Genomic DNA, 230,686 nt, shown 5'->3' with positions numbered 1-230,686 from the left:
GTGATCGAGGAGACCACCGGCGACCTGCTCTGGAGCGCCGACGGGACCGTGCTTTATTACATTCGCCGCGATGCCGAGCACCGGCCGTCGAAGGTGTTCCGCCACGTCCTGGGCACCGATCCGGCCGCCGACACCCTCATCTATGACGAGCCGGACAAGGGCTTCTTCGTCTCGCTCGGCGAAACCCAGTCCCACCGCTACGGCCTCATCGCCTGCGGCGACCACGACACCTCGGAGGTCCACCTGCTGGACCTTGCCGAGCCGGCTCCCCTGCCCCGCTGCATCGCCCCGCGCGAGGCCGGCGTGCGCTACGAGGTGGAGCACCACCCAAGCCTCGCCGGCACCGACAGCCTGATCCTCCTCACCAACGCGGACGGGGCGGAGGATTTCAAGATCGTCACGGCCCCCACCGCCACACCGGACCGCGCCCACTGGCGCGATCTCGTGCCCCACCGCGCCGGGCGGATGATCCTGAGCCACACCGTCTTCGCCGGCCACATGGCCCGGCTGGAGCGGGAGGCGGGGCTGCCGCGCATCATCATTCGCGACCTCGTTTCCGGGGACGAGCACGCCATTGCCTTCGACGAAGAGGCCTATGCGCTGGGGCTTCACCCCGGCTTCGGCTTCGACACCAGCGCGGTGCGCTTCACCTACGCCTCCATGACCACCCCGTCCGAGGTGTGGGACTATGACATGGCGAGCCGCCGCCGGGAGATGCTGAAGCGCCAGGAAGTCCCCTCCGGCCATGATCCGGCGGACTATGTGACCCGGCGCCTCTATGCCTCCGCACCGGACGGGGAAAGCGTCCCGGTCTCCCTGCTCTACCGCAAGGGAACTCCGCTGGACGGTTCCGCCCCGCTCCTGCTCTATGGCTATGGCGCCTACGGCATCACCATTCCGGCGGGCTTCTCCACCAGCCGCCTGTCGCTGGTGGATCGCGGCTTCATCTATGCCATCGCCCATGTGCGCGGCGGCACGGACAAGGGCTGGCGCTGGTACGCCGACGGCAAGCTTTCGGGGAAGACCAACACCTTCACCGACTTCATCGCCTGCGCCGAGCATCTGGTGGCCGAGGGCTTCACCAGGCCCGACCGCATCGTCGCCCAGGGCGGGTCGGCGGGGGGCATGCTGATGGGGGCGGTGGCCAACCTGCGGCCGGACCTGTTCGCCGGCATCGTGGCCGAGGTCCCGTTCGTGGACGTGCTCACCACCATGCTGGACGACACCCTGCCACTGACCCCGCCCGAATGGCCCGAATGGGGCAATCCCATCACCGACGAGGCGGCGTTCCGGCGCATCCTGGCCTATTCGCCCGTGGATAACGTGCGGCCCCAGGCCTATCCCTCCATCTTCGCCCTCGCCGGGCTGACCGATCCCCGCGTCACCTATTGGGAGCCGGCGAAATGGGTCGCGCGGCTGCGGGCGGCGGACACCGGCGGGCGGCCCATCCTGCTGCGCACCAACATGGATGCGGGGCATGGCGGCGCCGCGGGGCGATTCGACAAGCTGGACGAGGTTGCGCTCGTCTATCTGTTCGCCTTGAAGACGGTGGGCCACGCAACCTGAGGATGCCGGGGCATGGTGCCGGCCCGGATTGCACGACGATCCGGGCGGTAAACCGGCCTCTTTCCTTGATGTTGGCGGCGACTTCGGCGTTCTGGCCGGGGACTGAAGATCGCTCCGGACGACGGAAGCCTGCCCCGGCGGCATTTGCGCCGGGCGCAGCTTCCGGTTATCCAGAGCGCGCTCGATTGGGGGAATGCGAGAGAGGGGCGGCTCCGCGCATTGAGGCACGCTTTGATGGGCCGTCTGGATCGTTACATTTTCTCGACCGCCGCGGTGGCGTTCCTGGGCGTCGTGGTGGTGCTCGCCGGCATGATCTGGGCGACGCAGGCCCTGCGCCAGCTCGACCTCGTCACCAGCCAGGGCCAGACCATCATTGCGTTCGTCGCCATCACCAGCCTCACCATGCCCACGCTGGTGCTGGTGATCGCCCCGGCGGCTTTGTTCATCGCCACCGCCTACACCCTGCTCAAGCTCAACGGCGACAGCGAGATCGTGGTGATGGCCTCCGCCGGCATGGGCCCATGGCGGCTGCTGCGGCCGCTCATCGTCCTTGCCTTGCTCGTCTCGGCCTTCTGCGCGCTGCTCGCCATCAAGGTGGTGCCGGCCAGCCTTGCCACCTTCCGCGAGCAGGTCACCAAGGTGCGCGCGGACGTGGTGTCCTTCGTCGCCCAGCCGGGACGGTTCGTGAACCTGTCGCAGGGCCTCGTCTTCCATGTGCGCGAGCGCGCGCCCAACGGAGTGATGCGCGGCATCTTCATCAACGACGCGCGCGATGACGGTGTCTCCACCTACCTCGCCGACCGCGGCCAGATCATCGAGAGCGACGCCGGTATCTTCCTGGTACTGGAAAGCGGCTCCATCCAGCGCCGCGGCGGCGCGGCCAAGGATGCCGAGAAGGACGCGAACCAAGGGAGCGAGGCGAACAAGGACACCAGCAAGGACAAGGGCAAGTCGTCCAATTCCTCGGTGGTGGAATTCCAGCGCTACGCCTTCGACCTGTCGTCCCTCGCGCCCAATTCCCAGGGCCAGGACGTGAAGCCCATGGAGCGGCCCCTGTCCTATGTGCTGAACCCGCCGCAGGACGACCTCTACCTGCGCTTCTTCCCCGGCCGCTACCGGGAGGAGCTGCACAAGCGCCTGTCCGCCGGGCTCTATCCCATGGCCTTCTTCGCCATTGCCGCCGCCGCGCTGGCCAGTCCCCGCACCACCCGCCAGAGCCAGGTCGCGGCGCTCGGCGCCATCATCCCGGCCATGGGCCTGGTGCAGATCGGCAATTTCGCCATCGCCGGCCAGTTGAAGACCCAGGCCTGGGCGGTGCCGCTCATCTATCTTCTGCCCATCGTCACCGTGGCCCTCTGCGCCATGGTGGTCCAGGGCTGGATCCGCCTCTCCCCGCCGGCGGCTCTGGTCGCCCTGGCGGATTGGCTGAAGCAGCGCTTCACGCGGCGCGCGGCGGCCTGAGCCCCATGATCGGACGCATTCTCGGCTTCTATTTCGCGCGGCGGTTCGCGAGCGCGGTGGTGCTCATCTTCCTGTCCTGCGTCACGCTCATCGTGCTCGTGGACTTCCTGGAGATGGCGCGCCGTACCGCCGACCGCGAGCAGGTGACGGTGGGCCTGCTCGCCCTCGTCACCCTCTACCGCGCCCCCTCCTTCACCGAGCAGCTCATGCCGTTCGCGGTGCTGTTCGGCGCCATCTCCACCTTCGTCCTGCTGTCGCGGCGGCTGGAGCTGGTGGTGGCGCGGGCGGTGGGGCTCTCGGTCTGGCAGTTCATCACGCCGCCGGTGCTGGTGGCGTTCCTCATCGGGATCTTCTCCACCACCGTGTTCAACCCCGTCTCCGCCGACTTCAAGGAGCGCGCGAACCAGATCGAGGGCGAGATCTTCGGCTCCTCCTCGTCGGGCCTCCTGCCCCAGGGCAAGAAGGAGTTCTGGGTGCGCCAGCAGAGCGTGGACGGCCAGTCCATCATCCAGGCCCAGGCCACCCGCCAGGGCGGGCGGGCGCTGTCCGGCGTGGTGGTGTTCGAGTTCGACAAGGCCGACCGTCTCGTGGAGCGTGTGGAAGCCCGATCTGCAACCTTGGGAGATGGTGCATGGATTCTTACCGACGCCAAGGTGCTGGTTCCGGGCCTCGATCACCAGCGCTATGATACCTACGTCATCGCCACGAATCTCGACCCCAAGCAGATCCAGGAGTCGCTGATCGCCCCGGAAACCGTGTCGTTTTGGCAACTTCCCGCGGCCATCCGCAGTGCAGAACAATCCGGCTTCGGCGCCGAAAGATACCGCCTTCAGCTCCAGAGTCTTCTGGCGCGGCCGTTTCTCCTGGTGGCAATGGTACTCATTGCCGCGGTGGTGGGGCTGCGGGTGTTCCGCTTCGGCGGGGTGGGACAGACGATTCTCGGTGGCGTGCTGGCGGGCTTTCTGCTTTATGTGGGGACCAAGCTCGCTGAGGATCTCGGCGAGGCGGGTTTCGTTCATCCCGTTGCTGCAGCATGGTTTCCTGCGGTGACCGGGATTCTTCTGGGGGTCCTCATTCTGTTGCATCGGGAGGACGGATGACGGTCGGGCTTCCCCCCGCCGTAGGCAGCATCACCGGGGACCGGCGCCGCACTTCGCGCCGGACGGGGATGCTTGCGTCCGCGGCGAGCCTCTTCCTGATGGCAGCGAGCCTCCTCGCCACCGCTCCCGCGGTTGCGCAGACGCAGAGCGGCCAGCAGCCCAACATCACCTCCAGCGCGCTCGGCTCGGGCTTTTCCGGCACGCGCAAGCTCGACCCGAACCAGAAGATGCTGGTGACGGCCGACCAGCTCGAATACGACTACCAGAAGGAAACGGTCTCCGCCGTCGGCACGGTCCAGATCTATTATGACGGCTCGACCCTGGAGGCGAACCGGGTGGTGCTCGACCGCAAGGCGAACACCCTGTTCGCCCAGGGCAACGTCCGGCTGAAGGACAAGGACGGCAAGATCGTCACCGCCGACAACCTGGAGCTGACGCAGGACTTCAAGCAGGGCTTCATCGATTCCCTGCGCCTCGACACCCCGGACAAGACCCACTTCGCCGCCACCCGCGCCGACCGCACGGACGGCAACGTGACCGTGTTCCAGAACGGCGTCTACACCGCCTGCGAACCGTGCAAGGACGACCCGAGCAAGCCTCCGCTGTGGCAGATCAAGGCCAAGAAGATCGTCCACAACGAAGACGAGAAGATGATCTACTACCAGGATGCCTGGGTAGAGTTCTTCGGGTTTCCGGTTGCTTATTTCCCGTACCTGTCGTCGCCCGACCCCACGGTGAAGCGCAAGACCGGCTTCCTCATTCCGGAATTCTTCTCGTCGAGCCAGATCGGCTATGGCGTCGGCACGCCGTTCTTCTGGAACATCGCGCCCGACCGCGACCTGACCCTGACGCCCGCCTTCACCACCAAGCAGGGCGTGCTGATGCAGGGCGAGTGGCGCCAGCGCCTGATGAACGGCGCCTACACCATCCGCGCCGCGGGCATCCTGCAGCAGGACAAGGACGCCTTCACCACCACCTCCAACGGGGTGACCGAATATCTGCCGGGCTATCGCGACAACCGCGGCGCCATCCAGAGCACGGGCGCGTTCGCGCTGAACAAGTTCTGGACCTTCGGCTGGGATGGCACGCTGGTCTCCGACCGCACCTTCCTGCAGGACTACAACCTGATCAGCGACGGGGTCACCACCAAGACCTCCACCGTCTACCTCACCGGCCAGGGCGACCGCTCCTTCTTCGACGTGCGCGGGCTTTATTTCCTCGGCCTGTCGGTGACCGACAACCAGGACATCCAGCCCATCGTCGGCACGCTCAATTACAACAAGGTGTTCGATAAGCCCCTGTGGGGCGGTGAATCCGGCATCAAGGTCAACCTCACCAGCCTGACCCGCCAGGAGGCCGACTTTATCGGCACCTCGGCGCTCACCTCCAACATCGGCGCCGTGGGTATCCCCACCGGCTCCTGCGCGCTCATGAACCCCAATCCGGAGCAGTGCCTGCTGCGCGGCGCGCCGGGCGACTACACGCGCCTGTCGGCGGAGCTGTACTGGAAGAAGGCCATCACCGATCCGATGGGCCAGATCTGGACGCCGTTCGTGACCGCGCGGGTGGACGTCGCCTCCGTGGACACCGGCTACCTGCCCTACAGCTACATGTATGGCGCCACCCTGCCGGGCCAGAACCCGCTCCAGTCCGGCGCCGACGACCTGATCCGCGGCATGCCGGCGGTGGGCCTCGACTATAAGTATCCCTTCATCTCCGCCGAGAGCTGGGGCACCCAGACCATCGAGCCGCGGGCCCAGGTCATCATTCGGCCCAACGAGACCGACATCGGCAAGTTCCCGAACGAGGATGCCCAGAGCCTGGTGTTCGACGACACCAACCTGTTCGAGGTGAACAAATATTCGGGCTACGACCGGGTCGAGGGCGGCAGCCGCCTCAATCTCGGCGTGACCTACACCGCCGCCATCAACGGCGCCGGCCTTGTCACCGCCATGGTCGGCCAGTCCTACAACCTGTTCGGCCGGAACTCGTTCGCCTATGGCGACATGGCCAATACCGGCCTTGAGTCGGGCCTCGAGACCACGGCGTCAGACTACATCGCCAAGTTCGGCTACTCGCCCACCAAGTATCTCGAATTCGTGACCCGCTTCCGGTTCGACAACGACAACCTCTCCATGCAGCGCTTCGAGCTGCAGGGGCGGGCGGAGCTGGACCGGTTCAACGTGGCCGTCACCTACGGCCGCTACGAGGCCCAGCCGCTGCTGGGCTATTACGACAAGCGCGAGGGCATCTACACCAACGCCTCGTACAAGCTGAACGACAATTGGGCCATCCGTGGCGCGGTGCGCTACGATTTCGCCGCCGGCGAGTTCGACTACACGCTGGTGGGCCTGAGCTATATCGACGATTGCTTCACCCTCGCCCTCAACTACGTCACCGACTACACCCTGAACGGCCCCAACGCGGCGCCGGTGAACAAGGTGATGTTCCGCATCGGGCTGAGAACGCTTGGCGAGGGCGGGTTCTCCACCTCGTTCGGCTCCAGCAGCGAAACCAACCAGTGAGGCGGCGCGCCGGCTGAGCCGGCCGCAGCCTGGGCTGTGGTCCGCCAGTCGGGCCGCAATGCCGCCACAGGAAGGGGACACAAGTCGCCGTCTGACCTTCGGACAGGACCATGCTGCTTCGTCATTTTTTCCTCACAGCCCTTGCGCTGGCCTTCCTCGCCCTCGGCACCGGCGCGCCCGCACAGGCCCAGCAGATCATCGTGATGGTGAACGGGGATCCCATCACCACGTTTGACGTGTCGCAGCGCCAGCTGATGCACCAGATGATCGAGCGCAAGAGCGTGACAGCGCAGCAGGCCCTCGAAGACCTCATCGACGAGCGCATCAAGATCCAGCAAGCCATCCGCCTCAAGATGGAGGTGGAGCAGAAGGACGTGGATCGCCTGTACGCGTCCGTGGCCGAGCGGTCCGGCCGCACCGCCGAGCAGCTCAGCGAAGGCTTCAAGCAGCAGGGCCTCAACGATCGCACCTTCAAGCAGAAGCTGTTCGCCGATTATGTCTGGGGCCAATATGTGCGCGCCCGCTCGGGCACGGTGAACGTGCGCGACGCGGACGTGGTCGCCGCCCTGCAGAAGCGCGGCGAGACCCAGATGATCGCCACCGAATACACGCTCATGCCCATCGTCTTCGTGGTGCCGCGCACCGCCGCCAACTACGGCGCGCGTCTCGCCGAGGCCAATGCCCTGCGCGGCCGCTTCACCGACTGCGATGCAGGTGCGGAAACGGTGAAGTCGTTGAAGGAGGTGGTGGTGCGCCCCAAGGTGACGCGCCTGTCCTCCGAGATGCCGCCCCAGCTCCGTCAGATCCTCGACAAGACCGAGATCGGCCGTCTCACCCCACCGGAAGTGGCCCAGTCGGGGGTCGAGACCTTTGCCGTCTGCGGCAAGCGCGAAGTGCGCGGCGAGAGCTCGCAGAAGAAGGAAATCAAGGACGAGCTGTCCAACGCCCAGTTCACCGCCGAATCCAAGAAGTTCATGGCGGAGCTGAGGAAGCAGTCGCTGATCGAGTACCGCCGCCGCTGAAGCGCTTACGGGTTGCAATCCCGGGCCTTCGATCCGACCTTGATAGCCATTGGGGCGGCTCCGGCGAGCCGGCCCTTCCGCCGTTCAACGCGTTTTCATGACGCAAAACCGGTTTCAACTTTTGCGGAAAACGCTGTGATGGTCGCGCCCGCCCCCCTCGTCCTTTCCCTCGGCGATCCCGCCGGCATCGGCCCCGACATCACGCTCAAGGCCTGGGCGCAGCGCCGGGACCTGGGCCTGCCCGCCTTCCTCGTCGCTGGCGATTCCGGAGCGCTGAAAGCCCGCGCACACCAACTCGGCCTTACCGTGCCGCTGGCCGAGACCGGTCCGGAAGACGCCGCCGGCCGCTTCGCCGAGGCGCTGCCGGTGATGCCCGCAGGTCCCGCCTCCACCGCTTCGTCCGGCAAGCCCGATGCCTCCAGCGCGCCCTGCGTGGTGGCAAGCCTTGAGGCGGCCCTCGGCCTCGTCCAGGCCGGCCGCGCGGCGGCGCTGGTCACCAATCCGCTGGCGAAGTCGGTCATGTATGCGGGCGGCTTTCCCTTTCCCGGCCACACCGAGTTCCTGGCCGCCCGCGCCGCGCGCCCCGGCCGTCCCGCGCCCCATCCGGTGATGATGATCTGGTCGGAGCAGCTGGCCGTGGTGCCGGCCACCATCCACCTGCCCTATGCGGACGTGCCCGGCCATCTCACCGTCGAGCTGCTGGTGGAGACCGGCCGCATCGTCGCCGGCGACATGGCCCGGCGCTTCGGCCTCGCCCGGCCTCGCCTCGTGTTCTGCGGCCTCAACCCCCATGCGGGCGAGGAGGGCACCCTCGGCACCGAGGACGAGGCCATCGTGCGCCCCGCGGTGGACGCCCTCAAGCGCGAGGGCATCGACGCCCGCGGGCCGCTTCCCGCCGACACCCTGTTCCACCCCGAGGCGCGGGCCGGCTACGACGTGGCGGTGGGCATGTATCACGACCAGGTGCTGATCCCGGCCAAGACCCTGGCCTTCCACGACGGGGTGAACGTGACCCTGGGCCTGCCGTTCATCCGCACCTCGCCCGATCACGGCACCGCCTTCGACATCGCCGGAACCGGCCGCGCCAACCCCTCCAGCCTGGTGGCGGCGCTCCGGCTCGCCCGCCGCCTCGCGGATGCAGAATCAGCCCTTGCCGTACGCGAAGGCCACCGCGCGGCAATCCCCGCGTGAGCGCCCTCGACGACCTGCCGCCGCTGCGCGACGTCATCCGGCGGCACGGCCTCTCGGCACAGAAATCGCTGGGCCAGAACTTCCTTCTGGACCTGAACCTCACCGGCCGCATCGCCCGCGCCTCCGGCCCCCTTGAAGGGGCGACCGTGGTGGAGGTGGGTCCCGGGCCGGGCGGGCTGACGCGGGCGCTGCTGGCCCTGGGCGCCCGGCGCGTCATCGCCATCGAGCGCGATCAGCGCTGCCTGGATGCCCTGGCCGAAGTCAGCGACCATTATCCCGGCCGGCTGGAGGTGATCTCCGGCGACGCCCTGAAGGTGGACGTGCGCCCCCTCGTGGGCGACGGCGAGGTGCGGGTGGTGGCGAACCTGCCCTACAATATCGCGACGCTGCTGCTCATCGGCTGGCTCTCCACCGATCCCTGGCCGCCCTGGTTCTCCTCCCTCACCCTCATGTTCCAGAAGGAGGTGGCGGAGCGCATCGTGGCCGCGCCGGGCTCGAAGGCCTATGGCCGGCTCGCGGTGCTGGCGGGCTGGCGGACCACGGCGCGCATCGCCTTCGATGTGGCCCCCTCCGCCTTCGTGCCGCCGCCGAAGGTGACCTCCTCCGTGGTGCATCTGGTGCCGCGGGCGGAGCCCCTGCCCTGCGCCCTCTCGGCCTTGGAGAAGGTGACCGAAGCCGCCTTCGGCCAGCGCCGCAAGATGCTGCGCCAGAGCCTGAAATCCCTTGGCGTGGACACCGCCGCCCTGCTCGCCGCCACCGGCGTCGAGGAGACGGCGCGGGCCGAGGAGATCGATGTGGACGGCTTCGTCCGGCTGGCGAATGTGTTCGCGCAGCTAAAGGCGGGCGCGGCGGCGTGATAGCTCAACGCCGTGCAAAGGCGGGACGAATCTCTGTTGTCGGTGCTACACGCATAGGATGCGTCTCCCTTTGGCCGCCCATCCAATGTTTGAGCCCCTTCTCGATCGCGTGCCGACGGACATCGACCTCGAAGCGGAGGGATGCGATTATTCAGCCGTCGTACCCATAGCGCGTTGCCTGCAGACGGATCGCGTCGTTTCCATCGAATGTGCGCTGGATTATACGACCAATACTCATGAGGCGCCGGCGAGCAGGTGGTTCCACGAATTTTCGTTTTCGATCACCTGTACGCCATTGGATGGCGGCGAGCTCCCATTCTCCACGCAGGACCCGCAAACCGCGCGGCGTTATATTCCGGCCTCCATAAGGCCACTTGTCATGCCTATTGTCGTCCAGAGCTGCACGGTACTCATTCAGCGCGTTCGGCCGAGATCCCTTTATAGGGTGACGAAAATGCGTCGCCCGACGACGAAGGCGCTGGTCAAGCACCAACTCATCACATCCCGGTTGCGCGAACTGGGGTACACCCTCTACGAGTCGGGAACAGACCCGTACGGCCGGACTTATTGGCTCATGGCTTTGGTATGAAATCAGGCCTGCACAAGCGTCACGTTTGACACCGGGCGTTGTGTGTGAATAATCACACACTTAATTAGGAGTAGGTGTTATGGCTCTCGCTCTGAAGTCCAAGGATGCGGATTGCTACGTCAGCAATCGCGTGTTCGACGGCGTTCGAGCCAAGGACGCCGAAGCTGCGGCCAAGCATGTTGCCCGCGTCAAGCGTCTGCTCGCAGGCACGTCCGGTGAGGATGCACCAGTTCAAACCGATGTCGCTGGTGCACGAGCGGCCGTATTGCGTCCTCGCTGATCGCCTTTTGAGCTGATCGACATTCAGATCTGGACCAACGCGCCGCGCACCTGCGGCGCGTTTTTTTATGCCCCCTACTCCGCCGCCTCCACCCGCGCCGGATCGTAATTGAGGATGGGGGCGAGCCACTTCTCGGCCTCCTCCACGCTCCAGCCCTTGCGGGCGGCGTAGTCCTCCACCTGGTCGCGCTCGATGCGGCCGACGCCGAAATAGGCGCTCTCGGGGTGGGCGAAATACAGCCCCGACACCGCCGCTCCCGGCCACATGGCGAAGCTCTCCGTCAGCTGGATGCCCGCCTTGTGGGTGGCGTCGAGCAGGCGGAAAATCGTCGCCTTTTCCGTGTGGTCGGGCTGGGCCGGATAGCCGGGCGCGGGGCGGATGCCGCGATAGCGCTCGGCGATGAGGTCGTCGTTGGCCAGCGCCTCGTCCGCCGCATAGCCCCAAAGCCCGGTGCGCACCAGATGGTGCAGGCGCTCGGCGAAGGCCTCGGCGAGGCGGTCGCACAGGGCCTTGAGCAGAATGGCGGAATAATCGTCGTTGGCCGCCTTGAAGGCCGCCACCCGCTCCTCCTCGCCTATGCCGGTGGTCACCGCGAAGCCGCCCACATAGTCGGCGACCCCGGTCTCCAGCGGCGCGACGAAGTCCGAAAGCGCCAGGTTGAAGCGCCCGTCCCGCTTGGCGAGCTGCTGGCGCAGGGTGTGGAGGGTGGCGAGCGGCGTCTTGCGGGTGTCGTCGCGGAACAGGACGATGTCGTCGCCCATGGCGTTGGCGGGCCAGAAGCCCACCACGGCGCGGGCGCTCACCCACTTCTCCTCGACCATCTTCTCCAGCATCGCCTGAGCGTCGGAAAACAGCGCGCGGGCCGGCTCGCCCACCACAGGGTCCTCAAGGATGGCCGGGTATCGTCCGGTCAGTTCCCAGGACTGGAAGAAGGGCGTCCAGTCGATGAAGGGCACAAGGTCCGCGAGGTCGTGGTCCTCGAACACCTGGGTGCCGAGGAAGCCGGGCCGGGGTGCCTCATAGGCGGAGAAGTCCAGCTTCAAGCCGTTCTCCCGCGCCTTGGCGAGGGGCACGCGCTGCTTGTTGGCGTCCGCCCGCGCATGGGCCTCGGCGAGCTTCTTGTACTCAGCACGGATGTCGGCCACATAGGCCCCGCGCGTCTCCTGATTGAGCAGGTTGGAAACCACGCCCACCGCCCGGCTGGCATCGGTGACATAGACCGCCTGCCCGCGCTCGTAGCGGGGCGAGATCTTCACTGCGGTATGGACGCGCGAGGTGGTGGCCCCGCCGATGAGCAGCGGCAGGGAAAAGCCCTCGCGCTCCATCTCGGCGGCCACATTCACCATCTCGTCCAGAGACGGGGTGATGAGGCCGCTAAGGCCGATCACGTCCACCTTCTGCGCCTTGGCGGTTTCGAGGATCTTGGCCATGGGCACCATGACGCCGAGGTCGATGACCTCGTAATTGTTGCACTGGAGCACGACGCCCACGATGTTCTTGCCGATGTCGTGCACGTCGCCCTTCACGGTCGCCATCAGCACCTTGCCGGCGGCCGAGGCGGAGGTGACGCCCATCTCCGCCTTTTCCGTCTCCATGAAGGGCATGAGATAGGCCACCGCCTGCTTCATCACGCGGGCGGACTTCACCACCTGGGGCAGGAACATCTTGCCGGCGCCGAACAGGTCGCCCACCACGTTCATGCCCGCCATCAGCGGACCCTCGATGACGTGGAGCGGGCGGGCGACGGATTGGCGCGCCTCCTCGGTGTCCACCTCCACGAAGTCGGTGATGCCGTTGACGAGGGCATGGGCGAGGCGCTTGTCCACCGGCCAGGTGCGCCAGGCGAGATCCGCCTCCTTCTTCTCCTTGCCGGCCGTGCCCTTGAAGCCTTCCGCGATCTCCAAAAGGCGCTCGGTGGCATCGGGACGGCGGTTCAGCACCACGTCCTCGCAGGCCTCGCGCAGGCCGGGCTCGATCTCGTCATAGACGGCGAGCTGGCCGGCATTGACGATGCCCATGTCCATACCCGCCTGGATGGCGTGATAGAGGAACACCGCGTGCATGGCCTCGCGCACCGGCTCGTTGCCGCGGAACGAGAACGACAGGTTGGAGACGCCGCCCGACACGTGCGCGTGGGGCAGGTTCTGCCGGATCCAGCGGGTCGCCTCAATGAAGGCGACGCCATAGCCGGAATGCTCCTCGATGCCGGTGGCCACCGCGAAGATGTTGGGATCGAAGATGATGTCTTCCGGCGGGAAGCCCAGCTCTTCCGTGAGGATGCGATAGGCCCGGGCACAGATCTGGGTCTTGCGCTCGAAGCTGTCGGCCTGGCCCTCCTCGTCGAAGGCCATCACCACCACGGCGGCGCCATAGGAGCGCACCAGCCGCGCCTTCTCGCGGAAGGCGTCCTCGCCCTCCTTCATGGAGATGGAATTGACGATGCCCTTGCCCTGGAGGCGCTTCAGCCCCTGCTCGATGATCTCCCACTTGGAACTATCCACCATCACCGGCACCTTGGCGATGTCCGGCTCGGCGGCGACGAGATTGAGGAAGGTGATCATGGCCGCCTCGCTGTCGAGGAGGCCTTCGTCCATGTTGATGTCGATGACCTGGGCGCCGCTCTCCACCTGGTCGCGCGCCACCGCGAGGGCCGCGGCGAAGTCGCCGTTGGTGACGAGCTTGCGGAAGCGGGCGGAGCCGGTGACGTTGGTGCGCTCGCCCACGTTCACGAAGGGAATTTGCGGCGTCAGCTCGAACGGCTCGAGGCCGGCGAGGCGCAGGCGCGGCTCGATCTGCGGCACCATGCGCGGCGCCTTGCCCTTCACGGCTTCCGCGATGGCGCGGATGTGGGCGGGCGTGGTGCCGCAGCAGCCGCCCACGATGTTCACGAGACCGGAGACGGCGAACTCGCCCACCAGTTCCGCCATGGCCTGCGGGCTCTCGTCATACATGCCGAATTCGTTGGGCAGGCCGGCATTGGGATAGGCACACACCAGCGTGTCCGCCACCCGGCCGATCTCGGCCACATGGGCGCGCATCTCCCGCGCTCCCAGCGCGCAATTGAGGCCGATGGAGAACGGCCGGGCGTGCTGGAGCGAATACCAGAAGGCGGCGGGCGTCTGGCCCGACAAGGTGCGGCCGGACAGGTCGGTGATGGTGCCGGAGATCATCACCGGCAGGCGGGTACCGCGCTCGGCGAACAGCTGCTCGATGGCGAAGATGGCCGCCTTCGCGTTCAGCGTGTCGAAGATGGTCTCCACCAGCAGGATGTCCGCCCCGCCGTCGACCAAGCCGCGTGCCTGCTCGTGATAGGCGCGGGCGAGGTCGTCGAAGGTCACGGCGCGGAAGCCGGGGTCGTTCACGTCAGGCGAAATGGAGGCGGTGCGGTTGGTTGGGCCGAAGGCGCCGGCGACGAAGCGCGGGCGGCCGTCCTCGGCCTGGGCGATGTCACCGGCCTCCCGGGCAAGGCGCGCGCTCTCGAAATTCAGCTCGTAGACCAGCTCTTCCATGCCGTAGTCGGCCTGGGCGATGGAGGTGCCGGAGAAGGTGTTGGTCTCCACCATGTCCGCGCCGGCGCGGAAATATTCAAGGTGGATGGCCCGCACCGCGTCGGGCTGGGTGAGACTGAGAAGGTCGTTGTTGCCCTTCACGTCGCGCGGCCAATCGGCAAATCGCGCCCCGCGATAGCCGGCCTCGTCCAGCTTCAGCCCCTGGATCATGGTGCCCATGGCGCCGTCGAGCACGAGAATGCGCTCGGACGCGGCCTTGGCGAGGGCTGAGAAGGTGTCGGCGGCGCGGGTTTCGGTCATGGCTGAAGTTCTCGGGCTCGGGGCTTGGGACAGCCTCGGTGAAACAGATGGGCGTCCGTCGCCGGACGAAAACACGACATCGTCGCCAATTTTGCCGGCGCCGATGGGAATGTGGCTCCCTCTCCCTCCCCCGCAAGCGGGAGAGGGCTTTTAGCGCTCAGACGGCGACAGCTTTTGGCGCATCCGCCAGCACGCCCGCCGCCTTGGGCCGCAGGCCCAGCAGGTGGCAGATGGCGTAGACCAGGTCGGCGCGGTTCAGCGTATAGAAATGGATATCGGTGACGCCGCGATCAACGAGGTCCGTCACCTGCTCAGCGGCCACGGCGGCGGCGATGAGCTTGCGCGTCTCCACGTCGTCGTCGAGCCCCTCGAACCGCCGCAGCAGCCAGGCCGGCACGCTGGCGCCAGTGCGGGTGGCGAAGCTGGAGGCCTGCTTGAAGTTGGTCACCGGCAGGATGCCGGGCACGATGGGAATGTCGATGCCCCGCGCCCGCACCTTGTCCAGATAGCGGAAATACACGTCGTTCTCGAAGAAGAACTGGGTGATGGCGCGGGTAGCGCCCGCATCCACCTTGGCTTTGAGCACATCGATGTCGGCATCGAGGCTGGCGCTCTCGGGGTGCTTTTCGGGATAGGCGGACACCGACACCTCGAAATCGCCCAGGCGCTTGATGCCGGCCACCAGGTCATTGGCATAGGCATAGCCGCCGGGATGGGGCTCGTAGGCCGTGCCCACTCCGGTCACCGGATCGCCGCGCAGAGCCACGATATGTTTCACGCCCGCCTCGCCATAGGCGCGCACCACGGCGTCGATCTCGTCCCGGGTCGCGGCCACGCAGGTGAGGTGGGCGGCGGGGGCAAGGTCGGTCTCCTTGGCGATGCGCTCCACGGTGGCGTGGGTGCGCTCGCGGGTGGAGCCGCCGGCGCCGTAGGTGACCGAGACGAAATCGGGCGACAGCGGCGCGAGGCGGGCAATGGACGACCACAGGGTCTTTTCCATCTCCGGCGACTTCGGCGGGAAGAACTCGAAGGAGACCTTCACCGGCGGCCGGTCCATCTCCCGGCTCGCCCGGACCGGGGCGGGAGCAGGAGCAAGGGCAGGCGTGGTCATCAGGCAATCTCCCTGTCGGCAAGGTCGGCCTCGGCCATGAGCACGCGCGGATCGCGCGCCAGCCAGAGCGAAACGGTGAGCCCGTCCCCCGCCTTGCCGTCGGGCGCGAGGGTGCGGAATGTGACGAGGTCGAGCCCGGCGTCGGCCAGCCAGCCCTCCACCGTCTCGCGCGGGAAGCCGAGATGGCGGTGGGCATGGGCGTCGCGCAGGAATTCGAGGCCGTGGGGGGCGAAATCCACCACCAGCAGGCGCCCGCCGGGGCGCAGCACCCGCGCCGCCTCCTTCAGGGCGCGGCCGCCGTCGTCGAGATAATGCAGCACCTGATGCACGATCACCGCATCGAACGAATCGCGCGGCGCCGGCACGGCATAGATGTCGCTTTGGCGCAGCAGGCAATGGCGGATGCCGGCGCGCTCCAGATGGGTGCGGGCAACGCCCAGCATGTCCGGCGACAGGTCGATGCCCATGCCGCGCTCGATATCGGGGGCGAACACCTCCAGCATGCGGCCGGTGCCGGTGCCGAGATCCAGCAGCGACTGGATCGGCGTGGCGCCCAGCACCTGTCGCACCGCCGCTTCCACCGCCGCCTCGGGCACGTGGAGCCGGCGAATCTCATCCCACTCGCGGGCGTGGGCGGCAAAATAGGCCTGCGCCGCCGCGGCGCGGGCCGCCCGCACCGCCACGAGGCGCGCCCGGTCGCCCACCAGCACCGGGTCGTCGCGATCCAGCAGCTCAAGAAGCGCGGCGCCGATTCGCCCGCCCGCCCCGTCCGCTGCCCGGCGATAGAAGATCCAGCTTGCCTCCCGGTGCCGCTCCACCAGCCCGGCCTCGGCCAGGAGCTTGAGATGGCGGGAGATGCGCGGCTGGGACTGGCCCAGGATCTCGGTGAGGTCCGAAACGGTCAGCTCCGCCTCGCCCAGCACCGCGATCAAGCGCAGGCGCGTGTCCTCGCCCGCCGCCTTCAGGCTTTCGAGCACGGCGGGGAACGACAGGGACGGGCGGACCTTCGGATTTGACATAAAGATATCTTTATATCCTAACGTCGCCACATTCAAGCGCCTCCGCTGCACCATGACGCGGGGGCGCGCGGGCCGTTATCAGCCATGCCGATCACGATCAGCGGCGCTGCGAGAAGGGCCGTTGCGCCCACACAACGGCGGGCATACACGCTTTTGTCACAGATCGGCGGAGGTGAGGGAGCGCCCGGCGCTTCCGTACGATATTACCGATGCGGCGTGCGAAATTTTCCGCGCTCCGTTTCCAATTTCGTCACGTTTCACGGTTAACCCTCTCATATGACCCTGCGCCACAAACTTCTCCTCGCCGCCTTCGGGGCATCGGTTCTCACCGCGCCGGCCTTCGGCCAGCCTGCCAATGGCACGAGCTACAGCCTGCCCGCCAACGGGGCGGACGAAGAGGAAACGGGCACGCTGCCGCCCGGCTCCGTGGGGGGCTATGGCGCGCCGCCGCCCGGCTATTCCGATCCCTATGCCCGCCAGGCGCCCGTGCGCCGCGACCAGTTGGAGCGCACCGAGCTGCCGCCCCCCGGCCAGCAGGCAGCGCCGGGCTATGGCGCGCCCGCGGCGCAGCCTTATCCGCAGCAGGCCTACCCCCAGCAGGGCTATCCGCAGCCGGTGCAGCCGAACTATTCCGCCGCGCCGAGCGCCGTCGCCCCCCAGGGCGGCCCGCAGCCGGGCGCGGTCGTGCCCCAGGGCCAGGCTTACGGAAATCAGCCCTACGGCAACCAGGGCTACAGCCAGCAGACCTATGCCGCGCCCCAGGCCGGCGCGCCGCCGGCCGGTGTCTACGGCCAGCAGGCCCCCGCCTATGAGCCCCCGGCGCAGGCCACCTACGGCGGTTCCGGCCGCGGCGCGGTGGACCAGGACGCCCTTTACGCCAGCATCAACGCCGGGCCGCCGCCCGCCGGCGCCTATGCGACGAACTCCGCCGTGGTGCCCGGCACCACCGAGGCGCCGTCCGGCCCGCGCATCGAGAACGTGGACCCCACCGAGCCGGTGCCGGAGCGTTTCCGCCGCCAGACGGTGGACTATGTGACCACCCAGCCGGCCGGCACCATCATCATCGATACGCCTAACACCTACCTCTATTACGTGGTGGGCGGCGGCAAGGCGATCCGCTACGGCATCGGCGTGGGCCGCGAGGGCTTCACCTGGGCCGGCACCCAGAAGATTTCCCGCAAGGCGGAATGGCCCGATTGGCGCCCGCCGTCGGAGATGATCCAGCGCCAGCCCTACCTGCCGCGCTTCATGGCCGGCGGCCCGGGCAATCCCATGGGTGCCCGCGCGCTCTATCTGGGCAGCACCGAATACCGCATCCACGGCACCAACGAGCCCCAGACCATCGGCAAGTTCGTGTCGTCCGGCTGCTTCCGCCTGCTGAACGCCGACATCGAAGATTTGTTCGACCGCGCCGGCGTGGGCACCAAGGTGGTGATCCTGCCGAAGACCGGCACCCCGCAGGCCAATGCCGGCGCCCCCGCCCCGGTCTCCACCGCGTCTGCCGGCAAGCCGGTGGTCCCGGCCCAGCGCTGATTCTTCAAACCCGGTCGGCGCCTTGCGCCGGCCGGGTTTTCCTGCCTGCGTCGCCTGCCTCCGCTAAGTCGCCACGCGCCCGAACATCCCCCCGCGCGGGATGCCTCCCCGGTCTCAATCCGGGCCGACGCGATGACGGCAATGCCTGAGCCCGCCCCATAGGCTCTTTTCCAGCCCGCCTCCCGCTCCGTACAGCTCCGGCGTGCGAATCGCTCCGGCGGCGGACAGGCGCCCTTCGCACCACCCATCACGATCCTGAGGTCTTGCCCCCGATGCCGGGGCTGGTCCTGCGCGTGCCGGCCAGGGCACCGGATTGCACCCCAACTCCGCTACACCCCGCGCTGTGAGCTGCCGGTTCCTCCTGTATGATCACAGCGGGTGGAACGACTCACCCCAACCGGCGAGGGCGCCATGCCCGTCGCATCCGGAGACGGCAAAATGACAATGCCTGCGCAGACTCCCGCATCCACGGTCACCGACCAGCTTCACGCCGTGCGCGCCAGCTGGGGCTGGTTCGCGGTGCTGGGCATCGCCTTTATCGTGCTCGGGTTCGTGGCCCTCGCCCATGTGCTCGCCTCCACCTTCGTCACGGTGCTGTGGGTGGGCGCGCTCGTTCTCGTGGGCGGCGTGGTCCAGGTCATCCACGCCTTCCGGGTCCAGGGCTGGGGCCGGTTCTTTTACTGGCTGCTGGCCGGCGTGCTCTACGTGGTAGCCGGCGGCCTCATGATCAACAACCCGCTGCTCGGCGCCGGCGTGCTGACCCTGATGATCGGCGTGGCGCTGGCGGTGGAAGGCATCTTCCGCATCTTCGCCGGCGTCGGCTCCCGTCCCGCCAAGGGCTGGGGCTTCATCGTGGTGTCGGGCATCGTCACCTTGCTGCTTGGCGCCATCATCATCGCCCGCTGGCCGGTGAACTCGGTCTACATCCTCGGCCTGTTCCTGGGCGTGGACCTCATCGTCAACGGCGTCGGCACGCTGATGTTCGGCCTCGCCCTGCGCGAGAAGAAGGGCTGAGGCGGCCCGGACCACCGGTCGGAGTGCTGCCGACCCCATATATCCTCCTGCCCGGCCACGGCCGGGGGCAATAGCCGCGACCGGGCGAGGAGGACCGTCCCGGGGGGCGCCGGGACAGCTTGTGTCCACCCGAGCGCGACGCCCGGGTGGCGCATTCATTCGGCCGGCTGCGGCAGGGCCGCCGGCACGGGTTCGTCGTCCGTCACCTTCACGCGGAACCAGGTGGCGTAGAGCGCCGGCACCACCAGCAGGGTGAGCACGGTTGCCACCAGCAGGCCGCCCATGATGGTCACCGCCATGGGGCCCCAGAACACGCTTTCCGCGAGCGGGATCATGCCCAGCACCGCTGCCAGCGCGGTGAGCACCACCGGCCGCGCCCGGCGGACCGTCGCATCCACGATGGCGCGGTGGGGGGTGTGGCCGTCGCGGATGTCATGGTCGATCTGGTCCACCAGGATCACCGTGTTGCGCATGATCATGCCGGCGAGCGCGATGAGCCCCAGCAGCGCCACGAAGCCGAACGGCTTGTGGGCGATGAGCAGCCCCGCCGCCGCGCCGATGAGCCCGAGCGGCGCCGTGGCCAGCACCAGCGCCAGGCGCGAGAAGCTCTGCAGCTGGATCATCAGCAGCGTCAGCATCACGATGATCATCACCGGGAACACCGCCGCCAGCGAGGCATTGGCCTTGGCGCTCTCCTCGATGGAGCCGCCCGTCTCGATGCGGTATGCGGGCGAAAGCTCCGCCTTGATGGCGGCGAGCCGGGGCAGGATGCGGGTGGTCACGTCCGGCGGTTGCACCCCGTCCTTCACGTCGCCGCGCACGGTGAGCACAAGGTCGCGGTCGCGCCGCCAGAGGATGGGCTCCTCATGGGCATAGGCGATGCGCGCCACCTGCCCCAGCGGCACGGCGAGCCCGTTGCGGGTGGTCACCGTGAGGGCGGCGAGGTGCTCAAGGTCCACCCGCTCCTCGGGCACGGCGCGGGCCACCACGTCGATGAGCAGGTTGCCCTCGCGGTGCTGGGTCACGGTATAGCCGGAGAGCAGGGTCTGCAGGGTCTCGGCGAGATCGCGCGGGGTGGTGCCGAGGGCGCGGGCGCGGTCCTGGTCCACGGCGAGGGTGATGGACTTGACCTGCTCGCCCCAATTGAGGTGCGGGTCGATCATGTCCTTGTCGGCGGCCATGACCACGCGCACCTTCTCGGCGATGTCGCGCACCGCGATGGGGTCCGGCCCCACCACGCGGAACTGCACCGGGAAGCCCACCGGCGGGCCGAACACGAAGCGGTCCACCCGCACCCGGGCTTCCGAGAGCGCGCCCTCGGCGAGGGCGGTGTCAAGGCGGGCCTTGAGCCGCTCGCGGGCCTCGATGTCCTTTGCCACGATGACGATCTGCGCGAAATTCGGGTTCGGCAGCACGGGGTTGAGGCCGAGCCAGAAGCGCGGGGCGCCGCGGCCCACGTAAGTCGTCGCCGTCGCCACGTCAGCATCGTCGCCGATCAGGGCCTCGGCCTTCTTCGCGGTGGCCTCGGTGACGGTGATGGACGTGCCCTCGGGCAGGCGCATCTCCAGGAACAGCTCGGGCCGGGTGGAGGTGGGGAAGAACTGCTGCTGCACCAGGCCGAAGGCGACGATGGAGCCGGCGAACAGAGCCACCGTGGCTCCGATCACCTTGAAGCGGTGCCGCAGGCTTGCTTCCAGCAGCCGGCGGAAGGCGCGGTAGAGCCGGCCGTCGTGCATCTCGTGGGCGTGGCCCTTCTTCATGTCGGGCAAAAGCACCGTGCCGAGATAGGGCGTGAAGATCACCGCCACGAACCACGATGCGATGAGGGCGAAGCCCACCACCCAGAATATGCCGCCGGCATATTCGCCGGAGGACGACTTGGCGAAGCCCACGGGCAGGAAGCCGGCGGCCGTCACCAGCGTGCCGGTAAGCATGGGGAAGGCGGTGGAGGTCCAGGCGAAGGTGGCCGCGCGCATGCGGTCCCAGCCTTCCTCCATCTTCACCACCATCATCTCGATGGCGATGATGGCATCGTCCACCAAAAGGCCCAACGCGATGATGAGCGCGCCCAGCGTGATGCGGTGCAGGTCCATGCCGGTGGCGAACATCACCAGGAACACGATGGCCAGCACCAGCGGCACGGAGAGCGCCACCACGATGCCGGTGCGGAAGCCCAGCGACAGGAAGCTCACCACCAGCACGATGACGAGGGCTTCCACGAAGGTCTTCAGGAACTCTCCCACCGAGTCGCCGACGATGTGCGGCTGGTCGGCCACCTGGGTCACGTCGATGCCCACGGGCAGCTCGGCGGTGGCCTCCGCCATGGCCGCCTTCAGCTCGTTGCCGAGGGTAATAATGTTGGTGCCCGCCGCCATGGACACGCCGATGCCAATGGCCGGGCGGCCATGCTGGCGCACCAGGAAGGCGGGCGGGTCCTCATAGCCGCGCTTCACGGTGGCGATGTCGCCGAGGCGCACCAGCGAGCCGTTCACAGCCACCGGAACTTCGGCGATGGCCTCCACGCCGCTGAACGCGCCAGACAGGCGCAGGTTGATGCGGTCGGAGCGGGTATCCACCGCGCCGCCCGCCACCACGGCATTCTGCCGGGCGACGCTGTCGAACACCTGCGCCGGGGTGACGCCCAGGTTGGCGAGGCGGGCGTGGGAGAACTCGATATAGATGCGCTCGGGCCGCTCGCCGATGAGGTCGACCTTCTCCACGTCCTTCACGCGCAGGAGGCGCTGGCGGATGATCTCGGCCTGCCGCTTCAGCTCGGCCGGGGCGGCGCCCTCCCCGCTCAGCATGTAGAGGGCGGAATAGACGTCGCCATATTCGTCGTCGAAGCCGGGGCCGATGACGCCTGCCGGCAGGTCGCCGCGCATGTCGGCGACCTTCTTGCGCACCTGGTACCAGAGGTCCTTCACCTCCCGCGCCGGAGTGGAATCCGCCAGGAAAATCTGCACGAAGGAGACGCCGGGCCGGGAATAGCTCTCCACCCGGTCGAGATGCGGCAGGGATTGCAGCTTCTTCTCGATGGGGTCGGCCACCTGGGCCTGCATTTCGGAAGCGGTGGCCCCCGGCCACGCCGCCTGCACCACCATGACCTTGATGGTGAAGGAGGGATCCTCGGCGCGGCCGAGGTTGAGGTAGGAATAGGCACCCGCCGCCGCCAGCAGCAGGATGGCGAACAGGGTCAGGGCGCGGTGGGTGATGGCCCAGCGCGACAGGTTGAAGCCTGAGCCCGCATCATCGGGGCCGCTCGCGGGAGTATGGTCGGCGGGGCTCACGGCCGGATCTCCTTGAGGCCGGCGGCGGCCATGTCGGTGGAGCCGGGCAGCCGGGAGGTACGTACCTTCTGGCCCGGCAGCAGCGTCTGCACGCCCAGCGTCACCACCTCGTCGCCGGGCGCGACGCCGGCGGCCACCAGCACCTGGTCCTCCGTATAAGCGGCGATGGTGACGGGCCGGGCGGCGAGGGTGCGGCTGGCCCCGTCCACCACGAACACCTGCGGACCATGGCCCCGATCGATGACGGCGGACAAGGGCAGTCGCGCCACCGCCTGCTGGTCCTTCGGGCGCAGGGTGACGGTGGCGGTCATGCCGAGGGCGACGCTGGCGTCCGCGCCGGTCAAGGTGAAGCGGGCGGGATAGGTACGCGAGGTGGCATCGGCCTGGGGCGAAAGCTCGCGCAAATTGGCGGGAATGCGCCGGCCCGGCTCGGCCCACAGCGTCACGAAGGCGTCGGAGGCGCGGGCATCGGCCAGCGCCGTCTCGGGCAGGGAGACCACGGCCTCCTTCTCGTCCAGACGCGCCACGCGGACGATGGTCTGGCCGGAGGACACCACCTGCCCCGGCTCGGCGGCGGTGGCCACCACCACGCCGGCGGCGTCGGCCACGAGCTCGGCGTAGGAGAGCCGGTTCTCGGCCAGCTCAAGCGACCGCTTCGCCCGCTCGATGCGCCCTACCGCCTCTTCCTTGGCGAGGGACTTTCGGTCAAGGTCGGCGGTGGATGAGTAGCCCTTGGCGGTGAGCGAGCGGTAGCGGCCATCCTCGGCGGAGGTCTGGTTGAGATTGGCGGTGGCTGCGGCAAGCTCCGCCCGGGCGCTCTCCAGCTCCAGCCTCAGGTCTTCGGGATCCATGCGGGCGACCACGTCGCCCGGCGCCACGAGGTCGCCCACCTCCACCTTGCGCTGCACCATCTTGCCGCCCACGCGGAAGGCGAGGTCGATCTCCCGCCGCGCCCGGACCACGCCGACGAAGGTCTTCTCCGCATCCCGCGGCTTGAAGGCGACCGTGGTGACCTGCACCGGCCGGGCCACGACCTGAGGCGCATCCGCCTGGGTCTGAGCGGGCGCGGACTCGCCGCAGCCGGTCAGAAGGGCGGCGACGGCAGCAAGGGACATGGCGAAAAGGCCAGCACGCAAGAGGCGGGGCGCACCGGAAGGCACATGGGGTGTCATATGGGGTTCGGGGGCAGCGATGGGCATGGCACGGTCCTGTCAAATGTCGAGTAACAGCTCAACGCTGACGAAATTCGTCTTTCATCACTTTTAGGGCGCACGAAGGCGCGCGGATCACCCCCGTTCAGGGGAGCGGCGTCCGTTCCACCTCGATGCTCCGCAGAATGAAGCTGAGGCTGGCCCGTAGGCCGGCCTCCAGGTCCTCGTCGATATGCTGGACCACCAGCACCGGGTGGCAATAGCGCACGGTCGCGCCGAGGATGATCAGGCTCGCCATCCCCGGATCGTGGGGCACGAAGACGCCGCTCTCGATGCCCTCGCCCAGCACCTTGGCGATCATGCCGCCGATGCGCGCCTTGTGGGCCTCGATGGCATCCCAATTGTTCTCCATGGCCACCAGCACCATGTCGTGCACACGGCGCTCCTCAAGGAAATTCTCCTTGTGGTAGCGCAGGATGGTCACGAAGCCTTCAATGATCCGCTCCTGCGGGGTGCCCTCTCCCACGAGCACGGCGGCGATCTGCGCCTCGTTCTCAAGCAGGGTGCGGGTGCAGATGGTGGCGACGATGGCGGTCTTGGACGGGAAGAAGCGATAGACGTTGGCGGCCGACATGCCCAACTCGGCGGCGATGTCCGCCACCGCTGTCTTGGCGAAACCCATGCGGCGGAACAGCTCCTCCGCCGTCCGCGCGATGCGCTCGCGGGTCTCGTCCGCCGTCTCCTTCACCCGGATGTTCAAGGCCATCTCCATCAGAACTGACGAATATCATAAATCATCAGTTCTAAAATTCCAAGAGCCCGATGGAAAATTCCGGCGACCCTGTCGGAGCGCGCCCGGCGCCTGCGTCCTCGGGAGGAGACCGGGCGGGGCCGGCTGGCGCGAGGGAGGAGCAAATGGCGCGAACGGTGCTGGTGCTGGTGGGAACCAGGAAGGGGGCCTTCATCCTCGAAAGCGACGGGGGCCGCAGCGCATGGACCCTGCGCGGCCCCTATTGCGAGACCTGGCCCATGAACCATGTGGTCGGCGATCCGGCCACGGGACGCATCTATGCGGGCGGCGGCAACGAATGGTTCGGCCCCGCCGTGTGGCAGTCGGACGATCTCGGCGCCTCCTGGCGCCATTCCAGCCGGGGCCTTGCCTATGCCGAGGGCGAGACGCCGGTGAAAACCGTGTGGAGCCTCGCCGCAGGGTCCGGCGGCGCGCTCTATGCCGGGGTGGAGCCGGCCGGCCTGTTCCGCTCCGACGATGGCGGGGAGAGCTTCACCCACCTGGACGGGCTCCAGCAGCACCCCTCCCGCGCCGAATGGAATCCCGGCGGGGCCGGGCTGATCCTGCATTCCCTCGTTCTGGACCCGGAAGATCCGGACGGGGTGTGGGTGGGCATCTCCGCCGCCGGCGTGTTCCACAGCGCCGATGGCGGCAAGACCTGGGACGCCCGCAATCGCGGCACCCGCGCCGATTACCTGCCCGAGGGCCAGAATTACCCCGAGCACGGCCAGTGCGTGCATTGCGTGGTGAAGGCGCCGGGCATGCGCCATCGGCTCTACCAGCAGAACCACTGCGGCATGTACCGCTCGGATGATGGCGGCGCGAGCTGGTCCAGCATCGAGCAAGGCCTGCCCTCCAGCTTCGGCTTTCCCGCCGCCACCCATCCCCGCGATCCGGACACGCTCTTTCTGGTCCCGCTGAACGGCGACACTGCGGGCCGCTTCATGCCCGATGCCAAGGCCGCCGTCTGGCGCACCCGCGACGGCGGTGCCAATTGGACCGCCCTGCGCACGGGCCTGCCGCAGCAGAACGCTTTCTTCAACGTGCTGCGCCAGGCCATGGCCACCGATACATTGGAGCCGGCAGGCGTCTATTTCGGCACCGGCTCGGGCGAGCTTTATGTGAGCGCCGACGAGGGCGAGAGCTGGAGCCGCATCGCCGAGCACCTGCCGGCCATATCGTCGGTGGAGACCCTCGTCGTGGAGGCATGAGCATGCCCGCCGATCCGCAATCGCCGCTCCCCGCTCCCGTGCGGGTGCGGCTGCCGGCCCATCTGGTGCGGCTGTTCCCGGATGGCGAGACGCTGGTGGAGGTGGCGGCCGGCGATGTCCGGCAGCTCATGGACGCGCTGGAAGCGCGCTGGCCCGGCATGCGCGGCCGGCTCTGCGACAAGCGCCCGGCCATCCGCCGGCACATCAACGTGTTCGTGGACGGCCGCCGGGCACGGCTCGACACGCCGCTCGCGCCCGGGGCAGACGTCTTCGTCCTCACCGCCATCAGCGGCGGCTGAGCCCTGCGGGCCACCCCGCGGCGACGCGGATAAAATGTTAAGATTCAGTTAATTATCACCGGCTGTTGAGGCGAAAGCTCAAGCTTGTCCCAGCCTCCGGCCCCAAAGCCCCGTCCCACTGCCCTCCCCGCGCGGGCGCCTGCCGGGGAGGGTCGCTTTGTTTTCAATAGGGTAAACGAACTACTTCACGCGCCCGTCGGCAATCAGGCAGCCGGGCGGGAAAGGCGTGCCGGCAAGGGCTGCCGCCACGCACTGCGCGGAAATGAGGTTGCCGCGGGCCAGCGCCTCGTGGCTCGATCCCGCCGCATGGGCGGTGGCCACCACGTCCTCACGGGCCGCCAGGGCTTCGGCGACCGCCTGCCGGTCCGGGTCAGCCTCCGCCTCGAACACGTCGAGGCCGGCGCCGGCGATCTCGCCCTGTTCGAGCGCGGCGAAGAGGGCCGCGTCGTCGATGAGGCCGCCGCGGGAGGTGTTCACCACCACCGCGCCGCTCTTCATGGCCTTCAGCGTCGCGGCATTGATGACGTGGCGGGTTTCCGGCACCAGCGGGGCGTGAAGGCTCACCACGTCGCTCCTCGCGATCAGCTCGTCCAGCGGCACGAAGGTGACGCCGGAAGCCTCGGGATCCGGCGTGCGCGAGGTGACCAGCACCGTCACGTCGAAGCCGGACAGGCGGCGCGCCACCTGCCGGCCGATGCGGCCGAAGCCGATGAGGCCCACCGTCTTGCCGGTAAGGTCGGCCCCGCTGACCACCCGCCAATCGCCGCGCGCGATGGCGGCGGCATTGGCCTTCAGGCGGCGCAGCACCGCGAGAATGAGGGCGAGGGTATGGTCCGCCACCGCCGGATCGTTGGCCCCAGCCGCGATGGTGACCACCCGGCCGAGATCGCGCGCCGCGTCCAGGTCCACCCGGTCGTAGCCGACGCCCCGCCGGGCGATCACCTTCAGCTGCGGATGGGCCGCCAGGACCTCGCGCGTCACCGCCCGCTGGCCCACGATCCAGCCGGCCGCGCCGTCCAGCAGCGCGTTGAGATCGGCATCCGGGATATTGGTGTCGAGGGCGTCACCGGGCAGGCCGGAGGGCACCACCTCGAAGCCCTGCGCCTCCAGGAAGCGGGTGGAGGCCTCATCGAACAGGCGGGTGGTGACGAGAATTCTGGGGCGGGAGGCTGGCAACGGAGCGGACCTTTCAGGCGGAGGGCCCCCTCTCCTCTCCTTCCGCGCCGCCAAGATCAACCCCGCGAAAATCAACCCTCACATGCAAAAGGCGGCGCCGTCGGCACCGCCTTGAAAGGAAGGGGGCGAAACCGGTTCGCCCCCGAAGCCCGCCGGCCCGGCGGGCTTTATTCAGGCAGCCCTCTTCAGGCGGCCTGAGCCGATCCCACCGCCCCCTCGATGCTTTTCGGCGCCTCGGCGCCCGCAGCGGTGGCAATGGGGATGACACGGGGCTTCTTGGCCTCGGGAATGCTGCGCACGAGATCCACGTGCAGCAGGCCATTCTCAAGGGCGGCGCCCTTCACCTCCACATGATCGGCGAGCTGGAAGCGGCGCTCGAAAGCACGGGCCGCGATGCCGCGATAGAGCATCTGGCCGGCCTCGGTGGTTTCAGCCGCTTTCTTCTCGCCCTTGAGGGTGAGGGTATTCTCCTTCACCTCGATGCCCAGCTCGGCCTCGGTGAAGCCCGCCACAGCCACCGTGATGCGATAGGCATTCTCGCCGGTTCGCTCGATGTTGTAGGGCGGGTAAGTGGGCGCCGCATCCACGCCGCCGACGGAATCGAGCAGCGAGAACAGCCGGTCGAATCCAACGGTGTTGCGGTACAGCGGAGACAGATCAAAAGTACGCATGGCATATCCTCCTTTGAAGCGACATGCAGGACCCTCCGAAGCCGGGTCCGGTTCCGGCGCCGCCACGAGTGCCCGGCGCCTGTGGAGGATGTGGGGAGGCCATTTTCGGGCGTCAAGGGGCCGCCGGCGCAGGTCGCTTTCCTGAACGGTGGATGAACACCCGCGTCGGATTTCGTTCAAGCGCCACCAGTAAACTGATGACCATACGTGAAGCTCCATCCGCCAAGCGGCGGAAAGGGAGGAGCAGGCGATGCGCGCCGGCCCGGCTGCCATTTCAGCCTTCCTGTTCGCCCTGTTGGCGATGCCGGCGCCACCGGTCGCCGCCCAGTGCACGCTCGACGTGCGGCAGGAGCGCGATCTCGAGCGCGATCTCGCGTCCGGTCTCGACGCGGCGCGCGGCAAGGCCGATGCGGTCGCCAACTTGAGCGCAGAGCTAGGCAGCGCCGGGCTGGCCGGCGCCGCGCCGGGGCAAGGGGAGGCAAATAGCGCAGGCGCGCCGGGCCTCCATCTCAGCCCCGTGTCGGAGGCGTTCGCCGCCCATGCCGCCTCCCCCCTCGCCCGGAGCCGTCCCGATCCCTACCGACCCTATCAGACCCGCCCGCCCGGCGCGCCGCCGCTGAAATCCGACGAGGTGGCCGCGAACCTGAAGGCCCGTGGCTTCATTGACGTGAGCGCGGTGCGCCAGCGCGGGCGCAGCTTCCTCGCCGAGGCCACCGGGCCGCGCGGCGAAAGGGTGCGCCTGGTGCTGGATGCGGACAGCGGCGAGATCAACGGCATGCAGGTGATCGGCTTCCGACCCGCCACGCCATAAGGCCGGCCGGCGAAGGCCGCGATTGTGAAGGCCCGCCCGAGCGTGTAACCCTCGCGCACCGATCCGGGCCGGGCGTTCCGGCCTGCGACGAAGCAGAGCCAGCCGAAGCCGCGCATGACCCTGTTCGCCCTTCCGAACCATCCGGTGCCAGACGGCTGCGTCACCGGCGAACTCGTCGCCGAAGACGGCGTGAAGCTGCGGTTTGCCCGCTGGGCGCCCGAGAGCGGCAGCGTGAAGGGCACCGTCGCTCTGTTCGGCGGGCGCTGCGAATTCATCGAGAAATATTTCGAGGTGGTGCGCGAGCTGCGCTCCCGAGGCTTTGCCGTGGCTATGGTGGACTGGCGCGGCCAGGGCGGCTCCCAGCGCCTGCTGCGCAACCGGCTGAAGGGGCACGTGCCCCGCTTCTCGGATTATCTCCTGGACCTCGAGGTGTTCGCCCGCGAGGTGATGCTGCCCGATTGCCCGCCGCCCCACTTCGCGCTGGGCCATTCCATGGGCGGCACTATCCTTTTGTCCTCGGTGCTGGACGGCCAGCGCTGGTTCGACCGCATGGTGCTCACCGCCCCCATGCTGGGGCTGGATGCGGTGCCGTTCGAGGGCATCGTGCGCCCGCTGTCGTCGCTGCTCGCCCATGCGGGCTTCGCCCGCGCCTATGTGCCGGGCGGGCACGGCCGCGCGCTGTCGCGCATGCGCTTCGAAGGCAATCTCCTGACCTCGGACCGCGCCCGGTTCGAGCGCACCCAGGCCCTCGCCAAGGCCTTCCCGGAGCTGGACCTCGGCGCGCCGACCCTGGGCTGGCTCGCCGGAGCCGAGGCTCTCATGGCCGAACTGACCCATCCGGACACCATCAGCCGCATCCGCCAGCCCCTGCTCATCATCGCCGCCGGGGGCGAGCGGCTGGTCTCGAACAAGGCCATCGAGCATTTCTCGGCCCGGCTCATCGCCGGCGCCCATGTGGTGGTGCCGGCCAGCCGCCACGAGCTGATGATGGAGCGGGACATCTTCCGCGCCCAGTTCTGGGCCGCGTTCGACGCCTTCATCCCCGGCACGCCGATCCTGTGAGAGCCCGCGCCCTCAGGCTGTGAGGAGGCGCAACGCTTCCTCATGAACCTTTCGGCTGCCCGCCGCCACCACGCGCCCGCCATGCACCGGCGAGCCGCCTTCCCAACTGGTGACGATGCCCCCCGCCCCCTCGATGATGGGGACCAGGGCAATGATGTCGTGGTCCTTCAGCTCGGTCTCGATGACGAGATCCACGAGCCCCGCCGCCACCATGCAATAGGCATAGCAGTCGCCGCCGTAGCGGGAGAGGCGCGCGCGCTCCTCCACGGTCTCGAAGGCGGCGCGGTCGGTGGTGTTCATCAGGCGCGGGCTGGTGGTGAACAGGATGGCGTCCTCGAGCCGCCCGCAATCACGCGCCGACAGGATGCGTTCGCCCGCGGGGCCACGGTAGCGCGCGACGCCGCCGTCGCCGAAGAATCGCTCGCCGATGAAGGGCTGGTGCATCATGCCGTAGACCGGATCGCCGTCCTTCAGCAGGCCGATGAGCGTGCCCCAGGCCGGCAGGCCGGCGATGAACGACTTGGTGCCGTCGATGGGGTCCAGCGCCCATACATAGGGCGCATCGCTGGCCACGTTGTCGAATTCCTCGCCGATGATGCCGTGGGCCGGGAAGGTGTCGCGGATGAGCCTGCGCATGGCCTGCTCGGCGGCGCGATCCGCCTCGGTGACCGGATCGAAGCCACGGCCGGCGCCCTTGTCCTCGACGCCGAGGGCGGTGCGGAAGAAGGGCAGGATGGCCTCGCCGGAGACGGTCGCGAGCTTGTGGACGAATGCGTCGAAATCGACGGCGGTCATGACGGCTCCGCAGAATGGCAGAATGAAAGCGATGAGCGAGCCACGCATCCCGCGCCGGCATGCGGCGCCGGGGTCGCGGCGGTCAGCGCCAAAAAGCGCACGGCCGAGACGGCGCGCAACCAAAAAAGCGCGCGGCCCCGCCCCTGCCAAGGGAAAAGATCATCTTTGGAGTTCGCCGTCGCGGATTCGCCCTGCCATTGGGCGAACGGCGGGCATCGCACGTGTGCAATCGCGCACCAAATAGGCAGCCGACGAACAAAGCGCTGCAAACGAATGGTTTTAATTGATGTCAAGCTGCCCAAACAATCCGCCGGCCATGGGCTTGATGCGAAGGGGGCGCAGGAGCATATTGTTGCAGCGCGGCAATGCTTGTTGCAGTGCCGCTGCCCTCCTTGGGCGTTTCCTCCCTAGACTTGGACCGCTCCGGCAACGTGAGCGGTCCCTTTCTTTTTGGGCCTGCCCTGCGCGGGAAGGCCTCTTCCGGGATCCTTCTTCCGGGATCACCTGGACCGGCTCTTATGGGACCGGCGCTTATGGCGCGCGCTTCCTTGCCCCATCAATCGCACATTTGCCCGCAAGACCAGCTATGGGGGGCTTGGCGACCCACCACAGGCCCTGACGTCGCGTCGGACTGATCGATTGCGACTCGAAGCGAAGGGGCTCGAAGGAAAGCTCTCGGCAAAAACTTTTGCCCGCACATGGCCAGACACCTGCGCAAGCCCACTTGGCGGTGCTCTGCAACTCCCCTGAAATCAAAGGCTTATCGCAGAGTCTCAGACTGCGACAAAAGGGGACTTGATTTATGGCACCGCACTGGGCTATTTGTGCAGTGCGACATGGCGATTGGCGTCGCTGTGTCGCTGCCCTCCTTGGGCGTTTCCTCCCTAGACTTGGGCCGTTCGCTCACGCGGACGGCCCCTTTCTTTTTGGGCCTGCCGGATACGCATAGTCATGCGCCGGAAGCCTGAACGGCCGTCTAGCAGGCTTGCAGGAAGTGGTCTGCTGCCACCTTCTCCCCTCATCAAATACCATTCCGACACCAACGCGTCCGCGTTGATGTCCGCAACCGGTATAATGATGCTCAAGCCATCAGCCGTGGTGGAATTGGTAGCCGTGCCATTCGAAAAACGCAAGGCACCAGTTTAAAAAATGCAATGCTCGCTCACTCGGCTGCTGCGCGCGATGGCGCAAGCCGGTCGGTGACGGCGGCAAACAGCTCCGGCAGGAGCGCGGCGATGTCGGAACGCACACGCTCGAATCCCGCATGCCGCTCGTAGGCGGCCTCGTCCATGTAGAGGCTGCGGTTGAGTTCGATCTGCACCGCATGCAGGCCGGCGGAGGGATTGCCGTAATGCTCGGTGATATAGCCGCCGGCATAGGGCTTGTTGCGCACCACCCTGTAGCCGCGCGCGGTCAGACCCGCCTCGATGGCCTCGGTCACGATCTCGCTGCAACTGGTGCCGTAGCGGTCGCCGATGACGAAATCGGCGCGGGCCACATCCTCGCGGTTGGACGCCGAGGGCATGGAATGGCAATCCACCAGCACCGCCAGGCCCCACTGGCGCTGCACCCGGCCGATGAGCCGGCGCAGGGCCTGATGGTACGGCTTGTAATAGGTCTCGATCCGCTCCAGCGCCTCGCTCACGGCGAGGCGGCGCGGATAGATCTCCTGGGCATCCCCCACCACCCGCGCGATGGTGCCGAGCCCGCCGGACACACGGATCGACCGCGTATTGGCAAAGGGCGGCAACCGGCCGTCGAACATGCGCGGGTCCAGCTCATAGGGCTCGCGGTTGAGATCGAGGAAGGAACGCGGGAACAGCGCCCGCATCAGCGGCGCCCCCTCCGACACCGCATGGACGAACAATTCGTCCACGAAGGTATCCTCCGAGCGCCGCAGCGTGGCAAAGTCGAGCCGGGTCTGCGCAACGAAGCTGCGCGGGTAGATCCGACCGGAGTGCGGCGAATTGAAAACGAACGGCGCGGCTGTACCGGCCGGCGCGAGCACCTCGAAGGCGGGGTCTATGGCGTCGGCGAGGCAAGCGGTCATCAGGAACCCAATGGATTGGAATCGTTCCAGAAAAATCCCCCGGACCGAACCGCATGATGGCCCGGCCGGTGGCCGCTTGTGAAGAGGCGCTGCGACCTTCACTTCGAATTTACCCGATTGGGTCAGACAAGTCATATGGCCCCCGGCCCCGCACCGGGGAAGGACCGATCACGACATCAGGGGAAGTGGCGTGCCCAAGATCCTGCTCGCCGAAGATGACAACGACATGCGGCGCTTTCTTGTGAAGGCGCTTCAGAACGCGGGCTATTCCGTCGCCTCGTGCGACAATGGCCGGTCCGCCTATGAACGCATGCGCGAGGAACCCTTCGAGCTCTTGCTCACCGACATCGTCATGCCCGAGATGGACGGCATCGAACTCGCCCGCCGGGCGACCGAACTCGATCCCGACCTCAAGGTCATGTTCATCACCGGCTTCGCCGCCGTGGCGCTGAACGCCGACAACGAGGCGCCCAGCGAGGCGAAGGTGCTCTCCAAGCCCTTCCACCTGCGCGATCTCGTCTCCGAGGTGGGAAAGATGTTGGCAGCCGCCTGATCCTCACTCAGGGGCCTTGCCTCCGGCGAAACCGGCCGATATAGAGGCGGCTCCTGCGAGGGGGCGCGTAGCTCAGCGGGAGAGCACTACGTTGACATCGTAGGGGTCACAGGTTCGATCCCTGTCGCGCCCACCATCCCTCACCCTGACCTCGGCGCTGCGCTGGGGTATTGCCCGGCGAGCATCTCGCGCGGTTTCCGGCGCTGCCGGGAACCCCTTCGGATGAGCCAACCGGCACAAGATTCCGGCACCGCGCTTTGGCGCCAGCCCGCCGGGGCGCATTCGGTACGGCCAAGGGTTTTCCCCAACTTCGTATCGGGCCGTCTTCAAGCCCTTCGGCGCGCGACCTGTCAGGCTTCCTGATAGACCGCGACCTTGCCGCTACGCACCGCAGCCTTGAGGGCCGCATGGTCGCGTTCGGCCTGATCCGCGTAAGTCGTCGAGAAATCCCCGATCGCCTCCTCGAACTGGTCGCTCGATCCGAGATAACCGCTGATCCTGGCCGCATCGCCGGATTTGGCGTGGGCGCGCGCGAGCACCCAACCACAGGCCTTTGCGAAGCACATGAACAGATCGCGATCGAAGGTCTCTACCAGCGGCTTGATCTTCGCGTCGCGCAATTGCCTGACATAAAAGTACTTGTCCGTGAACTCGCCCATGACCCAGCCGAGGAACAGGTCGGAGGCCGGCTGCATCAGGCGCTGCCCCATGACCACCCGCTGGCCATGGTGGGCATAGGCACTCTTGCCGGCATAGGCTTCCAGCACGGACGGAGCCGCCTCCTTGAATTGCAGGAACAGCGGATCGTTGGACGCCGACATCATCAGCGCGATCCAGCACCTGCGCCCGACGCTGCCAACGCCGACCACTTTGATGGCGGCATCCACGAAATGGTACTGGTCCAGCAGAATGCGGCGATCCTCGGCGAGGGTCTCCCGATACCTGGCGAAGATATTCTTCACCGCCTCCGCGAACTCGGGACCATGGGCCGTTTCGGGGTGGTAGATCAGCGGCGGCGTATCGCGGATGCCCAGCCTTCCGCCGACGATGTCGGTGATCTTCGGAAAATCCGCCTCCGACCCGTCTTGCTGGGCGATTTTTGCAACCCGCTTCTGGATCCGCGCCCGGTCACGGGCCGGCGCGATAGAGATCATGTCCTCCGCGGTGACCCGCGCGTACCAGACATCGAGCGGATGCATCTGGGCGAAATCCGCCAGATGCTTGCGATAGCTGCGCGCGCAAGCAATCGCCGTATCCCGTGCCGTGTCGTCCGAGAGGCCGGTCGACCGCGCCGCAAGCACGAACGACGCCGCGAGCCGCTTGATGTCCCATTCCCAGGGCGCCGGCAGCGTCTCGTCGAAGTCATTGATGTCGAAGAAGATGTTGCGCTCCGGCGTAGCAAAGCCGCCGAAATTCATCAGGTGGCAGTCGCCACAAGCCTGCACGCAGATCCCGCTGTTCGGCGTGGTGTTGAGGTCCGCGGCCATGATGCCGGCCGATCCACGATAGAATGCGAAGGGCGACTGCAGCATGCGCTCGTATCGGATGGGAACGAGTTCTTGGATCCGGTCTGCATCGCCAGCCTGCAGGATGTCGATCGGATCGGGACGGTTTGCGTCCTTTTTCCATTTGCCGTGCCTCGTGCGAGGGACAGCGTCGCGCAGGCCCTTGCCCGCCTGCATCCTTGCAGCAAGTGAAGCGATTTGAACCAACTCGCCCGATGCCGGGCTGACGGAGCTGTTCACCTCGCCTTTCGAACCACGCAGGGACTTCAGATGCGACCGCTTCAACGAGACGGACTTGTCCGAACCAGCCGACATGTTTGCCTCCCCCTATTCGCATACCCAAAAGAGCAGCTATCAAAGAGGGTTAGGATCATGTTGCACCTTATGGTGCGGTTCGGCAATTATTTGTGCGGCTAAGTAGATTTGACCCGCGCCGCGACCGTCGCGGGCCGGGACACGATCCCGGTCCCGGCCCGCACGCCTACGGGCTGCCAGTTCATTGCGCGGCGGGTTGAAGAAGCCGGAGAACGGGGTTTCGAGCGGGAATAGCGACGGGAGCCGGACAACGGACCGGCCAGTTCCGTCGCCTGCGGGTCCCGGCCTGCCCTTACTTCACCAGCAGCAGAAGCAGCTTCTGGCCGGCGGGAGCATCCAGTTCCTTCGCCGTCAGCTTGCCGTCCTTGTTGGCATCGGCCGCCTTGAAGCGGGCGCGGACCACCGCCAGAAACTCGTCCAGCTCCAGCGTCTGGTCGGCATCCTTGTTGATGGACTTCCAGTCGATATCGGTGAGCCGGCCCTTGGTCTCGTCCTTCTCAAGGGTGGTGTCGCCGTCGGCATTGATGGCGACGAACAGCTTTGAGCCGAGGTCGATCACCTCGACGAGTTCGAGCGTGTCGTCGCCATCCTTGTTGAGCAGGGCAAGGGCGTCCTTGCCGGAGGTCGCCGCAGAGGCGGACACCATCGCGCCGAGCGAGATGAAGCCGGTCAGCGCCGCGGCGGCTCCCAGGCGAAACAACGAGCGCAACATGGAACGTCTCCTTCTTGTGGGCCGAACTGGCGGCAGGTCTGGTATCAGGGGGCTGTATCCTTCCGCCCCGGCGGCCGCAACACAAGGCCGCATTATGAGGTCACCGCCATTCTGCATTGCAGGATGCGTCCCTGTCATCCCGGGGCCGGCTCCTTCAGGTCGCCGCAGAACCCGCACCGCGCGGACCGCCTCGCGCCCCATGAGATAAGTCGGCCGGCCATCCGGCACCGCCGCCGCTGCGTATGGGTCTGGCCGGACCTGAAGCGCCGCATCGACGTGCCAAAGATTGACGCGCGGGCGGTGAGGCGCCATCTCGCCGGGACATCTTCGAGGAACCCATGACTGCAAACGTGTCCGCAAACGTGCCCGCGTTCTCCCCCGACACGACGCACCTGCCCCCCGACCACCCGAAGGTCGCCTTCGGCCGCATCGGCGTGCTCATCGTCAATCTCGGCACGCCCGAGGCCACCGACTACTGGTCCATGCGGGCTTACTTGAAGGAATTCCTCTCCGACCGGCGGGTGATCGAGGTGAACCGCGCCCTATGGTGGTTCGTCCTCAACGCCATCATCCTCACCAAGCGCCCCGGCCCCAAGGGCCGCGACTATGCCAGCATCTGGAACAAAGAGCGCAACGAGGGCCCGCTGAAGACCATCACCCGCGACCAGGCGGAAAAGCTCGCGGCGCAGCTCGCTGGCCTTGATTCGCGCATCGTGGTGGATTTCGCCATGCGCTACGGCAAGCCGCCCATCGCCGAGCGCCTCGCCGCGCTCCAGGCCCAGGGCTGCGAGCGCATTCTTCTGGTGCCGCTCTATCCGCAATATTCTGCCGCCACCTCCGCCACCGTCTGCGACAAGGCCTTCGATGCACTGAAACAGATGCGCTGGCAGCCGACCCTGCGCGTCGCCCCGCCCTGGCACGACGATGCCGTCTATATCGATGCGCTCGCCACATCGCTGGAGCGGCATCTGGCGGCCCTCGATTTCGAGCCGGAGGTGATCCTCGCCTCGTTCCACGGGGTGCCGAAATCCTATTTGCTGAAGGGCGACCCATATCATTGCCAGTGCGCCAAGACCGCCCGCCTGCTGCGTGCGCGGCTGGGCATGGATGACAAACGCTTCCGCCTCACCTTCCAGTCCCGTTTCGGCCGCGAGGAATGGCTGCGCCCCTACACCGACGAGACGGTGAAGGCGCTCGCCGAAAGCGGGGTGAAGCGGCTCGCCGTGGTCAACCCCGGCTTCGTCGCCGACTGCCTGGAGACGCTGGAGGAGATCGGCGTGGAGAACCGCGAGATCTTCGAGCACCATGGCGGCGAGAAATTCGCCGCCATCCCCTGCCTGAATTCCGACGCCGAGGGCATGCGCGTGCTCGCCCACGTGGTGGAGCGGGAGCTGAAGGGCTGGGTGGGGTAGGCACCCACCATACGAAGAGAAACCTCCACGGGACCGCGCCTTTTCTCAACAAAGCAGGAGCCAAACGGCTTCCACTCCGCTAAAAGGCGCGCAACCCTTTGGAAGGACGCAAATGAGCGAGATTACCCTGCGGCGCGCCTGTCTGGCGCAGGTCCGCGAAATGGCGCAGCGCAGCGAAATCGTCTACGTCCCCGCGGGCTCGCGCTGCATCAGTGCCCGGCGCACCGGCCCCATGCAGAAGATCGACCCCCGCGCGCTGATTTCCCGCAAGACCACCCGCAAGGGCTGAGGGCGCTACTCCCCCGCAGGCTCCACCTTGCCGGCCTCCCAACCGAGTATGGCGCGCTTGCGGGTCAGGCCCCAGTGGTAGCCGGTGAGGTCGCCGCTCTTGCCGATGACCCGGTGGCAGGGCACCACGAAGGAAATGGGGTTCTTGCCCACCGCCGCGCCCACCGCCCGCGCCGCCTTCGGCCGGCCCACATGCTCGGCGATGGTGGAATAGGTGGTGGCAAGGCCCATGGGGATGCGCAGCAGCGTCTCCCACACCTTGATCTCAAAATCCGTGCCGATGAACACGATCCGCAGCGGCTGGTCCCCCTGCCAGGACGTGGGATCGAATATGCGCGCCACCAGAGGCGCGGTGGCGGTGGGGTCTTCCACATAGGTGGCGTTGGGCCAGCGGGCGCGCATGTCGGCCAGCGCCGCCGCCTCCTCCCCCACGTCGGCGAAGGCGAGGCCGCACAGGCCGCGCGGCGTGGACATGGCCAGCGCCAGACCGAACGGCGAGGGATGGAAGCCGAAGCGCACCACCAGCCCTGCCCCGCCGGTCTTCCATTCGCCCGGCGACATTGCCTCGTGCACCACGAACAGGTCATGCAGCCGGCCGGGGCCGGACAGGCCCAGCTCGAAGGCCGCATCCAGCACGTTGGGGCATTCGGAGACGATGCGGCGGGCCCGGTCCAACGTCACCGCCTGGAGGAAAGCCTTGGGCGTCAGCCCGCACCAGCGGCGGAACAGGTCCGTGAGCGCGCGGGCGGAGACGCCGGCGGCGGCGGCGATCTCCTCCACCTCCGGCTGCTGGCGCACATGGCGGGAAATATACTCCACCGCCCGCCGCACCACGTCATAGTCGCGGGCGGCGATGGCGAGCGGGGTGGCCGGCGTCGCGGTCATCCGACCTCCGGGAATGGACAAATCGGGAGCGGACAGATCGAGGGCGGGGCAATCGAGCGCCAGCACGGGGCATCTCCTTCAGGTCGAGCGTGGCCCATCTGACCAGAGCCGGCAAACCGCGCCCACCCGATTCCGCCGCCCGCCGGCCCTGACCGAGGGACTATGTGGAAAGCTCGACCAGTTGGGCGATCGCTGCCCCTCCGACACATCCGCTCCGTCATGGCCGGGCTTGCCCCGGAAGTCGGCTGTTGCAGACTTCCGCCCTTGCGAACGGAACCCGCAAACATGCGGGTTCCGGCCATCCACGCGGGAAGGCTGGGAACGACATTCGCACGCTGTGCCAAGCGGCTCGGCGTGGATGCCCGGCACAAGGCCGGGCATGACGGTGGTGATTTCGACGGTATCTTTTTCTCTTTACAGCAGTCGCCCCGGCCCGCTGCTCACACCGGGTCGCGCTTGATGGCCAGCGGGCCGAAGGTCTGCTGGGACGACATGGACTGGATGCGGTTGATGTTCACATGCCGCGGCAGGGTGCAGGCGAAGAACACCTGCTCGGCGATGTCCTCCCCGGTCATGGGGGTGGCGCCGGCATAGACCTTGTCGGCCCGCTCCTTGTCGCCGCCGAAGCGGACCACGGAGAATTCGGTCTCGGTCAGGCCTGGCTCGATGTTGGTGACGCGCACGCCGGTGCCGGCCACATCCGCCCACACATTCAGCGAGAACTGCTTCACGAAGGCCTTGGTGGCGCCGTAGACGTTGGCGCCGGGATAGGAATAGTCGCCGGCGATGGAGCCGGTGAACACCAGGTGCCCCTGCTTGCGCTCGATCATCGCCGGCAGGCTCGCCCGCACGGTCACCAGAAGGCCGGTGATGTTGGTGTCCACCATGGTCTTCCACTCCTCCAGATCCGCCGCATAGGCGGGCTCGAGGCCGAGGGCGAGGCCGGCATTGGCGAACACCACGTTATAGGCGTTGAACGGCGCCGGCAGGCTGGCGAAGGCCTCGAAGGTGGCCTTCTCGTCGCGCACGTCCAGCACCAGGGGGTGGATGAGGTCGCCGAACTCGGCCTTCAGCGCCTCCAGCCGCTCCGCCCGGCGGCCCACCGCCACCACCCGCGCGCCGACGCTGGCGAAGCGGCGCACCGTAGCCAAGCCGATGCCGGAGGTGGCGCCGGTGACAAGAAGGGTCAGGGTGCTGGGATCGAGCTGGGACATGGGCAGGCTCCGGCAAGCAAAGAACAGGATGAATCTGGCGGAAAGGTAGGGGCCTGCTGATTAACCTGCCTTAACCATCGCGTCCATCCGCCACCCTACAACGGTATCAAGGTGAGGTCACGGCCTTGGTGCTGCCATGTTCTGCCGAGAGGGTGCCCGCTGTCGCAGCCGGCAACACAGTTCGCTTTCGAGCCGGCGGCGATCCGAACGTTGATGGCGCCCTTCCGGGCTTTTCCGCAGGTAGCGGAGGCTTGGGAGACGCGCTAGGGTTTGCGGGCACGTCCGGAGTGCGTTGAATGAAGGTGGTTCAGGTATCGGCGGCCCTGTCGCTGACCCTTGGTGCATTTGCACTCGGCGGTTGCAGCACAGAGCTTGACGGCTTCGGGGCGAAGCCGTCCGCCGTGGCGAGCAATCGGGTTCTGACGGCGCCCACCGGATCGGTGGAGAGCGCGCCGGCGCCCGCGAACGTCTCGGCCTCCACGGCGGAGACCGCCACCGGCGCCATCACGCCGCGCACCACCGCGTCCAACGTGCCCCTCACACCGCCCGCCGCCAATCCCGGCGGCACCGCTTATGCGGCGAGCCCCGCCCAGGGCCAGCTGTCGGGTGCCTGGACCTTTGCCTGGGACGACGGGCGCAACTCCTGCCCGCTCAAGCTCAGCACCGATCGCGGCCTTTCCGGCCTCTCGGCCCAGGCCGACGTGTCCTGCCCCAGCGAGATCTTCATGACTAAGGGATGGGACATGATGGGCTCGGACATCGTGCTGCAGAACCATCAGGGCAAGGTCACCGCCCGGCTCCAGCCGTCCGGCCCCAACCATTATGTGGGCCTCATCTCCGAGAGCAACCAGAAGGTCACGCTCAGCCGGTGATTTTCGGTCGCTGACTTTCGGCCGCTGAGGCTCACCCGCCGGCGGGGGTCTTCTCCCGTTCGCCGAAGCGCTCCTCGAACACCAGGTCTTCCAGCGCCAGCCTTTTGCGCCAGCCCGCGCGCTCCAGGTCCGGCGTTTGCGCGAACTGGTCCACATAGCCCATGCACAGCAGCGCGATGGGCACGATGGCATCGGGAATGGCGAGGATGCGGTGCAGGTCCGCCAGGGCGAGGATGGAGACCCAGCCCACCCCGAGATTTTCCGCCCGCGCCGCCAGCCAGATGTTCTGCACCGCGCAGACAGTGGAATAGATATCCATCTCGCTCTGGTGGGTGCGCCCGAGCACCACCGGCCCGGCCCGCTCCCGCTCGCAGGTCACGCACAGCAGAAGCGGTGCCTCGCGCAGGCCTTCGAGCTTGAGCGAACGGTAGAGGTCCGCCCGCTCGCCCTCGAACATGCAGGCGGCCTCCGCATTGGCGCGGGTGAAGGCGGCGTGCAGTGCCTCCTTGGTGGCGCGCTCGCGGATGACGATGAAATTCCACGGCTGCAGGAACCCCACCGAGGGTGCCGCATGGCCCGCCGCCAGCACGCGGGCAAGCACGTCGGGCGGCACCGGATCGGGCAGGAAATTGCGCCGCACGTCCCGCCGCTCGCGGATGCAGCGGTAGATGGCGGCGCGCTCTTCCGGCGAGAAGTTGTCTTCCTCCATCATCCGGGCGCCCTCCCCTTCTTGGCTTCGCGGCATTCGACGGCGCGCGCTGGCCATTGACGGCCAGTGGGCGGCAAGCGGGCTCCGAGGTCAATCCCTGCCGATGAGGCATCCCACGGCGGAGCGCCAGGCTGCGAGTCGCGCGGCGCGCACCTGCGCCGGCATGGCCGGCACGAACCGCCGCTCCAGCCGCCAGCCCTGCGCGAAGATATCCGGCGGCGGGAAGAAGCCGCACTGGAGGCCGGCGAGATAGGCGGCGCCGAGAACGGTCGCTTCCGCCTCCGCCGGCCGATCCACCGCCGCGCCGAGGAGGTCGGCGAGGCGCTGCATGGTGAAATCGGAACGGGTCATGCCGCCGTCCACCCGCAACACGGTGGCACCGCCCTGCCCCGGCCAGTCCGCATGCATGGCTTCGATGAGGTCGCAGGTCTGGAAGCACACCGCCTCCAGCGCCGCCCGCGCCAGCTCGGCCGGCCCGGTGGCGCGGGTGAGGCCGAACAGCGCCCCGCGCACCTGTGGCCGCCAATAGGGCGCGCCGAGCCCCACGAAGGCCGGCACCAGGATCACGTCCTGCCCCTCGTCCGCCTCGGCGGCGAGACGGTCGCTCTCTGCGGCATGGGAGATGATCTTCAGCCCGTCGCGCAGCCATTGCACCGCCGCGCCGGCCACGAAGATGGAGCCTTCCAGCGCATAGGTGCGCCGGCCCTCGATCTGATAGGCAATGGTGGTGATGAGGCGATGGCGCGAGGCCACCGGCGTTGCCCCGGTATTGAGCAAGGCGAAGCAGCCGGTGCCGTAGGTGGACTTCACCATGCCCGGCTGAAAGCACGCCTGCCCCACCATGGCCGCCTGCTGATCCCCCGCCATGCCGCGGATGGGAATGGGCGCGCCGAACAGCTCCGGATCGGTGGCGCCGAACTCCGCCGCGCAATCGCGCACCTCCGGCAGCAGCGCGCGCGGCACGCCGAACAGGGCGAGCAATTCGTCGTCCCAGGCGCCGGTGTGGATGTCGAACAGCATGGTGCGCGAGGCATTGGTGGCGTCGGTGGCATGCACCCGCCCGCCGGTGAGGCGGAACAGCAGGAAACTGTCCACCGTGCCGAAGGCCAGTTCGCCCTTCTCCGCCCGCGCCCGGGCGTCCGGCACCTTATCGAGGATGTGGGCGATCTTGGTGGCGGAAAAATAGGGATCGATGAGCAGGCCGGTGCGGGCGCGCACCAGCGCGCCATGCCCCTCGCCCTCAAGGCGCGCGCAGGTGTCCGCCGTGCGCCGGTCCTGCCAGACGATGGCGCGGTGAATGGCCTGTCCGGTGGCGCGCTCCCACACCAGCGTCGTCTCGCGCTGGTTGGTGATGCCGATGGCGGCGATGTCGGATGCACCCGCCCCCGCCTGCTTCAGCACCGCGCGGCAGCAGGCCAGCACCGTGGTCCAGATGTCCTCCGCCTCCTGCTCCACCTCGCCGGACGCGGGGAAATGCTGGGGCAGTTCTTCCTGCGCCAGCGCCGCGATGGTGCCGTCGCGGCGCACCAGCAAGGCGCGCGAGGAGGTGGTGCCCTGGTCGATGGCGAGGATGTAGGCGGCCAAAGGCTCCTCCCGGATTTGTTTCAGCCGCCGCGCCGGGCGGCCATGTAGGCGTCGAGCGCCCGCGCTTCCTCATGGCAGGTCCGCAGGCCGAGCTTGGAGCGGCGCCACAGCACATCCTCGGCGGTCATGGCCCATTCCTGGTCCATCAGCCAGTCCACCTCGCGGCGGCACAGATGGGCGCCGAACCAGTCGCCGAGGTCGTCCTCGTGCATCACCCCCTCCAGCAGGCGGAAGCTGGAGGTGCCATAGGCCCGCGCGAGGCGCTTGAGCAGGGCCGGATCGAGGGCGGGAAAGGTGCGGCGCAGGCTTTTCAGCAGATGCTCGAACCCCTGCCGCGGGAAATCCCCGCCCGGCAGCGGCACCCTGCCCGTAAAGGCCGGACCCAGCACCGGCAGGTGCGGCGCCAAATGGGGCACGAGCCGCGCCAGCGCGGCCTCGGCCAGGCGGCGATAGGTGGTGATCTTGCCGCCGAACACGGACAGAAGCGGCGCCGCGCCCTCCGGTGCGTCGAGGGCCAGCACATAGTCGCGGGTCGCTTCCTGCGCCTTGCCCGCGCCTTCGTCGTACAGGGCGCGCACGCCGGAATAGGCCCACACCACCTGCTCCGGCGCGAGCGAGGCGGCGAAATAGTCGCTGGCCGCCGCGCACAGATAGGCCACCTCCTCGGGGCTCGCCGCCACGTCCTCCGGCCGGCCGTCATAGTCGAGGTCGGTGGTGCCGATGAGGGTGAAGTCGCCCTCATAGGGGATGGCGAACACGATGCGCCCGTCGCCATTCTGGAACAGGTAGCAGCGATCGTGCGCGAACAGGCGGTGCACCACGATGTGGCTACCCTTGACGAGGCGCAGGCGCGCGCTCGCCTTCACCTGCAACACGTCCAGCACCTGCCCGGCCCAGGGGCCAGCGGCATCCACCAGCGCGCGGGCGCGCACGCTCTGCCGCCCCGCCGCGCCTTCCACCGCGATCTCCCACAGGCCATCGGCGCGATGCGCGCCCACCACCCTGGTACGCGGACGGATGGAGGCGCCCCGGTCCGCCGCATCGCGGGCATTGAGCACCACGAGGCGGGCATCCTCCACCCAGCAGTCGGAATATTCGAATGCCGTGCCAAGGTCGTGGCGCAGCGGGAGACCGGCGGGGTCGTGCCTCAGGTCCAGCGTGCGCGTGGGCGGCAGCAGGCGGCGGCCGCCCATATGGTCGTAGAGAAACAGGCCCAGCCACAGCATCCACGCCGGGCGCAGGCCGCGATGGTGCGGCAGCACGAAGCGCAGCGGCCAGATGATGTGCGGGGCGATGCCCCACAGCACCTCGCGCTCGGCCAGCGCCTCCCTCACCAGGCGGAAGGCGTAATGTTCCAGGTAGCGCAGCCCGCCATGGATGAGCTTGGTGGAGGCGGACGAGGTACCGGAGGCCAGGTCCGCCTTTTCGAACAGCACCACCGACAGGCCGCGCCCCGCCGCATCGCGGGCGATGCCAGCGCCATTGATGCCGCCGCCGATGATGGCGAGGTCGAAGACGCGCGTGGTTTCCTCCATCCCCGCCTCCACCTCCGGCCTCTCGGCTGCGTGCATCATCGCGCCGGACTCACCGCGCCCTCCCCCCAGACGATGCCGCGCCGGGCGGCGGCGTCAACTGGGGCGCGACGGTTTCCCGGACCAGCGACGGCGGAGCCGGAGCGCCGAGCCGGGACCCAGCGCAAGACTCCTGCGCATCAGGCAATGCCCATATCCAGACGCCAAGGTTACGAAAGCTAAAGCCCGATCAGCCCGCCGGCGGTGAAGCCGCCGTCCACGTTGAGGGTCTGGCCGGTGATGAAGGAGGACTTGGTCTCGTCCAGCAGGAAGGCGATGCCGCCGGCCACCTCGGAGGGGCTGGCATAGCGGCGCATGGGCACGGTCTTCATCCAGCCGGCACGGGCTTCCGGCGTGTGCATGGCCTTCACCATGGGCGTCTCGATGGGACCGGGGGCGATGCCGTTCACGCGGATGTTGAAGGGCGCGAACTCCACGGCGAGGATCTGCGTCAGCACCAGTACGCCGCCCTTAGAGGCGCCATAGGCCGAGCGGCCGAGATTGCCCCTTATGCCGGAAACCGAGGCGATGTTGACGATGGCGCCGCCGCCATTCTCCTTCATCACCCGCGCCGCCTCGCGCGCCACCAGGAAGGTGCCGACGAGGTTCACGTCGAGGATCTCGCGGAACAGCGACACCGAGGTGTCCAGCGCCGGCACATCGCGGGCGATGCCGGCGGAATTCACCACGCCCCAAAGCGGGCCGAACTCAAGGCTCGTGCGGGTGACGAGGTCCACCACCTGCGCCTCGTCGGAGATGTCCGCCACCTCGACGCGCACGCGGTCGCCATGGCCGGCAAGCTGCGCCCGCGCCTTCTCCACCGCCACCGCATCGATATCGGCCGCGACCACGCGCCAGCCTTCCACCAGAAGCGCCTCCACCGCGGCGAGGCCGATGCCGGAGGCGCCTCCCGTCACGATCACGCTTCGCGTCCTGCTCATCACGTCTCTCCCTTTGGGCTTTTGTTTCCGGTGCTGCGGCGCTCTTCAGGCGGAGCGCGTGGCGGGCGCCGGCTCCAGCAGGCCGCGTTCGGCCAAGGCCTCGCGCACCATCTTCTTGGTGATCTTGCCGTAGGCGGATTTCGGCAGCGCATCCCAGAAATGGATGCGGCGGGGCATCTTGTAGCGGGCGACCTTGCCGTCGAGGAACGCGATCAGCTCGTCCTCGGCGAGGCTTGCCCCCTCGCGCAGCACGCACACCGCCACACCCACCTCGCCCCACATGGGATCGGGCACGCCGAGGATCGCCACCTCCGCCACCGCCGGATGGGTGAGCACCTTCTCCTCCACCTCGCGCGGATAGACGTTGGAGCCGCCCGATATGTACATGTCGGAAGCGCGGCCGGTGATGTAGACGAAGCCCTCGTTGTCCATGTGGCCGAGGTCGCCGGTGCGGAACCAGCCGTCGCGGAACGCCTTGGCGTTGGCTTCCGGGTTGTCGTAATAGCCGGCGAACACGGCGGGGCCGCAGACGCAGATTTCCCCGGTCTCGAAGGGCTGCGCCTCCTCCCCCGCATCGTTCTGGATCTGGACCTGGATGCCCGTGCGCTCGAAGCCGCAGGTGCCGAGCTTCAGGTCCGGGCCGTCCTCGGGATCATGCAGCGCCGGCGGCAGCACGGTGATGTTGCCGGTGACCTCGCCCAGCCCGAAATACTGCACCAGAACCTTGCCCAGCGCCTTCAGCGCCCGCTTCTGGTCCTCCCGATACATGGGCGCGCCGGCATAGATGACGTAGCGCAGGGAGGAATGATCGTAAGTCTTCACCGAGGGATGCTCGGCCAGCAGCTTGGTGATGGTGGGCACGGTGAACATGTTGGTGACGCGCCATTCCTCCACCAGCCGCCACGCCTCGGCCGCGTCGAACTTCTCGGACGGCATGAGGATGGTCTTCACCGCCCGCGCCACCTGCACCAATTGGTGCACGCCCGCCCCGTGGGAGAGCGGCGCCACCACCAGGGAGGCGTCGGCATTCGTGGTGCCGGGCATCAGGTCGCACAGATGGTTGGTGATGACGAAGGCCATCTGGCCGTGGGTGAGCACCGCCGCCTTGGGCCGCCCCGTGGTGCCGGAGGTGAAGAAGAACCAGCACGGGTCATCGTGCTCCACGTCCGCCACCTTCGCCCTTTCCCCGAGGCGGGCGGCGACGAGGTCGGCATAGTCCGGCCCGAAATCGGCGGCGCCGATGGCGATCACCGCCTCGACGGACGGCGCCTCGGCCAGCACGGCGGGCACATGCTCGGGGAAATCGGCGTGGCAGATCATCAGCCGCGCCCCCGAAGCGGAGGCGAGATAGGCCACCTCCCCCGGGGTCTGGCGGAAATTGGTGGGCACCCACACCGCGCCGACGCGGAAGGCGGCGAACATGCTCTCGAACATTTCAAGGCAGTTCTTGGACTGCACCAGGATGCGGTCGCCCTTGCCCACCCCGCGATGGGCGAGTTCCACGGCCATGGCGTCCACCCGCGCCTCCATCTCGCCCCAGGTGAGCGTGCGGGCGCCGTCCACGAAGCCGATCTCGCCGGGGAAGCGCCGCGCCGCCTGGCGCAGCACATGGGACAGGTTCATCACTCGCCGACTGGAGCGGGCGACACCGCCCTTGGGTGCGCCCTCGGCGACGGCGGGCATTTCGACAGGTTCAGGGGACATGGGATCACTCCGGGCAGGAGGCGCGCGCAGGGCGCGCGCGGAAAGACAAGGACCTATCGGCAGGCGCCATCACGGCATCCCCTTGGCAATGGCGCGCCCGTTGGGCTGCACCGCGACGGCGGGCTCACCGGCCGTGCGGTGGCCGAGGGCGGATTCCAGCGCCTGCGCCTCGCGCTTCAGCAGCGGCACCAGCTCGGCCTGCCGCTCAGGCGAGAGCCGGCTGTCGATGGCGGCAAGCGACAGCGCGCCCAAGGGGCGCCCGTCCGGCCCCAGCACCGGCACGGCAATGCCCCAGGAGCCGGCGACATAAAGGCCGGGATTGAGCGCATAGCCACGAGCGCGGGCATCGGCCACCTGCGCGCGCATCACCTCGACCCCATAGCCGGGATAATGGGCCGCCAGCGCCTGCGCATTGGCGGCGAGCATGCGCTCCACCTCCGCATCCGGCAAAGCGGCGAGCAGCGCGAGCCCGCCGGCGCCGATGCCCAGCGGGTGCCGGTCGCCGGCCTGCAGCACGTGGGTGCGGATGGGCCAGGTGCCCTCCTCCCGGTGCAGGCATACGCTGAAGGCCCCGCGCGGGACGGAGAGGAAGGCGCAGTCGCCGCTGGTGCGGGCGAGGCGGGCAAGGCCGTCCAGCGCCAGGGCATGGATGCCAAAGCGGGTGCCGGCGAGGGTGCCGAGCACATAGGCTTCCGGCCCCACATGATAGCGCCGCGTCACCTCGTCCTGGTCGAGCAGGCCGGTGCGCACCAGCGCCAGCAGCACCCGCCGCACGGTGGGCTTGGGCAGGCCGCACAGCCGCACCAGATCGGACAGCCGCGCGCCCTCGGGGGCTGCGCGGCCCACCGTCAGAAGCAGCGCCACCGCCCGCTCGATGCTCTGCGTTCCCCCGCCGGCGGTTTCGCCGGAAGATAAGCCGCCGGCGCGCGCCGGCTCGGGGCCGGGCCGGACGGCGGGGGGCTTGTGTGCCCGTCCCACGCGCTCTCCCATGATCCAGTATGTGGACCTAGATCTTGATATCGTTGAGACCACCGCAGCGCAGCGTCTTCAACGACCATAATGGGCTTGCGAAAATCCCACAAGCGGGCCAGCATGGGCCGCAGGGATACGAGGTCCATATACTGGACCCAGAGGAAACCGGTCCGAATGGACCGCCAGGAGGAGCTGCCAGCATGATGTTGACCCGTCGCACCCTTTTCAAGGCCGGCGCGGCCGGAGCCCTTGCGGGCGGCGTGGCGGGCGGCGTGTTCGCCCCCTTCGTCGCGCGGGCGCAGAGCGCGGAATTTTCCTACAAATACGCCAACAACCTGCCGGTCACGCACCCCATGAACGTGCGCGCGGGCGAGATGGTGGACAAGATCAAGGCCGAGACCCAGGGCCGCGTCGAGATCAAGGTGTTCCCCTCCAGCCAGCTCGGCGGCGACACCGACATGCTGAGCCAGCTGCGCTCGGGGGGCATCGAGTTCTTCACCCTCTCCCCGCTCATCCTCTCCACCCTGATCCCGAACGCCTCGGTGAGCGGCATCGGCTTCGCCTTCCCGGATTACGCCACCGTGTGGAAGGCCATGGACGGCGGGCTCGGCGCCTATGTGCGCGGCCAGATCTCCAAGGCCGGCATCATCGCCATGGACAATATCTGGGACAACGGCTTCCGGCAGATCACCACCTCCACCCGGCCCATCGAGACCGCCGCCGACCTCAAGGGCCTGAAGATCCGGGTGCCGGTGTCGCCGCTGTGGACCTCCATGTTCAAGGCCTTCGACAGCGCCCCCGCGAGCCTCAACTTCGCCGAGGTCTACAGCGCGCTCCAGACCCGCATCGTGGACGCGCAGGAGAACCCGCTCGCCATCATCGCCACGGCGAAGCTCTACGAGGTGCAGAAATACTGCTCCCTCACCAACCACATGTGGGACGGCTTCTGGTTCCTGGCCAACCGCCGCGCCTTCGAGCAGCTGCCCGACGACCTGCGCGCCATCGTGGCGAAGAACATCAACGCCGCCGGCCTGAAGGAGCGCGAGGACGTGCTGGCGCTCAACGGCACCCTGCGCAAGGAGCTGAGCGCAAAGGGCCTCGTCTTCAACGAGCCCAAGGTGGACAGCTTCCGCGACCAGCTGCGCAAGGCCGGCTTCTATTCCGAGTGGAAGGGCAAGTTCGGCGACGAGGCCTGGTCCATCCTGGAGAGCTACACCGGCAAGCTGTCCTGAGGGCGGCGGTTCGCCTTCGCGAAAGGATGGGGGCGGGGCCCTAATACCAAAGGCCCTTGAGCTTGACTCACGGGCCTTTGGTCAAGCCCGCGCGGCGCTTGAGCGCGACCCTCTCGGCACCGGTCAAAGACCGGGGCCGTTGGTGTAAGGAGATTGCACATCGTCGCCGTCCGGCTTGACCGGACGGCCCATGGCCCGGCCGGGACAAAGTGGCGGGGACTGGACCAGCGGTAAGATGGACCCTCCGGTCAAGCCGGACGGCGACGATGTGGGGAAGTGCCGTGCCCCTCCACCGCAAGCGGGAGAAGGGGCAGAACGCCAGCCGGAGGAAGGCGGAAGCAGCCTCCCCCTCCCTGCCCTCCCCCGCACGCGGGTTGAGGGCTCTGCAGCGCTCAATGGCAGACTGAGCCCTTCTTCACGCCGCGGCGTGGCAGCGCTCCAGCGCCCAGCGCACCAGCTTGCGCACGTCCGGGTCCGGATCGTCGAAGGCGGCTTCCAGCGCGCCAACGGCGGCGGGATCGGCGATCTCGCCCAGGGCGGCGGCGGCTTCCTTGCGCACGTTGCTGGAACCGTGGGACAGCGCCTCCGCCACCACCGGCACCGCGCTCTTGGCCTTCAGCTTGCCCAGCGCATTCACCGCCTTGGCCTGCACCTGCCAGCTGTCGTCATTGGCCGCGACCATCAGCGGGTCCACCGCCTCCGGCAGCTTGGCCTTGCCGATGGAAAAGGCGGCTTCCTCGCGCACCTGCCAATGGGCATCCTTCAGCCCGGCCACGAGGGCGGGCACCCCCGGCGTGCCGCTGCGCACGAACACGAGGGCCGCCATCACCGCCCGGCGCACCGCCGGCTCGGGATCGGTGGCGGCCAGCAGCAGCGCTGGCAGCGCCGCATCGGCCTTCAGATAGCCGAGCACGCCCAGCGCCTCGCGCCGCACGGCCATATCGGGATCGGAGAGCGCCGACAGCGCCACCGGCATGGCGGCGGGGTCCTGCATGTCGCGCAGGGCCCGGAGCGCGGCGGCGCGCACGAAGGCGCTTTCCGCCTGCACCCGCGCGATGAGGCAGGGCGCGGAGCCGGGCTCCTTCTTGTCGGCGAGGCTCTCGATGGCGGCGAGGCGCACCGCCTCCACCGCATCGTCGAGCGCCTCGATCAGGCCGAGGGCGGCGGGCAGGCCGGCATGCTCGTCGAGGGATTTGGCGGCGGCCTCGCGCACGCCGGCATCCTCGTCCTTCAGGCCGGCGAGCAGCAGCTCCACCGCCTGCGGATCCACGCTCTCGGCGAGGTTGAGCATGGCGACGCGGCGGATGCCGGGATCGGCGTCGCGGGCGCGCTCCGCCACGGCATCCATGTCGTCGTCGAAATCATCGAACAGGGCCATGGCTCACCTCAGCGCAGGAGATAGGGGATTTCGACCTTCACCGCCCCGGTGGGGCAGTCCACCTCGCAGGGCATGCAGTACCAGCACTCGTCATACTTCATGTGCGCCTTGCCGGAGGCGGGGTTGATGGCGAGCACGTCGAGGGGGCACACGTCGATGCAGACGCGGCAGCCCTTCTCGGCGATACATTTCTCGTCATCGACCGTGACCGGCACGGAGGTGGGGTGGTTGGCGAACGGCATGGGGCAGGCTCCGGATTCTCGAATTCTGTGAGGTCACTCGGCGGCGAGCGCCGGGGTGCGCAGCTGGTGGTAGGCGCCCATCTCCTCCTCGGGGATGTCGACCACATAGGGGTCCACAGCGCGCTTCCTGTGGGCCATGCGGCCCATCTCGTCCTTGTAGAGCAGCGTGTGGCAGAACCAGTTCTCGTTGTCCGTGGCCGGGTGGTCCACCCGCCAGTGATAGAGGCCCCAGCGGCTTTCTGTGCGGTAGAGCGAGGCGGCGGCGGCCATGTCGGCGCAATCGAGGATGGATTGCAGCTCCAGCGCCCGCATCAATTCATGGGGATCCTTCACGCACAGGGCATTGAGGTCCTCGCGGATCTCGGCGAACCGCGCCTGGGCGATGCGATACTTGGCGGTAACCTTCGGCGGCTGGAGATAATCATTCACCAGGCGGCGGGTCTTGAACTCCATCTCGTGGGGGGTCAGGCCATCATCGCGGCGGGTGGGGGCGAGCACGCGCTCCTGCTCGCGGGCGACATCGGCTTCGTCATAGGCCGGCAGGTCGGTGGAGGCGCAGTAATCGGCCGCGTCCTGGCCGGAGATGCCGCCGTTCACGAAAGCACCGAGCATGTAATTGTGCGGCACGCTCGCCATGTCACCGGCGGCATAGAGGCCGGCGACCGTGGTGCGGGCGTTCTCGTCCACCCACACGCCCGAGGCCGAATGGCCGGAGCAGAATCCGATCTCGGAGATATGCATCTCCACCATCTTCTCGCGATAATTGGTGCCGCGATTCTCGTGGAAGCGCCCGCGCGAGGGCCGCTCGTTGGAGTGCAGGATGGTCTCGATCTCGGAGATGGTCTCCTCGGCCAGATGGGTCATGTTGAGGAAGACCGGGCCGTTGCCGCTCTGGAGCTCCGAATAGAACTCCTTCATCATCTGGCCGGACCAGTAATCGCACTCGATGAAGCGCTCGCCCTTGTTGTTGGCGGTGTATCCGCCGAACGGGCCGGTGACATAGGCGCAGGCCGGGCCATTATAATCCTTGATCAGCGGGTTGATCTGGTAGCACTCGAGGTTCGCGAGCCCCGCCCCTGCATGATAGGCCATGGCATAGCCGTCGCCGCAATTGGCCGGGTTCTCGTAGGTGCCGAACAGATAGCCCGACGCCGGCAGGCCGAGGCGCCCGGCGGCGCCGCAGGCGAGGATGACCGACTTGGCGCGCACCACCAGGAACTCGCCGGTGCGGGTGTTCACCCCCATGGCGCCGGCGATGCGGCCGTCCGGGGCGTTCAGCAGGCGGGTGGCCATGTAACGGTTGGTGACCAGCACCTGGTGTTTGCGCAGCTGGCGATAGAGCGCCTTCTTGACGTGATGGCCCTCCGGCATGGGCAATACGTAGGTGCCCATGTGGTGCACCTTGCGGACATTGTATTCGCCGGAGCCATCCTTCTCGAATTTCACGCCGATGGAATCCAGATACTGGATCATCGGGTAGGAGCCGGTGGCATAGGCCATCACCGCCTTCTGGTGGACGATGCCGTCATTGGCGACGGTGATCTCCTTCACATATTGCTCGGGCGTCGCGTAGCCGGGGATGACCGCGTTGTTCAGCCCGTCCATGCCCATGGAGACCGCGCCGGAGCGCTTCACATTGGCCTTCTCCATGAGCACCACCTTGAGGCCGGGATTCTTCTCCTTGGCCTTGATGGCGGCCATGGGGCCACCGGTGCCGCCGCCGATGACGAGGATGTCGGTTTCGACGATCTCGGTCTTGATCTCGCTCATGGTTTCACCTCTGGAAGGTCGGGGCCGGCCGCATCCGCCGCGAGGGCGGCGAGATAGGCGAAGGGGTAGACCCCGCGCGCATGGCCATCGGAGAAGGACAGGTTGAGCCCGTGCGCCCCGAACGGGGCCACATGGGTGAAGGTGACGCCGGCAAAGTCGGCGGAAAACTTTCCCCGCGCCCGGTCGGCGACGCAGGCCGCGCAGCGGCAAGCAGCGCGAAGCGCCGGGGCACTGAGGCTGGCGCGGAGCGCCGGGGCACTAAGGGCGGCGCGAAGCGCCGGGGCACTGAGACTGGCGCTAAGGGTGTCGGCCGCCGCCCGCCCGCCGGAAAACGCGAGGTGCAGGTGGCGCCGATCACGATCGAGGCGGATCTCCTCGATATCGGGAAAAGGCTCCGACGGCGCCGGAAGGGGCTGGGGGGTAGACGTCATCATGAGGGCGATTGGACATCGCGGCCGCCCCAGCCGATAGCAACTAGTTGCTGGCTGGAGCACTTCCAGGGAGGCCGGCGCGCTGCGCCTCGGGGTCCTGCCTCCCGGCGCCGCCTGCGCTATGGTGCCCGCCGCAGCAACGGGCGAATCCCTCATGGATCAGGTGGACACGGATCAGGTGGAAGCCATCGTCATCGGCGCCGGCGTGGTCGGCCTCGCCGTCACCCGCGCGCTGGCCCGGGCGGGCCACGAGGTGGTGCTGATCGAGGCGGCGGGAGCCATCGGCACCGGCATCTCCGCGCGCAATTCCGAGGTCATCCATGCCGGCATCTATTACGAACCGGGAAGCCTGAAGGCCGAGCTGTGCGTGAAGGGGCGCGACGCGCTCTATGCCTTCTGCGCAAGCCATGGGGTCGGCCATTGCCGTATCGGCAAGCTCATCGTCGCCGCCAGCGCGGCCGAGGTGGCGTATCTGGAAAAGCTCGCCGCCCATGGCGCGGCCAACGGGGTCAGCGACCTTGAGATGCTGGACGGCGCGGGCGCGCGCACGCTGGAGCCGGCGCTGGATGTTCATGCCGCCTTGTTCTCGCCTTCCACCGGCATCGTGGATTCCCATGGCCTGATGCTGGCCCTTGAGGGCGACATGGAGGCCGCCGGCGGCGTGCTGGCCCTCGGCGCTCCGTTCGCCGGGGCGGAGCCGGGGCCGGACGGGCTGACGGTTCGCACCGGGGGTGACGCGCCCATGGTGCTGGGCTGCCGCCTGCTGGTGAATGCCGCCGGCCTCGATGCGCCGGACCTCGCCCGCCGGATCGCCGGCATGCCGGCACATCTCGTGCCCGAGCAGACGCTGGCGAAGGGCAATTACTTCACGTGCGGGCGCAAAGTGCCGTTCAGCCGCCTCATCTATCCGGTGCCGGAGCCGGGCGGACTGGGCACCCACCTCACCCTCGACCTCGGCGGCCAGGGCCGGTTCGGGCCGGACGTGGAATGGGTGCGCGAGCGGGACTACGGGGTGGACCCGGCCCGCAAGGCGTCCATGATGGCCTCCATCCGCCGCTACTGGCCGGATGTGCGGGAGGAGGACCTTGCCCCCGGCTATGCCGGCATCCGTCCCAAGATCCCCGGGCCAAACGGCGGGCCGCAGGATTTCGTCATCCAGGGGCCGGTGGTGCATGGCATCGCCGGGCTGGTGAACCTGTTCGGCATCGAATCGCCCGGCCTCACCAGTTGCCTCGCCATCGCGGACAAGGTGCTGGAGGTGGCGCAAAAATAAGGGCCGCCCTTCGGGGCGGCCCTAAACTTCAGCAGCGCTGAACCGATCCGGCCTCAGGCCAGCTCGGTCTCCTTCTTGCGCTCCTCGCGCTTGCGCTCGTTGGGATCGAGGTAGCGCTTGCGCAGGCGGATGGACTTGGGGGTCACCTCCACCAGCTCGTCGTCCTGGATCCAGGCCAGCGCGCGCTCCAGCGTCATGCGGATCGGCGGCGTCAGGCGCACCGCCTCGTCCTTGGAGGTGGTGCGGATGTTGGTGAGCTTCTTGCCCTTGAGCACGTTCACTTCCAGGTCGTTGTCCCGGTTGTGGACGCCCACCAGCATGCCCTGGTACACCTTCCAGCCCGGCTCGATGATCATCGGGCCGCGGTCTTCGAGGTTCCACAGAGCATAGGCCACCGCCTCGCCCTGCTCGTTGGAGATGAGCACGCCGTTCACCCGGCCGGCGATCTCGCCCTTGTAGGGGGCGTATTCATGGAACAGCCGGTTCATGATGGCGGTGCCGCGGGTGTCGGTGAGCAGCTCCGACTGGTAGCCGATGAGGCCGCGGGTGGGAGCGTAGAACACCAGGCGCTGGCGATTGCCGCCGGAGGGGCGCATCTCCACCATCTCGGCGCGGCGCTCGCTCATCTTCTGCACGACGGTGCCGGAATATTCCTCGTCCACGTCGATGAGGACTTCCTCGATGGGCTCCAGCGCCTGGCCGGTGGCCTCATCCTTCTGGAACACCACGCGGGGACGCGACACGGCGAGCTCGAAGCCCTCGCGGCGCATGGTCTCGATCAGCACGGCAAGCTGAAGTTCGCCGCGGCCGGAGACGAAGAAGGAATCCTTCTCGGTGGATTCCTCGATCTTGAGCGCCACGTTGCCTTCCGCCTCGCGCAGCAGGCGGTCGCGGATGACGCGGCTCGTCACCTTGTCGCCCTCGGTGCCGGCCAGCGGCGAGTCGTTCACGATGAAGGTCATGGTGACGGTGGGCGGATCGATGGGCTGGGCCGCCAGCGGCTCGGTCACTTCGAGCGCGCAGAAGGTGTCGGCCACCGTGCCCTTGGAGAGGCCGGCGATGGCGACGATGTCGCCCTGCACGCCTTCCTCGATGGGCTGGCGCTCGATGCCGCGGAACGCCAGGATCTTGGAGACCCGGCCCTGCTCCACCAACGAGCCGTCCTGCGCCAGCACCTTGATGGGCTGGTTCGGCTTGATGGAGCCGGAGGTGATGCGCCCGGTGATCATGCGGCCGAGGAAGGGGTTGGCTTCCAGCAGCGTGCCGATCATGCGGAACGGGCCGTCATCCACGGTGGGCTCGGGCACGTGCTTCAGCACCAGGTCGAACAAGGGCGCCATGCCCTGGTCCGACGGGCCTTCCGGGCTCTCGGCCATCCAGCCGTTGCGGCCGGAACCGTAGAGGATGGGGAAGTCGAGCTGCTCGTCGGTGGCGTCCAGCGCCGCGAACAGGTCGAACACCTCGTTCACCACTTCCGTGATGCGGGCGTCGGAGCGGTCCACCTTATTGATGGCCACGATGGGCTTCAGGCCCACCTTCAGCGCCTTGCCCACCACGAACTTGGTCTGGGGCATGGGGCCCTCGGCGGCGTCCACCAGCACGATGGCACCGTCCACCATGTTCAGGATGCGCTCCACCTCGCCGCCGAAGTCGGCGTGGCCGGGGGTGTCCACGATGTTGATGCGCGTGTCCTTCCAGACCACCGAGGTGGCCTTGGCGAGGATGGTGATGCCGCGCTCCTTTTCCAGATCGTTGGAATCCATCACGCGCTCGGCCACGCGCTGGTTCTCGCGGTAGGAGCCCGACTGCTTGAGCAACTCGTCCACCAGCGTGGTCTTGCCGTGGTCGACGTGGGCGATGATGGCGATGTTGCGAAGCTTCATGGTCGTCCAGCACGAAAACGCGGGTCCGAATAACTCGGGCCCGCCGGGAAAGGGATTATTGCGGCGCAAAATACACACAAACCGATCAAGATCAATGCGCGCTGCCGAAACCGGCCGGAATTGGCGCGCATCTCTTGCCCGCGCGCCGGCTCTGGGCTTGAGAAAAAGCGGTGCGATGGACAAGCGAGCCTGAACGGGAGAATGGTGCCGTGTATTGGTTCCTGGACGGAGAGTTCCTGGTCGGTGGGCTGGTCAGCGTCGCCACCATCACCATCCAGGCGCTGGTGACCGTGCTCGTCATCAAGATCGGACGCATCTCCGCGCGCCACCTGTCCCCGCGCCGCAGGATCGTGACCCTGACCATCATCATGGGTGCGTCGGGGACGCTGCTCATGCTCGCGCATTTCATGGAAGTGGCGGTCTGGGCCGCCTTGTATGAGCTGGTGGGCGTGAGCCAGGACAAGGATGCCTATTATTTCGCCTTCGTGAATTTCACCACCCTGGGCTACGGCGACATCCTGCCCGAGCACCGGTGGCGGGTGCTCGCGCCCATCACGGCGGCGAACGGCATGCTGCTGTTCGGCTGGTCCACGGCGGTGCTGTTCGCGGTGCTGTCGCGGGCGCTGCGCATCCTGCGTTTGGGTTAAGGCCACCGGCCGGACCTGGGCTATAGTGGTCGCGCCCAAGGAAAACCCATGCCGCCACTAACGTTACGACAGGATGAGGTGCCCCGCCTCGGCCCGGACGAGGTCGCCGCCGCTACGGCGGTGATGGCGCGGCATCCCTATTTTGCCGACTTCCCGCTCTCCGTGCTGGCCGCCCTCATCGCCGGCGGCGAGAAGATGACGGTGGCGCCGGGCACCCGCCTCATCCAGCGGGGCGAGACTGACACGTTCGCGCTGCTGGTGGTGGAGGGCACGGCCGTCGTTACCATCGACACGCCCTATGCCCACGTGGAACTGGCCCATCTGGCGGCACCGGCGGTGATCGGCGAGATCGCGGCCTTCACCGGCGTTGCCCGCACCGCCCACGTGGATGCCGCAACGGAATTGACCGCCGTGCGGCTTTCGGCCGAGGCGCTGGAGGCGGCGGGCCGCGCCCATCCCGCCCTGCTTTCGGCGGTGATGCGCCAGTTCGGCAGCCGGTTCGAGACCTTCAACCGGGTCTTCGGCTTCTATGCCAATGCGCTCAACGCACTGGAGCGCCGCGAGTTCGACCTGAAGCTGCTGGACGAGCTGCGCAATCCCCTGCCCGAGCTGGTGGATTTCTCCCACTCCTTCCGCCGCCTCGCCGAGGCCATCATGACGCGGGTGGCGGAGCGCCGCGAGATGGCCAATGCCGCGGCCATCCAGCGCTCCATGCTGCCGCTGCCGCTTTCGGCGGACGTGCTCGGCGAACGCGCCGACATCGGCGCCGCCATGCGCCCCGCCAAGGACGTTGGCGGCGACTTCTACGATTATTTCCTCATCGACGCCCGCCATCTGGTGGTCAGCCTTGGGGACGTGGCCGGCAAGGGCACCCCCGCCGCCCTGTTCATGAGCGCCACCCAGACCGCCCTGCGCATGGTGCTGCGGCGGGAGGCGGACCTCTCCACCGCGGTGGCAACCGTGAACGACCTTTTGTGCGCCACCAACGGGGAGGACATGTTCGTCACCCTGTTCTGCGCCGTGATCGACCTTGAGAGCGGCGATCTCACCTACTGCAATTGCGGCCACACCGACGCGATGATCCTGCGCGCGGACGGCGCCATCGAGCGCCCCGCCGCCACCGGCATGGCGCTTGCCATCCTGGAGGGGATGAAGCCCCGCGCCGTCCGTGGCCGGCTTGCCCCCGGCGACCGGCTGTTCCTGTTCTCCGACGGGCTGACGGACGCCATCAACCTGGACGAAATCTCCTTCGGCGACGCGCGGCTGGAAGCGGCGGCGGTGCGCGCGCTGCACCTGCCGGCCGAGGCTTTCCTCGCCACATTGCTCGACACCGCCGCCGCGCATTCGGGCGAGGCCCCGCAATTCGACGACATGACCGCGCTGGCCGTCACCTTCACGCCCGTGGGCTGAACGGCCGCTCGCGACGGTCAGGCGGTGGCGTAGAGGCCCTCGATCTCCGCCGCATACTTCTTCTGGATGTTGGAGCGCCGCACCTTCATGGTGGCGGTCACCTCGTCGTCGTCGTGGTCCAGTTCCTTGGTGAGGAGGTGGAAGCGCCGGATGTGGGAGACCTGCGCCAGTTGCCCGTTGGCTTTCGCGACCTCGCCCTCGATCAGCGCGCGCACCTTGGGATTCTCCGCGAGGTTGCGGAAATTGGTGTAGGAAACGGCGTTCTCCTCGGCCCATTTGCCCACCGTCTCGAAATCGATCTGGATCAGCGCCGAGACATATTTGCGCGCCTCGCCGATGACGATGCATTCCTTGATGAAGGCGCTGCCCTTGGCCACGTTCTCGATCTCGGACGGGCTCAAATTCTTGCCCCCCGCCGTGATCATGATGTCCTTCAGGCGATCGACGATCTTTACCTGGCCATCCACGAACTCCACCACGTCGCCGGTGTGGAGCCAGCCGTCGCGCAGAGCGCTCGCGGTGGCCTCCTCGCTCTTGTAGTAGCCGGCGAACACGATGCCGCCCTTCACCAGCAGTTCGCCGTGATCGCCGCGGGCAAGGCTCACCCCCTCCGCCGCCGGTCCCACGCAGCCGGGCACGAGGTTGGACAGCCTTTGCCCGGTGGCCATGCCGCTGGTCTCGGTGGCGCCATAGACCTCGATGAGCGGCACGCCGATGGTGCGGAAGAAGCGCACGATGTGGGGCGAGATGGGCGCCGCCCCCGTCATGGCCACCCTCACCTTGCCGAGGCCGATGAAATTCTGCAAAGCCCGGAAGAACAGCAGCCAGCCGATGAAGAACACTGCCCGCTGATAGGGCGTCCTTTTCTCCGGCGCGGTCTCGGCGAAGGGCTGGCACGCCGCCATGAGGCGCTCGAACAGGGCGCGGCGCACGCCGCCCACCTCCAGCATCTTGATGTAGATGGAGGCGTGCAGCTTCTCCCAGATGCGCGGCACGCCGAGGAACATGCTCGGCGCCACCTCGCGCAGGTCCTCCTGGATGGTGCGGATGGACTCGCCGAAATTCACCTGCGAGCCGAGATAGAGCGGCGTCATGGTGGTGAGCATCTGCTCGGCCACATGGCACAGGGGCAGATAGGAGACGTGGGTGGTATCGGCATCGAGCCCCAGCCGCTCGGCGATGGCGATGGCCTGCGCCCGCAGGTTGCCGTAGGTGAGCATGGCCCCCTTCGGCTTGCCGGTGGAGCCGGAGGTGTAGATCATCAGCGCGATATCGGTGAGGGACTGGCGCGCCAGCACCTCGTCCAACAGGCCGGGATGCGCCTTGAGGTGCTGCTCGCCGGCCGCGACGAGGTCGTCGAACGACAGCACCGTGCCCGGCGCATAGGCACGCAGGCCCTTCCGCTCCATCACCACGATGGACTTGAGCAGGGGCAATTCGTCCCGCCGCTCCAGCACCTTGTCCACCTGCTCCTGGTCCTCGCACACCACGACCTGGGTGTCCGAATGGCCGAGCACATAGGCCACCTCATTGGCCGGGCTGGTGGGATAGACCCCCACCGTCACCGCCCCCACAAGGCCGGCACCGAGCTGGGCCAGCACCCATTCGATGCGGTTTTCCGAGAGCACCGCCACATGGCCGCCTGCGCCGAGCCCGAGCGCGCGCAGGCCGTGGCCGACAGCGGCGGCGCGCGCGAAATAATCCTGGAACGAGACCGGGTTCCAGATGCCGAAATCCTTCTGGCGGATCGCGGTGCGCTCCCCCTGGCGCTGGGCGTGGAGGCGTAGCATCTGCGGCAGGGTCAGGTCGGGAAAATTGGGTGCGGTCATCGCGGGGTTCATGACGCGCCTCTCACGAAAGCCAGCGCTTGCGGCGCTTGTAGTGCTTGATGTCGCGGTAGCTTTTTTCGCCCCGCTCCCCGGCCATGCCGAGATAGAATTCGCGCACGTCCTCGTCCGCCATCAGCCGCTGCGTGGGGCCGTCGAGCACGATCTTGCCGGTCTCCATGATGTAGCCGTAGTGGGAGACCGCGAGCGCCACGGCGGCGTTCTGCTCCACCAGCAGCATGGAGACGCCGCGCTCCCGGTTGATGCGGGCGATGATGGTGAAGATCTCCTCCACCAGCTTGGGCGACAGGCCCAGCGACGGCTCGTCCAGCAGGATGAGCTTGGGCTCGGCCACCAGCGCGCGGCCGATGGCCAGCATCTGCTGCTCGCCGCCGGAGAGATAGCCCGCCCGCCCGCTCCGCCGCTCATAGAGGCGGGGGAAATAGGCATAGACGGCATCGAACGAGGCGGGCTTGCCCGCCCGCCCGGTGAGGGCATAGGTGGCGGCGACGAGGTTTTCCTCCACCGTGAGGTCCTCGAAGATGCGCCGGCCTTCCATGACGTGGAACAGCCCGCGCCGCACCAGCCCATGGGGCGTGAGCGCGGCGAGCGGCGCGCCGTCGAACGAGATGGCGCCCGCCGTCACCGCGCCGTCCTCCAGCTGGAGCAGGTTGGACACGGCCTTCAGCGTGGTGGACTTGCCGGCCCCGTTGGAGCCGAGCAGGGCCACCACCTGCCCTTCCTGAACGCGCAGGGAGAGGCCGCGAAGCACCTGGACCGTCCTATTGTAGACGACCTCGATATTGCTGATTTCCAGTATGGGCTTCGCGGTCATCTTCATCACTTCTTCAGGCTGATCCAGTCGGAGGCCGGCTTCATCTGCTTGTCGGCGGCGCTGTAGGAATAGATCCGCCCCACCGGCACCGAATTACCGGGGATGGAGATGGGCACGCCGATGATGCCGCCGGTGTCGAAATCCTTGATGGTGTTGAGCGATGCCTTGAGGTTTTTCGCGGTCAGGTCCTTGCCCGCCTCCAGCGTGCGCTTCGCCGCCTCGGTCATCAGCATGGCGGTGAGGAAGCCCTGCATGTAGCCCGTGGCCTGGTAGGTGGGCCGCAGCTTGCGGATCTTCTCCAGAATGGGCGCGTCGGGGGCGGTGTCGTAATAATAGCGATAGGGCATCACGCCCATGTAGCCGTCGGCCGGCGCGCCCACATTGGCCCACAGGGAATTGTCCATGGACCAGAAGGTGCCCATGAACCGGCTCTTCAGCCCCAGCTGCTTGGCTTGCGACAAGAATTCCGGCAGCGGCGCCAGCACATAGCCGTGGAAGATGGTGAAGTCCGGATTGGCGCGGCGCAGCTTCAGGATCTCGGTGGAGACGTCCACCGCCGTGGGCGGGGTGACGATCTGGCCGACCACCTCCAGCCCCATCTCTTTGGCGCGCTTCACGCTGGCCTCGATGGGGTCGCGGCCGAACTCGGTGTCCGAGTTCACGAAGACGATTTTCGCGCCCTTCTGCTCTTTCGCGATGTATTCGAGCAGGATGGCGATCATCTCCACGTAATCGGGACCGGCCATGAACTGGAACGGATACTTTTCCGGATTGTTCAGCTCGCTGCCGAAGGAGGCGCCCGCCATCAGGATGGAGCCGCGGCGGTTCAGCTCCTCGTTGATGGTCTTCGCGAAGCCCGTACTGTCCCCGTAATAGAGGTGGATGTCGTTCTGGGTGGTGAGCTTGTTGAAGACCGCCACCGACTGGTCCACCTTGTAGGCGGTGTCCTCGTAGGCAAGACGCAGCTTGCGGCCGGCGACGCCCCCCGCCTCGTTGGTGATCTTCACGAAATCCGAGATGCCCGCCTCGATGGCGACGCCGGCAAAGGCGAACACCCCGGTGAGCGGGATGGAGCCGCCGATCACCAGTTCCTTCTCGTCAGCAAAGGCGGAAAGCGGCGAAAAGAACGTGGATGCGAGGCCCGCCGTGGCGAGGCCGAGGACGTGGCGTCGGTTCAGGTCCGTCATTGGCATTTCCTCCGTAGTCTTGTTCGTTATTGTGTTTTGCTTTGGCGTTGCAGCGCTTGGGTCAGGTCTTGAACGGCCACAAATGGAAGAAGCGGCGGATGCGGCGCACGATCTCCGCCAGCCCCTGCGGCTCGAACACCAGGAAGAAGATGATGAGCACGCCGAACACGATGGTGCGCACCGGCGACAGCGCCGCCCCCGCATTGGGGAAGACGGGGCCGAGCCACTCCACCACGTATTTCAGCAGCTCTGGCACCAGCGTCATGAAGGCGGCGCCGAGAATGGGACCGAGGATGGTGCCGAGCCCGCCCACGATCACCGCCGCGAGGAAGAAGATGGAGGTGGCGAACGGAAAGCTTTCCGGCGTCACCACGCGGAAGAAATAGGCCCACATGCCCCCCGCCACCCCGGCGTAGAAGGACGACAGGGCAAAGCTCATGAGCTTGTATTGTAAAAGCGGAATGCCCAGCACCTCGGCCGAGATGTCGCGGTCGCGGATGGCGATGAAGGCGCGGCCGATGCGGGTGCGGAACAGGTTCGCCGCGGCGAGCACCATCAGCGCCGTGACAGGCACGACGACGAAATAGAGCGCGAACGGCGAGGCCAGCTCGATGCCGAAGAGGCGCGCCGGCGCCACGTTCACCCCGCTCATGCCGCCGGTCACCGACACCCAGTTGGTGAAGACGAAATGCAGGATGAAGGAGGCAGCGATGGTGGCGATGGCGAGATAAAGCCCCTTCACCCTCAGGCTCGGCACCCCCACCAGTACGCCCACCAGCGCCGCGACGAGACCCGCCACGAAGATGTTGAGGAGGAAGGGCGTGCCCAGATGCCCGTCGAGGAACGCCACCGCATAGGCGCCCACCGCCATGAAGGCGGCCTGCCCGAGACTCACGAGGCCGGTATAGCCGGTGAGGATATTGAGCCCGGTGGCGCTCGCCACATTGATGGCGACGAGGCAGGCCAGATACAGCCAGTAGGCGTTGAGCACGAACGGCGCCAGTACCAGAACGAGGGCGAGGATGATCATCCACGCCCGCTGCGTCCGCGTGGTCAGCAGCCCCTCGTCGGCGATGTAGGTTTCCTTGGCGGTGGCGATGCGCATCAGAGCCGCTCGATTTCAACGGTGCCGAACAGGCCGTAGGGCCGGATCATCAGCGCCGCGATGAGGAGGGAAAAGGTGGTGACGAGCTTGAACTCGCCGCCGAGGAAGGTGCCCGCCCATGCCTCCACGAGGCCGATGAGCAGGCCGCCCACCAGCGCCCCGAGCACGGAATCCAGCCCGCCGATGATCACCACCACCAGCGCCGAGAGGCCGAACACCCCCATGGTGGGCGAGATGCCGCCGATGGCGCCGACAAGGATGCCCGCCCCCGCCGCCGTGGCGCAGGCGACGATCCAGGCCAGCGAAAACACGCCGGGCACATTGATGCCGCAGGAATAGGCCGCCGCCTGGTCGCTGGCGGTGGCCCTGAGCGCCACGCCGCCGCGCCAGAAGCGGAACAGCAGCAGGAACAGGGCGATGACCACCCCCGCCACGGCGAAGCCGATGGCGATCTTGCGCGAGACATAGGCCTCGCCGATGAACACCGGCGTCGCGCCCATGAAGTCCGGCAGCGCGCGCGGATCGGTATTCCACACCAGCTCCGCCACGCCCATGAGCACCGAGCCGAGCCCCACCGTGACCATGAAGACGGAGATGGGGGCCTCCCCCAGCATGGGCCGGATCAGCGCCCGTTCCACCAGCGCCCCCACCACGCCGCCGCCGGCGATGGCAAGCGGGATCGCCGCCCACACCGGCAGGCCGAAGCCGGCCGAAAAGGCGAAGAACAGGTAGCCGCCGAGCATGAGGATCTCGCCGACCGCAAGGTTGATGACCCGCGTCGCCTTGTAGATCAGCACGAAGGCCAGCGCAGTGAGCGCCAGCAGCGCCCCGGAGCCGAGGCCCGCCAGCGTCACCTCGGCGAAGAACAGCCAGTCCATCAGGCGGCCTCCCCGATGGCGGAAAGGCGCCGCATCAGCTCGGCCGGGTTACCGCTGCCGAGATAGGCGGCGGCCACCTGCGGATCGCCCTGCACCTGCGCCGGCGGCCCCTGTGCGATCACCTTGCCGAAATTGAGCACCACCACATGGTCGGAGATGTCCATCACCATGCCCATGTCGTGCTCCACCATGAGGATGGAGATGCCCCACTCCTCCTTCACGTCGAGGATGAAGCGGGCCATGTCCTCGGTCTCCTCCCGGTTCATGCCCGCCACCGGCTCGTCGAGCATGAGCAGGCGCGGCCGCATGGCCAGCGCCCGGGCCAGTTCCACCCGCTTCTGCAGGCCGTAGGACAGGGAGGCGACCGGCTTGTTGCGGATGTGGTCGATCTCGAGGAAATCGATGATCTGCCGCTCCACCTCGGCCCGCAGCTCCATCTCCTCGCGCCGGGCGGCGCCCCAGTAGGCCAGGGCCTGAAGCAGGTTGGTGCGCATGTGGGCGTGGCGGCCGAGCTTGATGTTGTCGAGCACCGTCATGCCCTTGAACAACGCGATGTTCTGGAAGGTGCGCGCCAGCCCCGCCCGCGCCCGCGCCGGCGGATGGGTATGGGTGATATCCTGCCCGTCGAGGCGGATATGCCCCTCGCGCGGCCGATAGAAGCCGGAGATGCAATTGAACAGCGAGGTCTTGCCGGCGCCGTTCGGCCCGATGAGGGCGGTGATGGTGCCGGGACGCACCTCGAACGACACGTCGGTGAGCGCCTTGAGCCCGCCGAACGACAGGCTGAGGCCGGATACGGCCAGATGAGCGGGCGCGAGGGTGCCGGGCGCGGGGCGCGTCATGGCCGCTCCCCATATGGCATGGCGGCGCGGGCGCGCGGCCCGGCGCGAACGGCCGAGTTCAGCGTGGTCAAGGCGTTTCCCCTCCCAAGGGTACCCAACATGGTCTGTTGCGACCCGTCCCCGGTTCTTGTCCGGGGATCTTTGACAAACGTTCGCCGCCGCCTCAGATGGCGGAGCGGCTCAAGGCGTAACGCGCAAAGATGCGTTCCACCGGCGCGTCGATCTCACGGCCGGCGCGCACGAAGCCCTTGCGCCAGTCCACCAGATGCCGGCGCATCCACAGCCGCGCGCCCTCGAGGTCGCGCGCGGCGATGGCGTCGATGATCCTGCGGTGCGCCTCCACCATGCGCGGCCCGCCCTCCGGCACCCGCCGGCAGATCATCTCGGACGAGGGAAAGAACAGGAGCGCCGCCGGCTCGCGCGCCAGCTCCAGCACCCGGTTCCGGGAGGCATGGGCCACCAGCGCGTGGAATTCGGTGTCGATTTCCGACAGCAGGACCGGATTGCCGATGGCCTGCTCGATGCGGGACTGGTTGGCCTCAAGCGCCGCGAGAACCTCCTCGTCCGCATGGGCCACCGCCCCTTCCACCGCCCCCACCTCCAGGATGAGCGCAGTGTCGAACAATTCGCGGAAGGTGACATCCTGCAGCACCAGCGCGCGGCTCATGCGGCTGGAGAGCGCGTCGTAGCGCGGCTCGCAGACATAGAGCTTGCGCCCCGCCTCCCGCCGCACCAGCCCGCCCTGCTCCAGCACGCGGATGCCCTCGCGCACGGTGGAGCGGTTGACGCCGAACTGCCGCACCAGCGCCGCCTCGGTGCCGATCTCGTCCCCCGGACGCAGGCGGCCGGACACGATCTCGGCCTCGATGGCCTCGGCGACCATCTCGTAGGCCGAAGGCACCCGGATGCGATCGAAACGGTCAGCAATCGTGTCGGACATGACAGCGTTTTTCCGCTTTGTCGGACAAACGGTCTCACCCCCGCACAGGCTTGTCAAGGGCGCATGCACCGTCGTCCCGCGCCCGGGACCAGCCCGGCCGCGCCCGCTCAACCATGGGATTTGTGCCGCCCGCGACGCCCTATGTCCGTGCCCGCAGCACCTTGCCCGGGTTCATCAGGCCCAGGGGATCAAGCGCGGCCTTCACCGCCCGCATCAGGTCCAACTCCACCGCCGACTTGTAGTGCTCCGCCTCAGCGACGCGCAGTTGGCCAAGGCCGTGCTCGGCGCTGATGGAGCCACCCAGCGTGACGACCACATCATGGACGACGCGATTGATCTCGCCCTGCCGCGCCACCCGCGTCGCCTCGCTCCAGTCGCGCGGAACGACTGGATTGTAGTGGAGGTTGCCATCGCCCACATGGCCGAAGGTGAAGGGCAGGATGCCGGGAAAGGCCCGTTGGAGCGCCGCATCGGCGCGGGCGATGAACTCGGGGATCGCCGAGACCGGCACGCTGATGTCGTGCTTCACCCCGCGCCCGGCGTGCTTCTGCGCCTCCGCCTGCGCCTCGCGCAGCGCCCAGAGCCGGCGGCGCTGGTCGCCCGAGGCGGCGACCACCGCATCCTCCACCAGCCCCTCCTCCAGCCCGGCTTCCAGCAGGCCTTCCAGCGCCTGCCGAAGCCCGTCGCCCTCCGCCTGCCCGCTCGCCTCGATCAGAAGATACCAGGCGTGCCGCCCGGCGAAGGGGGAGGACAGGCCCGGCACCGCCGCCACCGCGAACTCAACGCTCGGGGCGCGCATCAGCTCGAACGCCGACAGGCCGTCGCCGAGCCGCGCCCGGGCCAGGCAGAGGAGGCGGATAGCGGCGGTCACGTCGCCGATCCCCGCCATGGCGGTCTCCACCGCCCGCGGGCGCGGAAACAGCCGCAGGACAGCCGCGGTGATGATGCCGAGGGTGCCTTCCGACCCGACGAACACCTGCTTCATGTCGTAACCGGCGGTGTCCTTGCGCAGGGCACGCAGGGCGTCGAAGACGCGGCCGTCCGGCAGTACCGCCTCGATTCCGAGGGTCAGCGCGCGCATGGTGCCGTAGCGCAGGACTTGCGTCCCGCCCGCATTGGTGGCGAGGTTCCCGCCGATGCGGCACGAGCCCTCCGAGGCGAGGGAGAGAGGAAAGAGCCGGTCGACGGCCTGTGCCGCCTGCTGCACCTCTAATAGGGTGGCGCCAGCCTCCACGGTGAGGGTGTCGTTGGCCGCATCCACGGCCCGCACGCGCCGCATGCGATCAAGGGCGATGATGACGGCCCGGCCCGAGTTGTCGGGCTGCGCGCCGCCGGCAAGGCCGGTATTGCCGCCCTGCGGAACCATGGGGATGCGCGCCTGCGCGCAGGTGGCCACCACCTGCGCCACCTGTGCCGTGGAGGCCGGGCGGAGCACGAGCGCCGCCTCGCCCCGGAAGGCGCCGCCGAAGCCGACGCGAAACGGCAGAGTGTCTTCGGCCCCCTCACGGACGCCGGCGGGTCCGACAATCTCTTTGAGGCGGTTCAGGGCGTCTTCGAAGGACAGGGTGGAGGCGACAAAAGGAGCGGACGCCCCCGTCACCGCACTTCTCCCGGCGCGTCGAAGGCGAAGGCGCCGGCATGCCGCCGGGCTACGGCGAGAAGATCGCCCAGGCGGGGCGCGCCGAGCTGGCCCATGGCCACCTGAAGCTCTTCCGTGAGCATCTCCGCCACATAATCCGCACCGCCCTCCCCCAGCGCCGCAAGACCCATGAGGAAGGCGCGGCCGCAGAAGGTGCCGTGGGCGCCCAGAGCCATTGCCCGCGCCACGTCGAGGCCGGAGCGGATGCCGCTGTCGTAGAGCACGGTGGCGCGGCTGCCCGCCACGGCGGCGATGGCTGGTAGCACGTCGATGGCGGCAGGCGCGGCATCGAGCTGGCGGCCGCCGTGGTTGGAGACCAGAATGCCGTCCACGCCGATGGCGATCGCCTGTTCCGCATCGGCGGGATGCAGGATGCCCTTCATCACCAGGGCGCGCGGCCAGGCATCCCGCAGGCGCTTCACCACCTCCCACGAGAAGGTGCCCTTGATCTCGTTCTGCACGAAGCCGGCGGTCCTCGCCTGAGTGGCGGGCGGCTCCACATAGGGCGTCATGTTGGCGAAGGCGGGCATGCCGGCCTTCAGCAACGCCAGCGCCCACGGCCAGGCGAGCGCCACGTCCCGTATCGTGCGCGCCGTGGTGCGGAACGGCACCACGAGGCCGTTGGCGAGGTCGCGCGGGCGCTTGGACCGCACCGGCGCGTCCAGCGTCGCCACCAGCGCCTGCGCGCCGGCCGCCTCCGCGCGGCGGACCAGATCGAAGGTCACCAGATGGTCCCGCCCCGGCAGGCCGTAGAGCTGGAACCACGTGCAGTCGCCCGCCAGCGCCGCCACCTCCTCGATGGAGGCTCCGGCCAGGGTGCCGGTGATGTAGGGAATGCGCGCCTTGCCCGCGGCCTTCGCGAGCAGCCGGGTGGCATCGGGCCAGACCAGCGTGTCCATGCCCACCGGCGAGATGCCGATGGGGGCGCTGTAGCGCGTGCCGAACAGCTCCACCTGCGTCTCAACCGGCCCGGGCGCGCCATAGCGCGGCACCAGTTCTACAGCATCGAGCGCCGCGCGGTTGCGCGCGACGCCCTTGTCCGCGCCGGTGCCGCCCTCCAGGAAATCGAACGCGAAGCGCGGAATGCGCCGCCGCGCCGCCCGCTCCAGATAATCGAGGGTCGGCATCTTCTGCTTCAACCGGGCGGCAGCGCTGGTGCCGGAGCCCGCGCCCCACGCCTGCGCCGCGGGCCGGGTTGGGGCCGGCGCCTCCGGGCCTTGCCGGAGCGCTCCCGAAGGCGTCTGCGTCATGGCGGCGCTTCCTCGTTCTGTTCTGATTGCCCCCTTGGTAGATCGGGCCCGCCATCACTGCAAATAATTACGCCTTATCGCAAAGATCACTTGGTGTGATTTCACGTCTGCGTCCGCGGGGCTGGCGCGTGCGGCCCGTCGGGGACCGATGCACGAAGGCACTGGCGGAGGTTGCCGCATCCACCAAGTCGCGACGGATCACCTCGACCACCGCATCGGCCGCCGCTGACACCGCCCGCCTTGGATGGTGCACCACGGCGATGGACCGCGCGAGCCGTGGCGTGGCGAAATGGTGGGCGCGCACCCGGCCGGCGGCGAGCGCCTGATGCAGCGCGATGGTGGGCAGGACGGTGACGAGGCCGGTGGTCGCCACCACCTCGCAGATGGCGGAGAGGGTGTCGATCTCGATACGTGGCTTCAGCTCAACACCCGCCTTCGCCGCCTGCTCCTCCAGGATCATGCGCAGGCCGTGGCGCTTGGAGGGCATCACCAGATCGCATCCGGCAAGGTGGGCGAAGGTGAGGTCCGCCGGCACGGCGACGGGGGATTCTTTCCGGCAGGCGAACACCATCTCCTCGTCGAGCACATGGTGGGCCGCCAGACCGCGCATGTGGCGCGGCACGTTGATGATGGCGAGGTCCAGCTGGCCGGTGGTCACCCAGTCCATGAGCGTCTCGGTATAGCCCTCGCAGGCGGACAGCTCGACCTCGGGATAATTCTCCGCGATGCGGGCGGAAGAGCTGGCCAGCGTGCTCTGCGCCACCGAGGTGATGAGCCCCACCACCACCCGGCCGGCAACCCGGCCATCGAACCGCGCCATCTCCTGCATGGCGTGCTCCACATCCCGCACGATGGGGGAAACGAGCCGCACCAGCGCCTCCCCGGCCACCGTGGTGGTGACGCCGTGGGCGCTGCGATCGAAAAGCTTCTGCCCGAATTCGGCTTCCAACTTCGCCACCTGCATGCTGAGCGCCGGCTGCACGATGTTGAGCTGGCGTGCGGCGCGGGTCACGTTGCGCGTTTCCGCGAGGCAGAGAAAATACTGCATCTGCCTGAGATCCATGGCGTTCCCCCCCGAGCGAAGCGGCATTGCGGCCGCAGCGATCATCAAGACTGATGATCTCGATAATCATTCATTATTTGAAGTGATTATCCATGTCATCTATGACTTGATCAACGGGCTCTTTCCTGTGCGTCAGGGCCCGGCGCCAAGAAGGCAGAAACTGCACGTCGGCGCGGGAGGAGGCAGCACGCAGGCCAAGGCGCTCGGATGCCCCGGGGCGCTCCGCGCCGTCGCTCGTCCCGCATGCTGAACCGTTCCCCCGTCGCCGCCCGTCGGCACGCAGAGGTCTCGTCATGCTGGATCAGAAGCGGCTCATCATCGGCATTTCCGGCGCTTCAGGCGTGATGTACGGCGTGCGCATGCTCCAGCTCCTGCGCAATGCCGGGGTGGAGACGCACCTCGTCATGTCGAAGACGGCGGAAATCACCTTCGCCTACGAGACCGACCTGAAGATCGCCGACGTGAAGGCGATGGCGAACGTCACCCATTCCATCGAAGACATGGCCTCCGCCATTTCCTCCGGCTCGTTCCGCACCATGGGCATGGTGGTGGCCCCCTGCTCCATGCGCTCCATGTCCGAGATCTGCTCGGGTGTCACCTCCACCCTGCTCACCCGCGCCGCCGACGTGGTGTTGAAGGAGCGCCGGCGCCTGGTGCTGATGGCGCGGGAAACCCCGTTGCACACCGGCCACCTGCGCACCATGACGGCACTGTCCGAGATGGGCGCCATCATCGCCCCGCCGGTGCCGGCCTTCTACGCCAAGCCGGCGAGCCTGGAAGACCTCATCGACCACACGGTCGGGCGCGTGCTCGACCTGTTCGACATCGACCTCGGCATCGTGCGCCGCTGGGGCGAGGACGCCGGCCTCAAGCGCCGCACGCCGCCGCTTCGGCAGGTGAAAACCTGAGGCCAAGCAACAACCGGCCGACCCTGTTTCCACGCCACACGCCGTCCAGCCGACCGAAAGATGACGACCATGCGCAGCGAGCCCCGTCCCCGCCCTGTTCCAGCCCAGGCATCCGCCGATCTGCGCGCCTGGCTCGCCGCCCTCGCGGCGCGGGGGGAACTGGCGGTGGCGAAGGAGAACATCTCCCTCATCGACGAACTCGCCGCCGTCGCCAAGCGCACGGAGCGGGACAAGGCGGTGCTGTTTCCCCGACCCGACGGTCACGACATCCCGGTGGTGGTCAATCTCTTCACCCAGCGCGCCTGGGTGGCCGACGCCCTGGGGGTGGGCGAGGACGAGTTGCTCGCCCACTTCCTCGCCGCCGCCCGCGACCCGCTGCCGTGCGTGGAAGTCACTTCGGCAGCAGCACAGGACGTCGTGCACACCGACGTAGACCTGCTGAGGCAGTTGCCCATTCCCAAGCACAACGCATTGGACAGCGGCCCCTACATCACCGCCGGACTGCTCATCGCGCGCAACCCGGTCACCGGCATCCAGAATGTCTCCATCCACCGCTGCCAGATCAGCGGGCCGGACCGCATCGGCGTGCTGCTTTTGCCCCGCCACACCCTCGCTTACTACCGCATGGCGGAGCAGGCGGGCGAGGGGCTGGAAATCGCCATCGTCATCGGCGTGCACCCAGCGCTGCTTTTGGCCTCCCAGGCCATCTGCGCCCTCGACGAGGACGAGATGGAGATCGCCGGCGCGCTCCTCGGCCGCCCGGTGGAGGTGGTGAAGTGCAAGACCAATGCGGTGCGGGTGCCGGCCTGCGCCGAGATCGTGGTGGAAGGCCGCATCCTGCCCAGGGTCCGCGAGCCTGAGGGCCCGTTCGGCGAGTTCCCGCAATATTACGGCCCGCGCGCCGCCCGCGAGGTGATCCAGGTGGACGCCATCACCCATCGCCGGCATCCCATCTTCCACACCATCGTCGGCGGCAGCTTCGAGCATCTGGTGCTCGGCGGCGTGCCCCGCGAGGCAACCTTGCTCCAGCATCTCAAGCGCTCATTCCCCAACGTGCTCGACGTGCGGCTCACCCGCGGCGGAACCTGCCGCTATCATCTGGTGGTGAAGATCGACAAGGTGAGCGAGGGCGAGCCCAAGAACATCATCATGGGCGCGTTCGGCGGCCACTACGACATCAAGCAGGTGGTGGTGGTGGACAAGGACGTGGACATTTCCAGCCCCGACGAGATCGAATGGGCGATCGCGACCCGCTTCCAGGCGGACCGCGACATGGTGGTGGTGGCCGGCGCGCAAGGCTCCAAGCTCGATCCGTCGACGCAGGACGGTATCAGCGCGAAGCTGGGCCTTGATGCCACCGCCCCGCTCTCCGACGATCCCCTCGCCTTCCGCCGCATCCATGTGAAGGGCGAGGAGGACGTGGACCTCTCCGAGGTGCTGGTGAAGGATCCCAACGCCGCCTTCGCCCGCATCGTCGCCCAATTATCGTGAAGTCGACATCGTGAAGAAGGCTTCGTGAGCGTGTTGTGCAACGGACCGCCCGCTGGGCGGTGGCGATGGGGGCTTGCAAGAAGAGCCTCGTGTAAAATTCGCTAGAAGCCGGCCGCCCCAGGTGGACCGGACAGCAAAAGAGGCCGCACGGCCCGGTACGCCTGCGATGCAGGCCGATCGGCGCGCGGTCCACACCGGGAGGATGGAATGTTCCTGAAGACGACACGCAGCCTGGTGGCCGCAGGGGCACTGGCCGCGGCCCTGTTCGGCGCCGCCGCCGCCCATGCCGCGGACAAGGTCAAGGTGGGCATCAACAACGTGGTGTCCGACGTGGTCTTTCACCTCGGCGTCGAGCGCGGCTTCTTCGCCGAGCAGGGTCTGGAGGTGGAACTGGTCACCTTCGATTCCGGCCCGAAGATGATCGCGCCGCTGGGCGCCGGCCAGATCGACGTGGGCGCGGGCGCCTCCTCCGCCGGCCTGTACAACGCCTCGGCACGGGGCATCGACATCAAGGTGGTGGCGGACAAGGGCTCGACCCCGGTCCATTACGACTACATGCCGCTGCTGGTCCGCAAGGATCTGGTGGACAGCGGCAAGGTGAAGAGCATCGCCGACCTGAAGGGCCTGAAGATTGGCTCCGTGGGACCGGGTGCGGCGACCAATGCCAAGCTTGCCCACATCCTTGGAAAGCACGGCCTCACCTACAAGGACGTCAACCACATCTATATCGGCTATCCGCAACAGATCGCCGCCTTCACCACCGGCGCCATCGATGCCGCCATCACCACCGAGCCCTCGGCCACCCAGGCGGTGAACAATGGCGTGGCGGTGCGTTTCGTGGTGGACGGCTATCCCAACCAGCAGGTGGCCGTGCTGCTCTACGGCGGCGACTTCATCGCCAAGCGGCGCGATGTGGCCCAGCGCTTCATGGTGGCTTACGTGAAGGCGGCCCGCATCTTCAACGATGCCACCGCCGGCGGCAGGTTCGACGGCAAGGGTGCCCCCGAGGTCATCAAGACCATCATGCGCACCACCGGCCTCAAGGACGCCGAGCTGTTCGCGAAGATGATCCCGAACGGCATCAACCCCGACGGCGCGGTGGACATGCCGAGCCTTGCGGCCGACCTCAAGTTCTTCACCGAGAACGGCTATCTCGAACGTCCCGCCAAGGTGGAGGACGTGGTGGATGCCTCGTTCGCCACCGCGGCGGTGAAGGTTCTGGGCCCCTACAAGGTCGCACAGAACTGACGCGCGGGGCGCCGGGCGATCCGGAGCCCCATCCTGGCATCAACCACAAGACCCCGGTCCCTCGAAATGGCAATGGGGCGTCAAGCGCGAGCGGGAGGAACAAGGACCATGGCCGTTGTCAGCATGTTGAGCCCGAAGCCCAATGCCAGTCCGGAGCAGGTGCCGGTTCAGATCTCTCTGCGGGGCGTGCGCAAATATTTCGGGTCGTCCAGCTTTGTCGCGGTGGACGGCATCGACATCGACATCCCCCAAGGCCAGTTCTTTGTCATCGTCGGCCCGTCCGGCTGCGGCAAGACCACACTCTTGCGCATGCTTGCGGGGCTGGAGAGCATCAGCGAAGGCACCATGGCCATCAACCGGACCGATCCCAGCCGGCCAGAGAACTCCATGGTATTCCAGGGGGACAGCCTGTTTCCCTGGATGAGCGTCTACGACAACGCGGCCTACGGCCTGCGCATGCGCGGCGTGCGCGAGAAGGACGTGGCGGACAGCGTGCAGCTGTGGCTGGAACGCATCGGCCTGTGGCGTTTCCGCGACCGCTACCCCAACCAGCTCTCCGGCGGCATGCGCCAGCGCGTCTCCATCGTGCGCGCCTTCGCCAACGATCCGGAAATCCTGCTCATGGACGAGCCATTCTCGGCCCTCGACGAGCAGAACAAGATGCTGCTGCACGAAGAATTGCTGCGCATCTGGGAGGCCACCAAGAAGACCGTGGTCTTCATCACGCACTCGGTGGACGAAGCGGTGACACTGGGCGACCGCATCATGATCATGACCGCCAATCCGGGACGGGAGAAGGCGATCATCGACGTCCCCTTCGCCCGCCCGCGCAACGTGCTGGAACTGCGCCACGATCCGGCCTACGGCGACCTCGTGTTCCACATCTGGGAGCAGCTGCGCGACGAGGTGCAGCGCGCGCGACTGAATTCCGAGGGAGGCAAGTGATGGCGAAGCACAGGAGCTTCCACGGCGCGGAGCGGTTCATCGGCTTCCTGACGCCCCTTGCCCTGCTGGGCCTGTGGGAAGCCGCCGCCCGCACCGGGCTCATCGACGCGCGCTTCTTCCCCGCGCCGTCGAGCATCGTGCACACCTTCGGCGCGCTCGTCGCGTCGGGCGAATTGTGGACCAACCTCGCCGCCAGCCTGCGCCGGCTCCTGCTCGGCATGCTGGTGGGCGGGGTGCCGGCCCTGTTCCTCGGCCTCGCCATGGGCATCTCCCGGCCCCTGCGCGCCGCCATCGACCCGCTGATCTCGGCCACCTATCCGATCCCGAAAAGCGCAATCCTGCCTTTGGTGCTGCTCATCTTCGGGCTGGGCGAGACCTCGAAGGTGGTGATGGTGGCGCTCGGCGCCTTCTATCCCATCCTCATCAATACGGTGATGGGGGTCGCCAATATCGACAAGATCTACCTGGACGTGGGCCACAATTTCCGCGCCAGCCGCTGGCAGGTGTTCCGCACCATCGCGCTGCCGGGGGCGCTGCCCTCCATCATGGCGGGGGTGAAGCTGGCCATGGGCATGGGTCTCATCCTCATCGCCATCTCCGAGATGGTGGCCGCCTCCGACGGCATCGGCTACATGATCTGGAATGCGTGGCAGGTCCTCACCGTGGATACCATGTATGTGGGACTGCTCGTCATCGCCCTGCTCGGCTTCATCTTTTCCGCCATCCTTGACGAGGTGGAGCGTTTGCTGATCCCATGGAAGGCAAGGACCTGACGCACGGGAGCGCCGCATGTCCAATGCTTTGAGGATCGCGCACGGCGCATTCGGACGGGTGGCGCTCCTGGACATGGACCGCTCGCTGGTGCGCCATGCCCACCCCCACTGCCACGTGTTGCTGAAGGTGGAAGGCGCGGACACCACGTTCGCGGTCGGCGAGGGCATCGTCCCCCTCACCGACCGCACCGCCGTTCTGGTGAGCGGCTGGGAGCCCCATGCCTATGTTCACGATCCCGAGCAGCCGAAGACGGTCATCCTTGCCCTCTATATCGAGCCGGAGTGGCTGAAGACCTTCCGACCGGGCTGGGGCGCCTCCGGCATTCCCGGCTTCTTCGAGCAGCCGTGCGGGGAAGTCTCGCCGCGCATCCACCGCCTCGCCCACGACCTGGCGGAGGAGATGATGGCGCGCCCGGATGCGAATGCGACGCACGAGGCGCTGCTCGCCGATCTCATGATCGCCGTGGTGGAGCGCTTCACGCCGTGGCGCACCTTCTCCATCCGCGCCCTCGACGACCAAAGGCGCATGGACTGGCGCATCCGCCGCGTGGTGGAGGGCATGCGCGCCAACCTCGCCGACGATGTGGACACAACCGCCATGGCGAAGGGGGCAGGCCTGTCGCGCGCCCACTTCTTCCGCCTGTTCGAGGCCTCCACCAATGTGCCGCCGCGCATCTTTCTCAACGTGATGCGGGTGGAGGCGGCGGTGGCGGCGGTGACCTCCGAGGACAAGAGCTTCACCGACATCGGCGAGCGCCTGGGCTTTGCTGCTCCCTCCCATTTCACCCGCTTCTTCCGCGATCATACGGGCGTGACGCCCAGCGCCTTCCGCACCATTTCCCGCATGGCGCTGTGAGGGCTGGGCCGCTCTCCCGCGGCGGTCGCGCCGACCGGCCTGGAGACGCCGTTTCCGCCGCAGCGCACCATGGGAAATGAGACTCCCGGGTAAATGATGAGACGGCTCGGCATGGTCCGGGTCGCGTCCAGCCGGCACCTTCCCGCCAACACAGCGCAACCGCCGAAGCGGTGCGCAACAGGGAAGCGCCGGAATGCTCGACATGCCCCGCGACACGGCGGACGGATGGGTCGGCCGCGCCATCGAGCGCGTGGAGGATGCCGCCCTCCTGACCGGGCGCGGCCGCTATCTGGACGATCTCGGGGTGAAGCCGGGCACGCTCCACATGGCGATCCTGCGTTCCCCCCACGCCCATGCGGATATCACCGCCATCGACACCTCGGCGGCGCAGGCGCTGCCCGGCGTCGCCGCCGTGCTCACCGGCGCGGATGTGGCGCGCCTCACCACCTCGCTGGTGGTGGGGGTGAAGGCGCCGGTGCAGTGCTGGCCCATGGCGGTGGAGCGCGTGCGCTTCGTGGGCGAGCCGGTGGCGCTGGTGGTCGCGCAGGATCGCTATGTGGCGGAAGACGCCCTCGACCTCATCGAGGTCAGCTACCAGAGCCGCCCCGCGGTGGTGGATCCGCTGGCGGCGCTGGACGAGGGCGCGCCGCTGCTGCACGAGGGCTTCCCGCGCAACCTCGCCTCCGATCGCAGCTTCCGCTATGGCGACCCCGAGAGCGCTTTCGCGCAAGCCGCCCAGAGCGTCTCCATCGCGATCCGCTATCCGCGCAATTCCTGCACCCCCATCGAGACTTATGGCCTTGTTGCCGAATACGACCCGCACGAGGACGCCTATGATGTCCTCGCCAATTTCCAGGGGCCGTTCTCCATCCATGCGGTGATCGCGCGGGCGCTGAAGGTGCCCGGCAATCGCCTGCGCCTGCGCACCCCGCGCGACAGCGGCGGATCGTTCGGCATCAAGCAGGGCATCTTCCCCTACATCGTGCTGGGCGCCGTGGCGGCGCGGGTGGCAGGAGCGCCGGTGAAGTGGATCGAGGACCGGCTGGAACATCTGTCCGCCTCGGTCAGCGCCACCAACCGCGCCACGACGCTCACCGCCGCCGTGACGGCGGACGGGCGCATCACGGCGCTCGATTTCGACCAGGTGGAGGATTGCGGCGCCCATCTGCGCGCGCCGGAGCCGGCCACCCTCTACCGCATGCACGGCAACCTCACCGGCGCCTACGACATCCGCAACCTCGCCGTACGCAACCGCGTGGTGGTAACCAACAAATGCCCCACCGGCCTCAACCGGGGCTTCGGCGGGCCGCAGGTCTATTTCGCCCTTGAGCGGCTGATGCAGCGCATCGCGGTCGAACTTGGCCTCGATCCGCTGGAGGTGATCCGCCGCAATCTCATCCCGGCGGGCGCCTTCCCCTATCGCACGGCCCCCGGCGCGCTGCTCGATTCCGGGGACTACCAGAGCACGCTGGAAGCGGGCCTTGCCGCCGGGACGCTCGCCGACCTCCGCACCCGCCGCGACAAGGCCCGCGCAGATGGCCGGCTCTACGGCATCGGCTTCGCGGCGGTGGTGGAGCCCTCGGTCTCCAACATGGGCTACATCGCCACCGTCCTCACGGCGGAGGAGCGACGCAAGGCGGGTCCCAAGAACGGTGCCCAGGCCACCGCCACCATCGCCATCGATCCGGTGGGCTCGGTGAGCGTGCATGTGGCCTCCGTGCCCCAGGGCCAGGGCCACCGCACCGTGCTGTCGCAGGTGGTGGCGGACGTGTTCGGCCTCACGCCGGCCGACATCAAGGTGAATGCGGAGATGGACACGGCAAAGGACGCCTGGTCCATCGCTTCCGGCAATTATGCGAGCCGCTTCGCCGCCGCGGTGGCGGGGGCGGCGAAGCTCGCGGCGGACAAGCTCGCCGGGCGCCTCGCCCGCGTCGCAGCGGCCCAGCTGAACGTGCCTGTGGAAGAGGTCGTGTTCGCGGGCGGCAAGCTCTGCGCACGGGACAATCTCGCCAATGCGCTGCCGTTCTCGCGCGTCGCCGCCCTCTCCCACTGGTCCCCCGGCCAGTTGCCGGACGGCACCACCGCCACCATCCGCGAAACCGTGTTCTGGACACCGCCGGAGCTGACCGCCGCCGACGACGAGGACCACATCAATTCCTCGCTCTGCCACGGCTTCATCTTCGATTATTGCGGCATCGAGATCGACCGCGACACCGGCGAAGTCCGCATCGACCGCTACGTCACGGCGCATGATTGCGGCACCATCCTGCATCCCGGCATGGTGGACGGGCAGATCCGCGGCGGCTTCGCCCACGCGCTCGGCGCGGCGCTGCTGGAAGAATATGCCTACGGCCCCGACGGCAGCTTCCTGACCGGCACCTTCGCCGACTATCTCGTGCCCACCGCCATGGAGGTGCCCGAGCCGGTCATCGTCCATACGCAGACGCCCTCGCCCTTCACCCCGCTCGGCGCCAAGGGGGTGGGCGAAGGCAATTGCATGTCCACTCCCGTCTGCCTCGCCAATGCGGTGGCGGACGCCCTCGGCGTCGCCGACGTGCGCCTCCCCCTGGTGCCCTCCGCCATCGCTGCCCTGATCCACGGTCCGGAGGCCCCGGCCCCCGCCGGCGCGCGTGCCCCTGCGGCTCCGCACGCCGGCGGGGCGAAGGGCGAGAAGCTCATGCGCGGGGCGGGCAAGGCCCATGTGAAGGCAACGCCCGAAGCGCTCTGGGCCATGCTGCTGGACCCGAGGACACTGGAATCCATCATTCCCGGCGCCCACGGGGTCATGAAGGTCTCGGACACCCAGTTCCGCGCCGACGTGACGCTGGGCATCGGCCCGGTGAAGGGCCGCTACAAGGCGCAGGTCGCCCTGTCCGACCTCGACCCGCCAAAGGCGGTGACGCTGGGCGGCCGGGTGGACGGAAACCTCGGCTTCGGCGGCGGCTCGGGCCGTATCACGCTAACGCCGGACGGCACGGGCGGCACCGACCTCGCCTACACCTACGAGGCCTTCGTGGGGGGCAAGGTGGCGAGCGTCGGCGGGCGGCTGCTGGATGGCGCGGCCAAGGTCATCATCGGCCAGTTCTTCGCGGCGCTGGCCCGCAAGGCCGGCGGCGGCGGAGCGGCGGCGCCGGGCTTCCTCGCACGGCTCGTGGCCCGGCTGGCCGCGCTCGTGGGAGGCCGCGCCCCATGAAGCCCGCATCCTTCGACTATGTGCGCGCCGACAGCCTGGACGAGGCGCTGAGCGTGCTGGGGAACGAGGGCTCGGAGGCCCGCATCCTCGCCGGCGGGCAATCCTTCATGGCCATGCTGAACATGCGCCTCGCCCGGCCCAAAGTGCTCATCGACATCATGCGCGTGCCGGCGCTCTGCGAACTGGCCGAGCACAAGGGCGAGCTGGTGGTGGGCGCGGGAGTGCGACAGGCGCGGCTTCTCACCATGCCGGGGCTCGACCGAACCCTGCCGCTGGTGGCGCAGGCCCTGCCCTTCACCGGCCATGCCCAGACCCGCAGCCGCGGCACCGTATGCGGCTCCATCGCCCATGCCGACCCCAGTGCCGAGCTGCCGCTGTGCCTCGTGGCGCTGAAGGGCCACGTGCACCTGCGTGCCGCCAAGAGCCGGCGGAAAGTGGCGGCGGCGGATTTCTTCACCGGCATGATGGCCACGGCGAAGGCCGACGACGAGATGATCGAGGCGGTCTCCTTCCCGGTGGCGAACGGGGACGGCACCGCCTTCCGCGAGATCGCCCGCCGGCATGGCGATTTCGCCATCGTCGCCTGCGCGGCCCTCGTCTGTGACCACGGCATCCGCCTCGCCGTGGGCGGGGTCGCCGACACGGCGGTGGCGCGGGACTGGCCGCATCTGGAGGGCGCGGCCCTCGACGATGCGCTCAACGCCTTCGCCTACGAACTCGATGCCCGCGACGACGTGCATGCGAGCGCGCGCTATCGCCGCGAGCTGGTGCGCCGCATCGGCCGTTCCACCATCGAGGATGCCGCCCGATGCCGCGCCTGAGCGCCGACGCACGCCACCTTGTGGCGTTCACCCTCAACGGACGGCCGGTGAAGGGCCTCGCCAGCCCACGCCTGCTGCTGTCGGATTTCCTGCGCCACGAGATCGGCGCCACCGGCACCCATGTGGGCTGCGAGCACGGCGTGTGCGGCGCCTGCACCATCGTGGTGGACGGCATGCTTACCCGCGCCTGCCTGATGCTGGCGGTGCAGGTGGAAGGCGCGACGGTGCGCACCGTGGAGGGCCTCGCCCCGGCGCCGGATCGTCTCTCCATCCTCCAGGCCGCCTTCCGGCGCCATCACGCCCTGCAATGCGGCTTCTGCACCGCCGGCATCCTGATGTCGCTGGACACCTTCCTGCGGGAGACGCCGGAGCCCGACGAGGCGCAGGTGCGCGACCTGCTCTCCGGCCATCTGTGTCGCTGCACCGGCTACACGCCCATCGTCCGCGCTGCGCTGGAAGCGGCAGCGGAGCTGCGCAAAAGCAAAGAGGAAACCACCCATGCTTGATCTCGGCACCAGCTTCCTCGCCAGCGTGGCGCGCGATCCCGGCGCCGTCGCAGTGGTGGACGGCGATCTGCGGCTCACCTACCGCGCGTGGCTCGGCAGGATCGGGGCGCTGGTGATGTCCTTCGACCGGCTCGGCCTCAAGCCCGGCGACCACATCGTCAGCGTGCTCCAGAACCGCTGGGAGGCCGCGACGCTGCACTGGGCCTGCCAGTTCGCGGGGCTGGTCATCACCCCCATCAACTGGCGCGCCAAGGGCGACGAAATCGACTTCTGCATCGAGAATGCGGAGGCCAAGGCCCTGGTTTTCGAGGAAGTATCCGCGGCGGCCATGCGGGAAAGCCGCCTTGCGGGCGCCCTGACGCGCATTGCCGTGGGCGGCAGCGGGATGGAAGGGGCAATTGCGTTCGCGGATCTGGTGGCGGGCGATGGTGCAGAACCCGAGGCGCGGGTGGGCGCGGATGCCTGGTCCATCATGCTCTACACCTCCGGCACCACCTCGCGTCCCAAGGGCGTGCCGCGTCGCCACCGGGCGGAACGGGCCGCCGGCGTCGCCCATGTGGCGCAGAACCTTTATCGTCGGGGCGAGGTGACGCTGGGCGTCATGCCGCTCTATCACACCATGGGGGTGCGCTCCCTCATCGCCATGTCGCTCATCGGCGGCACCTTCGTGTGCCTGCCGCGCTACGATACGAAGACCGCCCTCGCCCTCATCGAACGCGAGCGCATCACCAACCTCTATCTGGTCCCCACCCTCTACCACGACCTCGTCCACGATCCCGCCTTCGCCGGCACCGACGTGACGAGCGTGCGCAAGCTCGGCTTTGCCGGCGCCTCAATGACCGACGGATTGCTGCAGAAGCTCGACGCGGCGTTCCACCCAGAATTGTTCGTGAACCATTACGGCTCCTCGGAAATCTACACCTTCAGCATCGACCCGAATGCGATCCGGAAGCCGGGGTCGGCCGGGCGCGCCGGCATCAACCAGATGGTGCGCGTGGTGCGCCTCGGCGCCCGCGCCGCGGACGAATGCGCCGCGCCGGGCGAGGAAGGCGAGATTATCGCGCTTCTGGCCGGCGACGAGGCCTTCGAGGGCTACTGGCGCCGGCCCGAGGCGGACGCCAAGGCCCTGCGCGAGGGCTGGTACTTCACCGGCGACACCGGCTTCGTCGATGCCGACGGCGACCTGTTTGTCACCGGCAGGGTGGACGACATGATCATCACCGGCGGCGAGAACGTCTCCCCCGTGGAGATCGAGAGCTGCCTGTCGCTGCACCCCGCCGTGTCCGAGGTGGCGGTGGTGGGCCTGCCCGACGAGAAGTGGGGCAAGATCGTCGTCGCCTTCATCAAGCGCAAGGGCGAGGTGGAGACCGACGAACTCGACCGCTACTGCCGCGAATCCGGCCTTTCCAACTTCAAGCGGCCGCGCCGCTTCGTGTTCGTCGAGGACATCCCGAAATCCCCCGTGGGCAAGCTGCTGCGCCGCCATCTGGTGGCCGGTGACTACACGCCCGAGGCCAATTCCGCACGCGGCGCCGCATGACCGCCCGCTCGATCGGCCCCTCGCCCCATCCCGCCCCCATTTCCATACCGAGGAGACCCCTATGCCTTCCGTGATGACCTTCGCCGATCCCCGCCTCGCGGCCCTGGACGGCTTCCGCGTCGAGATCGACGAGGCGGCCGCGCGCGCCGACATCGTCCTCGACCGCCCGCCCTTCAACATCGTCGCCATGCCGCAGCGCGACCAGCTGCGCCTGGTGTTCGAGGCGCTGGACGAGGATGCCCGCGTGCGCGTCATCGTGGTGCGCGCCATCGGCGAGCATTTCTCCTCCGGCGGCAATATCAAGGGCTTCATGGAGGCGACCCCCGAGCACGTCTCCAAGCTCGCCTGGAACATCGCCGCCCCCGCCCGCGCCGCCAAGCCGGTGATCGCGGCCAATCGCGGCTATTGCTTCGGCGTCGGCTTCGAGCTGTCGCTGGCCTGCGATTTCCGCATTGTCACCGACACCACCCAGTACGCCCTGCCCGAGCAGAAGCTGGGCCAGATCCCCGGCTCCGGCGGCTCGGCGCGGCTGCAGAAGATGGTCGGCATCACCCGCACCAAGGACATCGTGATGCGGTCCAAGCGCATCTCCGCCCAGCAGGCCCTCGACTGGGGCATCGCCACCGAAAAGGTGGCCGACGCCGACCTCGAGAAGGCCACCGACGCGCTGGTGGCGGAATTGGTCGCCTTCTCCCCCATCGCCCAGCGCACGGCCAAGAAGCTGCTCAACGACACCGAGGACAGCCCCCTCACCATCGCCATCGAGCTGGAAGGCCACTGCTACAGCCGGCTGCGGCAGTCCCACGACTTCCAGGAAGGTGTCGAAGCCTTCCACGAGAAGCGCAAGCCTGCGTTCACGGGCCTCTGAGCCAAAAGAAAACCCCTCAGGGAGGAAACAAAGATGGCCACAAGTGATGTCCCCGCAGCCCAGGCGCCCGGAACGCCCGCCGCCATGGCCATAAGCACAAGGCAGAGGACGAGCGCGATCATCGCCTCGGTCCTCGGCTGGTCCCTCGACCTGTTCGACCTGTTCATCCTGCTCTACGTGGCGCCCGTGGTGGGGCAGCTGTTCTTCCCCTCCACCCATCCCACATGGTCGCTGGCGGCGGTCTACGCCTCCTTCGCGGTGACGCTGCTGATGCGGCCCATCGGCTCGGCCATCTTCGGGCATTATGCTGACGTGTATGGCCGCAAGGGCGCCATGATGGTGGCCATCGTGGGCGTGGGCGTCGCCACGGCCGCGTTCGGGCTGCTGCCGACCATCCATCAGGTCGGGGCGATAGCGCCGGTGCTGTTCATCCTGCTGCGGCTGGTGCAGGGCGTGTTCGTGGGCGGCGTGGTGGCTTCCACCCACACCATCGGCACGGAATCGGTGCCCGCCAACTGGCGCGGCTTCATGTCGGGGCTGGTGGGCGGCGGCGGCGCCGGCATCGGCGCGCTTTTGGCCTCCTTCGTGTTCCTCGTCACCTCCACCCTGTTCCCGGGCGAAGCCTTCGCGCAGATGGGATGGCGGGTGATGTTCTTCTCCGGCATCTTCTCCTCCTTCCTCGGCTGGTTCATCTTCCGCAACCTGGAAGAATCCCCGTTCTGGAAGGAAGCACAGAAGAAGAAGGCGCAGAACAAGGGGCAGACCACCCCGCTCAAGCAGCTGTTCGCAGGCGGCTACCGCAACGTGCTGCTGGTGAACCTTCTCATCACCATCGGCGGCGGCGCGGGCTATTACCTCACCTCCGGCTACATGCCCACCTTCCTGAAGCTCATCAACCAGCTGCCGAACACCACATCCTCCTTCATCCTGATGGCCTGCTCGCTGTCGGCCCTGGTGGCGGCGGTGCTGGTAGGGACGCTGAGTGACATCATCGGCCGCAAGAAGACGTTCTTCATCGTGGGCGTCCTCGCCATCGTCCTTCTGCCCACCTTTTACCTGGGCATGGCGAAGACGAGCGATCTTTCCACCATCGTGTTCTATGCCCTCAGCATCGCCTTCATCGGCAATGCGGGCTACGCGCCGGTGCTGATCTTCCTGAACGAGCGCTTTCCCACCGCCATGCGGGCCACCGGCACCGGGCTCTCCTGGAACATCGGCTTCGCCATCGGCGGCATGATGCCCACGTTCGTGTCGCTGGCCAGCCCGACGCCCGCCGACATCCCCCTGTCGCTCTCCATCTTCGCGGTCGGCGTGTTCGCGCTCTACCTCGTGGGCACGCTCATCGTGCCGGAGACCAAGGGCAATTTCCGCTAAAGTTGAAGCCTGCGCCGGTGTCCCTTATCCGGCGCAGGCTACCCCTTCCCTGCACGGGCCAGAAAATGCAGCATTCCGCGCACATCCGCTCCGGCGGCGAGATCCTGGTGGACGCCCTGAAGATCCACGGCGTCGATACCGTCTACTGCCTGCCAGGCGAGAGCTTCCTGCCCGCCATCGACGCCCTCGCCGGAGCTACGGACACCATCCGCACCATCGTCACGCGCCACGAGGCGGCGGCGGCCAACATGGCGGAAGCCTACGGCAAGCTCACCGGGCGGCCGGGGGTGTGCTTCGTCACCCGCGGGCCGGGCGCGAGCCATGCCGCCATCGGCGTGCATACGGCCTCGCAGGATTCCACCCCGCTCATCCTCTTCATCGGGCAGGTGGGCACGGCCATGCGCGGCCGCGAGGCGTGGCAGGAGGTGGACTATCCCGCCATGTTCGGCGGCATGGCCAAGTGGGTGGTGGAGGTGGACCGGCCGGAGCGCCTGCCCGAGCTGGTCTCCCGCGCCTTCCATGTGGCGGTCTCCGGCCGCCCCGGCCCGGTGGTGGTGGCCCTGCCCGAGGACGTGCTGGGCGCCTCGGTCGAGGTTCAGGACGCCCAGCCCTACAAACGCGTCGCCGCCCATCCCGGCGCGGACGACCTTGCCCGCCTCACCGCCATGCTGGAGGCGAGCGAGCGCCCCTTCATTATCGTCGGTGGCGGCGGCTGGGACGCCACGGCCTGCCGCGACTTCCAGCGCTTCGTGGAGGCCTTCGACCTGCCGGTGGCAGCGGCCTTCCGCCGGCAGGACATCCTCGACAACCACCATCCCAATTATGTGGGCCATGCCGGGCTGGGGCCGAACCCCAAGCTGGTGGCCCGCATCCGCGCCGCCGACCTGATCCTCGCGGTGGGTCCGCGCCTCGGCGAGACCACCACCGCCGGCTACACCCTGTTCGAGCTGCCGCGCCCGGCGCAGCGCTTCGTCCATGTCCATGCCGACCCGGCGGAGCTGGGCCGGGTCTATCAGGCCGACCTGCCCATCAACGCCGGCATGCGCGAGTTCGCCGCCGCTGCCGCCGGGCTGAAGCCCAAGGGTCCCGCCGGCTGGCACGCGCCCGCGCCGTGGAGCGCCGCCGTGAAGGCTGCCCGCGCCGACTATCTCGCCGACCAGACCCCCGGCCCCATGCCCGGCCGGCTCGATCTCGGCGCGGTGATGGTGCACCTGCGGCAGACCCTGCCCAAGGATGCCATCCTCACCAATGGCGCCGGCAACTACGCCATCTGGGTGCACAAGTTCCACCGCTACGGCGGCTTCCGCACCCAGCTTGCCCCCACCTCCGGCGCCATGGGCTACGGCCTGCCGGCCGCCATCGCCGCAAAGCTGCACCTGCCCGCGCGGGACGTGATCTGCTTTGCCGGCGACGGCTGCTTCCAGATGAGCGGGCAGGAACTGGCCACCGCCTGCCAGCATGGCGCCGGCGTAGTGGTGATGGTGGTGAACAACGGCATCTACGGCTCCATTCGCATGCACCAGGAGAAGGAATATCCCGGCCGGGTGTTCGCCACCACGCTGGATAACCCCGACTTTCCAGCCCTGGCGCGGGCTTATGGCGCCTTTGGCGAACGGGTGGAGGAGACGGCGGCCTTCGCCGACGCATTCAATCGCGCCCGCGCCTTCGCGGCGGACCAGAACAAGCCGGCCCTGCTGGAGCTGGTGATCGATCCCGAAGCCATCACGCCGTCCGCCACCCTCACCGGCCTGCGCGCGGCCGCGCTGAAGGCCGGCCACGGCACGACATGACGCCGGCCAACGGCGGGGAGGAACACGCATGAACGTCATCACCACCATCCGGGCGCAGAATTTCATCGACGGCGCCTGGCAGGGCGCCGCCTCGGGCGAGACTGCCGTGAGCTTCGATCCGGCCACTGGCGCCGCGCTCGGTCAGTTCGCCGCCGGCGGCAAGGCGGACGCGGACGCCGCCATCGCGGCCGCCCGCCGGGCCTTCGAGCGGCCGGACTGGGCGCAGGCGCCGCGGCTGCGGCAGATGGTGATGCTGCGCTGGGCGGACGCCATGGAACGGCGGGCGGAAGACCTCGCCCGCCTGCTCACGGCGGAGAACGGCAAGACGCTGGCCCAGTCGCGGGGCGAGATCGCCGGCTCTATCTCCGAGATCCGCTATTATGCGGGGCTCGCCCGCTTCATTCCCGGCCATGTGTTCGAGGTGGAGCCCGGCGCCTATTCCACCCTGCTGAAGGAGCCGGCGGGGGTGGCCGGCCTCATCATCCCGTGGAACGCGCCGGCGGTGCTGCTCATCCGCGCGCTCACCCCGGCGCTGGCGGCCGGCTGCACCGTCGTGGTGAAGCCCGCCCCGCAGACCGCTCTCGTCACCGCCGAGATCATCCGCACCCTCGTCGAGGCGGATGGGCTGCCGAAGGGCGTGGTCAACCTCGTCACCGAGACCGGCCACGCGGTGGCGCAGGTCCTCGTCACCGCGCCGGAGGTGGACGTGATCTCGTTCACCGGCTCCAACGCCACCGGCGCCCGCATCATGGCCGATGCCGCCCCCACCATGAAGAAGCTGTCGCTGGAGCTGGGCGGCAAGTCCGCCTGCCTCGTGTTCGAGGATGCGGACGTGGCCGAGGTGGCGCCGAAGCTCGCCGCCGCCGCCACCATCATCTCCGGCCAGCAATGCACCGCCGCCCGGCGCGTGCTGGTACACGAAAGCCGCTACGAGGCCATGAAAGCCGCGCTGAAGGCCGCCCTCGCCGCCCTCAAGGTGGCGCCCGGCGATGCCGACGGCGCCCAGATCGGCCCGCTGGTGGATGCCGCGGCACGCGACCATGTGGACCGGCGCATCGTCGAGGCCATGGACGCGGCAGACGAGGTGGTGCTCGCCGGCACCCGCCCCGGCGGGGCGCTTCAGGCCGGCGCCTTCCTCACCCCCACCCTCCTCGCCCACGAGGACACTGGCGCCTTCTTCGTCCAGGAGGAGATCTTCGGCCCCCTCGTGGTCCTCGAGCGCTTCGCCGACGAGGCCGACGCGGTGCGCCGCGCCAACCATTCCGACTATGGCCTCTCCGCCTCGGTGTGGACCCGCGACGGCGCGCGGGCCATGCGGGTGGCGCGGGCACTGCGCAACGGCACGGTGTGGATCAACGACCACAACAAACTGTTCGCCGAAGCCGAGACCGGCGGCTATCGCAAGAGCGGCCTCGGCCGCCTGCACGGCTATGACGCCCTGATCGACTTCATGGAGATCAAACACATCTACCAGGACGCCGGCGTCGTCTGATCCGCGATCGGCGGCACCGGTCGAAAGCCGGGGCCGTGGGTTCACCGCCCGCCCCATCCCTGCCAGCATCGTTCCCAGCCACGGCCTTCAGGGCCGAAGGACACCGTGCGTCATGTCCCTCCCCGCGATGACCGGCCCCGCCTCGCTCTTCTTCGATACGGTGATCATCGGCGGCGGCTCGGCCGGCTGCGTGCTGGCGAACCGCCTGTCCGCCGACCCCGGCCATCGCGTGCTGCTGGTGGAGGCCGGAGCCGACACCCCGCCCGGTGCCGTCCCGGCCGCTATCGCCGATGCCTATCCCATGGGCCTGTTCCACGGCGACCGCTTCATCTGGCCCGGCCTGCGCGCCTTCACCACCCGCCGCGCCGACGGCAGCCGCGGCACCCGCGCCTACGAGCAGGGGCGCATCATGGGCGGCGGCTCCAGCATCAACGTGCAGTCGGCCAATCGCGGCCTGCCCCGCGACTATGACGAATGGGCGGCGCTGGGCGCCACCGGCTGGGCGTGGGCGGACGTGCTGCCCTATTTCCGCAAGCTGGAGCGGGACCAGGACTTCGACGGCCCGCTCCATGGCCGGGACGGGCCCATTCCCATCCGCCGCATCCTGCCGCCGCACTGGCCGGCCTTCGCCGAGGCGGCGACGGCAGCCTTCACCTCGGGGGGCCTGCCGCGCCGGATGGACCAGAACGGCGAATTCGAGGACGGCGTCTTCCCCACCGCCTTCAATGCCGAGAACGACCAGCGGATTTCCACTGCCGTCGCCTATCTCGACGCGGCGACGCGGACGCGGCCGAACCTCGCCATCTGGCCGCAGACCCTGCTTCTGCGGCTCCTCATGGAGGGGACGCGGGCAACGGGCATTGAATTTGAGCGTGGCGGGGAAAGGCTCCGGGTCTCGGCCGGCCGGGTGGTGGTGACGGCCGGCGCGCTCCAGACCCCCGCCATCCTGATGCGCGCCGGCATCGGCGATGGCGCCGCGCTGGCGGCGCTCGGCATCCCCGTCGCCGTGCACCGGCCGGGGGTGGGGCAGAACCTGCGCGACCACCCCGCCCTCACCATCTGCCAATATCTGCCGCCCCATCTGCGCCTGCCGGCCGCCCACCGGCGCGCCGGCTTCGCCGCGCTGCGCTTTTCATCCGGCATTGCGGGGGGCGAGGCGTCCGACATGTATGCCACGGCCTCGGCCCGGGCCGGCTGGCATAAGCTGGGGCAACGGCTCGGACTCTATTTCCTGTGGTGCAACCGCCCGAAATCGAACGGCCGTGTCCGCCTCGTCTCCCCCGATCCGGCGATCTATCCGGAGGCCGACCTCAATCTCCTGAGCGATCCTTCCGACCTCGCGCGCATGATGGCGGGTACCCGCGCCCTCCTTCCCTTGCTTGCGAGCGCGGCGCTCAATCCCGACCCCGAAGACCTCTTCCCCGCCGCCTTCTCGCCGGCCATCAAGCGCCTGAGCCGGGTGTCGCGCGCCAACGCCCTGGTCACGGCGGGGCTCGGCGCGCTGCTCGACCTGCCGGCGGCGCTGCGCCAGCCGGCCCTGCGCCGCTTCATGTCCTCGGGCTCCTCCCTTGCCGGGATCGTCGACGACGATGCCCGGCTGGAGGACTTCTTACGGGCCAATGTCTTCGGCGTCTGGCACGCCGCCGGTACCTGCCGGATGGGCGATGCGGCGGACCCCCACGCGGTGGTCGATCCCGAAGGCCGCATCATCGGCACCGACAACATCCATGTGGCGGATGCCTCGGTGATGCCGCGCCTGCCGACAGCCAATACCAATATCCCGGTGATCATGATCGCGGAGAAGATCGCCGATCACCTCGCCGGCCGCCGCTAGGGAACGCGGCTCCCGCGCGGCTGCCCGGAGCCGATGCGAACGGAAGCGCCCCGGAACCACCCCCGGCCTCACACCGCGCCGTCGCCATGGCGCAGGGACGAGGGCGTCCGCCCGAAGCTCCTGCGGAACAAGCGGTTGAAGGTGGCGATATCGTTGAAGCCGGCCTCAAACGCGATGTCGGACACCTTCTTGTTCGCATTGGCGGGGTCGGCCAGGGCGTTGCGGGCGAGCTGCAGGCGCGACCAGGTGAGGTGCTCTTTCAGCGTGACGCCGTGCTGCTGGAACATCTTCTGGAGCGTGCGCACATTGATCTTGTGGCGCTGCGCCACCTGCGACACGCCGAAATCGTGCCGGCTGCAATTGGCGGCGATGTCGAGCAGGATCTCCTGATAGAGCGCATCCCGGCCGTCCGGCCCGCGCGCGGCGGCGCTCCCGCCGGGTCCGGCGGCAAAGGCGAGGAGGCCGAGCAGCGCGCTTTCGCAGAACAGGGCCAAAGCGGGCGGCAGCCGGCGGCCGAGAAGCCCCGCGGCGTGCGACATCAGGATATCCAGCGCCGGGTCCGGCCCGGCCGAAACCCCGAACGGCGCCGCCTTGAGCGCGTCGGCAAGCTTCAGCACCTGACGGGGGAGCAGCACCAGGGTCACCTCGCCGGCCGCATAATGCAGCTCCGCCTCCCGCGCGACCACTCCGAGGAAGGCCCGGCCGGCCTCGATGGCGACCGGTTGCATGTCATCGATACGCACCGTGGCAGATTCGGAACACCTGCCGATGAAGACCCCCGGCTCCGGCGACGAGGCGACTTGAAAATCGCCGGGAACCTCTGACTTTCCACCAATAATCGCAACTGTATGCAGGGCCGCGGCCTGGAACGGGGAAGCCGTCTCCACCTCGGAATGCTCACCATCCGTGTTGCGACCAGTCACACCCAAGGCAACTAAAGGGAATGCAAGCGCCGTATTCTGCGCCGCATTTGCACCAATACTTATCTTGTAATGCTTTCCCGCTTTGGTTGTGCTGTTCATCACTCGGCGGTCGCTCCCCGTACCGCAGCGGAGAACAATACAAACAGAGAGTAAATGCAAATAGATGTATCTTCATACCTCCATTTAACTTGCGTCAGCGAAACTGACCCAAGGTACCATGCACCGGAAGAGCCTCGTAAAAACCCAATTATCATATTGTAATATAAATAATTTTTGCCATTTCGTGCAAAACTGCAACACCCGCGGCGAATATGACGAAGTTCGCATTTTGAGTAGCGAAGATTCGCAGGCTGCGGAGCGGCGATTGCGTGCGCTGGATAAGTTCGCTGGAGTTGCATGGTGCCTGAAGCGCATCTGCATCCAAGGGTCGCAACGCGGACAAAGCGTCGCGCCGCGACCGAAGCAATGTTTTTCCGGCTGGTTCAGGGCACCGGCCGATTACTGGGGGTTCAGATGGCCAATACGGGCGGCACCATCCTTTCGGGCGCTTCTGGGGAAATCTCCCTGCGCCACCGGCGCACCCGCGCCCTCCTCCTCAGCACCGCACTGGTTCCGGCCCTCGCCGTGGGCGCACTCCTGGTGCCGACCGCGGCTGAAGCGGCTTGCTCGGGTAGCCCTTTCATTAACCCGACGGCCATCAATTGCTCAGGCAACTCAAACGGCGGTCTTTTCAGCACCAACAAAGACGTCACGGTCACTACCCAGCCTTCGACAAACTCAACCCTATTAGGGCTCTATGTCACGGCAAGCGGGACGCCGGACCGTAATATCACTTCGACCCAAATCGCCGGATCGTTCAGCACCGTAGCCGGCGATGGCATCAATTTCGATGCAGACGGCAACATCAACGTTTCCGGGTTCGCCGCGACGGTGTCCGCCCCATTGGGGACCGGCGTTGTACTGACGGCCGATCACAACATCACCTTCTCGTCCAATTCCAGCGCCAACGTCTCCGGTACCGCCGGTGGTCTGAGTGTGGACGCTGGCGGCACGGTCAATGTCACGACGAGCGGCGGTCAGTACTCATCCGTCCTTGGCAACGCCGCGACCCTGTCGGGCCAGACCGTTACGCTCAATGTGTCGAACGGAACCACTTTCACCGGTGGTCTTCTCGGCAACGGCATCAGCATCACGGCGCCCGGTAACGTGACCGTCACGAATTTCGACGGCAAGGCGACGGGCGTTGCGGGCAGCGGCATCGTTATCGATACCACGGCGGGCAACGGCAAGATCGACCTGACCGGCTTCAAGGGCACGGCTTCGGGGGGTACGAGCGGCATTTCGGCGACGACCTTCAGCGGTAACATCATCGCTGACAACTTCACCGCGCCCGCCTCGGGTTCGGCCCCCTATATTTCCGGCTTGGTCAACGGCCTGAAGCTCGAAAGCGATCTCGGCGACATCAGCGTCAAGAATTTCGCCAGCTCGGCCCAGGGCGGCGTCACGGGCATCAGTGCCTCGACCCAGGTTGGCAACATCAACCTGACCGGCTTCAACGGCTCGTCGAACGGCGTGCTGTACGACGGCATCCAGGCCCAGACGGCGAGCGGCAACATTACCGCCAACAATTTCGGCACCAACGCCTCGGTGACCGGCCTTGTGAATGGCCTTGACCTCTCGGCCAGCGTCGTCGGCAATATCTCTGTGAACAATTTCGCGGGCAACGCGAAGGGCACGCTGGGCGCGGGCATCCTGGCCCAGACCGCCCAGGGCGACATCAACGTCAACAACTTCTCCGGCTCGGCGACCGGCGGCCTCGCCGGCCTCGCCCTGACCACCGACAACGGCGACCTCACCGTCACCAACTTCTCCGGCACGGCGCAGGGCACCTTGCCGCTGGTGAGTTCCGGCCTCTACGGCTCGGCCGATGAGAAGATCAACGTCAGCACCACTGGCGCGGCCAGCCTGTCCGGCGCCCTTGCCGGCATCAACCTGGTCCAGCGCGGCGATGACGTAAACGTCACGCTCGGCGGTACCACGCAGGCCACCGGCGGCCCGCTCGGCTTTGGCGTCCTCGTCAACAGCCAGTATCAAGCCACCGGCAACGTCGACGTGAACACGGCCGGCGGCACCACCGTTTCCGGCGGCCTCGCCGGCATCGCGATCAACAAGACCAGCATCGGTGGCAACGTCACGGTCAATACCAACGGCACCGTCAGCAGCGCCTCCGGCGTGGGCATCGGTGTCCACGCGGTCATCGACCAGTCGACCACCACCAGCATCACCTCCGCGGGCACCACCAGCGGCGGCCTGGGCGGCATCTTTGCTTCGACCGAAAGCGTCTTCGGCAACGCCACGAGCACCATCGACACCTACGGCCCGGTGAGCGGCGGCTCGGGCGTCGCCATCACCGGCCTCGCCACGGCGCAGGGCGGCGGCAAGAACGCCACCAGCACGGTCGAGCAGTACGGCGTCATCAACAACTCGGCGGCCGGCATCCTGGCCTCGGCCAACGCCAACAACGTCGCGACCACCAGTGTGAAGGTGGACAACACCATCGACGTCACCGGCTTCGGCGTCACCGCCCTTGCGTCCGGCAAGTCCGGCTCGGTGAAGGTGGAAACCACCGCCAACGGCGCCATCAACGCGGGCACCTTCGGCATTCTCGCCGGCGCGTCCGGCAATGACTTCACCGTCGACGTGACCACCAACGCCGCGATCACCGCCGGCAGCCAGGGCATCATTGCCGGCCTCTCCGGAGACCGCGGCAAGGTCACCGTCGTCACCAACGACACCATCGACGCTGGCTCCCAGGGCATCGCGGCTGGCATCCTCGGTGACAAGGGCACGCTGGACGTGACCACCAACGCCAAGATCACGGCCGGCTCGCAGGGCATCGTGGCCGGCATCATCGGCGACGGCGGCACCGTGACGGTGACCAACAAGGCCGAGATCGACGCGGGCGGCTCCGGCATCATCGCCTTCAACACCGGTGGCAACACCACGGTGAACGTCGACCAGAAGATCTCGGCCGACGGCCTGTTCGGCGCGGCCGCCTTCGCCGGCGGCACCGGCAGTGCCGTCCTGAACGTCAATGCCGTGATCGACCCGCCGCTCATCGGCGGTGCGGCCGTGACCTTCGGTTCCGGCCTCGCCCAGGCCAACGTGAACGCCAACGTTCAGGCCACCGGCATCGGCATCCTGGCCGGCAATGTCGGCACCGGCGACATCGACGTGAACATCAATGCCGGCGCCCCGATCCAGTCGGCGGGCATCGGCATCGCCACCTTCAAGCTCGGAGATTCCGGCGCCACCACCATCGACGTGGACTCGGCGATCGGCGGCTACCCGGGCGGAGCGACCGGCGGCGACGGCATCACGGCGGTGGCCATCAGCCTCTCGCCCACGGCCAACACCCCCATCACCGTCAACACCACCGCCAACGGCACCATCAATGCCGGCGATGACGGCATCTCGGTGAACCTGCTGGGCGGCGGCGACGTCAACGTCACCACCAACGCCATCGTCACCGCGGGCGACGACGGCATCCAGGTGCGCAGCATCGCCCTGTCCACCGGCAACGTGACGGTGACCAACAACACCGCCATCAACGCCGGCGACAACGGCATCTTCATCCTGAAGGGTGGCAACGGCGACGTGGCGGTGAACGCCAACGCCAACATCACCGCCACCACCGGCAACGGCATCGAGGCCAACGCCCTTTTTGGCGACGGCAACGTGACGGTGACGCAGCTCGCCTCCACCACCATCACCGCGGCTGACATCGGCATTATCGCCTCCAAGTCGTTCGGCGACGGCAACGTCAGCGTGGCCACCGGCGAAAGCAGCACCATCAATGCCGGCCTCGGCGGCATCGTGGCCCTGAAGCTCTTCGGCGACAGCGCCACCGTGGGCGGCGACGCCGTGACCGTGACCACCGGCAAGAACAGCGCCATCAACACCGCGGGCATCGGCATCACCGCCGGCCAGGCCTTCGGCGACGGCAACGTGGTCGTCACCACCGGCGAAGGCTCGACCATCGGCAGCCTCGCGACGCCGACCTTCGCGGGCATCGTCGCCGGCAAGGCTTTCGGCGACGGCAACCTCACCACCACCACCGGTCTCGGCAGCAAGATCTATGCTCTGACCAACGGCATCACGTCGGGCCACCTCTTCGGCACCGGTGACAACAGCGTCACCACCGGCGAGAATTCCGCCATCCTGGCCGGCAACGACGGCATCTACGCCACGTCCCTGTTCACGACCGGCGCCACCAACGTCACCACCGGCACCAACAGCCTGGTCAGCGCTGCTGATGACGGCATCGTCGCCCACAAGTTCGGCGGCTCGGGCGATCTGACCGTCACGGTCGGCTCCACCGCCTCCGTGGAAGCGGGCGACGACGGCATCCGGGTGTCCAACCGCTCCTTCGGGGCCGGCGACATCTACGTGAACGTGCTCGGCGGGACCTCCGTGAAGTCGACGCAGGTTGTCGCCGGCGACGACGCGATCCACGCCCACGGCTGGGACAACGTCAACGTCACCACCGGCTCCTATGCCCGGATCATCGGCGACGCCGACGAGAACGGTGTCGGCAACGCGATCCGCATCTCGGACGCCGATATCGCCACCGTGAGCATCGGCGCCAACAACGTCGTGTCCGGCTCGGGCCAGACCTGGTCCAACGCGGTGATCTCGGTGCGCAGCGACGACGCCACCAACATCACGGTGGGCGCGGACTCGCTGGTGAGCTCCTGGGCCTACGCCTTCCACGGAGATATCGTGACGGCGGCGAGCCAGATCGTCATCGACACCGACGGCGGCGCCACCACCATCGACAATTACGGCACCATCGTCGGCCGCGTCGGCCTCACCGGCAAGGACGACGTGTTCAACAACTTCAGCTCCAACACCTGGGTCACCGTCGGCAACAACTACTTCGGCGGCGGCAATGACACGGTCAACAACCCGGGCCGGATCGTCACCGCGCTCCAGGGCGCCGTGGCTGAGACCACCTCGTTCTACAGCCTCGAGACCTTCAACAACGGCGATGCCGGTTATGTGGGCGCGGGCCTGCTCGACCTTCGGGACGAAACCCCCGGCCAGATCGCCTGGAACGGCACCCGCGACGTGACCTACGTGAGCGGCATCTTCCGCGGCGTCGGCAACAGCACGGTGGGCCTCGACACCTTCGTCGGCGCCGCCGGCTCCACCTCGGACATCCTGCAGGTGGGCGGTCGCGACGTGAACGGGAACGACATCGTCGGCCTCGTCACCCCCGGCCAGACCCAGCTGCTGATCCACGACGTCAACACCGGCGCCGGCGCGTGGAACCTCGCGGGCATCAAGGTGGTGGACGTGGTCGATCCGACCGGCGTCACCTACGGCAAGAACACCCCCGGCGAGACCGCGAGCTTCGTGATCTCTTCGGCGTCGACCAACTACAGCGCCAAGTTCGGCGGCGTGATCGACAAGGGCCTGTTCTTCTACGACCTCGTGGCCATCGGCAACGACCAGTACCTCGTCGGCATGCCCGACCAGGAAGTGTTCGAACTGCCGAAGCTGGTCACCGGCGCCCAGGCCATCTGGCACGAGACCACCGGCGTGTGGCTCGATCGCCAGGCCGACCTGCGCACCTACCTGCAGGGCACGACCACGACCCTCGTCACCAAGGAAGGCATCAAGACCGTCAACGGTGCGCCAAGCTCCGTCACCCCCGGTGTCTGGGGTAAGGTGATCGGCAGCTGGGGCTCGCGTGACGCGTCCGACAACTACGCCGCCTACGGCCGCGCCTACGGCTTCGACACCGGCTACAACCAGAACATCTACGGGTTCATGGCCGGCGCCGACTTCGGCAAGGAAGGCGTGTTCGGTCCCAACGACGCGGTGGTGTTCGGTGTTCTCGGCGGCTATGTGGCCTCCGACCTGTCCTTCTCGGGCTCGCCCTCCACGGCGGACTACACGGGCGGCACGGTCGGCGTCTACGCCACCTACATCAACAACAACTGGTTCCTCGACGCCCTGTTCAAGGCTGACTTCCTGTCCATGGACTATCAGGCACCCACCCTCGTCGGGGCGGGCTACTACGGTCAGTCCCCGGATGCCAGGAACTACGGCTTCGTGGTCGATACCGGCTATCGCTTCTACAAGTGGGGCGCGACCGGCTTCGTGGATGGCCTGGCCACCCTCAGCTACGTGAACACCAACATTTCCAACCTCGCCATCGGGACCGGCACGCTGGTGGACTTCGGAAACAACGACAGCCTGCGGGGTGCCATCGGTGCCCGGGTCGGGGCCACCGCCTACGACGCGGCCACCTACCGGATCGAGGCCAGCCTCACCGGTCGCCTGTGGTACGAGTTCCTCGGCGACAATGCGGTCACGATCTACAACCCCGGCCTGCCCTTCAACACCGTGGACAGCTTCAACGGTCTGTTCGGCGAGGTGGGCGTCGGCCTGAACTACTTCGCCAAGGACAGCGGGTGGAACGGCTTCACCAACGCCGACATCAAGTTCGGCGAGAGCTACGTCGCCGGCAGCGCGAAGGGTGGCGTTCGCTACCAGTGGTGAGATCGCCCTTCCGGGTCGAAATGAGGCGGCGTGCTCCGGCACGCCGCCTTTCCCACCTCAAGGGCAGGTCGATCGGCCCTGTCGCAGGCTGATCGGACTACGCTTTTTCTTCACGCGAACCGCGATCCACTTCGCCTGAGTGCGAGATGTCGGAGACGTCCGTGACCCCTTCCAGATCCTTTTCCCCCAGATCCTTTTCCCTTCGTATCGGCGCGGTGCTCGGCGCCGCCGCCGCCGTCATCCTGGCCGCCACCTGGCTGGTGGCCATGTCGGCAGCCGAGGCCCAGCAGCAACAGCAGCAGCGTACGGCCCAGCCGGCGGCGCCCGCCGCCCCTGCCGCCCCGACCGGGCCGGTGAAGACCGAGACCCAACGCTTCGACAGCTGGATCCTGACCTGCCAGGAACTTCCCCCGGCGGCCGGCGCCAAGACCGCCAAGAAGACCTGCTGGGCCACCATGCGCGTCACCGACGCCAAGACCAACCGCGCCGTGCTGGTGCTCAAGGTCGGCCGCGACGGCAAGGATGTGCCGACCCTCGCCATCACCACCCCCACCGGCGTGATCGTGCGCGAGGGCGTGGACATCACGCTGGGGCAGAACGTGCGGCGCCTCGCCTTCCAGACCTGCGGCCAGGCCGAGTGCGAGGCTTCCATCGCCTATGACCAGGCCTTCGCCAACGACCTTTCCGCCGCCAAGGAGGCGACGGTGGGCTTCTATCTGGCGGACGGCCGGCAGGTGAACGTGAAGGTGGCCATCGTCGGCATCGACAAGGTCCTCGCCGCCCTCAAGAAGGCCTGACCCGGCCGGCGCATCCCCGCCCCACAGCTCGCAATCCGAAGAAGCCGGACGCACCCCCTGCGCCCGGCTTCTTCATGTGTGCCGGTGCGCCCCGGACACGCGAAAGCCCGCCGACGCAAACCGGCGGGCTTCTTGCTGAGACCACCGCTCGGCGGGTGCGCGTGCTCTCGAAGGGGGCCGCGCCCGGCGCCAAGCCTCGTCGATCCACACTTCGACAGGGCGCGCCGTGGCCACGTCATAGTGCCTGTCGGACGCGGCGTGAACCACCCGCAGGCATGAACCTCCCGCAGGCACGAACCTCCCTTAGGACGGTGACGAGGCGACTCTTGTCCTCGGCCAGCCCGGCGCGCATGTCCTACGGCGTCACATCATCCGCCGCGTTGGCGGCGCGCGGCTGGAGCCCGAGGATGGGAGCCATGGAGCGCGGCGTCGCTCCGCCCCGCTTGCGCGCCGGCCCGGCGTTGTCGTCGAAGGCGACGAAGACGCGGGGCGGCTTCAGCGCAGATGCATGCGGGCCCAGCGTGCCAGCACGCGCAGCCGCGCCTTCAGCTCGGCAAGGCGCAGCCAGCTCACCACGGAGGCGCGCACGGCGCCCGCGGTCGCGATGAGCCAGGCCATGGGCCGCAGGGTCATGAGCTGGGCCTTCCCAGCGGTGAAGATGCGCTCGATGAGGACGAAGCTCACCAGGTGGGCGAGGAGGAAGGCGAGCAGGCCCGTCTTCCCGTGGCCGTTGGCGATGCCGATCAGCGCTAGGAATTTCAGCGGCTCCACCACGATATAGGGCACGCCGATGAGGACGAGGACCGCATAGGGCGAGCGGCGCGCGACCCATCCCTCGAAGGCTTGCATGAGACGCAGCTGGGCGATGCGGCGGATGAGCGGGCGGTAGAGCGGCCGCACCAGCTCATCGAGCAGGATGACCACGCCGCACACGACGCGGAAGGCAAACCGCAGCGCGGCGACGACCGGGTTCCTGGGACTGCGGCGGGTGGGCGGGGCGATCTGCGACATGCGCGGCGACGATCAGGGCCAATTGCGGCCGACTTCAGGCCACCGGGCCTCAGGAGAGCACACCTCCGAGGGAAAAGGCCCGAAGAGCCGGCGGGACTACAGCCGACCGCCGCCCCGGGGGCGGTCGGCGTATCGCACGGGCACAAGAACTGCTGCAGAAAACGCGCGAGCTGCGGGTGCAGGGTCGCGCGGGCGGCAGGGCTCCCGGCCCTGGCCCATTGCACCGCAGTCTTCCGCCGCTTCGTCAGCGCCCCCGTCCAGTGGCGCTGCGCCCACCTCGTGCGCGGTTGATCCGCCCCACGCCCGGATTTCCGCAGCCCGGATGCGGCGGGCCCACGGCATGGGGCCGGCCGAGGGGATGGATGCCCTATGCCCGCCCGAGCTGCCGCCGCACCGGCGCCGCAGAAACCCCCGAAGCCGAGTGGGCGGCCAGCACCGCATCAGCAATCTCCTGGCCCCGGGTGGCGAGGACAGAGAGCAGGGTGTCGCTGAGGCCGTGGGTGCTCTCATTGGTGCCCTGGATGAACACCGAAGGCCGGAACCCGGGGGCGGTGGCGAGCTGGTAGTCTCGCCCCACCGCGCCGACGGTGACATAAGGATCCAGCCCGGCGAGCAGCGCCCGCCCGCTGTCGCGGGCATAGCCGGTGGCGAGCACCACGGCGTCATAGACGACCCGCCCCGGCGTGCCATCGGGACCGATGGACAGGTCGAGCACGATGGCCCCATCCGCCTCCGCCACCCGCGTCACCTGGGTGAGGCGGCGGACCTGGTGGCGCTCCTCGCCGCTCACCTTCTGCTGGTAGAGCAGGCTGTAGATCCGGGCGATGAGATCTTGGTCCACCACCGAGTAATTCGTGCTCTTGAAGTCGGCGATCAGCGCCCGCCGCCGGGGTTCGCTCTGGTGGAAGATGTAGTCGGTGAAGTCGGGATTGAAGATCTCATTCACGAAGGGGGTGTCGTCGGAGGGGCGCAGGGCGTGGCCGCGCACGATCATGTCCACATGCCCATTGGGAAAGCGGGCGGACAGGTCGAGGAAGATCTCCGCCGCGCTCTGTGCCGCCCCCACCACCGCGATGCGCGGCGCCGGGTGATTTCCGAACCCGAAGCTGTCGATGTTCGAGAGGTATGCGGCCGAATGGAAGATGCGCGGGACGTTGCGGAACGGCGCGAACAGCTCCGGCACCCGCGGGGTGCCGCCGGTGGCGAGCGCCACATTGCGCGCCCGCCGCACCTGCGTGCGCCCGTCCGCTCCCCGCGAGACCACCCGCACCACCTCCACCGCGCCGCCGGACACCTCCGGCTCCAGCGCCACCACCTCCTCGCCATAGCTCACGCAAGCGTCGAACCGGCGTGCCGCCCAGCGCAGATAATCGTTAAATTCCAGGCGGCTGGGGAAGAACGTCTTCTGGTTGATGAAGTCCATTAGCCGGCCCTTCTCGTGCAGATAGGCGAGAAAGGTGAAGGGGCTGGAGGGATCGCGCGGCAGCGCCAGATCCTTCAGGAAGGAGATCTGCATGTCGCTGCCCGGCAGCAGCATGCCACCATGCCAGACAAAGCTTTGCTGTTTCTCGATAAAATGGGTCGAGAGCCCGACCTCCCCCACTCCAGCCAGCGCAATGGCGATGGCAAGGTTCGACGGGCCGAAGCCGACGCCGACGAGGTCGTAAATCCAGTCCTCGCCTTCGGATTTCGGTCCGGCGGGACGACGGGTGGCGGGCAATGGACAGCTCTCGCTATAGGTCATGGTGCGTTTCCTGATGCGAAATGCGAATTCAAAAACGGTCCCGGCGCCGCAACGACGACGGGCTTAAAGGCCTGTCATACCTCGGCAAAAGTACGGACGGGCGGCGCCTCTCTTGCCGGCGCGGGGGCGGCGCGCGGGGCCGGAACCGGCAGGCCGCCATCGGGCACGAACAGGCGATCGCCGAAGAAGCGCTCGCGCAGCAGCATCACCAGGGCGGCGCGCTTGTGCGGGAAATCGAACGTGCTCACCCGCGCAAACCCTGAGCGCTCAAGGTTGCGCAACTGCTGGTGATGATCCGCCCGCGGCTCGCCGACGATGCGCTGGGTGCGCGGATCATCGAGAAAAATGAAGTGCATGAGCGAGGGCAGCCAGGTCGCCACATAGGCCCGCCCGCGGAAGGCATCTTCCCCCACCAGAACATGCCAGCCGCGATCATGATCGCCGGCATTGTAGAACGGGGCGATGCGGTTTTCCTTGGCCCAGTAGACCTCGAAATAGGCGAACGGAACGCCATCCACCGCCCCCATCAGTGGCAGCATGTGAGGATCGGCGCTAAGCCCTTCGAGATAGGCGCGATGCTTGTCGAGGTCGCCGGCCTCGTCCCAGATCTCGGCGACGCGGGGATCGTTCATCCACCGGTTGAAGCGCGCAAGGTCGGTGGCAACGTCCACCGTGCGCAGCTCGAAGCGGGCGCCGAGCCAGGGAATAAAGCGTGTGTAGACAACGCCTTCCGGCTTCGGCGGGCGCACCGGGTGACGCCGGCCCTGGGTCAGGGCAAAGCGCTGCGCGAACGGCGGGCGCGCCTGCGGCAGCCACAGGTCGGCCTGCTGCCAGAGCACCTCCGGGAACACGTCGAGCCCCGCGCCACCCACGGCTGCGAGCCCTTCGGCGAGAAGGCGCGAACGCAGCGCCCCCACAAGCGCGCCCTTGTCCGCATCCAGCCCCAGAAGGGACAGCGGCACCGGCGCGGTGCGCATGGCGGTGGCCTGCTCCAGGGCGCGCAGCAGCAGGCTGAAGGCCGTTGCACCATCCGCCGCGCGGACATCCGACAGGGCAAAGCCGCCCGTCGCCGCGTCCGGTGCCAGGACAAGGCGCGTTTCAAGGCGCGATCCATCCCCAGAGCAGGCCACGATGCCTTCGCCCTCGCGATGCTCGGCGACGATCTCTCCAGCGGCCATGGCGTCCTGTCCCTGCGGTCGGCGAACGGGTTTCGGGAGTTAAGACGAATGCGCCGGGCACCGATTTAGGAACATCTCGCAACTTGTCCGGCGCGCCCGCGGCACGCGCCCGGCGCCCCTAAATTTCTGCGCTCCCCGAGCGTCTGTAGCTTCAAGCCCGGTCGCGTCCGGGCTCCAGACATCAAGTTTGGAGGGCGATTCACCGAGCAGATTGATTCAATTTGCCCGGATCGCGCTCCAGAGCCATCGAGGGAGCCGAACACACCATGGGCCCGTCACCCGCGCCCGTCGCCGCGGACGCCGCCACCACCGCACCGCGGCCCCCGCAGGACAGCGGCTTTTCGCTTCTGGGCTTCGTGTTCGGGCAGAACCCGGTGGAGTTCTCGGCCGCCGTGGCCACCAGCCTGCTGAGCGGTGTCGCCGCCGTCGCCCTCATCATCCTCATCAACATGGCACTGGCCCCTGACGGGTCGGACCTTGCGACCCTCGGGCTTGCCTTTGCGGCGGTCGCGGTGCTGACCGTTGCGTTGCAAACGGCTTCGGGCATCCTGTTCGGCCGGCTGGGGCAGGAAGTGCTGGCCCGCCTGCGCAGTCGCATCGCCGAGCGGGTAGAGGCCGCGCCTTTGCGCGCCTTGGAGCAGGTGGGGCCGGCGCGGCTGCAGGCCCTCATCACCGACGATGTCTTCACCCTCGCCACCGTGGTGGTGCGGCTGCCGGTGCTGTTCACCAATGCCGTCGCCATCTCGGGGTGCCTCGGCTATCTCGCCTGGCTGTCCCTGCCGCTGTTCCTCGGCGCGGCGGGTATGATGGGGCTCGGCGTCGCCGGCTACATGCTGGTGGCGGGGCGAGCGCGACACCATCTCGAACATGCGGGCGGGCGGCAGGACACCCTGTTTGCCCACCTCTCGGCGCTGGTGCTCGGCACCAAGGAGCTGAAGCTCAACCGCGCCAAGGCCGAGGATTTCCGCACCCGCCATCTGGGCGCGGCCATCGAGACCGTGCGGCGGGCGCGCACCCACGGCATCACTTTGCTGGCCCTCGGCTCCGCCTGGGGCAGCCTGATCGTGTTCGGCTTCATCGGCCTCGTGCTGTTCGTGTTCACCGGCGGCGGAACGGTGGCGACGGGCTATGCGGTGGTGCTGCTGTTCCTCATCGGGCCGCTCGCCGCCGTGATGGAGGACCTGCCCCGGCTGGCGCTGGCCCGCGTCGCCGGCCAGCGCCTTGCCGAAACCGAGGCGGCGCTTGCCACCCGCGACACGGAGCCTTCCCCGTCCGCGCCATTCAAAGGCATCACCTTCGAGGCCGTCACCCACGCCTATTGGGACGAGCGGACGGCGGAGATGTTCCGCCTCGGCCCGGTGGACATCGCCTTCGCGCCGGGGGAGATCGTGTTCCTGGTGGGTGGCAACGGCTCCGGCAAGACCACCCTCGCCAAGCTCATCACCGGCCTCTACGCGCCGGAGAGTGGCACCGTCCGGCTCAATGGCGCCATCGTGGACGACACCAGCCGGAGCGCGCAGCGTGCCCTGTTCTCGGCCGTGTTCGGCGACTTCCACCTGTTCGAGAGCCTGGTCGGCCTCTCGGGCGCGCCGGACCTCGATGCCCGCGCCAACCGGCTGATCTCGCGCCTCGCCCTGACCCACAAGGTGCGCGTGGAAGACGGGCATTTCTCCACCCGCGACCTCTCCACCGGGCAGCGCAAGCGCCTCGCCCTCGTCGCCGCCGTGCTGGAGGACCGCCCCTTCCTGGTGTTCGACGAATGGGCGGCGGATCAGGACCCCGCCTTCAAGGGCGTGTTCTATCGCGAGCTGCTGCCGGAGTTGAAGGCGCTGGGCAAGAGCGTGCTCGTGATCTCCCACGACGACCGTTATTTCGATTGTGGCGACCGCATCGTGCACATGGAGAACGGCCAGATCACCGCCGATGCGCGCACCGGCACCGATGGCGATGCGCCACGCGAGGACCCTAAATTTCGCGACGCGCCATTCGTCTTCCAGTCGACCCCCATTTGAGGCCCCCACTTAAGGCCCGGCGCACCCACCCATCGGCAGGGCGCAGGCCATGATCCGCCCAGAGCGGGCGCGAAGGTTGCCATGGCATTCGATGACGAGAACGCGGTGTTCCGCGTGGTCCGCAACGATGAAGACATGTACTCCATCTGGCCGCTGCACCGGCCCGTGCCCGCCGGCTGGAGTGACGCGGGCTTCACCGGCACCAAGGCCACCTGCCTCGCGCATGTGGAGCAGGTCTGGACCGACATGCGCCCCCTGAGCCTGCGCCGGGCCATGGACGGCGAAAAGGCCGCAGACGCGGACGGCAACGGAGCCGCCCGGTGAACCATCTGCCGCAGCCGCCCGTGCTCCTCGCCTCCGCCGCCTCGCCCACCGACATCGCGACCCATCTTGCCGATCTGGCGGCCCGCCAGGGGGAGGCGCTGGCGCTCCACCTGCTGGACGATCCGCGGGCCGGCGAGCGCACGGTGAGCTACGCCGCCCTCGACGCGCGGGCACGGGCCTTTGCCGCGCGACTGGCGGACCATGCGGAGCCGGGCGCGCGGGTACTGCTGCTGCTCGAAACCGGCCTTGACTATGTGGGCGCCTTCTTCGGCTGCCTCTATGCCGGGCTCATCGCCGTTCCGGCGTTCCCGCCCGAGGCCAACCGGCCGCAGCACCAAGCGCGCCTTGCCTCCATGGCCCGCGATTGCGGCGCATCCGTCGCCCTCATCCATGCCAACGACCGCTCAGCGGCCGAGAGCCTTCTGGCCGCCCAGCCGGGCACGGCGGTGCTCTGCGTGGAGGACGTAGAGGACGGCGATAGTGACGGCTTCGCCATGCGACGGTCCCGGCCGTCCGACATCGCCTTCCTGCAATACACCTCCGGCTCGACCTCCACCCCCAAGGGCGTGATGGTGAGCCACGGCAACCTCATCTCCAACGAAATCGCCATCCGCGCGGGCTTCTCGATCGATCCCGAAAAGACCATCCTGAGCTGGCTGCCGCTCTATCACGACATGGGCCTCATCGGCGGGCTGCTGCAGCCGCTGTTCAATGGTGGCGCCTGCATCCTCATGTCGCCGCGTCATTTCCTCGCCCGGCCGGTGCGCTGGCTGGAGGCCCTGTCGCGCTTCCGCTCCGAGGTCAGCGGCGGGCCGGACTTCGCCTATCGCATGTGCGTCGAGCGCATCGATCCGGCACAGGCGGAGGGGCTCGACCTGTCCAGCTGGAAAGTCGCCTATTCCGGCTCCGAGCCGGTGCGGGCCTCCACCATGGAAGCGTTCGCCGCTCGCTTCGCGCCGCTCGGTTTCGACGCACGGGCCGTCCACCCCTGCTACGGCCTTGCCGAGGCGACCTTGTTTGTCACCGCCCAGCGGCGGGGCGAGGGCCTGATGGCGCCCGGCTTCGATGCCCCCCGCCTCGCCGCGGGAGAAGCACAGCCGGGTGAGGGACCCGAGGCCGTGCGCGTGGTCGCGTGCGGCGTTCCGGCCGCCGACCACGGCGTGCGCATCCTTGATCCCGCCACCGGCGCGCCGATGGCGGACGGCCGGGTGGGCGACGTGGTCGCCTTCGGCCCCAGCATCGCCCAGGGCTATTGGAACAACCCCGCCGCCACCGCAGCCACCTTCCCCGACATCGGCGGCGTGCGCATGCTGCGCACCGGCGATCTCGGCTTCCTGTCCGGTGGGCAGCTTTATCTCGCGGGCCGGGCCAAGGACCTCATCATCATCCGCGGCCAGAACCTTTACCCCCACGACATCGAGGAGGTGATCGAGCGGGAGGTGGACCTGGTGCGGCAGGGCCGCATCGCCGCTTTCCCGGTGGCCTGCAACGATGGCGAGGGCATCGGCATCGCCGTGGAAATCTCCCGTCGCACCCGCAAGACCGCGTCGGCGGAAAGCATCGCGGCGCTGGTATCGGAGGTGGTGGGCGACGCCTTCCTCGAACCGGCGCGGGTCGTGGTGCTGCTGGAGCCCGGCGCGCTGCCGCGCACCTCCAGCGGCAAGCTGCAGCGCAGTGCGGTGGCGCGCGGTTATGGAGACAACACCCTCGACGCCTTCGCCATCCTGCGCGACGGCGTACTGGAGGACCGGGCGGGTGCAACTGCCTCCGTTTCCGCCCCGGTTGCGCCCGCACCCGCGGCCAGCGCCATGGCCGAGAAGCTCGCCGTCATCTGGTCCGAGGTGCTGGGGCGGCAGGACATCACGGCCGACAGCCATTTCTTCGCCCTCGGCGGCAATTCGGTGGAGGCCATGCGGGTGCGGGCACGCCTCGCCGCGCTCGGGCTGGACGTGCCCGTGGCGGAGCTGTTCCGCCACCCCACCCTCGGCCGCCTCGCCGCCGCGCTGGAGCAGATCGAGGCGGCAGCACCCGAACTCGCCGCGCCCGTGACCACGCCGGACGGCCCGGCGCCGCTCACCCCCGCGCAGCGGCGCATGTGGTTCCTCTCCGAGGTGGCTGCGGGTGCGGCGAGCCGGGCCGCCTATCACGTCGCCGGCGGCATCCGCTTTCCCGCGCCGGTCGACCCAGACGCGCTCGCCCACGCGCTCACGGACCTCGTGGCCCGCCACGGGGCGCTGCGCACGCGCTTCCTGCGCACCGAGGTCGGTGATGCGGTGCAGGAGGAACTGGCCGCCGACCTTCCGCTCGCCGTCGCAGACCTTGGCGATGACGCGGACGGCGCCGCCTATGCCGCCCTCGCAAAGACCCATGCGGAAGCACCGTTCGACCTTGCAGCGGCGCCCCTCGCTCGCGCCCTGCTGGTACGCCGGCCGGATGGGCAGGACGAACTGCTCGTCACCCTTCACCACCTGATCTGCGACGGCTGGTCCCTGGACCTTTTGAGCGAGGAACTCTCCGCCGCCTATGCTGCGCGCGCTGCAGGATCGGCACCCGCCCTACCGCCTACCGGGTCCTACCTTGCTTATGCCCACCGGCAGGCGGCGGAAGCCCCGGACGAAGCCGGCCTCGCCTTCTGGCGCGCCCGCCTCACGGATGCACCCGCGCTCACCACCCTGCCCGCCGACCATCCCCGGCCGGCCGAGGCGAGCCATCGCGGCGGGCGCCTCGAAATCACTTTCGACCCGGCCCTGACGGCCAACCTACGGGCGCTCGCCGCGTCCGCCGACGCCACCTTGCCCATAGCGCTCATCGCCCTGTTCAACGTGCTGCTCCACCGCCTCTCGGGCGCCGATGACCTGTGCGTAGGCCTCGCCTTCGCCAACCGTGCAGCGGCCGGCGACCACGAGACCATGGGCCTGTTCGTGAACACCCTACCAGTGCGCCTCCGGGTGGACGGCGCGGCGGCGTTCGGAGAGGTGCTGCGCCGCGCCCGCGACGGCGTGGTGGAGGCGCAGGCTCACCAGCACGTGCCGCTGGATCGGGTGCTGGACGCCCTCGGCACCGCCCGCAGCCTCAGCCGGCACCCGCTGTTCCAGACCCTCTACACCCACTTGCCGCGCCGGGCTGGAGCGCGCGTGGACGCCTTCACCCGCGACAGCGGCGGCCAGCAGTTCGACCTGGCGCTGGAGACCACGGAGACCGCCGATGGCGGCCTCGTGCTGGCCTTCGGCTATGCGCTGGACCTGTTCGAGCCGGCCACCGTGGGCCGCTTCGCCGAGGCCTTCGCGACCCTCGGCCGGGCCGCCGTCGCCGCACCCGATACGCGGCTCGATCTGCTCGCGCTGGTGGATAAGGCGGCGCTCGCCGCCCACGCCGCCCCCTGGCCGGACCAAAGCGCCCTGCCCGACGTCCCGGTGCCGGACCTCATCGCCTTGCAAGCACAGCTGCGGCCTGACGCGCCGGCGGTGATCTTCGGCGACACGGTCACATCCTTCGCCACGCTGGAGGCTGAGGCCAACCGCCTCGCCCATGTGCTCGTCGCCCAAGGGGTCGGGCCGGAAACGCGGGTGGGCGTCGGCCTGCCACGGGGGCCGGACCTCATCGCCGCCTTGCTTGCCGTGTGGAAGGCGGGCGGCGCCTTCGTGCCGTTCGATCCCGACCACCCGGCCGAGCGCATCGCCCACATTCTTGCCGATGCCGGCACAAAGCTGGTGCTGGCGCGCGAGGGCGTGGCCCCGGGCGTGCCAAATCTTGACCCGGAACGTCTCGACCTGTCGTCCCAGCCGGCGTCCCCGGTGGGCAGGACGACACATCCCGACCAACTCGCCTATCTGGTCTACACCTCCGGCTCCACAGGCCGCCCCAAGGGGGTGATGGTGGCCCACGGGGCCCTCTCCGGGCATTGCCGCGCCACCGGCGCGCTCTACGAGACCTCCGAGCGCACGCGGGAATTCCATTTCCTCTCCATGAGCTTCGACGGCGCCCATGAGCGCTGGATGGTGCCGCTCATCCACGGCGGCGCCATCATCCTCACCGACCGCACCCCCTGGGCCACAGCCGACACGCTCGACACCCTCACCCGCCATCACGCGACCCACGGCGGCTTCCCGCCGGCCTATCTCGATGCGCTGGCCGAGACCGCGCAGGCGCGCGGTGAGGCGCCGGGCGTGGATATCCTGTCCTTCGGCGGCGAGGCGATGCCGGCGGAGAGCTTCGCGCGCATCGCGGGCGCGCTGAAGCCACGCCTGCTCATCAACGGCTACGGCCCCACCGAGGCGGTGATCTCGCCCCTCGCCTGGAAGGTGCCGGCGGCGACCGTCCTCGACACCCCGCACGTCCCCATCGGCCGCGCGGTGGGGATGAGGCGCGCCTATGTGCTGGATGGCGCCCTCAATCCCCTGCCCGTGGGTGTTCCGGGCGAACTTTACGTGGCCGGCGAAGGCCTCGCGCGCGGCTACCAGGGCATGCCCGGCGCCACCGCCGAGCGCTTTTTGCCCGATCCCTTCGGGCCGCCGGGCGGGCGCATGTATCGCACCGGCGACCGCGCCCGCTGGCGCGCCGATGGAACGGCGGAGTATCTCGGCCGCACCGACCGGCAGATCAAGCTGCGCGGCTTCCGCATCGAGCCGGGCGAGGTGGAGGCAGCGCTGCGGGCGCTGCCCGATGTCGGTGCTGCCGCCGTGGCGCTCAAGACCATGGGCGCCTCGGCCCAACTCGTGGGCTATGTGGTGGCGACCGCGGGAACCGTTCCCGATCCCACCGCATTGCGCGAAGCCCTCACCCGGCGCTTGCCCGACCACATGGTGCCAGCCCGCCTGATGGTGCTGGACGCCCTGCCGCTGACCCCCAACGGCAAGGTGGACTACGCCGCCCTGCCCGTTCCCGAGCGCCCCGCCCCGGCGCCCGAGAGCCGCCCGCCGCAGACGGAAGACGAACGGCTGCTCGCCCTCGTCTGGGCGGAGGTGCTGCGCCTGCCGGAGGATCCCGACCTCGACGCCAACTTCTTCGAGCTGGGCGGGGATTCCATCCTGAGCCTGCAGATCGTCGCCCGTGCCCGCCGCGCCGGGCTGGTGCTGTCCGCCCGCGACCTGTTCGAGCACCAGACCATCGCCCGCCTCGCCGGTGCTGCCCGGCGGGAGGAGACGCCGGCGGCGCCTGCAGCCCCGCGCGGTCCCCTGCCCCTCACCCCGCTCCAGCGCGCCTTCCTCGACAGCGGCGCCCCGCGCCTCCACCACTTCAACCAGACGCTGGTCCTCTCCCCCACCCGGCCGCTCGACGCCGCGCATCTCGCGGCAGCCATCGACCATGTGACCCGCCAGCACGGCGCCCTCCACCTGCGCTTCACGCGGCGACCGGACGGCAACTGGCGGCAGGAGGAGGCTGAGGTGGCCACGACACCGCCCCTCGCCGTCGTCGCGGCGGCGGATAGCGCAGCGGCCGCTACTCTCTTCGCCGCCCTCGAAAGCGCGCTCGATATTGCCGCAGGCCCGCTGTTCCGCGCGCTCCTGGCGAACCTCGAAGACGGCGCCCAGCAGTTGTTCCTCACCGCCCATCACCTGGTGGTGGATGCCGTCTCCTGGCGGATCCTGCTGGACGAGATCGAGAGCACCTATCTCGGTCTGGAACAGGGCCGCCCCCTCGCCTCACCCGACCCCGGCACGCCTTTCGCCGTCCGCACCACGCACCGGCCGGCGTCAACCGGCCCGGTGGTCGCCACCGCTCTGCCCTGCGACCATCCGGACGGGCCAAACACCTTCGCTCATCGCCGCGTGCCCCGGCTCGCCGTCGATGCGACGCAGGTGGAGGCGCTGCGGCAGGTCGCCCTCGCCCACCATGCCCGGCTCGACGACCTGCTGCTGGCCGCCGTGGTCCGCGCCACCGGACGCCTGCGCGGACTGCCCCAGCTCACCGTCGGTATTGAAGGGCACGGGCGGGACCTGGTGCCGGGCGCTGATTTCAGCCGCACCGTGGGCTGGTTCACCGCCCTCTCAATGGCGGCGCTGCCGCTGGAAGACGACCTGCGCCGCGCCCTCCTCGCCACCAAGGAGGCGGCTCGCCGCGCCGTCGCGGATGCGGAGGCCCCGCCGCCGGGGCTCATTTTCAACCATCTCGGACGGGTGGATGCGGGCCGCGGCAGCTCCCTATTCGCTCTCGACGCCATGGACCTCTCGACCGACCCGGACCTGCCCCTCGGCGCCGAACTGATCGTGGACGCCAGCGAGACGGAAGCCGGCGCCGAGTTGCGCCTCACCACCTCCGCCGCGCGCTGGGACGAGGCGACCCTCGCCCGCCTCAATGAGGCCATCGCCGCCGACCTCGCCCGCATGGCGATCCTCGACGGCGACGGCGCCTCGCCCTCCGACTTCCCCCTCGCCGGCCTCGCCCAGTCGGCGCTGGACCGCCTCGCCCTGCCCTGGCGCGAGATCGAGGACCTCTACCCGCTGACGCCGACCCAGCAGGGCATCCTCTTCCACGCCCTGGAGGGGTCCGGGGAAGGCGCATATGTGAACCAGCTCCGCGTCACCATCGCCGGTCTGGACGCGCAGCGCTTCGCCGCCGCCTGGGCACGCGCGGTGGCGCGCCACGACATCCTGCGGAGCGCCTTCCTGTGGACCGCCGACCTCGGCGCGCCCTTGCAGGCGGTCCGGCGCCATGTACCGTTCGGCGTGCAGCACCATCCGCCCATGGACGCGGCGGATACGGCCGCACTCGACGCCATCGCGCAGGACGACCGGGCCCGCGGCTTCGCGCTGGATGCGGCGCCGCTCATGCGCGTCCGCCTCGTGCCCCTCGGATCCGAAGCGCACCATTTCATCTGGACCGCCCACCATCTGCTGCTGGACGGCTGGAGTTCCGCCCGCCTCATGGCGGAAGTCCTTGCCGACTATGCGGACGCCCCCATGCCCCCGCCCCCGGCACGCTTCCGCGATCATGTGGCGGCCCTCGCCACCCCGCGCGGCGACGGCGAGGCCTTCTGGCGCACGCGGCTGGCGCAACTTGAGGAGCCGTCCCTCCTCGCCGCCACCACCACTGGCCCGGCCGTTCACCGGCACCTCACGGTGCCACTGGCGGCGGAGCGCTGGGACCGACTGGGCACAGCCGCGAAGGCGCAGCGGGTGACCCTCGCCAGCCTGTTCCAGGCGGCCTGGGCGCTGGTGCTGAAGCACATGACCGGTCGCCCCGCCGTGGCGTTCGGAACCACCGTCTCCGGCCGGCCGGACGACGACCCGCGCATGGAAAGCGTGCTCGGCCTGTTCATCGCCACCGTGCCGACGATCCTCACCGTTCCGGGGTCCGGGCAGGCGGCGGATTTCGTGCGCCACGTTCAGGCGGAGAGCGTGGCGACCACCGCCCATGCGGACACGCCGCTGGTGGACATCCTGCGCTGGGCCGGACGCAGCGGGCAGGCCCTGTTCGACAGCCTGCTGGTGTTCGAGAACTACCCCATGGATGCCGCCCTGAAGGCGCGCACTGTGGACGGGCTCGCCTTCGGCCCGGTGGTCTCGCAGGAGGCCACCAACTTCCCCCTCACCCTCAGCGTCATCACCGACGCCGAGCCGCGCCTGGCCTGGAGCTACGATGCCGCGCGCTTTTCGCCAGCCGCGATGGAGCAACTCTCCAGCCGCCTGCTGCTGGCACTCGATCTCCTGGCCGGGCAGCCGGAGGCGGACCTCTCCGCCCTCTCCCTCGCCTTGCCGCAGGAGATCGCCGCTGCCCGCGCCCACGGCATCGCCGCCGCACCGGTCGCGGAACTCTCGCCGGTGCATGAGCTGATCGCCGCGCAGGCCCGCCTGCGGCCGGATGCCATCGCCGTCACCTGCGGCGCGGACGCCCTGACCTATGGCGATCTCGACCGCCACGCCGAGCGCCTCGCCCGGCGTCTCGCGGATGCAGGCGTGGGGCCGGGCGACATCGTCGGCATCAGCGCCGAGCGCGCGCCGGCTCTGATCGCCGGGCTTCTCGCCATCCTGAAGACCGGGGCGGCCTATTTGCCCCTCGATCCGATCTACCCACAGGCGCGCCGCGCCTACATGATCGGCGATGCCGGGGTGCGCTGCATCCTCGCCGACACCACCAATGCTGCCGATCTGCCGCAGACCGGGCTGCGACACATCCCCCTCGACCTCTATGGGGAGGCCGAGGAGGATGCGGCGGCGATGCGCCACTGGCCGTCGCCGCACCCGGACCAACCCGCCTATGTCATCTACACGTCCGGCTCCACCGGCGCGCCCAAGGGCGTGGTGGTGAACCATGGGAATGTGGCGCGCCTGCTCACCGCCACCGCGCCATGGTTCGGCTTCGGGCCGGACGACGTGTGGACCCTGTTCCACGCCTATGGCTTCGACTTCTCAGTGTGGGAGATCTTCGGCGCCCTCAGCTTTGGCGGGCGGTTGGTGGTGGTGCCCCAAGCGGTGAGCCGCGCGCCGGAGGAGGTCCTGGACCTCGTGGTGCGCGAGCGCGTCACCGTGCTGAACCAGACCCCCTCTGCCTTCCGCCCCTTCCTGCAGGCGGCGCTGGCACGGGCCGAGAAGCCGGACCTTGCCCTGCGCCACGTCATCTTCGGCGGCGAGGCGCTGGATGTGGGCGTGCTCGGCCCCTGGTATGAGCGCTTCGGCATCAAGGCCCGGCTGGTCAACATGTACGGCATCACCGAGACCACCGTGCACGTCACCTACCGCCCGCTCGGCCCCGGCGACGTTGCGGGCGCGAGCCGCAGCCCCATCGGCGGCCCCATCCCCGACCTCACGCTGCATCTCCTCGACGACCTGCTGGACCCTGTGCCCATCGGCGTTCCCGGCGAACTGTGCGTCGGCGGCGCGGGCCTCGCATCGGGCTATCTGAAGCGGCCGGGCCTCACCGCCGCGCGCTTCGTGCCGGACCCGTTCGGGCCGCCCGGCAGCCGGCTCTATCTCAGCGGCGACAAGGCCGTGCGACGGCCGGACGGAACCCTCGACTATCTCGGCCGCGGCGACGGACAAGTGAAGATCCGCGGCTTCCGCATCGAGCTGGGCGAGATCGAGGCCCGCCTGCGCGACGATGCCGCCGTAACCGACGCCGCCGTGGTGGTGCGGGAGCTTCCCGGCGGGCCGGCGCTGGTTGCCTATGTGGTGGCCGGCGGACCGGTGGACCCGGCCGCCGTGCGCGCGCGGCTTCAGGCGGGATTACCGGATTATATGGTGCCGGCCCATGTGGTGGCCCTCAACGTGCTGCCCCTCACCGCCAACGGCAAGCTGGACCGCGCGGCCCTGCCCGAGCCGCGCGCCACCGCCATCACCTCCGCCCCCCCGGAAGGTGCTGACGAGGAGGCCCTCGCCGCCATCTGGCGCGACGTGCTGGGCGCCGGAGAGATCGGCCGCGAGGACAATTTCTTCGCCCTCGGCGGTCATTCCCTTTCGGCGACGCAGGTGCGGCTTGAAATCCGCGAACGGCTCGGCGTGGAGGTTCCGGTGCGACGCCTGTTCGAATGCCAGACCCTGCGCAGCCTCGCTTTGGTGCTGGCCGAGACCCGCGACACAGGGGCTCCCGCCACCGAGTCTGCGCCCGGGCAGGCGCTCGGCGCCGATGCGCTGGCGCAGATGGATGCGCTGCTCGGCGAACTGGAGGGATGAGCATGGCCCCGTCGCCTCACGACCTCGCCCGCCGCTTCGCCCAGCTGGCGCCGGAGAAGCGCCGCCAGTTCCTGGACGCCCTCGCGGCGGCCGGCGTGGACTTCCGCCTGCTGCCGATCCCGGCTATGCCCCGGCCGCAGGGGCGAGCGCCGCTGTCCTTCGCGCAGAACCGCATGTGGGTGGCCCAGCAGATGGGCGGCAACGGCGCCCTCAACACCATCGCCGGCGGCCTACGCCTCGACGGCGCGCTGGATGCCGATGCCCTCGCCGCCACCTTCGCCGACCTCGCGGCCCGCCACGAGGCCCTGCGCACCACCTTCGCCCTGACGCCGGAAGGCGTGCCCGAGCAGGTGATCCATGAGACGGCGCCCATCGCCCTCGAAAACATGGACCTCTCTGGCGCCGCCGACCCGCAGGCCCGGCTGAAGGCCCTTTCTGACGCCGACGCCGCCCTGCCGTTCGATCTTCTCGCCGGCCCCCTCACCCGCGCCACGCTGGTGCGCCTTGCGCCGGAAGCCCATGTGTTGCTGCTGACCCAGCATCACATCGTCTCCGATGGTGCGTCCCTCGCCGTGCTGCTCAGGAATCTCATGGCGCTCTACGCCGCCCGGCGGACCGGCACGCCCTCCCCGCTCGCCCCGCCGGCCCTGCACTATGCCGACTATGCAACCTGGCAGCGCAACTGGCTCGAGGTGGGCGAGATGGCGCGGCAGATCGAGGGCTGGCGCGCCCGCCTCGGCGACGGCGGCGCGCTCCTCGCCCTACCCACGGACCGGCCGCGCCCGGCCACCCAGAGCCATCGCGGCGGGCGCCACGCCGTCACCCTGCCACCGGACCTCGCCGCGCGCCTGCGCAGCGTGACGCAGCAAGCCGGTGCCAGCACCGCCATGGGGCTGATGGCCGTGCTGCTGGCCCTGCTGTTCCGCCTGACCGGAGAGCGCGACCTGTGCCTCGGCATCCCCGCCTCCAACCGCGACCGGCCGGAGACGCAGGACCTCGTCGGCCTGCTGGTGAACACGCTGGTGATCCGCGCCGAAGTTACCGGCGCCACCAGCTACCGCGCACTGCTCAATGCCGCCCGCGCCGCTGTGCTCGATGCCCAGACGCTTCAGGATGCGCCTTTCGAGGAGGTGGTGGAGGCGCTCCAGCCCGAGCGCAGCCTTGCGCGCAGCCCGCTGTTCCAGGTGATGCACAGCCATCTGGTGGACGAGCGCCCCGCCCGCATGGCCGGCCTCACCCTCGCCCCCGTGGCGCGCGACACCGGCGCCATCGCCTTCGACCTGGTGCTGGAAACCACCGAGCAGCCGGACGGCACCATCGTCGCCGCCTTCGGCTATGCCCGCGACCTGTTCCGGTCGCAGAGCGTCGCGCGCATGGCGGAGCTTTTCCTGGCCCTCGCGGCGCGCTGCCTTGCCGTGCCCGATGCCACCATCGGCGACTTCTCGCTGGTGGATGCGGCGACCCTCGACCAGATCTCGGCGCCCTGGCCCGGCGACCTGCCCCTCGCCGATGATCTGGTGCCCCACCTGATCGCCGAGTCAGCACGGCGCCGTCCCGATGCGCCCGCCGTCATCTGCGGCGACGAAACCCTGTCCTTCATCGACCTTGAGCGGAGCGCGAACCGCATCGCCCATCATCTACTTGGCCTTGGCGCGGGGTCGGAGACGCGGGTGGCGGTGGGCCTCAGGCGTGGGCCGCGCGCGGTGGCGGCCTTCCTCGGCGTACTGAAGGCTGGCGCGGCCTTCGTGCCGTTCGATCCCGACCATCCGGCCGAGCGCATCGCGGATGTGGTCACGGATTCCGGGGCCGCCTTCGCCATTGTGGACGCGGACGGGCCGGCGCTGCCGCAGGCCGTGACTGCCCTGGTGCCGGAGCGGCTCGATCTCGACGCCCTGCCAGAGACCGTGCCGGACTTGGCGATTCATCCCCAGCAACTCGCCTATGTCATCTACACCTCCGGCTCCACCGGGCGGCCGAAGGGCGTCGGCGTGCCCCACGGCGCCCTCGCCATGCACGCGCGCGCCACCGGGGCGCTCTATGGTACCGGCGAGGAGACGCGGGAGCTGCACTTCCTCTCCTTCGCCTTCGACGGCGCCCACGAGCGCTGGATGGTGCCGCTGGCCTTCGGCGGCGCCATCGTGCTGCGCGACCAGGGCCTGTGGAGCGCCGAGGAGACGCGCGACGCCCTGGCCCGCCACCGCGTCACCCACGCCGGCTTCCCGCCCGCCTATCTCACCCAGCTCGCCGAATGGGTGGAGAGCGCGGGGGATCCGCCGCCGGTGCAGGTCTATTCCTTCGGTGGCGAGGCCATGCCCCGCGCCGGCTTCGAGGCGGTGAAGCGGTCATTGCGCCCGCAGGTGCTCATCAACGGCTACGGCCCCACCGAGGCGGTGATCTCGCCCATGGCCTGGCGGGTGCCGGCCTCCGAGAGCTTCGACGGGTCCTATGCCCCCATCGGCCGGGCGGTGGGCCTGCGCCGCGCCTATGTGCTCGACGGCGCGCTCCAGCCGGTGCCCATCGGGGTCGCGGGCGAGCTTTATCTTGGCGGAGAGGGGCTGGCGCGGGGCTATCTCGGCCGCCCCGGAGCTACCGCCGAGCGCTTCCTGCCGGACCCGTTCAGCCCCACAGGCGGGCGCATGTACCGCACCGGCGACCGGGTCCGCTGGCTCGCCGACGGCACGGTGGAGTATCTCGGCCGTGCCGACCAGCAGATCAAGCTGCGCGGCTTCCGCATCGAGCCCGGCGAGATCGAGGCTCAGCTGAGGCAGGAGGAGACGGTGCGCGAGGCGCTGGTGATGCTGCGCACCGATGGCGCGGCCCCCCGGCTCGTCGCCTACGTCACTCCCGCCGAGGGCGCCGTGGCCGAGGAACAACCGCTGCGTGCCGCTCTGCTGCGCCGCCTGCCCGACTACATGGTGCCGGGCCGCATCGTGGTTCTCGACACCTTTCCCGTGACCCCCAACGGCAAGCTGGACCGCGCCGCTTTGCCCGCCCCGCCTGAAACGCAGGACATCATCATCGCGCCCGAGGGCGAGACGCAGCAGGCCATCGCCGCCATCTGGTGCGACCTGCTGGGACGCGCCAGTGTGGGCGCCAACCAGAATTTCTTCGACCTCGGCGGCAATTCCCTCGCAGCGCTCAGGGTGCTGAACGCCCTCAGGACGCGCTTCCCGGACAAGACCATCGGCGTGCCGCTGCTGTTCAGCCACCAGGACGTGGCAAGCCTTGCCGCCGCCATCGATGCCGATGCGGTGGGCGCCACCCAGGTGGTGCGGCTGAACCCGCGCGGCAGTTTGCCGAAACTCTACTGCTTCCCGGGCCTCATGGTGAACACCCGCGAGTATGCCCCGCTGGTGCGTAGGCTGGGGCCAGACCAGCCGGTGACAGGCTTCGTGTGCTACTCCCTCACGGAGGAGCGCAAGAGCGTGGTGTCGGTGGAGGACATCGCCGCGCGCTACGCCGCCCATATCCGCGCCGAATGCGCCGGCGGCAGCGCCACGCTGCTCGGCTGGTCGTGGGGCGGGGTACTGGCCTTCGAGGCCGCGCGCCTTTTGGCCGGCGAGGTGGACATCGGCTTCGTCGGCATGCTGGACGTATGCAATCTCGACGTGAACTTCGCCGTGGGCCGGCTCGCCGACATCGCATCCGCCGACCGCACCCGCCTTGCCGGACAGGTCGCAAGCTGGCTCGACCGCGCCCCCATGCGGGCCGAGTGGGAGAACCTGTTCGCCCGCATGGACGACACCCTGTTCACCCAGTTCCTGCGCTATGTGGAGACCATCGGCGGCGACCTGCCCACGGACGGGCCGGGCCTCGGCAGCCGGGAATACGAGCTGTGGACCTTCATCGACAACACCCTGCTTTACCGGCGCTATCGCATGGCGCCGTTCGACGTGCCGGTGCGGGTGTGGCTGGCGGAAAACTCGGTGGCGCGCGGGCTCGATCTCGTGGACTGGAGCCGCTATTCGCCCCGCGTGGACCAGGTGGAAGTCATCCCCGGCGTCACCCACCGCGAGATCGTGGACAGCGCGCGCTTCCACGATAGCTTCGCCCGCAGCCTCGCCAAGGCCTGGGACGCCCCCAGCTGTGCCGCTCTGGCGGGGGCTGCGGAATGAGGGTGGTGCCCGCGATCCGGTGGGCATTGAAAGGCCGAGCCGCAGTCATACCGTCATGCCCGGCCTTGTGCCGGGCATCCACGCCTGTCCGCCGGGACATACGCTTGATGGCTGGTCGAGCGTCCTGAACATGGATGTGGGACCGCCCGTCCCACCTATCCGGCCTTCGCGTTTCTCCTCCAGCACGCGCTCAGGGCACGGTCGCCCCACGCATTGCCTTGCCTTTTGAGGTTTTGTCGCCCGCAAGCACGTGGGGACAATTACTGCAATAGCCGCGCTCCGGCAGCAGGTAGCGCACGCAGCACACGCGCCGCCAGCGCCCCTCTCCGCCCGGCCCCGGCTCGTAGCGCACCGGGGCGTGGAAGGGATTGCGCGCGCCGCCCGGCCAGCGCGGCGCCGCCACCAATAGATCGCCCGCCGCCACGGCGGCCGGGACCTGCCCCGTGCCCTCCAGCTCCCGCAGGATGGCCTCGAACAGGTTGGCCGCATTGGTCCACAGCACCTTGGTGGAGAGACCAGAGCGCGCCGCCAGTGCCGCGAACACCGGCTCCAGATGATCGAAGACCAACTGCTTGAAGCGCACGAACGGGTCGACCTCGCCATCCGCGTGCCCGTCGTGGGGCAGCACGAAATGGTCGGGCAGGCCCTCCTCGTCCAGCACCAAAGCAAGGTCATCGAGCGCCACCGGCAGGTGGTGGCCGAGCACCAGGTTCGCGACCACCACCACCGGCATCAGGATGTGCACGTAGTGGATGGAGAACAGGGACGCGAGGGCGCGCCGGTCCTCGCCGCCGAAATGGGCGGCCACAAGGTCCAGCGCCGCGTCGAGCCGCGCAGGGTCGAGCAACTCGGGCAGCGGAAAGGCGCCGGGCTTGTCGCCGGGCAGCACCAGCGTGTCCGCATAGGGCTCGAGCGGGCCGTGGAAGATGGGGGCGAGGACGGGGATCATGGAGTGTCCCTCACAGCCGCCGGATCCGCCACAGCAGATAGGGCGCGCCGATGAGCGTGGCGAGGAGGCCGGTGGGGATCTGCCGGGGATAGATCAGCGTGCGCCCCAGGACATCGGCGCTGACCATCACCAGGGCCCCGATCAAGGCCGCCGCGATGAGATGGGGCAGCGCGCGGGAAAAGCCCGCGAGCCGCGCGAGGTGCGGCGCCAGCAGGCCCACGAAGGTCAGCGGCCCCACGATCAGCGTGGCAGTTGCGGTCATCACCGCCGTGAGCAGCAGCAGCAGCAGGCGCGCCAGCTTCACGTCCACCCCCACGGCGCCGGCGGTGACCGCGCCGAGCGGCAACAGATCGAGCCAGCGGGTGAACGGCACCGCCGCCACCCCCAGCACGGCGAGGGCGACAAGCCCGGTGATCGCTTCGGATTCGCCCACCCGCACCGTGGAGCCGGCGAGCCAGGCCAGCAGCGTCATGGCGCGCGGATCGCCGGAGGCCGTCACCGCCACCACCAGCGCATCGAACAAAGCGCCCAGCGCGATGCCGGCGAGCAGGATGCTGTCCGGCGCAAACGCGGCCCGCCGGGTCAGCGCCAGCAGGCCGAAGGTGGTGAGCGCCGCCCCCGCTGCACCCGCCGCGATCTCGGTGGCGCGATCGGCGCCGGACAGCGCCATCACCACCACGATGAGGGCCAGCGCCGCGCCCGAGGTGAGGCCCAGCACTTCCGGGCTCGCCATGGGATTGCCGGTGACGCGCTGGGTGACGGTGCCCGCCATGGCGAGCAGTCCGCCGGCGGCAAGCGCTGCCGCCACCCGCGGCCAGCGCCAGGCGAGGAAATCGCCCGACAGGTCGAGAGTCCAACCGCTTGCATCGTGCGACAGCAGCAGCGCCGGCACCAGCAGCACGGCCAGTACGACGCCCGCCTGGCCAAGCGCCAGCCCCGGCCGGTCGAGGCGCGGCTCCAGCACCGGGGCGGCCATGCGCGGCGGCCGGACATCCCGTTGAAGGCGGGGCAGCAGCCACAGCAGCAGCGGCGTGCCGAACAAAGCGGTGAGCGCGCCGGTGGGCACCAGATCGCCGTAGAGCCCGGCCAGAAGCTGCACCAGCTGGTCGGTGAACCATAGCAGCGCCGCGCCGATGAGCGGCCCCCACACCAGCCGGGCGCCGAAGGTGCGCGCGCCCGCCAGCGTCGCCAGCGCCGGCGCGGCGAGGCCGATGAAGCCCACGACGCCCACCGCGCTCACCACCGCCGCCGCCAGCACCACGGCCACCGCGAGCGCCGCGAGGCGCAGCCCCACCAGCGGCACGCCGAGGCTGCGCGCGCCCTCTTCATCGAGGTCCAGCAATGCCAACGGCCGCACCATCAGGGCGGCACCGAGGCCCGCCGCCGCCACCAGCGGCGCCAGATGCAGCACCACGCTCCAATCCTGCTGGGCGAGGGAGCCCGCGCCCCAGATGAACAGGCCGGCGAGATAATTCTGGTTGAACAGCACCAGAGTGGCGCCGAGGGCGCCGAAATAGAGGCTCACCACCATGCCTGCCAGCACCACCGCCAGCGGCGCCAGCCCCTTGTTCCAGGCCAGCGAGAACACCAGCACGGCGGCAACGCCGCTGCCCGCCAGTGCCACCACCTCGCGCCCGAACCCGGCAAGGCCCGGCACTGCGAGGGTCGCCACCACAAGCGCAAGATGGGCACCGGCGGATACGCCCAGCGTCGTTGGCGAGGCCAGCGGATTGCGCAGCACCTGCTGCATCAACACCCCCGAAAGACCCAGCGCCGCCCCGCACAGCCACGACACCAGCAGCCGCGGCAGCCAGCTGAAATGCACCACAACCTCGCCCATGGCGCCGGGGCGGACTACGGCCTGCACCAACGAGCCACTGCCGATGCGGGCGGAGAGGCTCTCCGCGCTCAGGGCGGCGGCGAACACCGCCAGAACCAGCACCAGCGCGGCGGGACGGAACAGGCGGACGGAGCGTTCAGCCACGGGCATCCCCCCTCCCCGCGCCGGAGACGGCGGGCGCAGCGGGATGGTCGGCCAGCACGCGGGCAAAGCGCATGGCGGAGACGAGGCCGCCGAACGACCACACGGTTGGCAGCAGGCCGACGCGGCCGGCCTCCACCATGGGCAGGCGCTGCCACAGCGGCCCGTGCGCCATGGTGGCGCGGGCCTCCGGCGGCACCGGCTCGAACACCAGAAGCGCCGCATCCTGCGCGGTGGCCAGATGCTCCAGCCCGAAGGTGACAAAGCCCCAGAAGCTGGTGGGACCGGTGAAGGCGTTGGCGATGCCGAGCCGGGTCAGCACCGCATCGAACAGGGAGCCGCGGCCATAGACGCGCACGTGCCGGGCATCCACGAAGCTGGCGAGATAGAGCGGCCGGGCGGTCAGCGGCTCAACCTTCGGCCGGGCCGCCTCCAGCACGGCATCGGCCTGCGCCAGAAGGCGCGCACCGGCCTCCTCACGCCCAGTGGCGGCGGCGAGCGCCAGCGCCACCTGCCGCGCCCGCATCCACACATCGCCGTCCTCGTCGAAGATGGCGAGGCTGAGGGTGGGCGCGATCCGTGCCAGCATGGGCTCGAACGAAGCCAGCTGCGGGGTGATGACGATGAGGTCCGGCCTCAGCCGCGCCACTGCCTCCAGATTGGGTTCAAGCCTCAGCCCCAGATCAGGGGCGCCCGGCGGCAGCGCCGGCTCGCGCACCCATTCCGCATAGCCATCGCCTTCCACGACTCCCGCGGGCACCACACCAAGGCCAAGCAGGGTCTCCACGATGCCCCAGTCGAACGCCACCACCCGTGGCACGGGAGCGGCCATCGCCCGGCCGGCGAGCAACGCCGCCGTACCCGCCATCAGCGCGCGGCGGGAGAAGATGATATTCCTCATGCGACCGCTTTCGGCGGCGCACGGCGGGCACTGGACTGCTGCCCCGCCACCGGGCAGCGCGTGGCGGGACGATGCGTCTTGGCTGGCTGCATCTTGGCCGGTTGCGCCTTATCGGGGTTAGCCGTCTTGGCCGCGCGCGCCTTGGGGCAGCTTGCCTTGGGACAACGGGCGGTGGTGCGCCCGCAATAGGCGTCGATGCTGTCGCGACAGACCTTGGTGGCGTCGCGCACCATGAAGTTCACCAGCGTGCGCGACACCCCGAGGTGCTCGGCGATGTCCTTCTGCGCCATGCCGTCGATGCGGTGGCGCAGGAAGGCGAGGCGGGTGCGCGGCGGCAGGGTGTCGAGGGCGCGGATCACCGCCGCCAGCATCTCGCGCTGCTCCAGGCGCTCCAGCGGGCAGGCGCAAGGCATGGCCACATGGGCGGCCTCCTCCGCGCTGCCGGCAAGGCTGCGCTCGCGCTTCAGGCGGCGTGCCCGGTCGATGGCAAGGTTGCGCACCAGGCGGTAGAGGAACGGCGCCGGATGGTCCGCCGCGATCACCCCTTCGCCCTCGCAGAGCTTGACCGCCACGTCCTCCACCACGTCCTCCGCCAGGTGCCGAGACTGGACGATCCGGAACGCCATCCGCACCAGCCGGGCGCGGTGGGCGAGGAGGGTGTCGAACAAAGGCGCGCCCGCCGTCGCGCCCGGAAGCGCGGCATAAGCAGAGGCCGAACAGGCAGAGGGATGGCGCAGCGGCGCAGTCATGGGAACCCCTTTCCGCCGGCCGGCGGCATCCTCCGCGCAACCCGGCACGTCCAGCCCCCGCCTTTAAGTCGTGGGGAAGCTCAGCGAACGAAACTCATCGGCCACCCACCGTCCGGGTGGGCCATCACCGCCATGGGAATGCCGTAGATTTCGGCGAGCGCGTCGGCGGTCACCACCTCCTCTGGCGGACCGCGCATCAGCAGCCGCCCGCCGCGCAGCGCCACCAGTTCGTCGCAATAGCGCGCGGCCATGTTGACGTCGTGCAGCACCAGCGCCACGCCGAGCCCGTGCTCGTGGCCCAGCCTTCGGGCCAGCGCCATCACTTCCACCTGATGGGCCACGTCGAGGGCAGCGGTGGGCTCGTCCAGCAGCAGGTAGCGCGCCTCCTGCGCCACCAGCATGGCGAGCCACGCCCGCTGCCGCTCGCCGCCGGAAAGGGTCTCCACCAGCCGGTCGGCGAAACCACCCACGTCCGCCAGCGCCAGCGCCGTCTCCACCGCCTCGCCGTCGCGCGCGGTCTTGCGGCCGAGGGCGCCGTGCCAGGGATAGCGGCCGCACGCCACCAGCTCGCGCACCTTGAGCGCGCCGGCGGACGGCGGCGTCTGCGGCAGGTAGGCGACCATGCGGGCGAACGCCCGGCTGCTCCACGACGACAGGCTTTGCCCGTCGAGGAACAACGCCCCCGCGCTCGGCGCCTGCTGCCGCGCCAGAAGCTTCAGCAGCGTGCTCTTGCCGGAGCCATTGTGGCCGATGATGCCCACCACCTTGCCGGGCGTGAGGGTGAAGGACACATCGCGCAGCAGCGGACGGCCTTCGGCGGCAAAGCCAACTCCTTCCAGCGCAAAGCCCTTCGGCTCCACCGTTTCCGCCCGCAGCGCGCCTACCATTTGTAGGTCACCTGCGCCGTGATGGTGCGGGTCTGCCCGTAGGAGCAGCCGATATAAGTGTTCGCGATGCTGGAGCAGGTGCCCACATAAGCATTGTCGAACAGATTCTTGGCGGTGAGCGAGAACAGCCAGCTGTCCTTGGCGTAACGCACCGCCGCGTCCACCAGCGTATAGCTCGGCACGTAGATGGTGTTCTCGCGATCGCCCCAGGTGGAGCCCACGTAACGCACGCCCGCGCCCAGGCCGAAGCCCTTCAGCGCGCCGTCCTGGAACGTATAGTCGAGCCAGGCCGAGGCCAGGTGCGCCGGCACGCGCTCCGGCGTGTTACCCACGATGCTCGGCTCGCCCACCGGGGGAATGTCCGCCGTCACCTCGGCATGCAGATAGGTGTAGGCGGCGAGGACCTTGAAGCCGTTTTCGAAGTCCACCGCGCCTTCCACCTCGAAGCCCCGCACCTGGACCTCGCCGGTCTGGTAATAGGCCTGCTGCATGGGGTCGGTGGTGTCGAAGCTCACCGCATTCTGCTTGGTAAGCTGGTAGAGCGAAGTCTGGATATAGCTCTTGCCGTTGTTGGGCTGGTATTTCAGGCCCACTTCATACTGCTCGCCGGTTTCCGGCTTCAGCGGCTGCATGCTGTAGCTGATGGGCAGCGGGCCATAGTCCGTATCCACCGTCACGCTGGACTGGGTGAAGCCCGGCATCACATTGAAAGAGCTGGAATAGCTGGCGTAGGGCGTCAGGCCATTGTCGAACAGGTAGGACAGGCCGACCCGGCCGCTGAAGGCACCGTTGTTGGCGCTGGTCTGGAACGTGCTCGGAACGTTGACGCCGTAAAAGGTGTTCAGAATCGGCGCGAGGTACGCCAGCACGGGGCTCTGCGTCGAGCTTTCGGTCTGCACCCAGTCGTAGCGGCCGCCGAAGGTGAACACCCATTTGTCGTGAAGCTTGAACATATCCTGGGCATAGAGGCCGGTCTGGCTCAGCTCCTGGGATGTGTTCAAGGTATTGATCAGTGGCGCGACGGTGCTGTCGTAGACGGGGAAATAGGGATTGATCGGCCCCACCGGCGAGAAGCCCGTTTTCAGGCTCTGCAGTGTGCCGCCATATTGGGTGCCATCCTGCTGGGTGTTGGAATAATCGAGGCCGAACACCACCTGGTTCTTGGCGAACCCCAGATCGCTGTCGTACTGGGCTTGGTTGTCGATGGTGAAGACGCCCAGCGTCTGGTTATTTTCCTGGGCGGTGCGCAGCAGGGTCGTTGTGTCGCCATAGGCTGCGATGGGATAGGCGGTGCGATAGTCCACGTCCACCGAGGCGTAGCGCAGGTTCTGCCGCAGCGTCCAGCCATTGTCGTTGCGGTGCTCGAAGAAATAGCCGCCCGAATACTGGGTGCCATCATATTTCGACCAGTCCGGCACGCCGAGGAAGCGCGAGGGCGGGATCTTCCCGTAGACACTGGGGTAGAGCGTGCCTTCCGCCGGCAGCAACTGGTAGGTGTCGCCGGTGCGGTCCTGCTGCAGATTGGCGAACACGGTGAAGGTGGTGTCCGCGTTGGGCGTCCAGGTCAGTGTCGGAGCGATGTAGATGCGGTCGTTCGAGACATAGTCGACCTGCGTGTCGGCGCCCCGCACCAGCCCCGTGAAGCGATAGGTGATGTTGGAACCGTCGACACCGGCGCCATTGATGTCGAAACCCGTCTGCATATTGTCGAACGACCCATAGGACGCCCAGATCTCGCCGAACTGCGACCCCACCACCGGAAGCTTGGAGACCAGGTTGACGAGGCCGCCGGGATTGTTGAGGCCATAAAGGGTGGAGGTCGGCCCGCGCAGCACATCCACCCGGGCAATGCCGTAGGGCTCCTGGCGGAAGCCGGCGAAGCCCGCCGTGGGCATGCGCATGCCGTCGCGATAGATGCCGAGCAGGTTCTCGTCGAAGCCGCGAATGACGAACTGCTCGAAGCGGTTGTCCTGCCCGTAGGGCGAGGCCGAGACGCCCGCGGAATAGCTGATGGCATCGCGCAGGGTCTGCACCCCGCGATCATCCATCTGCTGGCGCGTCACCACCGAGATCGATTGCGGAACCTCGCGCAGCGGCACATCCATCTTCATGCCGGTGGAGGTATCGACGGCCACGAAGGGACCTGCCACCCCGTCCGCCTCCACCGTCACGGTGTCGAGCTGGACGCCGCCGTCCGGCAGCGCGCCGCCGCCGCTCGCCCCCGGCCGGGCGATGGTGACCGTGTTGGCGCTGGTGAACCGATAGGTGAGGCCGGTGCCGGCCAGCAGGCGGGACAGGGCCTGCGCGGGCGGGAGATTACCAGACACGCCCGGCGACTGGACGCCGCGCGCCAGATCCGCCGCGTAGAGCACCTGAAGATTGGCGCGATCGCCGAACGCGGTGAGGGCCGAGGTGAGGGAGGACGGCGGGATGGCAAAGGCGATGGCCGCCGCCTGCTGCGCCATGGCGGCCGAACCGGTGAAGCCAGACGAAATGGCCGTGCTGGCCAGAAGGGCGAGGCCCAGGCCGAGACGGATGGCCTTGCCGCTCACGCGCGACGGCCGACGACAGCGATAGTCCAGCATGGCACCCCGAAAGCCCGATGAGCTGCGCGGCGGCGCCGACCCGGAAAGTCCGGACCGATCACCGCGATATCTCAAGAGACGGACGGGGGTGGCCGGGACCTCACCTTGGTGGCGAGAAAAAATCGGCGGCTGGACTTGTCGCCGTCGTCAGGCGGGGTAGAGCAGCACGAGATAGCGCGTGAGCGCCATGGAGCGCACCGGCAAGCTGCGGGTGATGGCCTCCAGGACGCCGTCCGGCTGGCGGATGTCGAAAATGCCGGAGACCCGCAGCCGCAGCAGGGTGCTGTCGGCGACCATGATGGTGCCGGGCCGGTAGCGGTTGACGTCCGCGATCACCTGCCGAAGCGGGCGATCCTCGAAGATCAGCTTGCCGCGCCGCCAGGCGGAGGCCTGGGCATCGCTCACCTGTTCCGTCTCGCCGATGCCGGAGGCGTCGTAGCTCACCGCTTGCCCCGCCCTGAGCTGGGCCAGCGCGGCAGCGCCCGCGCGGATCGATACCGCACTCTCGCTCACCGCCACCGTTACTTCGTTCGACCACAGGTGTACGGAGAACTGGGTGCCGGTGGCCGTGGTGACCCCGCCCGCCGCACTCACCGAAAACGCCCGCGCCGGATCGGGTGCCACATCGAAGAAGGCGCGGCCGCGCTGCAGGGTGAGCCGGCGCGCCTGCGGCGTGAACTGGAGCGACAGGGCGGAATCGGCATCGAGCTCCACGCGCGAGCCGTCCGCGAGGGTCAGCTGCCGCTGCTCGCCGACGCCGGTGCGGATGGCGCCGTCGAACCAGTCCGGCACGCCCAGCGCCACGCCCGCCACAACCGCCGCCGCCACGCCCGCCGCCCCGAGGAACACGCCACGCCGCGAGATCATGGCGCGCGATGCCGGGACCGCGGACACAGCCGCCCGCCGCGGATCGCCCACTTGGTCGAGGTCGCCCCAGAGCATCTCCAGCGCGTCATATTCCCGGCGGTTGTCGGCGGCAGCGGCGATCCAGCGCTGGAAATCGGCGACCTCCGCCGGCGTCGCCTCGCCGGAGCGCATCTTGACGAACCAGCCGAGCGCTGCATCGCGGGCCGTGGGTCGGACTGTCGTGTCTCGAACTTGCGATTTGCGCACACCGGCACCTGTGGAGCGAACCTTGCGGCGAAGAACCGTTTTTCACCGCTCTGCCTCTCCTGACGAAATAGACCGGCCGGCACCTCACCTCAAGATTTAGAAATTTTCCAGAAATCGTCCCTGGGTACGAAAGCCGTGTTTCCGGGGCTTCGATCCCCGGGGTTTGCGATGCCCTGCGGTTCCCGCGAATCCGCATCTGGCCGCGGGAACGCCGCCCTGAACACCGCCGATTTCGTTGGAAGAGGCCTAATCGAGCAGGTCCGCGAGCCGGTCGCGGCAGTGGACGAGCGCCTTCATCACATGCTTCTCGACCATGCTGCGGCTGATGCCGAGGCGCTCGGCGATCTCGCCATGGCTCAGGCCGTCGAACTTGTGCAGCAGGAACACCTCGCGGCACTTCGGTGGCAGTTCGGCGATGGCGGCATCCAGCGCCCGCAGGCGCTGCTTGTAGTCGAGGGTGTGCTCGGGAGACGGCTCGCTCGCAGCGACGCCCTCATATTCGGTGTCCGCCGAAACCAGCCGCGAACGCACGGCTTCATGCCGCAGATGGTCGATGGCGATATTGTCGGCGACGCGAAAGAGATAGGCCGCCGGACTTGCGATCTCGGCGGTGGGTGCGCAGGCATGAATCCGCAGGAAAGTGTCCTGCACCACGTCGTTCGCCGCAGCCGGATTGCCGATCCGACGCGCGACATGACGCAGCAACTCGTCGTAATGCCGCGCGAAGGCGCTTAATAGAAATATTCTATTTTTCGGCTCCACAACCCGAAACTTCCTGTCGGCATTGGAAAAAGCGGGCAACGCTTTAATTCCAATCATCAGACCATCCAATCAATTCTCACAAAATAGTGCATAGGCCGGATCGATGCAATGCATTCGCAAATGCAGATCGACCGCCCGCAAGCCATGGCGAGCGGACAAGGGAGGACAGGCGCCGCCCATCTTTGAGACTCCGCCACACGCAAGCCACGCGGCCTCCCCCAGCCCCCCGCGCGGGCCGAGCCGCCGCGGCAAAAGGCGCATCATCAGATCCGCGGGTTGACTCTTTTTCCATAAAATCGATAAATTTTATGATATTCAATTTGCAACCGATCCGAGGATTGCCATGCCGACTCTTTCCGACGACGGCACGCCCGACGTGCCGGACCACAAGACACCCGGACAGACGCGCAGGACCCTCCTTCGCTACGGCCTTGCGGCCGGTGCCGCGAGCGTGATTGGCGGCCTCGGCGGGCGCGTGCTGGCCGCGAACCTGCTGAGCGCCCCGGCGCCGGTGGGCGGCGCGGTGGACGCGGCGTTTCCCCTCTGCCTGACCGCAGCCGACGGATCGGCGCCCACCGGCCCGCTGCGGCCGCTGAAGCTCGCCTGGACCTCCGCCGGCATCTGCACCGCCGCCGCGCCGGTCGCCAAGGAGACGGGTATCTTCGCGAAGCATGGCCTCGACGTGGAGTTCGTCAATTTCGGCGCCTCCACCGAAATGCTGCTGGAGGCGCTGGCCACCGGCAAGGCGGAAGCCGGGCTCGGCATGGCCCTGCGCTGGCTGAAGCCGCTGGAACAGGGCTTCGACGTGAAGATCACCGCCGGCGTCCATGGCGGCTGCATGCGCCTGCTCGGCGTGCCGTCGGCCGGCGTCACGGACATCGCCTCGCTCAAGGGCAAGACCATCGCCATCGCCGATCAGGCGGGGCCGGCCAAGAACTTCTTCTCCATCTATCTGGCCGAGCGCGGCATCGACCCCTTCAAGGAAGTGGAGTGGCGCCAGTATCCCGGCGAGGCCCTGACCCTGGCAGTGGACAAGGGCGAAGCCCAGGCCATCGCCCACTGGGACCCGCTGACCTGGCTGTTCCTGAAGGACGGCAAGGACAAGTACGTGGAGATCGCCTCCAACCTCTCGGAGAAATACGCCACCCGTTCCTGCTGCATCATCGGTGTCAGCGGCAGCCTCATCCGCAACGAGCGCCCGGTGGCGGCGGCCCTGACACGCGCCGTCCTCGAAGGCGGCCACGAGGTCTATCGCGACCCGAAGCGGGCGGCCGAGATCTTCGCCGCCTATGGCGGCAAGGGGTCCACGGACGACATCGCCAACATGCTGAGGAGCCACACCCACAACCACAGTCCGGTGGGTGGCGCGCTGAAGGAGGAGATCGCAGCCTACGCCGAGGAACTGAAGGTGGTCCAGGTCTTCAAGCCGGGAACCAACGCCCAGCGCTTCGCTGAAAAAGTCTATGCGGACGTCCTGAGCTGAGGAGAATGAGATGACCGACCAGCTCGTCGAGACCGCCGGCAGCCATGCCGGGCCTGTAGCCCCAAGCAAATCCAGAAGCCCGAGCAAATCGCGAACCACCGCCCGCCCCTCGGTGTGGGCCACCGGCCTCATCGCCGGCGCAGCCTGGCTCGCGGCCGCCGCCTACAGCCAGTTCGTGCCGGACGCGGACGACTTCGCCTACACGCAGTATTTCGCCGGAGGCCTTGCCGCCATCGGCGCCTTGCTCGTCGTCCTCAGCCTGTCCGGCCCGGTGGCCGGCCTGCACCTCAAGGCACTTCGCTATTGGGGACCGTGGCTGATCGTGGTGCCCCTCGGCCTGTTCGCCTGGGAGGCGGTGACCGCCAAGCTCGAACTCTTGCCCCGCCCGTTCTTCGTGCCTCCCCAGTCCCTGATCGAGGTCTATCTGGACGACTGGCCCAAGCTCGGCCTCAGCACGGTGGCTTCGCTGAAGCTGCTGGCCTGGGGCTACGGCATCGGCGCCGCCGTGGGCGTCACCCTCGGGGTCGCCATCGGCTGGTGGCGCACCGCCGGCTACTGGGCGCATCCGGTGCTGCGCTTCATCGGCCCGCTCCCCGCCACCGCGTGGCTACCGGTGGCGTTCTTCCTGTTCCCCTCCAGCTGGAGCGCCAGCGTGTTCCTGCTGGCACTGGCGACAGGCTTTCCTGTCACCATCCTCACCTGGTCGGGCATCGCCAGCGTGAACAAGGACTATTACGACATCGCCCGCACGCTGGGCGCCAGCCAGCGCTTCCTGGTGCTCAAGGTGGCCATTCCCGCCGCTTTGCCCCACGTGTTCGTGGGCCTGTTCATGGGCCTCGGCACCTCCTTCGCGGTGCTGGTGGTGGCGGAGATGCTGGGCGTGAAGGCCGGGCTCGGCTGGTACCTGCAATGGGCGCAGGGCTGGGCCGCCTATGCCAACATGTATGCCGCCCTCATCGTCATGGCGCTCATGTGCTCGGGCCTCGTCACCTTGCTGTTCAAGGTCCGCGACCATCTTCTCTCCTGGCAGAAGGAGCTGGTGCGGTGGTGATCGAAGCCCTCTCCCCCACCGGCGCGCCGTCAAGCGACACTGCCATCGACCGCGGTCCCGGCATCCGCCTCGACGTGGAGAATGTGAGCCACGCCTTCAGCCTGGAGGGCGCGCCCCTGCCAGTACTGCGGCAGGTGAGCTTCAAGGCCGCACCGGGCGAGTTCGTCGCCCTGCTCGGCCCCTCGGGCTGCGGCAAGTCCACCCTGCTGCGGCTGGTGGCCGGCCTTGATCACCCGACCGAAGGCCGGGTGGCGGCAGACGGCGCGGCGATCGTCGATCCCGATCCCTCGCGCATCCTCGTGTTCCAGGACCCCACCCTCTATCCGTGGCGCACGGTGGGGGCGAACGTGGCGCTCGGGCTCGAGGCCCGGGGCCTCCAGCGCCGGCTGAGGGGGCGGGTCCAGGACGTGCTGGAGCTGGTGGGGCTGGCGAACTTCGCCAGCGCCTATCCGCGCCAGCTCTCCGGCGGCATGGCCCAGCGCGTGGCGCTCGCCCGCGCGCTGGTGAACGACCCGCGTCTGCTGCTGCTCGACGAACCCTTGGGCAAGCTGGATTCGCTCACCCGCATCACCATGCAGGCGGAAATCCTGAAGCTGTGGCAGGACGCCCGCTTCACCGCCCTGCTGGTGACCCACGACGTGGAGGAAGCCCTCTTCCTCGCCGAGCGCGTCATCGTGTTCAGCGATCGGCCTGCCCGCATCAAGGCAGATGTGAAGGTGGACGTACCCTACCCGCGCCACCGCGGCGACCCACGCCTCGCCGAGCTGCGCCACCATCTGCTCGGCCTGCTGGGGCTCGACGCCACCTGGTGACGGGGCGGACCACCCGCCTCCCCCCGAACGATGCGGCCGGGACCGGGGAAACCCGGTTCCGGCCGCATGCGCAGGACGGCCAGAGCCCGAACGGGCCGGCCATCGCCCAGCGCCCCATTCCTTTTCAAGTCCCGGTTCTTTCAGGAGCTTCCCACCATGACCACATCCCGGAACGACGACACGGCCGACGCCCGGTCCGGCCGTCGCACATTCCTGCGCTACGGCCTTGCCGGCGCCGCCGCCACCGCCTTCGGCGGCCTGGGCGGACGGGTGCTCGCCGCCAATCTGCTCGGTGCACCGGCGCCCATCGGCGCAGCGGTGGACGCGCAGTTTCCCCTCTGCCTCACCGCCGCCGACGGCGCCGCGCCCACCGGCCCGCTGCGGCCGCTGAAGCTCGCCTGGAACGCCAGCGCCATCTGCACCGCCGCCGCCCCCGTGGCGAAGGAAACCGGCATCTTCGCAAAACACGGCCTCGACGTGGAGTTCGTGAATTTCGGCAGCTCCACGGAGCAGTTGCTGGAGGCCATTGCCACCGGCAAGGCGGATGCGGGCATCGGCATGGCCCTGCGCTGGCTCAAGCCACTGGAGCAGGGCTTCGACGTGAAGATCACCGCCGGCGTCCACGGCGGCTGCCTGCGCCTGCTCGGCGATGCCGGAGCCGGCATCACCAGCATCGCATCGCTCAAGGGCAAGACCATCGCGGTCTCGGACCAGGCCTCCCCGGGCAAGAACTTCTTCTCCATCTATCTCGCCCAGAACGGCATCGACCCGTTCAAGGACGTGGAGTGGCGCCAGTATCCGCTGGAGGCGCTGCCGCTGGCCATCGACAAGGGCGAGGCCCATGCCCTGGCCGACGCCGATCCACGCACCTGGATCTGGATCAAGGAATCCAAGGGCAAGCTGGTGGAGCTGGCCACCAACCTCTCGGAGAAATACGCCGACCGCACCTGCTGCATCATCGGCGTGCGGGGCAGCCTCATCCGCGACGAGCGGCCGGTGGCCGCGGCCCTCACCCGCGCCATCCTGGAAGGCGCCCATCAGGTGGGCGTCGACCCCGCGCTCGCGGCCCGTGTCTTCTCCGGCTACGGCGGCAAGGGCTCGGTGGACGACCTTGTCGCCATGCTCACGAGCCAGGATCACCACCACAGCCCCATCGGCGGCGACCTCACCAAGCAGATCGCCCTCTATGCGGACGAGCTGAAGCTGGTGCAGGTGTTCAAGCCCAACACCAACACCCAGCGCTTCGCCGAGAAGGTCTATGCGGACGTGCTGAGCTGACGGACGTGGCCGGTCCCGCTCCGCCCATGCGGCTGGAGCAGGGCCGGAGCAAGATCGGCAGGAAAGACAAGCGCCACAAAAGCAAAGGGCCGGAGCGTGCCGCGCTCCGGCCCTTTTTGTTTCCCCATACCAAAGGCAATGCAGGCCCTGCCCCGCCCCTATTCGGCCGCCACGGCCGCGTGCTCCCGCAGCTTCGCAGGATGCTCGGGGAAAGGCAGGCCCAGGTTCTCGCGCAGGGTCGTCCCCTCGTACTCCGTGCGGAACAGCCCGCGCTTGCGCAGCAGCGGCACCACCTGCTCGATGAAGTCCTCGAGCCCGCCCGGCAGGTGCGGCGCCATGATGTTGAAGCCGTCCGCCCCTTCCTTCACGAAGCGCTCTTCCAGCTGGTCGGCGATCTGCTCGGCGGTTCCCACCACCTGCCAGTGGCCGCGCGCCCCGGCGATGGAAAGATAGAGCTGGCGGATGGTGAGATTGTCGCGCCGGGCGGCGTCGAGAACCAGCTGCTGGCGGCTCTTCGGCCCGTTGGTCTCGGGCAGGTCCGGCAGCGGCCCGTCCACGTCGTAGCCGGACAGGTCGCCGACCCCCATCACCGTGGACAACAGCTGGAGCCCCACCGCCGGGTGGATGAGGGACTGCAATTCTTCGAACTTCTCCTGCGCTTCCGCCTCGGTGCGGCCGATGACCGGGAACACGCCGGGCATCACCTTCACATGGTCCGGGTCGCGACCGGCCTTCACCGCGCGCGCCTTGATGTCGGCATAGAAGGCGCGGGCCTCCGCCAGCGTGCGGTGGGCGCAGAAGATGGCCTCGGCACTCGCCCCGGCGAGGTCCCGCCCGTCCTCGGAGGCTCCCGCCTGGACGATCACCGGATGGCCCTGCGGCGAGCGCGCCACGTTGAGCGGCCCGGTCACCTTGAAGTGCCTGCCGCGATGGTTCAGCACGTGGAGCTTGTCGGGGTCGAAAAACTCACCCGTCACCTTGTCGCGGATGAAGGCGTCGTCCTCCCAGCTGCTCCAAAGGCCCTTCACCACGTCCACAAACTCGCGGGCGCGGTCGTAGCGCTCGGCGTGGGGCACGTGGCGGTCGAGGTTGAAGTTGCGCGCCTCCTCCTCGCCCGAGGAGGTGACGAGGTTCCAGCCCGCGCGCCCGCCACTCATGAGGTCGAGGGAGGCGAACTTGCGGGCGATGTGGAACGGCTCGTTGAAGCTGGTCGAAGCGGTGCCGATCAACCCGATATGGTGCGTCACCACTGACAGCGCCGACAAAAGCGTGAGCGGCTCGAAACCCACGTTGCGCGAGGTGCGGCTCACGGAATCCAGGTTGGTGTCGCGCACGCCGAGGGCGTCGGACAGGAAGAGCGCGTCGAACTTGGCGGCCTCAGCGATCCGGGCGAGGCGCAGGAAATGATCGACGCGCACATTCGCGTTGGCGGGCGAGCGCTCGTGGCGCCAGCCGGCGATGTGGTGGCCGTCCGTCATCAGGAAGGCGCCGAGCTTGATCTGTCGGGCTTTTGTCATGTGTCGCCTCCATTCAGGCGAGGTCGTTCCGGGTCGTGGCTGGCGAGGCAGGTCCACCACAAGGCGGTCAGGCTGGAGAACGGGCGCGAGGTCCCCCGCCGCAGGTGCAGGGCCCAGCGGCGCTGCCAAGACAATTCGACGGCGCCGGTTCCGGCACCCGAAGCGGATCGGCAAGGTGCAATACATAGATGATAAATTCAATCAAAATAATTGACATATATTCTGCCGTTACGTCATCATCCCTGCACTCCCTTCCCCATCAGACGCGGACGGGCTTCACCCTCATCGCTGAACCATGCAGGGATCCTCCATGACGTTCATTTCCTCTTTGCGCCGCGCCGTGGCGCGAGGCATCGTTGTCGCCACCCTGAGCACGGCCGCCCTCAGCACGGCAGCCTTGGCCCAGCAGGGAACGCCCGCGCCGGGCCCCCTCGTCGAGGCGGAATGGCTCTCCAAGAACCTCGACAATCCGAAGGTTCGCGTGTTCGAGGTCAGCGTCGATCCCGGGCTCTACGAGCGCGGGCACATTCCCGGCGCGGTGAACCTCAACTGGCACACCGACCTCGTGGACACGGTGAAGCGCGACATCGTCTCTAAGGAGAAGTTCGAGGCGCTGCTGGAGAAGGCCGGCGTCACCAAGGACACGACCATCGTGCTCTATGGCGACAACAACAACTGGTTCGCCGCCTGGGGCGGCTGGGTGTTCGACATCTACGGCCTCGGCGACCAAGTGAAGCTGCTGGACGGCGGCCGCAAGTATTGGGAGAAGCTGGCGCTTCCCCTCGACACCAGGACGCCCGCCCCCGCCGTATCCGACCTCACCCTCAGCGGGCCGAAGACGGAGCTGCGCGCCCGCCTCTCCGACGTGCTGGCCGCGGCCGACGGCAAGAACGGCACCGTCGTGGTGGACATCCGCTCGCCGGACGAGTTCTCGGGCAAGCTCTTCGCCCCCGAAGGCTCGAAAGAACTGTCCATCCGCGCCGGCCATGTGCCGGGAGCCAAGAACGTGACCTGGTCGAAGGCGGTGGATCCGGAGACCGGCAAGTTCAAGTCCAAGGACGAGCTGAAGAAGCTCTATGCGGACGCGGGCGTGGACGGCTCCAAGCCGATCATCGTCTATTGCCGGATCGGCGAGCGCTCCAGCCACACCTGGTACGCGCTGTCCCGCATCCTCGGCTATCAGGTGAAGAATTACGACGGCTCGTGGACCGAATACGGAAATTCGGTGGGCGTGCCCATCGCCAACCTGTCCGGAACCGTGTGGCAGGGCCGCTAATCGAGCCTTCCGCTTCCTTTCGTTCTCTCTGTGGCCAACTGGCGCGGGCGCACTGCCCGCGCCCTTTTCTTTTGATGGCGCGTGCCATGCCAACCTCGACTTCAGCCACGACTTTGCGCTCCCCTTCCCGCGCCATCTCCCTCCTCACCGCGCTGGCCCTTGCCCTCGTGCTGATCTGGGCGGTCCTTAATCTGTCCGGCGGGGACCCGGCGAGCCGCACGCTGGGCCTGTCACTGGCGCTGGGCGCGATGTTCGGCGTGGTGCTGCAACGCTCCCGCTTCTGCTTCTTCTGCCACACCCGCGACCTCATCGAAGGCGGCGACCCGCGCGGGGTGCTCGCCATCCTGCTGGCGCTCGCCGTCGGCATCGCCGGCTACATGCTGGTGATCGGATCCTGGCTGCCGGTCCCGGTGGCGGAGCGCCTGCCGCCCGATGCCCATATCGGGCCGGTGAGTTCGGTTCTGGCGCTGGCCGCCTTCGTGTTCGGCCTCGGCATGGCGGTGTCGGGCTCGTGTATCTCGGCCCATCTCTATCGCCTGGGCGAAGGCTCCCCCACCGCGCCCTTCGCCCTCCTCGGCACGGGGCTCGGCTTCGTGCTGGGCTTCCTCAGCTGGAACCGGCTTTATCTCGCGCTGATCTCCGAGGCGCCGGTGGTGTGGCTGCCCCATCACCTGGGCTATGCGGGAACCCTCGGCCTCTCCCTCGCGGTGCTGGGCGCCCTCGCCCTCCTCGCGCTGTACCGAGGACGCCGCACGCCGTTGCCCGCCTCCGCCGCCGCGCCGCTCGATGTGAGACGCGCGGCGCGGGCGGTGTTCGTGTCGCGCTGGCCGGCGCTGGTGGGCGGGGCGGTGGTGGGCATCATCTCGGCGGCGAGCTACCTGCGCATCGGGCCGCTGGGCGTGACGGCGGAAATCGGCAGCCTCGCCCGCAGCACCGCCGACCGGCTCGATCTCCTGCCCGCGACCCTCTACGGCCTCGACGGCTTTCGCGGCTGCGCCACGGCGGTGAAGACGGCGATCCTGTCGAAGAACGGCGTCTTCGTGCTCGGTCTCATAGGCGCGAGCCTTGCGTCCTCCCTGGTGTCAGGGGATTTCGCACCGCGCCGGCCCCGCCTTTCGGACGTGGTGGCCGGCCTCGGCGGCGGGCTGTTGATGGGCTGGGGTGCCATGACGGCGCTCGGCTGCACCGTGGGCGTGCTGCTCTCGGGCATCCACGCCGGCGCCCTGTCCGGCTGGGTATTCCTCGCCGCAGCGTTCGCAGGGATGCTCGCCGGCCTCCCCCTGCGCCGGCGCTTGGTGCGGGTGTGATGGGATGCGGGGCCAACATGACTGTCGGCCCCGCCCTTTTTGCTCAACGCTTGGCGTTCCGCGCCCGGCGTCAGGCGGCGGGGAAGGCGCCCTCGAAGGCCGTTTCCTTCACAGGGCGGCGACCGTTGGGCGTCTCGCCGCCATGGAAGCTCTCCGGCAGGATGGACTTGTCGCCGCGCCGGCCGACGGCGATGGCGGCCTGCACCTCATAATCGTCGGGCACCTTCAGCTCCACGCGGGTGCGCTCCACGTCGAAGCCGCCGATGCCATGGGCATGCCAGCCGAGCTTGGAGGCCTGGAGCGCAAGGTTCGCCCAGGCCGCCCCGGTATCGAAGCCATGGCTGCGCGAGACCAGGACCTCCGTGGTCCCCGGCCGCACGAAGGTGCGCGCCGACAGGGCGATGATGATAACCGCGGCGTTCTTCGCCCATTGCTGGTTGTAGGGGTTGAGCAGGCCGAGGAACGTCTCGAAGGCCGGCGTGCCGCGCCGCCCATAAAGGAAGCGCCACGGCTGGGAATTGTAGCTGGAGGGCGCCCAGCGCGCCGCCTCGAACAGGGAATCCAGATCGGCCTGCGAAATCTCCTCGCCGGTGAAGGCGCGGGGCGACCAGCGCTCCACGAAGATGGGGTCGACGGGGTGCTCGGCCTGGCGCGGATTGACGGCAATGGTCATGGCTTGGGTCTCCTCGGAGGGGATGAAAAAATTCGGGTCAAAGCCTCAGGCCCGCCTGCTTCAGCAGCGGCAGAGTGGTTTCGGCGAAATGATCGAAGTCAGGAGCAAAATCATAGAAGTTGAACTGGACCCCGTCGATGCCTGCCGCCTTCAGTGCGGCGAGTTGCTCCACCACCTGCTCGGGCGTGCCGATGATCTCGATATTGCCGCCGAGGCCGAGGCCCTGCTTGTGCTTCGAGTCATTGCGGCCCTTCCAGGCCTGCGCATCGCTGTCATAGCCGCGATGGCCGAAGGAGGTGTGGGTCGGCGCGGGAACACCCGCCGCGATGGCGCGGGCATAGGCGTGGGCCTCGTCCTCCGTGTCGCGGCTCACCACCACGGGGTTGATGATGGTCTTCACCTCCCGCCCCTTCGCACGGGCGCGGGCCTTGATGGCGGCGATGTGGGCGGGCAGCGTCTCCAGCGCGCTGTCGATGTGCGCCCCGCCCGGCGAGGTGATGAACAGCAGGTCCGAATGGCCCGCGGCGAAATCGATCCCGGCCTCCGAACCCGTGGCGGTGACGAGGATGGGCCGCCCGTAGTTCGGCTTCGGCGTGATGTAGCCGTTCACCACCTTCCACGGATTGAGCCGGCCCTCGTGGGAATAGTTCTCCGTGTCGGTCCACAGCCGCTGCAGGACCTCGAACAGCTCCGCCGTCATCTCGTAGCGCCGGTCGTGGTCGATGCGGTTCCAGCCGAACATCTCGTGCTCGATGGCGCGGTGGCCGGTGACGATGTTGATGCCCCAGCGCCCCTTGGAGATGTGGTCGAAGGTGGCGCCGATCTTGGCGATGTGCAGCGGATGCCACGGCCCGTAGAGCACATGCAGGGTGGAGATGAGCAGGATGTTCTTCGTGGTTGCCGCCATGGCCCCCAGCGCCACGAAGCTGTCCAGCGAGGCCTCCCCGTCATAGCCGCCCTTGGGCAGCCACTGGGTGCGCGAGAAGGCGATGTCGAAGCCCAGCGCATCGGCCTTCTGCACCAGGGCGGCGTTGTAGTCGTAGGTCCAGCTGTTGGTGGTGGGGTGGTCCGAGAAATGGATGTCCTGCAAATTCAGGAACAGGCCCAGCATCAGCGGCTGCCGGGCCGAGCGCGACAGCGGGCTGTCGGGAAAATCCAGCGGTCCGCGGGCAACGGGGCCGATATTCTGGCGGACGGCGGTGGAACCGGCATTGGACATGGCGGAACTCCGGACAGAGGAATGGCACCGGGCCATCGAGGGTCAGAGCCGACCGCCCGCGGCGGCCGGCTCGCAGAGGGTTCCGATCCCTCCCCCGAGCGACCAGGGGAGGGATCGGACCGCGAGTCCACCGGAGACCGGCATTCCCGCGATCGGAATTCGATGGTCGCCGCGCCTGCGATGAAGGGGCGACGCACGCCGGCTTGCGCCAAGGCCGCCCTGTTCAGCCCGCCTTGGCGGTGACGGTCTCCACCGGCCGCAGCCCTGCCACCCGCGCCTGTGCCCGCGCAGCGACCCGGCCGGCCGCACCGCCGCCGCCGGTCAGTGGTACGCGGCCTTCCACCGGGTGGCTGGGATCGTTGTAGCCGGGGGTCGAGGCGTGGCCTTCCACCACCAAAGCGTCCACCAGCGCCTCGTCCTCTGCCGTGAAGGCGTAGTCGAGGGCGGCCACGTAACTGTCCCACTGCTCTTCCGTGCGCGGCCCCGCGATAGCGGCGCTCACCAGCGTATTGTTGAGCACCCAGGACAGGGCGAAGGTGGTGGGCGTGATGCCCCGCGCCTGCGCATGGCGGGCAATCTTTTCGGCGATGGCAAGGGATTCCGGCCGCCATTCGGTCTCCAGGATGCGCCGGTCGGCCCGGCCCGCGCGGCTGTCGGGAGCGGGCGCGGTGCCGGGCACGTATTTGCCCGTGAGCACGCCCCGCGCCAGCGGCGAGTAGGTGACGACGCCGAGGCCGTAATGATGAGCGGCGGGCAGTTGCTCCACCTCCGCCGTGCGGTCGACGATGTTGTAGAGGGGCTGGCTGGCGATGGGCCGGTCGATGCCGAGCTGGTCGGCCAGATGCGCCACCTCGGCGATGCGCCAGCCACGGAAATTGGAGAGCGCGAAATAGCGCAGCTTGCCGGCGCGGATGAGGTCCGCCACCGCCCGCACCGCCTCGCCCAGCGGCGCGTCGAAAATGGCGCGGTGGAAATAGAGGATGTCGATATAGTCGGTGCCGAGCCGACGCAGGCTGCCCTCTACCGCCTCGATCACCCATTTGCGCGAGATGCCGGAGCGGTTCGGCCCCTCGCCAACGGGATTAGCGAACTTGGTGGCCAGCACGAAGTCGTCGCGGTCGGTGGTGATGGCGCGGCCCACCACCTCCTCGGTCCTGCCCTGCTGGTAGGCGTCCGCCGTGTCGATGAAGGTGAAGCCCTGGTCCTTGGCCTTGCGGATGATGCGATGGGAGGTGGCCTCGTCGGTGGCACCGCCGAACATCATGGTGCCCAGCGCCAGTTTCGGCACCTTGAGGCCGCTTTTGCCGAGATAGCGGTATTCGGTCATGAGTTTGGTCCTGTTGAAACGGTCTATTGGAGAACACCATCCGGTGCGTGATGGCAGGCCACCCGCTGGCCCGCGCCGGCGGGGCGCAGGACCGGATCGGCCTCGGTGCAGATGGGCGTGGAGAGCGGGCAACGCGGGTGGAAGCGGCAGCCGGACGGCACGTTGCGCGCGCTGGGCAAATCGCCGGAGAGCGGGGCCGCATGGCGGCGCCGGCCGGGGGTGGGCACCGCCTCCATGAGGGCGCGGGTGTAGGGATGGAGCGGCCGGTTGAAGATGGCCTGCCACGACCCGCTTTCCACGATGCGGCCGAGATACATCACCAGCACCCGGTCGGCGAAATAGCGCACCACCGACAGGTCGTGGGAGATGAAGAGGTAGGAGAGCCCCAGGTCCGCCTTCATCCGCGACAAGAGGTTGAGGATCTGCGCCTGGATGGACAGGTCGAGGGCCGAGACCGGCTCGTCGCAGATGACGAGGCGCGGCGAAAGGATCAGCGCGCGGGCGATGCCGAGGCGCTGGCGCTGCCCTCCGGAGAATTCATGCGGATAGCGCCGCAGCGCCTCCCGTGGCAGGCCCACCCGCTCCAGCGCGGCGCCGGCCGCCGCCTCCCGCTCCTGGCGTGCGCCGATGCCGTGCACGTCCAGCGGGCCTCTCAGGATCTCGCCCACCGTATGGCGCGGATTCAGGGAGGCGAACGGGTCCTGGAACACCATCTGGGCCTGGCGGCGATAGGCTTTGAGCGGCGCGCCCTTCAGGCCGCCCACGTCGGTGCCGTCGAACACGACGCGGCCGGCGCTGGGATCCACAAGGCGCAGCAGCACCTTGGCGAGGGTGGACTTGCCGCAGCCGCTCTCGCCCACGAGGCCGACCGTCTCCCCCGCCTCCACGGTGAAGGAGACCCCGTCCACCGCGCGCAGCACGCTGCCGCCGGCGGTGTAGCCCACATGGAGTTCCTCAACCGACAGCAGCGACATGGCCAGCCTCCTTCAGATTGAAGGCCGCAGCCGTGGCCACCGGGCAGGCCACCAGATGGCCGGGCGCGACTGCCTCGGTCTCCGGCTCGGCGCTGCGGCAGGCGGCGCGGGCGAGGGTGCAGCGCGGCGCGAAGGCACAGCCCGGCTCGGTGAGTGCCGATCCGATGGAGCCGCGGATCTCGGCCAGCGGCCCGGCCGAATAATGCTGGCCGGCATCAAGGCGAGGCGAGGCTTCCAGCAGGCCGTTGGTGTAGGGGTGGAGCGGCGTGCCGAACAAGGTCTCGTAGGGTGCCTCTTCCACCTTGCGGCCGGCATACATCACCACCACCCGGTCGGCCCATTCGGCCACCACGCCGAGGTCGTGGGTGATCAGCAGCAGCCCCATGGACAGGTCGCGGCGCAGCGCGTCCAGCAGGTCGAGCACCTGAGCCTGGATGGTCACGTCCAGCGCCGTGGTCGGCTCGTCGGCAATCAGCAGGCGCGGCGAGCAGGCCACCGCGATGGCGATCATCACCCGCTGGCGGATGCCGCCGGACAATTCGTGGGGATATTCGTCCACCCGCCGCTGCGGCTCGGGGATGCGCACGAGGTCGAGGAGTTCCACGGCGCGGGCGCGGGCCGCGCGGCGCGACAGGCCCTGATGCAGGCGCACCACCTCGATGATCTGGTCGCCCACCGACAGCACCGGATTGAGCGAGGTCATGGGCTCCTGGAACACCATGGCCATGTCCCGCCCCCGCACCTGCCGCAGGTCGCGGTCGTCGAGCCTTGCGAGGTCGCGGCCGTTGAAGCGGATCTCGCCGGCGGCGATGCGCGCCCGCTCGGGCAGAAGCCGCAGCAGCGCCAGGGCGGTGAGCGATTTGCCGGAGCCGCTCTCGCCCACCAGCGCCACCGTCTCGCCCGCCTCCACGCTGAGCGACAGGCCGCGCACCGGGGTGGCGCGGGGAAACGCGATGGTAAGGCCGACCACGTCGAGCAGCGCCATCTCAGGCCTCCCCGGACAGGCGCGGATTGAGCGCGTCGGTGAGGCCATCGCCGATCAGGTTCAGCGCAAGCACGGTGAAGACGATGGCAAGGCCAGGCACGGCGGACAGGTACCAGGCGGTGCGCAGCATGTCGCGCCCGGTGCCGATCATGGAGCCCCAGCTCACCACGTTGGGATCGCCGAGGCCCATGAAGGAGAGCGCGCTCTCCATGAGGATGGCGGTGGCCACCGTCACCGAGGCGAGCACGATGACCGGCGGCAGTGCATTGGGCAGGATCTCGCGGAAGATGATGCGGCCGTGGCCGTAGCCGAGCGCCCGCGCCGCCGCGACGAATTCCTTCTCCTTCAGCGCGCGGAACTGGGCGCGCACCAGCCGCGCCACCTGCGGCCACGACACCGCCCCGATGGCCAGCGTGATGGCCGGTACGGACGGCTGGGCGATGGCCACCAGCACGATGAGCAGGATGAAGCCCGGCACGGTCTGGAAGATCTCGATGATCTTCACCAGCACATCGTCCACCCATCCGCCGAAATAGCCTGCCGTCGCACCCACGAGAATGCCGGCGAGGAGGCCCACCAGCGTCGCCGCCGCCCCCACCAGAAGGCTCACCTGCGCCCCTTGCACGAGGCCGGCGAGCACGTCACGACCGAGCGCGTCGGTACCCAGCGGAAAGCGCGGGTTCTGCCCCGGCCATTGCAACGGGCGCCCCGCCATGTCCAGCGGGTCATCGGGAAAAAGGACCGGGGCGAGCAGCGCCGCCGCGATGACGATGGTGAGGATGAGCAGCCCCGCAACCGCCGTGGGATTGGCGAGAAACGCCCCGAGCGCCCGCCGCCCGCCGGCCGGTGCCAGCTTCTGCACCTCCTGCGTCGCCACGCGGGCGGCATCGGGGGCATGGACGTTGGGCCAGGGCTCGGCTTCGGCCGCGACGGGCGGCGACGCCGCGCCATCGGCGCGGGCGGGCAGCCGGGCGGAGGCGGAGGCGGAGGCGAAGGTGTCGGTGCCGTGCATCAGCGCACCTCGATGCGCGGGTCGAGCCACGCCTGAAGAATGTCGATCAGCGCGTTGGTGACCACCACCAGCAGCGACGACAACAGCAGGATGCCCAGCAGCACGTTGAAGTCGCGCCCCATCACCGCCTCGTAGGCGAGGCGGCCGAGGCCCGGCCAGCTATAGACCGTCTCCACCACCACGGCCCCGCCCATGAGGCCGGCGAGGTGGATGCCGGCCATGGTGGTGACGGGGATGAGCGCGTTGCGCAGCACATGGCCCCTTGTGACGGCGAAGGGCGACAGCCCCTTGGCGCGGGCGGTGCGCACATGGTCCTGCGCCTTCACCTCCAGCATGTCGCCACGGGTCAGCCGGGCATAGATGGCCACATAGAACAGCGCCAGCGAGATGGCGGGCAGCACCTGGTGGCGGACGCGGTCGAGGATCGCCTCCCACCCGGTGAGGCTGGCGCCGATGCTCTCCGCCCCGCCGCTGGGCAGCCAGCCCAGCTTCACCGAGAACAATACGATGAGCATGAGCCCGATCCAGAAGCTCGGGATGGAATAGAACAACAGCGAGAGCACGCTCAGCACCTTGTCCGGAACGCGGCCGACGAAGCTTGCCATCACCGCGCCGAAGGTGATGCCGATGACCAGCGCAAATCCCAGGGCCAGTCCCATGAGGCTCAATGTATTGGGCAGGCGCGCGGCGATGAGGTCCGACACCGGCTGGTTGTAGCGCGGCGAGACGCCGAGGCTGAAATGGGCGAGGTTGTTCAGGTAGGCGACGAGCTGCTGGAGCGCCGGCAAATCGAAGCCGAACTTGGCCTTCAGCGCCGCCAGCGTCTCCACCGTAGCCGCCCCCGCTTCCCCCGCGAGCACGTCGGCGGCGTCGCCGGGGGTCAGACGCAGCAGGAAGAAATTGAGGATGACGATGCCGATGATGGTCGGCACCGCCTGCACCGCCGTGCGGCGCAGGGCTTTCAGGATGCGCGGCAGGCTCCTCATGGCCGCCTGTCGCACATCTTGAAGGTGAAGAAGACGGTGATCATCGGCCGACGCCGGAAAAGGACTTCGCCGCGCATGGTCACTTCTCGATGTAGACGTCGGCGAAGCTGGCATTCGGCCCGGTGACGCCGAGGGTGTGGTTCTTCACCTTCTTGTTGAACAAGGTGACGCCCTGTGGCGCGATGAGATGCACCGCCGCCACGTCATCGTAGATGGCCTGCTGGAAGGTGAACCAGAGCTGGCGTCGCTTGGCCGGATCGCTCTCCACGGCCGCCGCCTCCAGGAGCGCGTCCACCTGCGGGTTGTCGTAGTGGGAGGCGTTGGAGAAGGGCAGGCCGACCTTGAAATTCTTCGACCAGAAGATGCGCTGTACCCCGGGCGTGGGATCAAAGGTATTCGACAGGGATTCAAGGGTGAGGTCGAATTCGCGGCCGGTATAGGCCTTCTGGATGTAGGTGGAAAAATCGAAGAACTGGAAATCCACCGGAATGCCGACCTTGGCCAGGGCCTGCTTCACGAAGTCGCCCGAGTCCCGGCCGTTGAACGGATTGGCATAGAGCCGCAGGGGAAAGCGCGTGCCATCGGCCTTGCGCGGATAGCCGGCCTCGTCGAGCAGGCGGTTGGCGGCCTTCAGGTCGAAGCCATAGGGCTCGATGGCGGGATTGACGAATTTCTTCAGGTCCGGCCCCACCGGCGAGGGCGCGATGGTGCCGTAGCCGAAATAGACCACCTCCAGCAGCCGGCTGAGGTCGATGGCATGGGCGATGGCGAGGCGCACGCGCTTGTCTTTCAACTGCGGGGTATCGAAGTTGAAATAGAGCTGCGTCATGTTGCCGTTGTATTCGTAGCCGCGCGTTTCCGAACCGATGCTCGGCAGCGCCTGCACCCGCGCCAGGTCCGAGCGCGGCACCGGCGGGCCGCCGGCGAGGTCCAGCTCGCCGGTCTCGAACGCCGCCGAGCGGGCGCTCTGGTCGGCGATGAAGCGGATGACCACCCGGTCGAGATAGGGCTTGCCCTTGTCCCAGTAGTCCGGATTGCGCTCCAGGATGACGTGGCTGCCCTTCACCCATTCCTTGAAGACGAAGGGGCCGGTTCCGATGGGCGCGGAGGCGTTCTTGTTGGTGAGCGGGTCGGTGCCCTCATAGACGTGCTTGGCGACGATGGGCGATTCGCTCGCATCCAGCGCGGTGAGAAGATAGGGCGCGGGCTTCGACAGGCGGATGATGGCCGTGCGCGGGTCGGGCGTGTCCACGGCCGTCACGGCCGCGAAGGTGCCGCGGCCGCGCGGATGGTTCTCCTTCAGCAGCTTGATGGAATAGGCCACGTCTTCGGACGTGAAATCCTTGCCGTCATGCCACTTCACACCGTCGCGCAAGGTGAAGGTGTAGACCAGCCCGTGCGGGCTCACGCTCCATTGGGTGGCAAGCGCCGGCCTGGGGTTGAAATCGAGGTCGTAGGCGAGGAGCCCCTCCGTCACCTTGGGCGACACCCGCTGCGTCGGCCCGGCCGTGTGGGCAATGGAGACCAGGGTCGAAGGCTCGTGCTCCACCAGGAAGCGCAGCACCCCGCCGCGCACCGGCTCCCCCGCCAGCGAAGCCCCGCCGCCGGCACCCAAAAGCAGCGCCACGCACAGGGCAGCGGCGAACGTCCGCCGGGCCGTTCGGGTGCGCGCGGGAGATTTCAGGTGAGGCGTGTGCAGGGGCATGCCCGGGTCTCCATCGCGACAGGTTCGAGGCAACGATAGGGGGAGCGCCCATTTCGTCAATTGATTTTATATAAAATCGATGCATTAAGTAGATTAGTGAACCGACGGGTCATGCCCCAGCCCGGTCCCGGATGCGCAGACGAAAGGACAATATATGAGCAGCGCGGCTTCCGCCCTCGCCACGGATCCGGCGTCAAACGCCCCGCCCCGGCATATCGCCATCCATCCGCTCACCGGCCATATCGGCGCGGAGATCGAGGCAGGCGACCTCTCACGCCCGCTCGCGCCCGAGGTGGTGGACGAGATCCGCGCCGCGCTTCTCAAGTGGAAGGTGGTGTTCTTCCGCGACCAGCCCCTCACCCATGCCCAGCATGTGGCGCTGGCCCGGGCCTTTGGCGCGCCCACCATCGGTCATCCGGTGTTCGGCTTCGTGGACGGGCATCCCGAGGTCTATTCCGTCGGCCGCGACCGCTTCGCGACGCGCCATGTGGGCGAGCCCCTCATCCGGCCCTGGACCGGATGGCACACGGACGTGACCGCCGCGGTCAATCCGCCGGCCGCCTCCATCCTGCGGGGCGATGTCATTCCGCCCTACGGCGGCGACACCTTCTGGACCAATCTCGCCGTGGCCTACGAGGGCCTGTCCGCCCCGCTTCGCGGCTTCGTGGACACCCTGCGCGGCGTCCATGCCTTCACGGCGCCCGAGGGCCAGGGCGCGACCGAGGACTTCAGGGAGAAGAACAAGCGGCGGCCGCTGGTGAGCGAGCATCCCCTGGTGCGCGTCATCCCCGAGACCGGCGAGCGGGTGCTGTTCGTCAGCCCGTCGTTCCTCAAGCGCGTCACCGGCCTCACCCCGCGCGAGAGCCAGCAGATCCTGGAATTGCTGTTCGAGCACATCACTCGGCCGGAATACACGGTGCGGTTCCGCTGGCAGCCGGGCTCCATCGCCTTCTGGGACAATCGCACCACCGCCCACCTCGCCCCGCGCGACATCTACGCCCTCGATTTCGACCGCCAGCTCTACCGCATCACCCTCAAGGGCGACGTGCCGGTGGGCGTGGACGGGCGGCCCTCCACCATCATCGAGGGCGAGCCCATCGAGGCGTTCTCGGCCGGGACCGCCTGAGCGCGCCACTCGCCCTTTCTCCCGCCTTGACGGGCCTGCGCCACCGCGCAGGCCCGCCCCCTTGTTTCCAAGTCGCCCCCTTTCAGTCCTTGCCCTTAAGCCCCTGTCTCCGAGCCCCCATCCATGAGCCGTGACCGTCTGTTTCTCATCGCCCCGGGATTTGAGGACCCCGCCTCTCCCGGGCGCACCTTCTTCTGCCCGGACTGCAACCAGGTGGAAGGCGTGCTCGCCTCCAACCCCGGCCTTGCCGAACGGATCGAGGTGGTGCGGGTGCCGTTCGCCCGCCCCCGCGTGCCGGTCATCGCGGTGCTGGGCGAAGAGAACCAGAGCCTGCCGGTGCTCATCCTCGGCGACACGGCGCCCGCGCCCGACGATGCGCTCACCCACGGGGCGCAGCGGTTCGTGACCGACACCCGCCGCATCCTGCAACTCATCGCCGCGCGCCACGGCGTGCCCTTTCCCCATTGAACGCCATCCGCCCCGCCCGGCGGGACCGATTGCAAAAGGACCCGATCATGAGGACGAAGTCATGACCCAGATCGACGACGCCTGGGGCGCCGGCCCCACCGCCCGCTACGAAGAGCTGGCACACCGTTTCCGGCCCGTCTTTCGCCGCATCCGCGAGAGCGCCGTGGAGCGCGAACTGGCGCACCGCCTCCCGCGCGAGGAGATTTCCTGGCTCAAGGATGCTGGCTTCACCACCCTGCGCCTGCCGCAGGACGAGGGCGGCTTCGGCGCCAGCCTGCCGGAGCTGTTCAACCTGCTGATCGAGCTCTCGGCCGCCGACCCCAACGTGACCAATGCGCTGCGGGCCCATTTCGGCTTCACCGAGGAAGTTCTGAACTCCCCCTCCAAGGATTATCGCGACCGCTGGGTGAAGCGCATCGCCGCCAGGCAGACCTCGGGCAGCGGCTTCTCGGAGGCCGGCGACACCAAGGTCGGCCATTTCTCCACCCGCGTGGTGCGCGACGGCGACAAATGGCGCATCGACGGCGAGAAATACTACACCACCGGCTCCCTCTTCGCCGACTGGATCAATCTCGGCGCCGATGACGAGAACGGCGAGTTCATCCTGGTGCAGGTGCCCACCGACGCGCCGGGCGTGACCATCGTCGATGACTGGGACGGGTTCGGCCAGCAGCTCACCGCCTCCGGCACGGCCAAGTTCGACGGCGTCACCATCTCCGACGACCTCGTCAATCCGCAGCGCAAGCGCTTCCGCTATTCGGTCGCCTTCTACCAGCTGGTGCATCTGGCGACGCTCGCCGGCATCGGCCGCGCGGCGGCGGCGGACGTGGCCCAGCTCGTCAGCGCGCGCAAGCGGGTGTTCAGCCACGGCAATGCCGACCGCGTCGGGGCCGATCCGCAGATCCTCCAGGTGGTGGGCAAGGTGCGGGCCAACGCCTATGGCGCCGGCGCCACCGTGCTGAAGGCCGCCGAGGCGCTCCAGCGGGTCTTTGAGGCCCGTGACACCCAGGCCGCCGAAACCCAGGATCTCTCCGTCGCCGTGGCGGACCTGGAGGTGAACCAGGGCGTGACCGTGGTCACCTCCCTCATCCTCGACGCGACGACCTTGCTGTTCGACGCGCTGGGCGCCTCGGCGGCGAAGCGCGGCGTCGGCCTCGACCGGCACTGGCGCAACGCGCGCACCTTGTCCTCCCACAATCCGCGCATCTACCGCGAGCGCATCGTCGGCGACTTCGCCGTGAACGGCACTTGGCCGCCCGGCCCCTACCGCATCGGCACGCCCTGAGCGGAACGGCGCCGCCGCGCCTGTCCCAAACCTTCTCATCCTCTCTCCGTCAGACAGGAGAACGCGTTTTCCGTTTCTGCCCGCCAATGCAGGCAGATCGGCGCGTGCTCTGGAGCATAAAGCTGCTCCGGCCATTCAAGGAACCCGCCATGTCCAACCCCCACGACGCCCTGACACGCCTTGCTCTGTCGGCCCGGCGCGATCTGGAATTCATCGGCGAGAGCGGCACCGATTGGGTCCCGCCCGCGCCGGGCACCGATCACAACGTGGTCGTGGTGGGCGCCGGCCAGAGCGGGCTTTCCATCGCCTTCGGCTTGCGGCGGGCCGGCATCGGCCGCGTCAGCGTGGTGGACGCCGCCCCGCGCGGCGCGGAAGGCATCTGGCGCGGCCCGGCGCGCATGAATGTGCTGCGCACCCCAAGGGTGCCGCCGGGACCCGAGCTCGGCCTGCCGAGCCTCTCCTTCCAGGCCTATTACGAGGCCGCCTACGACGTCGAGGCGTATGCGGAGCTGCGCGAGATTCCCCGCACGGTGTGGGCGGACTATGTGGACTGGTTCCGCTCCGCCACCGCCATTGAGGTGCGCAACGGCGTCGCGCTGGTGCGGGTGGAGCCGCAGGAGGGGCATCTCAGGCTGCACTTCGCTGAAGGCGGGCGGACCTTCACGGAAACCACCCGCAAGCTGGTGATCGCGACCGGCATCGCAGGCTCGGGCGGGCCGTTCGTCCCGGCGGTCATTCGCGAGAGCCTGCCGCCCCATCTCTACGCCCACACCCACACGCTCGATCCGGCCGCGCTGGCGGGGAAAAGGGTCGCCATCCTCGGCTCGGCGGCATCCGCATTCGATGCGGCGGGCGCGCTGCTGGAGGCCGGCGCCCGTGCGGTGGACCTGTTCTCAAGGGGCTCCGATCTCGCCCGCGGCTCCGCCATGAAGCCGTTCTCCTTCTTCGGCGCCTGGGAGCATTTCTACGCGCTGGCGGACGACGAGCGCTGGCAGGTGATGCAGCACTTCCGCCGCCGCGCCTCGTTCCCGCCCCTGCCGGCGGTGCGCCGGGCGGTGGCCTTCCCCAATTTCCGCATCCACCTCGATGCCGGCTGGCGCAAGGTGGCGCCCCATGGCGACGGGGTGCGCATCACCACCGCGTCGGGGGAGGTCCATGAACCCGATTTCGTCGTCACCGGGACCGGCTATCTCACCGATGCCCGCCTGACGCCAGCCTTCGCCGACTTTGCCCCCGCTATCGCCCGCTGGTCGGACCGTGTGACGGTGGCCGGCGCGGAAGACGAGGCGCTCGCCGCCGCGCCCTATCTCGGCCCCGCCTTCGAATTGGTCGGCCGCGATGCGGACGCCCCGCCGTTCCTCGCCGACATCCACTTCCTCGCCTTCTCGGCCATGACCAGCACGGGGCGGCCGGTGGGCGACATCGCCAGCCTGCGCCACAACGTGCCGCGCCTCGTCGCCGCCATCGGCCGCGACCTGTTCCTGAAGGATCGCGCGGTGCACCTTGGCCGCTTCCTCGCGCCCCTGGGCGAGGACCTGCCCCGCGCGGCCTATGCCTCCGCCCTCGCCACCGAGACCGCGGAGGCGGCCGCGGGCTAATGCCCTCGCGTCGCTCTCAGCAAAAGACCCCGGAATGCCGAAGCATCCCGGGGTCTTTTTTCGTCAGTCGTCTCGCCGATCTCAGGGGAAGACCTTGAACGCCACGGTGTCGTCGCGGTCGATCTGGCGGATCAGGTCGATCTCCCAGTCGAGATAGCGGCGGAAGGCGCCGTGGCGGTCGCCCGCCTCCTGGTAGGGCGAGCGCCAGACATCATCCGCCGCATGGAGCAGGCTGGTTTCGCCGGCCTCCAGCGGCAACCCGGCCCCGCGCCACGCGCTGGTGCCGCCGGCCAGCACCGAGACCTGCCGTCCGCCCGCCGCCAGTTCGGCGGCAGCAAGGGCCGCGAGGCGGCCGTCGGCCGAGGTGAGCACGAGCGGGCGCACCGGCAGGCGGTCGAGCCCCTCGGGAAGCCGCGCCCGCACCACGAAGTGGGCGCCGGGCACATGGCCGGCCGCATAGGCAAGGCTGGTGTCGAGATCGAGCACCACCACCCCGTCGCCGGCGATGAGGGCCTGAAGCTCCACGGGCGTCACGGCCGGCACCGCCGGCAGCGCCCCCAGCACGCGGGTCGGCTCCGGCCCCCGTTCCAGTTCGGCGGACGCCGGATCGATGCCGAAGACAAAGACCTCGCCGATGCCGAGCTGGATCAGCCACGACGCCGTGATGCTGGAACGCACGGCGTTCTCGTCATCAATGACGACGATGCGGGCGTTGCGGGTGCCGATCCAGCGATCGGTGGCCTGCACCAACTGCCCGCCCTCCGCCCAGAGGGCGCCGGGAAGATGGCCCGCCTCGTACTCCTCGCGGGTACGCACATCCAGCAGGTAGAGGGTGCGCTCGCCACGGGTGGCCTCGAAGCGGGCAAGGCCCTCGCGATCCAGGGTCCGGATGCCGAAGCGGCGGGTCAGCCGCGCCACCGAGGCCCGCGCCTTATCCAGCCCTTCCGGTCCCGGCGTATGCGGCGCGGGCCGGTTGCCATGGGCGAGTGGCAGGCCGGCGAAGAGCCACGCCATGGTGCCGTTTTCCAGCGCCACCACCGGATTGGGAAGGCCGGCATTGATGAGCGCCTGCGCCCCGATGATGGAGCGGGTGCGACCGGCGCAGTTCACCACCACCAGCGTGTCGTCGGACCGCACCAGATCGGGCACCCGATAGGGCAGCTCCGCATTGGGCACCGCATAGGCGCCGGGGATGTGGAAATTCTCGAACTCCTCGACGGTGCGCCCGTCGACGATCACCACGTCGTCACCCCGCTCCAGCCGCTGCTTTACCTCGGCCGCCGACAGATGGGGGGTGCCGTAGGCGTGCTCCACGAACTCGCCGAAGGCCTTCGAATACACGTTCGCGCCGGTATAGACTTCGCCGCCCGCGGCCGCCCAGGCGGCGACGCCACCGTCGAGCAGGCGCACGTCCTCATAGCCGAGTCCGCCCAGGCGCTGCGCGGCCAGCGCCGCGAGTTGCCCGTCGCCCGCGTCGGTCACCACCACAGGGGCGGCAAGGCGTGGCAGCAGGGCGGCGGCGCGTAGCTCGATGCGGCTCAGCGGCAGCGGCACGGAGTGGAGGATGTGCCCGTCGCGGGAGCGGACGCCCTCCTCGCGCACGTCGACGAAGGCCAGCTCCCCGCCCGCCGCCAGCAGGTCGCGCAGGTGACTGACCGACACCAAGGCGAAGGGCTCCGCGGGGGTGAAGGGCTCCGCCGGCGCGGCGGCACGGGGTTGGCGCAAAGCGGTGGTGGTCATGGCAGTTCCTTCCGACACTCCGGGGGCGATAGCCTCCCTCTTATTTTCCATAAATTCAATTGAATTTGTTGACTATTAAATTCAAGGCTGCTCTGCTCAGGCGACGCAACAGGCGGAGGAGCGGGTGTCATGGGTGTCAGGCCGTTCACGGTCGCCATTGTCGGCGGCGGTTTCTCGGGGGCTGTGGCGGCGATCAAGCTCCTCGACACCGCTGGCGGGCGGCCCTTGCGCATCCGCATCATCGAGCCGCGGCCCGAGCCCGGCCGAGGCCTCGCCTTTTCCACGCAGGACCCGGCCCACTACCTGAACGCGCCGGCCAAGCTCTTCAGCATCCATCCGGACCGGCCGGACCATCTCATCAACTGGCTCACGGTCCAGGAAGAGGGCGCCCGCCTTGCCGCGCAAGCCTCAGGCCAGATGGCCGAGGCCTTCGTGCCGCGCCACCTCTACGGCGCCTATGTGCGCGCCGAGCTGGCGCGGGCCGAGGCGGAAGCCGGCATCAACGGCTTCGTCGAGCACCTGCGGGCGGAAGCGGTGGACATCGAGGAGACCGGCGCCGGTGGTGTCCGCATCACCCTGTCGGACGGTCGCGTGGTGAGCGCGGACCTCGCCCTGCTCGCCACCGGCTTCGCCGGCAACCGACCCAATTTCGCCATCGGCGAGGGCGTCGCCGAGAGCGGGCGCTATCTGGCCGATCCCTGGGCGCTGGCCGGCCGCGAGCTGACAGGCGAGCTGCCCAGCGACGGCACAGTACTGTTCATCGGCGGCGGGCTGACCATGCTCGACGCCCTGGTGACGCTGGAGCGCGCGGGCTTCAAGGGCCGCTATGTCAGCGTTTCCCGCCATGGCCTTCTCATCAACCAGCGGCGGGAGCCGGGTCCGGCCCGCGATTTCCTCGGCGATACGCATCCCGGAACCGCCCGCGCCCTCCTCGCCCTGGTCAAGCACGAGCTTGACGCCATCGCGGCGGATGGCGGCGACTGGCAGTCGGTGGTACCGGTCATCCGGGGCCGGCTCGCGAGCCTGTGGGCCGGCGCCAGCGCCGCAGAGCGCGCCCGCTTCAACCGGCACCTGCGCCGCTATTGGGAACTCGCCCTGCACCGCGCGCCGGGGCCGTCCTACGACACGTTGACCCGCGTGCTGGCCGAAGGGCGCCTCACCACGCGCGCCGGCCGGATCGAGGCCGTTTCCGCCGACGCGGGCGGCGCCGAGGTGCGCCTGCGCCTGCGTGGCGCAGGGGAGAGCGAACAGGTCCGCGCCGATCTCGTGGTGAATACCACCGGCGCCCAATATGCGTGGGACCGCATCACCGACCGGCCCCTCGTCACCAACCTGCTCGGCCGTGGCACGGTGCGCCCCGGAGGCCTCGGCTACGGCATCGACATTGATGCCGACGCGGCGGTCATCGACCGCTCGGGCGCGGCTTCCAACCGCCTGTTCGGCATCGGCCCCATCCTGCGCGGCACCCGCTGGGAAGCCACCACCATCGTGGAGATCGTGGCCCAGGCCACGGCCTTCGCCGACCTGGTGGCGGAACGCCACCTTGTCCGCCGTCCCGTGGCACCGCCTCCAAGCGCCCTGTCCCGCGCCAGCGCGGCCTGAACATCAAGGCTCCCCCATGCCGAACACGACCCCGCGCAAAGAGATCCGCGTCAACGCCTTCGCCATGGCAACCCCGGTGCACCACTCGCCCGGCCTGTGGCGCCACCCGGACGACCGCTCGCTCGCCTATACCAGCCTCGAATACTGGACCGACCTCGCGCAGATCCTGGAGCGGGGAAAGTTTGACGCGCTCTTCATCGCCGACAGCATGGCGTCCAACGATGTCTATGGCGGCTCCTACCATGCGGCGCTCAAGGTCGGCGCCCAGCTCCCCAAGCTCGATCCCATCGTCGCGGTGGCGGCCATGGCGCGGGTGACCACGCATCTGGGCTTCGGCATCACCAGCAACGCCCTCTACGAGCCGCCCTACCCATTCGCGCGGCGCATGAGCACGCTGGACCACCTCACCAAGGGCCGCATCGGCTGGAACATCGTCACCGGCCACACCACCTCCGGCGCCCGCGCAGTGGGCGAAAAGGCGCTGACGCCCCACGACCAGCGCTATGACATCGCCGACGAATATCTCGATGCCGTCTACGCCCTGTGGGAGGGCAGCTGGGACGACGACGCCGCGGTGCGCGACCGCGAGCACCTCGTCTTCGCCGACCCGGCGAAAATCCGACCCATCGTCCATCGCGGCCAGCACTTCCAGGTGGAGGCGATCCACCTCGCCGAGCCCTCGCCCCAGCGCACGCCGGTGCTGTTCCAGGCCGGCGCCTCCACGCGGGGAAGGGCCTTCGCCGCCCGCCATGCCGAATGCATCTTCGTCAGCGGACCGACCCCCACCGTGATCGCCCCGGTAGTGGCGGACACCCGCCGCCGCGCCGCGGCGCTCGGGCGGCACCCGAAGGAAATCCTGTTCTTCTCCATGGCCACCGTCATCGTCGGCGCGACCGAGGACGAGGCGCGGGCCAAGCTTGAGGATTATCGCCGCTACATCAATCCGGAGGCAGCCCTCATCCTGTTCTCCGGGTGGACCGGCATCGATTTCTCAACCTGGGATCTCGATGCCCCCATCCGCTTCGACGACCGCGCGCAGGGCCTCGTCTCGGCGCTGGAGGCCTTCTCCATCGCCGATCCCGACCGCGTGTGGACCGTGCGCGAGCTGGCCGAGCACAATGCCATCGGCGGGCGCGGGCCGGTGTTCGTGGGCTCGGCCGAGCAGGTGGCCGACCAGATCGAAGCCTGGGTGGAGGCCACCGACGTGGACGGCCTCAACCTCAGCTATGCGGTGACGCCCGGCGGCTTCGCCGATTTCGGCACCTATGTGGTCCCCGAACTTCAGCGCCGTGGCCGGTTCAAGGCGGACTACGCACCCGGCACCCTGCGCGAGAAGATCTATGGCGCCGGGCGCGCCCGCCTGCCCGACACCCATCCCGCCGCCGGGTTCCGGCCCGGAGCCACGGATGGCGTGCAACGCCACGCGGTCTGATGCCGCCAGCCCAAAGACAGGACCAGCTATGACCACGTCCACCGACGCCTTCGCGGCCGTGACCCTGCTCTTCGGAGCCCTGCCGCTTGAGGCCGCGCCCATCCCTTGCGGCGGCACCGACGGGCACGGCGCATGCAGCCCTGCCGCCAGTGCGCCGCGCCATGAGGGACCCGTCACGGCGCGGCGTCCCCTGCTGTCCCGCCTCGCAACGCGCGTCGGCGGGTGGGGACGCTGACCAGCGACCGCCTGAACCGGATCCGCAGGCACCAGGCCGCCGGAACGGCGTTCGTTTCCATCCTTCAGCGTCGAGCGTCCGTCATCGACCGCTGGCGAGAAAAACCAGCAGCACAAGCTGGCATGAAAGGCTTGCGACCATGACCCGGCAGATCCGCCTCAACGGCTTCATCGGCTTCAGTCCCGTCCACCTCTCGCCGGGCCTGTGGGCCCATCCGCGCAGCCGCGGCGCCGACTACAACAGCCTCGACTACTGGGTGGAGCTGGCGCAGATCCTGGAGCGGGGCAAGTTCGATGCCCTGTTCGTCGCCGACGGCATCGGCATCCACGATGTCTACGACGGCTCCGCCGACGCCACGATCCGCGCTGGCGCGCAGTTTCCCAAGCTCGATCCGCTGATGTTGGTCTCCGCGCTCGCCTTTGAGACCAGCCAGCTTGGCTTCGGCATCACCGCCTCCACCACCCACGAGGTGCCGGCGGTGCTGGCGCGGCGCTTCTCCACCTTGGATCATTTCACCAAGGGCCGCATCGGCTGGAACATCGTCACCGGCTATTCGGACAGCGGTGCCAGGGCGGTCGGCCGCGAGGCGGTGCTCGCCCATGACGATCGCTACGACCGCGCCGACGAATTCCTGGAGATCGCCTACAAGCTCTGGGAAGGCTCCTGGGAGGACGGTGCCGTGGTGCGCGACCGCGCCAGCGGCACTTTCGCCGACCCCGAGAAGGTGCATCGTGTCCGCCACCAGGGCGCCCATTTCGACCTCGACACCATCCACCTCACCGAGCCCTCGCCCCAGCGCACGCCCTTCCTGTTCCAGGCCGGCGCCTCGCCGCGCGGGCGGGAATTCGCGGCCCGTCATGCGGAAGCGGTGTTCGTGGGCGGCCCCACCAAGGCCAGCGTCGCCCCCGGCGTGGCCGACATCCGCTCCCGCGCCGCAGCGCTGGGCCGCGATCCGCGCGACATCGCCGTGTTCACGCTGGCCACCGCCATCGCCGCCCCGACCCGCGCCGAGGCGGAAGCAAAGCTTGAGGACTACCGCCGCTACACCGACCCCGACGGCGTCCTGGCCCTGTTCTCCGGATGGACCGGCGTTGACTTCTCGCGCTTCGATCTCGATGCGCCGCTAATCCGTGGCGAGCGCCGCGAGAACGCGGTGCAATCGGTGATCGACAGCTTCACCAGCGCCGATCCCGACCGGGTGTGGGCCCTGCGCGAGGTGATCACCCACAACGGCATCGGCGGGCGCGGCCCGCTCTTCGTCGGCACGCCGGCGGACATCGCCGACGAGATGGAAGCCTGGGTCGCCGAGGCGGACGTGGACGGCTTCAACCTGTCCTACGCCTTCGTGCCGGAGACCTTCGCCGATTTCGTCACGCTCGTGGTGCCGGAGCTGCAGCGCCGCGGCATCTACAAGCAGGACTACGTCCCCGGCACGCTCAGGGCCAAGCTCACCGGCGCGGACGGCGTGAAAGCCACCCATCCGGCGGCCGGCCGGCGCGACCCCACCAAGATCGGAGCCGCGGCATGAGCCCCTCCATCCGCGCGCGCCGCGCCATCGGCAAGCGGGAGACGGCCATGAGCGTCGCCATGGAAGTGGTCAAGGGCACCGGCGAAAACCTCATCTGGTCGCGCATGCGGCAGGAGGCCTCGGCGGCGCTCCACGAGGAACCGTTGCTCGCCGGCGTGCTCCAGTCGACGGTGCTCGACCAGCCGGACCTCGGCAGCGCCTTCGCCTATCGCCTTGCCCATCGCCTGGGCGGCGGCGACCTGAGCCGCCTCGCAGTGCGCGACATCTTCATGTCGGCGCTGCGGGCCCGGCCCTCGTTGCGCTCCGCCTTCACCGACGACCTCACCGCCATCTATGAGCGCGATCCCACCTGCCGGCGCTTTCTCGACCCGTTCCTCTACTACAAGGGCCTTGCCGCGCTGGAGGCTTACCGCGTCGCCCACTGGCTGTGGAGCGATGGCCGCACCACGCTCGCGCTTAACTTCCAGAGCCGCATCTCCGAGGTGTTCCAGGCCGATATCCACCCCGCGGCCCGCATCGGCTCCGGCGTCTTCATCGATCACGCCACGGCGGTGGTGATCGGCGAGACCGCCGTGGTGGCGGACGATGTCTCCATCCTCCAGTCAGTCACCCTCGGCGGCAACGGCAAGGACCGGGGCGACCGCCATCCCAAGATCGGACGGGGCGTATTGCTCTCCGTGGGCGCCAAGGTGCTCGGCAACATCAAGGTGGGAGAAGGCGCGCGGGTGGCTGCCGCCGCCGTCGTGCTGCACGACGTGCCGCCCTTCTCCACCGTCGCCGGCGTGCCGGCCAAGGTGATCGGCCATTCCAGCACCCAACGGCCCGCCTTCAGCATGGACCAGATGTTCGGCGACGGCATCTGAATGCCCGGCTTCTTCACGGAAGTACAACACAAGGACCAGACATGACCTCCCAGAGACTGAGTGTCAGCGCGGCCTCCGCACGCAATCTTGCGACGGCCAGCGTCACGGTGGTGCAGAATTCCGAACGCACGCCGCGCTGGCTCCACCGCCTTCTGCCCTGGGTCGATGTTGCGGGCGGCGTCTATCGCGTCAACCGGCGCTCGGTGCTGGTGCCCAAGCCCGGCCGCATCGCCGTTTCGCACGATGGCGGGACCGCGCGCATCGTGCCGCAGAGCCTTGCCGCCATCCCGCTCCTCAGCGGCCTCGATGGGGCGGCGGCGGCAAGTCTGGCCGAAAGGTTCCAGGAAAGCCGGCACAAGGCCGGCGAAGTCATCGCCGAGCCTGCCGCCGGCGGGCAGAAGCTTTTCGTGGTGGCGAACGGCACCGTTGAGTATTTCCTCACCGGCCCCTTCGGCGGGGTGCTGCGGCAGGGCCTTGCCACCACCGGCGATTATTTCGGCGACCACGCCCTCACCGGCGAGGCGCGCCATGTGCCGGGGGTGAAGGCGCTCTCGGACGTGACCCTGCTCACCTTCGACATCGCCGACCTCGCCCAGCTCAACGCGGTGCGCGATTCCATCACGGCCACCGCCGACAAGCTCAAGGCCCTCGCCGAGATCACCAACGGCCACGGTGAACCCAAGATCAGCCTGCTCGCCGGCCACAGCGGCGAACCACGCCTGCCCACGACCTTCGTGGATTATTCCGAGCACCCGCGCGAATACCACCTTTCCACCATCCAGACGGTGCTGCACACCCACACCCGCATCACCGACCTGTATTCCAACGAGATCGACCAGCTGCGCGAGCAGATCCGCCTCACCGTGGACGCGGTGAAGGAGCGGGAGGAATGGGAGATCATCAACAATCCCGATTTCGGCCTGCTGAACGAGGTGTCGCCGCGCTTCCGCATCCCCACCCGCTCCGGCGCGCCGACCCCGGACGACCTCGACGAGCTTCTGAGCCTGGTGTGGAAGCGGCCGGCCTTCTTCGTCGCCCATCCGCGCACCATCGCCGCCTTCGGCCGCGAGGCGACCCGGCGCGGCGTGCCGCCGGTGGTGATCCACCTCTACGGCTCGCCCTTCCTCACCTGGCGCGGCGTGCCGCTGGTGCCCTCCGACAAGCTGCCTATCCATGTGGACCCGGCGACCGGCGTCGCCTCCTCCTCCATCCTGCTGCTGCGCGTCGGCGAGGCGGAACAGGGCGTGGTCGGCCTGCAGAAAGTGGGTGTCACCGGCGAGGTAGAGCCTGGCCTGTCGGTGCGATATTCGGGCACCAACGAGCACTCCATCGCCTCGCACCTCGTCACCCGCTATTTCTCGGCGGCGGTGCTGATCGAGGATGCCATCGCCCGCCTCGATAACGTTCTGATCGGGCGCTACCATGACTACGCCTGACCGCGCTTTTCCGGGGCTGGCCGCGTTCAGCCTCCCGGAGGGCGATGGCTTTCACACAGCCCTCATCTCACGGCTCGCCAACGAACTCTATCGCGAGGGGGACCGCGCGGCGCCGTCCGCCCTCCCGGCACATGCGCCCGCCCCGCACGTCCCGGCCTTTCCCGGATTTGCGGAACCGGCCTCCGCCGCGCCCGGATATCCGACGCAGGGCCTGCCGGGCATCACCAGCGGCGGCGCGGAAGGCATTCGCGCCGCCCGGGGTTTTGCGCCGGCGGGTTCCGCGCCCGATGTCGGCCGGGCGCCGCCGGTCCATCCGGTGATAGAGCCGTTGGCTGAAGGGCCTGCTGCGCCGTCCCCCTCGCCGGCATCAGCCGACGCGGGCTGGCGGCGGATCTCGGTGGTGGACACACCGGCCGGCATCGGCCGGGACGATCCCTTCGCCTCGCCGGACTTCTATTTCCTCACCCCCGGCACCTCGCGCTTCGTGCCGGGACAGGGCAAGCCGGCCCATCAGGCGTCCCCGGCGGCGACGCACGGCGGCATCACCGGGTTCGATCCCTACCGGGTGCGGACGGATTTTCCTGCCCTGCACCAGAACGTCAACGGCCACCCGCTGGTATGGCTCGACAACGCCGCCACCACGCAGAAGCCGCAGAGCGTCATCGACGCCACCTCGCACTTCTACGCCCACGACAATTCCAACATCCATCGCGCCGCCCACACCCTGGCGGCGCGCTCCACCGACCTGTTCGAGGGCGCGCGGGAGAAGATCGCCCGCTTCATCGGCGCCGCCGAGCCGCGCGAGATCGTGTTCCTGCGCGGCACCACGGAAGCCATCAACCTGGTGGCCAACACCTTCGGCCGCACCCGCATCGGCAACGGCGACGAGATCATCGTCACCGCCATCGAGCACCACGCCAACATCGTGCCCTGGCAGCTGCTGTCGCAGGCCACCGGTGCGGTGCTGAAGGTGGTGCCGGTGAACGACCGGGGCGAGGTGATCCTCGAACAGTTCGCCGCTTTGCTCACCGGGCGGACCAAGCTGGTCTCGGTGACCCACGTCGCCAACGCGCTGGGCACGGTGGTGCCGGTGGAGGAGATCATCGCCATCGCCCACGCCCATGGCGTGCCGGTGCTGGTGGACGCCGCCCAGTCGGCCCCGCACGTGCCCATCGACGTGAAGGCGCTGGATGCCGACTTCCTGGTGCTGTCCGGCCACAAGATCTTCGGGCCTACCGGCATCGGCATCCTCTACGGCAAGGCCGACCTGCTGGAGAGCCTGCCGCCGTGGCAGGGCGGTGGCCACATGATCAAGGACGTGACCTTCGCCAAGACCACCTACCAGGGCCTGCCGGAGCGGTTCGAGGCGGGCACGCCGGACATTGCCGGGGCGGTGGGCCTCGGCGCGGCAGTGGACTATCTCCAGCAGGTGGGCCTGCCCGCCATCGCCGCCTACGAGCATGCCTTGCTGGAATACGCCACGGCGGGGCTGGAGGAGATCGCCGGCCTGCGGCTCATCGGCACCGCGCAGCACAAGGCCAGCGTGCTATCCTTCGTGGTGAAGGACAAGGACCCGCAGGAGGTGGCGAAGTTTCTCGACCGGCGCGGCATTGCCGTGCGCTCGGGGCACCATTGCGCCCAGCCCGCCCTGCGCCGCTTCGGCGTGGAGACAACGGTGCGGGCCTCGCTCGCCTTCTACAACACCCGCGAGGACGTGGACGCGCTGGTGACCGCGCTCCACGCCCTGCCAAAAAGCTGAAGGACGCCTAACCATGGCCGAGACCATCTCCATCGGAACCCTCAAGGCGCGCATCGCCGGCGACCCCGGCCTGCTGCTGGTGGACGTGCGCACCCCGGCCGAATATGGCGAAGTGCACGTGCCGCAGGCGCGCAGCGTGCCCCTCGACAGCCTCGACCCGGCCGCCCTCGCGGCGGCCGGCGTCGCCGCCCGCGACCGGCCGGTCCACGTCATCTGCCGCACGCAGAACCGGGCCAAGCTCGGCGCCGCAGCCTTCGAGAAGGCCGGCTTCGGGCAGGTGGTGATCGTGGACGGCGGCACCACGGCGTGGGAGGCGGCGGGCTATCCGGTGACGCGGGGGGCGGTGAAGGTCATCAGCCTGGAGCGGCAGGTGCGGATCGGCGCCGGCTCGCTCGTCGTTCTCGGCGTGCTGCTGGCGTGGCTGGTGCACCCGGCCTTCATCGCGCTCTCGGGCTTCGTGGGCGCCGGCCTCGTCTTCGCCGGCGTCACCGATTTCTGCGGCATGGGCCTCCTGCTCGCCCGCGCCCCCTGGAACCGCCGGACGGCGGCGGGCTGAGGCGGATCGCTTCCCCGTGCCGGCTCAGGCCGGCGCGGGAACCCCTTCGGTGAGATGGCAGGCCACCACATGGCTTGCCCCGACTTGGCCCGGCCCGACATCGCGCAGGACCGGCGCCTCGCTACGGCAACGTGCCTGCGCGAGCGGGCAGCGGGTGTGGAAGGCACAGCCGGGCGGCGGCGCATAGGGGCTCGGCAGGTCGCCCGAGAGCGGCACCGTGGCCTTCCGCGGCCCGCCGATCTGCGGCACCGCGTCGAGCAGCGCGCGGGTATAGGGATGGCCCGGCGCGCGGAACAGGGTCTCGCGGTCGGCCAGCTCGACGATGCGGCCGAGATACATCACCGCCACCCGGTCGCTCACATATTCCACCACCGACAGATCGTGGCTGATGAACAGGAAGGCGACGCCCAGCGCCTCCTGGAGATCCGACAGCAGGTTCAGGATCTGCGCCTGCACCGACACGTCGAGGGCGGACACCGGCTCGTCCAGCACCACCACGGCGGGATCAAGCGCCAGCGCGCGGGCGATGCCGATGCGCTGGCGCTGGCCGCCGGAGAACTGGTGCGGCGTGCGCTCGGCCGCATCCGGCGGCAGGCCCACCTTGCGCAGCAGGTCGCGGACGCGGGCGCGCCGTTCCTCCCGCGTGCCGATGCCATGGATATGCAGCGGCTCGGCGATCAGTTCGCCCACGGTCCAGCGCGGATCAAGCGAAGCGAAGGGATCCTGGAACACCATCTGCACCTTGCGCCGCGCCGTGCGCAGCCGGTGGCGCGGCACATGGGTGATGTCCTGTCCGGCGAGATGAATGCGGCCGCCCGCCGGCTCGATCAAGCGCACGATGGCGCGGCCCAGGGTGGACTTGCCGCAGCCGCTCTCGCCCACGAGGCCCAGCGTCTCGCCCGGCGCGAGGGCGAGCGAAACCCCGCTCACCGCCTGCACCGTTCCCCGTCCGGTCTGGAAGCGGACGGAGAGGTCCTCCACCTGGAGCACGGGCTCAGGCTGAGAGCGGTTCAAGCCGATGCTCTGCAACATAAAGGTCTCCGGCGCGCAGGCAGGCGACGGCGCCCCCCTCCACGGTCATGAGAGGGGGAATTGCCGCCCGGCAGGCGGCCTCCGCATGGGCGCAACGGGGCGCGAAGGCGCAGCCGTCCGGCATGGCGGCAAGGCTGGGCACGGTGCCCGGGATCTCGGCGAGCCGCCCCCGCGCCGCGCTCGCGCCGAGCTGGGGCCGGGCGGCGATGAGGCCGCGCGTGTAGGGGTGCAGCGGGCGGGCGAACAGGTCCGCCGTGTCGCGGGCCTCCACCTTGCGGCCGGCATACATCACCAGCACCCGGTCGGAATGCTGCGCCACCACGCCGAGGTCGTGGGTGATGAGCACCACCGCCGTGCCGTGCTCGCGCTTCAGCTCGTCCATGAGGGCGAGGATCTGCGCCTGGATGGTCACGTCGAGGGCGGTGGTGGGCTCGTCCGCCACCAGCACGGCGGGCGAGAGCGCCAGCGCCATGGCGATCATCACCCGCTGGCGCATGCCACCGGACAGCCGGTGCGGGAAATCCGAGAAGCGGCGGCGGGCGTCGGGAATGTGGACGCGCTCCAGCAGGGCGATGGCCCGGTCGCGGGCAGCGGCGCGGCCGACCTTCTCGTGCTCGAGGATCGCCTCCATGATCTGCTCGCCGATGGTGAGCACCGGGTTCAGCGCGGTCATTGGCTCCTGGAAGATCATGGCGATGCGGGCGCCGCGCACCTTGCGCAGCTCCGCCTCCGACAGCGCCACGAGATCGCGCCCCTCCAGCCGCACGCGGCCGCCGTCGATCCGCCCCGGCGGCGGCACCAGGCCGAGCAGGGACAAGGCGGTGATGGACTTGCCGCAGCCACTCTCGCCGACGATGGCCAGCGTCTCGCCGCGCGCGACGGCGAAGGATAGGTCATGGACCGCGCGGCGCGTGGTGCGGCCGCTGGCAAAGGCGATGGACAGGTTCTCCACCGCCAGAACGGGATCGCTCATCGCCGTGCCCCCTTGGGGTTCAGGGCATCGTTGAGGCCGTCGCCGAGCAGGTTCAGCGCCAGCACCGCGGCAACGATGGCGAGCCCCGGCAGGGTCGCCACATACCAGTCGGTGCGCAGCACCTCGCGCCCGGATCCCACCATGCCGCCCCAGCTCACCACGTTGGGATCGCCGAGGCCGAGGAAGGCGAGGGAGGATTCGGTGAGGATGGCGCTCGCCACCAGGATGGAGGCGGAGACGATCACCGGTGCCAGCGTGTTGGGCAGGATGTGGAGGAGAATGATGCGGCCGTCCGATGCCCCGAGCGCGATGGAGGCCGCAACCATCTCCCCGTGCCGCAGCTTCAGCACCTCCGCGCGCACCAGCCGCGCCAGGCTCGGCCATGCGGTGATGCCGATGGCGAAGGTGATGGTGGGAATGGACGGCTGGAGGATCGCCACGATGGCGAGCGCGAACAGGAACGGCGGCACCGTCTGGAACAGCTCGGTGACGCGCATGAGGCCGGCGTCGAGGCGCCCGCCGTAATAGCCCGAGACCGCGCCGGTGGTGACTCCAATCACCAGCGACACCAGCGTCGCCACCGCGCCGATCAGCAGCGACACCCGCGCGCCGTGGAAGATGCCGGAGGCGATGTCGCGCCCCAGCATGTCGGTGCCGAGGGGATAGGCCGCGTCCTGCCCCGGCCAGAGGAAGGGCTGGGCCACCATGTCCAGCGGGTCGTCGGGATATACGATGTCGGCCGACGCCGCCATGCCGATGATGAGCACGAAGAAGATCAGCCCCACCACCGCCGACGGACGCCGCAGCAGGCGACGCAGCAGTGTGTCGCGGGGCGCCGCGGCGGCCGTCTGGGACGATCCGGGTGGTGAGGCGAGATCGAGGAGAGCCATGATTGAGCGCGCTCCTCAGCTCAACTCGATGCGCGGATCGAGCACCGTATAGGCGAGATCCACCACGAGATTGACGACGACGACCACCACCGACGAGCAGAACAGGATGCCCAGCAGCAGGTTGAGGTCGCGCTGGAACAGGGCCTCGAAGGCGAGCCGGCCGAGCCCCGGCCAGGCGAACACCGTCTCCACCAGGATCGCCCCGCCGAGGATGGAGCCGAGCTGAACGCCCAGCGTCGTCACGATGGGCAGCAGCGCGTTGCGCAGCACGTGGCGCAGGGCGATGCGCCGGGGCCGCACCCCCTTCGCCCGTGCCGTGCGCACGAAATCCTGCCCGTAGACCTCCAGCATGGAGGCGCGCATGAGGCGGGTGTAGATGGCAAGGTAGAACAGGCCCAGCGTCAGGGCCGGCAGGATGAGGTGCTGCGCCACGTCGGCGGCATAGCCAAGGCCGGTGAGGCCGGATTCGATGCTGGCCATGCCGCCCACGGGCAGCCAGTCGAGCAGCACCGAGAACACCACCACGAACATCACGCCGATCCAGAACACCGGCGTGGCGTAAAACACCAGCGCGACAGACGAAATGACCGTATCCAATAGCTTGCCCGCATGGCGCGCCGCCAGGAAGCCGAGCGTGCCTCCGACGCTGACCGCAAAGGCGATGGACGTGCCCATGAGCAGCAACGTCGCCGGCAGGCGCAGCGCGATCAACTCCGACACCGGCATGCCCTGCCGGAAGGAATAGCCGAGGTTGAGCGTCAGCACATTCTTCAGATAGGACAGGAACTGCACATAGAGCGGCTGGTCGAGGCCGAACTGCCGGCGCAGGGCCGCCATGTATTCGGGCGTGGCCGAGCCCGCCTCCCCCGCCATCACCTGGGCCGCATCGCCGGGCGCGAGGCGGAGCAGGAAGAAGTTAATGACGGCGATGCCGATGATCACGAAGGCGATCTGCCCCAGCGACCGCTTCAGGTACCGTGCCACGCCTCAGTTCCCCTTCGGCGCGTCGGGGTTCGGCGCTTCGAACCAGGCGTTGCGGAGCGAGGAATAGACCTGGTCGCCCTGCTCCACCGCGCCCTTCAGGTTGGCGGCATGCACGGTGAAGAACTTCAGCTCCAGCAACGGCAGGGTCGGCACATCGCGCTGCACGATCTGCTGGAAGGCGCGGAACGCGGCGGCGCGGGCCTGCGGGTTGCCCTCCACTGCCGCCTTTTCGATGAGCGCATCCACCTCGGCGTTGCGATAGCCCGAGCCGTTGGTCCACGGCGTCTTGGTGCCCAGCCAGCCGGACCAGTATTCGCGCACGACGCCGATCTGCGGATCAGGGAAGGCGGCGTTGTAGGAGGAGGAGATGTCGAAGTCGCGGTCAGCATAGACGCGCTTGATGAAGGCGCCGCTGTCCTGGGCGCGGATCGCCACCTCGATGCCCACGCGCTTCAGCGCCTGCTTCAGGAACTCGCCGGTGCGGCGATAATCGTCGCCATAGGGCAGGAAATCGTGGGTGAGCGCGAAGCGCACCCCGTCCGTCCCGCGCTTGAAGCCGGCCTCATCCAGCAGGGCCTCGGCCTTCTTGGGATCGAACGGATAGGTCGGCACGCTCGGGTCATGGAACGCCGTGAGGGTGGAGGGGATGGGGCTGACGGCGGGCTTGCCGTAGCCGAACCACACCACCTTGGCCAGCGCCGCCTTGTCCACCGCATGGGCAATGGCCTGGCGCACCCGCACATCCTTCAGGTAGGGGTTTTCCACGTTGAGGTCGAAATAGAGCACCGGCGACAGCCATTCATAGCCGCGCGTCTCCACCTTCAGGTTGGGCAGGGCAGCGAGGCGTTCCACGTCGCGGAACGGCACGGGATTGAACGGCGCATACTGCACCTCACCCTTCTCGATGGCCGCCGCGCGGGCCGCCGCATCGGGAATGACGCGGAACACCAGCTTGTCGAGATAGGGCTTGCCGGCATCCCAATAGGCAGGGTTGCGCTCGAGCACGAGATATTCGCCCTTGCGCCACTCCTTGAACACGAACGGCCCGGTGCCCACGGGCTTGTTGTTGTAGGGATTGTTGAGGATGTCCGTGCCCTCGTAAAGATGCCGGGGCAGGATCGGTGCGCCGACGCCGTTGAGCACGGAGAAGATCGGCAGGGACGGCTTCGAGAATTTCAGAACCACCGTGTGGTCGTCCGGCGTTTCCACCGCGGAGACGTTCTCGAACAGCGCCTTGTTGCGCGGGTGGATGGTCTTCCACACATTCTCCAGCGACCATTTCACGTCGCTCGCCGTGAACGGCTTGCCGTCGTGCCACGTGACACCCTTGCGCAGGTGGAAGCTGATGGTGAGGCCATCCGGCGCCACCTCCCAGCTTTCCGCCAGTTGGGGCGCAGGCTTCAGGTCGAAGCCGTAGGTGACGAGGCCGTCGAAGACATTGCCCGCCACCACCTGGGTCGGCTGGGCGACATTCGCCACCGGCGTCAGGGTCACCGGCTCGGGCTGGAGGATGATGGACAGGGCTCCGCCCCGCACCGGGCCGTCGGCTACCGCGGCAGCCTGAAGGTGCGTCGGGTCGACCGCCGCGGCGAGCGCGAGGGCCGAGGCGGCGGCAAGGAATTGGCGGCGGGAGAAGGAGGCCATGGCGGTGTCTCGGACATGAAAAGAAGCGGCCGTCCGGACGAACCGGACGGCCAAGTTTCGGGAGAAACTCAGTTGGACTTGGGGGTGTCGGCCTTCGCTTCGCTCGCCTTGGCGTCGTCGATCCAGAAGTCGCGGAACGAGCCATACACCTGGTCGCCACGAACCTTCGGATGCTTGAGGTTGGCCGCCTCCACCGTGAAGAACTTCAGCTCGACCAGTGGCAGGGTGGGAAGATCGGTCAGCACGGTCTTCTGCAGGTCCTTGAACAGCTGGATGCGCTTTTCCGGATCGGCCTCGCCCTGGGTGGCGGAAATCAGCGCGTCCACCTTGTCGTTGCGATAGCCCGAGCCGTTGGTCCAGGGAATGTTCTTGCCGATGGAGCCGGACCAGTAGGCGCGGTTCACGCCCACCTGCGGATCGGAAAAGGCCGCGAACCAGGTGATGGAGATGTCGAAGTCGCGGTCACCATAGACCCGGCGGGTGAAGGCGGCAGTATCCTGCGAGCGGACACTGACCTCGACGCCCACGCGCTTCAGCGCCTGCTTCAGGTATTCGGCGGTGCGCTTGAAGTCGTCGCCATAGGGGATGTAGTCGATATCGAGGGTGAAGCGGGTGCCGTCCGGGCCGCGCTTGTAGCCGGCCGCATCCAGCAGCGCCTCGGCCTTCTTGGGATCGTAGTCATAGGCGATGCCGCCGGCATCGTGGAAGGCAGCGAGGGTGGAGGGGATGGGGCTGGTCGCGGGCTTGGCGAAGCCGAACCACACCACCTTGGAGATGGCGTTGCGGTCGACGGCCTGCGCCAGCGCCTGGCGCACCTTCACGTCCTTGAGGGGGCCGCGCTCCACGTTGAAGTCGGCGAACAGCCAGGGCGACAGCCACTCATAGCCTTCGGTGGAGACGCGCAGGTTGGGCAGCTTGGCGAGGCGCTCGGCATCCTTCAGCGGCACCGGGCTCAGCACGCCCCACTGCACTTCGCCCTTCTCCAGCGCGGCGGAGCGCGCGGCGGCGTCCGGGATCACGCGGAAGACGACGCGGTCGAGGTAGGGCTTGCCCTTGTCCCAGTATTCGGGATTGCGCTCAAGCACGATATGGTTGCCGCGGCTCCATTCCTTGAAGACGAACGGCCCGGTGCCCACGGGCTTGTTATTGTAGGGATTATTGAGGATGTCGGTGCCCTCGTAGAGATGCTTGGGCAGCACCTGGGCGCCGTTGGAATTCAGCGAGGACAGGATGGCAACCGAGGGCTGGCTCAGGTGCAGCACCACGGTGCGGTCGTCCGGCGTGTCCACCGAGGTGACCTTGGCGAAGATCGCCTGGTTGCGGGGATGGATCTTCTTCCACACCTCCTCCAGCGTCCACTTCACGTCGGCGGAGGTGAAGGGCTTGCCGTCGTGCCACTTCACCCCGTCGCGCAGGTGCAGGGTGAAGGTCAGGCCGTCCTTCGAGGTTTCCCAGCTCTCGGCCAGGGCCGGCACCGGCTTGAGGTTGGAATCATAATCCACGAGACCGTCGAAGATGGAGCCGGTGACGATGCCGGTGGGGGCCGCCGTGTTGAGCGCGGCGGTGAGAATGACGGGTTCCGGCTGGATGATGGCGGAGAGCGTGCCGCCGCGCTTCGGCGTTTCCCCCGCCTGCTGCGCCCCGGCGGTCCCCGCCGCCAGAACCGCCGCCGCCGCGAGCACAGCACCCGCTTTCCACCGCGCCAGATGACCCATCTTCGGACCCCACATAATACATTTCAAATTCGCTATTTGAAACGATATGCGCCGATTTGATGTTAGTCAATATTTTCTACGGAATTAATGGATTATGATCCCGGCGTGGTGACCTACCGCCGTTCCAGGCCGGGGCGTGCCCCGTCGCATGATGCCCGATCTCCGCCAGCGCCAATCGCACCCCGACCGTGGCTCCGCTTGAACCGAACGAGGGGCAAGCGCGCCGCGCACAAGGGCATTTCGTTTCGCCGCGCACCGGGATAAGACCAACCAAAATCCGGGAATCGAAACGCTCATGTCCACAGATCAGAAAGTCGCCCTCGTCACCGGCGCCGCGCGCGGCATCGGGCTCGCAGTGGCGCAGAAATTCCTCGCGGAGGGCTGGCGCGTTGCGCTGCTCGACATCCAGGGCCCGCTGCTTGAGGCCGCCGTCGCTAGCCTCGGCGCGCCCGACCGCACCCTGGCCCTGACCTGCGACGTTTCCGACGCCAAGGGCGTCGCCGCCGCAGTGGACGCCCTCGTCGCGCGGTTCGGCCGGCTCGATGCGCTGGTCAACAATGCCGGCGTCGCGGTGTTCAAGCCGCTGCTGGAGATCGAAGACGCGGAATGGAGCCGGGTGTTCGACGTGAACCTTAGCGGCCCGTTCATCTGCACCCGGGCCGCCGCGCCGCTGATGCGCGAGCAGGGCGGCGGGGCGATCGTCAACATCACCTCCATCTCCGGCCTGCGCGCCTCGACGCTGCGCACCGCCTACGGCACCAGCAAGGCCGCCCTCGCGCACCTGACGAAGCAGCTTGCGGTGGAGCTCGCCAGCCTCGGCATCCGCGTCAATGCGGTGGCGCCCGGCCCGGTGGAAACCGCCATGGCCAAGGCGGTGCACTCCCCCGAGATCCGCGCCGATTATCACGACAGCATCCCGCTCAATCGCTACGGGCTGGAGCAGGAGCTGGCGGAAGCCATCTTCTTCCTGTGTAGCGACCGCGCCAGCTACATCACCGGCCAGGAACTGGCGGTGGATGGCGGCTTCGACGCCGCCGGCATCGGCCTGCCCACCCTGCGCGGCGCCCGCCGCAACGGCTGAGGCCAACCGCAACGGCGGCTCAGTAAAGACCCGCCGTGATCTGCGCGGGCCCTTCTAGCGCGTGGGCCATGAATTCCAGCCCGCGCTCCAGCTGGGCCCGGCCGATGGGCCCGCCGAGCCCCACCCGCACCGCCTCCGGCGGCGGGCCGCTCACGGTGAAGGCATCGCTCGGCACGATGCCGACGCCGGTTGCCCGCGCATGGCCGGCGAAGGCGGACCGGTTCCAGCCGTTGGTGAGCGGCAGCCAGACGTTGAAGCTCAGCGGATCGGACAGATAGGTGCCGGGCTCGAAGTGGCGGGCCGCGATCTTCTGGCGCGCGGCCGCCTCGGCGCGGATGAAGCGCAGGATGGTGTCCGCCGTCCCGTCATCGATCCAGCGGGTCACCACCGCCGCCGTCAGGGGCGAGGCCATGACGGAAATGGCGCGCATGGCCCCGGTGAACGACCAGCCCGCCCGCGCATCCGGCGCCACCACATAGGCGAGCCGCAGGCCGGCGCCGATGCACTTGGCAAGGCCGGCGATATGCCAGCAGATGTCCGGCGCGATGGCGGCCAGCGGCGGCGGTCCGTGGCTGGCGATGAAGCCATAGGCGTCGTCCTCGACGATGGGCACGCCGGTGCGCCGGGCGATGGCGCAGATGGCGGCGCGGCGGCGCTCCGAGGTGGTGATGGTCATGGGGTTCTGGAGCGTCGGGTTGAGATAGATCGCCTTCGGCGCATGGCGGCGCACCGCCTCTTCCAGCGCCTCTGGCAGGACGCCGTCCTGGTCCATCTCGATGCCGACGAGCGTAAGGCCGAGCTGGGCGGCGATGGCGCGCACGCCGGGATAGGTGATCTGTTCCGCCAGCACCGTCTCGCCGGCCTTCGCCAGCAGCGAGAAGATGCCCACCAGCGCCGGATGGGCGCCCGGCGAGATGAAGATGCGCTCCTGCGCCGGCACCAGCGCCCGCCGGCCCAGCCAGGCCGAGGCCGCATCCTTGTCCTGCGGCGAGCCGCCGAAACCCTGGTAGCGCAACAGCGGCAGCAGGTCCCGCGCGACGCTGGCGAAGCCCTCCTGCATGCGGGCGACCAGCTCGGGATCCTCCGGCTCGGGCGGCATGTTCATGGAAAAGTCGGAGGTCCGCGCCCGCTGCGGGTCGGCGGCCGGGCGGGCGCTCGCCGACCGGCGCACAAAGCTGCCCCGGCCGACGGTGGATTCGATGAGGCCGCGCTTGCCCGCCTCCACATAGCCCCGCGCCACGGTGGTGAAGTCGACGCCCAGCGTCGTCGCGAGCCGGCGCTGAGGCGGAAGCTGGTCGCCCGGCACGAGCACGCCGGCCGCGATGTCGGCAGCGATGGCATCGGCGATGGCGCGGTAGCGCGGCCCGTCGATGCGCTCGATCCGGGGCACCCAGTCCTTCATCTGCGACTCTCCATTGGGCATTGACTGTATATTGTTGCAGGACAGCCTGTCACCCTGGCGTAATCGGCCGGAGCGATATTGACCTCAGATTGTTGCAGGATGGCCTGCGAGAAACTTGTCCTGCCTGCCGCCACTCTGGCCACGCCTCCCAGCAGGCCAAATGGTAGAATGACCGCACCAACCCTCATATTGAATGCATACATGCCACTTAAATATCATAATTGATAGGATATTTGATTGCCTCATTGTTGGCACGCGGATTGCTGACCTGTGGTGTGCGCCCCGACGGGGTGACGCAGCCATCAGGAGACATCCATGCCCGCCGTGACCCACCCGCCCCACCAGACCGGTGACTTTTTCGTCGATTACGAGCAGAAGCTGTTCGAGGACGTGAAGGCGCAGGCTGGCGAGAAGGCCCTCGTCACCTTCCACACCGTCGCCTTCGAGGGGTCCATCGGCTTTGTGAACCTGCTGCAGGCCACCCGGCTGCAGCGCAAGGGCTTCGAGACCTCCATCCTGCTCTACGGCCCGGGCGTGACCCTGGGCATCCAGCGCGGCTTCCCCAAGCTCGGCGACGAAGCCTTCCCCGGCCACCTGAACTTCAACAACCAGATCAAGAAGTTCATCGCCGAGGGCGGCAAGGTCTATGCCTGCCGCTTCGCGCTCCAGGCCCTTTACGGCCATGGCGAGCCCTCGCTCATCGAGGGCATCACGCCCATCAGCCCGCTGGACGTGCTCGACCTGGTGCTACTCCACCGGCGCGACAACGCCTTCATCCTCGACACCTGGACCCTCTGATCGAAGCCAGCGCAGCGGGCCGGCCGGGACATGCCCCGCCGGCCCGCCCCGGAAAGAGGAGCCCAGATGACACACAGCCCGACCGTCCGTGTTGCGGCGGTGCAGATCGCCCCTGATCTCACCTCCCGCACCGGGACCATGCAGAAGGTGCTCAACGCCATCGCCGACGCGGCGGCGAAAGGGGTGAAGCTCATCGTCTTCCCCGAGACCTTCGTGCCCTGGTATCCCTATTTCTCCTTCGTGCTGCCGCCGGTGCTGTCCGGCCGCGAGCACCTGCGCCTCTATGACGAGGCCATCGCCGTGCCCGGTCCGGAGACCGAGGCAGTGGCCGCCGCCGCCCGGCGCGCCGGCATGGTGGTGGTGCTCGGCATCAACGAGCGCGACCACGGCTCGCTCTACAACACCCAGCTCGTCTTCGACGCCGACGGCACGCTGAAGCTCAGGCGGCGCAAGATCACCCCCACCTTCCACGAGCGCATGATCTGGGGCCAGGGCGACGGCGCCGGCCTGAAGGTGGTGGAGACGGCGGCGGGCCGCGTCGGGGCGCTGGCCTGCTGGGAGCACTACAACCCGCTGGCCCGCTACGCCCTCATGGCTCAGCACGAGGAGATCCACGCGGCGCAGTTCCCCGGCTCCCTGGTGGGTCCCATCTTCGCCGAGCAGATCGAGGTCACCATCCGCCACCATGCGCTGGAGAGCGGATGCTTCGTGGTGAACGCCACCGGCTGGCTCTCGGAAGAACAGATCGCTTCCGTCACCCCCGACGCCGGCCTGCAGAACGCCCTGCGCGGCGGCTGCATGAGCGCCATCGTCTCGCCCGAGGGCAAGCACGTGGTGCCGCCCCTCACGGAGGGCGAAGGGCTGCTGGTGGCCGACCTCGACCTCGGCCTCATCGTCAAGCGCAAGCGGATGATGGACTCGGTCGGCCACTACGCCCGGCCCGAGCTGCTCCACCTCGTCCTCGATCCGCGGCCGGCGCAGCCGCTCCACACCGACAGCCCGCTCACGGCCGGCACCGAATTAAGGAGCCCTTCCCATGGACCATTCGACGACGCTGCCGACCGAGCTTCTGATCAGCGAGCTGCAGTCCTTCGGCGCGCGCCTGTCTGATCCCACCGCGGGCGCGCAGAGCCGGCGCGGCGGTGCCGGTCCCTCCGACCACAAGGCCCTCACCATCGACGGCATGACGGTGATGGTGCCGGTGCACACCGCGCCCGCCTTCCAGAGCCCCTATCTGGTGGAGCAGCCCGACGCCCTCGGCACCAGCCGCATCCGCCGGGACGGCCGGGTGGTCGGCGAAGTGGCCTTCCCGCTGCGCCCGCGCTTCTACGATCGCACCACGGCGGACGGCATCCCCTATTCCCACATCGCCACCCTGCACGGCCGCGACGTGCTCGCCACCACGGTGCTGCAGACCTGCATCCGCTACCAGAGCCGCACCAGGACCTGCCAGTTCTGCGCCATCGGCCAGTCGCTGGCGGCCGGCCGCACCATCGCCCACAAGACCCCGGCCCAGCTCGCCGAAGTGGCCAGGGCGGCGGTGGAGCTGGACGGCGTCCGGCACATGGTGATGACCACCGGCACGCCGAAGGGCGACGACCGGGGCGCCGCCGTGCTGGCCGACAGCGCGCGGGCGGTGAAGGCGGCGGTGGACCTGCCGATCCAGGCCCAGTGCGAGCCGCCGGAGGACGACGCCTGGTTCGAGCGTCTGCGCGACGCCGGCGTGGATGCCCTCGGCCTGCATCTGGAAGCCGTCACCCCGCAGGTGCGCGCCCGCATCATGCCGGGCAAGGCGCAGGTGCCGCTGGACAAGTACATGTCGGCATTTGCGGCGGCGGTGCCGGTGTTCGGGCGCGGGCAGGTCTCCACCTACATCCTCGCCGGTCTCGGCGACACCCGGGACGCCATCCTCGACATGTGCGCGCGGCTGGTGGCGCTGGGCGTCTACCCGTTCGTGGTGCCGTTCGTGCCCATCTCCGGCACGCCGCTGGAAAGCCACCCGACGCCGTCGCCGGCCTTCATGGACTCCATCCTCGCGCCGCTCGCCCGCATGCTGGTGGAGAGCGGGCTGAAGGCGGTGGACATCAAGGCCGGCTGCGGCAAGTGCGGCGCCTGCTCGGCGCTCTCCACCTACGAGCGGAGGCTGGCGCCATGATGATGGAACCCATCCCGCCCTTCATCGCCAGCGCCTACCAGGTGAAGTTCGCCGCTTCCCGCTGGGAGCGCGAGGGCGCCCATGCCCTGCGCCATGCCGTGTTCTGCGGCGAGCAGGGGCTGTTTGCGGGCGACGACCACGACGCCATCGACGACTACGCCATCCCTCTCGTCGCCCTCGCAATGCTGGGGGTGGCCGCCGACCAGGTGGTGGGCACCGTGCGCATCCACGAGGAGGACAAGGGCGTGTTCTGGGGCTCCCGCCTCGCCGTGGACCGCGACTACCGGCGCATCGGCGCGCTCGGGGCGACGCTGATCCGCCTCGCGGTCTCCTCCGCCCACGCCATGGGCTGCCACACCTTCCTCGCCCATGTGCAGGAGCAGAACGGCGTGCTGTTCCGCCGCCTGCACTGGCACGTGGTGGGGGAAATGGAGCTGCACGGCCGCCGGCACCTGAAGATGCAGGCGGACCTTGCCCACTACCCGCCCTGCTTCTCGCCCGAGTGGGGCTTCACGGCCCTGCCGAGAAAGGCCGCGTGAGATGGACGACGCCGCCTTCCTCGCCCTCGCCGAGGGCCTCGCCGCCAGCCCCGGCATCGCCGCCAAGGCCGACATCGGCGTGGTGGCCGCCCGCCTCGGTCTTGCGGGCTCCCACCTTGCCGGAGCCCCCGTGCCGGTGGGCGACGACTGCGCCGCCATCCCCGATGGCGACGGCCATATCCTGTTCGCCATCGAGGGCTTCATCGCCGGCTTCGTCGCCGCCGACCCCTGGTTCGCCGGCTGGTGCGGGGTGATGGTGAACCTCTCCGACATCGCCGCCATGGGCGGCCGGCCGCTGGCCGTGGTGGATGCCCTGTGGGCGCGGGACGCCGCCGATGGCGCGCCCATCCTCGACGGCCTCAGGGCCGCCTCCGCCGCCTATGGGGTCCCCGTGGTCGGCGGGCATTCCAACCTCAACGCATCGCAAGGCCAGCTCGCCGTGGCAGTGCTGGGGCGGGCCGGGCCGCACCTTCTGACCAGCTCCGATGCCCGCCCCGGCGATACGCTGATCGCCGCCATCGACCATCGCGGCGCCTATCGCGCGCCGTTCGACAACTGGCAGGCGGCCCTCGACGCCCCGCCCGCGCGGCTGCGCGGCGACCTCGCGCTGCTGCCGCAGATCGCCGAACGCGGCCTCTGCCGCGCCGCCAAGGACATCAGCCAAGCCGGCCTCGTCGGCACGGCGATCATGCTGGCGGAATGCTCGAACGTCGCCATCGACATCGACCTCGACGCCATTCCCGTTCCGGCCGGCGTGCCCCTGCCCCGCTGGCTCAACAGCTTCCCGAGCTACGGCTTCCTGCTGTCCGCCGATGCGGCGCACGTTGACGCCATCCTCGCCCTGTTCGCCGCCCGCGACATCACGGCGGCGGCCATCGGCACGGTGGAGGCCGGCCATGCGGTGACGGTCTCCAGCGGCCCGCGCCGGGCCCTCGTGCGGGACTATCGGGCGCGCCGGCTCATGGGCCTTGGCGCCCGCGGGGAGGCGGCGTGATGGTCCGGCCCCTGCGCATCGCCGTGCTCACCCATTCCACCAATCCGCGCGGCGGCGTGGTCCATGCCATGAAGCTCTGCGAAGCGCTGGCCGATCTCGGCCACGCCCCGGTGCTGCATGCGCCCGATGCCCGCGGCACCGGCTTCTTCCGCGCCCCGCCCTGCCCTGTCGAGGCCTTCCCGGTGGCGCCCGCCGTCGCCGGCATGACGGCGATGGTGAAGCAGCGCATCGCCGACTACGTGCGCCATTTCGAGAGGACGGGCACCGACGGCTACGACCTGTTCCACGCCCATGACGGCATCTCCGGCAATGCGCTGGCGACCCTGAAGGCGCGGGGCAGGATCCCCGGCTTCGTGCGCACAGTCCACCACGTGGACAGCTTCGCCGACCCTCGGCTTTCAGCGCTCCAAGAGCGGGCGATCCGCGAGGCTGACGGCTGGATGGTGGTGAGCCGCACCTGGCAGGCGCACCTTTCCGTCGAGTTCGGCATCGCCGCCGACCTCTGCGGCAACGGCGTGGACACCGTCCGCTTCCGCCCCGAGCCGGGCAGAAGCGACGCCGCGCTGCGCGCCCGCCTCGGCCTTGGGCCCGGACCGGTCTTCCTCAGCGTCGGCGGCGTGGAGGAGCGCAAAAATTCGGTGCGTATCCTCGAGGCCTTCCTCCAGCTGCGCGCGCTGCGGCCGGACATCCAGCTGGTGATCGCCGGGGGCGCATCCCTGCTCGATCACGGCGCCTGCCAGGCGCAGTTCAGGGCGACCCTCGCCCGTGGCGGGGCGGCCGGCGTGCACGTCACCGGCCCGCTCGACGATGCGGACATGGCGCCGCTCTACCGCCTTGCCCATGGGCTGGTGTTCGCCTCGGTGAAGGAGGGCTTCGGCCTGTGTGTGCTGGAGGCCATGGCCTGCAGCGTGCCGGTGATCGTCTCCTGGATCGCCCCCTTCACCGAATATCTTGGCGACGGCGACGCCCTGTGGTGCGACCCGCTGCGGCCCGCCTCCATCGCCGACGCCATGGCGATCTCGTTGCAGCCCGCCGCGCGCGAGCGCTTCGCCCAGGCCGGCATCACCGTCGCGGCACGGCACGGCTGGCCCGCCGTCGCCCGCGCGCACCTACCCCTCTACCACCGCCTCGCGGAGGCCGCCCATGCCTGAGATGCGCTTCCGGATCGCCTGGCCAGATGGCAGCGAGGAGGAGTGCTATTCGCCCTCCCTCGTCGTCCGCGAATACTTCGCCGAAGGGGTGGCCTACCCGCTCGACGACTTCATGGGCCGGGCGCGCGCCGCCCTCACCACCGCTTCAAACCGCGTCGCCGCGAAATACGGCCGCCCTGCTCCCTCGCCCTCGGCCAGCTGGCGCGGCTGGAGGCGCGCGCCGCCTGCTTTCGCGACGCGCCGCGCGCGGAAGTCACCTGCGAAGTCACCTGCCTTGCCCTCCTCACGCCCGATCAAGGATCATCTCGATGACACAGCTCAAGTCCCACTATGCCGCCGTCGTGGTGGGCGGCGGCCAGGCCGGCCTTTCCGCCAGCCATTACCTGTCCCGCGCCGGCATCGACCATGTGGTGGTCGAGAAGAACACCGTGATGAACAAGTGGCGGAACGAGCGCTGGGACGCGTTCTGCCTCGTCACGCCCAACTGGCAGTGCCAGCTGCCCGACCATCCCTATGACGGGGACGATCCCAACGGCTTCATGGTGAAGGAGCAGATCGTCGCCTATCTCGACCGCTTCGCCGCCAAGGTGAATGCCCCGGTGCTGGAGCACACCACGGTCACGGCGCTGGAGAAGCGCGGCGACGTGTTCCGCATCGAGACCTCCGCCGGCAGGATCACCGCCGACGCCGTGATCCTTGCCACCAGCCTCTATGGCGAGCCCGAGATCCCCCGCGCCGGCGAGCGCCTGCCGGAGGACATCGTGCAGGTCCACACCGCCGCCTATCGCAATGCTGGCCAGCTGCCCGAGGGCGCGGTGATGGTGGTGGGCTCGGGCCAGTCCGGGGCGCAGATCGCCGAGGACCTGCACCTCGCCGGCCGCAAGGTCCACCTCGCCACCGGCAACGCCCCGCGCTGCGCCCGCTTCTATCGCGGCCGCGACGTGGTGGACTGGCTGTGGGACGTGGGCCAGTACGACATCACCGTCGCCGACGACGGCATGGGCAAGAAAAAGCACGACACCAACCACTATCTCACCGGCCGCGACGGCGGGCGCGACATCGATCTGCGCGCCTTCGCCCGGCAGGGCATGGCGCTCTACGGCCGCGTGCGCGGCGTCTCCGGCGGCAAGATGCTGTTCGAGCCAAACCTGAAGGCCAATCTCGACGCCGCCGACCGCGTCTACAACGGCATCAACGCCCTCATCGACCGCTACATCGCCGAGCGTGGCATCGCTGCGCCGCCACCCTCCGTCTACACCCCAGAGTGGGAGCCCGAGCAGGAGACCACCGCGCTGGATCTTGAGGCCGCCGGCATCACCAGCGTGGTCTGGGCCACCGGCTTCCGGCCCAACTGGGCCTTCGTCGGCCTGCCCATCTTCGACGGCACCGGCTATCCGGTGCACCGGCGCGGCGTCACCGACGTTTCGGGGCTCTATGTGCTGGGCCTGCCGTGGCTTTGGACCTGGGGCTCAGGCCGCTTCCTGAGCGTGGGACGCGATGCCGAGCATGTGGTGGGCAAGCTCGCCGGCACCCTGGCGGCTGCCCAGTTCGCGCAAGCGGAGGAGGTGTCGTGAGCCTTCTCAGCCCCAATCCGCCCTTCGCATCGGATCTCGGCCACCTCGGCAGCGTGTGCCTGGGCATGCCGCACCTGACGCCCGCCGGCCTGTCCGAGACATGGCTGCTGAAGCATCTGGGCGACGTACATTGGCAGCAGATCGCCAGGCAGATCGGCCGGCCCGCCGCCCACATCGAGGACCGCGACGGCCGGCGCGTCTATGCCGCGTTCCGGCAGGTACGGATCGAACAGGCCCGCTTCGCCGAGGCCCGGGAGGGCGATTGCCTCGTCATCCGCTCCACCCTGTGGCGCGCCTCCCGTACCCAGCTCGCGAGCCGGCATGAGCTGAATGTGGACGGCCGCGCCATGGGCACGGTGAGCCTGCTGTCCGCCTTCATCCGCCGCGACGGCTCCTCCAACCGCCGGGTCTGCCGGGTGGAGGTGCCCGGCCTCGCCGCGCTGCCGCTTGAGGCCGGACCGAGGCCGGAGCCCGTCGAGGCGCCGTTTGAGCCCGGGGAGGCGCAGGGCCACTTCGCCTTCACGCCCTGCCCCAGCGAGGACTTCAACGGCGCGGGATTTCTCTACTTCGCCAGCTACCTCGCCATCGCCGAGCGGGCGGCGTTCACGCTCAATCCCCGACGGGCGGGCGCCTTCGTCACGCAGGCGCGCACCATCACCTATCACGGCAACATGGACCCAGGAGAGCGCATCGAGGTGGCGACCGTAGAGGCGCCCTCCGGCCCCGGTCGATGGCTGCTGCGCGCGCACCTGCGCCGCGCCGGCGACGGGGCACTGCTGGCGCAGGTGCGCACCGAGAAGGGGCAGATCGCGGTCTAGAACCCCACCAGAACCGCCTTCCCGATGCTGCGGCCGCTCTCCACCAGCGCATGCGCCTTGCGCAGGTTGGCGGCGGTGATGGCGCCCAGCTCCTCGCGCAGGGTGGTGCGCAGCAGGCCGGCATCCACCAGCGCCGACACCTCGTTCAGCAACTGGTGCTGGCGGATGAGATCCGGCGTGTCGAACAGCGGACGGGTGAACATGAGCTCCCAATGCACCGACAGGCTCTTGCGCTTGAAGGGCACGATGTCGAGCGTCTTGGGATCGTCGATCAGCGCCAGCGCGCCCTGCGGCGCCAGGGCATTGGCGATGGCCGGCAGATGCTGGTCGGTGGCGGTGAGGCTCGCCACATACTCCACCTGCGGGATGCCGATGGCCTTTAGGCCCTCGTCCAGGGGCTGGCGATGGTCGATCACATGGTGCGCGCCCATGTCCCTGCACCACTGGACGGTTTCGGGACGGGAGGCGGTGGCGATCACCGTGAGGCCGGTGAGCCGCCGCGCCAGCTGGATGAGGATGGAGCCGACGCCGCCCGCCCCGTTCACGATCAGGATGGCGCCGTCCTGTGTCTTCACCCCGTAGGGCACGCGAAGGCGATCGAACAGCAATTCCCAGGCGGTGATTGCGGTGAGCGGCAACGCGGCCGCCTCGGCATCGCTCAGGGTCGCGGGCTTGCGGCCGACGATGCGCTCGTCCACGGCGTGCAGCTCAGAATTGGTGCCGGGCCGGTCGATGCTGCCGGCGTAGAACACCTCGTCGCCGGGGCGGAACAGGGTCACCTGCGGACCCACTGCCTCGACGGTTCCGACCGCGTCGTAGCCGAGGATGTGCGCCGTGCCCTCAGCCGGCGTCGTCCGGGCGCGGACCTTCACATCCACCGGATTGACCGAGACGGCACGCACCCGCACCAGCAGATCATGCGGGCGCAGTTCCGGCGTGGGGATCTCCATATCGACCAGAGACGACGCGTCCTCGATGGGAAGCGACGCATAAAATCCAATAGCTTTCATCGCGGAACCTCTGTGCGGCCGGGGCGGCCTCGGACGACCGGGCACGCAACCTCGTGGGGAGATGTGGGTGCAAGATCGCCCATTGTTTTCAAGAAGCAAAACGCATAATTCTGATCACAGGAAAACGAAATACAAATAGACCCCCATGCGCTTTCCCGATCTTGAACTCGACCTGCTGCGCGCCTTCGTGGCCGTGGCCGAGACCGGCGGCTTCACCGCCGCCGCCGAGGTGGTCGGCCGCTCGCAATCGGCGGTGAGCCAGAAAATCCTCAAGCTGGAGGATCTTCTGGGGCGCCGTGTGTTCGAGCGCACCAGCCGGTCCCTCACCCTCACCCGCGAGGGCGAGAAGCTTTTGGGCATGGCCCGGCGCATCCTGGAACTGAACGATCTGGCGGTGCGCTCCCTGCTGGAGCCCACCGTGGGCAGCCTGCGCCTCGGCGTGTCCGAGGACTTCATGCCGAACCTCCTGCCCGGTATGCTGGCGCGCTTCCAGCGGCTCTATCCGGGCCTGCACATGGAATTGCGCACCGCCCTCAGCTGCGAGTTGCTGGCCGCCTACGATGCCGGACAGCTCGACGCGGTCATCGCCAAGAAGGACGGCACCGCCCAGCGCGGCCGCGTGATCTGGCGCGAGCAGCTGGTGTGGATGGCCTCCGTCGACTACCAGCCGGACTTCGAGCGGCCCGCGCCGCTGGTGCTGCTGCCGCCGCCCTGCACCTATCGCGAGGTGATGATCCAGGCGCTGGACGCGGTGCGCCGGCCCTGGTTCGCCGCCTGCACGGCGTCCAGCCTCACCGGCATCCGCGCAGCGGTGGCCGGCGGGCTTGGCGTGACCGTGCTGGGGCGCTCCTTCATCGGCCCCGACATGCAGGCCCTGCGCGCGCCGGACCACTGGCCCGCCCTGCCCATGACCGAGGTGGTGCTGGTGGGCGAGGAGCGGGCGGAAGCGGACCTGGTGCGCCCGCTGGTCACCTTCCTCACCGAGACCCTGGCCGCGCAGGCCTTTCCCGCCGCCGTCGCCTGAGGGGGGCGGGCCCGAACTCACGGATCCACCTGTCGGCGCGGCACGATGAGCCGGGCGGTGAGAACCTGGACGACCTCGCCGTTCTGGTTCCGCGTCCGGCTGCGCAGGCGCACCATGCCGCGGTCGGGCTTCGAGCGGGAGGGAATGATCTCCAGCACCTCGCTCTCCACCTGCAGCACATCGTCGGGGCGGGTTGGACGGGGCCACTCGATCTCGCCGCCTGCGCCGATGATCCCGCCTGCAAGCGGCGCCCCGCCGCCCACCAGCAGGCGCATGGTCACGGCCGCCGTGTGCCAGCCACTGGCGGCGAGGCCGGCAAACAGGGTGGCACGGGCGGCTTCATCATCCAGGTGAAAGGGCTGCGGATCGAAGGTCGCGGCAAAGGCCGTGATCTCGTCCCGCGTGAGCGCGTACTGCCCGCTGAGGAATATCTGGCCCACCGCGAGGTCGTCGAGAAACAGTTGCTCCGGGCCGTTGTCCTGAGCCATGGCGCCCGCTCTCCCCTTATTAACTTGCATAATGAAAGTAACTCATAGAAGGTCGTGGGCGACCGTTCAACAGGACCCTTTCAGATGAAGCATACGAGCTTCAGCGCCATGGAATGCCCCATCGCCCGGGGACTGGAGCGGGTCGGCGAGTGGTGGAGCATCCTGATCCTGCGGGATGCCTTCAACGGCCGCACCCGCTTCGACGAATTCCAGGACAGTCTCGGCATCGCGCCGAACATGCTCACCCGGCGCCTCAAGGCGCTGGTGGAGGCCGGACTTCTGGAAAAGCGGCGCTACAGCGAGCGCCCGGTGCGCCACGACTACATCCTGACCGACCGCGCGCGGGACTTCCGCCCGATCCTGGTGATGCTGCAGGCGTGGGGCAACACTCATTTTGCCCCCGAGGGCAAGAGCGTCCTCACCGTGAACACCCGGACCGGGCACGAAGCGCGGCCCATCGTGATCGACGCAGTGAGCGGCCTGCCCATCACCGATCCCGTCTTTCGCACCGTCGCGGGACCCGCCGCGAGCGAGCGCACGCGCCGACGCTACAGCACCGCCCCCCACCCCACGCCGGACGAGGGCCAATGACCGACACCGCGCAGACCATCGCCCCGCCCGCCGGGGTGCGGCTGGCCGCCATCGACGGGCGCACGCGCCACCTTCTGGAAGCGCCCGTGCTGCCGCTGCTGCTGCGCATGGCGTGGCCCAACATGCTGATCATGGTGGCGCAGGCCTCCACCGGGCTGATCGAGACCTGGTGGATCTCCAAGCTCGGCACCGATGCGCTGGCCGGCATGGCGCTGGTGTTCCCGCCGGTGATGCTCATGACCATGATTTCCGCCGGCGCGATGGGCGGCGGCATCTCCTCCGCCGTTGCCCGCGCCCTCGGGGCCGGGCGCAAGGGGGAAGCCGATGCGCTGGTGCTCCACGCGGTGGTGATCAATGTGATCGCTGGCGCCGGCTTCTCGGCGCTGTTCCTGCTGTTCGGCGCGCCGCTCTACCGGCTGCTGGGCGGCGCGGGCGGGGAGCTTCAGGCCGCCCTCGCCTATTCCAACACGGTGTTCGCCGGGGCGGTGCTGATCTGGCTGATGAACGGGCTCGCCAGCGTCATCCGCGGCACCGGCAACATGCTGTTCCCGGCCCTCGTCATCTGCGGCGGCGTCGCGTTCCTGGTGCCGGTGTCGCCGCTGCTCATCTTCGGCTTCGGCCCGGTGCCGGCGCTCGGCATCGTCGGCGGCGGGGTGGCCCTCCTGCTGTTCTACGCGGCGGGCGCGGCGGTGATGGCGTGGTACATCCTCAAAGGGCGGACGCCGGTGCGGTTCATCCGCGTGCCGCTCAAGTGGCCCCTGTTCAACGGCATATTGAAGGTGGGTGCGGTCTCGGCCATCACCTCGATCCAGACCAATGTCACCATCGCCGGCGCCACGGCGCTGGTGGCCTCGGTGGCGGGCGTGGGGGCCGTGGCGGGCTTCGGCACCGGGGCGCGGCTCGAATATCTGCTTATTCCGCTCGTCTTCGGCATCGGCGCGCCGCTGGTGGCGCTGGTCGGCACCAATATCGGAGCGGGACAGGGCGCCCGCGCGCTACAGATCGCGCTGGTCGGCGGCGGCCTTGCCTTCCTCGTCACAGAAGTTATCGGGGTGGCGGCGGCGCTTTATCCGCAGGCCTGGCTGGCCCTGTTTAGCGCCGACCCGGACATGATCGCGGCAGGCAGCGCCTATCTGCGCATGGTCGGGCCGTTCTACGGCTTCTTCGGGCTCGGCATGGCGCTCTATTTCGCGTCGCAGGGCGTGGGACGCCTGTTCTGGCCGCTCGCCAGCGGCTTCCTGCGCGTGGCCATCGCCCTCGGGGGCGGCTATGTCGCCCTACGGCTCACCGGATCTCTCAACGCCCTGTTCGCGGCGCTTGGCCTCGGCCTTGCCGCGTTCGGCCTGACCATTCTGGCGGCGGTGCGATCAGGCGCCTGGTTCAGGTAGGAGCTAGAGCGCTTTCCGCTCGCACAGGCTTGCGGCATACGCTCTAGATTATTGAGTTTGCGCGCTTTCTTTACGCGAACCGGTATCCACTTCGCTTGAAAGCGCTCTAACTCGCCTGAGTGCCGCGTCCAATAGCAGCATCGCGCCAGTCGCACCGGCTCCTGCGGCAAGGGCGGGGGATCATCCAGCGGTGGGGGCTCGGGGAACGGCTCGCGGCGCGGCTCCCGGGAGGGGTCGTCATCCGGAAGCGGCGGCAGATCGGGGCCGGGAACCGGCGGCGCGGGTGGGTCCTCGATCGGACCAGGCGGCTGGACTGGAGGGTCCGGCGACCGGCCGGGTTCGGGAACCGGACTGATCGGCGATGCGACCTCAGGTTCCGGCCTCACTCGGGCGAACATCATGCGGCGTTCCTCTCTCAAGCCGGAACGCGGCGGCGCGCCGGCCTGTTCCGGCCGGCGCGCAAGTGCCCTGTCCTAGGGTACCCTGTCTTAGGATGTCCTGTCTTAGGGTGTTCTGCCCTGTGAGGTCAGGAGAAGAACCCGGTGATGGACTGCCAGATGCTCTTCTTCGGCGCTCCGGCGACGGAGGCTTCCGCCGGCTTGGCGTCGGCAGAGACGGTGCCGGCCTGCGATTTCGCCACCGCTTCGGGTGTGAAGATGCTGGCGAAGACATCGATCTTGGCGAGGGTCACCGGGCCGGCCATGCCGTCGGCCTCCAGGCCGTTCTTGGCCTGGAAGGCCTCAACCGCCTTGGCGGTGCCCGGACCGTAGGCGCCGTCCGCGGCGATGCCGAGGGCGGTCTGGAGCTTCTTCACCGTCTCACCCTTGCTGCCCTGGGTGAGCAGGATGAGCTCGGGGAGGCCGAGGTCGGCGAAAGTGTCCGGGCCCGCGATGCCATCCGCGGAAAGACCGTGCTTGGTCTGGTAGGCCTTCAGGGCCTCCTCCGTTCCCGGCCCGAACTGGCCGTCGGCGGCGACGCCGAGCTTGGCCTGAAGGATTTTCACCGGCTCGCCGGAGAGTCCGCGCTTCAGAAGTGCCATGTTTGATTTTCCCGTCGTCAGAAAGAGAGGGCCGACAGCCTGAATATAGGCGTCAAGCGTGACAACGGCACAGGCGCAAAAAGGTGCCTGGAAAAGAAAAATGCCGGGTCCGATGAGGGACCCGGCAAGTATCGCCGCAGAGCGGCGAACCTTCCAGAGGGGAACAGCTGAGGCACCGCACAAGGTGCAATCAGCGCAGGACCAAGATGCCCGCCCCTTAGGCAGTTTGCAACGGAGAATGACTGCATATCAGGCATGTGCCCAGCGCTTGGCTGGCATACGGTATCGCTATCATTTTACCACCACACGTCATAAATCAGTAATTCCACCGCTGTGCCTTGGAGATCAGAAAGTCTCGGAAGACCTGAATGCGGGCCACCGAGCGCATTTCCTGAGCATAGGTAAAGTATGCCTCAAGCTTGGGCGTTTCGCGATCCGTGAACAGCTGCACCAGGGACGAGGCATCATCCGAGAGGTAGTCGGGCAGCGTGCCGATGCCCACCCCGCGCTCAACCGCCCGCTTCAGGCCCAGCACGCTGTTGACCTCGAAGGCGGGTACACGCGGCGTCGAGCCGTCGCGCCCGGCATGCTCCAGCCAGTTCAGCCCCTGGAAATAGGGCGGGATCGGCCCGCCGAGCAAAAGGATGCGGTGCTTGTCCAGTTCCTCGATGGAGCGGGGATGGCCGTGCCGCTTGAGATAATCGGCCGAGGCGTAAGCGTGGAAATGCACCGTGAACAGGCGGCGCTGCACCAGGTCCGGCTGCACCGGCTGGCGCATGCGGATGGCCACGTCCGCCTCGCGCATGGCAAGATCCAGTTCCTCGTCGGTGAGGATGAGCTGGATGCGGATGTCCGGGAACAGCTCCACGAACTCGCCCACCCGCGCCGTCAGCCAGTGGGTGCCGAGCCCCACCGTGGTGGTGACGCGCAATTCGCCGTTGGGCTTCTCGCGGCTGTCGGTGAGCTGGGCGCGGGCCGATTCCAGCTTCAGGAACACCTCGTGGGCGGTCCGGTACAGCAGCTCGCCCTGCTCGGTGAGGATCAGCCCGCGCGCGTGGCGGTGGAACAGCGGAACCTTCAGCTCCGTCTCCAGGGCTGAGACCTGCCGGCTCACGGCCGACTGGGAGAGGCCGAGCGTCTCGCCCGCATGGGTAAACGAACCCGCTTCGGCGGCGACGTGGAAGACCTTAAGCTTGTCCCAATCCATCAGGCCCGAGCCCCTTTGGAGCGCGCCGGCGTCCGTCTGAACGCAGAATCGCCCACTCACCCTTCAAGAGGGACGGATCGCGCCCGTTGGGTGGCTCGCTGAGCGACCCGCCCGGCTCAGGTCCGGCCCCCGCGTCGCCAGCCCATCGAGGGACCGGACGACGTTACTGTCTTCAATCGGTTCAATGTGGAAGAACGCGCTATCCGAGGGACCACCCCGCCAGCCGGCCCTCCTCACCAAACGGAAACGCCGCGAGGCGCCGGCGCGGGCGAGGGACGGACTATTCCGCCGCCTTCGCCACGCCCTGGTGGGCCAGGAAGCGCTCCGCCTCGAGAGCGGCCATGCAGCCCCGGCCCGCGGCGGTCACTGCCTGACGATAGACGTCGTCCGCCACGTCGCCGGCCGCGAACACGCCCGGCACCGACGTTGCCGTCGAATCGGGCGCGGTCCACACATACCCGCTCTCCTTGAGCTTCAGCTGGTCTTTTACCAGCTCTGTGGCAGGCGCATGGCCGATTGCGATAAATATGCCGTCAGCGGGTAGCTCGGTGAGGGCTCCGGTGCGCACATCCTTCAGGCGGGCGCCGGTGACCTTGGTGAAGGGGTCGTCCGCACCCACCACTTCGGCCAGCTCCGCGTTCCACACCACCTTGACCTTGGGATGGGCGAACAGCCGCTCCTGCAGGATCTTCTCCGAGCGGAAGCTGTCGCGGCGATGCACGACGGTGACATTGGAGGCGAAATTGGTGAGGAAAAGCGCCTCTTCCACCGCCGTGTTGCCGCCGCCCACCACCACCACATCCTTGCCCCGATAGAAGAAGCCGTCGCAGGTGGCGCAGGCGGAAACGCCGGAGCCGCGATAGGCAGCCTCCGATTCGAGCCCCAGCCAGCGCGCCTGGGCGCCGGTGGCCAGGATCACCACATCCGCCACATAGGTGTCGCCCGATTCGGTCACCATGCGGAACGGCCGGTGCGACAGGTCGAGGCTCGCCACATGGTCGGTGACGATGGTGGTGCCCACATGCGCGGCCTGGGCGCGCATCTGCTCCATCAGCCACGGCCCCTGGATGGGGTCGGCAAAGCCGGGATAATTCTCCACGTCCGTGGTGATGGTGAGCTGGCCGCCGGGCTGGATGCCCTCGAACAAGACCGGCTCCAGCATTGCACGCGCTGCATAGATGGCCGCGGTGTAGCCGGCCGGCCCCGAGCCGATGATGACGACCTTGACGGTGTGGGCAGTCATGAGTGTCCCCGAAATCCGTGCGATGCCGCGGCAGGATGTGGAGCGGCGACGGCCGAGAGGGCCGGCGCTCCCGGCCGCAGCGTGAGCTATGCTCGAATGTAGGGGCTGCCCCCCAAGCTCACAAGGCTGGGCGGAGCGTCCACAGGGCGCCCCGCACCGGGCCGCAGGCCGGAAGGCGCGCGAACACAGCATCCGCCGACATGGGGCGGCGCGCTCTGCGACGCTTTGGACCGCGACAGCGGCGCAAGATTATTTCGTTGCGTTGCCACAAGCGCGCACTAAGGTGCCGTGACGTTGCCGTAGGGAGTTGTGCCTTGACCGTTCGCCTTGATGCAGTCGACTGGAAAATCCTCGACGAACTGCAGCGGGATGGGCGCATGACCAATGTGGAGCTGTCCCGCCGCGTCGGCATTTCCGCGCCGCCCTGCCTGCGCCGGGTGCGGGCGCTGGAAGAGGCCGGCATCATCGAGGGCTACCGCGCGCTGCTCGACGAGAAGAGCCTGGGCTATGACCTCATGGCCTTCGCCATGGTGCATCTCATCAGCCAGGCCGAGGTGGACCTCGACGCCTTCCAGGACATGATCGCCCAGTGGCCGCAGGTGCGCAGCGCCTGGATGCTCTCCGGCGACGTGGACTTCCTGATGCTGTGCGTGACCCCGGACCTGCGCAGCTTCCAGAACCTGGTGCTGGACATCACCGCAGCGCCCAACGTGCGCAACGTGAAGACCGCGCTCACCCTGAAGCAGTCCAAGAACGCCCCGGTGGTGCCGCTGGAAGCCGGGTTGCCCAAGGGAGCGTGAATTTCAGGACGAGAATTCAGGGCGTCGTGAATTCAGGGCGTAAGGCGGCGCATGCCGACGCCGCCCGCGAACCCTCTCCCGCGTGCGGGAGAGGGTGCAAAGGGGCTCAGGCCCAGCGCACGCCGACAATCTCGAACGAGCGCGCGCCCTTCGGGGTCACCACCTCGACGGTAGCGCCCTTCTTCTTGCCGATGAGCGCGCGGGCCACCGGTGAGGAGATGGAGATGCGGCCCGCCTTGGCGTCGGCTTCGCTGTCGCCGACGATCTGCCAGACCTTCTCCTCCTCCGTGTCCTCGTCCACGAGGGTCACGGTGGCGCCGAACTTCACGATGTCGCCCGACAGCTTGGAAACGTCGATCACCTCGGCCCGGGACAGCTTGTCCTCGAGATCGGCGACGCGCCCCTCGTTCAGCGACTGCTGCTCCTTGGCGGCGTGATATTCCGCATTCTCGGAGAGGTCGCCATGGGCGCGGGCCTCGGAAATGGCGGCGATGATGCGCGGACGCTCCACCTGCTGGCGCTGCTTCAACTCTTGCGCGAGGGCGGCGTAGCCCCCCGCCGTCATGGGAATCTTCTCCATGGGTCCTTCTTCAGACCTCCTGAAACAGGTCACTGCGCCGGACACCCCTGGAGGGGGCGCATCCGGCGCAAGAAAAGAAAGCCGCACCGCGCGGCGTTGGCCCACGGTTGCGGCGGCTGCCCCCGCCCGGCGGCAAACTCCCGACGGCAAACGACCGACCGGAGCCGCACGGCGGCGAAGGCTCCACCTACCCGGCGCGGATACGCTGGGCAGGCATGACGAAAACGCTCGTGGAGGCAAACAGCCCAGGGAAACCCGGGCCCACGCGCGCCCCGACCAGCGGACGCAGAATCAGGCGACGGAGGCCTTGCCCCGCGCCTCTTGCCCGCTGGCTTCGAAATAGTCCTGCAACGGGCGCACCTTGAGATCTCCGCCGGCATAGGCCTTGACCCCCTGCGCCGCCGCAATGGCTCCCGACAGCGTGGTGTAATACGGCACTTTCTGCAAGAGGGCCGCCCGCCTCAGGGACCGGCTGTCGGCGAGGGCCTGAGCCCCCTCGGTGGTGTTGAAGACGAGCTGGACCTCGCCGTTCTTGATGGCGTCCACGATATGGGGACGGCCTTCGAGCACCTTGTTGATCTTGGCCGCCGTCACCCCGTGCTCCTCCAGGAAGCGTTGGGTGCCGGAGGTGGCGATCACCTTGAAGCCGATATCCAGCAGCATCTTGATGGAGGGCAGGATGCGTTCCTTGTCGCCTTCCTTCAGCGACACGAAGACGGTGCCGGACTTCGGCACCTTGGTGCCGCCGCCCAGCTGGCTCTTGGCGAAAGCGACGCCGAAATCGGTATCGAGGCCCATCACCTCGCCGGTGGAGCGCATCTCCGGCCCCAGCACCGTATCCACGCCGGGGAAGCGGGCGAAGGGGAACACCGCCTCCTTGATGGCGATGTGCGCCACCTGCGGCCGCTTGAGGTCGAAGGCGGCGAGCTTCTCCCCCGCCATCACCCGCGCCGCGATCTTGGCGATGGGCAGGCCGATGACCTTGGCCACGAAGGGCACCGTGCGCGAGGCGCGCGGATTGACCTCCAGCACATAGATGACATCGCCCTTGATGGCATACTGCACGTTCATCAGGCCGACGACACCGAGCGCCAGCGCCATGGCGGCGGTCTGCTTCTCCAGCGCGGCGAGGATCTGCGGCGAGAGCGAATAGGACGGCAGCGAGCAGGCGCTGTCACCCGAATGGATGCCCGCCTCCTCGATATGCTCCATGATGCCGGCAATGAACACGTCGGTGCCGTCGCACAAGGCGTCCACGTCCACCTCGATGGCGTCGGACAGATAGCGATCGAACAGCAGCGGGTTCTTGCCCAGCACCGTGTTGATCTGGCCGGTCTTGTCGTTGGGATAGCGGGCCTTGACCTCCTGCGGCACCAGGCCCGGCAGGGTCTCCAGCAGATAGTCGCCGAGCTGGCTCTCCTCGCGGATGATCTGCATGGCCCGGCCGCCCAGCACGTAGGAGGGGCGCACAACCATGGGATAGCCAAGGTCGCCCGCCACCAGGCGCGCCTGCTCCACGCTGTAGGCGATGCCGTTGGCCGGCTGGCGGATCTTGAGGCGGTCCAGCAGGGTCTTGAAGCGGTCGCGGTCCTCGGCGAGGTCGATGGCGTCCGGCGAGGTGCCCAGGATCGGCACCTCGGCGTCCTCAAGCGCCTTGGCGAGCTTCAGCGGCGTCTGGCCGCCAAACTGCACGATCACGCCCTTCAGCGTGCCGTTGGTCTTCTCGCGGGCGATCAGCTCCAGCACGTCCTCGGCGGTCAGCGGCTCGAAATAGAGCCGGTCCGAGGTATCGTAGTCGGTGGAGACCGTCTCCGGGTTGCAGTTGACCATGATGGCTTCATAGCCGGCGTCCTTCAGGGCGAAGGCCGCATGGCAGCAGCAATAGTCGAACTCGATGCCCTGCCCGATCCGGTTCGGGCCGCCGCCGAGGATGATCACCTTCTGGCGGTTGGACGGCCGTGCCTCATCGGCCACCGCGCCGGCGAAGGGCGTCTCGTAGGTGGAATACATGTAGGCGGTGGGCGAGGCGAACTCGGCCGCGCAGGTGTCGATGCGCTTGTAGGCCGGCCGCACGTCGAGCCCCTGCCGGCGCTCCCGCACCTCGGCCTCGGACAGGCCAGCCAGCGTCGCGAGGCGCGCGTCGGCAAAGCCCATGGCCTTCAGCCGGCGGAAGGCGCCGGCGGTGACCGGCAGGCCGAGCCGGCGCACCTTCGCCTCGGTCTCCACGATGCCGCGGATCTCGGCGAGGAACCAGGGGTCGATCTTGCAGGCGGAATGGATCTGCTCGTCGGTCAGGCCGAGGCGCATGGCCTGCGCCACATAGAGCAGGCGGTCCGGCGTCGGGGTGCCCAGCGCGGCGCGGATGGCGTTCTTGTCGTCGCCCTGCCCCAGCCCCTCGATCTCGATCTCGTCGAGGCCGGTGAGGCCGGTCTCCAGCGAGCGCAGGGCCTTCTGGAGCGATTCCTGGAAGGTGCGGCCGATGGCCATGGCCTCGCCCACCGACTTCATGGCGGTGGTGAGCACCGGATCGGCGCCGGGGAACTTCTCGAAGGCGAAGCGCGGCACCTTCGTCACCACATAGTCGATGGTGGGCTCGAAGGAGGCCGGCGTCGCGCCGCCGGTGATGTCGTTCTCGATCTCGTCCAGCGTGTAGCCCACCGCGAGGCGCGCCGCGACCTTGGCGATGGGAAAGCCCGTGGCCTTGGAGGCCAGCGCCGAGGAGCGCGACACCCGCGGGTTCATCTCGATGACGATGAGGCGGCCATCGGCCGGGTTCACCGCGAACTGCACGTTGGAGCCGCCGGTCTCCACCCCGATCTCGCGCAGCACCGCAAGCGATGCGTCGCGCATGATCTGGTATTCCTTGTCGGTCAGCGTCAGCGCCGGCGCCACCGTGATGGAATCGCCGGTGTGCACCCCCATGGGGTCGATGTTCTCGATGGAGCAGATGATGATGCAATTGTCCGCCTTGTCGCGGACCACCTCCATCTCATACTCCTTCCAGCCGAGCACGCTCTCCTCGATGAGCACCTCGTTGGTGGGCGAGGCGTCGATGCCGCGCTCCACGATCTCGATGAACTCCGCCTTGTTGTAGGCGATGCCGCCGCCGGTGCCGCCCATGGTGAAGGACGGGCGGATGATGGCGGGCAGACCCACGATTTCCAGAGCATCCAGCGCCTGGGACAGGGTCTTGATCTGGCGCGAGGTGGGGGTGGACAGGCCGATCTTGGTCATGGCCTCGCGGAACAGCTCGCGGTCCTCGGCCTTGTCGATGGCCTCGGCGGTGGCGCCGATCATCTCCACGTCATAGGTGTCGAGCGTGCCCATCTTCTTGAGCGACAGGGCGCAGTTGAGCGCCGTCTGGCCGCCCATGGTGGGCAGAAGCGCAAAGCCCTTGGAGCGGTCGCCGCGCTCCTTCTCGATGATCTTGGTGACGATCTCGGCGGTGATGGGCTCGATATAGGTCGCGTCCGCCATGTCCGGGTCGGTCATGATGGTGGCGGGGTTCGAGTTGACGAGGACGACCCGGTATCCTTCCTCCTTGAGCGCCTTCACCGCCTGCGTGCCGGAATAGTCAAACTCGCAGGCCTGCCCGATCACGATGGGACCGGCGCCAATGATGAGGATGGTTTCGATATCGGTGCGTTTCGGCATTTCTGTCTGGCGCTCTCCACCGTCGCCGCCCGCTCCCGGGTAGACACGGGAGCGGACCGCGGGATCCGTTTCGTCGATGCTTCCGGGCAGGGTTGCCTCAGGGGCACTCGCGCCTTTCCTATCGCGCTCCGGGCGCAAAAAAAGGGCCGCGGGTCACGCGCCCCCCGAAAGGATCGAGCACCGCCCCGGGCAGTCCCGGAAGCGTGCGCGCATGGGGGCGGAGGAAGTGCGAGGAGGTCACACCTCGGGAATTCTCTTTCACCCTGCGCGCTGATGGGCTTCCTTAGACCATAATTTGCGGCGACGGAAGCCATGACGCCGACGTTGACGGCTCACTCCCGCCGGAGACAGACGCGGTGCCAACCACCTTCGCCGAACTGGTCGTCAGATACCGCGCCCTCATCCGGCAGCTGGCCACCTTCGTGGGCGTGGGCCTCACCGCCACCGCCGCCCATTTCGCGGCGCTGACGCTGCTGGTGGAAAACGGCCTCACCGGCCCGGTGGCGGGGTCCGGCGTCGGGTTCGTGGTGGGCGGGATCGTGTCCTACAGCCTCAACCGCCGCTTCACCTTCGAATCCACCCGTTCCCACGCCGGGGCGGTGCCGCGCTTCATGGTGGTGGCGGGGGTGGCCTTCGTGCTGAACGGCCTCATCATGGGCCTTCTGGTGCACGAGCTGGGGGTTTACTACCTTTTGGCCCAGTCCATCACCACCGGCATCACCATGCTGTGGACCTTCTCCGGCTATCGCGTGTGGGCCTTCGCCCACCGCACCGGCGCCCGGCAGGCCTGATACCAAAGGCCCGTGAGCTTTGCCCATGGGTCTTTGGCAAGCCCGCGCGGCGCTTGAGCGTCACCCACTTGGCACCCCAATTGGCACCGGTCGAAAACCGGGGCCGATGGTATGAGCAAAGCCGCCGAAACGCCCGCGCCCGCAGTTGGGGCGCAGGCGCCGTCCGGTCAGCGGGCGAACTCGATGCCCGCCCGCGTCTCCTCGATGGCCTTGTCCACCAGTTCGATGGCCCGTTCCCGATGACCACCCTTGTTGGGCTCGGCTTCCATCAGCGCGGCGCGGGCGTTCTGCAGGGCGCCCATGGCGCGCCACATGTTGGGCTGGTTGGCCAGCGCGCCCTGGATCAGGCCGGAAGAGGCGAGTGCCACCCCGGCACCAGCGGCGAAGGCGAGCAGCGCGATGCGCCGGGAAGAAGTCTTGTCGGCCATGGCAGGGGTCCTTCCGTGACGAGGCGTCGGATCGAAGAGCGACGCCTTCTATTACCAGTACCGGCGCGGATCGACTATCGGTAGGTTACCCAGAACACGCCAACTGTGGGGGCGGCGGAGCGCAGGGCCGGGTCGCTGGAGGCGATGGCCCTTTGACCCGAAAGCCGCGCCTGGGCCTGATCCGAAGCGGTCGCCGAAAGCGCCAGCTGGACGCCGAGGGTGCAGCCGCCGCCCAGATTGCCGAGCCGCCCGCCCCGCCAGTCCGCCACCACGCCACCGCCATTGCCGCCGAAGCCCTGGACCCGGAACGGCTTGCCGTTGGCCTTCTCCAGGTCGGCCAGCGTGGAGCCGATGGCGATGCCGTTCACGCTCCAGGCGGAGGATTCGGTGAAGGCCACCCGGCGCGGGCCCACCATGTCGATGGCGTCCTTCCAGGCGATCTCCAGGCTCAGCGCCGGATCGTTGGGCAGCACCACGAGGCCGGGCGAGGTGCTGCCGTCGGGGGAGATGACGTTGCCGGTCACCACATTGGCCTGGCCGAAATCGGCGGCGATGTTGATGGCGGTTGTGTTGGGCGCGAACGGACCGGCGCACTGGAACTGGCGCGGCCCGGCGGTGGGCCGTGGGATCGCCACCACCGTCTCCGAATAATCGCCGAACGCGTCGGACTGCTTCACCACGCCCGTACCCCAGCTGTCCGGATTGCCCTGGCAGGCCGTCAGGGCCAGAGCCGCAGCAAGGGCCGCAGCGGAGAAGATGCCGGGCGCGGCAGGACGGGCAAGGGGACGACGCTGGGCCATGACTGCCTTCTGGACGGGACGAGGAAGGGCTGGTCGTCCCCGGCCTGCCGCGGTGCCGCCGCGCAAAACGCCATGGAACGCCTCTGCCGAACGCCCTTCTTAGAGCGTTTTCGAGCCAAGGGGATACCCGCCGGCATGAAGAAAATGCCTCAACCCGCGCCTGCGGAGCATTTTCCGGGCGCTCCTGCGAAGGGAAAGGGGCGTGCGGGGACGGCGTGTCTCAACTCGATGCGAAACGCCGACGCTCCCTCACCCGCTTGCGGGGCAAGGGATCAGGGCAAGGGGGCAAGAACCGCCATCGGCACCGGCGGCGGCGAGGAAAGGCACCGACGCCCCCACCTCACTCCGCCAGTTCGCGCGTCAGGCAGCCCCACCAGTCCTCGACCTCGCGCAGGCTGGCCGGGGCGAGGCGGGCGAGATCGCCGACAAAGCCGTCCCACTGGTCGCGGACGGTGGGCGAAACCGAGGTGAGCACGCTGATTTCCGCCGCAACCGCCGCGTGGAAGGCGCTGGTGAGCCCGCGGCCCTCCGCCTCCTGCCGGCCGAACTTGGAGAGGATCACCACCGTGTCGGAGAGGTCGCCGCCCTCATCGAGGCGCGCGGCGATAGCCCGCTCCACACCCGCGGAGGCGGCCGCGAGCCCTGCCGGATCGAGGCTGCACCCGGACGCACCGGGGCCAAGATTCTGGTGCAGGCGATTGGCCTCGCCGGAGACGAGGTCCAGCAGCAGCACATCCTCGTGGGCGCAGCCGGGTGGCAGATGCTCCACCACGCCCAGGACGCGCACGCCGGACGCCCGCAGCCCTTCTGCCGCCTCGATCAGGAGGGACTGGATCTTCTCCCGGTCCGCCCCCTGCAAGGCGAGGATCATCGCCCGCTCAGCCGCCATCCCCAAATCCATTCCTGCGGTTCACCCCTGGCGGGACCTTATAGCACCGGCCGCGCCACCCGCGCCGCCGCCAAAGCTATATCACAATCAGCATAACACGACGCGCAGCGTGGGAAACGGGTCACATCTTCGCGCGGTGCGTCCCACCCCTGCCACGACATCCTATTATGCCCACGGCTTCGGGACTGTCAGCCGTGGATGTGAACCCTCGTGAAGCGCCTTTTGCCAACGTTCCTCTTGCCGACGCTGCTTTTGCCAGCCTTCGTTGCCCTGTCGCTCGCCGCCATGCCGGCGACGGCCGAGGCGGCGCACAAGCACGCCCATTCCAAAAAGAGCCATTCCCACACCGCCCAGCCCGAGAACGGCCAGCCGAAGCGGGACGCGGCGATGCTGCACGTGGATTTGCCCACCCGCATCGAGCAGCGCTGCAACGCCCGCGCCATGGGCACGGTGGGGCGCGAGCATGCCGACATGCAGCCCGAGGAAACCGTGGCCTATGCCTTCGCCGACCCCATGTTGGGTGACGCCTCCATCACCGCGCCGGGCGCCGCCATCCGCAGCCACGGGCACTGGTACCACCTCTCCTACACCTGCCACACCAGCGCCGACGGCATGGACGTGGACACCTTCAGCTACACCCTGGGCGAGGAAGTGCCCCGCGACGAATGGTCGGCGCACTCGCTGGTGCCGTAGGGTTTTCGGCCTTAAACGACCGCAACGTGTCCTCAGTGGATCGTTTCGGTATAGACGAACTTGGGCATGCGCCAGCCGAACCGCAGGGCAAGCATCCGCATCCCCAACCCGAACGCCATGACGCCGATGGTGAGGGGATCGTGTGGCAGATCCAGCGCCTTGCCCGCCATGTAAAGGCCGCCGGTGACGATGGACACGGTGCCGTAGAGTTCGGCCCGGAACAGCAACGGGACGTCCGCGCACAGCACGTCGCGCAGGACCCCACCGACGCAGCCGGTGATCATCCCGGCGGCGATCACCACCACCACCGGCATGTCGAGGCTCATGGCCACGTTGCAGCCGATGACGGTGAACACCACCAGTCCCACCGCATCGAGGAACAGGAAGACGTACCGCAGGTGGCGCATGTAGCGCGCCACCATGATGGTCGCCAGCGCCGCGCCGCAGGTGATGAGCAGGTATTCCGGATGCTGCACCCAGGACAGGGGATGCCGGCCCAGCAGCACGTCGCGCACCGAGCCGCCGCCGAGCGCCGTGACCGAGCCGAGCAGGCACACGCCCACCCAGTCCATCTCCCGCCGTCCCGCCGCCAGCGCGGCCGTCATCGCCTCCGCCACGATGGCGACGATGTAGAGCACCTTGAGAAGATCCGCCGTCTCCATACCCGCCTCCGCGCCCCACGATCCGCAGGGCGTAGCACGGGTGCCGCGGGACGGGCGAGCGGCGCGCCTTATCCCTTGCGCCGGCCGCCCTTCCTGTAGCCTTTGGTTCCGGGATCGGGGCGCGGGCCGGGGCGGAAGGTGTCTTCCGTGATCGGCACGGCGCGGTCGGAGCCGGGACCCATGTCGTCGAGGGAGGGCTTGTGGGCGCGGGTGACCGGCGCGGCATAGGCCGCCTGCTCCTCGCCCATGCCCTCCTCGTCGGCTCCCGCACGCGGCTTGCGGGCCACCCCGCGACCGCGCGGCAACAGCTTGCCGGCGTCTTCCTTGGGCGGCATGTTGGCCGCCTTGCCGTATTTGCGCGGCCCCCGGAAGCCGCCGGACTTGTCCTCCACCGCCTCCTGCCGGGCGAGGGGATCGTCCGCCACCGCAAGCTCGGTGGCCTCCAGCCGGCGGATCTCGTCGCGCAGGCGCGCGGCGGTCTCGAAGTCGAGGTCGGCGGCGGCGGCGCGCATGCGCTTCTCCAGGTCCGCCATCACCGCCTTGAGGTTGTGCCCGAAGGCCGCACCCTCCTCCGCCAGGCCCGCATCCACCTGCACGTGGTCGCGCTCGTAGACGGAATTGAGGATGTCGCCGATGGCCTTCTTCACGCTCTCCGGCGTGATGCCGTGCTCGATGTTGTAGGCCATCTGCTTCTCGCGCCGGCGGGAGGTCTCCGCCATGGCCCGCTCCATGGAGCCGGTGACCCGGTCGGCATAGAGGATGACGCGCCCGTCCACGTTGCGGGCGGCGCGGCCGATGGTCTGCACCAGGGAGGTCTCCGAGCGCAGGAAGCCCTCCTTGTCCGCATCCAGGATGGCGACCAGCCCGCATTCGGGGATGTCGAGGCCCTCGCGCAGCAGGTTGATGCCGATGAGCGCGTCGAATGCCCCGAGCCTGAGGTCGCGGATGATCTCGATGCGCTCGATGGTGTCGATATCGGAATGCATGTAGCGCACGCGGATACCGTGCTCGTGCAGATATTCGGTAAGGTCCTCGGCCATGCGCTTGGTGAGCACGGTGACCAACGTCCGGTAGCCCTGGGCCGCGAAGGCGCGCACCTCCCCCAGAAGATCGTCCACCTGGGTGCGGGCCGGACGCACCTCCACCGGCGGATCGATGAGGCCGGTGGGCCGGATCACCTGCTCCACGAACACGCCGCCGGTCTTCTCCATCTCCCAGGTGCCGGGGGTGGCGGAGACATGGACGGTCTGCGGCCGCATGGCCTCCCATTCCTCGAAGCGCAACGGGCGGTTGTCCATGCAGCTGGGCAGGCGGAAGCCGTATTCCGCCAGCGTCGCCTTGCGGCGGAAGTCGCCGCGATACATGGCGCCAATCTGCGGCACGGTCACATGGCTCTCGTCGATGAAGACGAGGGAATTGTCGGGCACGTACTCGAACAGGGTGGGCGGCGGCTCGCCGGGCTTCCTGCCGGTGAGCCAGCGCGAATAATTCTCGATGCCGGCGCAGCTTCCGGTCGCCTCCATCATCTCCAGGTCGTAGCGGGTGCGCTGCTCCAGCCGCTGCGCCTCCAAGAGGCGACCCATCTTGTACAACTCGTCGAGCCGCATCTTCAGCTCGGCCTTGATGCCGGTAATGGCCTGGATCAGGGTCGGGCGCGGGGTGACGTAATGGGAGGCGGCGTAGACACGCACGCTCTTCATGTCGCCGCTCTTGTGCCCGGTGAGCGGGTCGAACTCGGCGATGCTCTCCACCTCGTCGCCGAACAGGGAGACGCGCCAGGCGCGGTCCTCATAATGGGCGGGGAAGATCTCCACGCTGTCGCCGCGCACCCGGAAGGTGCCGCGGGCGAAATCCGACTGGATGCGTTTGTATTGCAGGGCCACGAGATCGGCGAGCAGGCCGCGCTGGTCGATGCGCTCGCCCACCTTGATGTCGAAGGTCATGGCCGAATAGGTCTCGACCGAGCCGATGCCGTAGATGCACGACACCGAGGCGACGATGATCACGTCGTCGCGCTCCAGCAGGGCGCGGGTCGCCGCATGGCGCATGCGGTCGATCTGCTCGTTGATGGACGATTCCTTCTCGATATAGGTATCGGTCCGGGGCACATAGGCTTCCGGCTGGTAATAATCGTAGTAGGAGACGAAATATTCCACCGCATTGTCGGGGAAAAAGCTCTTGAACTCGCCGTAGAGCTGGGCCGCCAGCGTTTTGTTGGGCGCGAGCACGATGGCGGGGCGCTGGAGCTGCTCGATCACCTTGGCCATGGTGAAGGTCTTGCCCGAGCCGGTGACGCCCAGCAGCACCTGGTCGCGCTCCCCGGCCTGCGCCTGCGCGCACAGCTCGGCGATGGCCTGCGGCTGGTCGCCGGCGGGCTCGAAATCGCTCTTCATGATGAAGCTGACGCCGCCCTCGGACTTCTCCGGGCGCGGCGGGCGATGGGGCACCCAGGTCTGGCCGTTGACCTCCGGCCGCCCGTTCTCGATGAGCTGCGACAACGCCTGCACCGTGGCGGAGGCCCCGGCGGACGCGAAATCGAGGTTCAGGTCCCCGGGTGCGAGACCGAGGGACTGTGCGAGTTCAGGATCAAGCGCCTGCTGGGGCGCCGGCTCGAAATGACGCTGGGAGCGCTCTCCGAGCTTACCGGGACGGGATGCTTTGGCCATGGGGGGAATATGGGCGGCGGCGGCGCTCCCGAAAAGCCCCGCCGTCGCTCCCGTGAGAAGATTAGCTGCGCGGAACGTTGCGCACGATCGGCACGAATGAGAAAACCAGCCCCTGCCCGGAGAAGCCCAGGTTGAGCGTCTGGGAGAAGGTGGCCTTGATCGCAGGCTCGACCTGATTGAGCTTCAGCGCCACCGATCCATCCGCCCCGATGGCCTGCTTCCGCTGGAAGACGATGTCACCCACATAGGTCGCCTTCACCTGATAGATGCCGAACGCGGCCTGACGCTGCAACGCCCGATAGCAGGCGCGCTTCTGGCTCATGCCTTCGAACACGGTCTGGGCCGCAGATTCGGAGATGGTGTATTTGGTGACCTTGGTCAGCTTGTATTCGTAATAATCGGACACGTTGCCCGACAGGCCCACGGAAATCAGTTTGGTCTGGATCCCGCTTAGCGAGGCCTGAAGGCGCGTGTCGTAGAGCAGGTTGATGTCGGCCACGATCTCCGGCTGAGGATTGGCCACACCGAAGATGGTGAGGTCCGGCTGGGCGTCGCACAACAGCTCAAGGGCGGTCGGCACCTCCAGATGTGTGGTCGGTGGCTCCTGAGCGTAATACAGCGAGCCGACGTAGATGCCACGCTGCGGCGGCACCAGTTCCCGCGCGCCGATCTCCAGCCTGCGACTCGTCGCGCAGCCAGCCAAAGCGAGGCAAAGGCCTGCGGTAACCCAGATTTTCCCCACCATGAAAGCCCCCCTGAATCACAACCCTAGATTTATAATTGTTCAATATACAATCATCGTCAATCGACTCCGCAAACAGGCAGGCAACCATCCGACGGATCGGTGCGTTTTACCCAAGCCTCGATCTTGACCGTCGCCGATCGGACTTGGGCAGGCATGGGCCGGTGGATTCCAGCGGACGAGATGCCAGATCTCGAGCCGCTGGCATTTCGCTTGCGCACGGTCTGGCTGGGAGCGATATCGATCGCACTCGAAGCAAGCTTCGTTCGGGCTTCGCGCGGAACGCGGGCGAGGCGCGGAACGGCACGTTCAACAACAGCACAGCAGAGCGTTTGAATGCCCTCCCTGACCACCCTCCTGCCGCCTCAGATCCTGCCCATCGTGATGCTCGTCGCCTCTAACGTCTTCATGACGTTCGCGTGGTACGGGCACCTCAAGCACAAGTCTTCGCCGCTCGTAATCGCGATCGTCGTGAGCTGGGGTATCGCTTTTTTCGAGTATTGCCTCGCCGTTCCGGCCAACCGCTTCGGGTCAGAGGTCTATTCCACGGCCCAGCTGAAGACCATGCAGGAGGTCATCACCCTCCTCGTCTTCGCCGGCTTCTCGGTGCTCTACCTGAAGGAGCCGCTGGGCTGGAACCACCTTGTGGGGTTCGCCTTCATCTCGGCCGGGGCCTTTTTCATCTTCCACAAATTCTGAGCGGGGACGGTCCCAGAATCACGACGGCGCCAGCGCCGCCAGCTCGGCAGCAAAGGCGTTGTGCCGCCGCACGGTCGCCGGCACGTCGATGGTGAGGAGGCGGCCGTCGCGCACCACCACGCGGCCGTTGATGACGCTCACGCTCACCTGCTGCGGCGCGCAGAACAGGAGCGCCGCCACCGGATCGTGCAGTGCCCCGGCGTAGGCCAGCGCCGACATGTCGAAGGCGACGAAATCCGCCGCCATGTCCGGGGCCAGCGCGCCGATGTCGGCTCGCCCCAGAACGCGCGCGCCGCCCAGCGTCGCCAGTTCCAGCGCCGTGCGCGCGCTCATGGCATCCGGCCCGCACGCCACGCGCTGGAGCAGCATGGCCTGGCGTGCCTCGGCCAGCAGATGGCCGCTGTCGTTGGAGGCCGAGCCGTCCACGCCGAGGCCCACCGGGATGCCTTCCGCGCGGAACCGCTTCACCGGCGCGATGCCCGAGGCAAGCCGCATGTTGGAACACGGGCAATGGGCGATGCCGGTGCCCGTGCGGGCGAACAAGGCGATGCCCGCCTCGTCCAGCTTCACGCAATGGGCGTGCCACACGTCCGGCCCCACCCAGCCCAGCTCGCGCACATATTCGGTGGGGCCCATGCCGAAGGTCCTGTGGGAGAAGGCGATATCCGAATCGTTCTCGGCGAGGTGCGTGTGCAGTGTCAGGCCGTTGGCGCGGGCGAGGCGGGCCGTGTCCCGCATCAGGTCGTGGCTCACGGTAAAGGGCGAGCAGGGCGCCAGCACCACCCGCAGCATGGAGAAGCGGGCGGGGTCGTGATAGGCGCCGATGAGACGCTCGGCGTCCTTCATCACGAAGCCCTCGTCCTCCACCACCCGGTCGGGAGGCAAGCCGCCCTTGCTCTCGCCCACGCTCATGGACCCGCGGGCGGCGTGGAAGCGCATGCCGATCTGCCGCGCGGCACGGATGGAATCATCGAGCTGCACCCCATTGGGATAGATGTAGAGATGGTCCGATGAGGTGGTGCAGCCGGAGAGGATCAGCTCCGCCATGGCGGTCAGGGTCGCCGTCTCCACCATCTCGCCGGTCAGCCCGGCCCACAGCGGATAAAGCGCGCGCAGCCAGTCGAACAGCTCGCCATCCTGCGCCGCCGGCACCGCGCGGGTCAGGCTCTGCACCATGTGGTGGTGGGTGTTGACGAGGCCGGGGATCACCACATGGCCGGCAAGATCGATGATCTCGTCCGCCTGCGCCGGCAGGTCGGCGGCGCGCCCCACCGCGACGATGCGCCCGTCTTCCGCATAGAGCCCGCCGCCCGGGATCTCCCGGCGCTCTCCATCCATGGTGACGAGGACGAGGGCGTTGCGGGCGAGCAGCGTCTGGGCCATGGGGTCTCCGCGGAACAGGGCGCCCGGCATGAGAAGCCAGACGCCATCGGCGACCCGATGTTAGGGGCGATGGGGACCCAATGGAATCCCGTCAGATGCCCTCATTTGGGCCCTCACTTGGCGGCGGCGGGCACCACGCGCAGGATCTCGCCGGTGTCGTCGGTGGCGAGCCACAGCGCCCCGTCCGGACCCTGCCGGACGTCGCGGATGCGCTTGCCGAGCGACAGCTGCTCCTCGCCGGTGACGGCGCCGTCGCGGACCTTCACCTCCACCAGCGCCTGCCCCGCCAGCGCGCCGACGAAGAGCTGGCCCTTGAAGGCGGGCAGCAGGTCGGCGGAATAGAAGGCGGCGCCGGAGGGCGCGATGGAGGGGTCCCAGTAGAACAGGGGCTGCTCCATCCCCTCCTTGCGCGTGCCGACGCCGATCTTGGCGCCGGAATAATGCCGGCCGTAGCTGATGACCGGCCAGCCGTAATTCTTGCCCGCCTCCGGCCGGTTCACCTCGTCGCCGCCGCGCGGGCCGTGCTCCACGGTCCACAGCCGGCCGGTGGCGGGCTCGATGACGCCGGCCTGCACGTTGCGATGGCCATAGCTGAAGATTTCCGGCCGCGCGCCGGGGCGATCTCGGAAGGGATTGTCCGCCGGGATCGAGCCGTCCGGCGCGATGCGCACCACCTTGCCCAGGGTGGTGGAGAGATCCTGGGCCTTGTCCATCAGGTCGAAGCGCTCGCCGAGCGTCACGAACAGCATGCCATCGGGCGCGAACACCAGGCGCGAGCCGAAATGGTTGCCGCCGGAATAGCCGGGCTGCTGGCGGAAAATCACCTGCAGGTCGCTCAGCCGGGTGAGGTCCTCCGAGAGGCGCCCGCGCGCCACGGAGGTGCCGGCGCCGTCCGGGCGTGGCTCGGCATAGCTCAGATAGATCAGGCGGTTGGTGGCGAAGGCGGGGTCCAGCGCCACGTCCAGCAAGCCGCCCTGCCCCCGCGCCGCCACCTGCGGCACCCCGGAAATGGGCGCGCCGAGTTTTCCGGCGGCATCGACCACGCGCAGCCGCCCCTCCCGCTCGGTGACGAGGAGGCGGCCATCGGGCAGGAAGGCCATGCTCCAGGGATGCTCCAGCCCCGAAGCGAAGGGCACGACGCGCACCTCTTCCCCGGCGAAGCGCCTCACGGCGCCGGCATCATCGGCCGCGAAGGCGAAGGCGCCGGCAACGAACAGGCCGAGCAGCGCAAGCGCGGCGATGGCGGTGCGGCTGCCGGGACGGGGAAAAGAGGAGCGCCGCCGGTGATCGCGCCGGGCGAGCACCGCAGCCACCTCACGCGGCAGGGTACGGAGACGGGGATCGGGGCGCAGTTGCATCGCCGGCTCAGCGCGGCCGGCGGGAGAACTCGGCATCACGGGCAACCCGTGACCTGGCACGGACGAGGCGTTGCGCGGCACGGCGGCCGACGAGCAGGACGCTGCCGGCCATGGCCAGGCCGAGCAGGACGCCGGAATAGTCGATCATGCCATTGACGATGAGCTGGCTGGCCGCTGCCGCGTGCTCCGCGCTCAGCACGAAAGCGACGGCGCCGATGGCGAGCATGAGGGCGAAGGTGAGGGCCGCCTGGGCGAGCGCGTCGCCCACCTTGTGGTCGCGCACCGCACGGGCCAGCAGTTCCGGATCAGCGGACGAGACGCCCGCGCCCGGACGATCAAGCCGCCCCAGGGTGAAGTGCCCAACTTCCATGTCACACCGTCCGGACATGATGATCTCGCTCAGTAGAACGCAACCAACCAACGTCGACGCCTGCGAATCAGTTCCGCCGACACAAGCGAGAGTGGAAAGGAATCGTGGCGCCACCGCGGCTTGGCCTTTGCACATCATGGCAAGATGATGTCGAGCGCTCACGGAACCGCGATCCATCCCCGCTATGCTTCCGCGACAGACGGCCGCCACTCCATGTCCACATGGCCGGGCTCCGCCGCCACCCGCTCCAGCCAGGCGCGCACGGCGGGGAAGCCGTTGAGCGAGAAGTCGCCCTCCTCGGCCACATGGGTGTGGGCATAGAGCGCCATGTCCGCGATGGTGAGGGCCTCGCCCACGAAGAAGCTCCGGCCGGCGAGATGGCGCTCCATCACCTTGAGGGCGGCGTAGCCCTCCTCCATCCAGCGGTCCACGTCGTGGGTGCGCAGGTCCCGGCCGCCCCGCACCTGCTTGAGCCAGAAGCGGGCTGCGGCGATGCCGGGCTCGTGGCTGTGCTGCTCGAAGAACATCCAGCGCAGTGTCTCCGCCCGGTCGAAGGCGTCGGCGGGCAGGAAGCGCGTGCCTTCCGCCAGATAGAAGAGGATGGCGTTTGATTCGGCGAGGAACCGTCCGTCGAGGTCCAGCAGCGGGACCCGGCCTTCGGGGTTGCGGGCGAGGAATTCCGGGGTGCGGTTCTCGCCGGCGAAGATGTCCACTTCCTCCAGGCGGAACGGGCGGGCAAGCTTCGCCAGCATGAGCCGGACCTTGTAGGAATTGCCCGAGGCCTGGGTGGAATAGAGCGTCAGCACCCGTCCCCTCCCCGAAGTCCAAGGCATCCCAATGGGATCGCCGCATGACGCGCACCGGCCGAGCTTGGCTGTTGCGCCTTCATGTGGCCCGTGGGTTGCGTTGCCGCAAGGGCCACGCCCGATCCATGGCAATTCATCACACCCGCGTGCCGCGATATTCAAGATCGTTGCTTGTTTGCGGGCGGCGGCTGAACTAGTGTCCGCGCCGCGTCGGCAGGAGCCGGCCGCAGATCCTGCCAAATGCCCAGCCCGCGCCGCCTTTGCCTCGTGCGGCCGGGCGCGTCCGGAGCCCAAAGGCCATGAGCCTCATCTCGTCCGCCCTGAAGCGCATCAAGCCCTCCCAGACCATCGCCATCTCCAACAAGGCGCGGGAGCTCAAGGCGGCCGGGCGGGACATCATCGCGCTCTCCGCCGGCGAGCCGGACTTCGACACCCCCGAGAACATCAAGGAAGCGGCCATCGCCGCCATCCGCCGGGGTGAGACCAAGTACACGGCCGTGGACGGCATCCCGGAGCTGAAGGCCGCCATCTGCCGCAAGTTCAAGCGCGAGAACGACCTCGACTACAAGCCCGCGCAGGTCACGGTGGGCACCGGCGGCAAGCAGGTGCTGTTCAACGCTCTGGTCGCGACGGTGGACGCCGGCGACGAGGTGCTGATCCCCGCCCCCTATTGGGTGAGCTATCCGGATATCGTGGAATTCTGCGGTGGCAAGCCGGTGCCGGTGATGACCACCATCGAGGACAACTTCAAGCTGCGTCCCGACGTGCTGGAAGCCGCCATCACCCCCAAGACCAAGTGGCTGATCTTCAACTCGCCCTCCAACCCCTCGGGCGCGGCCTATTCCTTCGACGAGCTGAAGGCCATAACCGACGTGCTGGTGAAGTATCCCCAGGTGTGGGTCCTCACCGACGACATGTACGAGCACCTGGTCTACGACGACTTCAAGTTCGTGACCCCGGCCCAGGTGGAGCCCAAGCTCTACAACCGCACGCTGACCATGAACGGCGTGTCGAAGGCCTATTGCATGACCGGCTGGCGCATCGGCTATGCGGCCGGTCCCGAGGCGCTCATCAAGGCCATGGGCACGCTGCAGTCCCAGTCCACCTCCAACCCCTCCTCCATCGCCCAGTGGGCGGCGCTGGAGGCGCTGGACGGGCCGCAGGACTTCATCGCCGCCAACAACGCCGTGTTCAAGGAGCGCCGCGACCTGGTGGTGTCCATGCTGAACCAGGCGAAGGGCCTTCACTGCCCCAAGCCCGAGGGCGCGTTCTACGTCTTCCCGTCCTGCGCCGGCACCATCGGCAAGACCACGCCCGGCGGCGTCACCATCTCCAACGACGAGGACTTCGCCACCCAGTTGCTGGAGGCGGAAGGCGTTGCCGTGGTGCATGGCTCGGCGTTCGGCCTGGGCCCGGCATTCCGGATTTCCTATGCCACCGCCACGACGGACCTTGAGGAAGCCTGCCGGCGCATCCAGCGCTTCTGCGGCTCCCTGAGCTGATCCGGGCACAGCGCCCGGAAAAAAGGAACTTGTGGCCCTTTGAAGCGTTGGCGCAGCAGTGAAGTCTGGGCTAAGGCTTCGCTGTCGTCGGGTGCAGGGATCAACCCGCCCGCTTCCCATAGGAGGAACGACATCATGAAGACTGTTTTCAAGGCCGGCCTCGCGGCTGCTGCCCTGCTCGTCGCCGGCGCCATGCCCGCTTCCGCCCAGTCTCGCGTCCAGGTGGGCACGCTGAGCTGCAACCTCGCGCCGAACGTGAGCTTCGTCCTCGGCTCCGTGCGTGAGATGAGCTGCTCCTTCCTGCCGTCCTCGCGCAGCGCCAAGGCCGGCACCTATCAGGGCGTGACCCGCCGCTTCGGCATCGACCTGGGCTTCAGCACCTCCGGCCGCATGGTGTGGGCCGTGTTCGCCCCCACCGCCGTGGTCGGTCGCGGCGCCCTGCGCGGCACCTATGTGGGCGCCTCCACCAACGCCTCGTTCGGCGTGGGCCTCGGCGCCAACGTGCTGGTGGGCGGTTCGTCCAACACCATCGCGCTGCAGCCGCTCTCCGTCGAAGGCCAGACCGGCGTCAACCTCGCCCTCGGCGTGTCCGACCTGACCCTGCGCTGATTCGGCCGTGCCTGCGGCGGAGTAGCTCCAGAGGCTGATTCCGCAGCGGCACTCATGCTGCCTCAGTCTCGTTCACTGCGCCCCCGGCCGATGGTCGGGGGCGCATGTGTTTTCAAGGCGCCCCAACGCCTTCAGAGCGGATGGCAGCGTGAGGGCGGACGTCGCCGACCTCCCGCTGGCGCTGCGGCCAGCCATGTTTCCCCAGACCTTCCGCCAAGGGTGCCGTCCTTTTTGGCCGCGCCTGCTCCGCTTCATGAAAAAGCCGGATCTTGGGTGCCAGAATCACCTTTGCTCGGATCGTGCAGGCGGTCTGATGCGTCGGCCTTGTTGCGGGGGTCCGGAATGTCCCACTTATTCGCCCGGCTGTTGATCCCGGGCGCTGTTGCCGTTGCCTCTGTCGCTGTCTCAGCTGGTGCCTTGGCCGGCGCCACCATGCCCCAGGTCTCCGCCGGGCTGCTGGAATGCCGGGGCGAATTCGCCACCGGCTACGGCTTCGGTTCGTCCCGGAAGGTGCGCTGCGAGTTTCGCCCCTCCATGGGGATGAACCATTATTATGCCGGCACCCTCGATCGGGTGGGCCTCGATTTCGGCATTTCCGACCAGGCCAGCATGCTGTGGGCGGTGCTCGCCACCTCGCCGCAGGTGGCGGTGGGGGCGCTGGCCGGCACCTATGTGGGCCTGTCCACCGGCTTCTCCCTGGGTCCGGGCTTCTCGGCCAACATGCTGGCCTCGCAGGATGCCACCCGGCAGGTGACGCTGCAGCCCATCAGCGTCTCCTCCGACAGCGGCCTCAGCGTTTCCATCACCGGCGCGACCCTGACGCTCGCCCCTTCGGGCCCCACCCCGCAATAGCGCGGGATGGGGACTAACCCACGTCAAAACCAGATCTTTTCCGCCTCGCGGCCGGCATAGAGGCCGGCGACGTATTCGCCGTAGCCGTTGAACAGCTCGGTGGGACGGCGGTTGCCGGTGGCGATGTCTTCCTCGCTCGCCTGGCTCCAGCGTGGATGCGGCACCTTGGGGTTCACATTGGCCCAGAAGCCGTACTCGGCGCCCTGGACCTCCTCCCAAAAGCTCAGGGGCTGCTTGTCCGTGAAGGAGAAGCGCACGATGCCCTTGATGGATTTAAATCCATATTTCCAAGGCGTTACCAGACGCAGCGGGGCACCGAACTGGCCCGGCGCCGGCTTGCCGTAGACGCCGGTGACGAGGAAGGCCAGATCGTTGGTGGCCTCGGCCAGGGTCAGGCCCTCCACATAGGGCCACGGATAGCGGAAATCTCTTTGATTTGACGCGACTTTCGGGTTCAGGAACGTCTCCATCCGCACATATTTCGCGCCCGCCTTGGGACCTGCCAGCGCCACCAGGTCCTTCATGGGAAAGCCGGTCCACGGCACGGCCATGGACCAGGCCTCCACGCAACGGTGGCGGTAGAGCCGCTCCTCCAGCTGCACCTTCTTCAGCAGGTCGTCGATGCCCAGCTCCTGGGGGTTGTCCACCAGCCCGTCGATCTTCACCAGCCATGGCCGGCGCTCGAAGCGGCTCATGGAGGGGGCCACGTTCTTGCCGTAGCTGAACTCGTAATAATTGTTGACGGTGCTGGACTTAGCCTCGGGCGTCACCGGCCGGTCCAGGGTGTAGCGCGGGTTCTGGCGGGCCGGGTAGAGGCCCGCGGACGGGTCCGGCAGATCGCCGACGCGCTGGGCCGCCGCCGGGCCCGCAAGGCTGGCCGCCGCCAGCATGGCGCCGGCACCCATCAGCTCCCGACGGGAAAGGTAGATGCCCTCCGGCGTCGCCGCTGATTCGGGAATTTCCCAGCCCCGCCTGCGTCGAATATGCATGCTGTGTCCTCCAATGGCGGCGGAGGATCGCGGCGGCGCCGCCTCGGGGCAATTCAAACGGGCGTGTTCTCGATCACCGTTTCGGGTTCAAGAGGTTCGCCGACATCGGCGCGTTCAAGTTCGGATTTAAGCCTCCACCCCGCCGCGCCGCTCCGGCTCAGCGAAGCCCTCCGGCGCGTCGCCGGCCTCGAAGGGGGTCTCCACCTCCACGAAGGTATCCGGGTAAAATCCGTTGAAGCGGGTGCGCAGGGACAGGGAATAGGCGCCGATGTGGCCGATCTCGATCCAGTCGCCGGTGTCCACGCTCTCGGGCAGGTAGAAGGGGCGCGAGAGCACGTCCACGCTGTCGCAGGTGGCGCCATAGATGCGGAACGGCTCGATGCGCCCGCCCGCCTGCGCCCCCTGCGCTCCCCGCCCCGGCCGGCGGCGGCGGGCGGAATCCGGGATATGCCGCACCGGCAGGAGGATCTTGCCCGTCCACGAATCCGACAGGGAGGACCAGATCCCGTCATTGATATAGAGCCGCTGCCCCTTCTTCAGCAGCACCCGCACGATGACCGAGAAGGCGCGCGCCACGATCACCCGCCCCGGCTCGGCCACCAGCGGGGTGCCGGCAAAGCCGTTGCGCTCCACCGCGCCCATGAGGCCTGAGATGATCTGGTCCAGCGGCGGCATGGGTGGCGCCGGGCGACGCGGGTTCCGGGCATAGGTCGCGGGAAAGCCGCCGCCCACGTCGAGGGCGACGATGGGCACCCCCGCCGCCGCCCGCACCTCCGCCGCCACCGCCACCGCGCGGGCATAGGTGTCCGGGTCCTCCACCTGGCTGCCCACGTGGAAGCACAGGCCGCACTTGATGCCGATGCCGTGGATGCGCTGGAGCAGTTCCGCCGCATGGCCCGGCGCCGCGCCGAATTTCTTGGACAGCTCGTAGGCCGCATCCCCCTTGGAGGCGATGCGCACGAACAGGGTGAGGTCTTCCGGGTCGAGGTCCAGCGCGCGCACGATGCGCACGATCTTCGCCACCTCGTCCTCATGGTCGAGGGCGGTGGCCCGGATGCGGTAGTGCTCCAGCGCGAGGCGGATGTCGGACTGGGCCTTCACCGGATGCATGTAGAGCAGCTCCGCCCCGGGCGCTGCGGCACGGGCGGCGGCGAACTCGGCGGGGCTGGCCACGTCGAAGGCGGCAATGCCGGCTTTGGCCAGCACGTCCAGCACCATGGGCTCGCCATTGGTCTTCACCGCATAGGCGGTCTTGCCGGGGAAGGCCTCAACGAAGGCCCTGGCGTCGGCGGCCAGCACCTGGGGGCGGAAGCAATAGACCGGCTGGTCCGGCCGCAGCTCCAGCGCCGCCTCCCGGCCGGAGGCGAAGCGGGGCGTCGCGACGGCGGCGGTAGCTGTGGGTGGAAGCGCGCTGGCGAAGCGGGACTGCGACATGAACCCTCCCGGTCGGCCGACGGATGGTGAGTCGGATATCAAGCATGCCGCGCTTTTCCGGCGAGAGCACGACGGGACATCCGCGTTAATTTTCTCGCAAGGTGTTGCCGCCGTGTCCTTGACCGGGCGAAAGCGCCGCCGCATCGTCCCCCGTCAAGTTCGCCCGACACGGGCGGGGGGCCTGAAGTGGAGTGGACCATGGTTATTCGGGCGCGGAGCGCAGCGGCGAAGGCGAAGCGCGCGATGTCCCTCGCGACGGTATCGCACGCAGTGAAGGCTGCGGCGGTCGTGGCAGGGCTTGCGCTCGTGTCCATGGGTGGTGCCTCGGGTGCCAAGGCGGCGAACCTGCTTGAGCTGAATTTCTGGCTCTCCGGCCCCAATTATTCCGGCGTGGTGCCCGCCTGCGAGGACCAGCAGGCCCTCGACCTCATCGCCAGCCGATTCGCCGAGACCGAGCGGCGGTTCTGGGCCTCCGAGCTGACCATCACCGGCTTTGAGAAGGTCCACGAGATCGCGTTCCGCCCGTGGGGTCCGGAATACCAGCCGCGCCGCTTCTGCAAGGGCACGGTCTTCACCACCGACGCCCGCAAGCGCGCCATCTATTATTCCATCATCGAGGACGGCGGCTTCATCGGCGCCAGCTGGGGTGTGGACTGGTGCGTGGTCGGCCTCGACCGCAATTATGCCTATGCCCCGTCCTGCAAGATGGCGGGTCCGTGAGGCGCGCCCTCGCAGCCTTCGCCCTGTTCGCTGGCCTGCTCGTCACGGCTCTTCTCGTCGCGGCCTTGCCGGCGGCGGCGCAGGGGCATGAGCCCGGCCGGTTCGACTTCTACGTGCTGTCCCTGTCCTGGTCGCCCACCTATTGCGAGGACAAGGGCCCCAAGGCGGCCAACGAGCCCCAGTGCAACCTCACCCGTCCCTACGCCTTCGTGGTGCACGGCCTGTGGCCGCAATATGAGCGTGGCTTTCCGCAGGACTGCCAGCGCCCGCCGCCCTACGTGCCCAACCCGCTGGTGAGGAGCATGCTGGACGTGATGCCGAGCCGGGGGCTCGTCATCTATGAGTGGAAGAAGCACGGCACCTGCTCGGGCCTCTCGCCCCAGGCCTATTTCGACCTCATGCGCGCGGCGCGGGACAAGGTGGCCATCCCCGCCGAGTTCACCCGGCTCGACGACTATCGCATGGTGTCGCCGTCGGACGTGGAAAGCGCCTTCCGTGCTGCCAACCCCGGCCTGTCGCCGGACATGTTCTCGGTGCAGTGCGACCGGCGCCGGCTCACGGAAGTGCGCATCTGCCTCAGCCAGGATCTCGCCTTCCGCGCCTGCCCCGACGTGGACCGCCGCGCCTGCCGCCTGTCGCGCATGGTGATGCCGCCCGTGCGCGGCGGTCGGTGAGGCGAGACAGGCCGATAAAGCCATGAATTACCGTCATTCGTTCCATGCGGGGAACCCCGCCGACGTGATGAAGCACGCCGCCCTTGCCCGCGTGCTCGCCTATCTCAACAAGAAGGAAAACGCCTACCGGGTGCTCGACACCCACGCGGGGGCGGGCCTCTACGATCTCGACGGCGCCAATGCCCAGCGCACGCTGGAGGCCGATGCCGGCATCGAGGCGGTGCTGGCCGCCGACCTCGCCGGCACCCTGCCCAAGCCCGCCGCCGCCCTGCTCGCGCCCTATCTCGATGCGGTGCGCGCCACCCGCGCCGGTGGCCGCAGGCTTTATCCCGGCTCCCCGGCGCTGGCGCTGGCCCTGTCGCGGCCGCAGGACCGCTTCCTGTTCTGCGAGACACACAAAGAAGAGCGGGCCAAGCTGGAAAAGCGCGTGGGCGAGGATCACCGGGTGAAGATCCTGCCCCAGGACGGCTGGCAGGGCATCACCGCCCATCTGCCGCCGCGCGAGCGGCGCGGCCTGGTTCTGGTGGACCCGCCGTTCGAGGAGCCGGGCGAGTTCCAGCGCCTGGTGGCGGGGCTGGAGGCCGCTTATCAGCGCTTCGCCACCGGCATCATCATGCTGTGGTATCCCATCAAGGACCTCAAGGCCGTGGATGCCTTCCGCCGCGACGTGGCCCGCCTCGGCCTGCCCAAGACGCTGCGGGTGGAGCTGGATTTCGCCACCGTGCGCAGCCTCGACACCCTGTCGGGCTCCGGGCTCATCATCGTCAATCCACCGTTCACGCTGGCGGATGAGATGCGCACGATCCTCAACGCCCTCGCCCCGCTGCTGGCCCGCGACGGACAGGGCCGCGCCCGCGTCTCCTGGCTGACGACGGGCGGGTGATCCATTCCCGCGGTTGATGAGTTGCGCCGGCGTTTTGACTTCCGGCGCGGCGGCGCGCGCGCTATCTGGAAGGTCCTTCCTCAGCCTCGGACCCACCCCATGCTGCTGCGCTTTTCCCCGACCTCGCCGTTCGTGCGCAAGGTGCGCGTCGCCGCCGCGATCCTCGGCCAGACGCTCGAGATCGAGCCCGCCGACACGCTGGACCCCAACGATACCCTGCGCAGCCAGAACCCCCTCGGCAAGGTGCCGGCGCTGCTCGCAGACGATGGGCAGGTGCTGTTCGATTCCTCCGTGATCCTCGCCTATCTCGACATGCTCGCCGGCGGCGGCCGCATCCTGCCTTCCGACCCCAAGGCGCGCATCGCCGCCCTGCGCAAGGAAGCGCTGGCGGACGGCATGATGGATGCCGGCATCCTGCAACTCTATGAGGCCCGCTTCCGTCCGGCGGAGAAGCACGAGCCCAAGTGGCTGGAGCATCAGGATGGCAAGCGGACCCGCGCCCTCGACGCCTTCGAGGCCGATGCCGCCCCGTTCGACGGCACCATCACGGTGGGCGACATCGCGCTTGGCTGCGCGCTGGGCTGGTTCGATTTCCGCTTCGAGGGCAAGTGGCGGGCGGATCGTCCCAAGCTCGTCGCCTGGTACGAGGCCTTCGCCGCCGCCTGCCCCCACTTCGCGCAGAGCAAGCCGGCGGCCTGAGGGCCATTCGCGGCATCATGCCCCGGGATGCCGGGGCATGACGCACGTCCAGAGCACGCGCCGGGCAGATTGATTCAATCTGCCCGGAACGCGCTTGAGGTCACTCCACGATGTAGACCACCTTGCGGGTGCGCGGATCCACGATCACCCGGCGGTCGTTGACCACGGAATACTCATACTCGTTATTGCTCGGGATTTCGTAGAGCACCACGTTGGGCGGCAGCGGCTCGCCCACCACCACCTCGCGCTCCAGGCGGACCGAGGCGCGGCGCTCCTTCATCACATAGGTGCGCACCTCCTGGGGCGGCTCGGCGGCCGCGCCGACGGTGGCGCCGACCGCGCCGCCCACCACCGCGCCCACGGGTCCACCCACCACGGCGCCCACGGCCGCACCCCCGATCGCACCCGTCGCGGTGGATGCCTGTGCGAAGGCGGCGGCGGGGGCGAGAAGGCCGAGCACGAACGATCCGATGATAATCTTGTTGCGCATGTTACCTCTCCTGCTGCGTTCTGGTCGCAGCAGAAACAGGCTTCCACGCGCTTTCGTTCCAAACGCCTGAGATTTTAAGCGATGGCGGTAAATCCAGAAAGTCGCGGCGGCGGGGAACGACTTTACCTGTTGTCACGCCCACCACCGCGAAACTGACTTCTGTCCTTGGGCCTGATCAAGCCGAAGCTTGGGCCGGGCGCGCCGGTACACGCGGAACCGGAACCATCATGCCGCGTTTATGCAGTTCCGCGTAGGTGAGATCCAGCACCCGCCAGGTGATGGCCACCAGTTCGTCCGCTTCCTCGTGGGACAAGGTGAAGGGCGGGGCGAGGATCATGCCGTCGCGCACCGCGCGCATCACCAGCCCCTCGCGGAACGAGAAATCACGGCAGATCAGGCCCACCGTGCCCTCTTCCGCTGCGAACGCCGCGCGCGTGGCCTTTTGCGGCGTCAGCTCCAGCGCGCCGATGAGGCCCACCATGCGCGCCTCGCCCACCAGCGGATGCTCGGCCAGCTTCAGCCAGCGCTCCTGCAGGTAGGGCCCGATATCGGTGCGCACCCGCTCCACCAGCTTTTCCTCGTGCATGATCCTGAGGTTGGCGAGAGCCGCCGCGCAGCCGCCGGGATGGCCCGAATAGGTGAAGCCGTGGTTGAAGTCACCACCATGCTCGATGAAGCCTTCCGCCACCCTGTCGCCCACGATGACGCCGCCGAGGGGGAAATATCCGGAGGTGATGCCCTTGGCGAAGGTGATGAGGTCCGGCTTCACCCCCATGAAATCGGCGCCGAACCACCGCCCGGTGCGGCCGAAACCGCAGATGACCTCGTCGCACACCAGAAGAACATCACGCTCGCGGCAGATCTTCTCCACCTCCGGCCAGTAGTTCGCCGGCGGAATGATGACGCCGCCCGCCCCCTGGATCGGCTCACCGATGAAGGCGGCCACGTTCTCCGGCCCCGCCTCGTCGATGGCCCGGGCCACCTCGCGGGCGGCGTAGAGGCCGAACTCCTCGCGGCCCATCTCACCGCCCTCGGCCCACCAATAGGGCTGCGCCACATGGATGATGCCGGGAATGGGCAGGCCGCCCTGGGCATGCATGGGCTTCATGCCGCCCAGCGAGGCCCCGCCCAGGGTGGAGCCGTGATAGCCGTTGCGCCGCGAGATGAAGATGGACTTCTCCGGCTTGCCCATGGCCGCCCAGTAGTGGCGCACCATGCGCAGCACCGTATCCACCGCCTCCGACCCGCCGGAGGTGAAGAACACATGGTTCATGTGCGCGGGCGCCACGTCCGAGATGGCGGCCGCCAGCTCCGCCGCGCCGGGATGGGTGGTCTTGAAGAAGGTGTTGTAATAATCGAGCTGGTGGAGCTGGTTGGCGATGGCATCCACGATGGCGCGCCGCCCGTGTCCCACCTGCGAGCACCACAGGCCCGACATGCCGTCGAGGATCCTATTGCCCTCGCTGTCGAACACATAGACCCCTTCCGCCCGCGTGATGACCCGGACCCCCTCGGCGTTCAGCGCCTTGGTATCGGAGAAGGGGTGGAGGTGGTGCGCCGCATCCAGCGCGCGCCAGTGAGCCGTCGAGTTCGAGAGGGGGGCGGATGTCACGATGGGCTGCTCCGATGAGGACCACGCAAGGACTGTGTGGAAAGTCATATCGCGAAAGCGCGGCCGCGCCCATATGTGCTGGTGCATGTCCTGCTCGGCATGGGCAAGGATGGAGCAAGGACGGGGCAAGGCGACGACGCCGAGGGAGGGCGCGGATGGAACCGGATTTCTGGCACGCACGGTGGCAGGGCAAGCAGATCCCCTTTCACGAGGGCAAGGCCAATGCCTTCCTGGTGAAGCATTTTTCCCGCCTTCCCGTGGCGCCGGGCGCGCGCGTGTTCGTGCCCTTGTGCGGCAAGACGCGGGACATCGCCTGGCTGCTCGGGCAGGGCCTGCGGGTGGCCGGCGCGGAGCTGAGCCGCATCGCGGTGGAGGAATTGTTCGCGGAACTGGCCGTTGTGCCTGAGGTGACGACGGAAGGCGCGCTCACGCGCTTCAGCGCCCCCGGCCTCGACATCCTGCAAGGCGACATTTTCGCGCTCACCCGCGACACCCTCGGCCCGGTGGATGCGGTGTGGGACCGCGCCGCCCTTGTGGCCCTGCCGAAAGACATGCGCGCCCGCTACGCCCCGCACCTCGTGGCCCTGACGGACGCCGCCCCGCAATTGCTTGTCTGCTTCGAGTATGACCAGTCCCTGCTGGCGGGCCCACCCTTCAGCGTCCCGCCGGAAGAGACCCGCACGCTCTATGGCGCCGACTACATGGTGGCGGAGATCGAGGCGGCGCCGGTGCCCGGCGGCCTCAAGGGCCAGTGCGAGGCAGTGGAGCATGTCTTTCTGCTGGAGCGGGTTTGAAGGGGCGGCGCCCCGGCCGACGGAAACGGAGCGCAGCGCAGTTGAAGGAGAGCCGGGGCCCAGCGCAAGGCTGCGCCGAAGGCGGCTCTTTCCCGCAGCATCCTTGGCTTTTGCCTGCTGCGCAGAAGTCTTGCGCTGGGCCCCGGATCGGCGCTCCACCTGCAGTGTCGCTGGTCCGGGGAACGGCGGGCGTGGGAAGCAGCCCCTAAAGCCGCGTCCAAACCGTCTTCAGATCGCAATATTTATCCAGCGCGTGCAGGGACTTGTCGCGCCCGAAGCCGGATTGCTTCACGCCGCCGAAGGGGGTGGTGATATCGTCGGCGTCGAAGCAGTTCACATAGACGATGCCGGCCTTGAAGCGCCGCGCGATCCTGTGCGCGGCGGCAAGATCGCCGCTCCAGACCGCCGCGCCGAGGCCGTAGACGGTGCCGTTGGCGATGCTCACCGCCTCCTCCAGCCCGTCGAAGCCGATCACCGAGAGCACCGGGCCGAAGATCTCCTTCTGCGCCAGCGCGGATGCGGGCGAAACGCCGTCGAACACGGTGGGCGCCACGAAGGCGCCGCCGGTGTCCTGCCGCACCGCCGTGCCGCCGGTGACCAGCCGCGCGCCGGAGGCGACGCCCTCCTCGATGGCGGCAAGAATGCGCCCCTGATGCTCGACGCTCACCACCGCGCCGGCGCGGGCCGCGGGGTCCTGCGGATCGCCCGGCATCCAGCGCGGGGCCAGCGCCGCCACGCGGGCGACAAGCTCTTCGCGGATGCGGTTGTCCACCAGCAGCCGCGAGGCCGCCGTGCACATCTCGCCCTGGTTGAAGAAGATGCCGGAGGCCACCGCTTGCGCCACCTCGTCGAGGTCGGCCACGTCGTGGGCCACCACGAAGGCGGTCTTGCCGCCCAGCTCGAGGAACACGCGCTTCAGGTTGCTGTCGGAGGAATAGCGCAGGAAATAGCGCCCCACCTCGGTGGAGCCGGTGAAGGCGATGGCGTCCACGTCCATGTGCAGGCCCAGCGCCTTGCCCGCCTCCACGCCAAGGCCCGGCACCACGTTAAACACCCCCGCCGGCACCCCCGCCTCCAGCGCCAGCTCGCCGAGGCGCAGCGCCGTGAGGGGGCTTTCCTCCGCCGGCTTCAGCACCACGGAATTGCCCATGGCCAGCGCCGGGGCCACCTTCCAGGCGGCCATGATCATGGGGAAGTTCCACGGCGTCACGCAGCCCACCACGCCCAGCGGCTCGCGCAGCACCAAAGCGAGATTATCGGCGGTGGTCGGCGCCACCTCGCCATAGACCTTGTCGCAGCACTCCCCGTAATAGGCGAAGCAGTCCGCCGCCGCGCGCACGTCGATAGAGCGGGCATCGGCGATGGGCTTGCCCATGTTGAGGGTTTCGGTGAGCGCCAGTTCGTCGCGATGGGCTCGGATCAGCTCGGCGAAGCGCTGGAGGATGCGCTTGCGCTCCACCGGCCGCAGCCCCGCCCAGCGGCGATCCTCGAAGGCGGCGCGGGCGGCCTTCACCGCGCGGTCCACATCGGCACTGTCGCACGCCGCCACCTGCGCGAGGACCTTGCCGGTGGCCGGATTGACGGCATCGAAGGTGCGCCCGGATGCTGCCGGCGCGAACACGCCGTCGATGAGCGCCTGCGTGCGGAAGGAAGGGTAATGTTCCGCCGTCCGTTCCGCCGCCGCCATGATGCGCTCCTCGACTTCTTGGGCGAGCAACCTCGCGCGGCGCTCGGGGGGCCGTCAAGATGGGGGGCGGGAGAGGCACCCGCCTGCCGCATTCTTGATAATAGTTATTGGCGTGCCTAATCTTCCCGGCGAAAGGAGCCTGCCATGCCCATCAGCGCCGATCTCGGCAAGCAGCTGGAAGCCTATGTGGCGAAGCTCGTGGCCACCGGACGCTACCACTCCAAGAGCGAGGTCCTGCGCGAGGGCGTCCGCCTCATCCAGGAGCGGGAGACCCGGCTCGAAACCCTCGACGCCGCCCTTGCCAGGGGCCTCGCCGATGCCGATGCCGGCCGCACCCGGCCAGCGGAGGATGTGTTCCGGCGCCTCGAAGGCAAGTATCGCCGTCGCGCGCCCGGCGAGGCGGAATGAGGCTCGTCTTCACCGCGGCCGCCGAGGACGACCTTGAAGGGATCGGCGACCACATCGCCATGGACAGCCCGGAGCGTGCGCTGTCGTTCGTTCACGAGATTGCGGCCCATGCCATGCGCCTGCTGAACATGCCAAAGGCGCACCCGCTGATCCCGCGATACGAGGCTACCGGGATCCGGCGCTGTGTCCACGGGCGCTATCTCATCTTCTACCGGGTGGACGCGGACGCCGTCGTGATCCTGCGCATCCTGCACGGGGCCATGGACTACGAGCCGCTGCTGTTTCCGGAGTAACCCCTTACCCCTCGCCCTGGGCCTCGCCGTCCTCTTCCTCTTCCGGGCGGCCGGGGATGGCGTAGGAGCCGGAGAGCCAGCGGTGCAGGTCCACGTCGGCGCAGCGCTTGGAGCAGAAGGGGTGGAAGCGCTCCGCCGAGGGCTTGGAGCAGATCGGGCACGGCTTGGACGAATAGGTGGAGGCGGAAGGGGTGCTGGCGGCTGCGTCGGGTGCGCCTGTGTCCGGGGCGGCAGTCTTTTGAGAGGCGGCCTTTTTGGGCAGGGCGGTTTTGGCCGGCCCGCTCTTCGCCTTCCCTGCCCCGGCCTTCCCACCCTTGGGCTTGTCGTCGCCGTCCTTGCCCGCGCTCATGCCGCGCGCTCCACCCAGCCGGCACGCACGTCATAGCCCTGGCCGGACAACAGGCCGATGGCTTCCGAGAGGGGCAGGCCCACCACATTGCTGTAGGAGCCCACCAGCTTCACCACGAACGAGCCGGCGATGCCCTGGATGGCGTAGCCGCCGGCCTTGCCCCGCCATTCACCGCAGGCGAGGTAATCGGTGATCTCGTCCCGCGACAGGCGCTTGAAGCGCACCCGGCTTTCCACCAGCCGTGTGTGGGCGCGGCCCTTCAGATCCACCAGGCACACCCCGGTATAGACCCGATGGGTGCGGCCCGACAGCAGGCGCAGGCAGGCCTCCGCCTCATCCTCAAGGTCGGGCTTGGGCAGGATGCGCCGGCCCACCGCCACCACCGTGTCGGCGGACAGCACCAGCGCGTTCATCTCGGCGTCCTTCGCGCGCTGGGCCACTAGCTTGCCCTTGGCTTCCGACAGGCGCTGGGCGAGCCGGCGCGGCAGCTCGCCACGCTCGGGGGTCTCGTCCACGTCGGCGGGCATGAGCAGGTCCGGCTCGATGCCCGCCTGATTGAGCAGCGCCAGCCGGCGGGGCGAGCCTGAAGCAAGCACGAGCTTCACCTGATCGGTCACGGAACACACCTTTCGAGCCAGCCAGAGCCGGATCCGCCAGGGCTTCGACAGCCCCGGCGGCAAATCCGCCTCGAAACGCAAAGAGGGAGCGCGGGCGGCGCCTCACGCTCATCTACCGGAAAGGCGCTGCCGTGTGAACGGGGCGCGGCCGCCGTGCCCCGGATATGCGTGTTGGGGTACGCATCTTGCTTCGCCGGGCGCGAACGGGGCGCGCGGCATGAAAACCTTCCTCGACTGGTCGGCTTACGACACATATGGCATCGGCGACGCCTATTCCGGCATTCCCGCCACCGGCGGGAACTACGCGAAAGCGGTGGCCGTGTGCATGCACAGCCGCGATTGTCGCAATACCGGCAAGGGCGTCATGTGCCCGAGCTACCGCATCACCGGCGACAAGGACCATTCCACCGAAGCCCGCGTCGCCGCCTTCAAGGCCGCGCTGAACGACGGCACCGACGCCAACTCCTTCGCCGATCCAAGGCTCGACGCGGCCATGGACCTGTGCGTGTCCTGCAAGGCCTGCAAGAAGGAATGCCCCAGCGCCGTGGACATGACGCTGATCAAGACCGAGTACCTCGCCCAGCGCCACGAGATCAAAGGCGTGCCCCGGCGCACCCGGCTGTTCGGCGGGGTGCCGGAATGGACCGGCCGCCACCGCCGCCTGCTGCGCCTCGCCATCATGCTGCGCAACCGCTCGCGCCTGCTGACCCGGGCCGCCGAAAAGCTGCTGGGCATCAGCGCCCGCCGCGCCATCCCCGAGCCGGCGGCCCGGCCCTATGCGCCGCCCGCCGCCGTGCCCACGCAGGCCCCGGCCCCACGCGGCGAGGTGATCCTGTTCGTGGACACCTTCTGCCACCATTTCGAGCCGGAGGTGGCTGAGGCCGCCCATGCGGTGCTGACCCACGCCGGCTACGCCGTGCGCATCGCCAAGCCCGATCCCGCCGACGCCGAGCCCGGCCGGCCCCTGTGCTGCGGCCGCACGTATCTCACCACCGGCATGGTGGAGAAGGCGCGCGGCGAGGGCCTGCGCGTGCTCGCGGCCTTCCGCAAAGAGATCGCGGCGCAGACGCCGATCATCGGGCTGGAACCCTCATGCCTGCTCTCCCTGCGCGACGAGCTCTACAGCCTCGGCCTCGGGCCGGAGGTGGGGGCGCTGGGCAAGCAATTGTTCCTGCTGGAGGAGTTCCTCGCCCGTGAGCACCAGAACAAGGGCCTGCGCATGCGGCTGAAGCCCCTGCCCGGCCCAAAGGCGGTGCTGCGCGGCCACTGCCACCAGAAGGCGTTCGGGGTGATGAAGGCGACGCGCAAGGTGCTCGGCTTCATCCCCGGCTTCTCCTACGACGTGGTGGAGACCAGTTGCTGCGGCATGGCCGGCAGCTTCGGGCTGGAGGCGGAGCATTACGACGCCTCCATGCAGATGGCGGAACTCGCCTTGCTGCCCGCCATGCGCGCGGCGCCACAGGATGCCCCGCTCATCGCCAACGGCTTTTCCTGCCGCCACCAGATCGAGCACGGCTCCGGCCGCAAGGCCCGCCACATCGCCCTGCTTTTGCGGGATGCGCTGGATTTAACGCCCGCCTGAACCTTCCGTCGTTTCCGTCTCCTGCCGGATGGCGTCGGCGAGGAAGTCCACGAAGGCGCGGATGCGGGCGGCGAGGTGGGCGTGGCCCACATAGACCGCGTGGATGGGCTCGATGTCGCCGGCGTTGAAATCCTCCAGCACGCTCACCAGCGTTCCGGCCGCCATGTCGCCCCGCACGTGATAGCGGCCGAGGCGCGCCAGCCCCGCCCCATCCAGCGCCAGCCGGCGCAGCACCACGCCGCTGTTGCCCAGCGCCGTGCCCGACACCGCCTGGGTGAAGGGCTTTCCGCTCTCGGGGTCGCGGAACGGCCAGTCCTCCGGCGAGCGGCGGAAGTTGAAGCACAGGCACAGGTGCCGGGCGAGGTCTTCGGGATGCTTTGGCACGCCATAGCGTTCCAGATAGGCGGGCGAAGCCACGATGACCCGGCCGATCTCGAACAGCTTCCTCGCCTTCAGGGTGGAATCGCGCAGCCGCCCGGTGCGGATGGCGATGTCGGTGCGCTCGTCCACCAGGTCGATGACGGCGTCGCTCAGGGAAATGTCCAGCTCCACCTGCGGGTAGAGCTCTAGAAAGCGCGGCACGCGCGGCAGCACGCACATTTCGCCGAACGCCACCGAGGCGCTGATGCGCAGCCGCCCGCGCGGCACCGCGCCGGCGCCGGTGGCGATCAGGCGTTCCGTGTCGTCGATCTCGGCGAGGATGCGCCGCGCCCGCTCCAGATAGAGCGCGCCCTCGGCGGTGAGCTGCAATTGCCGGGTGGAGCGCACGAACAGGGGCGTGCCCAGCCGGTCCTCCAGCCGCGTCACCAGCTTGCTCACGGCGGACGGCGACAGGCCGAGCTTGCGGCCGGCGGCCGAGAAGCCCTGCGTTTCCGCCGCAGCCACGAACACCACCATCTCGCCCGCGCGATTGTCCAAGGGGCCCGCCTCGTCTCGACCTATGAATGAAATTCAAAGCCGCTTTTACATAATAGGCGGTTCAGTAAAAGCGCAAGGGCGCTCATGTTGCAGTGCAAGCGGTGCCGGCTCCGGCGCCGGTTTCCATCAAGCCGCCGCCGGCCCCTGGAGCGCGATCCGATCGGATCGCCCTCAAACTCTAAGATAGAGACCGCGTTATCCGATGAGATCGCCATGCGATCTCATCGGCGCGGGCTCTAAGGATGTCGCCATGCCCCTTGCGCTCTATGCCCTCACCATCGCCGCCTATGCCATCGGCACCACGGAATTCGTCATCGTCGGACTGTTGCCCACGGTAGCCACCGACCTCGGCATCACCCTGCCCATCGCCGGATTGATCGTCAGCGTCTATGCGCTGGGCGTCACCTTCGGCGCGCCGGTGCTCACGGCGCTCACCGGCGGCATGGCGCGCAAGCCGCTGCTGCTCTCCCTCATGGCCCTGTTCATCGCCGGCAACACCGCCGCCGCGCTCAGCCCGACCTATGAATGGCTGCTGGTAGCGCGGGTGCTGTCCGCCTTCGCCCACGGCGTGTTCTTCTCGGTGGGCGCCACCATCGCCGCGGACCTCGTGCCGGAGAACCGCCGCGCCTCGGCCATCGCCCTGATGTTCATGGGGCTCACGGTGGCCATCGTCACCGGCGTGCCGCTCGGCACCTTCATCGGCCAGAGCTTCGGCTGGCGTGCCACCTTCTGGGGCGTGGCGCTGCTCGGCATCATCGCCTTCGCCGCCATCGCCCTGCTGCTGCCGTCCAATATCCGCAAGGCGCCCGCCGCCTCCCTGCTCGATCAGGTGCGGGTGCTGAGCTCGGGTCGGCTGCTGCTGGTGTTCGGCATGACGGCGCTGGGCTATGGCGGCACCTTCGTGGCCTTCACCTATCTGGCCGCGATTCTTGAGACCGTCACCGGCTTTGCCGCCGCGCAGGTAAGCCTCATCCTCATCCTCTACGGCCTTGCCATCGCGGTGGGGAATCTCTCCGGCGGCCGCATCGCCGACCGCGATCCGGTGAAGGCGCTCACCATCCTGTTCACGCTTCAGGCGCTGGTGCTGGCGGCCTTCTTCTTCACGGCGCCCTCGCCGGTGCTTACGCTGGTAACGCTGGCGGCTCTCGGCTTCCTGTCGTTCGCCAATGTGCCGGGGCTGCAGATCTATGTGGTGGAGCTGGCCAGGCGCTATCGTCCGGGCGCGGTGGATACCGCGTCCGCCCTCAACATCGCCGCGTTCAACCTCGGCATCGCGCTCGGGGCCTGGATCGGCGGGCTGGTGGTGGCCTCGCCTCTCGGCCTCGGCGCCACGCCGGTGGTGGGCGCGCTCATGGTGGCCGGCGCGCTGGGGCTGACGGTGTGGAGCGCCGCACTGGACAACCGCGCCCGTGCCGTCGCCTGCCCCGTCTGAACAAAGGAAAGACCATGCATAAAGTCACCGCCAATGGGGCTGAGATCCCCGCCCTCGGCTTCGGCACCTTCCGCGTCTCGGCGGCCGACACCCTGCGCATGGTGCCGGCCGCGCTGAAGCTCGGCTTCCGCCACATCGATACCGCGCAGATCTACGGCAACGAGGCGGAGGTGGGCGAAGGCATCGCCGCTTCCGGCGTGAAGCGGGGCGAAATCTTCCTCACCACCAAGGTGTGGGTGACCAACTATTCCCACGACGCCTTCCTCGCCTCCGTGAACGAGAGCCTGACGAAGCTGAAGACCGATTATGTGGACCTGCTGCTGCTGCACTGGCCCAACCCGGCCGTGCCCCTGGCCGAGCAGATCGGCGCGCTCAATGCGGTGCGGGCGGCCGGCAAGGTGCGCCACATGGGCGTGTCCAATTTCAACACCGCGCTGATGGCAGAGGCGATTGCCCTGTCCGAGGGGCCGCTCGTGACCAACCAGATCGAGCTGCACCCCTATATCGACCAGTCGAAGGTGATCGCCGCCGCCCGCGCCGCAGGGCTCTCCATCACCGCCTATTATGCCATGGCCGACGGCAAGGTCTTCGCCGAGCCGGTGCTGAAGGACATCGCCGCCGCCCACAAGCGCACGGTGGCGCAGGTGGTGCTGCGCTGGGTGGTGCAGCAGGAGGGCTTCGTCGTCCTGTCCAAGACCGTGAGCGAGGCCCGCGCCGCCGAGAACGCCGCCATCTTCGACTTCGCGCTCACCGATGCCGAAATGGCCGCCATCTCCGCCCTCGCCCGGCCGGACGGGCGCATCGTCAGCCCCGAGGGGTTGGCGCCCAAATGGGACTGAGCGGGCGCCAAGCCCGCGGCGCCTGAGCGAGGGATGGCCAAAGGCGGAGGCTTCGGCCTCCCCTTCCCTACGCGGGTAGGTCCAGCGCGCGGCGGAATGCGCAATGGCGCTTTATCGGCGCTCGTCTGCCGGCTATCAAGGATGCGGACACGGAACGTCCGGCCGGAATCCGCGAGCCGCCCATGAACGCCATCACCTCGCTCAAGTCCTTCCTCCTCGATCGCGTGGAGCTTCTGGGCGCGCCCTTCTATGCGCACGCGGACCGGCTCGCCGTGCCCCACGACGACCCGCACGACGCGCTGGCCGCCGAGGCGCCGGAGGACCACGACCCGGCGGACGGGCAGGCCTTCGCTATCGATTATGTGGACCATGCGGGCAATGCCAGCCATCGCCGCATCTCGGTCTGGGCGGTGCAGCGCAATGTGGAGGGCGTGCCCATCCTCATCGCCAAGTGCCACGAGCGGCAGGCGGCGCGCGCCTTCCGGGTGGATCGCATCACCGCCGTCACCGACCTCGACGGGGTGAGGCGCGAGCCGCTGGTGCGCTTCTTCTACGAGACCTTCGGCTTCCTCTGGCCCAAGGACGCCATCCTGGCGCCGGCCGAGGAAGACGCTGACGTGCGCTGGGATCGCATCCGCGCCATCATCCGCAAGGCGGGGGTGACGCTGCTGGCGGCGCTGGCCCGTGCCGACCGCGAGGTGGGCGCGGCCGAGGTGGAGGAGATCGTGTTCTTCTGCGAGCGCGCCTGCGCGGCGGAAGACCTCGACCTCACCGGCGCCGAGCGTGAGCGGCTCGCGGCCTACGTGGCCCGCCTGCGCCCCACGGCGGAGGCGGTGGATTTCGCCCTCGACACCCTGTTCGAGAGCGGCACCGAGGCCATCGCCACCCTTTTGCGCGCGGGCATGCGCGTCATCAGCGCCGACGGGGTGCTGAAGGAGCAGGAAGCCGAGCTGCTCGACGCCTTCTGCTTCGCCCTCACCGGCCGCCACGTGCGCTGAGGGGCTAAAACCTCAAGAAGCTGAAGCTCAGGTTGGCACCAAACGGCCGCGCTGGCGTTGTCTCCGCAACACCTGTTCCGGAGACACCTGATGCGAAGCGGTTCACGCGCCCCTCTTGTCCTCACGGCCGCGCTGGCGCTTGCGCTTGGCGCAAGCTTTGCCATCGACCTTGCCCTGACCACCCCCGCCGCCGCGCAGCAGGTGGCTGATCCGGTGCCGTCGCGCCCGGCCGGTCCGGGGCAGGCGGCGCCGCTTCCCCCGCCCGTCCCGGTTCCCGCCGTGCCGGCGGCCCCGGCCGCGGCGAGCGAACAGGCGGTGAAGGAGGCGGAAGCCGAGGCGCCGGAGGATGCGGAGCGGGCGGTGGCCTGCAAGGCCCACGCGCTGGAGCGGCTGAAGGCGCGCTCGCCCTCGATCTCGGACATTTCCATCGACATGGACGGGCTCACCATCGCCAAGGCCGACGTATCAGTGGGCAGCACGCGCGTGACCGGGGTGCTGATGGGCGAGGCCTATATCCAGCGCGACCGCTCCGACAAGGCCCACCGCTTCCTCTGCCTCGTGGGCGAGGACGACAAGGTGCTGATGACCTTCCTCACCGAGCGGTAGAGCACCCGCCGAACGGCTTCACGCCGTAAACACGCCCCGCCCCCACCTCTTCACAGCGTCATGCCCCGGCTTGACCGGGGCATCCACCAAGCCGCATGCGCGGTGCAAGGGCCATGGCGCCGGCCCGGCCGCACCGTGGATCCCCCGGTCAAGCCGGGGGATGACGGGGGTGGGGACCGGGGTCTGCCGCCAGAGACTGACGGCGGTGGAAACCGCAAGCCCCGCCATCGGGGATGACGGCGCAGACGCCGGCACCATCCGTTCAGACCCCGGCCTGGGAGACGAACTTCGGGTTGAGATAGGCCTCGATGGCCTCCGAGCCGCCTTCCGAGCCGTAGCCGGAATCACGCACGCCGCCGAACGGCACTTCCGGCAGGGCGAGGCCCAGGTGGTTGATGGTCATCATGCCCGCCTGCACCTGATGCGCCACCGCCTGCGCGGTCTTGGCCGAGCTGGTGTAGGCATAGGAGGCAAGGCCGTAGGGCAGCCGGTTGGCCTCGGTGATGGCCTCGTCGAAGTCGGAGAAGGGCAGCAGCATGGCGAGCGGGCCGAACGGCTCCTCGTTCATCATCCGCATCTCGCGGGTCACGCCGGTGACCACCGTGGGCTCGAAGAAATAGCCCTTGTTGCCGATGCGCGAGCCGCCGGTCTTCACGTCCGCGCCCTTCTGCCGGGCGTCGGCGATGAGCGCCTCCATGGCCGGGATGCGACGGTCGTTGGCGAGCGGGCCCATAGTGGTGCCCTCGTCCAGCCCGTTGCCCACCTTCACCGCCTTGGCGACGGTGACGAAGGTGTCCACGAACTGCTCATAGACCTTCTCCTGCACCAGGAAGCGCGTGGGCGACACGCACACCTGGCCGGCATTGCGGAACTTGGCGGTGGCGATCTGCTTGGCTGCCGCCTGCACGTCCGCATCGTCGAACACGATGACCGGGGAGTGGCCGCCCAGTTCCATGGTCACGCGCTTCATGTGCGCGCCGGCCAGCGCCGCCAGCTTCTTGCCCACGGGGGTGGAGCCGGTGAAGGTGATCTTGCGGATGGTCGGGTGCGGGATGAGATATTCGCTCACTTCCGCCGGCACGCCATAGACGAGGGCGATGACGCCCTTGGGCACGCCCGCATCCACGAAGGCGCGGATCAGCTCGGCGGGGGAGGCCGGGGTCTCTTCCGGCGCCTTCACGATGATGGAGCAGCCCGCCGCCAGCGCGCCGCACAGCTTGCGCACCACCTGGTTGATGGGGAAGTTCCACGGCGTGAACGCCGCCACCGGACCCACCGGCTCCTTGATGACCAGCTGATACACGCCGGGCGCGCGGGCGGGGATAACGCGGCCGTAGGCGCGGCGCGCTTCTTCCGCGAACCAGTCGATGACATCGGCGGCAGCCAGCGTCTCCATGCGCGCCTCGGGCAGGGGCTTGCCCTGCTCAAGAGTCATCAGGCGGGCGATGGAATTGGCACGCTCGCGCAGGATGTCGGCCGCCTTGCGCATGAGCTTGGAGCGCTCGAAGGCGGAGGTGCGGCTCCAGGTGGCAAAGCCACGCTCGGTGGCGGCGAGCGCTTCGTCGAGGTCGGCGATGGAGCAATGGGCAACCGTGCCGATCTCTTCCTCGGTGGCCGGATTGATGACGGGAATGCGCTTGCCGCCATCGGCGTCGCGCCAGACGCCGTCGATGTGCAGCTGAACGTCGGGATAGGTGACGTCGGAACTCATGGGGAGCCTCCTCAAGACCTGTGCGAATTGCGGCACGGCGCGGCCGGGGCAGCCGACAGCGCGATTTGTATCGATTTAGTTCGAAGCTTCTGGAGCAATTTCCGCTCGCCTTGGCTCACGGCAATCGCTCCAGATTCTTGCGTTGACGCGTTTTCTTCACGCGAACCGGTATCCACTTCGCTCGAAAACGCTTTAAGGCGATGCCCGGCTTGGCGCCAACGGTCCGCGCACGGATGCGCAAGGCAGGGAAGGCATCGGTGCGGGACATCCGGTTCAGCGGTTCAGGTGGGGCGCGGGACACTGCCGGCGAAACCGACGAGCGTACGCTCGCTAACCATCCTAGAGCGCGACCCGCTCCGACGGAAGCGCTTCTGCCGCCCTCCCGGCCCTGAATCGCCCGGTCGTGATGAACGCTGGCGGCGTCATACGCGGCGGGGTTGAGCCGGATCCGGATACGCCCGCGCGGCCGGTCCGAAGGCGATCCTTCCACACTTTTTCCGCACCGCGGGAAACCTTGCGGGCCGCTCGCACGTTCTTTCCACAGAACCCGAAATTTTCGTTTCAACGCCTGGCCTTGGCGGGGGTACCCCCATGGCCGCAGGAGACATCCATGCGCATCGCCCAGGTCGCCCCGCTGATCGAAAGCGTTCCACCCCGCCGCTATGGCGGCACCGAGCGCATCGTGTCCTATCTCACCGAGGAGCTGGTGCGCGCGGGCCACGAGGTGACCCTGTTCGCCAGCGGCGATTCGCTCACCTCCGCCACGCTGGAAGCCATGTGCGACACCGGTCTGCGCCTCACCCCCGGTCCGGTGGACCCGCTGCTCTACCACCTGCTCATGCTGGAGGAGGTGCGCAAGCGCGCCGACGATTTCGACGTGATCCACGTGCATGTGGACCTGTTGCACTATCCGGTGCTGCGCGATTACCGCGCCCAGTGCCTCACCACCCTGCACGGCCGGCTCGACCTGCCTGCCGCGCACCGGCTCTATGCCAATTTCGCCGACTATCCGCTGATCTCCATCTCCGATCACCAGCGCACGCCCATGCCGCCGGTGAACTGGGCCGCCACCATCCATCACGGACTGCCGAAGGACCTTCTGCCCTTCAACCCGAAGGGCGGGGACTATCTCGCCTTCCTCGGCCGCATCTCGCCGGAGAAGCGGCCGGACCGCGCCATCGCGATCGCGGTGCGCGCCGGCATGCCGCTGAAGATCGCCGCCAAGGTGGACCGCGCCGACCAGACCTACTGGGAGGACATGATCCGCCCCATGGTGGAGGCCAATCCCAATGTGGAGTTCATCGGCGAGATCGACGAGCGGCAGAAGGCGGACTTCCTCGGCAAGGCGGCCGCCCTGCTCTTCCCCATCGACTGGCCCGAACCGTTCGGGCTGGTGATGATCGAGGCCATGAGCTGCGGCACGCCGGTCATCGCCTTTTCCCGCGGCTCGGTGCCCGAGGTGCTGGACGAGGGCGTCACCGGCCATCTGGTCAACAGCGTAGAGGAAGCGGTGGCGCGGGTGGGCGAACTCTCCCGCCTCGACCGCTCGGCCATCCGCCGCACGTTCGAGCGGCGTTTCTCGGCGGAGCGCATGGCGAAGGATTATGTGGCCGTCTACCAGCGGCTCGCTGCCGCACAGGAGACCACCCCTGCGATCCGGCGCGCGCCCAAACCTGAGCTCCGCCTTGTCGGAAACGATGCTGTCCATGACGCCATCCGTTGAAGCCGTGGCGGTGGCCGAGCCGGAAGGTCGCGAGCCGGACTATGTCATCGCCGCCAGCGCCTCGCAGATCGAGACCACGCCGCGCACCCTGAAGCACGACGACACCTTCGCCGTGTTCGACGCCCATGGCGACGCCGTGCCGGGGCTGGCCAGCAACCACGGCCTGTTCCATCGCGACACCCGCCACCTCTCGCACTTCTTCCTCACTATCGAGGGGGTGCGGCCGCTGCTGCTCAGCTCCACGGTGCGGGAGGACAATGCCACCCTCACCTGCGACCTCACCAATCCCGACCTTCCCGGCCGGGACGGCGGCGAGGCGCTGCTGCACGACCTCATCCACATCCGCCGCTCCCGCTTCCTTTATCGCTCGGCCTGCCACGAATGCGTGTCCCTGCACAATTTCGACGTGGTGCCGCGGCGGGTGGAGATCGCCTTTTCCTTCGACGCCGATTTCGCCGACCTGTTCGAGGTGCGCGGTGCCAGGCGCAGCCGGCGCGGCGTGCGCCACGCCCCGCTGCTCGCCCACGACGGCGTGCGCCTCTCCTATACCGGCCTCGACGGCAAGGTGCGGCGCACCGGCCTGCATTTCCAGCCGGTCCCCTCGGAGCTGGAGGGGTCGCAGGCCCGCTACCGGCTCGACCTTGCCCCCGGCGCCACGCAGGTGATCTACATGGAGATCCGCTGCGACGGGGCCGAGCCCCATGGTGGCGCCAAGCTCACCTTCCGCCGGGCGCTGCACGCATCCCGCGCGACGCTGCGGGCGCGGGTGGCGCGAGCGGCGGAAGTGACCTCCTCCAACCAGCATTTCAACGACGCCATGAAGCGCGCGGTGAGCGACCTGGCCATCCTCATCACCGACACGCCGGAGGGCGCCTATCCCTATGCGGGGGTGCCGTGGTTCAGCACCGTGTTCGGGCGCGACGCGCTGATCACCGCGTTCGAGACCTTGTGGATGGACCCGGCCATCGCCCGTGGCGTGCTGCTCCACCTTGCCGCCAACCAGGCCGAGGCGCTGGACCCTGCCGCCGACGCCGAGCCGGGCAAGATCCTCCACGAGGTGCGCTTCGGCGAGATGGCGGAACTCGGCGAGGTGCCGTTCCGACGCTATTACGGCAGCGTGGATTCCACGCCTTTGTTCGTGATGCTCGTCGGCGCCTACGTGGAGCGCACCGGCGATCTCGACACCGCGCGCCTGTTGTGGCCCGCGGTGGCGGCGGCGCTGGGCTGGATCACCGATTACGGCGACCGCGACGGCGACGGCTTCGTGGAATATGGCCGCAGGAGCGGCGACGGCCTCGTGAACCAGGGCTGGAAGGACAGCCACGATTCGGTCTTCCACGCCGACGGCCGGCTGGCCCGCGGCCCCATCGCGCTGGTGGAGGTGCAGGCCTATGTGTTCGGCGCCTGGCGCGCGGCGGCGTCCATCGCGCGCCGCCTTGGGTACGCGCCTGACGCGGCGGTGTTCGAGCGTAATGCCGAGCGGCTGCGCGATGCCTTCGATGCCGCCTTTTTCGATGCGCGTTTAGGCACTTACGTGCTCGCCCTGGATGGCGAAAAGCGACCATGCCGGGTCAAGAGCTCCAATGCCGGTCACGCGCTGTTCGCCGGCATCGCTTTGCCCGGGCGGGCGGCGGCGGTAGCGGCCCAGCTCATGGACGGCGCATCCTTTTCCGGCTGGGGCGTGCGCACCATCGCCGCGGGCGAAGCGCGCTACAACCCCATGAGCTATCACAACGGTTCGGTGTGGCCCCACGACAATGCGGTCATCGCCATGGGTCTTGCCCGTTCCGGCTTCCGCCGGGAGGCCGCGCGCATCTTCGAGGGCCTGCTGCGGGCAGCCATCTCGTTCGACCTGCGGCGCCTGCCCGAACTGTTCTGCGGCTTCGCCCGCCAGCGCAGCCAGGGGCCGGTGTCCTATCCCGTCGCCTGCGCACCCCAGGCCTGGGCGGCGGCCGCCCCGCTGGCGCTGCTTCAGGCGACATTGGGGCTGGGCTTCGACATCGACGCCCGCCGCGTCACCTTCGCCAGGCCCGAGCTTCCCAAATTCCTGGACGAACTGGTGCTTCGGCGCCTGACCCTGGGCGGCGAGATGCTGGACGTGCGCATCCAGCGGGCCGGCGGATCCCCCGCGCTTTCGGTGCTTGACCGCCACGGCGATATCGCATTGTGGGTGGAGGCGTGAGGGCGGCCGATGGACGGCGCGACCACGCGCCCGACGAGCGGCTTGGGGCGTTCGGCTTTCGGGCTTTGGACGCACAAAACCCCCGCCGCATGGAAGCGACGGGGGTTTTGGGAAGTGGATATGGGCATTGCGCGATATGTGCTTTGCAGGCCTGGCAGCGACCTACTCTCCCGCGTCTTGAGACGAAGTACCATTGGCGCTGAGGAGTTTAACGGCCGAGTTCGGGATGGGATCGGGTTCAGGCTCCTCGCCATAGCCACCAGGCCGGCAAAGCACATATCGGGCAAACGAAGCTGGTTTTTGTCAAAGATGACTGTCGTCTCTGTTCAGTGGTGAACATTGAGGATGAGAACGATCAAGCCAATCGAGCTATTAGTACCGGTAAGCTGAACGTGTCGCCACGCTTACACACCCGACCTATCAACGTGGTGGTCTTCCACGGCTCTCAAGGGATTACTCGTTTTGAGGTGGGTTTCCCGCTTAGATGCTTTCA

Annotated in this window: 186 protein-coding genes, 1 tRNA gene, 2 rRNA genes and 1 pseudogene (1 of these 190 cut by a window edge); 98 read left to right on the top strand and 92 right to left on the bottom strand. The window is 68.5% G+C overall.

Annotated features, from left to right (window positions below; all coding sequences use genetic code 11):
• From FZ033_RS20210 to FZ033_RS20170, 9 genes are all read left to right on the top strand, one after another.
• Positions 1-1,566 carry the 3' portion of a S9 family peptidase gene (locus FZ033_RS20210; RefSeq protein ID WP_149577860.1) on the top strand. 531 nt of this gene lie to the left of the window's left edge, so only the last 1,566 of its 2,097 coding nucleotides appear in the window; its start codon lies beyond the left edge, outside the window; its stop codon occupies positions 1,564-1,566.
• Positions 1,567-1,800: 234 nt separating this feature from the next.
• Positions 1,801-3,027, top strand: a complete 1,227-nt coding sequence (locus FZ033_RS20205) for an LptF/LptG family permease (RefSeq protein WP_149577859.1) — start codon at positions 1,801-1,803, stop codon at positions 3,025-3,027.
• 5 nt (positions 3,028-3,032) lie between these two features.
• Positions 3,033-4,127, top strand: a complete 1,095-nt coding sequence (gene lptG / locus FZ033_RS20200) for an LPS export ABC transporter permease LptG (RefSeq protein ID WP_149577858.1) — start codon at positions 3,033-3,035, stop codon at positions 4,125-4,127.
• 98 nt (positions 4,128-4,225) lie between these two features.
• Positions 4,226-6,652 carry an LPS-assembly protein LptD gene (locus tag FZ033_RS20195; protein WP_149577857.1) on the top strand — a complete coding sequence of 809 codons (2,427 nt, stop codon included), beginning with the start codon at positions 4,226-4,228 and terminating at the stop codon, positions 6,650-6,652.
• 110 nt (positions 6,653-6,762) lie between these two features.
• Positions 6,763-7,674, top strand: coding sequence for a SurA N-terminal domain-containing protein (locus FZ033_RS20190; RefSeq protein WP_149577856.1), 912 nt, complete (start codon positions 6,763-6,765; stop codon positions 7,672-7,674).
• A 138-nt stretch (positions 7,675-7,812) separates the two neighbouring features.
• Positions 7,813-8,865, top strand: a complete 1,053-nt coding sequence (gene pdxA / locus FZ033_RS20185) for a 4-hydroxythreonine-4-phosphate dehydrogenase PdxA (RefSeq protein WP_149577855.1) — start codon at positions 7,813-7,815, stop codon at positions 8,863-8,865.
• Positions 8,862-9,722, top strand: coding sequence for a 16S rRNA (adenine(1518)-N(6)/adenine(1519)-N(6))-dimethyltransferase RsmA (gene rsmA, locus FZ033_RS20180; protein ID WP_149577854.1), 861 nt, complete (start codon positions 8,862-8,864; stop codon positions 9,720-9,722). Before pdxA ends, rsmA begins: the two co-directional genes overlap by 4 nt.
• A 70-nt stretch (positions 9,723-9,792) precedes the next feature.
• Entirely contained in the window at positions 9,793-10,311 is a 519-nt protein-coding gene (locus FZ033_RS20175; RefSeq protein ID WP_149577853.1) for a hypothetical protein, read from the top strand.
• Between the two features lie 79 nt (positions 10,312-10,390).
• Entirely contained in the window at positions 10,391-10,591 is a 201-nt protein-coding gene (locus FZ033_RS20170) for a hypothetical protein (RefSeq protein WP_149577852.1), read from the top strand.
• A 74-nt stretch (positions 10,592-10,665) separates the two neighbouring features.
• On the opposite strand, the gene metH is transcribed toward FZ033_RS20170, so the two are convergent.
• The 3 genes from metH to FZ033_RS20155 form a co-directional block, all read right to left on the bottom strand.
• Positions 10,666-14,400, bottom strand: coding sequence for a methionine synthase (gene metH / locus FZ033_RS20165; RefSeq protein ID WP_149577851.1), 3,735 nt, complete (start codon positions 14,398-14,400; stop codon positions 10,666-10,668).
• Positions 14,401-14,557: 157 nt separating this feature from the next.
• The gene (metF, locus tag FZ033_RS20160; protein ID WP_149577850.1) at positions 14,558-15,511 is read right to left on the bottom strand and encodes a methylenetetrahydrofolate reductase [NAD(P)H]; all 954 of its coding nucleotides are present in this window, start codon (positions 15,509-15,511) and stop codon (positions 14,558-14,560) included.
• Positions 15,511-16,530: an ArsR/SmtB family transcription factor gene (locus FZ033_RS20155; RefSeq protein WP_149577849.1), complete on the bottom strand. Its 1,020-nt coding sequence runs from the start codon at positions 16,528-16,530 to the stop codon at positions 15,511-15,513. Before FZ033_RS20155 ends, metF begins: the two co-directional genes overlap by 1 nt.
• A gap of 276 nt (positions 16,531-16,806) precedes the next feature.
• On the opposite strand from FZ033_RS20155, the gene FZ033_RS20150 reads away from it, so the two are divergent.
• Both FZ033_RS20150 and FZ033_RS20145 read left to right on the top strand, forming a co-directional pair.
• Positions 16,807-18,063: a L,D-transpeptidase family protein gene (locus FZ033_RS20150; protein ID WP_149577848.1), complete on the top strand. Its 1,257-nt coding sequence runs from the start codon at positions 16,807-16,809 to the stop codon at positions 18,061-18,063.
• 438 nt (positions 18,064-18,501) lie between these two features.
• Positions 18,502-19,077, top strand: a complete 576-nt coding sequence (locus FZ033_RS20145) for an HdeD family acid-resistance protein (RefSeq protein WP_149577847.1) — start codon at positions 18,502-18,504, stop codon at positions 19,075-19,077.
• Between the two features lie 155 nt (positions 19,078-19,232).
• Here the strand turns inward: FZ033_RS20145 and FZ033_RS20140 are convergent, their stop codons facing one another.
• The 3 genes from FZ033_RS20140 to FZ033_RS20130 all read right to left on the bottom strand — a co-directional run bounded on the left by FZ033_RS20140 (position 19,233) and on the right by FZ033_RS20130 (position 24,275).
• Positions 19,233-22,364 carry an efflux RND transporter permease subunit gene (locus FZ033_RS20140; protein ID WP_149577846.1) on the bottom strand — a complete coding sequence of 1,044 codons (3,132 nt, stop codon included), beginning with the start codon at positions 22,362-22,364 and terminating at the stop codon, positions 19,233-19,235.
• Positions 22,361-23,563, bottom strand: a complete 1,203-nt coding sequence (locus FZ033_RS20135) for an efflux RND transporter periplasmic adaptor subunit (protein ID WP_232847576.1) — start codon at positions 23,561-23,563, stop codon at positions 22,361-22,363. Before FZ033_RS20135 ends, FZ033_RS20140 begins: the two co-directional genes overlap by 4 nt.
• A gap of 97 nt (positions 23,564-23,660) precedes the next feature.
• Positions 23,661-24,275 carry a TetR/AcrR family transcriptional regulator gene (locus FZ033_RS20130; protein WP_188079595.1) on the bottom strand — a complete coding sequence of 205 codons (615 nt, stop codon included), beginning with the start codon at positions 24,273-24,275 and terminating at the stop codon, positions 23,661-23,663.
• A 155-nt stretch (positions 24,276-24,430) separates the two neighbouring features.
• Here FZ033_RS20130 and FZ033_RS20125 point away from each other — a divergent pair, with 155 nt between their 5' ends.
• Together FZ033_RS20125 and FZ033_RS20120 are read left to right on the top strand one after the other, a co-directional pair.
• Positions 24,431-25,516, top strand: a complete 1,086-nt coding sequence (locus FZ033_RS20125; RefSeq protein WP_149577844.1) for a WD40/YVTN/BNR-like repeat-containing protein — start codon at positions 24,431-24,433, stop codon at positions 25,514-25,516.
• Positions 25,517-25,518: 2 nt separating this feature from the next.
• Entirely contained in the window at positions 25,519-25,815 is a 297-nt protein-coding gene (locus tag FZ033_RS20120) for a MoaD/ThiS family protein (RefSeq protein WP_149577843.1), read from the top strand.
• A 180-nt stretch (positions 25,816-25,995) separates the two neighbouring features.
• On the opposite strand, the gene FZ033_RS20115 is transcribed toward FZ033_RS20120, so the two are convergent.
• The gene (locus FZ033_RS20115; RefSeq protein ID WP_149577842.1) at positions 25,996-26,991 is read right to left on the bottom strand and encodes a phosphoglycerate dehydrogenase; all 996 of its coding nucleotides are present in this window, start codon (positions 26,989-26,991) and stop codon (positions 25,996-25,998) included.
• A gap of 185 nt (positions 26,992-27,176) precedes the next feature.
• The gene (locus FZ033_RS20110; RefSeq protein WP_149577841.1) at positions 27,177-27,662 is read right to left on the bottom strand and encodes an Hsp20 family protein; all 486 of its coding nucleotides are present in this window, start codon (positions 27,660-27,662) and stop codon (positions 27,177-27,179) included.
• A gap of 250 nt (positions 27,663-27,912) precedes the next feature.
• On the opposite strand from FZ033_RS20110, the gene FZ033_RS20105 reads away from it, so the two are divergent.
• Together FZ033_RS20105 and FZ033_RS20100 are read left to right on the top strand one after the other, a co-directional pair.
• Positions 27,913-28,473: a hypothetical protein gene (locus FZ033_RS20105; protein ID WP_149577840.1), complete on the top strand. Its 561-nt coding sequence runs from the start codon at positions 27,913-27,915 to the stop codon at positions 28,471-28,473.
• 114 nt (positions 28,474-28,587) lie between these two features.
• Positions 28,588-29,535, top strand: coding sequence for an alpha/beta fold hydrolase (locus FZ033_RS20100; protein WP_149577839.1), 948 nt, complete (start codon positions 28,588-28,590; stop codon positions 29,533-29,535).
• A gap of 12 nt (positions 29,536-29,547) precedes the next feature.
• On the opposite strand, the gene hisN is transcribed toward FZ033_RS20100, so the two are convergent.
• Together hisN and FZ033_RS20090 are read right to left on the bottom strand one after the other, a co-directional pair.
• Entirely contained in the window at positions 29,548-30,330 is a 783-nt protein-coding gene (hisN, locus tag FZ033_RS20095) for a histidinol-phosphatase (protein WP_149577838.1), read from the bottom strand.
• A gap of 1,162 nt (positions 30,331-31,492) precedes the next feature.
• Complete coding sequence (locus FZ033_RS20090) at positions 31,493-32,380, bottom strand: N-formylglutamate amidohydrolase (protein ID WP_149577837.1); 888 nt, start codon at positions 32,378-32,380, stop codon at positions 31,493-31,495.
• A gap of 190 nt (positions 32,381-32,570) precedes the next feature.
• On the opposite strand from FZ033_RS20090, the gene cpdR reads away from it, so the two are divergent.
• On the top strand, positions 32,571-32,933 hold the full coding sequence (gene cpdR, locus FZ033_RS20085; RefSeq protein WP_012114807.1) for a cell cycle two-component system response regulator CpdR: 363 nt from the start codon (positions 32,571-32,573) through the stop codon (positions 32,931-32,933).
• 61 nt (positions 32,934-32,994) lie between these two features.
• Positions 32,995-33,069, top strand: a tRNA-Val gene (locus FZ033_RS20080).
• 214 nt (positions 33,070-33,283) lie between these two features.
• Here the strand turns inward: FZ033_RS20080 and FZ033_RS20075 are convergent.
• Both FZ033_RS20075 and FZ033_RS20070 read right to left on the bottom strand, forming a co-directional pair.
• Positions 33,284-34,753 carry a DUF2252 domain-containing protein gene (locus FZ033_RS20075; RefSeq protein WP_149577836.1) on the bottom strand — a complete coding sequence of 490 codons (1,470 nt, stop codon included), beginning with the start codon at positions 34,751-34,753 and terminating at the stop codon, positions 33,284-33,286.
• A 292-nt stretch (positions 34,754-35,045) separates the two neighbouring features.
• The gene (locus tag FZ033_RS20070; protein WP_149577835.1) at positions 35,046-35,465 is read right to left on the bottom strand and encodes a CREC-EF hand family protein; all 420 of its coding nucleotides are present in this window, start codon (positions 35,463-35,465) and stop codon (positions 35,046-35,048) included.
• Positions 35,466-35,803: 338 nt separating this feature from the next.
• Between FZ033_RS20070 and hemH the strand changes: the two genes are divergently transcribed.
• Positions 35,804-36,877: a ferrochelatase gene (gene hemH, locus FZ033_RS20065; RefSeq protein WP_149577834.1), complete on the top strand. Its 1,074-nt coding sequence runs from the start codon at positions 35,804-35,806 to the stop codon at positions 36,875-36,877.
• A gap of 112 nt (positions 36,878-36,989) precedes the next feature.
• Complete coding sequence (locus FZ033_RS24110; protein WP_188079594.1) at positions 36,990-37,166, top strand: hypothetical protein; 177 nt, start codon at positions 36,990-36,992, stop codon at positions 37,164-37,166.
• Between the two features lie 5 nt (positions 37,167-37,171).
• On the opposite strand, the gene FZ033_RS20060 is transcribed toward FZ033_RS24110, so the two are convergent.
• Together FZ033_RS20060 and FZ033_RS20055 are read right to left on the bottom strand one after the other, a co-directional pair.
• Positions 37,172-38,050: a methylated-DNA--[protein]-cysteine S-methyltransferase gene (locus tag FZ033_RS20060; protein ID WP_138400990.1), complete on the bottom strand. Its 879-nt coding sequence runs from the start codon at positions 38,048-38,050 to the stop codon at positions 37,172-37,174.
• A 440-nt stretch (positions 38,051-38,490) separates the two neighbouring features.
• Entirely contained in the window at positions 38,491-39,264 is a 774-nt protein-coding gene (locus tag FZ033_RS20055; protein WP_149577833.1) for an SDR family NAD(P)-dependent oxidoreductase, read from the bottom strand.
• Positions 39,265-39,560: 296 nt separating this feature from the next.
• Between FZ033_RS20055 and FZ033_RS20050 the strand changes: the two genes are divergently transcribed.
• Positions 39,561-40,136 (top strand): protease inhibitor Inh/omp19 family protein, encoded by a 576-nt coding sequence (locus FZ033_RS20050; protein ID WP_149577832.1) that lies wholly within the window; start codon positions 39,561-39,563, stop codon positions 40,134-40,136.
• 31 nt (positions 40,137-40,167) lie between these two features.
• Here the strand turns inward: FZ033_RS20050 and bluB are convergent, their stop codons facing one another.
• The 6 genes from bluB to FZ033_RS20020 all read right to left on the bottom strand — a co-directional run bounded on the left by bluB (position 40,168) and on the right by FZ033_RS20020 (position 47,623).
• Complete coding sequence (gene bluB / locus FZ033_RS20045; protein ID WP_149577831.1) at positions 40,168-40,848, bottom strand: 5,6-dimethylbenzimidazole synthase; 681 nt, start codon at positions 40,846-40,848, stop codon at positions 40,168-40,170.
• An 87-nt stretch (positions 40,849-40,935) separates the two neighbouring features.
• Complete coding sequence (glpK, locus tag FZ033_RS20040) at positions 40,936-42,429, bottom strand: glycerol kinase GlpK (RefSeq protein WP_149577830.1); 1,494 nt, start codon at positions 42,427-42,429, stop codon at positions 40,936-40,938.
• 20 nt (positions 42,430-42,449) lie between these two features.
• On the bottom strand, positions 42,450-43,964 hold the full coding sequence (glpD, locus tag FZ033_RS20035) for a glycerol-3-phosphate dehydrogenase (RefSeq protein WP_149577829.1): 1,515 nt from the start codon (positions 43,962-43,964) through the stop codon (positions 42,450-42,452).
• A 215-nt stretch (positions 43,965-44,179) separates the two neighbouring features.
• Positions 44,180-44,941 (bottom strand): SDR family NAD(P)-dependent oxidoreductase, encoded by a 762-nt coding sequence (locus tag FZ033_RS20030; RefSeq protein WP_149577828.1) that lies wholly within the window; start codon positions 44,939-44,941, stop codon positions 44,180-44,182.
• Positions 44,942-44,986: 45 nt separating this feature from the next.
• Positions 44,987-46,645, bottom strand: a complete 1,659-nt coding sequence (locus FZ033_RS20025; protein WP_149577827.1) for an acyl-CoA synthetase — start codon at positions 46,643-46,645, stop codon at positions 44,987-44,989.
• Between the two features lie 69 nt (positions 46,646-46,714).
• Positions 46,715-47,623 (bottom strand): IclR family transcriptional regulator, encoded by a 909-nt coding sequence (locus FZ033_RS20020; protein WP_149577826.1) that lies wholly within the window; start codon positions 47,621-47,623, stop codon positions 46,715-46,717.
• Positions 47,624-47,817: 194 nt separating this feature from the next.
• On the opposite strand from FZ033_RS20020, the gene FZ033_RS20015 reads away from it, so the two are divergent.
• A complete protein-coding gene (locus tag FZ033_RS20015) occupies positions 47,818-48,849 on the top strand; it encodes a TRAP transporter substrate-binding protein (protein ID WP_149577825.1) in 1,032 nt (343 codons plus the stop codon).
• A 415-nt stretch (positions 48,850-49,264) separates the two neighbouring features.
• Here FZ033_RS20015 and FZ033_RS20010 read toward each other — a convergent pair whose 3' ends face one another.
• The 4 genes from FZ033_RS20010 to FZ033_RS19995 are packed head-to-tail and all read right to left on the bottom strand — an operon-like array spanning position 49,265 to position 52,673.
• Positions 49,265-50,227, bottom strand: coding sequence for a HEAT repeat domain-containing protein (locus FZ033_RS20010; protein WP_149577824.1), 963 nt, complete (start codon positions 50,225-50,227; stop codon positions 49,265-49,267).
• Between the two features lie 8 nt (positions 50,228-50,235).
• A complete protein-coding gene (locus FZ033_RS20005; RefSeq protein WP_012114793.1) occupies positions 50,236-50,469 on the bottom strand; it encodes a 4Fe-4S dicluster domain-containing protein in 234 nt (77 codons plus the stop codon).
• Positions 50,470-50,502: 33 nt separating this feature from the next.
• Complete coding sequence (locus FZ033_RS20000) at positions 50,503-52,239, bottom strand: fumarate reductase/succinate dehydrogenase flavoprotein subunit (RefSeq protein ID WP_149577823.1); 1,737 nt, start codon at positions 52,237-52,239, stop codon at positions 50,503-50,505.
• Positions 52,236-52,673 carry a gamma-butyrobetaine hydroxylase-like domain-containing protein gene (locus FZ033_RS19995; protein WP_188079593.1) on the bottom strand — a complete coding sequence of 146 codons (438 nt, stop codon included), beginning with the start codon at positions 52,671-52,673 and terminating at the stop codon, positions 52,236-52,238. The genes FZ033_RS20000 and FZ033_RS19995 overlap by 4 nt, the downstream gene beginning before the upstream one ends.
• A 151-nt stretch (positions 52,674-52,824) precedes the next feature.
• Between FZ033_RS19995 and FZ033_RS19990 the strand changes: the two genes are divergently transcribed.
• Positions 52,825-53,943: an NAD(P)/FAD-dependent oxidoreductase gene (locus FZ033_RS19990; RefSeq protein WP_149577821.1), complete on the top strand. Its 1,119-nt coding sequence runs from the start codon at positions 52,825-52,827 to the stop codon at positions 53,941-53,943.
• A 53-nt stretch (positions 53,944-53,996) separates the two neighbouring features.
• On the opposite strand, the gene typA is transcribed toward FZ033_RS19990, so the two are convergent.
• The gene (gene typA / locus FZ033_RS19985) at positions 53,997-55,826 is read right to left on the bottom strand and encodes a translational GTPase TypA (RefSeq protein ID WP_149577820.1); all 1,830 of its coding nucleotides are present in this window, start codon (positions 55,824-55,826) and stop codon (positions 53,997-53,999) included.
• A 209-nt stretch (positions 55,827-56,035) separates the two neighbouring features.
• On the opposite strand from typA, the gene FZ033_RS19980 reads away from it, so the two are divergent.
• Positions 56,036-56,473, top strand: coding sequence for a potassium channel family protein (locus FZ033_RS19980; RefSeq protein WP_149577819.1), 438 nt, complete (start codon positions 56,036-56,038; stop codon positions 56,471-56,473).
• A 48-nt stretch (positions 56,474-56,521) separates the two neighbouring features.
• Positions 56,522-57,883 carry a PP2C family protein-serine/threonine phosphatase gene (locus FZ033_RS19975; protein ID WP_149577818.1) on the top strand — a complete coding sequence of 454 codons (1,362 nt, stop codon included), beginning with the start codon at positions 56,522-56,524 and terminating at the stop codon, positions 57,881-57,883.
• A gap of 17 nt (positions 57,884-57,900) precedes the next feature.
• Here the strand turns inward: FZ033_RS19975 and FZ033_RS19970 are convergent, their stop codons facing one another.
• The 10 genes from FZ033_RS19970 to FZ033_RS19925 form a co-directional block, all read right to left on the bottom strand.
• Positions 57,901-59,712 carry an AMP-dependent synthetase/ligase gene (locus FZ033_RS19970; RefSeq protein WP_149577817.1) on the bottom strand — a complete coding sequence of 604 codons (1,812 nt, stop codon included), beginning with the start codon at positions 59,710-59,712 and terminating at the stop codon, positions 57,901-57,903.
• Positions 59,713-59,734: 22 nt separating this feature from the next.
• Positions 59,735-60,544 carry an ABC transporter ATP-binding protein gene (locus FZ033_RS19965; protein ID WP_149577816.1) on the bottom strand — a complete coding sequence of 270 codons (810 nt, stop codon included), beginning with the start codon at positions 60,542-60,544 and terminating at the stop codon, positions 59,735-59,737.
• 5 nt (positions 60,545-60,549) lie between these two features.
• Positions 60,550-61,731, bottom strand: coding sequence for an ABC transporter substrate-binding protein (locus FZ033_RS19960; protein ID WP_149577815.1), 1,182 nt, complete (start codon positions 61,729-61,731; stop codon positions 60,550-60,552).
• Positions 61,732-61,792: 61 nt separating this feature from the next.
• A complete protein-coding gene (locus tag FZ033_RS19955; RefSeq protein WP_149577814.1) occupies positions 61,793-62,836 on the bottom strand; it encodes a branched-chain amino acid ABC transporter permease in 1,044 nt (347 codons plus the stop codon).
• Entirely contained in the window at positions 62,836-63,714 is an 879-nt protein-coding gene (locus FZ033_RS19950; protein ID WP_188079592.1) for a branched-chain amino acid ABC transporter permease, read from the bottom strand. The genes FZ033_RS19955 and FZ033_RS19950 overlap by 1 nt, the downstream gene beginning before the upstream one ends.
• Positions 63,714-64,556 carry an ABC transporter ATP-binding protein gene (locus FZ033_RS19945; RefSeq protein WP_149577812.1) on the bottom strand — a complete coding sequence of 281 codons (843 nt, stop codon included), beginning with the start codon at positions 64,554-64,556 and terminating at the stop codon, positions 63,714-63,716. Before FZ033_RS19945 ends, FZ033_RS19950 begins: the two co-directional genes overlap by 1 nt.
• A gap of 163 nt (positions 64,557-64,719) precedes the next feature.
• Complete coding sequence (locus tag FZ033_RS19940) at positions 64,720-65,496, bottom strand: FadR/GntR family transcriptional regulator (protein WP_149577811.1); 777 nt, start codon at positions 65,494-65,496, stop codon at positions 64,720-64,722.
• Between the two features lie 139 nt (positions 65,497-65,635).
• Positions 65,636-67,096: an FAD-binding oxidoreductase gene (locus tag FZ033_RS19935; protein ID WP_188079591.1), complete on the bottom strand. Its 1,461-nt coding sequence runs from the start codon at positions 67,094-67,096 to the stop codon at positions 65,636-65,638.
• Positions 67,093-68,385 (bottom strand): alpha-hydroxy acid oxidase, encoded by a 1,293-nt coding sequence (locus FZ033_RS19930; RefSeq protein ID WP_149577810.1) that lies wholly within the window; start codon positions 68,383-68,385, stop codon positions 67,093-67,095. The genes FZ033_RS19935 and FZ033_RS19930 overlap by 4 nt, the downstream gene beginning before the upstream one ends.
• Positions 68,386-68,452: 67 nt before the next feature.
• Complete coding sequence (locus FZ033_RS19925; RefSeq protein ID WP_149577809.1) at positions 68,453-69,448, bottom strand: LysR family transcriptional regulator; 996 nt, start codon at positions 69,446-69,448, stop codon at positions 68,453-68,455.
• Here FZ033_RS19925 and FZ033_RS19920 point away from each other — a divergent pair.
• The 16 genes from FZ033_RS19920 (at position 69,447) to FZ033_RS19845 (ending at position 89,087) form a co-directional block, all read left to right on the top strand.
• On the top strand, positions 69,447-69,698 hold the full coding sequence (locus tag FZ033_RS19920; protein ID WP_149577808.1) for a hypothetical protein: 252 nt from the start codon (positions 69,447-69,449) through the stop codon (positions 69,696-69,698). The two genes, FZ033_RS19925 and FZ033_RS19920, sit on opposite strands and share 2 nt — an antisense overlap.
• 43 nt (positions 69,699-69,741) lie before the next feature.
• Positions 69,742-70,356, top strand: a complete 615-nt coding sequence (locus FZ033_RS19915) for a UbiX family flavin prenyltransferase (protein WP_149577807.1) — start codon at positions 69,742-69,744, stop codon at positions 70,354-70,356.
• A gap of 60 nt (positions 70,357-70,416) precedes the next feature.
• Entirely contained in the window at positions 70,417-71,847 is a 1,431-nt protein-coding gene (locus FZ033_RS19910; RefSeq protein WP_408068497.1) for a UbiD family decarboxylase, read from the top strand.
• 207 nt (positions 71,848-72,054) lie between these two features.
• A complete protein-coding gene (locus FZ033_RS19905; protein ID WP_149577805.1) occupies positions 72,055-73,095 on the top strand; it encodes an ABC transporter substrate-binding protein in 1,041 nt (346 codons plus the stop codon).
• 108 nt (positions 73,096-73,203) lie between these two features.
• Complete coding sequence (locus tag FZ033_RS19900) at positions 73,204-74,040, top strand: ABC transporter ATP-binding protein (RefSeq protein WP_149577804.1); 837 nt, start codon at positions 73,204-73,206, stop codon at positions 74,038-74,040.
• Positions 74,040-74,813, top strand: coding sequence for an ABC transporter permease (locus FZ033_RS19895; RefSeq protein ID WP_149577803.1), 774 nt, complete (start codon positions 74,040-74,042; stop codon positions 74,811-74,813). Before FZ033_RS19900 ends, FZ033_RS19895 begins: the two co-directional genes overlap by 1 nt.
• A 16-nt stretch (positions 74,814-74,829) precedes the next feature.
• A complete protein-coding gene (locus FZ033_RS19890) occupies positions 74,830-75,669 on the top strand; it encodes a helix-turn-helix domain-containing protein (protein ID WP_149577802.1) in 840 nt (279 codons plus the stop codon).
• 193 nt (positions 75,670-75,862) lie between these two features.
• Positions 75,863-78,862 (top strand): xanthine dehydrogenase family protein molybdopterin-binding subunit, encoded by a 3,000-nt coding sequence (locus tag FZ033_RS19885; protein WP_149577801.1) that lies wholly within the window; start codon positions 75,863-75,865, stop codon positions 78,860-78,862.
• Positions 78,859-79,683, top strand: a complete 825-nt coding sequence (locus FZ033_RS19880) for an FAD binding domain-containing protein (RefSeq protein ID WP_149577800.1) — start codon at positions 78,859-78,861, stop codon at positions 79,681-79,683. The genes FZ033_RS19885 and FZ033_RS19880 overlap by 4 nt, the downstream gene beginning before the upstream one ends.
• Complete coding sequence (locus tag FZ033_RS19875) at positions 79,671-80,189, top strand: (2Fe-2S)-binding protein (RefSeq protein WP_149577799.1); 519 nt, start codon at positions 79,671-79,673, stop codon at positions 80,187-80,189. Before FZ033_RS19880 ends, FZ033_RS19875 begins: the two co-directional genes overlap by 13 nt.
• Positions 80,182-81,729, top strand: coding sequence for an AMP-binding protein (locus FZ033_RS19870; protein ID WP_149577798.1), 1,548 nt, complete (start codon positions 80,182-80,184; stop codon positions 81,727-81,729). The genes FZ033_RS19875 and FZ033_RS19870 overlap by 8 nt, the downstream gene beginning before the upstream one ends.
• A 61-nt stretch (positions 81,730-81,790) precedes the next feature.
• Positions 81,791-82,597, top strand: coding sequence for an enoyl-CoA hydratase/isomerase family protein (locus FZ033_RS19865; RefSeq protein ID WP_149577797.1), 807 nt, complete (start codon positions 81,791-81,793; stop codon positions 82,595-82,597).
• A gap of 33 nt (positions 82,598-82,630) precedes the next feature.
• Positions 82,631-83,971 carry an MFS transporter gene (locus FZ033_RS19860; protein WP_149577796.1) on the top strand — a complete coding sequence of 447 codons (1,341 nt, stop codon included), beginning with the start codon at positions 82,631-82,633 and terminating at the stop codon, positions 83,969-83,971.
• A gap of 65 nt (positions 83,972-84,036) precedes the next feature.
• Positions 84,037-85,761 (top strand): thiamine pyrophosphate-binding protein, encoded by a 1,725-nt coding sequence (locus tag FZ033_RS19855; protein ID WP_149577795.1) that lies wholly within the window; start codon positions 84,037-84,039, stop codon positions 85,759-85,761.
• 28 nt (positions 85,762-85,789) lie between these two features.
• Positions 85,790-87,253 (top strand): aldehyde dehydrogenase family protein, encoded by a 1,464-nt coding sequence (locus tag FZ033_RS19850; protein WP_149577794.1) that lies wholly within the window; start codon positions 85,790-85,792, stop codon positions 87,251-87,253.
• Between the two features lie 112 nt (positions 87,254-87,365).
• Complete coding sequence (locus tag FZ033_RS19845) at positions 87,366-89,087, top strand: GMC family oxidoreductase (protein ID WP_232847575.1); 1,722 nt, start codon at positions 87,366-87,368, stop codon at positions 89,085-89,087.
• Positions 89,088-89,155: 68 nt separating this feature from the next.
• On the opposite strand, the gene FZ033_RS19840 is transcribed toward FZ033_RS19845, so the two are convergent.
• Positions 89,156-90,109, bottom strand: a complete 954-nt coding sequence (locus FZ033_RS19840; protein ID WP_149577793.1) for a helix-turn-helix transcriptional regulator — start codon at positions 90,107-90,109, stop codon at positions 89,156-89,158.
• An 831-nt stretch (positions 90,110-90,940) separates the two neighbouring features.
• Between FZ033_RS19840 and FZ033_RS19835 the strand changes: the two genes are divergently transcribed.
• Both FZ033_RS19835 and FZ033_RS19830 read left to right on the top strand, forming a co-directional pair.
• The gene (locus tag FZ033_RS19835) at positions 90,941-96,580 is read left to right on the top strand and encodes a hypothetical protein (protein WP_188079589.1); all 5,640 of its coding nucleotides are present in this window, start codon (positions 90,941-90,943) and stop codon (positions 96,578-96,580) included.
• Between the two features lie 161 nt (positions 96,581-96,741).
• Complete coding sequence (locus FZ033_RS19830; protein WP_188079588.1) at positions 96,742-97,377, top strand: invasion associated locus B family protein; 636 nt, start codon at positions 96,742-96,744, stop codon at positions 97,375-97,377.
• 495 nt (positions 97,378-97,872) lie between these two features.
• Here the strand turns inward: FZ033_RS19830 and FZ033_RS19825 are convergent, their stop codons facing one another.
• The 3 genes from FZ033_RS19825 to FZ033_RS19815 all read right to left on the bottom strand — a co-directional run bounded on the left by FZ033_RS19825 (position 97,873) and on the right by FZ033_RS19815 (position 101,310).
• Positions 97,873-98,388: a hypothetical protein gene (locus FZ033_RS19825; protein WP_149577790.1), complete on the bottom strand. Its 516-nt coding sequence runs from the start codon at positions 98,386-98,388 to the stop codon at positions 97,873-97,875.
• Positions 98,389-98,755: 367 nt separating this feature from the next.
• Entirely contained in the window at positions 98,756-100,132 is a 1,377-nt protein-coding gene (locus FZ033_RS19820; RefSeq protein ID WP_149577789.1) for a lysine N(6)-hydroxylase/L-ornithine N(5)-oxygenase family protein, read from the bottom strand.
• 74 nt (positions 100,133-100,206) lie between these two features.
• Positions 100,207-101,310, bottom strand: coding sequence for a GNAT family N-acetyltransferase (locus FZ033_RS19815; protein ID WP_149577788.1), 1,104 nt, complete (start codon positions 101,308-101,310; stop codon positions 100,207-100,209).
• A 266-nt stretch (positions 101,311-101,576) separates the two neighbouring features.
• Here FZ033_RS19815 and FZ033_RS19810 point away from each other — a divergent pair, with 266 nt between their 5' ends.
• The 4 genes from FZ033_RS19810 to FZ033_RS19795 all read left to right on the top strand — a co-directional run bounded on the left by FZ033_RS19810 (position 101,577) and on the right by FZ033_RS19795 (position 117,369).
• Complete coding sequence (locus FZ033_RS19810; RefSeq protein WP_149577787.1) at positions 101,577-103,322, top strand: cyclic peptide export ABC transporter; 1,746 nt, start codon at positions 101,577-101,579, stop codon at positions 103,320-103,322.
• Positions 103,323-103,403: 81 nt separating this feature from the next.
• Entirely contained in the window at positions 103,404-103,646 is a 243-nt protein-coding gene (locus tag FZ033_RS19805; RefSeq protein WP_149577786.1) for an MbtH family protein, read from the top strand.
• The gene (locus FZ033_RS19800) at positions 103,643-113,254 is read left to right on the top strand and encodes a non-ribosomal peptide synthetase (protein WP_149577785.1); all 9,612 of its coding nucleotides are present in this window, start codon (positions 103,643-103,645) and stop codon (positions 113,252-113,254) included. Before FZ033_RS19805 ends, FZ033_RS19800 begins: the two co-directional genes overlap by 4 nt.
• A gap of 2 nt (positions 113,255-113,256) precedes the next feature.
• Positions 113,257-117,369, top strand: a complete 4,113-nt coding sequence (locus tag FZ033_RS19795) for a non-ribosomal peptide synthetase (protein WP_149577784.1) — start codon at positions 113,257-113,259, stop codon at positions 117,367-117,369.
• Between the two features lie 190 nt (positions 117,370-117,559).
• Here the strand turns inward: FZ033_RS19795 and fhuF are convergent, their stop codons facing one another.
• From fhuF to FZ033_RS19755, 8 genes are all read right to left on the bottom strand, one after another.
• Positions 117,560-118,318 (bottom strand): siderophore-iron reductase FhuF, encoded by a 759-nt coding sequence (gene fhuF / locus FZ033_RS19790; protein WP_149577783.1) that lies wholly within the window; start codon positions 118,316-118,318, stop codon positions 117,560-117,562.
• Between the two features lie 10 nt (positions 118,319-118,328).
• Positions 118,329-120,308 (bottom strand): Fe(3+)-hydroxamate ABC transporter permease FhuB, encoded by a 1,980-nt coding sequence (gene fhuB / locus FZ033_RS19785; RefSeq protein WP_149577782.1) that lies wholly within the window; start codon positions 120,306-120,308, stop codon positions 118,329-118,331.
• Positions 120,295-121,200, bottom strand: coding sequence for an ABC transporter substrate-binding protein (locus FZ033_RS19780; RefSeq protein ID WP_149577781.1), 906 nt, complete (start codon positions 121,198-121,200; stop codon positions 120,295-120,297). Before FZ033_RS19780 ends, fhuB begins: the two co-directional genes overlap by 14 nt.
• On the bottom strand, positions 121,197-121,949 hold the full coding sequence (locus tag FZ033_RS19775) for a sigma-70 family RNA polymerase sigma factor (protein ID WP_149577780.1): 753 nt from the start codon (positions 121,947-121,949) through the stop codon (positions 121,197-121,199). Before FZ033_RS19775 ends, FZ033_RS19780 begins: the two co-directional genes overlap by 4 nt.
• Before the next feature lie 80 nt (positions 121,950-122,029).
• Positions 122,030-122,836, bottom strand: a complete 807-nt coding sequence (locus tag FZ033_RS19770; protein WP_149577779.1) for an ATP-binding cassette domain-containing protein — start codon at positions 122,834-122,836, stop codon at positions 122,030-122,032.
• Positions 122,830-125,388, bottom strand: a complete 2,559-nt coding sequence (locus tag FZ033_RS19765) for a TonB-dependent siderophore receptor (protein ID WP_210247925.1) — start codon at positions 125,386-125,388, stop codon at positions 122,830-122,832. Before FZ033_RS19765 ends, FZ033_RS19770 begins: the two co-directional genes overlap by 7 nt.
• A gap of 180 nt (positions 125,389-125,568) precedes the next feature.
• Positions 125,569-126,534 carry a FecR family protein gene (locus FZ033_RS19760; RefSeq protein ID WP_232847574.1) on the bottom strand — a complete coding sequence of 322 codons (966 nt, stop codon included), beginning with the start codon at positions 126,532-126,534 and terminating at the stop codon, positions 125,569-125,571.
• Between the two features lie 246 nt (positions 126,535-126,780).
• Complete coding sequence (locus FZ033_RS19755; protein WP_232847573.1) at positions 126,781-127,353, bottom strand: RNA polymerase sigma factor; 573 nt, start codon at positions 127,351-127,353, stop codon at positions 126,781-126,783.
• Between the two features lie 286 nt (positions 127,354-127,639).
• Here FZ033_RS19755 and FZ033_RS19750 point away from each other — a divergent pair, with 286 nt between their 5' ends.
• From FZ033_RS19750 to FZ033_RS19735, 4 genes are all read left to right on the top strand, one after another.
• The gene (locus FZ033_RS19750; protein ID WP_149577777.1) at positions 127,640-128,779 is read left to right on the top strand and encodes an ABC transporter substrate-binding protein; all 1,140 of its coding nucleotides are present in this window, start codon (positions 127,640-127,642) and stop codon (positions 128,777-128,779) included.
• Positions 128,780-128,789: 10 nt separating this feature from the next.
• Positions 128,790-129,830, top strand: a complete 1,041-nt coding sequence (locus FZ033_RS19745) for an ABC transporter permease (protein WP_149577776.1) — start codon at positions 128,790-128,792, stop codon at positions 129,828-129,830.
• A complete protein-coding gene (locus FZ033_RS19740) occupies positions 129,830-130,642 on the top strand; it encodes an ABC transporter ATP-binding protein (protein WP_408068500.1) in 813 nt (270 codons plus the stop codon). Before FZ033_RS19745 ends, FZ033_RS19740 begins: the two co-directional genes overlap by 1 nt.
• A gap of 156 nt (positions 130,643-130,798) precedes the next feature.
• Complete coding sequence (locus FZ033_RS19735) at positions 130,799-131,920, top strand: ABC transporter substrate-binding protein (RefSeq protein WP_149577774.1); 1,122 nt, start codon at positions 130,799-130,801, stop codon at positions 131,918-131,920.
• Between the two features lie 158 nt (positions 131,921-132,078).
• Here the strand turns inward: FZ033_RS19735 and FZ033_RS19730 are convergent, their stop codons facing one another.
• Positions 132,079-133,437, bottom strand: a complete 1,359-nt coding sequence (locus tag FZ033_RS19730) for an LLM class flavin-dependent oxidoreductase (protein WP_149577773.1) — start codon at positions 133,435-133,437, stop codon at positions 132,079-132,081.
• A gap of 310 nt (positions 133,438-133,747) precedes the next feature.
• Here FZ033_RS19730 and FZ033_RS19725 point away from each other — a divergent pair, with 310 nt between their 5' ends.
• Complete coding sequence (locus FZ033_RS19725) at positions 133,748-134,713, top strand: sulfurtransferase (RefSeq protein ID WP_149577772.1); 966 nt, start codon at positions 133,748-133,750, stop codon at positions 134,711-134,713.
• An 86-nt stretch (positions 134,714-134,799) separates the two neighbouring features.
• Positions 134,800-136,020 (top strand): YeeE/YedE family protein, encoded by a 1,221-nt coding sequence (locus tag FZ033_RS19720; RefSeq protein ID WP_210247924.1) that lies wholly within the window; start codon positions 134,800-134,802, stop codon positions 136,018-136,020.
• A 70-nt stretch (positions 136,021-136,090) separates the two neighbouring features.
• Here FZ033_RS19720 and FZ033_RS19715 read toward each other — a convergent pair whose 3' ends face one another.
• The 8 genes from FZ033_RS19715 to FZ033_RS19680 all read right to left on the bottom strand — a co-directional run bounded on the left by FZ033_RS19715 (position 136,091) and on the right by FZ033_RS19680 (position 144,901).
• Complete coding sequence (locus FZ033_RS19715) at positions 136,091-136,693, bottom strand: nitroreductase family protein (protein ID WP_149577770.1); 603 nt, start codon at positions 136,691-136,693, stop codon at positions 136,091-136,093.
• A gap of 37 nt (positions 136,694-136,730) precedes the next feature.
• Positions 136,731-137,912 (bottom strand): LLM class flavin-dependent oxidoreductase, encoded by a 1,182-nt coding sequence (locus FZ033_RS19710; RefSeq protein WP_149577769.1) that lies wholly within the window; start codon positions 137,910-137,912, stop codon positions 136,731-136,733.
• 223 nt (positions 137,913-138,135) lie between these two features.
• The gene (locus tag FZ033_RS19705) at positions 138,136-139,239 is read right to left on the bottom strand and encodes an aldo/keto reductase (RefSeq protein WP_149577768.1); all 1,104 of its coding nucleotides are present in this window, start codon (positions 139,237-139,239) and stop codon (positions 138,136-138,138) included.
• Positions 139,240-139,262: 23 nt separating this feature from the next.
• Positions 139,263-140,213: an ABC transporter ATP-binding protein gene (locus FZ033_RS19700; RefSeq protein ID WP_149577767.1), complete on the bottom strand. Its 951-nt coding sequence runs from the start codon at positions 140,211-140,213 to the stop codon at positions 139,263-139,265.
• Positions 140,194-141,198, bottom strand: coding sequence for an ABC transporter ATP-binding protein (locus FZ033_RS19695; protein ID WP_149577766.1), 1,005 nt, complete (start codon positions 141,196-141,198; stop codon positions 140,194-140,196). Before FZ033_RS19695 ends, FZ033_RS19700 begins: the two co-directional genes overlap by 20 nt.
• 1 nt (position 141,199) lies before the next feature.
• Positions 141,200-142,210, bottom strand: coding sequence for an ABC transporter permease (locus tag FZ033_RS19690; RefSeq protein WP_149577765.1), 1,011 nt, complete (start codon positions 142,208-142,210; stop codon positions 141,200-141,202).
• On the bottom strand, positions 142,210-143,196 hold the full coding sequence (locus FZ033_RS19685; protein WP_149577764.1) for an ABC transporter permease: 987 nt from the start codon (positions 143,194-143,196) through the stop codon (positions 142,210-142,212). The genes FZ033_RS19690 and FZ033_RS19685 overlap by 1 nt, the downstream gene beginning before the upstream one ends.
• Positions 143,197-143,275: 79 nt before the next feature.
• On the bottom strand, positions 143,276-144,901 hold the full coding sequence (locus FZ033_RS19680; protein WP_149577763.1) for an ABC transporter substrate-binding protein: 1,626 nt from the start codon (positions 144,899-144,901) through the stop codon (positions 143,276-143,278).
• A 154-nt stretch (positions 144,902-145,055) separates the two neighbouring features.
• On the opposite strand from FZ033_RS19680, the gene FZ033_RS19675 reads away from it, so the two are divergent.
• From FZ033_RS19675 to FZ033_RS19660, 4 genes are all read left to right on the top strand, one after another.
• Complete coding sequence (locus FZ033_RS19675) at positions 145,056-146,027, top strand: TauD/TfdA dioxygenase family protein (RefSeq protein ID WP_149577762.1); 972 nt, start codon at positions 145,056-145,058, stop codon at positions 146,025-146,027.
• 123 nt (positions 146,028-146,150) lie between these two features.
• Positions 146,151-146,495, top strand: a complete 345-nt coding sequence (locus FZ033_RS19670) for a DUF3088 domain-containing protein (protein ID WP_149577761.1) — start codon at positions 146,151-146,153, stop codon at positions 146,493-146,495.
• Between the two features lie 61 nt (positions 146,496-146,556).
• On the top strand, positions 146,557-147,780 hold the full coding sequence (locus FZ033_RS19665; RefSeq protein WP_149577760.1) for an acyl-CoA dehydrogenase family protein: 1,224 nt from the start codon (positions 146,557-146,559) through the stop codon (positions 147,778-147,780).
• A gap of 149 nt (positions 147,781-147,929) precedes the next feature.
• Complete coding sequence (locus FZ033_RS19660; RefSeq protein ID WP_188079587.1) at positions 147,930-149,378, top strand: FAD-dependent oxidoreductase; 1,449 nt, start codon at positions 147,930-147,932, stop codon at positions 149,376-149,378.
• Positions 149,379-149,459: 81 nt separating this feature from the next.
• On the opposite strand, the gene FZ033_RS19655 is transcribed toward FZ033_RS19660, so the two are convergent.
• A complete protein-coding gene (locus FZ033_RS19655) occupies positions 149,460-151,118 on the bottom strand; it encodes a rhodanese-like domain-containing protein (protein WP_149577758.1) in 1,659 nt (552 codons plus the stop codon).
• A gap of 129 nt (positions 151,119-151,247) precedes the next feature.
• On the opposite strand from FZ033_RS19655, the gene FZ033_RS19650 reads away from it, so the two are divergent.
• The 8 genes from FZ033_RS19650 (at position 151,248) to FZ033_RS24565 (ending at position 160,529) form a co-directional block, all read left to right on the top strand.
• Positions 151,248-152,720 (top strand): FAD/NAD(P)-binding protein, encoded by a 1,473-nt coding sequence (locus tag FZ033_RS19650; RefSeq protein WP_149577757.1) that lies wholly within the window; start codon positions 151,248-151,250, stop codon positions 152,718-152,720.
• A gap of 16 nt (positions 152,721-152,736) precedes the next feature.
• Positions 152,737-154,152, top strand: a complete 1,416-nt coding sequence (locus tag FZ033_RS19645; protein WP_149577756.1) for an LLM class flavin-dependent oxidoreductase — start codon at positions 152,737-152,739, stop codon at positions 154,150-154,152.
• Between the two features lie 28 nt (positions 154,153-154,180).
• Positions 154,181-154,387, top strand: coding sequence for a hypothetical protein (locus tag FZ033_RS19640; RefSeq protein WP_149577755.1), 207 nt, complete (start codon positions 154,181-154,183; stop codon positions 154,385-154,387).
• Between the two features lie 139 nt (positions 154,388-154,526).
• Positions 154,527-155,915, top strand: a complete 1,389-nt coding sequence (locus FZ033_RS19635) for an LLM class flavin-dependent oxidoreductase (RefSeq protein WP_149577754.1) — start codon at positions 154,527-154,529, stop codon at positions 155,913-155,915.
• A gap of 47 nt (positions 155,916-155,962) precedes the next feature.
• A complete protein-coding gene (cysE, locus tag FZ033_RS19630) occupies positions 155,963-156,778 on the top strand; it encodes a serine O-acetyltransferase (RefSeq protein ID WP_232847580.1) in 816 nt (271 codons plus the stop codon).
• 41 nt (positions 156,779-156,819) lie between these two features.
• Complete coding sequence (locus FZ033_RS24570) at positions 156,820-158,214, top strand: family 2B encapsulin nanocompartment shell protein (protein WP_149577752.1); 1,395 nt, start codon at positions 156,820-156,822, stop codon at positions 158,212-158,214.
• A gap of 64 nt (positions 158,215-158,278) precedes the next feature.
• On the top strand, positions 158,279-159,973 hold the full coding sequence (locus tag FZ033_RS19620) for a SufS family cysteine desulfurase (RefSeq protein ID WP_408068499.1): 1,695 nt from the start codon (positions 158,279-158,281) through the stop codon (positions 159,971-159,973).
• Positions 159,974-159,986: 13 nt separating this feature from the next.
• Positions 159,987-160,529 (top strand): rhodanese-like domain-containing protein, encoded by a 543-nt coding sequence (locus FZ033_RS24565; protein WP_149577750.1) that lies wholly within the window; start codon positions 159,987-159,989, stop codon positions 160,527-160,529.
• A gap of 24 nt (positions 160,530-160,553) precedes the next feature.
• Here the strand turns inward: FZ033_RS24565 and FZ033_RS19610 are convergent, their stop codons facing one another.
• The 6 genes from FZ033_RS19610 to FZ033_RS19585 all read right to left on the bottom strand — a co-directional run bounded on the left by FZ033_RS19610 (position 160,554) and on the right by FZ033_RS19585 (position 167,767).
• Positions 160,554-161,561, bottom strand: coding sequence for an ABC transporter ATP-binding protein (locus tag FZ033_RS19610; RefSeq protein ID WP_149577749.1), 1,008 nt, complete (start codon positions 161,559-161,561; stop codon positions 160,554-160,556).
• Positions 161,524-162,534 (bottom strand): ABC transporter ATP-binding protein, encoded by a 1,011-nt coding sequence (locus FZ033_RS19605; RefSeq protein ID WP_149577748.1) that lies wholly within the window; start codon positions 162,532-162,534, stop codon positions 161,524-161,526. Before FZ033_RS19605 ends, FZ033_RS19610 begins: the two co-directional genes overlap by 38 nt.
• Entirely contained in the window at positions 162,531-163,424 is an 894-nt protein-coding gene (locus tag FZ033_RS19600) for an ABC transporter permease (RefSeq protein ID WP_149577747.1), read from the bottom strand. Before FZ033_RS19600 ends, FZ033_RS19605 begins: the two co-directional genes overlap by 4 nt.
• Positions 163,425-163,439: 15 nt before the next feature.
• Positions 163,440-164,408, bottom strand: coding sequence for an ABC transporter permease (locus FZ033_RS19595; protein ID WP_149577746.1), 969 nt, complete (start codon positions 164,406-164,408; stop codon positions 163,440-163,442).
• 3 nt (positions 164,409-164,411) lie between these two features.
• Positions 164,412-166,052, bottom strand: a complete 1,641-nt coding sequence (locus FZ033_RS19590) for an ABC transporter substrate-binding protein (RefSeq protein ID WP_149577745.1) — start codon at positions 166,050-166,052, stop codon at positions 164,412-164,414.
• A 68-nt stretch (positions 166,053-166,120) separates the two neighbouring features.
• Positions 166,121-167,767, bottom strand: coding sequence for an ABC transporter substrate-binding protein (locus FZ033_RS19585; RefSeq protein WP_149577875.1), 1,647 nt, complete (start codon positions 167,765-167,767; stop codon positions 166,121-166,123).
• Between the two features lie 295 nt (positions 167,768-168,062).
• On the opposite strand from FZ033_RS19585, the gene FZ033_RS19580 reads away from it, so the two are divergent.
• The gene (locus FZ033_RS19580) at positions 168,063-168,848 is read left to right on the top strand and encodes an SDR family NAD(P)-dependent oxidoreductase (protein ID WP_149577744.1); all 786 of its coding nucleotides are present in this window, start codon (positions 168,063-168,065) and stop codon (positions 168,846-168,848) included.
• Between the two features lie 19 nt (positions 168,849-168,867).
• On the opposite strand, the gene FZ033_RS19575 is transcribed toward FZ033_RS19580, so the two are convergent.
• On the bottom strand, positions 168,868-170,250 hold the full coding sequence (locus tag FZ033_RS19575; RefSeq protein ID WP_149577743.1) for an aminotransferase-like domain-containing protein: 1,383 nt from the start codon (positions 170,248-170,250) through the stop codon (positions 168,868-168,870).
• 315 nt (positions 170,251-170,565) lie between these two features.
• Here FZ033_RS19575 and FZ033_RS19570 point away from each other — a divergent pair, with 315 nt between their 5' ends.
• The 9 genes and pseudogenes from FZ033_RS19570 to FZ033_RS19530 all read left to right on the top strand — a co-directional run bounded on the left by FZ033_RS19570 (position 170,566) and on the right by FZ033_RS19530 (position 178,279).
• A complete protein-coding gene (locus tag FZ033_RS19570) occupies positions 170,566-171,048 on the top strand; it encodes an MSMEG_0572/Sll0783 family nitrogen starvation response protein (protein WP_149577742.1) in 483 nt (160 codons plus the stop codon).
• 66 nt (positions 171,049-171,114) lie between these two features.
• Positions 171,115-172,158 (top strand): Nit6803 family nitrilase, encoded by a 1,044-nt coding sequence (locus FZ033_RS19565; RefSeq protein WP_149577741.1) that lies wholly within the window; start codon positions 171,115-171,117, stop codon positions 172,156-172,158.
• Entirely contained in the window at positions 172,085-173,203 is a 1,119-nt protein-coding gene (locus FZ033_RS19560; protein WP_149577740.1) for an MSMEG_0568 family radical SAM protein, read from the top strand. The genes FZ033_RS19565 and FZ033_RS19560 overlap by 74 nt, the downstream gene beginning before the upstream one ends.
• The gene (locus FZ033_RS19555; RefSeq protein WP_149577739.1) at positions 173,200-173,742 is read left to right on the top strand and encodes an MSMEG_0567/Sll0786 family nitrogen starvation N-acetyltransferase; all 543 of its coding nucleotides are present in this window, start codon (positions 173,200-173,202) and stop codon (positions 173,740-173,742) included. Before FZ033_RS19560 ends, FZ033_RS19555 begins: the two co-directional genes overlap by 4 nt.
• Position 173,743: 1 nt before the next feature.
• Positions 173,744-174,736 carry a sll0787 family AIR synthase-like protein gene (locus tag FZ033_RS19550; RefSeq protein WP_149577738.1) on the top strand — a complete coding sequence of 331 codons (993 nt, stop codon included), beginning with the start codon at positions 173,744-173,746 and terminating at the stop codon, positions 174,734-174,736.
• Positions 174,736-175,887: an MSMEG_0565 family glycosyltransferase gene (locus tag FZ033_RS19545; RefSeq protein ID WP_149577737.1), complete on the top strand. Its 1,152-nt coding sequence runs from the start codon at positions 174,736-174,738 to the stop codon at positions 175,885-175,887. The genes FZ033_RS19550 and FZ033_RS19545 overlap by 1 nt, the downstream gene beginning before the upstream one ends.
• Positions 175,880-176,199: pseudogene (locus tag FZ033_RS19540) on the top strand (MSMEG_0570 family nitrogen starvation response protein). Before FZ033_RS19545 ends, FZ033_RS19540 begins: the two are co-directional and overlap by 8 nt.
• Positions 176,196-177,461, top strand: a complete 1,266-nt coding sequence (locus FZ033_RS19535) for an MSMEG_0569 family flavin-dependent oxidoreductase (protein ID WP_149577736.1) — start codon at positions 176,196-176,198, stop codon at positions 177,459-177,461. Before FZ033_RS19540 ends, FZ033_RS19535 begins: the two are co-directional and overlap by 4 nt.
• Positions 177,458-178,279: a Pnap_2097 family protein gene (locus FZ033_RS19530; RefSeq protein WP_149577735.1), complete on the top strand. Its 822-nt coding sequence runs from the start codon at positions 177,458-177,460 to the stop codon at positions 178,277-178,279. Before FZ033_RS19535 ends, FZ033_RS19530 begins: the two co-directional genes overlap by 4 nt.
• Here the strand turns inward: FZ033_RS19530 and FZ033_RS19525 are convergent.
• A complete protein-coding gene (locus FZ033_RS19525) occupies positions 178,276-179,289 on the bottom strand; it encodes a zinc-binding alcohol dehydrogenase family protein (protein WP_149577734.1) in 1,014 nt (337 codons plus the stop codon). The two genes, FZ033_RS19530 and FZ033_RS19525, sit on opposite strands and share 4 nt — an antisense overlap.
• Positions 179,290-179,434: 145 nt before the next feature.
• Between FZ033_RS19525 and FZ033_RS19520 the strand changes: the two genes are divergently transcribed.
• Entirely contained in the window at positions 179,435-180,313 is an 879-nt protein-coding gene (locus tag FZ033_RS19520) for a LysR substrate-binding domain-containing protein (protein ID WP_149577733.1), read from the top strand.
• Between the two features lie 17 nt (positions 180,314-180,330).
• Here the strand turns inward: FZ033_RS19520 and FZ033_RS19515 are convergent, their stop codons facing one another.
• Positions 180,331-180,801 (bottom strand): MaoC family dehydratase, encoded by a 471-nt coding sequence (locus FZ033_RS19515; protein ID WP_149577732.1) that lies wholly within the window; start codon positions 180,799-180,801, stop codon positions 180,331-180,333.
• An 84-nt stretch (positions 180,802-180,885) separates the two neighbouring features.
• Between FZ033_RS19515 and FZ033_RS19510 the strand changes: the two genes are divergently transcribed.
• Together FZ033_RS19510 and FZ033_RS19505 are read left to right on the top strand one after the other, a co-directional pair.
• On the top strand, positions 180,886-181,392 hold the full coding sequence (locus tag FZ033_RS19510; RefSeq protein WP_149577731.1) for a winged helix-turn-helix transcriptional regulator: 507 nt from the start codon (positions 180,886-180,888) through the stop codon (positions 181,390-181,392).
• On the top strand, positions 181,389-182,780 hold the full coding sequence (locus FZ033_RS19505) for an MATE family efflux transporter (RefSeq protein WP_149577730.1): 1,392 nt from the start codon (positions 181,389-181,391) through the stop codon (positions 182,778-182,780). The genes FZ033_RS19510 and FZ033_RS19505 overlap by 4 nt, the downstream gene beginning before the upstream one ends.
• A gap of 526 nt (positions 182,781-183,306) precedes the next feature.
• On the opposite strand, the gene FZ033_RS19500 is transcribed toward FZ033_RS19505, so the two are convergent.
• From FZ033_RS19500 to trxB, 3 genes are all read right to left on the bottom strand, one after another.
• On the bottom strand, positions 183,307-183,819 hold the full coding sequence (locus FZ033_RS19500; RefSeq protein WP_149577729.1) for a peptidoglycan-binding domain-containing protein: 513 nt from the start codon (positions 183,817-183,819) through the stop codon (positions 183,307-183,309).
• 316 nt (positions 183,820-184,135) lie between these two features.
• Positions 184,136-185,026, bottom strand: coding sequence for a LysR family transcriptional regulator (locus FZ033_RS19495; protein WP_149577728.1), 891 nt, complete (start codon positions 185,024-185,026; stop codon positions 184,136-184,138).
• 280 nt (positions 185,027-185,306) lie between these two features.
• Positions 185,307-186,269: a thioredoxin-disulfide reductase gene (trxB, locus tag FZ033_RS19490; protein ID WP_149577727.1), complete on the bottom strand. Its 963-nt coding sequence runs from the start codon at positions 186,267-186,269 to the stop codon at positions 185,307-185,309.
• 314 nt (positions 186,270-186,583) lie between these two features.
• Between trxB and FZ033_RS19485 the strand changes: the two genes are divergently transcribed.
• On the top strand, positions 186,584-187,069 hold the full coding sequence (locus tag FZ033_RS19485) for an Lrp/AsnC family transcriptional regulator (RefSeq protein ID WP_149577726.1): 486 nt from the start codon (positions 186,584-186,586) through the stop codon (positions 187,067-187,069).
• Positions 187,070-187,175: 106 nt separating this feature from the next.
• Here FZ033_RS19485 and greA read toward each other — a convergent pair whose 3' ends face one another.
• Together greA and carB are read right to left on the bottom strand one after the other, a co-directional pair.
• Entirely contained in the window at positions 187,176-187,649 is a 474-nt protein-coding gene (greA, locus tag FZ033_RS19480; RefSeq protein ID WP_149577725.1) for a transcription elongation factor GreA, read from the bottom strand.
• Between the two features lie 291 nt (positions 187,650-187,940).
• Positions 187,941-191,303 carry a carbamoyl-phosphate synthase large subunit gene (gene carB, locus FZ033_RS19475; protein WP_149577724.1) on the bottom strand — a complete coding sequence of 1,121 codons (3,363 nt, stop codon included), beginning with the start codon at positions 191,301-191,303 and terminating at the stop codon, positions 187,941-187,943.
• Between the two features lie 356 nt (positions 191,304-191,659).
• On the opposite strand from carB, the gene FZ033_RS19470 reads away from it, so the two are divergent.
• Positions 191,660-192,094 (top strand): GtrA family protein, encoded by a 435-nt coding sequence (locus tag FZ033_RS19470; protein ID WP_232847572.1) that lies wholly within the window; start codon positions 191,660-191,662, stop codon positions 192,092-192,094.
• Positions 192,095-192,261: 167 nt separating this feature from the next.
• Here FZ033_RS19470 and FZ033_RS19465 read toward each other — a convergent pair whose 3' ends face one another.
• The 3 genes from FZ033_RS19465 to FZ033_RS19455 all read right to left on the bottom strand — a co-directional run bounded on the left by FZ033_RS19465 (position 192,262) and on the right by FZ033_RS19455 (position 194,211).
• A complete protein-coding gene (locus FZ033_RS19465; protein WP_149577723.1) occupies positions 192,262-192,522 on the bottom strand; it encodes a hypothetical protein in 261 nt (86 codons plus the stop codon).
• A gap of 74 nt (positions 192,523-192,596) precedes the next feature.
• Entirely contained in the window at positions 192,597-193,322 is a 726-nt protein-coding gene (locus tag FZ033_RS19460; protein ID WP_149577722.1) for a hypothetical protein, read from the bottom strand.
• 340 nt (positions 193,323-193,662) lie between these two features.
• Complete coding sequence (locus tag FZ033_RS19455) at positions 193,663-194,211, bottom strand: DUF2478 domain-containing protein (protein WP_188079586.1); 549 nt, start codon at positions 194,209-194,211, stop codon at positions 193,663-193,665.
• A gap of 222 nt (positions 194,212-194,433) precedes the next feature.
• Here FZ033_RS19455 and FZ033_RS24390 point away from each other — a divergent pair, with 222 nt between their 5' ends.
• Entirely contained in the window at positions 194,434-194,904 is a 471-nt protein-coding gene (locus tag FZ033_RS24390; RefSeq protein ID WP_232847571.1) for a DUF930 domain-containing protein, read from the top strand.
• 32 nt (positions 194,905-194,936) lie between these two features.
• On the opposite strand, the gene FZ033_RS19445 is transcribed toward FZ033_RS24390, so the two are convergent.
• The 3 genes from FZ033_RS19445 to FZ033_RS19435 all read right to left on the bottom strand — a co-directional run bounded on the left by FZ033_RS19445 (position 194,937) and on the right by FZ033_RS19435 (position 198,977).
• Entirely contained in the window at positions 194,937-195,566 is a 630-nt protein-coding gene (locus tag FZ033_RS19445) for a trimeric intracellular cation channel family protein (RefSeq protein WP_149577720.1), read from the bottom strand.
• Positions 195,567-195,634: 68 nt separating this feature from the next.
• Positions 195,635-198,232, bottom strand: a complete 2,598-nt coding sequence (gene uvrB / locus FZ033_RS19440) for an excinuclease ABC subunit UvrB (protein ID WP_149577719.1) — start codon at positions 198,230-198,232, stop codon at positions 195,635-195,637.
• 61 nt (positions 198,233-198,293) lie between these two features.
• Positions 198,294-198,977: a hypothetical protein gene (locus tag FZ033_RS19435; protein ID WP_149577718.1), complete on the bottom strand. Its 684-nt coding sequence runs from the start codon at positions 198,975-198,977 to the stop codon at positions 198,294-198,296.
• 333 nt (positions 198,978-199,310) lie between these two features.
• On the opposite strand from FZ033_RS19435, the gene FZ033_RS19430 reads away from it, so the two are divergent.
• Positions 199,311-199,673 (top strand): DMT family protein, encoded by a 363-nt coding sequence (locus tag FZ033_RS19430; protein ID WP_188079585.1) that lies wholly within the window; start codon positions 199,311-199,313, stop codon positions 199,671-199,673.
• An 18-nt stretch (positions 199,674-199,691) separates the two neighbouring features.
• Here FZ033_RS19430 and FZ033_RS19425 read toward each other — a convergent pair whose 3' ends face one another.
• The 4 genes from FZ033_RS19425 to FZ033_RS19410 all read right to left on the bottom strand — a co-directional run bounded on the left by FZ033_RS19425 (position 199,692) and on the right by FZ033_RS19410 (position 203,617).
• Positions 199,692-201,056 carry an 8-oxoguanine deaminase gene (locus FZ033_RS19425; protein ID WP_149577717.1) on the bottom strand — a complete coding sequence of 455 codons (1,365 nt, stop codon included), beginning with the start codon at positions 201,054-201,056 and terminating at the stop codon, positions 199,692-199,694.
• 113 nt (positions 201,057-201,169) lie between these two features.
• A complete protein-coding gene (locus tag FZ033_RS19420; protein ID WP_232847570.1) occupies positions 201,170-202,414 on the bottom strand; it encodes a PQQ-dependent sugar dehydrogenase in 1,245 nt (414 codons plus the stop codon).
• A gap of 7 nt (positions 202,415-202,421) precedes the next feature.
• Positions 202,422-202,802: a hypothetical protein gene (locus tag FZ033_RS19415; protein ID WP_188079584.1), complete on the bottom strand. Its 381-nt coding sequence runs from the start codon at positions 202,800-202,802 to the stop codon at positions 202,422-202,424.
• Between the two features lie 164 nt (positions 202,803-202,966).
• Positions 202,967-203,617 carry a glutathione S-transferase family protein gene (locus tag FZ033_RS19410; protein ID WP_149577715.1) on the bottom strand — a complete coding sequence of 217 codons (651 nt, stop codon included), beginning with the start codon at positions 203,615-203,617 and terminating at the stop codon, positions 202,967-202,969.
• Between the two features lie 272 nt (positions 203,618-203,889).
• Here FZ033_RS19410 and FZ033_RS19405 point away from each other — a divergent pair, with 272 nt between their 5' ends.
• The 3 genes from FZ033_RS19405 to FZ033_RS24625 all read left to right on the top strand — a co-directional run bounded on the left by FZ033_RS19405 (position 203,890) and on the right by FZ033_RS24625 (position 206,553).
• Positions 203,890-205,092 (top strand): pyridoxal phosphate-dependent aminotransferase, encoded by a 1,203-nt coding sequence (locus tag FZ033_RS19405; RefSeq protein ID WP_149577714.1) that lies wholly within the window; start codon positions 203,890-203,892, stop codon positions 205,090-205,092.
• A 135-nt stretch (positions 205,093-205,227) separates the two neighbouring features.
• Positions 205,228-205,701, top strand: coding sequence for a DUF992 domain-containing protein (locus FZ033_RS19400; RefSeq protein ID WP_149577713.1), 474 nt, complete (start codon positions 205,228-205,230; stop codon positions 205,699-205,701).
• 54 nt (positions 205,702-205,755) lie between these two features.
• Positions 205,756-206,553: a DUF992 domain-containing protein gene (locus FZ033_RS24625; protein WP_149577712.1), complete on the top strand. Its 798-nt coding sequence runs from the start codon at positions 205,756-205,758 to the stop codon at positions 206,551-206,553.
• A 23-nt stretch (positions 206,554-206,576) separates the two neighbouring features.
• Here the strand turns inward: FZ033_RS24625 and msrP are convergent, their stop codons facing one another.
• Together msrP and FZ033_RS19385 are read right to left on the bottom strand one after the other, a co-directional pair.
• Positions 206,577-207,542, bottom strand: a complete 966-nt coding sequence (gene msrP, locus FZ033_RS19390) for a protein-methionine-sulfoxide reductase catalytic subunit MsrP (RefSeq protein ID WP_149577711.1) — start codon at positions 207,540-207,542, stop codon at positions 206,577-206,579.
• A 126-nt stretch (positions 207,543-207,668) separates the two neighbouring features.
• Complete coding sequence (locus FZ033_RS19385; RefSeq protein ID WP_232847569.1) at positions 207,669-208,976, bottom strand: alanine racemase; 1,308 nt, start codon at positions 208,974-208,976, stop codon at positions 207,669-207,671.
• Positions 208,977-209,219: 243 nt separating this feature from the next.
• Between FZ033_RS19385 and FZ033_RS19380 the strand changes: the two genes are divergently transcribed.
• From FZ033_RS19380 to FZ033_RS19365, 4 genes are all read left to right on the top strand, one after another.
• Positions 209,220-209,696: a hypothetical protein gene (locus FZ033_RS19380; protein ID WP_232847568.1), complete on the top strand. Its 477-nt coding sequence runs from the start codon at positions 209,220-209,222 to the stop codon at positions 209,694-209,696.
• On the top strand, positions 209,693-210,370 hold the full coding sequence (locus FZ033_RS19375) for a ribonuclease T2 family protein (RefSeq protein WP_149577709.1): 678 nt from the start codon (positions 209,693-209,695) through the stop codon (positions 210,368-210,370). The genes FZ033_RS19380 and FZ033_RS19375 overlap by 4 nt, the downstream gene beginning before the upstream one ends.
• A gap of 22 nt (positions 210,371-210,392) precedes the next feature.
• Positions 210,393-211,253, top strand: a complete 861-nt coding sequence (locus FZ033_RS19370) for a 23S rRNA (adenine(2030)-N(6))-methyltransferase RlmJ (RefSeq protein ID WP_149577708.1) — start codon at positions 210,393-210,395, stop codon at positions 211,251-211,253.
• A 99-nt stretch (positions 211,254-211,352) separates the two neighbouring features.
• Positions 211,353-211,952 carry a glutathione S-transferase N-terminal domain-containing protein gene (locus tag FZ033_RS19365; protein WP_149577707.1) on the top strand — a complete coding sequence of 200 codons (600 nt, stop codon included), beginning with the start codon at positions 211,353-211,355 and terminating at the stop codon, positions 211,950-211,952.
• Between the two features lie 100 nt (positions 211,953-212,052).
• Here the strand turns inward: FZ033_RS19365 and FZ033_RS19360 are convergent, their stop codons facing one another.
• Together FZ033_RS19360 and FZ033_RS19355 are read right to left on the bottom strand one after the other, a co-directional pair.
• Positions 212,053-212,442: a DUF1236 domain-containing protein gene (locus FZ033_RS19360; protein ID WP_149577706.1), complete on the bottom strand. Its 390-nt coding sequence runs from the start codon at positions 212,440-212,442 to the stop codon at positions 212,053-212,055.
• Between the two features lie 175 nt (positions 212,443-212,617).
• Positions 212,618-214,054 carry an aspartate aminotransferase family protein gene (locus FZ033_RS19355; protein WP_149577705.1) on the bottom strand — a complete coding sequence of 479 codons (1,437 nt, stop codon included), beginning with the start codon at positions 214,052-214,054 and terminating at the stop codon, positions 212,618-212,620.
• Between the two features lie 155 nt (positions 214,055-214,209).
• On the opposite strand from FZ033_RS19355, the gene tmpT reads away from it, so the two are divergent.
• On the top strand, positions 214,210-214,848 hold the full coding sequence (tmpT, locus tag FZ033_RS19350; protein WP_149577704.1) for a thiopurine S-methyltransferase: 639 nt from the start codon (positions 214,210-214,212) through the stop codon (positions 214,846-214,848).
• A 205-nt stretch (positions 214,849-215,053) separates the two neighbouring features.
• Here tmpT and FZ033_RS19345 read toward each other — a convergent pair whose 3' ends face one another.
• Positions 215,054-216,535: an aldehyde dehydrogenase gene (locus FZ033_RS19345; protein ID WP_149577703.1), complete on the bottom strand. Its 1,482-nt coding sequence runs from the start codon at positions 216,533-216,535 to the stop codon at positions 215,054-215,056.
• A gap of 144 nt (positions 216,536-216,679) precedes the next feature.
• Here FZ033_RS19345 and FZ033_RS19340 point away from each other — a divergent pair, with 144 nt between their 5' ends.
• Together FZ033_RS19340 and FZ033_RS19335 are read left to right on the top strand one after the other, a co-directional pair.
• Positions 216,680-216,943 (top strand): type II toxin-antitoxin system ParD family antitoxin, encoded by a 264-nt coding sequence (locus FZ033_RS19340; protein ID WP_149577702.1) that lies wholly within the window; start codon positions 216,680-216,682, stop codon positions 216,941-216,943.
• Positions 216,940-217,236 carry a type II toxin-antitoxin system RelE/ParE family toxin gene (locus FZ033_RS19335; RefSeq protein ID WP_149577701.1) on the top strand — a complete coding sequence of 99 codons (297 nt, stop codon included), beginning with the start codon at positions 216,940-216,942 and terminating at the stop codon, positions 217,234-217,236. The genes FZ033_RS19340 and FZ033_RS19335 overlap by 4 nt, the downstream gene beginning before the upstream one ends.
• Before the next feature lie 4 nt (positions 217,237-217,240).
• Here the strand turns inward: FZ033_RS19335 and yacG are convergent, their stop codons facing one another.
• Together yacG and FZ033_RS19325 are read right to left on the bottom strand one after the other, a co-directional pair.
• Complete coding sequence (gene yacG, locus FZ033_RS19330; protein WP_149577869.1) at positions 217,241-217,498, bottom strand: DNA gyrase inhibitor YacG; 258 nt, start codon at positions 217,496-217,498, stop codon at positions 217,241-217,243.
• An 83-nt stretch (positions 217,499-217,581) separates the two neighbouring features.
• A complete protein-coding gene (locus tag FZ033_RS19325) occupies positions 217,582-218,202 on the bottom strand; it encodes a Maf-like protein (protein ID WP_149577700.1) in 621 nt (206 codons plus the stop codon).
• 217 nt (positions 218,203-218,419) lie between these two features.
• Here FZ033_RS19325 and FZ033_RS19320 point away from each other — a divergent pair, with 217 nt between their 5' ends.
• Positions 218,420-219,784 (top strand): (Fe-S)-binding protein, encoded by a 1,365-nt coding sequence (locus FZ033_RS19320; protein ID WP_149577699.1) that lies wholly within the window; start codon positions 218,420-218,422, stop codon positions 219,782-219,784.
• Here FZ033_RS19320 and FZ033_RS19315 read toward each other — a convergent pair.
• On the bottom strand, positions 219,770-220,702 hold the full coding sequence (locus FZ033_RS19315) for a LysR family transcriptional regulator (protein WP_149577698.1): 933 nt from the start codon (positions 220,700-220,702) through the stop codon (positions 219,770-219,772). The genes FZ033_RS19320 and FZ033_RS19315 overlap by 15 nt on opposite strands.
• Before the next feature lie 250 nt (positions 220,703-220,952).
• Between FZ033_RS19315 and FZ033_RS19310 the strand changes: the two genes are divergently transcribed.
• The 4 genes from FZ033_RS19310 to FZ033_RS19295 all read left to right on the top strand — a co-directional run bounded on the left by FZ033_RS19310 (position 220,953) and on the right by FZ033_RS19295 (position 224,577).
• Entirely contained in the window at positions 220,953-222,134 is a 1,182-nt protein-coding gene (locus FZ033_RS19310) for an MFS transporter (protein WP_149577697.1), read from the top strand.
• A gap of 14 nt (positions 222,135-222,148) precedes the next feature.
• Positions 222,149-222,973 carry an aldo/keto reductase gene (locus FZ033_RS19305; protein WP_149577696.1) on the top strand — a complete coding sequence of 275 codons (825 nt, stop codon included), beginning with the start codon at positions 222,149-222,151 and terminating at the stop codon, positions 222,971-222,973.
• A gap of 182 nt (positions 222,974-223,155) precedes the next feature.
• Positions 223,156-223,971: a tellurite resistance TerB family protein gene (locus tag FZ033_RS19300; RefSeq protein ID WP_149577695.1), complete on the top strand. Its 816-nt coding sequence runs from the start codon at positions 223,156-223,158 to the stop codon at positions 223,969-223,971.
• A 90-nt stretch (positions 223,972-224,061) separates the two neighbouring features.
• Positions 224,062-224,577 (top strand): hypothetical protein, encoded by a 516-nt coding sequence (locus FZ033_RS19295; RefSeq protein ID WP_232847567.1) that lies wholly within the window; start codon positions 224,062-224,064, stop codon positions 224,575-224,577.
• 262 nt (positions 224,578-224,839) lie between these two features.
• Here the strand turns inward: FZ033_RS19295 and FZ033_RS19290 are convergent, their stop codons facing one another.
• On the bottom strand, positions 224,840-226,288 hold the full coding sequence (locus FZ033_RS19290) for an NAD-dependent succinate-semialdehyde dehydrogenase (protein ID WP_149577694.1): 1,449 nt from the start codon (positions 226,286-226,288) through the stop codon (positions 224,840-224,842).
• Between the two features lie 610 nt (positions 226,289-226,898).
• Between FZ033_RS19290 and FZ033_RS19285 the strand changes: the two genes are divergently transcribed.
• Positions 226,899-228,011 carry a glycosyltransferase family 4 protein gene (locus FZ033_RS19285; RefSeq protein ID WP_149577693.1) on the top strand — a complete coding sequence of 371 codons (1,113 nt, stop codon included), beginning with the start codon at positions 226,899-226,901 and terminating at the stop codon, positions 228,009-228,011.
• Positions 227,995-230,193, top strand: coding sequence for an amylo-alpha-1,6-glucosidase (locus tag FZ033_RS19280; protein WP_149577692.1), 2,199 nt, complete (start codon positions 227,995-227,997; stop codon positions 230,191-230,193). The genes FZ033_RS19285 and FZ033_RS19280 overlap by 17 nt, the downstream gene beginning before the upstream one ends.
• 149 nt (positions 230,194-230,342) lie before the next feature.
• On the opposite strand, the gene rrf is transcribed toward FZ033_RS19280, so the two are convergent.
• Positions 230,343-230,457 (bottom strand): 5S ribosomal RNA (gene rrf / locus FZ033_RS19275).
• A gap of 87 nt (positions 230,458-230,544) precedes the next feature.
• Positions 230,545-230,686: ribosomal RNA gene (locus FZ033_RS19270) — 23S ribosomal RNA — on the bottom strand; the annotation flags it as partial.

Origin of the sequence: Xanthobacter oligotrophicus, assembly GCF_008364685.1 — a bacterium.
Classification (GTDB): domain Bacteria; phylum Pseudomonadota; class Alphaproteobacteria; order Rhizobiales; family Xanthobacteraceae; genus Xanthobacter; species Xanthobacter oligotrophicus.
Note: the sequence above shows the minus strand (reverse complement) of the source record. Positions and strands in the feature narration are given on the sequence as shown.

Coding starts and splice junctions, on each gene's coding strand:
- FZ033_RS19550 (WP_149577738.1), top strand. CDS start 173,744: ATGGACGACGCCGCCTTCCTCGCCCTCGCCGAGGGCCTCGCCGCCAGC.
- FZ033_RS19770 (WP_149577779.1), bottom strand. CDS start 122,836: ATGGTAGGCGCGCTGCGGGCGGAAACGGTGGAGCCGAAGGGCTTTGCG.
- hisN (WP_149577838.1), bottom strand. CDS start 30,330: ATGACCGCCGTCGATTTCGACGCATTCGTCCACAAGCTCGCGACCGTC.
- FZ033_RS24570 (WP_149577752.1), top strand. CDS start 156,820: ATGACCTCCCAGAGACTGAGTGTCAGCGCGGCCTCCGCACGCAATCTT.
- FZ033_RS20090 (WP_149577837.1), bottom strand. CDS start 32,380: ATGACCGCTTGCCTCGCCGACGCCATAGACCCCGCCTTCGAGGTGCTC.
- FZ033_RS19660 (WP_188079587.1), top strand. CDS start 147,930: ATGTCCAACCCCCACGACGCCCTGACACGCCTTGCTCTGTCGGCCCGG.
- FZ033_RS19990 (WP_149577821.1), top strand. CDS start 52,825: ATGGATCAGGTGGACACGGATCAGGTGGAAGCCATCGTCATCGGCGCC.
- FZ033_RS19495 (WP_149577728.1), bottom strand. CDS start 185,026: ATGGATTGGGACAAGCTTAAGGTCTTCCACGTCGCCGCCGAAGCGGGT.
- FZ033_RS19720 (WP_210247924.1), top strand. CDS start 134,800: ATGCCAACCTCGACTTCAGCCACGACTTTGCGCTCCCCTTCCCGCGCC.
- FZ033_RS19965 (WP_149577816.1), bottom strand. CDS start 60,544: ATGACCGCGAAGCCCATACTGGAAATCAGCAATATCGAGGTCGTCTAC.
- metH (WP_149577851.1), bottom strand. CDS start 14,400: ATGACCGAAACCCGCGCCGCCGACACCTTCTCAGCCCTCGCCAAGGCC.
- FZ033_RS19285 (WP_149577693.1), top strand. CDS start 226,899: ATGCGCATCGCCCAGGTCGCCCCGCTGATCGAAAGCGTTCCACCCCGC.
- pdxA (WP_149577855.1), top strand. CDS start 7,813: ATGGTCGCGCCCGCCCCCCTCGTCCTTTCCCTCGGCGATCCCGCCGGC.
- FZ033_RS20110 (WP_149577841.1), bottom strand. CDS start 27,662: ATGCGTACTTTTGATCTGTCTCCGCTGTACCGCAACACCGTTGGATTC.
- FZ033_RS19560 (WP_149577740.1), top strand. CDS start 172,085: ATGGACCATTCGACGACGCTGCCGACCGAGCTTCTGATCAGCGAGCTG.
- FZ033_RS19960 (WP_149577815.1), bottom strand. CDS start 61,731: ATGACGGACCTGAACCGACGCCACGTCCTCGGCCTCGCCACGGCGGGC.
- FZ033_RS20015 (WP_149577825.1), top strand. CDS start 47,818: ATGATGTTGACCCGTCGCACCCTTTTCAAGGCCGGCGCGGCCGGAGCC.
- tmpT (WP_149577704.1), top strand. CDS start 214,210: ATGGAACCGGATTTCTGGCACGCACGGTGGCAGGGCAAGCAGATCCCC.
- hemH (WP_149577834.1), top strand. CDS start 35,804: ATGACTGCAAACGTGTCCGCAAACGTGCCCGCGTTCTCCCCCGACACG.
- FZ033_RS19910 (WP_408068497.1), top strand. CDS start 70,417: ATGACGACCATGCGCAGCGAGCCCCGTCCCCGCCCTGTTCCAGCCCAG.
- FZ033_RS19900 (WP_149577804.1), top strand. CDS start 73,204: ATGGCCGTTGTCAGCATGTTGAGCCCGAAGCCCAATGCCAGTCCGGAG.
- FZ033_RS19920 (WP_149577808.1), top strand. CDS start 69,447: ATGGCGTTCCCCCCCGAGCGAAGCGGCATTGCGGCCGCAGCGATCATC.
- FZ033_RS19880 (WP_149577800.1), top strand. CDS start 78,859: ATGAAGCCCGCATCCTTCGACTATGTGCGCGCCGACAGCCTGGACGAG.
- FZ033_RS19510 (WP_149577731.1), top strand. CDS start 180,886: ATGAAGCATACGAGCTTCAGCGCCATGGAATGCCCCATCGCCCGGGGA.
- FZ033_RS19845 (WP_232847575.1), top strand. CDS start 87,366: ATGTCCCTCCCCGCGATGACCGGCCCCGCCTCGCTCTTCTTCGATACG.
- FZ033_RS20155 (WP_149577849.1), bottom strand. CDS start 16,530: ATGTCAAATCCGAAGGTCCGCCCGTCCCTGTCGTTCCCCGCCGTGCTC.
- lptG (WP_149577858.1), top strand. CDS start 3,033: ATGATCGGACGCATTCTCGGCTTCTATTTCGCGCGGCGGTTCGCGAGC.
- FZ033_RS19280 (WP_149577692.1), top strand. CDS start 227,995: ATGACGCCATCCGTTGAAGCCGTGGCGGTGGCCGAGCCGGAAGGTCGC.
- FZ033_RS20000 (WP_149577823.1), bottom strand. CDS start 52,239: ATGAGCGAGATCAAGACCGAGATCGTCGAAACCGACATCCTCGTCATC.
- FZ033_RS19575 (WP_149577743.1), bottom strand. CDS start 170,250: ATGAAGGACTGGGTGCCCCGGATCGAGCGCATCGACGGGCCGCGCTAC.
- FZ033_RS19855 (WP_149577795.1), top strand. CDS start 84,037: ATGCAGCATTCCGCGCACATCCGCTCCGGCGGCGAGATCCTGGTGGAC.
- FZ033_RS19940 (WP_149577811.1), bottom strand. CDS start 65,496: ATGTCCGACACGATTGCTGACCGTTTCGATCGCATCCGGGTGCCTTCG.
- FZ033_RS19335 (WP_149577701.1), top strand. CDS start 216,940: ATGAGGCTCGTCTTCACCGCGGCCGCCGAGGACGACCTTGAAGGGATC.
- FZ033_RS19905 (WP_149577805.1), top strand. CDS start 72,055: ATGTTCCTGAAGACGACACGCAGCCTGGTGGCCGCAGGGGCACTGGCC.
- FZ033_RS19895 (WP_149577803.1), top strand. CDS start 74,040: ATGGCGAAGCACAGGAGCTTCCACGGCGCGGAGCGGTTCATCGGCTTC.
- FZ033_RS19860 (WP_149577796.1), top strand. CDS start 82,631: ATGGCCACAAGTGATGTCCCCGCAGCCCAGGCGCCCGGAACGCCCGCC.
- uvrB (WP_149577719.1), bottom strand. CDS start 198,232: ATGGCCAAAGCATCCCGTCCCGGTAAGCTCGGAGAGCGCTCCCAGCGT.
- FZ033_RS19320 (WP_149577699.1), top strand. CDS start 218,420: ATGAAAACCTTCCTCGACTGGTCGGCTTACGACACATATGGCATCGGC.
- FZ033_RS19930 (WP_149577810.1), bottom strand. CDS start 68,385: ATGACGCAGACGCCTTCGGGAGCGCTCCGGCAAGGCCCGGAGGCGCCG.
- FZ033_RS19340 (WP_149577702.1), top strand. CDS start 216,680: ATGCCCATCAGCGCCGATCTCGGCAAGCAGCTGGAAGCCTATGTGGCG.
- FZ033_RS20010 (WP_149577824.1), bottom strand. CDS start 50,227: ATGGCCCTGTTCGATGATTTCGACGACGACATGGATGCCGTGGCGGAG.
- FZ033_RS19410 (WP_149577715.1), bottom strand. CDS start 203,617: ATGCCTTGGACTTCGGGGAGGGGACGGGTGCTGACGCTCTATTCCACC.
- FZ033_RS20150 (WP_149577848.1), top strand. CDS start 16,807: ATGACCCTGCGCCACAAACTTCTCCTCGCCGCCTTCGGGGCATCGGTT.
- FZ033_RS19700 (WP_149577767.1), bottom strand. CDS start 140,213: ATGTCGCTGCTGTCGGTTGAGGAACTCCATGTGGGCTACACCGCCGGC.
- cysE (WP_232847580.1), top strand. CDS start 155,963: ATGAGCGTCGCCATGGAAGTGGTCAAGGGCACCGGCGAAAACCTCATC.
- FZ033_RS20205 (WP_149577859.1), top strand. CDS start 1,801: ATGGGCCGTCTGGATCGTTACATTTTCTCGACCGCCGCGGTGGCGTTC.
- carB (WP_149577724.1), bottom strand. CDS start 191,303: ATGCCGAAACGCACCGATATCGAAACCATCCTCATCATTGGCGCCGGT.
- FZ033_RS19955 (WP_149577814.1), bottom strand. CDS start 62,836: ATGCGCATCGCCACCGCCAAGGAAACCTACATCGCCGACGAGGGGCTG.
- FZ033_RS19850 (WP_149577794.1), top strand. CDS start 85,790: ATGAACGTCATCACCACCATCCGGGCGCAGAATTTCATCGACGGCGCC.
- FZ033_RS19670 (WP_149577761.1), top strand. CDS start 146,151: ATGAGCCGTGACCGTCTGTTTCTCATCGCCCCGGGATTTGAGGACCCC.
- FZ033_RS19610 (WP_149577749.1), bottom strand. CDS start 161,561: ATGTTGCAGAGCATCGGCTTGAACCGCTCTCAGCCTGAGCCCGTGCTC.
- FZ033_RS20135 (WP_232847576.1), bottom strand. CDS start 23,563: ATGCCCATCGCTGCCCCCGAACCCCATATGACACCCCATGTGCCTTCC.
- FZ033_RS19420 (WP_232847570.1), bottom strand. CDS start 202,414: ATGCAACTGCGCCCCGATCCCCGTCTCCGTACCCTGCCGCGTGAGGTG.
- FZ033_RS19455 (WP_188079586.1), bottom strand. CDS start 194,211: ATGGCGGCTGAGCGGGCGATGATCCTCGCCTTGCAGGGGGCGGACCGG.
- FZ033_RS19950 (WP_188079592.1), bottom strand. CDS start 63,714: ATGGACTGGCTGTTCTTCGCCGAGGTGACGCTGGCGGGCCTCGGCTCC.
- FZ033_RS19885 (WP_149577801.1), top strand. CDS start 75,863: ATGCTCGACATGCCCCGCGACACGGCGGACGGATGGGTCGGCCGCGCC.
- FZ033_RS19640 (WP_149577755.1), top strand. CDS start 154,181: ATGACCACGTCCACCGACGCCTTCGCGGCCGTGACCCTGCTCTTCGGA.
- FZ033_RS19925 (WP_149577809.1), bottom strand. CDS start 69,448: ATGGATCTCAGGCAGATGCAGTATTTTCTCTGCCTCGCGGAAACGCGC.
- FZ033_RS19385 (WP_232847569.1), bottom strand. CDS start 208,976: ATGTCGCAGTCCCGCTTCGCCAGCGCGCTTCCACCCACAGCTACCGCC.
- FZ033_RS20120 (WP_149577843.1), top strand. CDS start 25,519: ATGCCCGCCGATCCGCAATCGCCGCTCCCCGCTCCCGTGCGGGTGCGG.
- FZ033_RS20005 (WP_012114793.1), bottom strand. CDS start 50,469: ATGCCGTTCGCCAACCACCCCACCTCCGTGCCGGTCACGGTCGATGAC.
- FZ033_RS20025 (WP_149577827.1), bottom strand. CDS start 46,645: ATGTCCCCTGAACCTGTCGAAATGCCCGCCGTCGCCGAGGGCGCACCC.
- FZ033_RS19310 (WP_149577697.1), top strand. CDS start 220,953: ATGCCCCTTGCGCTCTATGCCCTCACCATCGCCGCCTATGCCATCGGC.
- FZ033_RS19305 (WP_149577696.1), top strand. CDS start 222,149: ATGCATAAAGTCACCGCCAATGGGGCTGAGATCCCCGCCCTCGGCTTC.
- FZ033_RS19380 (WP_232847568.1), top strand. CDS start 209,220: ATGTCCCTCGCGACGGTATCGCACGCAGTGAAGGCTGCGGCGGTCGTG.
- FZ033_RS20075 (WP_149577836.1), bottom strand. CDS start 34,753: ATGTCGGCTGGTTCGGACAAGTCCGTCTCGTTGAAGCGGTCGCATCTG.
- fhuB (WP_149577782.1), bottom strand. CDS start 120,308: ATGCCCGTGGCTGAACGCTCCGTCCGCCTGTTCCGTCCCGCCGCGCTG.
- FZ033_RS19580 (WP_149577744.1), top strand. CDS start 168,063: ATGTCCACAGATCAGAAAGTCGCCCTCGTCACCGGCGCCGCGCGCGGC.
- typA (WP_149577820.1), bottom strand. CDS start 55,826: ATGAAGCTTCGCAACATCGCCATCATCGCCCACGTCGACCACGGCAAG.
- FZ033_RS19400 (WP_149577713.1), top strand. CDS start 205,228: ATGAAGACTGTTTTCAAGGCCGGCCTCGCGGCTGCTGCCCTGCTCGTC.
- FZ033_RS19815 (WP_149577788.1), bottom strand. CDS start 101,310: ATGGCCGCTGGAGAGATCGTCGCCGAGCATCGCGAGGGCGAAGGCATC.
- FZ033_RS19655 (WP_149577758.1), bottom strand. CDS start 151,118: ATGACCACCACCGCTTTGCGCCAACCCCGTGCCGCCGCGCCGGCGGAG.
- FZ033_RS19635 (WP_149577754.1), top strand. CDS start 154,527: ATGACCCGGCAGATCCGCCTCAACGGCTTCATCGGCTTCAGTCCCGTC.
- FZ033_RS19810 (WP_149577787.1), top strand. CDS start 101,577: ATGGGCCCGTCACCCGCGCCCGTCGCCGCGGACGCCGCCACCACCGCA.
- FZ033_RS19690 (WP_149577765.1), bottom strand. CDS start 142,210: ATGCACGGCACCGACACCTTCGCCTCCGCCTCCGCCTCCGCCCGGCTG.
- FZ033_RS20100 (WP_149577839.1), top strand. CDS start 28,588: ATGACCCTGTTCGCCCTTCCGAACCATCCGGTGCCAGACGGCTGCGTC.
- FZ033_RS19415 (WP_188079584.1), bottom strand. CDS start 202,802: ATGTCCGGACGGTGTGACATGGAAGTTGGGCACTTCACCCTGGGGCGG.
- FZ033_RS19650 (WP_149577757.1), top strand. CDS start 151,248: ATGGGTGTCAGGCCGTTCACGGTCGCCATTGTCGGCGGCGGTTTCTCG.
- FZ033_RS19730 (WP_149577773.1), bottom strand. CDS start 133,437: ATGACAAAAGCCCGACAGATCAAGCTCGGCGCCTTCCTGATGACGGAC.
- FZ033_RS19605 (WP_149577748.1), bottom strand. CDS start 162,534: ATGAGCGATCCCGTTCTGGCGGTGGAGAACCTGTCCATCGCCTTTGCC.
- FZ033_RS19705 (WP_149577768.1), bottom strand. CDS start 139,239: ATGACCGAATACCGCTATCTCGGCAAAAGCGGCCTCAAGGTGCCGAAA.
- FZ033_RS20030 (WP_149577828.1), bottom strand. CDS start 44,941: ATGAGCAGGACGCGAAGCGTGATCGTGACGGGAGGCGCCTCCGGCATC.
- FZ033_RS19735 (WP_149577774.1), top strand. CDS start 130,799: ATGACCACATCCCGGAACGACGACACGGCCGACGCCCGGTCCGGCCGT.
- FZ033_RS19360 (WP_149577706.1), bottom strand. CDS start 212,442: ATGCGCAACAAGATTATCATCGGATCGTTCGTGCTCGGCCTTCTCGCC.
- FZ033_RS19710 (WP_149577769.1), bottom strand. CDS start 137,912: ATGTCCAATGCCGGTTCCACCGCCGTCCGCCAGAATATCGGCCCCGTT.
- FZ033_RS19425 (WP_149577717.1), bottom strand. CDS start 201,056: ATGGCCCAGACGCTGCTCGCCCGCAACGCCCTCGTCCTCGTCACCATG.
- FZ033_RS20195 (WP_149577857.1), top strand. CDS start 4,226: ATGGCAGCGAGCCTCCTCGCCACCGCTCCCGCGGTTGCGCAGACGCAG.
- FZ033_RS19780 (WP_149577781.1), bottom strand. CDS start 121,200: ATGAGGAATATCATCTTCTCCCGCCGCGCGCTGATGGCGGGTACGGCG.
- FZ033_RS19665 (WP_149577760.1), top strand. CDS start 146,557: ATGACCCAGATCGACGACGCCTGGGGCGCCGGCCCCACCGCCCGCTAC.
- FZ033_RS19715 (WP_149577770.1), bottom strand. CDS start 136,693: ATGACCATTGCCGTCAATCCGCGCCAGGCCGAGCACCCCGTCGACCCC.
- FZ033_RS19750 (WP_149577777.1), top strand. CDS start 127,640: ATGCCGACTCTTTCCGACGACGGCACGCCCGACGTGCCGGACCACAAG.
- FZ033_RS19430 (WP_188079585.1), top strand. CDS start 199,311: ATGCCCTCCCTGACCACCCTCCTGCCGCCTCAGATCCTGCCCATCGTG.
- FZ033_RS19300 (WP_149577695.1), top strand. CDS start 223,156: ATGAACGCCATCACCTCGCTCAAGTCCTTCCTCCTCGATCGCGTGGAG.
- FZ033_RS19520 (WP_149577733.1), top strand. CDS start 179,435: ATGCGCTTTCCCGATCTTGAACTCGACCTGCTGCGCGCCTTCGTGGCC.
- FZ033_RS19585 (WP_149577875.1), bottom strand. CDS start 167,767: ATGGGTCATCTGGCGCGGTGGAAAGCGGGTGCTGTGCTCGCGGCGGCG.
- bluB (WP_149577831.1), bottom strand. CDS start 40,848: ATGATGGAGGAAGACAACTTCTCGCCGGAAGAGCGCGCCGCCATCTAC.
- FZ033_RS20070 (WP_149577835.1), bottom strand. CDS start 35,465: ATGTTGCGCTCGTTGTTTCGCCTGGGAGCCGCCGCGGCGCTGACCGGC.
- FZ033_RS19745 (WP_149577776.1), top strand. CDS start 128,790: ATGACCGACCAGCTCGTCGAGACCGCCGGCAGCCATGCCGGGCCTGTA.
- FZ033_RS19545 (WP_149577737.1), top strand. CDS start 174,736: ATGGTCCGGCCCCTGCGCATCGCCGTGCTCACCCATTCCACCAATCCG.
- FZ033_RS19405 (WP_149577714.1), top strand. CDS start 203,890: ATGAGCCTCATCTCGTCCGCCCTGAAGCGCATCAAGCCCTCCCAGACC.
- FZ033_RS19875 (WP_149577799.1), top strand. CDS start 79,671: ATGCCGCGCCTGAGCGCCGACGCACGCCACCTTGTGGCGTTCACCCTC.
- FZ033_RS19820 (WP_149577789.1), bottom strand. CDS start 100,132: ATGACCTATAGCGAGAGCTGTCCATTGCCCGCCACCCGTCGTCCCGCC.
- FZ033_RS19600 (WP_149577747.1), bottom strand. CDS start 163,424: ATGGCTCTCCTCGATCTCGCCTCACCACCCGGATCGTCCCAGACGGCC.
- FZ033_RS19445 (WP_149577720.1), bottom strand. CDS start 195,566: ATGGAGACGGCGGATCTTCTCAAGGTGCTCTACATCGTCGCCATCGTG.
- FZ033_RS19460 (WP_149577722.1), bottom strand. CDS start 193,322: ATGGCCCAGCGTCGTCCCCTTGCCCGTCCTGCCGCGCCCGGCATCTTC.
- FZ033_RS20145 (WP_149577847.1), top strand. CDS start 18,502: ATGACAATGCCTGCGCAGACTCCCGCATCCACGGTCACCGACCAGCTT.
- FZ033_RS19725 (WP_149577772.1), top strand. CDS start 133,748: ATGACGTTCATTTCCTCTTTGCGCCGCGCCGTGGCGCGAGGCATCGTT.
- FZ033_RS19465 (WP_149577723.1), bottom strand. CDS start 192,522: ATGGCCGACAAGACTTCTTCCCGGCGCATCGCGCTGCTCGCCTTCGCC.
- FZ033_RS19345 (WP_149577703.1), bottom strand. CDS start 216,535: ATGGCGGCGGCGGAACGGACGGCGGAACATTACCCTTCCTTCCGCACG.
- FZ033_RS19795 (WP_149577784.1), top strand. CDS start 113,257: ATGGCCCCGTCGCCTCACGACCTCGCCCGCCGCTTCGCCCAGCTGGCG.
- FZ033_RS19695 (WP_149577766.1), bottom strand. CDS start 141,198: ATGGCGCTGCTCGACGTGGTCGGCCTTACCATCGCGTTTCCCCGCGCC.
- FZ033_RS19915 (WP_149577807.1), top strand. CDS start 69,742: ATGCTGGATCAGAAGCGGCTCATCATCGGCATTTCCGGCGCTTCAGGC.
- fhuF (WP_149577783.1), bottom strand. CDS start 118,318: ATGATCCCCGTCCTCGCCCCCATCTTCCACGGCCCGCTCGAGCCCTAT.
- FZ033_RS19370 (WP_149577708.1), top strand. CDS start 210,393: ATGAATTACCGTCATTCGTTCCATGCGGGGAACCCCGCCGACGTGATG.
- FZ033_RS19805 (WP_149577786.1), top strand. CDS start 103,404: ATGGCATTCGATGACGAGAACGCGGTGTTCCGCGTGGTCCGCAACGAT.
- FZ033_RS19515 (WP_149577732.1), bottom strand. CDS start 180,801: ATGGCTCAGGACAACGGCCCGGAGCAACTGTTTCTCGACGACCTCGCG.
- FZ033_RS19870 (WP_149577798.1), top strand. CDS start 80,182: ATGCTTGATCTCGGCACCAGCTTCCTCGCCAGCGTGGCGCGCGATCCC.
- FZ033_RS19680 (WP_149577763.1), bottom strand. CDS start 144,901: ATGCCCCTGCACACGCCTCACCTGAAATCTCCCGCGCGCACCCGAACG.
- FZ033_RS19500 (WP_149577729.1), bottom strand. CDS start 183,819: ATGGCACTTCTGAAGCGCGGACTCTCCGGCGAGCCGGTGAAAATCCTT.
- FZ033_RS20060 (WP_138400990.1), bottom strand. CDS start 38,050: ATGACCGCGACGCCGGCCACCCCGCTCGCCATCGCCGCCCGCGACTAT.
- FZ033_RS19570 (WP_149577742.1), top strand. CDS start 170,566: ATGCCCGCCGTGACCCACCCGCCCCACCAGACCGGTGACTTTTTCGTC.
- FZ033_RS19365 (WP_149577707.1), top strand. CDS start 211,353: ATGCTGCTGCGCTTTTCCCCGACCTCGCCGTTCGTGCGCAAGGTGCGC.
- FZ033_RS20170 (WP_149577852.1), top strand. CDS start 10,391: ATGGCTCTCGCTCTGAAGTCCAAGGATGCGGATTGCTACGTCAGCAAT.
- FZ033_RS19755 (WP_232847573.1), bottom strand. CDS start 127,353: ATGATTGGAATTAAAGCGTTGCCCGCTTTTTCCAATGCCGACAGGAAG.
- FZ033_RS19975 (WP_149577818.1), top strand. CDS start 56,522: ATGCCGCCACTAACGTTACGACAGGATGAGGTGCCCCGCCTCGGCCCG.
- FZ033_RS20055 (WP_149577833.1), bottom strand. CDS start 39,264: ATGTCCCAGCTCGATCCCAGCACCCTGACCCTTCTTGTCACCGGCGCC.
- FZ033_RS19295 (WP_232847567.1), top strand. CDS start 224,062: ATGCGAAGCGGTTCACGCGCCCCTCTTGTCCTCACGGCCGCGCTGGCG.
- FZ033_RS19970 (WP_149577817.1), bottom strand. CDS start 59,712: ATGACCGCACCCAATTTTCCCGACCTGACCCTGCCGCAGATGCTACGC.
- FZ033_RS19590 (WP_149577745.1), bottom strand. CDS start 166,052: ATGGCCTCCTTCTCCCGCCGCCAATTCCTTGCCGCCGCCTCGGCCCTC.
- FZ033_RS19675 (WP_149577762.1), top strand. CDS start 145,056: ATGAGCAGCGCGGCTTCCGCCCTCGCCACGGATCCGGCGTCAAACGCC.
- FZ033_RS20105 (WP_149577840.1), top strand. CDS start 27,913: ATGCGCGCCGGCCCGGCTGCCATTTCAGCCTTCCTGTTCGCCCTGTTG.
- FZ033_RS20190 (WP_149577856.1), top strand. CDS start 6,763: ATGCTGCTTCGTCATTTTTTCCTCACAGCCCTTGCGCTGGCCTTCCTC.
- msrP (WP_149577711.1), bottom strand. CDS start 207,542: ATGCATATTCGACGCAGGCGGGGCTGGGAAATTCCCGAATCAGCGGCG.
- FZ033_RS19840 (WP_149577793.1), bottom strand. CDS start 90,109: ATGAACAGCACAACCAAAGCGGGAAAGCATTACAAGATAAGTATTGGT.
- greA (WP_149577725.1), bottom strand. CDS start 187,649: ATGGAGAAGATTCCCATGACGGCGGGGGGCTACGCCGCCCTCGCGCAA.
- FZ033_RS19535 (WP_149577736.1), top strand. CDS start 176,196: ATGACACAGCTCAAGTCCCACTATGCCGCCGTCGTGGTGGGCGGCGGC.
- FZ033_RS24110 (WP_188079594.1), top strand. CDS start 36,990: ATGAGCGAGATTACCCTGCGGCGCGCCTGTCTGGCGCAGGTCCGCGAA.
- FZ033_RS20125 (WP_149577844.1), top strand. CDS start 24,431: ATGGCGCGAACGGTGCTGGTGCTGGTGGGAACCAGGAAGGGGGCCTTC.
- FZ033_RS19525 (WP_149577734.1), bottom strand. CDS start 179,289: ATGAAAGCTATTGGATTTTATGCGTCGCTTCCCATCGAGGACGCGTCG.
- trxB (WP_149577727.1), bottom strand. CDS start 186,269: ATGACTGCCCACACCGTCAAGGTCGTCATCATCGGCTCGGGGCCGGCC.
- FZ033_RS19685 (WP_149577764.1), bottom strand. CDS start 143,196: ATGAGGAGCCTGCCGCGCATCCTGAAAGCCCTGCGCCGCACGGCGGTG.
- FZ033_RS19945 (WP_149577812.1), bottom strand. CDS start 64,556: ATGACGCGCCCCGCGCCCGGCACCCTCGCGCCCGCTCATCTGGCCGTA.
- FZ033_RS20050 (WP_149577832.1), top strand. CDS start 39,561: ATGAAGGTGGTTCAGGTATCGGCGGCCCTGTCGCTGACCCTTGGTGCA.
- FZ033_RS24625 (WP_149577712.1), top strand. CDS start 205,756: ATGCTGCCTCAGTCTCGTTCACTGCGCCCCCGGCCGATGGTCGGGGGC.
- FZ033_RS24565 (WP_149577750.1), top strand. CDS start 159,987: ATGGCCGAGACCATCTCCATCGGAACCCTCAAGGCGCGCATCGCCGGC.
- metF (WP_149577850.1), bottom strand. CDS start 15,511: ATGACCACGCCTGCCCTTGCTCCTGCTCCCGCCCCGGTCCGGGCGAGC.
- FZ033_RS19890 (WP_149577802.1), top strand. CDS start 74,830: ATGTCCAATGCTTTGAGGATCGCGCACGGCGCATTCGGACGGGTGGCG.
- FZ033_RS19865 (WP_149577797.1), top strand. CDS start 81,791: ATGCCTTCCGTGATGACCTTCGCCGATCCCCGCCTCGCGGCCCTGGAC.
- FZ033_RS19290 (WP_149577694.1), bottom strand. CDS start 226,288: ATGAGTTCCGACGTCACCTATCCCGACGTTCAGCTGCACATCGACGGC.
- FZ033_RS19775 (WP_149577780.1), bottom strand. CDS start 121,949: ATGACTGCGCCGCTGCGCCATCCCTCTGCCTGTTCGGCCTCTGCTTAT.
- FZ033_RS19825 (WP_149577790.1), bottom strand. CDS start 98,388: ATGTCGCAGATCGCCCCGCCCACCCGCCGCAGTCCCAGGAACCCGGTC.
- FZ033_RS19435 (WP_149577718.1), bottom strand. CDS start 198,977: ATGGTGGGGAAAATCTGGGTTACCGCAGGCCTTTGCCTCGCTTTGGCT.
- FZ033_RS19555 (WP_149577739.1), top strand. CDS start 173,200: ATGATGATGGAACCCATCCCGCCCTTCATCGCCAGCGCCTACCAGGTG.
- glpD (WP_149577829.1), bottom strand. CDS start 43,964: ATGGAGGAAACCACGCGCGTCTTCGACCTCGCCATCATCGGCGGCGGC.
- FZ033_RS19565 (WP_149577741.1), top strand. CDS start 171,115: ATGACACACAGCCCGACCGTCCGTGTTGCGGCGGTGCAGATCGCCCCT.
- FZ033_RS19995 (WP_188079593.1), bottom strand. CDS start 52,673: ATGATGACGTCTACCCCCCAGCCCCTTCCGGCGCCGTCGGAGCCTTTT.
- FZ033_RS19645 (WP_149577756.1), top strand. CDS start 152,737: ATGCCGAACACGACCCCGCGCAAAGAGATCCGCGTCAACGCCTTCGCC.
- FZ033_RS19505 (WP_149577730.1), top strand. CDS start 181,389: ATGACCGACACCGCGCAGACCATCGCCCCGCCCGCCGGGGTGCGGCTG.